Source organism: Streptomyces sp. JK94 (genome assembly GCF_053613315.1).
Window position 1 is genome coordinate 448,358 of the sequence record NZ_JBSICH010000001.1, and the last position, 210,977, is coordinate 659,334.

A 210,977-nucleotide genomic window follows, 5' to 3' on the forward strand; every position below is an offset into this window, starting at 1 on the left:
GAGAACGACGCCAACGCCGCGGCCTGGGGCGAGTACAAGTTCGGTGCGGGCAAGGGCCACCGCAACGTCATCTGCATCACGCTCGGCACCGGCCTCGGCGGCGGCATCATCATCGGCAACAAGCTGCGCCGCGGCCACTTCGGTGTCGCCGCCGAGTTCGGCCACATCCGCATGGTTCCGGACGGCCTGCTGTGCGGCTGCGGCTCGCAGGGCTGCTGGGAGCAGTACGCCTCCGGCCGCGCCCTGGTGCGGTACGCCAAGCAGCGCGCCAACGCCACCCCCGAGCGCGCCGAGGTGCTGCTCGCGCTCGGCGACGGCACCCCCGACGGCATCGAGGGCAAGCACATCTCGGTCGCCGCCCGGCAGGGCTGCCCGGTCGCCGTCGACTCCTACCGGGAGCTGGCCCGCTGGGCGGGCGCCGGCCTCGCCGACCTGGCCTCGCTCTTCGACCCGTCGGCCTTCATCGTCGGCGGCGGCCTCTCCGACGAGGGCGACCTGGTCCTCGACCCGATCCGCAAGTCCTACAAGCGGTGGCTGGTCGGCGGCAACTGGCGCCCCGTCGCCGACGTGATCGCCGCCCAGCTCGGCAACAAGGCCGGCCTCGTGGGCGCGGCCGACCTGGCCAGGGAACCCGGCCCGATCATCTGACCGTACGGGCGCTCCGACAGCCACACGCCCAACGCCCACACGCCCAACGCCCGCGCGGCGGAGCCGGCATCGGCTCCGCCGCGCGGGCGTGTCAGCCGGACCGTCAGCCGGACGCCCGCAGACCCCGCACCCCGCCCCCGCGCCTCGGCGTGCCCCGGCGCCCGGTCCCGTAAATTGGCCGCATGGCAACGTCCCTCCAGCCGCTCCCCAACTCCCGCACCGAGCCCGACGGTTCGGCCGTCGTCCGGATCCTCAGCTACAACATCCGCTCGATGCGCGACGACACCGACGCCCTCGCCCGCGTGATCGCCGGCTGCGCCCCCGACCTCGTCCTCCTCCAGGAAGCCCCCCGCCTCTTCCGCTGGCGCAAGAAGCTCACCCGGCTCGCCGCCGCGTCCGGGCTGGTCCTCCTCACCGGCGGCGCCACCGCGGCCGGTCCCGCGCTGCTGTGCTCGCTGCGCGCCACCGTCGAGCGCACGGAGGACGTACTGCTCCCGCTCACCCCCGGTCAGCACCGCCGCGGCCTCGCCACCGCCGTGGTCCGGATCGGCGCCGCCCGCCTCGGCGTCCTGAGCTGCCACCTGTCGTTGCGGGCGGACGAGCGGTACGAGCAGGCCGGCCTGCTCCTCGACCGGCTGGCCGCGCTGGGCGTGACGCACGCCGTGGCGGGCGGCGACCTCAACGAGCGCCCCGGCGGCCGCACCTTCCGGCGGCTCGGCGACGGGCTGCGGGACTGCTGGACGGCCGAGCCCTGGGGCCGCGAGTACACCTTCCCCGCCACCGGGCCGGACCGGCGCATCGACGCGGTCTTCGTCACGGAGGGCATCGAGGTACTGGGCTGCGGCGTGCCCCTCGGGCTCCCCGGGGTGGCCGAGGACGACCTGAGGGCGGCCACGGACCACCTCCCGGTCCTGACCGGCCTCCGGGTACCCGCGTCCGCGAACTGATCCGGACGACCGGCGCTCCTAGACCACCGCGCCCCGCCCCGGATCGTCGTCGTCCTCGTCGCCCGTCCGCATCCGCAGGACCAGGGTGGCGAAGCCGCCGAGGAAACCGCCGATGCTCAGGGTCGCCAGCCACCACGTCATGTCCCAGCCGAGCACCACCGCCAGCAGAAGCAGCACGGGCCCGCCGAGCACGCCCAGCCAGGCGAACTTCGCGGTGGTGTCGCCCTCCGGCAGCGGTGGCGGCTCGGGCGGCACGAAGTGGCCCTCGTCGTCCTCGCCGAGGTCGTCCTCCGAGGGCTCGGCCAGGCTGTGGTCGCGCGGGCCGACACCGGGCGCGAACGCCACGGAGCCGCCCAGCGGCCGGGCCGAGGCCGGCCGGTCCGCCGTGGGCCGGTCCGTGGCGGGCGCGTCCGGCTCCGGCTTGTCGTCGTTGGTCTCCGGCTCCAGGAGCGCCAGGTCCTCCACCGACTTGAACGGCTTGGCACCCGGCGGGTCCGGCGGCTCGTCCCCGTACCCGGCGACGATCGCGGCCCAGACGGCGTCCTCGTCGAGGGGCACGCCCTGCTCCCCGGGGGCGCGGTCCTGCGCGCGCTCCCGGTTCTCGCGGTGCTCCCGCTCCAGGTCCCGCTCCTCGCGGTCCTCGCGGTCGGAGTCGTGCTCAGCCACCTGCGGCCGTCCCTTCATTGCCGAGACCGGACTCCGGCTCCCCGACGGAACCGGGCGCGAGCCGGCCGATGAACGCAGCGCTCTGCGCGAAGACCCGGTCCGCGTCGTGGTCCAACGTCGCCACGTGGTAGCTCTGTTCCAGCAGGACCTCCGTCACGTCCGTCGACGACACCCGGCCGAGGATGCGGGCCGAGTCGGCCGGCGGCACCACGTGGTCCTGGGGACTGCGCAGCAACAGCAGCGGCTGGGTCACCTGCGGCAGGTCGCCGTCGACGAGACGGAAGAAGGCCCGCAGCGAGTGCGCCGCGTGCAGCGGCACCCGGTCGTACCCGAGTTCCGTGCCGAGCGGCTTGGCGATGTCGCTGGCGATGCCCTTCGTCGCGGGCACCAGGTGGCGCAGGACGGGCAGGGCGTGCTGGGCCACGCCGTGCATCCGGTTCGCCGGGTTGACGACCATGACGCCCGAGACCGCGTCCCCGTGCTTGGCGGCGAGCCGCAGTGCCAGCGCGCCGCCCATGGACAGCCCCGCCACGAAGACGCGCGCACAGCGCTCCCGCAGGGCGCGCAGCTCGCGGTCCACCTCCGCGTACCAGTCCTGCCAGCCCGTGACCTGCATGTCCTCCCAGCGCGTGCCGTGGCCGGGCAGCAGCGGCAGCGCGACGGTCAGACCCCGCGCGGCGAGGTACCGGGCCCAGGGGCGCAGCGACTGCGGGGAGCCGGTGAAGCCGTGGCAGAGGAGGACGCCGACCTCCCCGCCCTCGTGGCGGAACGGCTCGGCTCCGGGCAGGACCGGCACGACTCGGTCTCCTGTCGTCAGGGGGCCGGCACAGCCGGCACGTCGGGTGCGCTCCACGCGGTGCGGTACTTGCGGTGCGGTACTTGCGAGTACTTCACCGTACGCGACCGCACTGACACCGACCAGGGCCGTCGGAGCCATTGACGGTGCACCGGGTTAAGGTCTGACCCACAGACACAGGAGGCACTCGGTTGTTGTACGGCGCGATGAAGGTCACCGTCGGGGGTTCGCTGAAGCTCGCCTTCCGGCCCTGGGTGGAGGGCCTGGAGCACATCCCGGCCGACGGCCCCGCCATTCTGGCGAGCAACCACCTCTCGTTCTCCGACTCGTTCTTCCTGCCGGCCGTCCTCGACCGCAAGGTGACCTTCATCGCCAAGGCCGAGTACTTCAACACGCCCGGCGTCAAGGGCCGCCTGACCGCCGCGTTCTTCAAGGGCGTCGGCCAGCTCCCGGTCGACCGCTCCGGCGCGCGCGGCGCGGGCGAGGCCGCGATCAGGAGCGGCATGGAGGTCCTGGAGCGCGGCGAGCTGTTCGGCATCTACCCCGAGGGCACGCGCTCCCCGGACGGCCGGCTCTACCGCGGCAAGCCGGGCGGTCTCGCGCGCGTGGCACTCGCCACCGGCGCGCCCGTCATCCCGGTCGCCATGATCGACACCGAGAAGATCCAGCCGCCCGGGACGGTGATGCCGAAGCTGATGCGCCCCGGCATCCGTATCGGCGAGCCCCTGGACTTCACCCGCTACCAGGGCATGGAGCACGACCGCTTCGTCCTGCGCGCGGTGACCGACGAGGTCATGTACGAGATCATGAAGCTCTCGGGCCAGGAGTACGTCGACATGTACGCGACCGCCATGAAACGGCAGCTCGCGGACGCGGCCAAGGCCGAGAAGGAGGCGGGCAAGGCGGCGAAGGCCGCGCTCGCCCAGGCGGAGAGGGAACAGACGGCCAAGGAGAAGGCGGCGGCCGAGCAGGACCGGTCCGGCGACCGGTAGCCCGGACGCGGGGACGTACGGGCCGGGAACGGGGGGACATGGCCAGGCGCGAGAGAGTCATGAGGATGTCGGTCGAGCAGCCGCTGTGGCGCGCGCTGGCCGGCTACCGCGTGCTCACCATGCTGTACGCGATCGGCTTCTTCGCCACCGCCTTCTCCGGCTTCCAGCGCCCCTGGCTCGCCGTCGCCTACTACGCCGTCCTCTTCGTCTGGACCCTGGCCACCCTCCCCAAGGTCTCGGGCGCGGCCAGCTGCACCAAGCGGTTCCTCGCCGCCGACCTCACCGTCGCGCTGACCGGCATCCTCCTCACGCCCTTCGCCGACGCGCACGAGCGGGTCATGAACGGCGGCCCGACCCTGCCGTCGATATGGACCGCCGGCTCGGTCCTCGCCTTCGCCATCAAGGGCGGCTGGCGCTGGGCGGCCGTCGCCTCCACCCTCGTCGCCGTCGCCAACCTGGTGGAACGCGGCCACCCCGCCCGCGACACCGTCCACAACGTGATGCTCGTCTGGGTGGCCGCCATCGCCATCGGCTACGTCGTCGAGGTCGCCCGCGCCTCCGAGCGCACCCTCGCCCGCGCCCTGGAGATCGAGGCGGCGACCCGGGAGCGGGAGCGGCTCGCCCGGGACATCCACGACAGCGTGCTCCAGGTGCTCGCGATGGTGCAGCGGCGCGGCGCCGTCATCGGCGGCGAGGCGGCCGAGCTGGGCCGGATGGCCGGTGAGCAGGAGGTGGCGCTGCGCACCCTGGTCTCCGGCGGCCTGCTGCCCGTCTCCCGGGTGTCCGAGGACGCCGCCGAGGGCGCGCTCGTACGGGCGGTGGAGGAACCGGACGGAGGCGCCCCGGACGGCCCCGTCGACCTGCGCGCCCTGCTCGCCCCGTACGCCGGCTCCCTGGTGAACCTCGCCGGACCGGGCGCGCCGGTGCTGCTGGCGCCGGACGCCGCCCGGGAGATCGCGGCGGCCGTGGGGGCCGCCCTGGACAACGTCCGCAAGCACGTCGGCGCGGACGCGCGCGCCTGGATCCTGGTCGAGGACGAACCGGACGAGGTGATCGTCACCGTCCGCGACGAGGGACCCGGCATCCCGGAGGGGCGGCTCGTCGAGGCCGAGGGCGAGGGCAGGCTCGGCGTGGCCCTGTCGATCCGGGGCCGGCTGCGCGACCTCGGCGGCACGGCCGAACTGATCTCGGTGCCCGGGCAGGGCACGGAGGTCGAACTCAAGGCACCCAGGACGCACACGGAAACCCTCACCACGCGGGGGAAGGCGGCAGACCGATGACCGAGCGACAGGAACCCATCAAGGTCATGGTGGTCGACGACCACCCGATGTGGCGCGACGCGGTCGCCCGGGACCTGGCCGAGTCCGGCTTCGACGTGGTCGCCACCGCCGGCGACGGGGACCAGGCGGTGCGCCGGGCCCGGGCCGCCGCCCCCCAGGTCCTCGTCCTCGACCTCAACCTGCCCGGCAAACCCGGCGTCCAGGTCTGCAAGGAGGTCGTCGGCGCCGACCCGTCGCTGCGCGTCCTGGTGCTCTCCGCGAGCGGGGAGCACGCCGACGTGCTGGAGGCGGTGAAGTCCGGCGCGACCGGATACCTGCTGAAGTCGGCCTCCACCGGGGAGCTGCAGGACGCGGTGCGCCGCACGGCCCTCGGCGACCCCGTCTTCACCCCGGGCCTGGCCGGACTGGTCCTCGGCGAGTACCGCCGCCTCGCCTCCGAACCGGCCCCCGCCGCCGCCACCGGCGAACCCGGAGCGCCCCGGCTCACCGACCGCGAGACCGAGGTGCTGCGTCTGGTCGCCAAGGGCCTGAGCTACAAGCAGATCGCCGAACGCCTCGTCATCTCCCACCGCACCGTGCAGAACCACGTGCAGAACACCCTGGGCAAGCTCCAGCTGCACAACCGGGTGGAACTCGTGCGGTACGCGATAGAGCGGGGTCTGGACGACGCGTGACCCCCGCGGGACGGCCCGCGCCGCACGGACGTCGTCCGCGTCCCGGCCGCCGGGGCCACGGCCCGGCCGAGGACCGGGGGCCGGGGACCCGAAGCCGTACCGTACGCGGGGCCGGGGACCCGAAGCCGTACCGTACGCGGGGCCGGGGCTCCCTCAGCGGACCGACGGGACCGGGCGGCGGGCGGCGGGCGCGGACCGTATATTCGGCCGGAGCCCAGCAGAACGGGAGCGGTCATGGCAATCCTGGCCTTCGGTGTCCAGGCGGACGAGAAGCCCCTGATCGAACAGGCCTTCCACGGCCACGACGAGGTCCGCTGCCTCGACGTCTTCCTCAACGGGGACACGGCCCCCATCGCGGCCGGCCACGAGATCATCTCGACGTCCGTCAACGCCGAACTCGGCGCGGACGTCCTCGAGACCCTCGCGGTCGGCGGCACCCGGATGGTGGCCCAGCGCTCCACCGGCTTCAACAACATCGACCTCGTCACGGCGGAGCGGCTCGGCATGACCGTCGCCCGGGTGTCGTACTACTCCCCGTACTCGGTGGCCGAGTTCGCCTGGGCCCTCGCCATGGCCGTCAACCGCCGGATCGTGCGGGCCTCCACCCGCACCCGGGACTTCGACTTCCGTCTGGACGGCCTGATGGGCCGGGACATGCACGGCCGCACCGCCGGTGTCCTCGGCACCGGCAAGATCGGTGAGGCCTTCGCCCGGATCGCCCACGGCTTCGGCATGCGGCTGCTCGGCTGGGACATCGCCGAGAACCCCGCCTGCGCGGACCTCGGCATGCGCTACGTCCCCAAGGACGAGCTGCTCGCCCGGTCCGACCTGATCTCCCTGCACCTCCCGCTGATGCCCGGGACCCAGCACCTGATCGACGCGACCGCCCTGCGGGCGATGCGGGACGACGCGATCCTGGTCAACTCCAGCCGCGGCGGCCTGATCGACACCGCCGCCCTGGTGACGGAGCTGCGCGCGGGCCGCTTCACCGGCGTGGGCCTGGACGTGTACGAGGCGGAGGCGGGCCTGTTCTTCCTCGACAAGTCCCTGGAGGCCATCGCCGACGACACCCTGGCCCGCCTCGTCACCTTCCCGAACGTGCTGGTCACCTCGCACCAGGCGTACTACACCGAGGACGCCGTCGGCCAGATCGTCGACGCCACGGTGCGGAACGTCCTCGACTACCGGGAGGGCCGCCGCTCGGAGAACGTGCTCGTACCGCGCAGCTGACCGGCCAGCTCCCGCACGATCGCCGCGCCGTTCAGCGTCAGCACCGACTCGGGGTGGAACTGGACGCCCGCGAAGCCGGGCCCCCGCAGCGCGTGCACCTCGCCGTTCGGGGCGCGGCTCACCTCCACGCCGCGCGCGGTGAGCTGCCGGAGGGCGTCCTCGTCGCAGCGCGCGGTGAAGCTGTTGTAGAAGCCCACGGTCTCGCGCCGTCCGAACAGGTCGATCTCCGTCTGCGCCCCCTGGTACGGCACCTCCTTGCGGACGACGTCCAGCCCCAGCTCGGCGGCGATCAGCTCGTGCCCGAGGCAGACACCGAGGACGCCGTGCCGGTGCACGGGGGTCCCTCCGACCGCGCGCAGCCGGGTGCGGGGGAGGAGCACCTCGGCGGTCAGGGCGCGCAGGAAGCGCATCTTCGGGTCGGCGGGGTCGGACGGGTCACCGGGACCGGGACCCAGCACCACCGGGCCCTCGTGGCCGAGCACCGCCTCGCGCAGCCCCGGCTCGTCGTAGCGCCGCACGCTCACCGCGAGCCCCGACGAGCGCAGCACGTGCGCCAGCATCGCCGTGAAGGTGTCCTCCCCGTCGACGACCAGGGCGTGGCCCTCCAGTACGTCCGACGGCTCCTGCATCCGCAGCCAGAACGGGGCCAGGGAGGCGCGGCGCCCGTCCAGTGCCGCCCGGACGCGCGGGTCGTCGGCCAGCTTCGGCCGCTCGGCCTCCGCACGCGGCCGGGACGGACGTACGCCCAGCGCGGCCAGCATTCCGGCCGCCTTGGCGTGGGTCTCCGCGACCTCGCCCGCCGGGACCGAGCCCCGCACCAGCGTCGCGCCGACCGGCACCCGCAGCCGCCCGGCGGCGTCGATGTCGGCGGTGCGGATGAGAATGGGGGAGTCGAGGGTCTGGGCGCCGCCGGGATCCCGGCCCAGCAGCGCCAGCGCCCCCGCGTAGTAGCCGCGCCCCCCGGACTCGTGCCGCTCGATGACCCGGCAGGCGTTCTGCACCGGCGAGCCGGTGACCGTCGCCGCGAACATGGTCTCCTTCAGCACCTCCCGCACGTCCAGCGAGGAACGGCCGCGCAGTTCGTACTCGGTGTGCGCCAGGTGTGCCATCTCCTTCAGCCGCGGGCCGACGACCACGCCGCCCATGTCGCCGACGGTGCACATCATCTTGAGCTCCTCGTCGACCACCATCGACAGCTCCTCGATCTCCTTGCCGTCGGCGAGGAAGCGGAGCAGGTGCTCGGGGGTCGGTCCCTCGGCGGGATAGCGGTAGGTCCCGCTGATCGGGTTCATGACGACCGTGCCACCCACCCGTCGCCCACCAGCGCCCTCGGCCGGCGGAGCGTCGCGCTCCCCCCTCCCACCTGCCCGTCGCCCACCAGCGCCTTCGGCCGGACATCCGCCCCGCCCGCCGGACATCCGCACGTGCACCTCGGGGCTGGCCCCGACCAGTGTCCGGTCCCCGGTGTGCACGACGAACGTCCAGTACGCGCCCCGCTCGCCCTCCAGCAGCCGCCGGAACAGCGCCAGCGCGTCCGCCCGCCCGAACCCCGGGACGCGGCCCTCGTACGTCCGGCGGATCACGAAGTTGGCGCCCTCACCGGCCGCGATCTCCTCGTCCAGCACCCGCCCGACGATCCGCGCGTACTCCTCGTCACCGACGTCGAACCCGCCGCCCTCGACGCGGACGTCGTGTGCGGGGAGCCGGTCGAGGGCCTCGGAGAGCGGGATGTCGTACCGCTCCTCGGGGGTCAGCACCAGCAGCGGCGTGCCGTCGTCGCGGACGTCGAAACCGCGCTCGCGGATCTGCCGGAAGGGGACCAGCGCCAGCCCCTCGTCGGGCAGGTCGGCGAGTGTGTCGTGCTCCGCCACCGGGCCGAGCAGCAGCTCCACGGTGTCGTGATCGCGGCCCGGGGTGCGGCGGCGGAGCAGGGCGAACGGGCGGGGGTCGGCCCCGAGGGCGTCGAGCGGTGTCATGGGTCCGTTTCCTTCTCGGTCTGTCGGAGAGAGGAACGGTCCCTGGTCGCGAAAACGCCGAAGGCCGCCCCTCGGGCGGCCTTCGCGACGTCGTGCGTGACGCGCAGTCAGTGGGCCGCCGGATGAGCGGTCCACCACCAGTTCTGGATCGAGTGCGCGAACATGGCGCCGACCCTAACGCATCCGCCCGCGGCACCGCAGCACGTCCCGGGAAGCGGAACGCGGAACGCGTACCACCCGCGGCGCCGCGGGTGGTACGAGGGGCACGGCGGCCCGCCGGGCGGGCGCGCCGGACGACCGCGTCGTCCACGGTGAGGTGCCCACGTCCCGGCGGGCCGCCCGCACAGGGGTGCCGTCTCACCTGTCGAGCCGTGCGAAAACCGCGTGACACGACCCCGTAGGGTTGAGGGGTGACCGTGAACGCTAAGACCAGCCCGAGCGCTGGCAACACCTGGCGAGACCTGCCCGCGGCGCAGCAGCCCGAGTACCCCGACACCGAGGCTCTGCGCGCAGTGATCGCGGACCTCGAGTCGTATCCGCCGCTCGTCTTCGCGGGCGAGTGCGACCAGCTGCGCGCCCGGATGGCGGCCGTCGCCAAGGGAGAGGCGTTCCTCCTCCAGGGCGGCGACTGCGCCGAGGCCTTCGACGCGGTGTCCGCGGACCACATCCGCAACAAGCTGAAGACACTGCTCCAGATGGGCGCCGTGCTCACGTACGCCGCCTCCGTGCCCGTGGTGAAGGTGGGCCGGATCGCCGGCCAGTACTCCAAGCCGCGCTCCAAGCCGACCGAGACCCGCGACGGGGTGACGCTGCCGACCTACCGCGGCGACTCCGTCAACGGCTTCGACTTCACCGAAGCGGCCCGGGTCCCGGACCCCGAGCGGCTCAAGCGCATGTACCACGCGTCGGCCTCCACGCTGAACCTGGTGCGCGCCTTCACCACCGGCGGCTACGCCGACCTGCGCCAGGTGCACGCCTGGAACCAGGACTTCGTGAAGTCCTCGCCCTCCGGCCAGCGCTACGAGCAGCTCGCCCGGGAGATCGACCAGGCGCTGAACTTCATGCACGCCTGCGGCACGGACCCGGAGGAGTTCAAGACCGTCGAGTTCTTCTCCTCGCACGAGGCGCTGCTGCTCGACTACGAGTCGGCGCTCACCCGCGTCGACTCGCGCACCGGGCAGCTGTACGACGTCTCCGCGCACATGGTGTGGATCGGCGAGCGCACCCGGCAGCTGGACCACGCGCACATCGAGTTCGCCTCGCGGATCCGCAACCCGATCGGCATCAAGCTCGGCCCGAGCACCACGGCCGAGGAGGCGCTCCAGTACATCGAGCGCCTGGACCCCGAGCGCGAGCCCGGCCGGCTGACCTTCATCGTCCGGATGGGCGCGGACAAGATCCGCGACAAGCTCCCCGAGCTGGTGGAGAAGGTCACCGCCTCCGGTGCCGCCGTCGCCTGGATCACCGACCCGATGCACGGCAACACCTACGAGGCCGCCTCCGGCCACAAGACGCGCCGCTTCGACGACGTGCTCGACGAGGTCAAGGGCTTCTTCGAGGTCCACAAGGCGCTCGGCACCCACCCGGGCGGCATCCACGTGGAGCTGACCGGTGACGACGTCACCGAGTGCGTGGGCGGCGGCGACGAGATCTTCGTCGACGACCTGCACCAGCGCTACGAGACGGCCTGCGACCCGCGCCTGAACCGCAGCCAGTCGCTCGACCTGGCGTTCCTGGTGGCGGAGATGTACCGGGACCAGTGACGGTCCGCCCGTCACCCGGGCGGCAGGACAGGGAATGGGGCGCGGGTCACATACGATCCGCGCCCCCTCCACTTTTGCCGGCCTGGCGCGATGGGTAAGGTTAGGTTTGCCTCACCGATCAGTCGGGCTCCCCGGTCGTCGGTACGGCACGACCTTGTATCCCGCTCGGGAGGTGAACCGCGTGTTCGTCTGCAGCTGCTTCGGTGTCACCGAGGAACAGGTGAAGGGCCACGCGGAAGCCGGTGCCTGCACGCCCCGGCAGATCGCCTCCGCCTGCAAGGCGGGAACGGACTGCGGCGGCTGCGTACGACGCATCCAGGCCCTCCTCGGCCGCGGCGCGTGCCCGCGCCGGGAACTGGCCGACCAGGGTGAACCGGTCCTCGCGAAGCTGCCGGAAGCGGCCTAGCCGGCCGCAAGCGGCCTGGCTAGATCGAGCCGGGGCCGGAGGAGTCCGGCTGCGACTGCTCGATGACCGTGGACAGGTAGAGGGACTCGCCCAGCTTCTCGATCAGGTCGAGCTGGGTCTCCAGGTAGTCGATGTGGTGCTCCTCGTCGGCGAGGATGGCCTCGAAGAGGTTGGCCGACGTGATGTCGTGCTTGGCCCGCATCACCTCGATGCCCCGGCGCAGCCGGTCGATCGCCTCGACCTCGATCTCCCGGTCCGCCTGGAACATCTCGGTCACGCTCTGGCCGACCCGCACGTGGAAGAGCCGCTGGTAGTTCGGCAGGCCGTCGAGGAGCAGGATGCGGTCGGTGAGCGCCTCGGCGTGGCGCATCTCGTCGAAGGACTCCGCGCGCGTGTACTTCGCGAGCTTCGTCCAGCCCTTGTGGTCCTGCAGCTTCGCGTGCAGGAAGTACTGGTTGATCGCCGTGAGCTCGGCGGTCAGCTGCTCATTGAGGAACTCGATGACCTCGGGGTCGCCCTGCATCGCTTGACGCTCCTTCGAACGGGAACTGGCGTGTTGCGCCGCATGATTGCACCGGTATCGAAGAGCGTCCAGTAAGTCTCTACTTAGTAAGTAAGTACATGCTTAGTCCTTGACGTCCTGGTTTGCCTTGTTCGCCCGAATGTAAGAGGGCGGGTCAGGGGTATCGGTCCGGGTCTGTCAGGATGGAGGCATGGGTCAGCCGGCGGGACACGAAGCGGGAGAAGGCGGGTCGCAGGGAGCGCAGCGGTTCGAGCTTCCGCCGGGACAGCGGCTCCAGCGCGGCTGGCCGGTCACCCACTACGGGCCGGTCCCCAGGTTCCGTCCCGAGCGCTGGGAGTTCCGGGTCTTCGGCGCCACCGCCGACGGTGACAAGCGCGGCTGGACCCACGAGGAGTTCACCGCCCTGCCGTACACCACGGTCGTCGCCGACCTGCACTGCGTCACGAAGTTCAGCATGCTCGGCTCCGAGTGGGGCGGCGTGCCGGCCGCCACGATCCTCGGCCTCGTCCCGCCCGCGCCGGCCGTCACCCATGTGATGGTGTGGGCGGAGTACGGATTCAGCTCGAACCTGCGGCTGTCCGACTTCGCCGCCGAGCACACCCTCTTCGCCACCCACAAGGACGGCGAGCTGCTCACCGCCGAGCACGGCTTCCCGCTGCGACTCGTCGTCCCGCACCTGTACGCCTGGAAGGGCCCGAAGTGGGTGCGCGGCGTCGAGTACATGACCGCCGACCGCCGGGGCTTCTGGGAGGAGCGCGGCTACCACAACGTCGGCGACCCCTGGCGGGAGCAGCGCTACTCCTACCAGGAGGAGCCCGGGGACGGCCCCGGCCTCTGACCCGCCCCGCCTCTTCGGGATCAGCCGTCGCGCAGCTTCTTCAGCCGCTCCACGTCCGCCGCGTGCCCCTCCTTGCCGCCCGGCGTCTCGATGACCAGTGGCACGCCCTCGGTCGCGGGATGGGTCATCAGCGCCCGGAACGGGTCCTCGCCGATGTGACCGGCGCCGATGTTCTCGTGCCGGTCCTTGTGGGCGCCGGCCACGTCCTTGGAGTCGTTGGCGTGGATCAGCTTCAGCCTGCCCTCGCCGACCGTGTCGACCAGCAGGTCCAGCGTCCGGTGCATGCCGGACGGTCCGGTCAGGTCGTGTCCCGCCGCGAAGACGTGGCAGGTGTCCAGGCAGACGCCGAGCTTCGGGTGGGCGTCCAGTGCCGCGAAGTAGGGCCCGAAGTCCCAGGTCCGCGAGCACAGGGAGGCGCCCTGGCCGGCGGTCGACTCCAGCAGCAGGTACGGGTCGTCCTCGTGGGTGAGTTCGTCGAGCAGCGGCAGCAGGTGCTCCCGGACCTGCCTCAGCGCCACCGAACGGTCCCGCCCGCCGGTCGCGCTGCCGGTGTGCACGACCACGCCGAGCGCCCCGATCGCCCGCCCGCGCCGCAGCGAGTGGCGCAGGGACTCCACCGACCGCTCCACCGTGGCCCCGGTGTGCGAGCCGAAGTTGATCAGGTACGGCGCGTGCACGTACGCGGGGACCGCCCCCGCCGCGCAGGCCTCCCGGAACGCCTCGTCCTGCTTCGGGTTGCCGGCCGGAGTGGCCCAGCCGCGCGGATTGGCGACGAAGACCTGCACGGCCTCCGCCTTCAGCTCACGGGCGTAGGACAGGCCCACGGAGTGCAGGCCGCCGGCCACGGGGACGTGACCGCCGACGGGGTTGCGGGGCGGCGCGGGGGAGGGGGCGGACTGTTGACTCTTCACCCGTCCAGGGTGTCATGCCAGGTCGGGCCCCCGGGCCGTGAGAGCCGTCACCTGATGGTGATCTTGATGGTGGAGCCCTTGGGGGCCGTGTCCCCACCGTCGACGGACTGGTCCTTCACGGTGTCGCCGAACAGCCCGAGCAGGCCCCGGTCCTCGTCCACGTCGAAGCCGGCGTCCTTCAGCTTCCGCTTGGCGTCGTCCACGCTGTCGCCGACCACGTCCGGCACCTCGATCATCTCGGGCCCCTTGGACACCGTGAGCGTCACCGTGTCGCCCTCGGCCGCCCGACTGCCCGGGTCCGGCGTCTGCCGGGCGACCCGGCCCTTGTCGTACTCGGAGTTCACCTGCGCGGTGGCGACCTTCACCTTCAGACCGGCTTCCGTCAGCTCGGCCCTCGCGTCGGCCAGGTCGTCACCGGCGACGTCCGGAACGTCGACGGGGCTGCCCTTGCTGACCTCCAGGGCGACCGCCGAACCCGCGCGCACCGTGGTGCCCGTCGCCGGCTTCGTGGAGATCACGAAGCCCTTGGGCACCTCTTCGCTGAAGGCCCGGGTCACCATGCCCGGCTCCAGCCCCTCGTCCTTCAGCAGGGTCCGCGCCCGGTCCAGCTTGTAACCCTGCAGGTCCGGCAGTTTCACGGTGTCGGGACCGTCGGAGACCGTGAACGACACGGAGTCGTTCTTGCGGATGCGGGTGCCCGCGCCGGGGTCGGTGCTGATGACCTTGCCGCGCTCCACGGTGTCGCTGTAGGCGTGCCGGACCGTGCCGACGTCCAGGCCGGAGTCCGCCAGCCGGTCCCGGGCCTGTGCCTCGGTCCTGGACAGCAGCGGCGGCACCTTGGTGAACTGGCCGGAGTTGATGTACCAGAAGCCCGTGCCGCCACCGAGCACCAGCAGGACGGCCACGACGATCGCGAGCGGGCCGCGCCGCAGCTCCGGCCGGCGCCGCCGGGGCGGCACCGGCGGGGGAGCGGCCAGCCGGCTGGTGCGGTGGACTCCGTCCGGGGGGTGCGGGCTGGCCGTGTCTCCGTCCTCGTCGAGGGGCAGCGGCCGGGACGGGTGTCCCTCCGCGCGCGCGAAGCCGGGCGCCGGGGTGGTCAGCGCGCGGGGGATCACGCTCGTGCGGTCCTCGGCGTTGTCGTGCTCCGTGCCGAGCGCCTGCGGCGGCACCGCGTCCAGCTGGTCCGCGCTCAGCGTCCCCCGCGCCCGGCGGGCCAGGGCGAGCAGCGCCACGGCGTCGTGCGGACGGATCCCGGGGTTGCGCGCGGTCGCCGAGGCGACCAGCTCGTCCAGCTCGTACGCCATCTCCGGCACGGCGGCCGACGGCGGCGGCACGTCCTCGTGGAGGTGCTTGTAGAGCACCTGGGCCGGGGAGTCGCCCTCGTGCGGCTTGCCGCCGGTCAGCATCTCGTACAGCACGACACCGCACGCGTACACGTCGACCCGGGGATCGGCCGTGCCGTGCTCGATCTGCTCGGGCGCCAGGTAGGATACGGTTCCGAGGACGGAACCGGTGGTGCTGGTGACGGTGTCCACGGCCCGGACCAGTCCGAAGTCGGCCACCTTGACCCGGCCGTCGTCCCCTATCAGGACGTTCTCCGGCTTCATGTCCCGGTGCACGAACCCGGCCCGGTGCGCGGCGCCGAGCGCGGCCAGCACCGGCTCCAGGATGTCCAGCGCGGCCCGCGGCCGGAGCGCCCCGCGCTCGCGCAGCACGTCGCGCAGGGTGCAGCCGGCGATGTACTCCATCGCCAGGTAGACGTACGCCCCCTCGGCCCCCTGGTCGAAGACCTGCACGACGTTGGGGTGGTCGAGCCGGGCCACCGACTTCGCCTCGCGGATGAACCGCTCCACGAAGGTGGCGTCGGTCGCGAGCGCCGGGTGCATCACCTTCAGCGCGAGCACGCGGTCCAGGCGGGTGTCCACGGCCCGGTAGACCGTGGCCATCCCGCCGACCGCGATCCGCGCCTCGACGCGGTACCGGCCGTCGAGCACCTGCCCGACGAGGGGGTCCTGAAGGGTCGTGTCCACGCAGGTGAGTGTACGAGCCACCACGGACACCCCGCGTCGTCGTCCGCGAACGGGGGCGGTACTGCAGCGCACCTGTGACGCTTCCCACGCGCGGCGGCCGTCCGCCGCGCGACCCCGTGCGCGGAGCAGCGGGACGGCTCGCGGGTCACCGGGGGGTGGGGCGGCGCGGGGTCACCGGGGAGCGGGGCGCGCGCGGGGTCACCGGAAAGCGGGCCGCTCCGGGTCGAGTGCCGCCAGGCCCTCCGCGGGTGAGGACGCCGACGCGAAGTGCCGCCGCGGAATCCGCCCCGCCAGCCGGGCCAGCCGCCCCGCCTCCACCGCGGAGCGCATCGCGGCGGCCATCAGCACCGGCTCCTGCGCCCGCGTCACCGCCGACGCCAGCATCACCCCCGCGCACCCCAGCTCCATCGCCAGCGCCACGTCCGACGCCGTACCGGCCCCCGCGTCCAGGATCACGGGCACGCGCGCGTGCTCCACGATCAGCTCGAAGTTGTGCGGGTTGCGGATGCCGAGCCCGGACCCGATCGGCGAGCCGAGCGGCATGATCGCGGCGCAGCCGACGTCCTCCAGCTTCCGCGCGAGGACCGGGTCGTCGTTGGTGTACGGCAGTACCGTGAACCCGTCGTCGACCAGCGTCTCCGCCGCGTCCAGCAGCTCGATCGGGTCCGGCAGCAGGGTGCGCTCGTCGGCGATGACCTCCAGCTTGACCAGGTCCGTGCCGAGCGCCTCGCGCGCCAGACGGGCGGTGAGGACGGCCTCCCCGGCGGTGAAGCAGCCCGCCGTGTTGGGCAGCACCCGGATGCCGAGCTTCTCCAGCACCGACAGCACGGACCCGTGCACCGAGGCGTTCACCCGCCGCATCGCGACGGTCGTCAGCTCCGTCCCGGAGGCCACGAGCGCGCGCTCCAGCACGTCGAGGCTGGGCGCCCCGCCCGTGCCCATGATCAGGCGGGACGCGTACGACGTTCCGCCGAGGAGGAAGGGGTCGTCGGCCATGGTCAGCCTCCTTGGACAGCGGTGAGGACCTCGACGCGGTCGCCGTCGGCCAGCACGGTGGCGGACCACCGCGCGCGCGGGACGACGGTTTCGTTCAGGGCGGCGGCGACCCCGGACGGCGCCGCGGTGAGCGCGCCCACCAGGGTGTCCAGGGCGGTTCCGGGAGCCACCTCGCGCGGCTCACCGTTGACGCGGACGTTCATGCGGGCTGCTCCGAGTGTGCGGGGGCGGCGCTGAAACGCCGCGGGGTGAAGGGGCGGGCCTCGGCCGGAAGCTCTCCGGTGGTCAGGACGTGCGCCATGGCGTCGCCGGTCACCGGGGTGAGCAGCACGCCGTTGCGGTAGTGCCCGGTGGCCAGCAGCAACCCCTCCAGCTCGGTCGGGCCGAGCAGCGGGGCGTTGTCCGGGGAGCCCGGCCGCAGTCCCGCCCGGGTCTCCGTCAGGGGCAGCTCGGTGATGCCGGGGACCAGCTCGTGGGCGTCGCGCAGCAGCTCGTAGACGCCGCCCGCGGTCACCGTCGTGTCCCAGCCCAGCTCCTCGCTGGTGGCGCCGACGACCAGCTCGCCGCTCTCCCGCGGCACCAGGTAGAGCGGGTTGCCGCGCACCACGGCCCGCACGGTCCGGTTCAGCAGGGGCCCGTGCGCCACCGGCATCGCCAGCCGCAGCACCTGCCCCTTCACGGGCCGCACCGGCGGCAGCACGTCGTCCGGCACTCCCGCGAGCCGTCCACTCAGGCTGCCCCCGGCCAGTACCACCTGCCCGGCCTGCCACGCCGTGCCGTCGGCCGCGACCACCCCCGTGGCCCGCCCACCGCGCCCGACGGTGAGCCGCTCGGCCCACACCCGGTGGAACACCACGCCCGCGCGTGCGCAGGCGGCCACGAGCGCGCCGGCGAGGCGCCGGGGGTCGACCTGATGGTCGCCGTCCACCCGGAGCCCCCCGCGCACGCCCGGCGCGAGCATCGGCTCCAGACGGCGGCACTCGCGCCCCGACAGCCACTCGGACTCCAGCCCCGAGCGCTGCTGGAGCGCGTGCAGGTCCCTGAGGTGGGCGCGGTCGTCGGCGTCCAGTGCCACGGCGAGGGTGCCGCATCGGCGGTAACCGAGGTCGTGGCCCGTGCAGTCGGCCAGCTCGGCCGCGAAATCCGGATAACGGCTCGCCGAGGCGAGGTTCAGGGCGAGCAGCGTCTGCTCCCCGTAGTGCAGCTCCGTGACGGCGGCCAGCATGCCGGCCGCCACCTGGGCGGCCCCACCGCCCGGCTCGGGGTCCACGAGCGCCGTGACGAGCCCGCGCTGCGCGGCCCGCCACGCCGTGACCAGGCCGATGACCCCACCGCCCACGACCAGGACGTCCGGCGTGCGCGACGCCGCCGGCGAGCCGGGTGCGGTGGATGCGGCGGAGGCCGCCGACGTGGTGGGTGCGGCCGATGCGGCAGCGGTGTCAGGAGTCGATGGTGACGACATGGGCGTCCAGCCCCTCCCTTCGCCGGCATGACCCGGATCAGGTTCGTACGGTCGGAGGCCGCCAGCCTCCCTCTCAGCCCGGTGCGTCCGGGCTCCCGCGAGTGCTTTACGTTGGCCACCCTAGCCCGCAGCGCATCGCACTCGTAAGGGAGCCTCCCACCGTGGCGCGTTCACTCGACGGTCTCGTCCTCTCGCCTGTCGCCGACCAGGCGCCCGGCCAGGTGGGTACGCGCACCCGGTTCGCCTACCACGAGCGGGACGGCGCCGTGTGGGCCGAGTACGAGGGCGGTGACGTGGTCCGCGGCCGTCTGGTGGGCACCCGGGAGGGAGACCGGCTCGACTTTCGGTACGTGCAGCTCAAAACGGACGGCAGCACGTCCTCGGGGCACTGCGTGTCGACCGTCGTCGACCTGCCGGACGGGCGGGTGCGCCTGGACGAGACCTGGGAGTGGGAGTCGCAGCGGGGCAGCGGGACGAGCGTTGTGGAGCAGGTCACTGCGCACGGGCACTGACTGACGGGCCGTCAGCTGTCTAAGGTGATCAGGTGAGCGAGCAGACGCAGGAGCAGACCCGGCCACGCGCGGCGGACACGGCGCGCCGCGTGGTCGTCGTGGGCGCGGGCATGGCGGGCGTGCAGACCGCGGTCGCCCTGCGGGAGCAGGGCTTCACCGGCACCGTGACACTGATCGGCGCGGAACCGCACCAGCCGTACGACCGCCCCCCGCTCTCCAAGGCCGTCCTGCTCGGCACCGCCGAGGGCTCCGCCTTCGACGTCGACTTCGAGGCGCTCGGCATCACCCTGCGCCTGGGCTGCGAAGCCCTGGGCGTGCGTCCCGGCGCACACGCCCTCGACACCTCCGCGGGACCCGTGCCGTACGACGCCCTGGTCCTCGCGACCGGCGCCGAGCCGATCCGGCTCCCCGGCACCGAGGGCGTACCGGGCGTGCACCTGCTGCGCACCCTGGACGACGCCAGACGGCTGCGCCCGGTGCTCGCCCGGCAGCACGACATCGTGGTCGTCGGCGCCGGCTGGATCGGCGCGGAGTTCACCACCGCCGCGCTCGAGGCGGGCTGCGCGGTGACCGTCGTGGAGGCCGCCGGCCGGCCCCTCGCCGGCGCGCTGCCCGCCGAGGTGGCCGCGCCGATGAGCGCCTGGTACGCCGACGCGGGCGCGGTACTGCGCACGCACGCACGCGTGGAGCGCGTCGAGCCCGCCGCACCGGGAGGGCCCGGCCACGTGGTCCTCGACGACGGTTCGCGGCTGCCCGCCGGCGCGGTCGTCGTCGGCATCGGGGCCCGGCCGGCCACCGCGTGGCTCGCCGGCTCGGGGATCGACCTCGGCGCGCACGGCGACGTCCTGGCCGACGACCGCCTGCGCACCTCCGTGCCCGGCGTCCACGCGGTCGGCGACTGCGCGTCCTTCCCCTCCGGCCGCTACGGGCAGCGGCTGATGGTGCACCACTGGGACAACGCCCTCCAGGGCCCGCGCACGGTCGCCGCCGACATCGTCGGAGCCCGCGCCGACGAGGCTCCCGGGGCCTACGATCCGGTGCCGTACTTCTGGTCCGAGCAGTTCGGCCGCTTCGTCCAGTACGCCGGTCACCACACGGCCTCCGACACCACCCTGTGGCGCGGTGACCCCTCGGGGCCCGCCTGGACGGTCTGCTGGCTGCGCGAGGACCGTCTGGTCGCCCTGCTGGCGGTGGGCCGCCCCCGGGACCTGGCGCAGGGCAGACGCCTGATCCAGGCGGGCGCCACGATGAACCCGCGGCTGCTCGCGGACCCGGCGAGGCCCCTGAAAGCGGCGACGGCGTAGTCCCTCCGCGTCCTCCCGCCCCGCCGCGGCCCCGTGCCGGACGGGTCCGGCTTCCGACTGTCGGTGCAAGATGGCAGGCTGGAGGCGTGACCGAGATTGACGCAAAGATCGATGCTCTCGTGCCTGCCTGGCTCACCGTCCCCGACATCGCCGAGATGCTCGGCGTCGAGGTGACCCGCGTGCGCCAGCTGATCAAGGAGGGCCAGCTCATCGCCGTACGCCGCGGCGAGAACCGGGCGCTGCACATCCCGGCGGCCTTCATCGACGAGGACAAGGTGGTCAAGGGCCTGTTCGGGACCCTGACGCTGCTGCGGGACGACGGCTTCACGCCCGAGGAGATGCTGGAGTGGCTCTTCACGCCGGACCCGTCGCTGCCCGGCACCCCCGCGCAGGCGCTGAGCGAGAATCGCGGCACGGAGGTGAAGCGCCGCGCCCAGGCGCTCGCCGTCTGACCTGACACCACGCCCGGCGCACGAACCGCGCGCGGTCCCCCGCACAGGGGGACACACGGCCCGTCCGCCCGGACCGCGGCCCCGCCGCCGCACGCCACCCGGGTGCGCCACGGTCCGTTGCCGCCGCCCCTGCACGCGGGCGGCGGTACGAGCCGGCCACTCGCCAGGTCCGCGGTCCGCGGCGCGCACGGTCGCCGGCGCCGACGGCGCGCCGCCCGGCCGCCGGGACCGCCCCCCCGTCCACCACGCCCTGCCGGGTGCGGCGTGCCCGCAGCCCGTACGCCGGGGCCGCGCTCCGCTCGCCGTCCCGCACCCGCGGGCCGTGGAGCGCCACGGTCCGCACTCCGGGGCCGGGCGCCCACCGCGGGCCGCGGTGGCCGTGCGGTCCGCAAGCCGAGGCCGTCTGCTCACCACGGCCCACGCCACCGACCTGAGGGAACCCGCATGCCCGAGACCACCGCCGCCACCGCCCGCACCCGGCTCGCCGACGCGCGGCTCTACCTGTGCACGGACGCCCGCCGCGACCAGGGCGACCTGCCCGAGTTCCTGGACGCGGTGCTGGCCGGCGGCGTCGACATCGTGCAGCTGCGCGACAAGGGCATGGAGGCGGCCGAGGAACTGGAGCACCTCCAGGTCTTCGCCGACGCCTGCGCCCGCCACGGCAAGCTCCTCGCGGTCAACGACCGGGCCGACGTGGCCCACGCCGCCCGCGCCGACGTGCTGCACCTCGGACAGGGCGACCTCCCGGTGCCCGCGGCCCGCGCCATCCTGGGCGACGACGTCCTCGTCGGCCGCTCCACGCACGCCGGGTCCGAGGCCGCTGCCGCCGCCGTCCAGGACGGCGTGGACTACTTCTGCACCGGCCCCTGCTGGCCGACCCCGACCAAGCCCGGTCGCCACGCACCCGGCCTCGGCCTGGTCCGGCACACGGCGTCCCTCGGCACCGAACGCCCCTGGTTCGCCATCGGCGGCATCGATCTCGGCAACCTCGACGAGGTCCTGGAGGCCGGCGCCCGGCGAGTCGTCGTGGTCCGCGCGATCACCGCCGCCGACGACCCGGGCGCGGCGGCGGCCGAGTTCGCCGGGCGCCTGCGGCAGGCGTAGGCCCGCAACGGCCCCGGACCCGGTCCGGGGCCGTTGCGGGGCCGTTGCGGGGAATGCCTCGGGCATGTGTCCAAAGGATGGACAACAACTCGACAAAGCAGACAAATATCCCGCATCCGGTGGGGTGACCGCCGCCCCCTGGCTAACCTGCCCGTATGGCCCTCGGAACCGCATCCACCAGGACGGACCGCGCACGCACCGTGCGCGACATCCTGGCCACCGGCAAGACGACGTACTCGTTCGAGTTCTCGGCGCCGAAAACGCCCAAGGGCGAGAAGAACCTGTGGAGCGCGCTGCGGCGGGTGGAGGCGGTCGCCCCGGACTTCGTCTCCGTGACCTACGGTGCCGGCGGTTCCACGCGGGCCGGCACGGTCAAGGAGACCGAGCAGATCGTCTCCGACACGACGCTGACCCCGGTCGCCCACCTCACCGCGGTCAACCACTCCATCGCCGAGCTGCGCAACATCATCGGCCAGTACGCCGACGCCGGCATCCGCAACATGCTGGCCGTGCGCGGCGACCCGCCCGGCGACCCCATGGGCGACTGGATCCCGCACCCGCAGGGCCTGACCTACGCCGCCGAGCTCGTCCGGCTCATCAAGGAGTCGGGCGACTTCTGCGTCGGCGTCGCGGCCTTCCCGGAGATGCACCCGCGCTCCGCCGACCGGGACACCGACGTGGCGCGCTTCGTCGACAAGTGCCGGGCCGGCGCCGACTACGCGATCACGCAGATGTTCTTCCAGCCCGAGTCCTACCTGCGTCTGCGCGACCGGGTCGCCGCGGCCGGCTGCGAGACCCCGGTCATCCCCGAGATCATGCCGGTGACCAGTGTGAAGATGCTGGAGAGGTTGCCGAAGCTCAGCAACGCCTCGTTCCCGGCCGAGCTGAAAGAGCGGATCCTCACAGCCAAGGACGATCCGGCGGCTGTACGCTCCATCGGTATCGAGTTCGCCACGGAGTTCTGCGCGCGGCTGCTGGCCGAGGGTGTGCCCGGACTGCACTTCATCACGCTGAACAACTCCACGGCGACTCTGGAAATCTACGAGAACCTGGGCCTGCACCACCCACCGCGGGCCTAGACCGGCCGCACATACTTGCGACACACTGCGTAGCGGCCACTGGGAGAGGGGCGTACATGGGCTGGGCGGTCCTCTACATCGCGTTCGGCGTCGTCGCACTGTGGCTGCTCGGTGAGGTGCTGCTGCAGTACAAGGCCCGGCTGCGCTGGCGGCTGCTCGCCTTCAGCGGCTTCCTCGGCGTCGTGGCCGGTGTGCTCATGTCGAACGTGATCGTCATCGGACTCGGTGCGGCCGCCTTCGCGATCGGCCAGACCTACGTCACGCTGTCGTTCCGCCGGGGCTTCGAGGCCGGCTGGGCGGTCAACGCCCCGGCGGGTCTCGCGGCCAGGCGCGGCCGTCTTGAACGGGGCCGCCAGGAGCCGACGCTGGAGGTCTCCGGCCTCGAAGCGGCCGAGGGCGCCCCCGACGAGCGCGACGCCTACGACCACGACGGTCGCACGCAGGCCCACGGACCCGACCGGGACGGCCTCCCGTACGGCCACGACGACTACGACCCCGACGACGTCTTCACCCCGGCCCGCCCCGTCGGCCCCACGGCCGCGGAGACCACCGCCGTCTACGAGCCGCAGCCCATGCCGGACGACACCAACTCGTACGGCGTGTACACCGACACCGGTTACGGCCACGACCAGCAGGCACCGGCCGCGCAGGGCGCCGACCAGTCCTACGGCTACGACTACTCCGGCTACGGCCGGCAGGGGTACGGCTACGACACCGGCGGCCAGCAGTACGCCGCCTACTCCGACCCGTACATCGGCACCCACACCTACGGCGGCGGGTCGTACGACACGGGTGGCTACGACACGCCGGGCGGCCAGCAGTACGGCCAGCAGGGCTACGGGCAGGACCCGTACGCCACCGGCACACCCGGCGGTCACGGCGGCGAGACCCCGGCCGGCGGCGTCTGGGTGCCGCAGCAGCGCAGCTCCGAGGACCCCTACGGCGGCGAACTCCCGCCCGAGCAGACGTATCCGTACCAGGGCGACGGTCAGCCGCACCACCAGGGCTACGACGAGCAGTACCGCTACTGACGGAGCGCGTGCGGTCCGGTGACCGGTCTCCGTCCGCTCACTGGGAGCCCCGGAACGCCGGGCCCTCCACGACGAGTCCGGCGACCAGCGCGCCCGACATGCCCGCGTGCGGGAGGCCCCCGCCGGGGTGCGACCAGCCGCCGACCGTGAACAGTCCCGTCGTACGCGTGCCGTTCGCCGGATGCAGGAGCCGCCCTTCGGCCCCCGCCAGCGCCGGCACCGGAACGGCGCCGTCCGCCACACCGGTGTCCGCCGCGACCTCGGCCGGGGTGCGCACCTCGCGCCACACGAGACGCTCGCGCAGGTCCGGGACCGCACGCTCGGCGACGTCGACCAGGTACTCGGCGTGCAGGTCGGACACCTCCCTCGCCGCCCGGTCCGACTCGCCGCGCAGGGCGGGCACCACCGCCGTCAGCGTGACCGCCTCGTACCCCGGGTCCGGGACCAGGGCCGGGTCGTCGGGCCGGAGCACCGTCACCGTCGGCCCCGCGGCCGGCCCGGGCCCGGCGCCGAACACGCCGTCCAACTCGGCGTCGCGGTCCCGCGCGTGCACCACCGTCCGGTGCGCCGTGCCCTGGGGACGGCCGCCCCGCAGCGCCAGGAACACCGTCAGCCGGCTCGCCGCACCGCGCTGCGGCGCCACCTCGCCGCCGCCCCGCACCGCCGCGCCCCCGCCGAGACGCTCCAGTACCGCCGGCGCCACTCCGGCGATCACGAACTCGGCCTCGTGCACGGCACCGTCGGCCAGCTCGACACCCGCCGCCCGGCCGTCCTTCGCGACGATCCCCGCGACCTCGGCGTCGAAACGGAACTCGACCCGGCGGGCCAGGCACCGCTCGTACACCGCCCGCGCCAGCTCCCGCAGACCGCCGCCGCGCACGTACCACATGCCGAAGGCGTACTCCATGTACGGCAGAACGGCGGCGTTCGCCGGGGCCGTCCGGGGATCCAGGCCGTAGGCGAACGCGTGGCTCTCCAGGAGGGCGGCGAGCCGCGCGTCCCGCAGCTCCCAGGCGCCGACCTCGGCGAGCGTCCCGGCCCGGCGGGTGCGCAGCAGGCGCCTGTGCTCGACCGCGGGATAGGGCTCGCGCTCGGCCAGCACCTTCCAGTTCGGCCACAGGGGCTCCTCCAGGAGGGGGCGCCGGGTGCGGTCCCAGGTCTCCCGGGCCCGCACCAGGAAATCGCCCCAGCGCTGCGCCGCGGCCGAACCGAGCGCCGCCTCCAGGGCGTCGACGACGCCGGCCCGCGACGCGTTCGGCAGCGAGACCTCCGTGCCGTCCGCGAACACGTGCCGTGACGACGGGTCGACCTGGACCAGGTCGACCCGGGACTCCAGCGGCTCCCTGCCGGTCTTGACGAACAGGTCGCGCCAGACCGCCGGCAGCGGCAGCAGACCGGGGCCGGTGTCGAAGCGGAACCCGTCCCGCTCGAAGCGGCGCAGCGCCCCGCCGTACGTCGCCGTCCGCTCGTACACCGTCACCCGGTGGCCCGCGACGGCCAGCCGGGCGGCGGCCGCCATCGCGCCCATCCCGGCGCCGATCACCGCAATCCGTGCCATGCCAGGGACTTTATCCGCCGCCTGCGGCCACCCGGTCCCAGGGGCCGTCGGGCCGCCCACCAGCGGTGACGGCCGGCGACGGACCGGAGCCGAGCACCACGGCGGGCGGACGCGCGACCGGTCGACGGCCCGCCGCGATGAGCCGGGGTACGCACGCCTGAGTATCCGTACCCAGCCCGCCATATGAGTACGGGCGCGGATGGGACCCGGCCCGGGCGGACGGGAGAGTGGAGGCACGGAGAGGGGCACGGCTCCCCACCCGGCGACACGGGGCGCCGGAACGGAGCCGGGCCCGCGATCCGCTCCTTCCGCCGGCCGAGGCCGGTGGAAGCGAGGCACGGGGGAGCCCGGGGGGACGACCTGGAAGGGGTGTTCCACAGGGGGACGTACGGGGGAGAAGGCGCCGGTCCGACGGTGGCCCGCGGGGGATGCGGCCACCACGGACCGGCGTTCTTCGTGTGCGACCGGCGTCCCGGTGCGGCCGCGCCTCAGGGACGGCCGCTCACACGCCCCTGGAGCAGCCGGGACAGGGCCGAATGCACGTCGTCGAGGGAGCGCTCCGGCTGGAACGACTTCCAGTCCAGTGCGGCCACCAGGACCATGCCGACCAGTGCGGCGGCGGTCAGCGGCACGTCGATCTCCTCGCTGAACTCACCGCTGGCCACGCCCTCGCGCAGCACCCCCTCCACCACCGCGACGGCCTCCTGCCGTACCACCAGCAGCGTCGACTGCCAGGCCCGGTTGGTGCGCCACAGCTCGGCCACGTAGAGCTGGGTGAAGGCCGGGTAGCGGTCGATGAAGGCGAGCCCCGCGCGGATCATCGCGTCCAGCGCGTCGACCCGCCCGAGGCCCTCCCGCGCGGCCTGCTCCGCCGCCTGTCGCAGCGACGCGGTGAGGAGCCCGACCCCATGGCGCAGCAGCTCTTCGAAGAGGACGGACTTGCTGGCGAAGTTGTAGTAGACCGTGCCCTTCGCCACCCCGGCGCGTTCGGCGATCTCGTCCACCGTGGTGGCGGAGAAGCCCTGCTCGGCGATGAGGGTCACGGCCGCCTCGTAGAGCTTCTGCCGGGTGGCCTCGCGGCGGCTGCTGCCCCGCGAGGTGGTGCTGCTGCTTTCCATGGTCCCGATTGTCACAGCACCGCCTCCGTAGCCTTCACCGGAGGGTTCACCGGGCCGTCGGCTCCGGGAGGGAGCCGGCCGGGCGTCCACACCGGCCGGCGGCGGGCCGACGGCGCGGTCGGCGCGAGGGCCGTTCGCGGTGAACGCGGCGAGCCCCATGCACGCGCGTGCCCCGCGGGTTCTGGGCCGCCGCCCGTGACGAGCCTCCTGCGGGCCTCGACGACGCGGCTCGGTGCCGTCGACACCGAGCCACCGGGGGCGGCCGATCGGGCGCGGCTGCGCGTCGGCGGGGCGTCGGACGCGGCCCGACTCGGCGCGGAGGTGCTGCCCGAGGACGCCCGGACCGTCGGCCCGAACGCACGAGCGAGGCAAAAGCCCTGGTCAGATCGGATTGTCAGTGGCATACCTCACGATGGGCACATACGGCACCACGTCACCGTGCGTGCCGTCACGGAGACGACAGGAGGATCGTCATGGCCCACTCGTCCGCAGCCGCCGCCCGGCGGCGCCGCGCAGCCGGCCCTGCACCCTCACTCACCGGACCGGCGAGCGACGTACACCCCGTGCTCCGCCGGACGACCGCCCCGCCGGCCGCCCTCGACCTGCTCGCCCAGGCCAGGGCCGGCCTGGAGGAGGCCACCACCCTCGAAACGCCGAACGAGCGTTACGCGACGGCCCATCTCGCCGCACTGCGCACGGCCGCCGCGGTGCTCGCCGCGCGAGGCCGTCCGGAGACCACCCCACGAGCCCGGGCCCGCATCCGCAGCGCCTGGGAGGTGCTCCCCGAGATCGCGCCCGAGCTATCCGACTGGAGTGCGCTGTTCGCTTCGGGCGCCCGGCGCCGGGCGCGGGCCGAGGCGGGCATCCAGGGTGCGGCGGGCAGCCGGGACGCCGACGACCTGATACGCGACGTGGCGATGTTCCTGCGCCTCGTGGAGCGGATGCTGGTCCTCCAGCCGGTTCTTCCCCAGCCCCGCGCCGACGCGGACCACTCCGACGCCGTCCACCCCGGCGTGGTCCCCGCGGACGCGGACCACGACGACCCCGGCCGTGCTGTCCTCCCTGGTCGTCCCGGGAGCGAACGCCGGGGCCCCGGCGTGCCGGGCGCGGACCCGCCGGGGAGCGGCCGGGCGGGCCGGCACCTGCCGGACACGGGGTGAGGGCCCGGGGGAGCGGCGGCACGGGGTGATCGGCCGGCGTACCGGAGGCAATAGGGTGGGAAGCGCCTGAAGCCTGCCCCTTCCCGCACCGGGCCGGGGCGGCAGCCCGTTCGCTCCGCCCGTGCCGAGGCGGTGCCGCGCCGAGGAGTCAACTGCCGTGTCGGACCCGATGCGCCCGCCCGTCTCCCCCCACCGCCCCCACACGGCGTCGCCGCGCTCCGAGCCCTCACGTTCCCGCGCCGCCCTGCGTACCGCCGTGGTGTGGGACGTCCTCCAGGACGCCCTCGACCGCCGGGTCAAGGCCACGGGGCGCCAGGCGCTGGACGTCCTGGACACCGGCGGCGGCAGCGGCAACTTCGCGGTGCCCGTGGCGCGCCTCGGCCACCGCGTCACCGTCGTCGACCCGAGCCCCAACGCCCTGTTCGCCCTGGAGCGCCGCGCCGCCGAGGCCGACGTCGCCGACCGGGTGCGCGGCGTCCAGGGAGACGCCCACGGCCTCTTCGACGTGGTCGAGCGCGGCGGCTACGACGTGGTGCTGTGCCACGGCGTCCTGGAGTACGTGGACGACCCCGTGGAGGGTATCCGCAACGTGGTCGCCGCCCTGCGCGCCGAGGGCGTCCTCAGCCTGCTCGCCGCGGGCCTCGGCGGTGCCGTGCTCGCGCGCGCCCTCGCCGGCCACTTCACGGAGGCCCGGCAGGCCCTCGACGACCCGGACGGCCGCTGGGGCACGGGTGATCCCGTTCCGCGCCGGTTCACCGCCGAACAGCTCACCGGACTGGTCGAGGCCGCGGGGCTTCGCATCGGCGCCGTGCACGGCGTGCGGGTCTTCGCCGACCTCGTGCCCGGGGTGCTGGTGGACACCGAGCCCGGCGCCATGGACGCCCTGCTGAGGCTCGAGGCCGCGGCGGCCGAACTGGCCGCCTTCCACTCCGTGGCCACACAGCTCCATGTGCTCGGTGAGACCCGAGGGACCCAGGAGACCTGAGAGCCAGGCGGGGTACGGCGCTGATCAGGGCCGCGACTGCAGATGGAGTACGCCACAGGCCCCCCGAACGGGAGCCGGTCGCCGTATGATCGAGGGAGACCGTCCGGCATGACGGGTCGGCCGCTGGGGAATGGGAACTTCAGCGAGCCGGCACGGCCATGACGGAGACCGGTTGGCCAATTGGCGTAGAGGGGCGGGTTTCACGGGGGCGATTCCCTGCCTATCCTGAAGGGACCCCCCCCGGGTCGCCCCGGCGACTGCACGATGAGGAGGACTCCGTGCCGCTCTCGGAGCACGAGCAGCGCATGCTCGAGCAGATGGAGCGAGCGCTGTACGCCGAAGATCCCAAGTTCGCGACAGCGCTCGAGGGAAGCGGGCTGCGTACGTACACCCGGCGACGGGTCTACCAGGCGGTCGCGGGCTTCCTCGTAGGTATTGCGCTCCTCATGGCCGGTATGGTCGCCCAGCAGGTCTGGCTCAGTGTGGTGGGCTTCCTCGTCATGCTGGGTTGTGCGGTCCTCGCCGTGACCGGCTGGCGCAAGGCCCCGAAGCCGGGCGAGCAGGCCGCCGCCGGTGCCGGACCACAGGGGCGCCGTCAGGGGCGGCAAAGACGCTCCATGATGGATCGCATCGACGAGCGCTGGCAGCGGCGTCGGGACGAGCAGCAGGGCGGCCAGTAGCTCCCCGGAGGCCGCTCACCAGGATCACTGCGTGAGGGGGTGATCACCGATCGGTGGTCACCCCCTCACGCGTACCCGTGTGTGCCCTGCGAGCCCGCCCGTGGGCGGCGCGCTCTGGGGTCCCGGGCCGTCCAGCGGGCCCCCTCCGGCGAGCCGGTCGGCGGTCGGCCAGATGACCGAAGTCGGCCGGAACCCCCGCTTCCGCGGGCTCCGGCCCCGCCCCGCCCTTCCGCCACGGCGGCGAGCGCCGCCGTTCGCGCGACTCCGCGACCCCGCGACCCCGCGACCCCGCGCCGTGGTGACTCCGCGCTGCCCTGACTCGGCGCCGCTGTGACTCCGTGACTCCGCGCCGCTGTGACTCCGTGTCGCCGTGCCAGGCTCAGCCCTGCTGCCCCGACGCCTTCCGCAGCGTCGGCCGGGCCGCCGCGACCCGCTTTTTCAGGCCAGTCCACCAGTCCGACGCCGCCCAGGCCACCCGTACGGACGAACGCGGGGCACATCGTGCGCGCAGCCGCGTGCCACGGCTGACCCCGGTCCGCAGACCGGCGCTCGCCCGGCGCACGTCCTCCGTGAGACCCGCGGTCGGGCGCGGGCGGGGCGCGTAGAGAGCCTGCTCCACGGCATCCGCCACCCGGTGCACCGACGCCGTGGCCGCCGGATCGAGCCGTCCGAGCCGGACGATGCGGGCCGCCGCCCCGCGCGGGGTCTGCGACTCCTCCGGCGGGATCCCGAGGTCCCACGCCGTGTCGGTCAGCTCCTGCCAGACCGTCAGGGCGTGCGGCCCCGCGTCCGCCTCGGTACGGCCGTGCGCTCCCAGCCGCACCGACCGGACGCGCTGCCGCCACAGCATCGGCGCCAGCGGGACCAGCAGCACCGCGAGCCCACCCAGCGCCCAGGCCAGTACCGCGTACCACTTCGAGCCGTTCCCGCCCGTGACCGGCGCCGCCACCGCGGACTCGCTCGCGCAGGCGTCCAGCTTCTTGTCCTGGGCCGAGCAGGTCTCGCTCGTCGAGGGCGCCGCCGACGGCTCCGTCTCCGCGTTCCGGGACGGCAGGGCGGGGTCCGGCACCGAGCTGTCCGGCGTATCCGCCACGGTGTACGAGGGGGTCGAGCCACGGGTCGGCGTGGGCTCGAAGCGGGTCCAGCCCACGCCCTCGAAGTACACCTCGGGCCAGGCGTGCGCGTCCCGCAGCCCCACCGACACCGAGCCGTCCGCCTGCGGGGAGCCCGGCGCGAAGCCGACCGCGACCCTGGCCGGTATGTCCAGGGAGCGGGCCATGGCGGCCATGGCGAAGGAGAAGTGGACGCAGAAGCCCTGCTTGTCCCGCAGGAAGCGGGCGATCGCCTCCGAACCGCTGCCGACCTTGACCTGGGTGTCGTACTCGAAACCGCCGTTGAGCGCGAAGTACTCCTGGAGCCTGACCGCCTGCTCGTAGGGGTTCGCCGCGCCGGCCGTGACCTCACGGGCCGTCTGGGCGACCACGGCCGGCAAGGAGTCCGGCAGCTCGGTGTACTCCCGCTTCAGCGCCGTCGGCGGCTGCGACGCCGCGGCGAGCTGGTCCGCCGTGGGCTGCACGTTCAGGCTCCGCACCTCGTACGTCAGCCCGCGCGTGTTCTGTCCGTGGTCGCCGACCAGCGTCATGCCGACGGGTTCGTAGCGCCAGTTGCCGGCGACGCGTACGCCGCTCGGCGGGTACGGCATCGGCAGCCAGTCCTGGGCGTACCAGTCCGCGGCCGAGATGGTGGCCCGGCTCTCGACCCGCCTGATCCCGGGGCCGAGACCGACCGGCGTGGGGAACGCGCCGTCCGGCACGGCGGTGATGTGCCGCTTGGACGGCTTCCAGGTGGTGCCGTCGAAGTCGTCCAGCGAGACGATGCGCAGGTACAGGTTCGATATGTCGTTCGAGTCCGTGTCGACGGAGAGGACCTGCCGGTTCTCGTCGACGTTGAGACTGTCGCGGAGGGAGACCAGCGGGTTCACGGCGGAGATCGTGCCCCCGTCCCCGGTGCCGGAGCCGACGCCCGTCCTGGCGCTGTCCAGCAGCCCGCCGTCCATCGCGGGCAGGGCGAGCGGCACCACCAGGGCGACGCCCAGGGCGAAGGCCCCGATGCGCCGCCCCGTGCGGACCGGGGCGACCGCGCCGCCCTGCTCCTGGCCGGGGGTGCGCGGTGCGCCGCCGAAGACCCGGCCCCACTGGGCGAGCCGGTCGCGCCCTTCGGCCAGGAGCAGCATCAGGTAGCCGGCCGCCGCGACCAGGAACCACAGCCAGTCGGCGCCCCCCTCCGACAACCCCGCGGCCACCGAGTAGAGCGCGAGCAGCGGAAGCCCGGCCGGGGCCGCGCTGCGGAAGGTCACCGCGAGCGTGTCGACCAGCAGCCCGATCACCAGGACACCGCCGACCAGCATCAGCCGGATGCCGTCGGACGTCAGCGGCGCCGGGATCGCGTACCGGGCGATGTCGTCCCCGCCCTGCTGCAGCAGGGCGGCGAAGCGCTGGAAGGCCTGTGGGCCGGGGACCAGGCCGGCGAGCGCCTGCTGCCGGGCGAAGACCAGGGTCAGGAGCAGCAGCGCGGCCAGAGCCTGCACGGCGACGGTCAGCGGCCGGGCCAACGGCACCCGGCGCGCCGCCGCGCCCACTGCGGACTGGACCGCCAGGAGGAACGCCGCCTGCAGGATCCAGGTGGCCGGATCGACCAGCGGCAGCATCGCGCACGCCGCCATCAGCGTGGCCGCCCACGCGCACAGGGTCAACCGCGCCCGCCCGCTCATCGCGTCCCCTCCCCGCCGGTGGCCCTGGCCGGGCCGGGGTGCCGGTGGTGTGCCGGTCGCCGGTGCCGACCGGGTGTGTCCGCCCCCGCGCACAGGGTCAACCGCGCCCGCCCGCTCATCGCGTCCCCTCCCCGCCGCTCGCCGTCATGAGCCCGGAGCGTTCGCGGTCCGCCATGCGCCACACTTCCTCCAGTGGGGCGCCCCGCGGGACGCCCACCGCGGTCCAGCCCGCCTCGCGCAGCATGCGCACCCGTTCCTCCCGCCCGCCCGAGGCGTCGGTGTCGCCGGCCGCCTCCCGCGTCCAGGTCCCGCTGTCCAGGACGAAGGCGACGGCGCCACCGCTGCGCTGCCGCATCCGGGCGGCCACCGTGGCCTGCTCCTCGTCCAGATCGCCGAAGAACGCCACCAGCAGCCCCTCGCTCCCGCCGCGCAGCACGTCGTACGCCCGCGACAGGCCCGTACCGTCGGAGTGGTCGATCACGGCCAGGGTGTCCATCATCAGCCCGGCCGTGTCGGCCGTGCCCTGGCTCGCGCCCGCGAAGCCGTCGGCGCCCTCGCCGGGCACCGAGTCGCCGGTGTCGGTGAGCAGCCGGACGGAGAACTGCCGCTCCAGCATGTGCACCAGCACGGACGCCGCGCCCGACACCGCCCACTCGAAGGCGGAGTCGGGTCCCGCGCCCTCGAAGGCGAGGCCCCGCGTGTCCAGGAGCACCGTGCAGCGGGCCCGCTGCGGCTGCTCCTCGCGGCGCACCATCAGCTCGCCGTAGCGCGCGGTGGAGCGCCAGTGCACGCGGCGCAGGTCGTCGCCGTAGCGGTACCCGCGGGGGATCACGTCGTCGTCGCCGGCCAGCGCGAGCGAGCGCTGCCGCCCCTCGCCGTACCCCCTCGCCTCGCCGCTCAGCCGCACCGGCGGCAGCGCCTCCACGCGCGGGACGACGGTCAGGGTGTCGTACGCGGAGAAGGAGCGGGTCAGCTCGCACAGCCCGAACGGATCGGTCAGCCGCAGTTGCAGCGGCCCCAGCGGGTAGCGGCCGCGCAGGTCCGAGCGGACCCGGTAGGACACTTCGCGGCGCCCGCCCGGCTCCACCCGGTCGAGGACGAAGCGGGGGCGCGGTCCGAGCACGTAGGGAACGCTGTCCTGGAGCATCAGCAGACCGGTGGGCAGCCGCGAGACGTTGTCGACGCGCAGGTGGACCCGGGCCTCGCTGCCCGCGGGCACCCGCTCGGGGGAGAGCCGGCGGCTGCCCGCCACCCGGTGGCGGGTGCGGTAGAGCACGGTCGCGCAGACCAGGGGCAGCACGCTCAGCAGCAGTCCGACGCGCAGCAGGTCGCTCTGTCCGAGGACGTAGGCGCAGACCGCGGCGGCGACGCCGGCGGCGAGGAAGGAGCGTCCGCGGGTGGTCAGACCGGCCAGGGCGGTGCGGATGCCGCCGCGCTCGCCCGGGTCGTCCTCCGCCCCGCCCGCCCCCCCGGTGTCCATCACAGCCTCCGTGGCGGCTGCTGGCCGTACGCCGGTGCGCCGCGGCCCATGCCGAAGCCCGTCTGCTGCTGGGGCGTCGCGGGCACCGGGGTGCGCCGCAGGATCTCGTGGACGACCTGCTCGGCGTTGCGGCGGTTGAGCTGCGCCTGGGCGGTGGGCAGCAGGCGGTGGGCCAGGACGGCGACCGCGAGGGACTGCACGTCGTCCGGCAGCACGTACTCCCGGCCGCTCAGGGCGGCGGACGCCTTCGCCGCGCGCAGCAGATGCAGCGTGGCGCGCGGCGAGGCGCCGAGTCTGAGGTCCGGGTGGACCCGTGTGGCGGCGACCAGGTCCACGGCGTACCGCCGGACCGGCTCCGCGACGTGGACGCCCCTGACCGCCTCGATCAGCTTGAGGATCTCGTGCGCGTGCGCCACCGGCTGCAGGTCGTCCAACGGGTTCACCCCGCCGTGCACGTCGAGCATCTGCAGTTCGGCGTCCGGGCTGGGGTAGCCGATGGAGACCCGCGCCATGAAGCGGTCGCGCTGGGCCTCCGGCAGCGGGTAGGTGCCCTCCATCTCGACCGGGTTCTGCGTCGCCACCACCATGAAGGGGCTGGGCAGCTCGTAGGTCTGCCCGTCGATGGTGACCTGGCGCTCCTCCATGGACTCCAGCAGCGCGGACTGGGTCTTGGGCGAAGCGCGGTTGATCTCGTCGCCGATCACCACCTGCGCGAAGATCGCGCCCGGCTTGAACTCGAAGTCCCGGCGCTGCTGGTCCCAGATGGACACCCCGGTGATGTCCGACGGCAGCAGGTCCGGCGTGAACTGGATCCGGCGCACGGAGCAGTCGATCGACCGCGCCAGCGCCTTGGCCAGCATGGTCTTGCCCACCCCCGGGACGTCCTCGATCAGCAGGTGTCCCTCGGCCAGCAGCACGGTCAGGGAGAGCCGTACGACCTCGGGCTTGCCCTCGATCACGTCCTCCACCGAAGCGCGCACGCGCTCGACGACGGCGGTCAGTTCGTCCCCCACCGTCGCATACGCTCGGTCGGGGGCGCCCCCATGGCTCGCCTGGTCCTCATAGGTCGTCACCCGGCCCTCCTCGGCCTTGCCCGCGCTCCCTGGGAAGCGGGGGTACCCCAACTTGCCGACCGGCCCCTTGCACCGCGGACCGGCCCACCCCGAATCACGGACGCCGCGCCGAAAAAGTTCCGCACGACACCACTTTCCGCATTGTCGCTGCCGTTACCGATTCGTGTCACTCGCCTGTGGACAACTGCCCGCGACATGTCCGGCCTTGCGGCCTTTGTCGCACTTGTGCGGCGGGAGTCGTCGGGCGGTCGACCGGATCAGGCGGGGGTGACCTCGTGGAGCCGTCCCGTCTTCACGTCGAAGACGAAGCCGCGGACGTCCTCGCTGTGCAGCAGGAAGGGCGAGGTGCGCACCCGCTCGATCGACTGCCGCACGTCCTGCTCGACGTCCCGGAAGGACTCGACCGCCCACGCGGGACGCTGGCCGACCTCCAGCTCCAGCTCGTGCCGGAACTCCTCGGTGAGGGACTCCATCCCGCAGTTGGTGTGGTGGATGAGGACGACGCTGCGCGTCCCGAGCGCCCGCTGGCTGATGGTGAGGGAGCGGATCACGTCGTCGGTCACGACGCCGCCCGCGTTGCGGATGGTGTGGCAGTCGCCCAGATTCAGTCCGAGCGCGGCGTGCAGGTCGAGACGGGCGTCCATGCAGGCCACGATGGCGACGCGCTGGACCGGCCGGGCGTCCATCCCGGGATCGGCGAACTCGGTGGCGTAGCGACCGTTCGCCTCGACGAGCCGGTCGGTGACGGAGCCGCCGACGGGGGACTCGGAGCCTGCGGGAACTGATGCAGAAGTCGTCATAACCATGACGTTACTGTTCACCGGCGCCCCGGACCCCTCGGGAAGACGGACAAAGAACGTCATCACGGTGTGGTGTGAGCCACTCCACACACCCCGCACGGCTGCCTCCGTACGAGTGAAGTACCGCACCGCGGCGATTCGTCCCCGACCGTCCGCGACGCGCAGGCCCGTTGATTGACCGGGCGACAGGGTGGACTAAAGTGACGCGAAGCGGGAGGCGAGGCTCTCCCTGCTGGACTGAAACCCCGGAGACCTGGACGACGTCCCGCCAGATCTCCCCACGTGCGCGGCGCGTACGTACGGCTCGGCCTCCTCCCGCTCCCGGCCGGCCGACGCTTCCGGCGCCGGCAGGCCTCCCCCTCACGAGCGAACGGGAGGGGACCCGGCGGTGCGTGACGCCCTGCCGACCCGAGAGGCCGCCCCACTTGAGCCAGAGTCGACACGTCCCGGTGATGCTCCAGCGGTGCCTGGACCTGCTGGCGCCCGCCCTGACGGAGCCGGGCGCCGTGGTCGTCGACTGCACGCTGGGGCTCGGCGGGCACAGCGAGGCCCTCCTCCGGCGCTTCCCCGAGGCCCGGCTCGTCGCCCTCGACCGGGACAAGGAGGCCCTGCGCCTGTCCGGTGAGCGGCTCGCCCCGTACGGCGAGCGCGCCACCCTCGTGCACGCCGTCTACGACGAGCTGCCCGACGTGCTCGACCGGCTCGGCCTCCCGCGCGTCCAGGGCGTGCTGTTCGACCTCGGCGTCTCCTCCATGCAGCTCGACGAGGCGGACCGCGGTTTCGCCTACGCCCAGGACGCCCCGCTCGACATGCGGATGGACCAGACGACCGGCCTGAGCGCCGCCGAGGTCCTCAACACCTACCCGCCGGGCGAACTCGTCCGCATCCTGCGGGCCTACGGCGAGGAGAAGCAGGCCAAGCGGATCGTGTCCGCGATCGCGCGGGAGCGCGAGAAGGAGCCGTTCAGCAACAGCGCCCGCCTCGTGGAGCTGATCCGCGCCGCCCTCCCGCAGGCCGCCAAGCGCACCGGCGGCAACCCGGCCAAGCGCACCTTCCAGGCCCTGCGCATCGAGGTCAACGGCGAGCTGTCCGTGCTGGAGCGGGCGATCCCGGCCGCCGTCGAGGCCCTCGACGTGGGCGGCCGGATCGCCGTCCTGTCGTACCACTCCCTGGAGGACCGGCTGGTCAAGCAGGTGCTCGCGGCCGGTGCGGCCAACACCGCGCCTCCCGGACTGCCGGTCGTGCCCGAACGTTACGCGCCCCGGCTCAAGCTGCTCACGCGCGGTGCCGAACTTCCCACCGAGGAAGAGATCGCCGAGAACCGGCGGGCGGCACCGGCCAGACTGCGCGGAGCCCAGCGCATCAGGGAGTCCGTCGGGTGAAGCGAGTGAGGCAGGCCAGGCACGGGCGCGGACGGCCCGCCCGGAGCGAGGGGAGGGCGCGTGGGTAGGAAACCCGAACTGAAGGGGAGGGCGGCCCGGCTGGCTCAGCTCTTCCCGTCCGGCGGCGCGCGCGGCCAGGCGGCCCGCGCGCCCTTCGTCCTCCTCGTGGTCGTCCTCCTCGGCGGCGGCCTCATCGGGCTCCTGCTGCTGAACTCGGCCCTGAGCGAGGGGTCCTTCCAGCTGGACGACCTGAAGCAGGAGACGAAGGAACTCACCGACGAGGAGCAGGCGCTCCAGCGGGACATCGACGCCTACTCCGCCCCCCGCGCCCTGCAGCGCCGCGCCCGCGAGCTGGGCATGGTACCCGGCGGCGACCCCGCCTTCCTCGCCCCCGACGGCACCGTCAAGGGCTCGCCGAGCCCCGCGCCCTCCGCGGCCACCCCGCTGGTCGTCGCCCCCGAGGCACTGACCGCACCGCCCGGCTCCGGTACGTCCGCGACGGACACGTCCTCCACCGGCGCGTTGCCCGCCGCCGCGCCCCCGACCACCGGGCCGTCCGGCCCGGTCCCCGGTGCGGCGACCGACCCGACCCCGACTCCCGGCAGGTGACGGAAGTGTCCGACAGGGAACCGCCGCGCCGCCGCGTGCCCGGACCCGCGAGGCCCGTCCGCCCCGGCGGACGGCGGCAGCCCGGCCCCGGCGCCCGCCCGGCCCGCCGGCCGGGGCCGCCCCGGCCGGCCGCGTCCCGCGCCATCCGGCTGGGCAGCCCCCGGCCCCGGCTGCGCCTGATCGGCCTCGCGCTGACGCTGGTGCTCTGCGCGTTCGTCGTACGGCTGCTCCAGGTGCAGGCCGTCGACGCCGGCACCTACACCGCCAAGGCCGAGCAGAACCACTACGTCGTCCACAAACTGCCCTCCGAGCGCGGCGGGATCACCGACCGCAACGGCGTCGCCCTCGCGTCCACCGTGGACGCCTACGACATCACCGCCGACCCCACCCTGTTCACCCGTGAGCAGCTGAAGGTCGACGACGGTCCCGAGCAGGCGGCGGCACTCCTCGCGCCGATCCTCGGCGTGAACCAGGAGGACCTGGTCGACCTGCTCCGCCCCGAGAACGAGAAGCTGCGCTACGTGGTCCTCGCCCGTCGGCAGACACCGCAGGTCTGGAACCAGATCAAGGACCTGAAGACCGCGCTCGCCAAGAAGACGGAGACGGACAAGTCGGCGGTCAACGTCCTCGCGGGCGTCCTCGCCGACCCCAGCAGCAAGCGTGTGTACCCCGGGGGCGACCTCGCCGCCGGCATCCTGGGCTGGGTCAACGCCGACGGCGAGGGCGGCGGCGGCCTCGAACGGAAACTGGACAAGACGCTGGCCGGCAAGGACGGCGAGATCCGGTACGTGCAGTCCGGCGGCCGTCAGGTGCCCACCGCCGGCTCCACCGAGACGCCCGCCGTGCCCGGAAGCGACGTCGAACTCACCATCGACCGAGACATCCAGTGGGCCGCGCAGGAGGCGATCAGCGAGCAGGTGGAGAAGTCCCAGGCGGACGGGGGCTACGTCATCGTCCAGGACACGGCCACCGGCGAGATCCTGGCCATGGCCAACTCACCCGGCTTCGACCCGGCCGACCTCGCCCACGCCGACCCGGACGCGCTCGGCAACGCAGCCCTCCAGGACGCCTTCGAGCCCGGCTCCACCGCCAAGGTGATGTCGATGGCGGCCGTACTGGAGGAGAACGCCGCCACGCCGACGACCCACCTCACCGTCCCCAACCGGCTCAAGCGCGGCGACCGGCTCTTCAAGGACGACGTCGACCACCCCACCTGGTACCTCACGCTCAACGGCGTACTCGCCAAGTCCAGCAACATCGGCACCATCATGGCCACCGGCGAGCTGGGCAAGACGCAGGCCGAGGCCAACAAGGTGCTCTACGACTACCTGCGCAGGTTCGGCCTCGGCGGTTACAGCGGGCTCGGCTTCCCCGGCGAGACCAAGGGCATCCTCGCACCGCCCGACCAGTGGTCGACCTCGCAGCAGTACACGATCCCTTTCGGCCAGGGCGTCTCCGTGAACGCGCTGCAGGCGGCCTCCGTCTACTCGACCATCGCCAACGGCGGCGTCCGCGTCGAGCCCACGCTCGTGCGCGGCACGAAGGAGGGCGACGACCGCTTCACTCCGGCTCCCGAGCCCAAGAAGACCCGAGTGATCAGCGAGAAGACCGCCAAGACCCTCGCGCAGATGCTCGAGTCCGTCGTCGACGACGAGGAGGGCACCGGCACCAAGGCCCGCATCCCCGGCTACCGGGTCGCGGGCAAGACGGGGACGGCCAACCGGGTGGATCCGGCCACCGGCCAGTACAAGGGATACACCTCGTCGTTCGCCGGGTTCGCCCCCGCCGACAAGCCCCGCGTCACCGTCTACTGCGCCATCCAGAACGCCACCGTGGGCAGTTACTTCGGCGGCCAGATCTGCGGCCCCATCTACAAGCAGGTCATGGCGTTCGCCCTGAAGACCCTTCAGGTCCCGCCGACCGGAGCCGCCCCCGCGAGGCTCCCGGTCACCTTCCGACCCTGACCGGACCGAGCCAGTACCGAGCCAGCGCCGTTTCAGTACCGAGCCACCAGGAACCACCCGTGACAACGATCACCCCCGAGCCCGGGAACCAGAGCAGCCCCCGCCCCTCACTTCGCCCGGAAGCGGGTACGCCCGGTACGCTCACCGCCGTGCCACACGCTGATCAGTCCCAAACCACCCAGAAGGGCCACCCCGTGACCTACCCGGGACCGCCCCGGCCGGCGCAGAACCCCGCCACACCCCTCGTGGAACTCGCCGGCCAACTGGGTCTCACCGCGCCGGACAGCACCGCCACCGTCACGGGCATCACCCATGACTCGCGCGCCGTACGCCCCGGCGACCTGTACGCCGCCCTGCCCGGCGCCCGTCTCCACGGCGCCGACTTCGCCACCCAGGCCGCCGGCCTCGGTGCCGCCGCCGTGCTGACCGACCCGGCCGGCGCGGAGCGCGTCGCCGCCGCCGGTCTGCCGGCGCTCGTCGTCGACGACCCGCGCGCGCGGATGGGCGAGCTGGCGGCCACGATCTACGGCCACCCCGGCCGCGACCTCCTCCAGATCGGCATCACCGGCACCTCCGGCAAGACCACCACCGCCTACCTCGTCGAGGGCGGCCTGCGCACGTCGAAGTCGACCGGCCTGATCGGCACGGTCGAGATGCGCATCGGCGACGAGCGCATCAAGTCCGAGCGCACCACGCCCGAGGCCACCGACCTCCAGGCCCTGTTCGCGGTGATGCGCGAGCGCGGCACCGAGGCGGTCGCCATGGAGGTCTCCAGCCACGCCCTGGTGCTCGGCCGGGTCGACGCCTGCGTCTTCGACGTCGCGGTCTTCACCAACCTCAGCCCGGAGCACATGGAGTTCCACTCCGGCATGGAGGACTACTTCCAGGCGAAGGCGCAGCTCTTCACGCCGGAACGCAGCAGGCTCGGCGTGGTCAACGTCGACGACGAGTACGGGCGCCGCCTCGCGAAGGAGGCCACCGTCCCGGTCGTCACCTACTCCGCCGAAGGGCACCCCGACGCCGACTGGCGCGCCGACGAGGTCGTGGTCGGCCCGCTGGACTCGACGTTCACCGTGTTCGGCCCCCGGGGTGAGCGCATCGCCGCCAGGTCGCCGCTGGCCGGCCCGTTCAACGTGGCGAACACCCTCGCCGCGATCGTCGCCCTCGCCGCCGCCGGCCTCGACCCGCAGACCGCGGCCGACGGCATCGGCGCGGTGCCGGGCGTGCCCGGCCGCCTGGAACGCGTGGACGAGGGCCAGCCGTACCTCGCGGTGGTCGACTACGCCCACAAGACCGACGCCGTCGAGTCCGTCCTGCGCGCCCTGCGCAAGGTCACCGAGGGCAAGCTGCACGCCGTGCTCGGCTGCGGCGGCGACCGGGACACCACCAAGCGGGAGCCGATGGGCGCCGCCGTGGCCCGGTTCGCCGACACCGCCGTACTGACCTCCGACAACCCCCGTTCCGAGGACCCCCTCGCGATCCTCGCCACCATGCTCCAGGGCGCGGCCTGTGTGCCCGCGCACGAGCGCGGCGAGGTCCAGGTCTTCGAGGACCGGGCCGCCGCGATCGCCGCCGCCGTCGCCCGGGCCGAGCCCGGCGACACCGTGGTGGTGGCGGGCAAGGGCCACGAGCAGGGCCAGGACATCGCCGGGGTGGTCCGTCCCTTCGACGACCGCCAGGTGCTCCGCGAAGCCATCCAGAAGACCCAGGGATGAAATCCCGAATGATCCAGATGATCCAGGGGATGAACTTGTGATCGCCCTCTCTCTCGCCGAGATCGCAGAAGTCGTCGGCGGGCGGATGCATGACATACCGGACGCGTCCGCGCAGGTCACCGGGCCGGTCGTCCGGGACTCCCGGGAAGCGGGGCCCGGCAGCCTCTTCGTCGCCTTCGTCGGCGAGCGGGTGGACGGCCACGACTTCGCCTCGGCGGTCGTCGGGGCGGGCGCGGTGGCCGTCCTCGGCTCCCGCCCCGTCGGCGTGCCCGCGATCGTCGTGGACGACGTCCAGGCCGCCCTCGGTGCCCTCGCCCGGCACGTCGTACGGCGCCTCGGCACCACACTCGTGGCGCTCACCGGGTCCGCGGGCAAGACCAGCACCAAGGACCTCATCGCCCAGGTGCTCCAGCGCCGGGCGCCCACGGTGTTCACGCCCGGCTCCCTCAACAACGAGATCGGGCTGCCGCTCACCGCGCTCACCGCCACCGAGGAGACGAGGTTCCTCGTCCTGGAGATGGGCGCCCGCGGCATCGGCCACATCCGGTACCTGACCGAACTGACCCCGCCGAAGGTCGGCCTCGTCCTCAACGTCGGCTCCGCGCACATCGGCGAGTTCGGCGGCCGGGAGCAGATCGCCCAGGCCAAGGGCGAGCTGGTGGAGTCCCTTCCGCCGGCCGACGAGGGGGGCGCCGCGATCCTCAACGCGGACGACCCGTACGTCCGGGCCATGGCCTCCCGAACGAAGGCGAAGGTGGTCCTTTTCGGAGAGTCCGACGAAGCGGACGTTCGCGGTGAGAACGTGCGACTCACGGACAGCGGACAGCCTTCGTTCAGGCTTCACACACCCTCCGGTGCAAGCGATGTGACCATGCGCCTGTACGGTGAGCACCACGTGTCGAACGCGCTCGCCGCGGCCGCCGTCGCCCACGAGTTGGGCATGTCCGCAGACGAGATCGCCACCGCGCTCTCCGAGGCGGGCTCCCTCTCCCGCTGGCGGATGGAGGTCACCGAGCGCCCGGACGGCGTGACGGTCGTCAACGACGCCTACAACGCGAACCCCGAGTCCATGAAGGCCGCGCTGCGTGCGCTGGCCGCCATCGGCAAGGGGCGTCGTACGTGGGCGGTGCTCGGCAAGATGGCCGAGCTCGGGGACGAGGCGCTCGCCGAGCACGACGCGGTCGGGCGGCTCGCCGTCCGGCTCAACGTCAGCAAGCTCGTCGCGGTCGGGGGCAGGGAAGCCCGCTGGCTGCAACTGGGCGCATATAACGAGGGTTCGTGGGGTGAGGAGTCGGTGCACGTGTCCGACGCACAGGCGGCGGTCGACCTGTTGCGCAGCGAGTTGCGCCCGGGGGACGTCGTACTCGTGAAGGCGTCCCGTTCGGTGGGGCTGGAGAGCGTCGCCGCGGCGCTGCTCGAGACCGGCGCCGAGGGTGAGGTTGCCGCCCGATGATGAAGCAGATCCTGTTCGCGGGAGTCATTGGCCTCTTCCTGACGCTGGTCGGCACCCCGCTGCTGATCAAGCTGCTGGCCCGCAAGGGCTACGGCCAGTACATCCGCGACGACGGCCCGCGCGAGCACGCCAGCAAGCGCGGTACGCCGACCATGGGCGGTATCGCCTTCATCTTCGCCACGGTCGCCGCCTACTTCCTCGCCAAGGTGATCACCAGCTACCTGGACCCCGAGGCGGACGCGGCGCCGACCTTCTCGGGCCTGCTGGTGCTCGGCCTGATGGTGGGCATGGGCCTGGTCGGCTTCCTCGACGACTACATCAAGATCGTCAAGAGGCGTTCGCTGGGTCTGCGGGCCAAGGCGAAGATGGCCGGCCAGCTGATCGTCGGCATCGGATTCGCGGTGCTCTCGCTGCAGTTCGCGGACAACCGGGGCAACACCCCGGCGTCCACGAAGCTGTCGTTCATCACGGACTTCGGCTGGTCGATCGGCCCGGTGCTGTTCGTCGTCTGGGCCCTGTTCATGATCCTCGCCATGTCGAACGGCGTGAACCTGACCGACGGCCTGGACGGTCTCGCCACCGGCGCCTCCGTCCTGGTCTTCGGCGCCTACACCTTCATCGGCGTCTGGCAGTTCCAGGAGTCCTGCGCCAACGCGCTGACCCTGACCAACCCGGGCGCCTGCTACGAGGTGAGGGACCCCCTCGACCTCGCGGTGGTCTCCTCCGCCCTGATGGGTGCCTGCCTCGGCTTCCTGTGGTGGAACACCTCGCCGGCCAAGATCTTCATGGGTGACACCGGTTCGCTCGCGCTCGGCGGTGTGCTCGCGGGCCTGGCGATCTGCTCGCGCACCGAACTGCTGATCGCCATCCTCGGCGGTCTGTTCGTCCTGATCACCATGTCGGTGGTCATCCAGGTCGGCTCCTTCCGCCTCACCGGCAAACGCGTCTTCCGGATGGCGCCACTCCAGCACCACTTCGAACTCAAGGGCTGGTCCGAGGTCCTCGTCGTGGTCCGCTTCTGGATCATCCAGGGCATCTGCGTGATCGTCGGACTGGGCCTCTTCTACGCGGGATGGGCAGCGGACAAGTGACCACCTCCTCGGAGCCTTTCGACTTCCAGGGCAAGCACGTCACCGTCGCCGGACTCGGCGTCTCCGGCGTCCCGGCGGCCAAGGTCCTGCGGGGCCTCGGGGCCCGCGTCACGGTCGTCAACGACGGCGGCGACGAGCGCGCCCGGGCGCAGGCGGCCGAGCTGGAGGCGCTCGGCGTCACCGTGCGCCTCGGTGACGGGGCGACCCTGCCCGAGGACACCGAGCTGATCGTCACCGCGCCCGGCTGGAAACCGGACAAGCCGCTGTTCCTCGCGGCGGCCGAGGCCGGCGTCCCCGTCTGGGGCGACGTCGAACTGGCCTGGCGCCTGCGCGGCCGGGGCGGCAGAGAAGCAGCGCCCTGGCTCGCGGTCACGGGCACCAACGGCAAGACCACCACCGTCCGGATGCTGGCGTCGATCCTGAAGGCGGCCGGCCTGCGCACCGCGGCCGTCGGCAACATCGGCGTCTCCCTGCTGGACGCGGTCACCGGCGGCACGGAGTACGACGTCCTCGCGGTCGAGCTGTCCAGCTACCAGCTCCACTGGGCGCCCTCCCTGCGCGCCCACTCGGCCGCCGTGCTCAACCTCGCCCCGGACCACCTCGACTGGCACGGCTCCATGGAGGCCTACGCCGCCGACAAGGGCCGCGTCTACGAGGGAAATCAGGTCGCCTGCGTCTACAACGTCGCCGACAAGGCCACCGAGGACCTGGTCCGCGAGGCCGACGTCGAGGAGGGCTGCCGGGCCGTCGGCTTCACCCTCGGGGCCCCGGCCCCCGGCCAACTCGGTGTCGTGGAGGGCATCCTGGTCGACCGCGCCTTCGTCGAGGACCGGCAGAAGAACGCCCAGGAGATCGCCGAGGTCTCCGACGTCGACCCGCCGGCCCCGCACAACATCGCCAACGCCCTGGCCGCCGCGGGCCTCGCCCGTGCCTTCGGCGTCCCCGCCGCCGCCGTGCGCGACGGGCTGCGGGCCTTCACCCCGGACGCCCACCGGATCGCTCACGTCGCCGACGTCGGCGGGGTCGCCTACGTGAACGACTCCAAGGCGACCAACACCCACGCCACCGAGGCCTCCTTGGCGGCGTACGAGTCGATCGTCTGGATCGCCGGCGGGCTGGCCAAGGGGGCCACCTTCGACGAACTGGTCGCGGGAGCGGCGAAGCGCCTGCGCGGCGCGGTCCTCATCGGCGCCGACCGCGCCCTGATCCGCGAAGCCCTGGCGCGACACGCCCCCGAGGTACCCGTGGTCGACCTCGACCGGACCGACACTGGGGCGATGCTCCAGGCCGTCCAGGAGGCCCGGCGGCTCGCCCGGCCCGGCGACACGGTGCTGCTGGCCCCGGCCTGTGCCTCCATGGACATGTTCACCAACTACAACAAGCGTGGTGACGCGTTCGCGGAGGCCGTTCGCGAACTCGGCGCCTGACCCGGTTGCCTCCTGCGCCGGGCGACCTCGGGAGGGACGCGTGGGACGGTCCATGCCGACGTACAGCGGAGGCCGCGATGCCCGGTAGTCCCCAGAGCCGTACCGGACGTCCGCCCGTACAGCGGGCAGTCAAGCGGCCGGCGGCACCGGGGCCGGAGCACGAGAACCCCGTGCTCCGCCTCCACCACCGGCTGCGCCGCGCCTGGGACCGGCCGCTGACCGCGTACTACCTGATCTCCGGCGGCAGCGCGCTGATCACCGTGCTCGGCCTGGTGATGGTCTACTCGGCCTCCCAGATCACCGCGCTCCAGCTGTCGCTGCCAGGGTCGTACTTCTTCCGCAAGCAGTTCCTGGCGGCCCTGATCGGCGCAGCGCTGCTGTTGGCCGCCATGCGCATGCCGGTGAAGCTGCACCGCGCGCTGGCCTACCCGATCCTCGCCGGCGCCGTCTTCCTGATGATCCTGGTGCAGGTTCCGGGGATAGGGGTCGCGGTCAACGGCAACCAGAACTGGATCGCGCTGGGCGGCTCCTTCCAGATCCAGCCCAGCGAGTTCGGGAAGCTGGCCCTGGTGCTGTGGGGCGCGGACCTGCTGGCCCGCAAGCAGGACAAGAGGCTGCTGACGCAGTGGAAGCACATGCTGGTGCCGCTGGTGCCGGCCGCCTTCATGCTGCTCGGGCTGATCATGCTCGGCGGCGACATGGGTACGGCGATCATCCTGACGGCGATCCTGTTCGGCCTGCTGTGGCTGGCGGGCGCGCCCACCCGGCTGTTCGCCGGAGTACTGTCGATCGCCGCGCTGCTCGGCTTCATCCTCATCAAGACCAGCCCCAACCGGATGGCCCGGCTGAACTGCATCGGCGCCACCGACCCCGGGCCGGGCGACTCCTGCTGGCAGGCGGTGCACGGCATCTACGCTCTCGCCTCGGGCGGACTGTTCGGTTCCGGGCTCGGCGCCAGTGTGGAGAAATGGGGCCAACTCCCGGAAGCGCACACGGACTTCATCTTCGCCGTCACCGGTGAGGAACTGGGCCTGGCGGGGACGCTGTCGGTGCTCGCCCTCTTCGCGGCTCTAGGCTATGCGGGTATCCGCGTGGCCGGACGAACGGAGGACCCCTTCGTGAGGTATGCCGCGGGAGGCGTGACCACCTGGATCACGGCCCAGGCCGTGATCAACATCGGTGCGGTCCTCGGGCTGCTGCCGATCGCAGGCGTCCCGCTCCCGCTGTTCTCCTACGGGGGTTCCGCCCTGTTGCCGACCATGTTCGCCGTCGGTCTGCTGATCGCCTTCGCGCGTGACGAACCCGGTGCGCGGGCGGCGCTTGCGCTGCGGCAACCTCGCTTTGGTAGAAAGCGGGGGACCGGGGGCACCGGGTCCAAGCGGAGCCCACGGAGTTGGAACACGATGCGACGGCGCGCCTCGGCGGCGCGCTCGTCCGGAGAGCGGTGAATTTCGGTGCATGTCGTACTCGCCGGCGGAGGAACCGCGGGCCACATCGAGCCCGCGCTCGCCCTCGCGGACGCCCTGCGCAGGCAGGATCCGACCGTGGGGATCACGGCCCTGGGCACGGAACGCGGCCTCGAGACCCGCCTCGTACCCGAGCGCGGGTACGAACTGGCGCTGATCCCGGCCGTACCGCTGCCGCGCAAGCCCACCCCCGAGCTGATCACCGTCCCGGGCCGGCTGCGCGGCACCATCAAGGCGACCGAGCAGATCCTGGAGCGCACCAAGGCGGACGCCGTGGTCGGCTTCGGCGGCTACGTCGCCCTGCCCGGCTACCTCGCGGCCAAGCGGCTCGGCGTGCCGATCGTGGTCCACGAGGCCAACGCCCGCCCGGGCCTGGCCAACAAGATCGGGTCGCGGTACGCCGCGCAGGTCGCCGTCTCCACCCCGGACAGCAAGCTGCGCGACGCCCGCTACATCGGCATCCCGCTGCGCCGCTCCATCGCCACGCTGGACCGGGCGGCCGCCCGGCCCGAGGCCCGGGCGATGTTCGGGCTCGACCCCAACCTGCCCACGCTGCTGGTCACGGGCGGCTCGCAGGGCGCCCGCCGTCTCAACGAGGTGGTCCAGCAGGTCGCGCCCTGGCTCCAGCAGGCGGGCATCCAGATCCTGCACGCGGTCGGCCCCAAGAACGAACTGCCGCAGGTCCACCAGATGCCGGGGATGCCCCCGTACATCCCGGTAAGTTACCTGGACCGGATGGACCTCGCGTACGCCGCGGCCGACATGATGCTCTGCCGCGCGGGTGCGATGACCGTCGCCGAGCTCTCCGCCGTCGGACTTCCGGCCGCCTACGTCCCGCTGCCCATCGGCAACGGCGAACAGCGGCTGAACGCCCAGCCGGTGGTCAAGGCCGGCGGCGGACTGCTGGTCGACGACGCGGAACTGACGCCCGAGTGGCTGCAGCACAACGTCCTGCCGGTGCTCGCCGACCCGCACCGGCTGTACGAGATGTCCCGTGCCGCCGCCGAGTTCGGCCGCAGGGACGCCGACGACCTCCTCGTCGGCATGGTGTACGAGGCGATCGCCGCCCGAGCGCACCGCTAGACACGTTCGACGGAAGGCAGGGAGCGTGGCCGGACCGACCACCGCCGAGCGCGGTGAACGCCAGCAGGAGTCGTCCGGCCCGCCCCGTGCGCGGCGGTTCAGCCCGCCCCGACTTCGTACGATCATCATCCTGGCCGTCGCGCTCGTGTGCGCCGCGGGCGGGACCGTCTGGCTGCTCTACGGCTCGAACTGGACGCGTGTGGAGCGCGTGTCGGTCTCCGGCACCCGTGTGCTGACGCCCGCGCAGGTCCGCGAGGCCGCCGACGTACCCGTCGGGGACCCGCTGGCCTCCGTCGACACCGCGGTGATCGAGGCGCGGCTGCGCCGGGAACTGCCCCGCATCGACGAGATCGGCGTGGAGCGTTCCTGGCCGCGCGGAATCGAGCTGAAAGTGAAGGAGCGCACTCCGGTTCTGATCGTCCAAAAGGGCCGAAAGTTCGTGGAAGTGGACGACGAAGGTGTCCGATTCGCCACGGTGACCCGGGCCCCGAAAGGCGTGCCGGAACTGGAATTGAAGCCCGTCCGGTCCGGCTCCGCCGCGGCGAGCCTGCGCCGCTTCGACGAGGACCGTCTGGTCGTGGAGGCGGTGCGGGTGGCCGGGCGGCTCCCGGACGCGGTCGCCCGGGACGCACGGGTCGTCAAGGTGCGCTCCTACGACGACATCTCGGTCGAGTTGAGCCGCGACCGGACCGTGGCCTGGGGGAGTGGGGAGCAGGGGGCGCGGAAGGCCACCGCGCTCACCGCCCTGATGAAAGCGGCGTCCGGGGCGCGGCACTTCGACGTGAGTGTTCCCACCGCCCCCGCGTCATCGGGAAGTTGACGGGTATACGCGCAGGCCAGCACCCTGGTTGGGCAGCGCTATGGCTGATCACATAGGGTGAAAAGAAAAACGGGAGGTTCGGCGTGTTCGTTGAACGTGCGCCACTTGTCGACTTAGTGTCCTGTTCAGAAGACTTCAAGGAACAGACACACTGGTAACCCTAAACTTCAGCGTTAGGGTTCGGGTCGGCGCTACGGACCGTCCCCATCGGCATCAGTCGTCGGTCGCCGGGCAGCAGTGCCTCGCTGATCCGACGACACGTAACTCGAGGCGAGAGGCCTTCGACGTGGCAGCACCGCAGAACTACCTCGCAGTCATCAAAGTCATCGGTGTCGGCGGCGGTGGTGTCAATGCCATCAACCGGATGATCGAGGTCGGTCTCAAGGGCGTCGAGTTCATCGCCATCAACACCGACGCGCAAGCTCTGTTGATGAGCGACGCCGACGTCAAGCTCGACGTCGGCCGCGAACTCACCCGCGGACTCGGCGCCGGAGCCAACCCGGCCGTCGGCCGCAAGGCCGCCGAGGACCACCGCGAGGAGATCGAGGAGGTCCTCAAGGGGGCCGACATGGTCTTCGTGACGGCCGGCGAAGGCGGCGGCACCGGCACCGGCGGCGCGCCCGTCGTGGCCAACATCGCCCGCTCGCTGGGAGCCCTCACCATCGGCGTGGTCACCCGCCCGTTCACCTTCGAGGGACGGCGCCGGGCCAACCAGGCCGAGGACGGCATCGCCGAGCTGCGCGAAGAGGTCGACACCCTCATCGTGATCCCCAACGACCGGCTGCTGTCCATCTCGGACCGCCAGGTCAGCGTGCTCGACGCGTTCAAGTCCGCGGACCAGGTGCTGCTGTCCGGTGTACAGGGCATCACTGACCTCATCACCACCCCGGGCCTGATCAACCTGGACTTCGCCGACGTGAAGTCGGTCATGTCCGAGGCCGGTTCCGCCCTCATGGGCATCGGCTCGGCGCGCGGCGACGACCGCGCGGTGGCCGCGGCCGAGATGGCGATCTCCTCGCCGCTGCTGGAGGCGTCCATCGACGGCGCCCGGGGCGTGCTGCTCTCCATCTCCGGCGGCTCCGACCTCGGCCTCTTCGAGATCAACGAGGCCGCCCAGCTGGTCAGCGAGGCCGCCCACCCCGAGGCCAACATCATCTTCGGCGCGGTCATCGACGACGCCCTGGGCGACGAGGTCCGGGTCACCGTGATCGCGGCCGGCTTCGACGGGGGCCAGCCGCCGTCCAAGCAGCGGGACACCGTCCTCGGTTCCACCTCCTCGGCCAAGCGCGAGGAGCCCGTCCCGGCGCGGCAGACCGAGAGCCGCCCGTCCTTCGGCTCGCTCGGCAGCGTCAAGCCGAAGGAGGAGCCGGAGCCGGCCCCCGCGCCGGAGCCGGTGAGCGACCTGCCGCCGGTCGCCCCGCCGCCGGTCCCGCCGTCGAGGACCTACTCGGACAGCGCGGCCGAGGAACTGGACGTGCCGGACTTCCTGAAGTGATAGGACAGCGCGACACCGTGAACGGCGCGCACTTCGGCTTCACCGACCGGTGGGGCGGAGTGAGCGCCGTTCCGTACGAGGAGCTCAACCTCGGCGGCGCGGTCGGCGACGACCCCGGCGCCGTGACGGCCAACCGGGAGCTGGCTGCCACGTCGCTGGGCGCCGACCCGGCCCGGGTGGTCTGGATGAACCAGGTGCACGGAGCCGACGTCGCCGTGGTCGACGGGCCCTGGGGCGACCGCCCGGTTCCGCGGACCGACGCGATCGTCACCGCCGAACGCGGCCTCGCCCTCGCCGTCCTCACCGCCGACTGCGTGCCCGTCCTGCTCGCCGACCCCGTCGCCGGCGTCGCCGCCGCGGCCCACGCCGGCCGGCCCGGCCTGGTCGCCGGGATCGTCCCCGCCGCCGTACGTGCCATGACGGAACGCGGCGCCGACCCGGCCCGGATCGTCGCCCGCACCGGACCCGCCGTGTGCGGCCGGTGCTACGAGGTGCCCGAGGACATGCGCGCCGAGGTGGCCGCCGTCGAACCGGCGGCGCACGCCGAAACGAGCTGGGGCACACCGGCGCTCGACGTGGGCGCCGGCGTGCACGCGCAGCTCGAACGCCTCGGGGTGCGCGACCGGGCGCAGTCGCCGGTGTGCACCCGGGAGTCGAAGGACCACTTCTCGTACCGACGCGACCGCACCACCGGGCGGCTCGCGGGCTATGTCTGGCTGGACTGATGGGGCATGACGGACCGTAAGAGGGAACTCGCCGGAAACCTGGCGACAGTGGAGGAGCGGATCGCCGCCGCCTGCGACGCCGCGGGCCGCCGCCGCGAGGAGGTGACCCTGATCGTGGTCACCAAGACCTACCCGGCGGACGATGTGCGTCTTCTCTCCGGCCTCGGCGTGCGCCATGTCGCCGAGAACCGCGACCAGGACGCGGCCCCCAAGGCCTCGGCATGCTCGGACCTGCCGCTTTCGTGGCATTTCGTCGGTCAACTGCAGACCAACAAGGTGCGCTCCGTGGTCGGTTACGCGGACGTCGTGCAGTCCGTGGACCGTCCCAAGCTCGTCACGGCCCTGTCGAGGGAAGCCGTGCGGGCCGGACGCGAGGTGGGCTGTCTCCTCCAGGTCGCGCTCGACGCGGGGGAGAACGGCCGAGGCGAACGGGGTGGCGTCGCTCCCGCGGGAGTCGAGGAGTTGGCCGACCTGGTCGCGGAGGCGGAAGGGCTGCGGCTCGACGGACTGATGACCGTCGCCCCGCTGACCGGCGAGTACGCGGGACGGCAACGGGCGGCGTTCGAACGCCTCATGGATGTGTCGACCTGCGTGCGCCGGACCCATCCGGCTGCCAACATGGTCTCCGCAGGAATGAGTGCGGACCTCGAACAGGCCGTGGCCGCCGGAGCGACACATGTACGCGTCGGCACCGCGGTACTCGGAGTCCGCCCCGGGCTCGGGTAACGTCGCCAAGAAGTCGGACCACAGCAGAAAATATGGTCATTGCCGCCGAAAGGCGGACGCAACGACCTCGTGGATCGCGGGCACTTGGCAGGCGTCAGCCGATCCACCACAGAGCGGAGGACTCAGAGCATGGCCGGCGCGATGCGCAAGATGGCGGTCTACCTCGGCCTCGTGGAGGACGATGGGTACGACGGCCGGGGGTTCGACCCCGACGACGACTTCGAACCCGAACTGGACCCGGAGCCCGAGCGGGACCACCGGCGGCACGAGCCGGTGCACCAGCCTCACGGTTCACATCAGGCACAAAGGGACGAAGAGGTACGAGTCGTACAGCCGCCTCCGCAGCGCGAGCCGGTGCCCCGCTCCACTTCGCTCGCGGCGGAATCGAGCCGCCCGGCGCGGATCGCGCCCGTGGCATCCATCACACAAGAACGCGCAAGCCTGGAAAAGAGCGCACCGGTCATCATGCCCAAGGTCGTGTCCGAACGAGAGCCCTACCGGATCACCACACTTCACCCCCGGACCTACAACGAGGCCCGTACCATCGGGGAACACTTCCGTGAGGGCACTCCGGTGATCATGAATCTTACTGAGATGGATGACACAGATGCGAAGCGACTTGTCGACTTTGCTGCCGGTTTGGTGTTTGGTCTTCACGGCAGTATCGAGCGGGTGACGCAGAAGGTGTTCCTGCTGTCTCCTGCTAACGTCGATGTCACGGCGGAGGACAAGGCCCGCATCGCAGAGGGCGGGTTCTTCAACCAGAGCTGAGACGCACCACCGGTACAGAGCAAGAACACGGACCCGAGAACCGGGTCCGAGAGATGGTTCAGGGGAGAGGGAAGCGCAGGTCATGAGCGTGGTTCTGGATGTCGTCTACATCGCGCTGATGTGCTTCCTCATCGTGCTCATCTTCCGGTTGGTCATGGACTACGTCTTCCAGTTCGCCCGCTCGTGGCAACCCGGCAAGGCGATGGTGGTCGTTCTGGAGGCCACCTACACTGTCACCGATCCACCGTTGAAGCTTCTGCGGCGGTTCATCCCGCCGCTGCGTCTCGGGGGCGTGGCGCTCGACCTGTCCTTCTTCGTACTGATGATCATCGTCTACATCCTGATCTCGATCGTGAGCCGGCTGTGATCGATGAGAGAGATACGGGCTTGCCGAATGCCGACGACAACGTTGAGGTGAAGAGATGCCGTTGACCCCCGAGGACGTGCGGAACAAGCAGTTCACGACCGTCCGCCTCCGAGAAGGCTATGACGAGGACGAGGTCGATGCCTTCCTCGACGAGGTCGAAGCCGAGCTGACCCGACTGCTCCGCGAGAACGAGGACCTGCGCGCCAAGCTGGCCGCGGCGACGCGCGCGGCTGCGCAGAATCAGCAGAACATGCGCAAGCCCCCGGAACCGCCACAGGACCAGCAGCAACAGCAACAGCATCAGCAGCAACAGCAGCAGCACCCGCAGCACCCGCAACAGCAGCAGGGGATGCCGCAGCAGGGCATGCGAGGTCCCGGCGCTCCGGTGCCCGCCGGCATATCGGGCCCGCCGCAGCAGCAGATGGGTGGCCCCATGGGTGGCCCGCCCCAGCTGCCGAGCGGTGCCCCGCAGCTGCCCGCCGGCCCCGGCGGTCAGGGTGGTCCGCAGGGACCCGGCCCGATGGGCCAGGGCCCGGGACCGATGGGCCAGGGCGGCCACGGTCCGATGCAGGGCCAGATGGGCCCCGGCCCGATGGGCGGCCCCATGGGCGGCCCGCAGGGTCCCGGGATGCCCGGTCAGGGCGGTCCCGGTGGCGACAGTGCCGCCCGTGTCCTCTCGCTGGCCCAGCAGACCGCCGACCAGGCGATCGCCGAGGCCCGTTCCGAGGCCAACAAGATCGTCGGCGAGGCGCGTTCGCGTGCCGAGGGTCTGGAGCGGGACGCGCGGGCCAAGGCCGACGCCCTGGAGCGGGACGCGCAGGAGAAGCACCGCGTCGCGATGGGCTCCCTGGAGTCCGCCCGCGCCACGCTGGAGCGCAAGGTCGAGGACCTGCGCGGCTTCGAGCGCGAGTACCGGACGCGGCTGAAGTCGTACCTGGAGTCGCAGCTGCGTCAGCTGGAGACCCAGGCGGACGACTCGCTCGCCCCGCCGCGTACGCCCGCGACGGCCTCCCTGCCGCCGTCCCCGGCGCCCTCGATGGCTCCGGCCGGCGCGAGTGCCCCGTCGTCCTACGGTGGCAACCAGTCGATGGGCAGCGGTCCGGGCCAGTCCGGTCCGTCCTACGGCGGCCAGCAGCAGATGTCGCCGGCGATGACCCAGCCGATGGCGCCGGTGCGCCCGCAGGGGCCGTCGCCGATGGGGCAGGCGCCCTCGCCGATGCGCGGGTTCCTGATCGACGAGGACGACAACTGACGCGCTGACGAACGGTAGTACGGCGGCACGGCCGGCAACGTTCAGGGCGGGCCCCGGGTTTCTGACCCGGGGCCCGCCCTTGTGCCGTACGTGCGCTGTCGCGGGCGATCGTGCTCTCGCCGCCCCCGGCGCCGGTACGGGCGGAAACGACCCGGCACCGGTACGGGCGGAAAGCGATGGGCCCGGCCTCCCCTGAACCCAAGGGGGAGGCCGGGCCCAGTGCCGTCCGGTTACTGCTTGCGCAGGCGGAACGTGAGGGAGAGGCCCTCGTCCGTGAACGGCTCCCCGTACGCGTCGTCCGCCTCGCCCTGTGCGAAGTCCGTCGCCAGGACCTCGTCGGCGATCAGGCCCGCGTGGTCGGTCAGGGCGGCGGTCGTCGCCGGGTCCCCGGCCGTCCAGCGCAGGGCGATGCGGTCGGCGACGTCGAGGCCGCTGTTCTTGCGGGCCTCCTGGATCAGCCGGATCGCGTCCCGGGCGAGACCCGCGCGGCGCAGCTCCTCCGTGATCTCCAGGTCCAGCGCCACCGTCGCGCCGGAGTCCGAGGCGACCGACCAGCCCTCGCGCGGAGTCTCCGTGATGATCACCTCGTCGGGAGCGAGGGTGATCGTCTCGCCGTCGACCTCCACCGACGCCGTGCCCTCGCGCAGGGCCAGGGAGAGCGCCGCGGCGTCCGCGCCGGCGACGGCCTTCGCCACGTCCTGGACGCGCTTGCCGAACCGCTTGCCGAGGGCGCGGAAGTTGGCCTTCGCGGTCGTGTCGACCAGCGAGCCGCCGACCTCGCTCAGCGACGCCAGGGACTCGACGTTCAGCTCCTCCGTGATCTGCGCGTGCAGCTCGGGGGTGAGCGCGTCGAAGCCCGCCACCGCGATCAGCGCGCGGCTGAGCGGCTGACGGGTCTTGACGCCGGACTCCGCCCGCGTGGCACGGCCCAGCTCCACCAGGCGGCGGACCAGGACCATCTGCCGCGACAGCTCGGGGTCGATCGCCGACAGGTCGGCCTCCGGCCAGGAGGACAGGTGGACCGACTCCGGGGCGTCCGGGGTGACCGGCACGACCAGGTCCTGCCAGACCCGCTCGGTGATGAACGGGGTCAGCGGGGCCATGAGCTTGGTGACCGTCCCGACGACCTCGTGCAGCGTGCGCAGCGCCGCCTTGTCGCCCTGCCAGAAGCGGCGGCGGGAGCGGCGGACGTACCAGTTGGACAGGTCGTCGACGAAGGCGGACAGCAGCTTGCCGGCGCGCTGGGTGTCGTACGCGTCCAGTGCCTGGGTGACCTGGTCGGTGAGCGCGTGCAGCTCGGAGAGCAGCCAGCGGTCCAGGACGGGGCGGTCGGCCGGGGCCGGGTCGGCCCCGCTCGGTGCCCAGCCCGCGGTGCGGGCGTACAGGGCCTGGAAGGCGACCGTGTTCCAGTAGGTGAGGAGCGTCTTGCGGACGACCTCCTGGATGGTGCCGTGACCGACCCGGCGGGCCGCCCACGGGGAGCCGCCGGCCGCCATGAACCAGCGGACCGCGTCGGCACCGTGCCGGTCCATCAGCGGGATGGGGTCCAGGGTGTTGCCGAGGTGCTTGGACATCTTGCGGCCGTCCTCGGCGAGGATGTGGCCGAGGCACACGACGTTCTCGTACGAGGACTTGTCGAAGACCAGGGTGCCGACCGCCATCAGCGTGTAGAACCAGCCGCGGGTCTGGTCGATGGCCTCGCTGATGAACTGCGCCGGGTACCGGCTCTCGAACAGCTCCTTGTTCTTGTGCGGGTAGCCCCACTGCGCGAACGGCATCGAACCCGAGTCGTACCAGGCGTCGATGACCTCCGGCACGCGCGTGGCCGTCCTGCCGCAGCCGTCCTGCGGGCAGGCGAAGGTGACCTCGTCGATGTACGGGCGGTGCGGGTCCAGGGCGGACTGGTCGGTACCGGTCAGCTCGGTGAGTTCGGCGCGGGAGCCCGCCACCGTGAGGTGGTCGTCCTCGCAGCGCCAGACGGGCAGCGGGGTGCCCCAGTAGCGGTTGCGGGAGAGCGCCCAGTCGATGTTGTTGGTCAGCCAGTCGCCGTACCGGCCGTGTTTGACCGAGTCCGGGAACCAGTTGGTCCCCTCGTTCTCCTGGAGGAGGCGGTCCTTGATCGCCGTGGTGCGGATGTACCAGGAGGGCTGCGCGTAGTACAGCAGCGCGGTGTGGCAGCGCCAGCAGTGCGGGTAGCTGTGCTCGTAGGGGACGTGCCGGAAGAGCAGGCCCCGGGTGTCCAGGTCCTCGGTCAGCTTCTCGTCGGCCTTCTTGAAGAAGACGCCGCCGACCAGCGGCAGGTCCTCCTCGAAGGTGCCGTCGGGGCGGACCGGGTTGACCACGGGCAGGCCGTAGGAGCGGCAGACCTTGAGGTCGTCCTCACCGAAGGCGGGGGACTGGTGGACCAGGCCCGTGCCGTCCTCGGTGGTGACGTAGTCGGCGTTGACGACGTAGTGGGCCGGCTCGGGGAACTCCACCAGCTCGAACGGGCGCTGGTACGTCCAGCGCTCCATGTCCGCACCCGTGAAGGACTCGCCGGTGGTCTCCCAGCCCTCGCCCAGGGCCTTGGCGGCCAGCGGCTCGGCGACGACCAGCTTCTCCTCGCCGTTCGTCGCGACGACGTAGGTCACCTCGGGGTGCGCGGCGACCGCCGTGTTCGAGACCAGCGTCCAGGGCGTGGTCGTCCAGATCAGCAGCGCGGCCCGGCCGGCCAGCGGGCCGGAGGTCAGCGGGAGGCGGACGTAGACCGACGGGTCGACGACCGACTCGTAGCCCTGCGCCAGCTCGTGGTCGGACAGGCCGGTGCCGCAGCGGGGGCACCAGGGGGCGACGCGGTGGTCCTGGACCAGCAGGCCCTTGCCGAAGATCTCCTTCAGGGACCACCAGACGGACTCGATGTACTCGGGGTCCATCGTGCGGTACGGGTCCTGGAGGTCGGCCCAGTAGCCCATGCGCGTGGTGAGCGCTTCGAAGGCGTCGGTGTGGCGGGTCACCGACTCGCGGCACTTGGCGTTGAACTCGGCGATGCCGTACGCCTCGATGTCCTGCTTGCCGGAGAAGCCGAGCTCCTTCTCCACCGCCAGCTCCACGGGCAGGCCGTGGCAGTCCCAGCCGGCCTTGCGGCCCACGTGGTAGCCGCGCATGGTGCGGAAGCGGGGGAAGACGTCCTTGAAGACGCGCGCCTCGATGTGGTGGGCGCCGGGCATGCCGTTGGCGGTGGGCGGGCCCTCGTAGAACACCCACTCGGGGCGGCCCTCGGACTGCTCGAGGCTCTTGGCGAAGATCTTCTGCTCGCGCCAGAAGTCGAGCACCGCGTGTTCGAGCGCGGGCAGGTCGACCTGGGCGGGCACCTGGCGGTACTGCGGCTGCGTATTCAACGAGCTTCCTCCGGCGGACGTGCTGCCTTCCGTCGGAGGGACGAGAGCTGCGCTCCCGCGGTACCACCCTCCTTGGCTCCCGGTGCTCCTGTGCGCCGGTGAGCCCCCTCGTTGGGGCGCGAGGCCGGGTCTACTCGTCCAGACGGTGCTGCTGGGCTTTCTTCCGGCGGCTCCGGGGTGATCTTCACGTCGCGCTCGCCCCCGGGCTCCCACCGTCCCCGGGTCGCTCTGGGCTGCGTACGCCGCTACTCGTCCCCATCCACGCTTCTCGCTCCGCCCAGTGTACGGCGCCGCGCGGACGGCGGCCGACCGGTTTTCGCGCCGGGCGGGACGGGCCGTGTGCGGGCTCCGTGCGGTCCGCGGTGACCCGAATGCCGCCACCGGGCGTCCGGCTCCCGAACGCCCCGGCCGGGCCCCGGGTCCGGCGGATTACCGGGCGGGGAGCTGGGCACAACGCATGCATGCCCGGTGCGCGACGCGCGCGGCGCGGGCGCATCGGGCGGCGTGCCCCGTTGCCGCGGGAGGCGAGTCGATTTATCGTCCCAGCACGATGCGCGAGCAAGATCACAATATGTGAAGGGGCCGCGGCCATGGTGGCGAAGAAGACCGCCGTACAGCAGTCCGAGGCGGCTGCGGAGAAGACCGCCGCCAAGAGGCCGACGGCCGGGAAGGCGGCCGCCGGCGGGACGACGGCCGCCGCGGAGAGCACAGCGGGGACGGGCGCGGCGGAGGAGGACGGCGCGGCGGAGGACTCGGTGAAGGACCCGGCGCGGGAGGGCGTCGAGGCGCCGGGCCCGGCGGACGGGAGCGGCGCGGAGCGGAGCCCGGCCAGGAAGACCGGGGGGAAGCGGGCTCCGGCGAAGAAGAGCACGGCGAAGAAGAGCACGGCCAAGAAGAGCACGGCCAAGAAGGCGGGCGCGGCGCGGGCCGCGGAGCAGACGGGAGCCACGACGGTGGTTGCGAAGAAGACCCCTGGCACGGCCACGGCGGCCAAGACCGCCGTTCCCAAGGCACGCGGCGCCGCTGCGGACCCCGGCGACCTCGCGGTACGTCCCGGCGAGGAGCCCTGGACCCCGGAGGAGGCCGAGGAGGCGCGCGGGGAGCTGCAGTCCGAGGCCGACCGGCTGCGCACCGAGATCGACTCCTCCGAACGGTCCCTGCAGGGCATGATGCGGGACTCCGGGGACGGCGCGGGCGACGACGAGGCGGACACCGGCAGCAAGAACATCACGCGCGAGCACGAGCTGGCGCTGGCCGCCAACGCGCGCGAGATGCTCACCCAGACCGAGCGCGCCCTGGAACGTCTGGAGGCGGGCACCTACGGCCTGTGCGAGAACTGCGGCAACCCCATCGGCAAGGCGCGCATGCAGGCCTTCCCGAGGGCCACCCTGTGCGTCGAGTGCAAGCAGAAGCAGGAGCGCCGCTACTGATCCGCCGCCGCTTCGTCCCCGTACGCGTCCTGAGCACGTGCGAGGCCGAAAGCGTGCCGTACTCTCGTCCTCAGTCAGGTACCTAGGCTGAGGGACTCACGTGGCAGAGGCGGAGCGCATCATCGGTACGCCGGACACCCCGGACGCGGCGGGGGACGGGCCGGAGCGGCCCGATGCCGAGCGGGAGCAGCCCCCGGAGCGTCCCCGGGGCAAGCGGCGGATCGCCGTGCTGTTCGCGGTCGCCGCGTTCGCGTACGCGCTCGACCTGGCCAGCAAGATGATCGTGGTCGCCAGGCTGGAGCACCAGGAGCCCATCGAGATCGTCGGGGACTGGCTGCGGTTCGTGGCGATCCGCAACGCGGGCGCGGCCTTCGGCTTCGGCGAGGCCTTCACCGTGATCTTCACGGTGATCGCGGCGGCCGTGATCGTCGTGATCGCCCGCCTGGCGCGCAAGCTCCACAGCCTGCCGTGGGCGATCGCGCTCGGCATGCTGCTCGGCGGCGCCCTCGGCAACCTCACCGACCGGATCTTCCGCTCGCCGGGCGTCTTCGAGGGCGCGGTCGTGGACTTCATCGCGCCCAAGCACTTCGCCGTCTTCAACCTCGCCGATTCGGCGATCGTCTGCGGTGGCATCCTGATCGTGATCCTCTCCTTCCGGGGCCTGGATCCGGACGGGACCGTCCACAAGGACTGAGCGCGCGTTCGGGACCGCCGGCCCCGTCCGGCATACTCGACGGGTGAGCACGCTTCCCGAGATCCGCACCCTGCCCGTGCCCGACGGCCTGGAGGGCGAGCGCGTCGACGCCGCCATCTCCCGCATGTTCGGCTTCTCCCGTACCAAGGCCGCGGAGCTCGCCGCGGCGGGCAAGGTGCAGGTCGACGGATCGGTGGTCGGCAAGTCCGAGCGCGTCCACGGCGGCGCCTGGCTCGAGGTGGAGATGCCGCAGGCGCCCGCGCCGGTGCAGGTGGTCGCCGAACCCGTCGAGGGCATGGAGATCGTGCACGACGACGAGGACGTCGTCGTGGTCGTCAAACCGGTCGGCGTCGCCGCACACCCCTCGCCCGGCTGGAACGGGCCGACGGTCATCGGCGGACTGGCCGCCGCCGGGTACCGCGTCTCCACGTCCGGTGCCGCCGAGCGGCAGGGGATCGTGCACCGCCTCGACGTGGGCACGTCCGGCCTGATGGTGGTGGCCAAGTCCGAGCGCGCGTACACCTCGCTCAAGCGCCAGTTCAAGGAGCGCACGGTCGACAAGCGCTACCACACGCTCGTGCAGGGCCACCCCGACCCGACCAGCGGCACCATCGACGCCCCCGTCGGCCGCCACCCCCAGCACGACTACAAGTGGGCCGTGACCGCCGAGGGCAAGCCCTCCGTCACGCACTACGACCTCATCGAGGCCTTCCGCGCCGCGTCCCTGCTCGACGTGAAGCTGGAGACCGGCCGCACCCACCAGATCCGCGTCCACATGGCCGCCCACCGGCACCCCTGCGTCGGCGACCTGACCTACGGCGCCGACCCGACGCTCGCCAAGCGGCTGCGCCTGACCCGGCAGTGGCTGCACGCCGTGCGCCTCGGCTTCGAGCACCCCGGCGACGGACAGTGGGCCGAGTTCGCCAGCGACTACCCCGAGGACCTCCAGCAGGCCCTGGACCTGGTCCGCGAGGAGACCTACGGATGAGCGCCCCGGCCGCGGCACCGTCGTACGAGGTGCGGGTCGCCGAGGACCCCGGGGACCGGGAGGCGTGCTTCGCGGTGCGCAAGGACGTCTTCGTCGGCGAGCAGGAGGTCCCCGAGGACATCGAGTACGACGCCTACGACGCCGACGCCGTGCACGTCCTGGCGGTCCGGGTGGACGGCGTGCCGCTGGGCACCGGCCGGCTGCTGCACGGAGAGGCCGCCGCGGCGAAGAACGGCGACGGCGACCCGGCCGTCGGTTCGCTCGGGCGGCTCGCCGTGACCCGGGACGCCCGCGGACTGGGCGTCGGGGCCGCGCTGGTGCGGGCCGTCGAGGAGGCGGCCCGCGCGCGTGGACTCGACGCGGTCGACCTGCACGCGCAGACCCATGCCCTGGGTTTCTACGAGCGGCTGGGGTACGAGGCGTACGGACCGGAGTTCCCCGACGCCGGGATCCCCCACCGCGCGATGCGGCGCACCCTGTAGGCGGAGGCGCCGAACGGGCCGGTGGGGCCCGTGTCGTGACAGGCTCGGGTCCGCCGTGTGACGCCGAGACCCCACCGGAGCGCTGAGCGTGGATCAGTTGGCCCTGTTGTTCGTGCTGCTGCTCGGGGCCCTGGTGAGCGTCCCGCTCGGGGACCGGCTGCGGCTGCCCGCGCCGGTGCTGATGACCGTCCTCGGGATCGTTCTGGCCCTGGTCGACTTCGTGCCCGACGTCGACATCCCGCCCGAACTCATCCTGCCCGCGCTGCTGCCGCCGCTGCTCTACGCGGCGGTACGGCGCACGTCCTGGCGGCAGTTCGCGGCCAACAAGCGCCCCATCTTCCTGCTGGCGGTCGCGCTGGTCTTCGTCACCACGGCCTGTGTGGCCACGGTGGCCCACGCGATCGTGCCCGGGCTGCCGGTCGCCGCCGCCTTCGCGCTCGGCGCGCTGGTGGCGCCGCCCGATCCGGTCGCGGCCACCGCGGTCGCCGGGCAGCTGGGGCTGCCGCGCCGTCTGGTGTCCATCCTGGAGGGCGAAGGGCTGTTCAACGACGTCACGGCCATCGTGCTGTACCACGTGGCCGTCGCCGCCGCGGTCAGCGGCACCTTCTCGCCCTGGGAGGCGGGGCTCGACCTGGTGCTCTCCGCCGTCGTCGCGGTGGCCGTCGGGCTCGCGCTGGGCTGGGGCTCCAACAAGCTCCTGACGGTCCTCGGCGATCCCACGCTGCAGATCGGGCTGACCCTGCTGGTGCCGTTCGTGAGCTACGTCCTGGCCGACGAACTGCACGGCTCCGGGGTGCTCGCGGTGCTCACCACCGCGCTGTTCCTCGCCGAGTACGCCTCCGACGCCGACGACGTGATGAGCCGGCTCGCCGGACACACCGTCTGGAACGTCGTCGACACGCTCGTCACCGGGGTCGCCTTCGGGCTCATCGGCCTGGAGCTGCGCAACGCGGTCCGTACGGCCTCCGGCCGGTGGACGGAACTGCTCGGCTGGGCGGCGGCGATCAGCGCCGTGGTCATCCTGGTCCGGCTGCTGTGGCTGCTGCCGGCCACCTGGCTGACCCGGCGGCTGCACGCCGGACGCGGCCACGACGAGGAGATCCCGACGAGCCGGCGGGAGACCGTCGTCATGTGGTGGGCGGGGATGCGGGGCGTCGCCTCCGTCGCGCTGGCGCTGGCGATCCCGCTGACCACGGACGACGGGGCGGCCTTCCCCGAACGGGACGAGATCGTCTTCGTCGCCTTCGGGGTGATCATGGTCACGTTGCTGCTCCAGGGCCTGACGCTGCCCTGGCTGGTGGGCCGGCTCGGTGTACGGGCGGACACCGAACGGGAGAAGGCCTACGAGAAGGAGCTGGCCGTGCGCGCGGCCGGGGCCGCGAAGCGGCGGCTGAAGGAGATCGAGTCGGTCGAGGAGCTGCCGGACGAGCTGTCCGAGCGGATGCTGCGGCGCGCCTACGACATCGGCATGCGCATCAGCCCGGACCTCGGCGACGAGAAGCGCCGGGAGGCGCAGGAGCAGCGGGCCCGGCGGGTCGAGCGCGTCCGGCGCATCCAGGGCGAGATGCTGAGCGCCGCCCGCCACGAGGTGCTGGCGGCGCGCAGTGAAGCCGGCGCGGACCCGGAGATCGTCGACCGGGTCCTGCGCCACCTGGACGTGCGCAGCCTGCGCTGACCCCGGCCGCGTCCCGCGCCCCCGGCGGTCACAGGGTCTTCGCCGGCTGTTCCGGGAAGCGCCGCGGGCCGCCGTCGGGGGAGCGCCGGGGGCGGTGGACGCCGTCGCGGGACGGGCGCAGGGACGCGTCCGCGGTGTTGACCCGGGGCAGCGCGTACGGGTGCTCGTCGGCGAGCCAGCGGATCATCCCCTCGCGGACCGTGACCCGTACCGTCCAGATGTCGTCCGCGTCCTTCGCCGTCACCAGGGCCCGCACCTGCATGGTGTTCGCGGTGGTGTCCGTGACGGTCAGGTTGTAGTCGCGGCCGTCCCAGGCCGGGCACTCGCGCAGGACGTCGCGCAGCCGCTCGCGCATCAGGTCCAGCGGCGCCGTGTGGTCGAGGTACCAGAAGACGGTGCCGGTCATCTGCGGGGTGCCGCGCGACCAGTTCTCGAACGGCTTGGACGTGAAGTACGACACCGGCATGGTGATCCGGCGCTCGTCCCAGGTGCGTACGGTCAGGAACGTGAGCGTGATCTCCTCGACGGTCCCCCACTCCCCGTCCACCACGACCGTGTCGCCCATGCGCACCATGTCGCCGAAGGCGATCTGGAACCCGGCGAACATGTTGCTGAGCGTGGACTGCGCGGCGATGCCGGCCACGATGCCGAGGAGACCGGCGGAGGCCAGCAGCGAAGCTCCCGCCGCCCGCATCGCCGGGAAGGTCAGCAGCATCGACGACACGGCGACCACGCCGACGACCGCCGAGACCACCCGCATGATCAGCGACACCTGGGTGCGCACCCGTCGCACCCTCGCGGGGTTCTGCTGGGCGTGGGCGTGTGCGTAGCGCGAGTACGACGTCTCGACGACCGCCGCGGCGATCCGGACCACCATCCAGGCCGCCGAGCCGATCAGCACCAGCGTCAGCGTCCGGCCGACCCCCTCGCGGTGGTCGGGGAAGACGCGGGCCTCGATGTACGACCCTCTCAGCAGCGCCGCGCACAGCAGGAACTGGTAAGGGATGCGGGCGCGGCGCAGCAGCTCCCACAGGGGTGTCTCGGGGTGCCGTCCGTCGGCCTTGCGCAGCAGCAGGTCGGTGGCCCATCCGATGACGAGGGTCAGCAGGACGGAACCGCCGACCACGATCAGTGGGCGGAGTATGGTCTCCATCCCTCGAACGTAACCGGACGCGGTGCGCCGTGAACCTGTGACTTTCGTCCCGGTCCGGGGATCGCCGTGCTCCGCGCTGTCACACCCGGCTGGCACCATGGCCTCATGAACATCGTGCTCTTTCACTCGACCCTCGGCCCGCGGCCGGCGGTGCGCCAGGCCGCCGGCCGGCTGCGCGACGCCGGGCACCAGGTGTGGACCCCGGACCTCTTCGAGGGCCGGACCTTCGACACGGTCGAGGAGGGCATGGCCCACCAGGACGGCATCGGCAGGGAGGAGCTGCTGAAGCGGGCGGTGCTGGCCGCCGCGCCCTACTCCGAGCGGGGGCTGGTGTACGCGGGCTTCTCGCTGGGCGCCTCCATCGCCCAGACCCTCGCTCTCGGTGACCACCGGGCGCGCGGACTGCTCCTCCTGCACGGGACGTCCGACATCGCGCCCAACGCCTCGGTCGACGACCTGCCGGTCCAGCTGCACGTCGCCGAGCCGGACGCCTTCGAGACGGACGACTGGCTCAGCGCCTGGTATCTCCGGATGGGCCGGATCGGCGCCGACGTCGAGGTGCACCGGTACGCCGGGGCCGGTCACCTCTACACCGACCCGGAGCTGCCGGACTACGACGAGGAGGCGGCCGAGGCCACCTGGCGGGTGGCGCTCGGCTTCCTCGGCTCGCTCCAGGAGGCGGACGCCCCTCAGACGGGCGCGTAGACCCGCTCGACCCGCTGCGTGCCGCTGCGTGTGCGGTACGAGCGCGCCCACGCCGACGTGGCGTCCGGGTCGGTGCGGTCGGAGACGACGTAGTAGTCCATCTGCGCCCGGTCCGCGGTGACGTCCAGCACGCCGTAGCCGTGCCGGTCGGTGTCGACCCAGTGGACGTGCCGGTTCGCGGCCCGGATGACCGGTGCCGCGATCGCCGAGACCGTGCCCTCGGGGACCTTCACGATGTCGTCCAGGTTGTCGGAGGTCACCGACGTGACGACGAACTCCGTGGCGGCCGAGGCGGACAGGGGATAGGTGGCCGCGTTGTACGGCACGTCGTTGGCCCACGCCATGTGGATGTCGCCGGTCAGGAACACCGTGTTGCGGACGGCGTTCGCGCGCAGGTGCCCCAGCAGTTCGCGGCGGTCGTCGGTGTACCCGTCCCACTGGTCGGTGTTGAGGGCGAGCCCCTCCTTGGGCAGGCCGAGCAGCTCGGCGAGCGGCTTCAGCAGCTCGGCGGGGATCGAGCCGACGGCGAACGGCGAGATCATCACCGGGTTGCCGACCAGCCGCCACGCGGTGTCGGAGGAGGCGAGCCCGGCCTTGAGCCAGTCCAGCTGGGCGCGGCCGGTGAGGGTGCGGTCCGGGTCGTCGACCTCGCCGCTGCCGACCGCCACCTGCTGCGAGCGGAAGGAGCGCAGGTCCAGCAGCGACAGGTCGGCCAGCTTGCCGAAGCGCAGCCTGCGGTAGGTGGTGCCGGCGATCGCGGGGCGGACCGGCATCCACTCGAAGTAGGCCCGCTTGGCGGCGGCCTGACGCGCCGCCCAGCTGCCCTCGGCGCCCTCGGTGTGGTTCTCGGCTCCGCCCGCCCAGGTGTCGTTGGCGATCTCGTGGTCGTCCCAGATGGCCACGACCGGCGCGGCGGCGTGCAGCGCCTGGAGGTCGGGATCGGTCTTGTAGCGGCCGTGCCGGACGCGGTAGTCGGCGAGTGTGAGGATCTCGTGGGCGGGAGCGTGCGGCCGTACGACGGTGTCGCGGGTGCCGTACTCGCCGGTGCCGTACTCGTAGAGGTAGTCGCCCAGGTGCAGCCAGGCGTCGAGGTCGCCGCGGGCCGCGAGATGCCGGTACGACGAGAAGTGGCCCGCCTCCCAGTTGGCGCAGGACACCACGCCGAAGCGCAGGCCCGTCACGGCGGCGTCGGCCGCGGGGGCGGTGCGCGTGCGGGCGGCGGGGGAGTCGGTGGGGCCGGCGGAGAAGCGGAACCAGTAGTCAGTGGCGGGGGCGAGGCCCCGGACATCGGCCTTGACGGTGTGGTCGGAGGCCGCCGTGGCGGTGACGGACCCCTTGGCGACGATGTTCGTGAACGCCTTGTCCAGGGCGACGGCCCAGGCCACCTCGGTGTCCGGGCCGGTGCCCGAGCCCGGTATGGACTCGGGCGTGGGGGTCACCCGGGTCCACAGCAGGACACCGTCGGGCAGGGGATCGCCGGAGGCGACGCCGTGCAGGAAGGCGGGGGCGGCACCGGCGGCTCCGGCGGGCAGCGCGGCGGCGAGCGGGGCGGCCAGGACGGCGCCGGCCGCCGCGGCCTTCACGACCGTACGGCGGCTCGGCGTGCGGGGGGCCGTGCGCCGCGCGGGCGACGGGACGGTGCTCTCGGATGATCTGTGTCGACTGGTCACGGGCGATCAGATTACTGATCGGTAAGCGCGCGAGCGGGCGAACTCACCAAAGTTCGCCCGCTCGTTCGCCGTTCGTCGCTACTTGGTGACGCCCGCGTCCTCGAGTGCCTTCTGCCACTCCTCGTCGGTGCTCGGGGTCTCGATCACCTTGTCGTTGATCTTGACGGTCGGGGTCGACTGGACGTCCTCGGCCTTCTGGAAGGAGTCGCTCATCTTCATCGCCCAGGCGTCGTAGGTGCCCTTCTCTACGGCGTCCTGGAACTTCTGGTTGTCCTTCAGGGCGTCGACCGTGTTCGCCACCTTGATCAGGTAGTCGTCCTTGGCGAACTCGTCGGTCGACTCCGAGGGGTGGTACTCGGAGGAGTACAGCGCGGTCTTGTAGTCGATGAACGCCTCGGGACCGACGTTCAGCGCGGCGCCGAGCGCGCTGAGGGCGTTCTTGGAGCCCTCGCCGCCGAGGTTCCCGTCGAGGAAGGTGCCGAGCGTGAAGGAGAGCTTGTAGGTGCCGTCCTCCATGCCCTTGTTGACGGTCTCGCCGATGGACTGCTCGAAGGAGGCGCACCCCGGGCAGCGCGGGTCCTCGTAGAGGTGGACGACGTCGTCGCCCTCGGCGTCGCCGAGGATGACCGTGGTGCCGTTCTCGCCGGAGGTGTTGGCCGGGGCCACCACCTCGGCCTCGGCGGCCTTGTCCCAGCCCGTGGGCTTGTTGTTCTGGACGACGGCGTAGCCGATGCCGCCGGCTATCGCCAGCACGCCGACGATGGAGCAGGCCACGATGGCCTGCCGCTTGACCTTGTCGCGCTTGGCCTGACGCTCGCGCTCCAGGCGCAGCCGCTCTCGGGCCGCCGTCTTCGCCGCCTGACTGTTCCGCTTGCTCATGGTGGTGATCTCTCCGGGGACGCGCACACGGTGTGTGCGGAAGGCTGATGGGGACTGCTGGTGCTCGGTGACGCGTCACGGGCTCGGGGGCGCGTCACGCGCTCGGGCCGTGCCCACGTGTCGGGCCCCGTGCCCACGTGCCGGGCCGCACCCGGGCCGTGCGTCACGCGCGGGCCGTGCTCCGGCGCGGGCCGTGTCCCGGCCGTGCGCGGGCCGTGTCACACGAGGGCGGCCGGGCGAGGCGGTCCGCGCCGTCCCAGGGAGTGGGTGAGGATCCGCTCGCGGGCGCCGGCGGTGCGGCGGGCCGGAGGGGTCGGGCGGCGCACCGCGGGGGCCCGGCGTACGTTCACGGCCGCCACGGCGAGCAGCAGCGGCCGGAAGGTGGTCGCCGCCACCGCGCTCAGCAGCTGGGCCAGCGCCCGCTCGCCGCGCCGCAGCCAGGCCGCCGCCAGCAGACCGACGCCGACGTGCGCGCCGAGCAGCAGCCAGGCGCTCGCGGGGTCGGCGTCGGCGAGCACGGCCGCCAGCCGGTCGGTCTCGGCGCCGGTGACCCGGCTCAGCGGGGCGGTCACGCCCGCGTGGACGCCGGTCCCGTCGCCGCACAGCACGTCGAAGCCGACGGAGCGCAGCGGGCCCGCGACCGGGCCGCCCGCCCGGCCGTAGCAGACGTGCTGGCCGGTGGTGAAGACCGTGTCGGCGGCCAGCTCCAGCGGGATCAGCAGGGCGGCGATCCGCCCGAAGCCGCGCTCGCGCCGCCCGGCCAGGGCGTACGCGATCAGGAACACGGCGGCGGCGACCGCCGCGACCGTGGGCAGCGGCAGCGGAACCCCGGACAGCAGGACGTGCGACGCGGTGCTGAGCGTCACGACGAGTGCCGTGAACAGCGCCGCGCGCACGGCTCTGAGCGGGGTTCCGGATATGTCCATAGCGAAAGAAGAGTGTGTCACGGAGCCCGGTAAGGGACCCCTAAAGGGTTCCTGTGCGAGAGACGACGGTTACAGACCCGGAATCCGGCCGTTGCGGAAGAGGTCGACGAAGGTCTGGTGATCGGCACGCGCGCGGGCGCCGTACCGGTGGGCGAAGTCGACCAGCAAGGGGGCGAAGCCCTCCTCGTCGGCCGCGATCGCCGCGTCGATGGCCCGCTCGGTGGAGAAGGGCACCAGGGACTCCCCGGACTGGTCGTCCGCCGCCGCGTGCATGGCGGCCGTGGCCCGGCCCAGGTCGGCGACGACCTCGCCGATCTCCTCCGGGTCGTCGATGTCGCCCCAGTCCAGGTCGACGGCGTACGGCGAGACCTCGGCGACCAGCTGGCCCGCGCCGTCCAGCTCGGTCCAGCCCAGCCACGGGTCGGCGTGCGCCTGGAGGGCGCGCTGGGAGATCACCGTGCGGTGGCCCTCGTGCTGGAAGTAGTCCCGGACCGCCCGGTCGGCGATGTGCCGGGAGACCGCCGGGGTCTGGGCCTGCTTGATGTAGATCACGACGTCGTTCTCCAGGGCGTCGCTGTTGCCCTCCAGGAGGATGTTGTACGAGGGCAGGCCGGCCGACCCGATGCCGATGCCCCGGCGGCCCACGACGTCCTTCACGCGGTAGGAGTCGGGCCGGGTCAGGGACGACTCCGGGAGCGTCTCCAGGTAGCCGTCGAAGGCCGCGAGCACCTTGTACCGCGTGGCCGCGTCCAGCTCGACGGAGCCGCCCCCCGGAGCGAAGCGGCGCTCGAAGTCACGGATCTCGGTCATCGACTCCAGCAGCCCGAACCGGGTCAGGGAGCGCGCGACGCGCAGCGCGCCCAGGAGCGGCCCGTCGGCGGTGTCCAGCGTGAACGGGGGCACCTCGTCGCGCTTGGCGCCGGTGGCCAGGGCGCGGATGCGCTCGCGGTACGCGCCCGCGTACACCCCCACCAGTTCGGTGATCTGCCCGTCGCTGAGCGCCTTCGCATACCCGATCAGTGCCACGGAGGCGGCGAAACGCTTGAGATCCCAGGTGAACGGGCCGACGTAGGCCTCGTCGAAGTCGTTGACGTTGAAGATGAGCCGGCCGGTGGAGTCCATGTACGTGCCGAAGTTCTCCGCGTGCAGATCGCCGTGGATCCACACCCGGGAGGTCCGCTCGTCCAGGTACGGGCCGCCGCTCGCCGGCCCGAACTCCTGGTCCACGGTCAAATCGTGGTAAAAGAGACTCGCGGTGCCGCGGTAGAACGCGAAGGCCGAGGCCGCCATCTTCCGGAACTTCACGCGGAACGCCGCGGGGTCTGCGGCCAGCAGTTGACCGAAGGCGGTGTCGAAGACGGCGAGGATCTCCTCGCCTCGCTCCTCGTTGAGCTGCGGAACCGACATGCCTGGTGCCTCCTGGTGCGGATGGTGCGCGGCGGGTGGAGCGGATCCTCCACGCGGACCAACGTGCGAAGGGGTGCGGAAGTGCCCGCGCCCCCAGGAGCCGCCCCGGCGCGCGGGCCCGCACACGAAGGTACGCGGGGAAGCCCTCGGAGTGTCGGCGGCGAGGCATAGACTTCGACGCCGACCCCCGGACTGTCCGCAGCTCGCCGCAGCCCGTCGCCACCGCTCCCCCAGGAGGCCGAACGTGTCCAAGCCGCCGTTCACGCACCTGCACGTCCACACCCAGTACTCGCTGCTGGACGGTGCCGCGCGGCTGAAGGACATGTTCGACGCCTGCAACGAGATGGGCATGACGCACATCGCCATGTCCGACCACGGCAACCTGCACGGGGCGTACGACTTCTTCCACTCCGCGAAGAAGGCCGGAGTGACCCCGATCATCGGCATCGAGGCGTACGTCGCCCCCGAGTCGCGCCGCAACAAGCGCAAGATCCAGTGGGGCCAGCCGCACCAGAAGCGGGACGACGTCTCCGGCTCGGGCGGTTACACCCACAAGACGATGTGGGCGACCGACAGGACGGGCCTGCACAACCTCTTCCGGCTCTCCTCCGACGCGTACGCCGAGGGCTGGCTGCAGAAGTGGCCCCGGATGGACAAGGAGACCATCTCGCAGTGGTCCCAGGGGATCGTCGCCTCCACCGGCTGCCCCTCCGGCGAGGTGCAGACCCGCCTGCGGCTCGGCCACTTCGACGAGGCCCTCAAGGCGGCCGCCGACTACCAGGACATCTTCGGCCGGGACCGCTACTTCCTGGAGCTGATGGACCACGGCATCGAGATCGAGCACCGGGTCCGTGACGGCCTGCTGGAGATCGGGAGGAAGCTCGGCATCCCGCCGCTGGTGACGAACGACTCGCACTACACCTACGCGCACGAGGCGACCGCCCACGACGCCCTGCTGTGCATCCAGACCGGCAAGAACCTCTCCGACCCGGACCGCTTCCGGTTCGACGGCACCGGCTACTACCTGAAGTCGACGGACGAGATGTACGCCATCGACTCCTCCGACGCCTGGCAGGAGGGCTGCGCCAACACGCGTCTGATCGCCGAGATGATCGACACCACCGGCATGTTCGAGAAGCGCGACCTCATGCCGAAGTTCGACATCCCCGACGGCTTCACCGAGGTCACCTGGTTCCAGGAGGAGGTGCGCCGGGGCATGGCGCGCCGCTTCCCCGGGGGCGTCCCCGAGGACCGCCAGAAGCAGGCCGAGTACGAGATGGACGTCATCATCCAGATGGGGTTCCCGGGCTACTTCCTCGTGGTCGCCGACTTCATCATGTGGGCCAAGAACCAGGGCATCGCGGTCGGCCCCGGCCGAGGCTCCGCGGCCGGTTCGATCGTGGCGTACGCCATGGGCATCACCGACCTCGACCCGATCCCGCACGGCCTGATCTTCGAGCGGTTCCTCAACCCCGAGCGCGTCTCCATGCCCGACGTCGACATCGACTTCGACGAGCGCAGGCGCGTCGAGGTGATCAGGTACGTGACGGAGAAGTACGGCGCCGACAAGGTCGCCATGATCGGCACGTACGGCAAGATCAAGGCGAAGAACGCCATCAAGGACTCCGCGCGCGTGCTGGGCTACCCGTACGCGATGGGCGACCGCCTCACCAAGGCGATGCCCGCCGACGTCCTCGGCAAGGGCATCGACCTCAACGGCATCACCGACCCGGCGCACCCCCGCTACAGCGAGGCCGGCGAGATCCGCGCGATGTACGAGAACGAGCCGGACGTGAAGAAGGTCATCGACACCGCCAAGGGCGTCGAGGGCCTGGTGAGGCAGATGGGCGTGCACGCGGCCGGCGTGATCATGTCCAGCGAACCCATCGTCGACCACGCCCCGATCTGGGTGCGGCACACGGACGGCGTCACGATCACGCAGTGGGACTACCCCCAGTGCGAGTCGCTCGGCCTGCTGAAGATGGACTTCCTGGGTCTGCGCAACCTCACGATCATGGACGACGCCGTCAAGATGGTGAAGTCCAACAAGGGCATCGACCTCGACCTGCTGTCGCTGCCGCTGGACGACCCCACGACCTTCGACCTGCTCCAGCGCGGCGACACGCTCGGCGTCTTCCAGTTCGACGGCGGACCGATGCGCTCGCTGCTGCGGCTGATGAAGCCCGACAACTTCGAGGACATCTCCGCCGTCTCCGCGCTCTACCGCCCCGGCCCCATGGGCATGGACTCGCACACCAACTACGCGCTGCGCAAGAACGGCCTCCAGGAGATCACGCCGATCCACAAGGAGCTGGAGGAGCCCCTCCAGGAGGTCCTGGCGGTCACCCACGGCCTGATCGTCTACCAGGAGCAGGTGCAGAAGGCCGCCCAGATCATCGCGGGCTACTCGCTCGGCGAGGCCGACATCCTGCGCCGGGTGATGGGCAAGAAGAAGCCCGACGAACTGGCCAAGAACTTCGTCCTCTTCCAGGAGGGCGCCCGCAAGAAGGGCTACAGCGACGAGGCCATCCAGGCCCTGTGGGACGTGCTGGTCCCCTTCGCCGGCTACGCCTTCAACAAGGCGCACTCGGCCGCGTACGGACTGGTCTCGTACTGGACGGCCTACCTCAAGGCGAACCACCCCGCCGAGTACATGGCCGCCCTGCTCACCTCGGTCAAGGACGACAAGGACAAGTCGGCCGTCTACCTGAACGAGTGCCGGCGCATGGGCATCAAGGTGCTGCCGCCCAACGTCAACGAGTCCATGGCGAACTTCGCCGCGCAGGGCGACGACGTGATCCTCTTCGGCCTCTCCGCCGTCCGCAACGTCGGCACCAACGTCGTCGAGTCGATCATCAGGTGCCGCAAGGCCAAGGGGAAGTACCTGTCCTTCCCCGACTACCTGGACAAGGTGGAGGCGGTCGTCTGCAACAAGCGGACGACCGAGTCGCTGATCAAGGCCGGCGCCTTCGACGAGATGGGGCACACCCGCAAGGGCCTCACCGCGCAGTACGAGCCGATGATCGACAACGTGGTCGCGGTCAAGCGCAAGGAGGCCGAGGGCCAGTTCGACCTCTTCGGCGGCATGGGCGAGGAGCAGAGCGACGAGCCCGGCTTCGGACTCGACGTCGTCTTCGGCGAGGACGAGTGGGACAAGACCTATCTGCTCGCCCAGGAGCGGGAGATGCTCGGTCTCTACGTCTCCGACCACCCGCTCTTCGGCCTGGAGCACGTGCTGTCCGACAAGGCCGACGCGGGCATCTCCCAGCTCACCGGCGGCGACTTCGGTGACGGCGCCGTCGTCACCATCGGCGGCATCATCTCGGGCCTCCAGCGCAAGATGACCAAGCAGGGCAACGCCTGGGCCATCGCCACCGTGGAGGACCTGGCGGGCTCCATCGAGTGCATGTTCTTCCCGGCGACGTACCAGCTGGTGTCCACCCAACTCGTCGAGGACGCCGTGGTGTTCGTCAAGGGGCGCCTGGACAAGCGGGAGGACGTGCCGCGGCTGGTCGCGATGGAGCTGATGGTCCCCGACCTGTCCAACGCGGGCGCCAACGCGCCCGTGGTCCTCACCATCCCGGCGACCAGGGTCACTCCGCCGATGGTCAGCCGCCTCGGCGAGATCCTCACGCACCACCGGGGCGACAGCGAGGTCCGGATCAAGCTCCAGGGGCCGACGAAGACGACGGTGCTGCGCCTGGACCGGCACCGGGTGAAGCCCGACCCGGCCCTGTTCGGCGACCTGAAGGTGCTGCTCGGCCCGTCCTGCCTGGCGGGCTGAGCCGCCGCGCGGGGGCCGCAACGGCCCGTCGTGCGATGTCAGTTGTGGCCGAAGCGCTTGTGCCGCTTGCGGGAGGCCGCGTCGCCGGGCGTCGTCAGCTGCGGGGGGTGCTGCTCCTCGCGGTCCAGCACGGCCGCCTCGGCGCCCTGCGGGGCACGCTCGGTCCGGGGCTGCTTACGATCACGGTTGTTCTTGTTCTTGGCCATGTGATCTACCTCCTGAGGGGGATCTGGGGGCCAGGGCCGTCTCCAGATTCACATAGGCCAACAAAGAACGCACATCGGGCAATTACCGTGCGTGACCCGGTTTGTCGGGGCGCGAGGCGCCGAAACGCCACGCCGAAGATCGAGTTCGGGCCGTTAACCTCCGCGTGGTCGGGCAGACTCGAAGGAAGCCCGAAGCAAACCTCCCGGAAAGAGGGTGGATCGCGTGGACCGCTGCATCGTCCTGGTGGATGCCGGGTATCTGCTGGGGGCCGCCGCGAGTCTCCTCGCGGGGGAGCCCTCACGCTCGCGCATCACCGTCGACCACGCCGCCCTCGTCCAGGGGCTGCGCGACCGAGCCGAGGCGGACACGCAGCAGCCCCTGCTGCGCATCTACTGGTTCGACGGCGCCCCCGACCGCGTCCCGCAGCCCGAGCACCGGCGGCTGCGCGTCATGCCCAGGGTCACCGTCCGGCTGGGCGCCCTCACGCGCAGTGACGGCCGCTGGGCGCAGAAGGGCGTCGACGCCGCGATGCACGCCGAGCTGACCGAGCTGGCCCGCAACCGCGCCTGTTCCGACGTCGTCCTGGTGACCGGCGACGGCGACCTGCTGCCGGGCATGATGGCCGCCAAGGAGCACGGTGTCGCCGTGCACCTGTGGGCCGTGCAGGCCGCCGACGGCGACTACAACCAGTCCGAGGACCTGGTCGCCGAGGCCGACGAGCGGCGCGTCCTGGACCGCGTGTGGATCACCAGGGCGGTGCGCGCCAAGGAACTCGGCGGGATCTGCGCGCCGCCGCCCGTGCCCCGCCCGGAGATCGCCGCGATCCTCTCCGCGCCGCTGCCCGAGTCCGCGCTCTCCGCGGCCGCCGAACGGCCCGCCGAGGAGCCGGAGCACCCCACGACGACCCGCGCTCCCCGCAACGGCGGCGAGGAGCGCGTACCGCCCGCCAAAGGCGTCCCCACCCCCAAGGACCTCGCCGCCCTGCGCGCCCCCGGCGCCCATCCCGCCCCGCATCCCCCGACCGCCACCCTGCGCTGGTCCTCCGACAAGGGCTGGGTCGACCGCCCGCCCGCCGCCGAGCCCGCCGAGGCCGCCTCGATGCCGACGCTGGCCCAGCTGACCACGGCCGAGCAGCGCTGGGCCGACCGCGAGGAGGACATCACCACGGTCGGCGGCGATCCGTACGAGGTCGGGCAGGTCTTCGCCCGGCGCTGGCTGGAACGCCTCGGCGCCCACGGCCACCTGGAGAAACTCTCCGGGATGTACCCCCGCATCCCGCACCGCGTCGACGGGGAGCTGCTGCGCTACGCGGCCCGCTTCGGGCTGCTGGCCCACAAGGACGACCAGATCGACGAGCACGACCGGTACGCGATCCGGGCCGGCTTCTGGCGGGAGATCGACGTCCGCACGGCGACCGAGCGGGCCCCCGCGGCGGAGTGAGGCCCCCGCCTCCTCCCCGGCTGAATCGACACTTACGGGCGGACCCCGGGGCGGGGCGGAGGGACGGACCCCGTAGTCTCGTCCCTTGTGAGTACGCGCGCGGCACAGGCACTTCGACCCGGTGGCGATGCCGTGTGCGCGGTGCGCGCACTGACCAAGACCTACCCGGCGGTACGCGGCAGGCGCGGCGTTCCCGCCACCCCCGAGGTGCGGGCCACCGACGACGTGACCCTGCGGATCCGCCGCGGTGAGATCTTCGGACTGCTGGGCCCGAACGGTGCCGGCAAGTCCACGCTGGTGCGCCAGCTCACCGGCCTGATGCGGCCCGACCGCGGCAGCGTGGAGATCCTCGGACACGACATCGTGCGCCACCCGGAGCGGGCCGCGCGCATCCTCGCCTACCTGGGGCAGGAGTCCAGCGCCCTGGACGACCTGACCGTGTCGCTCGCCGCCGAGACCACCGGACGGTTGCGCGGCCTAGAGGCGCGACGGGCGCGCGCCGAGCGGGACGCCGTCCTCGACGAACTGGGTCTGACCCCGCTCGCCGCCCGCCCGATCAGGAAGCTCTCCGGCGGACAGCGCCGCCTGGCCTGCTTCGCCGCCGCGCTGGTGGGGGAGCGCCCGCTGCTCGTCCTGGACGAGCCCACCACCGGTATGGACCCGGTGGCCCGCCGCGCGGTGTGGGCGGCCGTCGACCGACGGCGCGCCGAGCACGGCACGACCGTGCTGCTGGTCACCCACAACGTGATCGAGGCCGAGACCGTGATGGACCGCGTCGCGGTCCTCGACCGGGGACGCGTGATCGCCTGCGACACGCCTTCCGGGCTCAAGGAGAAGGTGGCCGGCGAGGTCCGGGTCGACCTGGTGTGGCGTGAGACGGCCCCGTTGAACGTGCCCGAGGTCGCCGCCCTGCGCGACCGCGCCACCGAGGCGGGACGCCGCTGGACGCTGCGGCTCGCCCCCGAGGAGGCCCGCGCGGTCGTCGCCACCGTCACCGGGGGCGCCGCCTTCGCCGCCCTGGACGACTTCACCCTCGCCACGCCCAGCCTGGAGGACGTCTACCTGGCACTGGGCGGAGCGGCGCGCCAGGGGCTGGTGAGGGCTTGAGCACGCGAACGGTGAGCACACCGGCCGCCGTGTCCGTACCCGACAGGGCGACGGCTGGGAACGACCGCCGGCGAAGCTTCGAAGGACCCGACGAAGGGGAGCAGCTCGACGTGACTGTCGTACCCGCCGATGTCCTGCCGGGCGGTGCCCTGGCCGTCGAGGACGAGGAGCAGGGCGCCGAAGGCGCCGAGCTCGGTCCCAGGGCGCGGCTGTGGCCGTCCCTGGTGGCCGTGTACCGGGCGCAGCTGTCCCGGGCGCGGGTCGCGCGCATCCCGCTGCTGTTCGTGGCCACCTTCCAGTCGGTCGGCATCATGATCCTCATGCGCGGGGTCGTGGACGGCGGCGGCGAGGCACAGGCCGTGGTCGCCGGGTCCGCGGTGCTCGTCGTGGCTTTCGTCGCGCTGAACCTGCTCGCCCAGTACTTCGGCCAGCTCCGCGCCAGCGGCGGCCTCGACCACTACGCGACGCTGCCGGTGCCGCCGGCCGCCGTGGTGCTGGGCGCGGCGGGCGCGTACGCGTCCTTCACCGTGCCGGGGACCGTCGTGACGGCGGTGTTCGGGTGCGTGCTGTTCGGGCTGCCGATGACCCACCTGTGGGTGCTGGCGGCCGTGATCCCGCTGGCGGGCGCCGCGCTCGCCGGGCTGGGTGCGGCGCTGGGCCTGCTCGCGCCCCGGCCCGAGTTCGCCACCCTGCTCGGCCAGCTGGGCATGTCGGCGGCGCTGCTGCTGGGCGTGCTGCCCGCCGAGCGGATGCCCGAGGCGGTCCGCCTGGTCCGGGACCTGCTGCCCTCGACGTACGGCGTGGAGGCCTTCGCGCGTACGTTCGGGGAACGGCCCGACTGGGCCTTCGTCCTCGGCGACCTCGCCGTGTGCGCCGTGGTCGGCGTGGTCTCGCTGGCCGTCGCCACCTGGGCGTACCGCCGGGCCGCCGTCCGGTGACGCGCCGCACAGGCGGGTTTGGCACGATGGCACGGTGACCGCGCCTCTGACTCCGCCACCGCCACCGAACGATCGCTCGTCGTACCAGGGCGGGCCGGTGCCGCCGCCCGTCGGAGCGCACGCGGTGGGCACCGCGTCCGGCGCCGCGTACGACCCGCACGGTGAACAGGACGGCCCCGGCACGCCGGCCGAAGTGCGGCAGGCCGTCGTGACCGCGGTGGTGATCGCGCTCTTCGGTGCGCTGCTGGGCGTGCTGTGGTGGAAGCTGGCGCCGACCGTGCCGCTGGTCGGTGACGTGACCGGCGACACCTGGGTCGTCTACCTCAAGGAGTCCGAGGGCGAGCAGGCGGCCGGGGTCGACGGCGCCTTCACCCTGCTCGCGCTGGCGTTCGGCGCGCTCAGCGCGGTGGTCGTCTTCCTGCTGCGCCGGCGCGGGGGCGTGCCCCTGGTGGTGGCGCTGGGCGTCGGCGGGCTGCTCGGTTCGCTCCTGGCGTGGCGGGTCGGGGTGTGGCTCGGGCCCGCGCAGGACGTGATCGCCCACGCCAAGGACGTCGGCAAGGGGGTGACGTTCTCCGCGCCGCTGAAGCTGGGGGCGAAGGGGGCGCTGCTGGCGTGGTCGGTGTCGGCGCTGGTGGTCCACCTGGGGCTGACGGGACTGTTCGGACCCCGTGATCCGGAGCCCGACCCGTGGCCGGCACCCGGGCAGCACCCGTCGGGGCCGTACGGGGAGAAGTCCGCGTAGGGCCGCGGCGCCCCGCCGGGCGGTACGAACGCCCGTGGCCGGCCGGTCGCGGGGGCGCGCGCCCGCGGTGCGCCCTGCCCTCCTCGGCGGGCACCCGCGAGCACGGGGTTCCCGACGAGGTCCGTCCGGCCGTTCGCTCGCCTGTCTGCCTGTCTGCCTGCTCGTCCGGTCCTTCGCTCGTCCGGTCGTCCGTACGTTCGCCCGCTCGGCTGTCCGCTCGGCCGTCCGGCCGGAGGCGACGCGTCCGTCAGGGGGTCACGCGCGGCCGACGGGGGCGAGGACCGCGTGCGTCAGCTTGGCCAGGTCGTCGGGGGAGAGCTCGACCTCCAGTCCGCGGCGGCCCGCCGACACGCAGATCGTGGCGTGCCCCGCGGCCGACGCGTCCAGCACCGTCGTGAGCCTCTTGCGCTGCCCCAGCGGGGAGATGCCGCCCCGCACGTAGCCCGTGGTGCGTTCGGCCAGGGCCGGGTCGGCCATCGCCGCGCGCTTGCCGCCCACCGCGGCCGCCAGCGCCTTCAGGTCGAGCTGGCCCGCGACCGGCACCACGGCGACCGTCAGCGCGCCGTCGACGTCCGCCACCAGCGTCTTGAAGACCCGCTCCGGTGAGACGCCCATCGCCTCGGCCGCCTCCTCGCCGTAGGACGGGTGGGCGGGGTCGTGCTCGTAGGCGTGGACCGTGTACGGCACTCCTGCCGCGGTGAGCGCCACCGTCGCGGGCGTGCCGCCGCCGGAGTGCTGCTGCTTCTTCGGCTTCTTCGCCATCCGGGCGGTTCCTCAGTTGAGACTCGTCGGGCCGCGCGTCAGGTCCGACGCCGGCAAGGACGGCAGCGTACGGATGATGGCCGTCTCGGCGCGAAGGAGTTTCAGCTCGTCCCGCAGGCGGGAGGCGGTGTCCGGGGCCTGGAGCAGCCGCTGCTTCGTCGGGGTGTCGTGCATCAACGCGGCGGCGACCAGGTAGGAGACCACGCCCGGCTCGTCCGGCAGGTCGGCGCCGGTCGCCAACGACCGCTCGCGGGCCCCCGCCAGCCGCTTCTGGTACTGCCGGAAGGATCGCAGCACCCCCTTGGCCAGCGCCCCCGCCTCGTCGCCGGGATCCTCGGACAGCGGCTCCAGCTCGGCCGTCAGGAAGGGACCCGAGGCCTCCACCGAGATCAACCGCACCCGGGTGGTGCCGGTGGCCAGCACCTCGAAGGTGCCGTCGGCGTGTTCGCGGACCGTCGCCGCGTCCGCGACGCAGCCGACCTTGTGGAACGCCTTGAGCGGGTCGGGCCCGAAGCCCGCCGACGGCCCCTGCTCGAGCGGAGTCGTCGGATCGGGCAGGCCGGGGGCGCTCCGGGCCACCTCGTAGCCGTCGCGGATCGCGACGACGGCGAAACGGCGCGGTTCGTCCTCGGGGGTCTTCAGCAGCTCGCGCATCATGGCGCGATAGCGCTCCTCGAAGACGGTGAGCGGAAGCACCAGCCCCGGGAACAGGACCGAGTTCAGGGGGAAGAGCGGGAGCCGGACGGTGGTCACGACGCAGAAGCCTAATGGTCGCCGGGGCGGACGTGAGCGCCGTGCCCACTTCGTGGATGACCTGAACCCGCCGTACCGGGCGCGGAGGCCAGGTGCGCGCGGACGTCCGCGCGCACCTGGAGGAAGCGGCCGAGCGGGTCGTCCGTGTCCCGGTCCCAGGGGAAGGACGTGACGTACGGGCCGGTCAGACGCAGTTGTTCCGCCGCGTCCTGTCGACGGTCCAGACGCACCAGGACGTACGCCAGGAGGTTCCGCAGCTCCGCCGGCCACGGGTCGGCCGCCGGGTGGGCGGCCGAGAGGAGGATCGCGCGGTCGGCCGCCGCGTCCAGGCGGGCCCGGTGCACGCCGGCCGTGTCGCCGTCGCCGCGCGCCGTCAGACAGGCGAAGGCCGCCCGCAGCGGCAGTGCCCGTACGAGCGCGTCCTCGGGTGCCTCCCGCGCCGCCGTCTCGGCGAAGTCCAGGCACTCGCGGTGCGCGCCGGGTGAGACGGCGGCGAGGTACTCCAGGGCGGCCACGTGGCATCCGTAGTGGTGCGGGGAACGACGCACGGCCTGCGCCCACAGCCGTTCGAACTCGGTGTGACCGGCCTGCGCGCCGCGGGCCGTGTCGAGCGCGGTCCGCCACGGCACCGGGTCGGCCCCGGCGGCCTCGGCGGCGGCCGTGACCGCGGGGGCCACCTGGCGCAGCAGTTCGGTGCGGGCGGGCGAGTCCCAGTGGCGGTCCACCGTCAGCCGGGCGCCGACCAGCAGGGCGTCGGGGTCGTCCGGGGCGGCGGCGCGCCAGTCCTCGAGCCACTCGGCGCGTGCGCGGGCGAAGGCGGCGAGCCGGGTCGCCCAGCGGTCGCGGTGCTCCCACTCGGCGTGTGCGCGGGTGCCGGCGAGGAGGGCGGCCGCGGGGGCGGGCTCGCCGCGGGCCGCCGCGACCAGGGCCGGGGCGAGGCGGTCGTCGGGGGCGTCGAGGAACACGTCGTCGTCCGGGACGGGACGTGGTGGCCGGGAGCGGGCCCGCCGGGCCGCCGTCCGGAGGAACGCGCGCAGCATGGCCAGTACGACGGCCGACGGTACGTGATGGTTGTGCGACGGCCCGGCCCCTCCCGGTCCCTCCCGGGGCCCCTGGTCCCTCCCGGACCCCTGGCCCCTCCCGGACCCCCGGCCCCTCCCCGGCCTGCCCGCCCCCGGTGCGACGCCGTGCCGTCCTGGTCCGGGCGGGTCTGCCGCCCCCGGTGGGGGACCGGGTCGTCCTCGTCCGAGCGGTGCTTGCCGCTCCGGCGGGGGCGTGCCGTTCCGGCCAGGGCCGGCCTTGCCGCCTTCGGTGGGGCCGTGCCGCCCTCGTCCGGTGAGGCCGTGCCGCCCCGTCCGGGCGGGTCCGCCGCCCCTGGAGGGGAGGCCGTGCCGTCCCTCCTCCCCGGACCGGCCCCGCTGCCCCGGAGGGAGGCCGTACCGCCCGGGGCGGCCCGGCGGCCCGCGGTCAGTTCCGCCGCAGGAGCCGTGTCGCGCCCGCCGCCACCGTCGTCGCCAGGACCCAGCCCAGCAGGATCAGGGCCGTCGCCAGCCACTGCCAGCCGTCACGGAGCTGCCAGGAGGCGGCCTGGCCGAGGTCGATGACCGGCAGCAGCAGGTCGAGGGCGAAGAGGGCCGGGTTCCAGTCCGGATGCTCGTCGCTCTTCACCGGTGGCGGGGCGGCGCGCGCGAAGGCCAGCGAACCCGCCGCCCACAGCACCGCCATCCACACCGCGGCCCGGCCCGGCCGGTAGCCGTAGGCGACCGTCCAGTCCTGGGCGTAGCCCACGAGCTTCGCGGCGACGGGCAGGCCCTCGCGGCGTCTGCGGTGCTTGGCGAGCAGCACCTCGCGGGCGTCCTCGTCCTCGCCGCCCGCCCGCAGGACCGCGGCGAGCCGCTCGTACGGCTCCGGGTTGTACTCGGCGGTCGCCGCGCCCACCCACCGCAGCCGCTTCTCCAGCGGGAACGGCCCCCGGGGCACCAGGTTCTCGTAGGCGAAGCCGCCCATGTGCAGCCGGCCCGGGCCCGGCCAGCTGGCCGCGCGGTCCATCAGGTTGACGACCCGGGCGCCCGACAGCACCACCCGGCCGCGCGCCGGCCGCTCACCGAGGAACCGCAGCTCGGGCGTCTGCACCCGGCGCAGCGACAGCTCCTGGTCGTCGGTGAAGGTGAACCGGGCGTGCTCCAGGTCGACGGCGTCGCCGAACCGTCCGTCGTCCAGCCGCACCCCGCCCTCGCACTCGAACCGCTGGATGCGCGTCCCCTGCGCCGGGGTCGTGCCCCTCAGCAGCGGGCTGCCCAGGCCCGCCGGGGTCATGTACAGCGTGCGTTCCACCGTCAGCTGCGGGGCGTTCAGCGCGTGCCGGGTGTACGGGTTGAGGAGCCGGGCCCCGCGCAGGCTCAGCGAGACGCCGACCTGGGCGCTGCGCAGACTCACCTCGCCGTACGACTCCAGCATCTCGGCCTGGAGGTCCTGCCCGACGGTCAGGCCGTCCGCGGCGATGGAGCGCCCGCTGCGGTCCCGGTGCACGATCGCCTGGTTGAGCAGCAGGTCGGTGCCTATCTGCGCGTCCGTGAGGCGGATTCCGCCCGGGAAGCGGGAACGCGGCAGATGCAGGTCGCCCTCGGTCTGCAGCCGGGCCGCCTCCAGCCGGGGCACGTAGCAGTCCACCAGCCGGACGGTCGTGAAACGGGTCTCCGGCAGCAGCACCTCCCGCTCGAAGCGGCAGCCCCGCAGCTCGACGTACGGCACCACCGTGCCGCCCGCGAGATCCATCGTGTCGCTGATCCGCACGCCCACGAGCTGCAGCGAGGACACCCGGCCCGCCAGCGCCGGCGGACCGTCGAGAAGCAGCCAGCACACGATGCGCGCCCGCACGGTCCGCTCGGGCCCCCACGGATGCCCGCCGTGCGGGTCGTCGAGGAGCGCGTCGCCACTGCGCAGGTCGTACACACTGCCGTTGCGGAAGGCCTGCCACATGCCGGCCTCGGCGGCGGTCAGGTCGTCCGGCAGCTCTCCGTCACGGTGGCCCGCCCCTTCGGTCACGGTGCTTCACTCCCTCCCCGGCTACTCGTCGGTCGCTCACCCTTCGTACAACCGTTCATGCCCACTGCGTGATGCTCCGAACACTCAAAGTGAGGACGGGATGCCGGAGTTCCGCCGCCGCCCGCCAAGGACGCGGCGTTCTGTATCAGCCATTGATACGCGCGAACGACTCCCGACGCGGGTCTGAGAGAATTGGTTCCGTGATCTCCCGAATCGATCTGCGCGGCGACGCCCTCCCCGAGGGCCCCGCCCTGCGTGACCTGCTGCCCCGAGCCGACTTCGACGTCTCGGCCGCCCTGGAGAAGGTGCGTCCGATCTGCGAGGCCGTGCATCATCGTGGCGACGCGGCGCTGATCGACTTCGCCGAGCAGTTCGACGGCGTCCGGCTCGACCGGGTGCGGGTCCCGGCCGCCGCGCTCACGCGCGCGCTGGAGGAGCTCGACCCGGCCGTGCGCGCGGCCCTGGAGGAGTCCATCCGCCGCGCCCGGCTCGTCCACCGGGAGCAGCGCCGCACCACCCGTACCACGCAGGTCGTCCCCGGCGGCTCGGTCACCGAGAAGTGGGTGCCGGTCGAGCGGGTCGGTCTGTACGCGCCCGGCGGACGGTCGGTGTACCCGTCGTCGGTGATCATGAACGTCGTGCCCGCGCAGGAGGCCGGTGTCGCGTCGGTCGCCCTCGCCTCCCCGGCGCAGGCGGAGTTCGACGGCCTGCCGCACCCGACGATCCTCGCCGCGTGCGCCCTGCTCGGCGTCGACGAGGTGTACGCGGCCGGCGGCGCCACCGCCGTCGCGATGTTCGCGTACGGCACCGAGTCCTGCCCGCCCGCCAACATGGTCACCGGCCCCGGCAACATCTGGGTCGCCGCCGCCAAGCGCTATTTCACCGGCCGGATCGGCATCGACGCCGAGGCCGGACCGACCGAGATCGCCGTCCTCGCCGATGCCACGGCCGACCCGGCCCACGTGGCCGCCGACCTGATCAGCCAGGCCGAGCACGACCCGCTGGCGGCGGCCGTCCTGGTCACCGACTCCGAGGAACTCGCGGACGCGGTCGAGAAGGAGCTCCAGCCCCAGGTCGAGGCCACCAAGCACATCGAGGACCGCATCCGCCCGGCCCTCGCGGGCCGCCAGTCCGCGATCGTCCTGGTCGACGGTCTGGACGAGGGCCTGCGCGTGGTCGACGCCTACGGCGCCGAGCACCTGGAGATCCAGACGGCCGACGCGGCGGCGGTCGCCGACCGCGTGAAGAACGCCGGCGCGGTCTTCGTCGGCCCCTGGGCGCCCGTCTCGCTCGGCGACTACGCGGCGGGGTCCAACCACGTCCTGCCCACCGGCGGCTGCGCCTGCCACTCCTCGGGACTGTCCGTGCAGTCCTTCCTGCGCGGCATCCACATCGTCGACTACACGCGCGACGCGCTGGCCGAGGTCGCGCACCACGTGGTGACGCTGGCGGAGGCGGAGGACCTGCCCGCGCACGGTGCGGCGATCAAGGCGAGGTTCGAGTGGAAGGTCCCCGAGGGCACGTGAGCGACATCCGCATCGACGATCTCCCCGTACGGGACGAGCTGCGCGGCAAGACCCCCTACGGCGCCCCCCAGCTCGACGTACCGGTACGGCTGAACACCAACGAGAACCCCTACCCGCTGCCCGAAGCGCTGGTCGAGCGGATCGCGGAGCGGGTGCGCGAGGCGGCCCGGCACCTCAACCGCTACCCGGACCGGGACGCCGTCGAGCTGCGCACCCGGCTCGCCGAGTACCTGACCACGACCGGCGGCCACCCCGTCGGCGTCGGCCAGGTGTGGGCCGCCAACGGCTCCAACGAGGTCATCCAGCAGCTGCTGCAGACCTTCGGCGGACCCGGCCGCACCGCCATGGGCTTCGAGCCCTCGTACTCGATGCACGGCCTCATCGCCCGCGGCACCGGCACCGGCTGGATCTCCGGCCCGCGCAACGAGGACTTCACCATCGACCTCGCGGCGGCCGAGCGGGCCGTCGCCGAGCACCGGCCCGACGTCGTCTTCATCACCACCCCCAACAACCCCACCGGTACCGCGGTCCCGCCCGCCACCGTCCGCGCGCTGTACGACGCCGCGCAGGCGGCCAAGCCGTCGATGGTCGTCGTGGACGAGGCGTACGTCGAGTTCAGCCACGGCGACTCGCTGCTGCCGCTGCTGGCGGGCCGCCCGCACCTGGTGGTCTCCCGCACCATGTCCAAGGCGTTCGGCGCCGCCGGGCTGCGCCTCGGCTACCTCGCCGCCGACCCGGCGGTGGTCGACGCCGTCCAGCTGGTCCGGCTGCCGTACCACCTCTCCGCCGTCACCCAGGCCACCGCGCTGGCCGCCCTGGAGCACACCGGCACGCTGCTGGGCTACGTCGAGCAGCTCAAGACCGAACGGGACCGGCTCGTCGTCGAACTGCGCGCCGCGGGTTACGAGGTGACGGAGTCCGACGCCAACTTCGTCCAGTTCGGCCGGTTCGAGGACGCCCACGCCGTCTGGCGGCGGATCCTCGACCGGGGCGTGCTGGTCCGCGACAACGGCGTACCGGGGTGGCTGCGGGTGACCGCCGGAACCCCGGCCGAGAACGACGCGTTCCTCGACGCGGTCCGTCAGCTGAAGAAGGAGCAGGATTCATGAGCCGCGTAGGGCGCGTGGAGCGCACCACCAAAGAGACCTCGGTCCTCGTCGAGATCGACCTCGACGGCACCGGCAGGACCGACATCAGGACCGGCGTCGGCTTCTACGACCACATGCTCGACCAGCTCGGCCGGCACGGTCTGTTCGATCTCACCGTGAAGACCGAGGGCGACCTGCACATCGACTCCCACCACACCATCGAGGACACCGCCCTCGCGCTGGGCGCCGCCTTCAAGCAGGCCCTCGGCGACAAGGTGGGCATCTACCGATTCGGCAACTGCACGGTCCCGCTGGACGAGTCCCTCGCCCAGGTCACCGTCGACCTGTCCGGCCGCCCCTACCTCGTGCACACCGAGCCCGAGAAGATGGCGCCCATGATCGGTGAGTACGACACCACGATGACCCGGCACATCCTGGAGTCCTTCGTCGCCCAGGCGCAGATCGCGCTGCACGTGCACGTGCCGTACGGACGCAACGCCCACCACATCGTGGAGTGCCAGTTCAAGGCGCTGGCCCGCGCCCTGCGCTACGCGTCCGAGCGCGACCCGCGCGCGGCCGGCATCCTGCCCTCCACGAAGGGCGCGCTGTAACCCCATGAACGGTACGTCCACCGCACTGATCGTCGTCGGCCTCTTCCTCGTCGGCGGCATCATCTCCTTCGCCAAGCAGCAGATGCCCAAGAGCCTGATCGTGCTGCTGTCCATCGGCGCCGCGATGTGCCTGATCGCCGGCGTCCTGAGGCTGGAGGTCTGGAATTGACCGCCAAGCGGGTCGTCGTCTTCGACTACGGCTTCGGCAACGTCCGCTCCGCCGAGCGCGCCCTCGCGCGCGCGGGAGCCGACGTCGAGATCACCGGTGACTACGACCGGGCCATGAACGCCGACGGACTGCTGGTCCCGGGCGTCGGCGCCTTCGCCGCCTGCATGGACGGCCTGAAGGCCGCCCGAGGCGACTGGGTCGTCGAACGCCGGCTGTCGGGCGGGCGCCCGGTGATGGGCATCTGCGTCGGCATGCAGATCCTGTTCGCACGCGGCATCGAGCACGGCGTGGAGGCGGAGGGCCTGGACGAATGGCCCGGCACCGTCGGACCGCTCCAGGCCGACATCGTGCCGCACATGGGCTGGAACACGGTCGAGGCCCCGGCCGGCTCCCGGCTCTTCGCCGGCCTGGACGCGGACGCCCGCTTCTACTTCGTGCACTCCTACGCCGTCCACGACTGGTCGCTGGAGTCGCACAACCCGCTGATCGCCGCCCCCCGGGTCACCTGGTCCACGCACGGCAAGCCCTTCGTGGCGGCCGTGGAGAACGGCGCCCTGTGGGCCACGCAGTTCCACCCCGAGAAGTCCGGCGACGCCGGAGCCCAGCTCCTCACCAACTGGATCGAGACCCTGTAGAGATGAGCAAGCTCGAACTCCTCCCCGCCGTCGACGTCCGCGACGGCCAGGCCGTCCGCCTCGTGCACGGCGAGTCCGGCACCGAGACCTCCTACGGCTCCCCGCTGGAGGCCGCCCTCGCCTGGCAGCGCTCCGGAGCCGAGTGGCTGCACCTGGTCGACCTGGACGCCGCCTTCGGCACCGGGGACAACCGCGAGCTGATCGCCGAGGTCGCCAGGGCCATGGACATCAAGGTGGAGCTGTCCGGAGGCATCCGCGACGACGACACCCTCGCCGCCGCGCTCGCCACCGGCTGCACCCGGGTGAACCTCGGCACGGCCGCCCTGGAGACCCCCCAGTGGGTCGCCGAGGTCATCGCCGAGCACGGCGACAAGATCGCGGTCGGCCTGGACGTCCGGGGCACCACGCTCCGGGGCCGCGGCTGGACCCGGGACGGCGGCGACCTCTACGAGACGCTGGACCGTCTCGACAAGGAGGGCTGCGCCCGGTACGTCGTCACCGACATCGCCAAGGACGGCACCCTCCAGGGCCCGAACCTGGAGCTCCTGAAGAACGTGTGCGCCGCCACCGACCGCCCGGTCGTGGCGTCCGGCGGCGTGTCGTCCCTCGACGACCTGCGCGCGATCGCCGGTCTCGTCCCGGCCGGTGTCGAGGGGGCCATCGTCGGGAAGGCCCTGTACGCGAAGGCGTTCACCCTGGAAGAAGCCCTGGAGGCCACGTCGTGAACTCGGACACAGCGTCATGACAGCCGAAGCCGTACGGCGCGTGCAGAGCGGCAGTCCCTGGGAGGAGTCCTTCGGTTTCGCACGGGCCGTGGCGGCGGGCGACCACGTGCTCGTGGCGGGCACGACCGCCTTCAACGGCGACGTGCTGTACGGCGACGGCGACCCGTACGAGCAGACCAAGGTGGCCTTCACCACCGCGGTCGAGGCGATCGGCGCCTTCGGTCTGGGCATCGAGTCCGTCATCCGGACCCGCGTGCACCTGGCACACTCCCGTGACGTCGACGAGGTGGGCCGCGCGCACAAGGAGCTGTTCGACTCCGTACGCCCGGTCACGACCCTGCTCGTCGTGCAGGGCTTCATGGACTCGCGCGTCCTGGTGTCGGTGGAGCTCGAAGCATTCAGAGGACAGTGAGAAGCATCAGAGGAGCCGTGGATTCATGACCCTGGCGGTCCGAGTCATCCCCTGCCTGGACGTGGACGACGGCCGGGTCGTCAAGGGCGTCAACTTCCAGAACCTGCGCGACGCGGGCGACCCCGTCGAGATGGCCAAGGTGTACGACACCGAGGGCGCCGACGAGCTGACGTTCCTGGACATCACCGCCTCGTCGGGCAACCGGGAGACGACGTACGACGTGGTGCGCCGCACCGCCGAGCAGGTGTTCATCCCGCTGACCGTCGGCGGCGGCGTGCGCACCGCCGACGACGTCGACAAGCTGCTGCGGGCCGGCGCGGACAAGGTGGGCGTGAACACGGCCGCCATCGCCCGCCCCGACCTGATCCGCGAGATCGCCGAGCGCTTCGGCCGCCAGGTCCTGGTCCTGTCGGTCGACGCGCGCCGCGGCGAGGGCGGCTCCTTCGAGGTGACGACGCACGGCGGCCGGCGCGGCACCGGCATCGACGCGGTGGAGTGGGCGCACCGCGCGGCCGAGCTGGGCGCGGGGGAGATCCTGCTGAACTCCATGGACGCGGACGGCACGAAGGACGGCTACGACCTGGAGATGATCGCGGCGGTCCGCAAGCACGTGACCGTCCCGGTCATCGCCTCCGGCGGCGCGGGCCGCCTCACCGACTTCCCGCCGGCCGTCACGGCGGGCGCGGACGCGGTGCTGGCGGCGTCCGTCTTCCACTTCGGGGACCTGCGGATCGGCCAGGTGAAGGAGACACTGCGGGGGGCGGGGCACCCCGTGCGCTAGCCGTACCCACCGCGGGGCGCGGCGGCGGCGCGCTCCGATCCGGGGCGCGCCGCCGCGCCCCGCGGTGGGTCCGCCGGACGCGTCGCGGACACCGCGCCGGGCCCTGCCTCGTGGTGGGGCCGCCGGACGCGTGGCGCCCGGACTCCGGCGCGCGCCGGGAGCCCGGGGTGCCGCTCCGCCGTCCGGCCCGCGGCGGCCCCGGGGCGCCCGGTGTCAGAGCCCGAGCTGCTTGGTCTCGTGCAACTTCGCGATCGCGTCCGGCTCGCCCTCCAGCTCCACCTTCGCGGCGCTCTGCCGCCCGTACGCGAGCAGCAGCAGCTCAGACGGCTCGCCGGTCGCCGTCACCACGGGCGTGCCGCGGTGGGCGACCGTCGTCTGGCCGTTCGGACGGCGCAGCACCAGGCCCGTCGGGATGCCCCGGCCCACCAGGCGCGCGGTGCGCTCCAGGCGGGACCACAGGGCGTCCTGGAAGACCGGGTCCAGCTCGCGCGGCGACCAGTCGGGCTGGGCACGGCGGACGTCCTCGGAGTGGATGTAGAACTCCACCGTGTTCGCGGCCTCGTCGACCTGCTTGAGCTGGAACGGCGAGAACCGGGGAGGGCCGGTGCGGATCAGCTGGAGCAGTTCCTCGTAGGGTTTGGCGCCGTACTCCTCCATCACGCGGTCCAGCCGGGACGCCAGCTGTTTGATCAGGGAGCCCCCGGCAGCGTCCGGCCGTCGCTCGCGCACCACCACGTGCGCGGCGAGGTCGCGGGTCCGCCAGCCCTCGCACAGGGTCGGGGCCTCGGGCCCCGCCGTCTCCAACAGGTCGGCGAGCAGAAGTCGTTCACGCTTGGCGAAAGTCGACATGCAGTCAGCCTACGGCCGTCGGCCGGGTCCGCCCAATGGACAGCGCCGGGGCGTGTCCGTCCCACGCGGCACAATGGGCGCATGACCAGCAGCTCCCCCAGCCCGCTCGCCCCGGCGATCACGGCGCGCCTCAAGCGCAGCGCCGACGGCCTCCTGCCCGCCATCGCCCAGCAGTACGACACCGGGGAGGTGCTGATGCTCGGCTGGATGGACGACGAGGCGCTGCACCGCACGCTGACGACGGGACGCTGCACCTACTGGTCCCGCAGCCGCCGGGAGTACTGGGTCAAGGGAGACACCTCCGGGCACTTCCAGTGGGTGAAGTCCGTCGCCCTGGACTGCGACGCCGACACCGTCCTGGTCAAGGTCGACCAGGTCGGCGCCGCCTGCCACACCGGCGCCCGGACCTGCTTCGACGCCGACGTGCTCCTCGCGGACGGCACACGTGCCGCCGCGCCCGGCGCGGATCAGTAGGGTCTGCCGCCATGGACGACATGGACCTCGAGACCTTCCGCAAGCTGGCCGCCGACCGCCGGGTGATCCCCGTCGGCCGCAAGCTCCTCGCCGACGGCGACACCCCGGTCGCGCTGTACCGCAAGCTCGCCGCCGAGCGCCCCGGCACGTTCCTGCTGGAGTCCGCGGAGAACGGGCGGTCCTGGTCCCGGTACTCCTTCGTCGGGGTCCGCAGCGCCGCCACCCTCACCGAGCGGGACGGCGAGGCCCACTGGCAGGGCACCCCGCCCGTCGGCGTCCCCACCGGCGGCGACCCGCTCGCCGCCCTGCGCGCCACCGTCGAAGCCCTGCACACCCCGCGCGACCTCGCCCAGGGCCTGGGCCTGCCGCCCTTCACCGGCGGCATGGTCGGCTACCTCGGCTACGACATCGTGCGCCGCCTGGAGAAGGTCGGCCCGGGGGAGCGCGACGACCTGAAGCTCCCCGAGCTGACCATGCTGCTCACCAGCGACCTCGCCGTCATGGACCACTGGGAGGGCTCGGTCCTGTTGATCGCCAACGCGATCAACCACAACGACCTGGAGACGGGCGTCGACGAGGCCTACGCCGACGCGATCGCCCGCCTGGACGCCATGGAGGCCGACCTCACCCGCGCGGTCGCCCAGCCCCCGGCCGCGCTGCCGCCGTCCGAGCTGCCCGAGTACACCGCGCTGTGGGGCGGCCCCGACTACCGGGAGGCCGTCGAGGACATCAAGGAGCGCATCCGCGCGGGCGAGGCCTTCCAGGTCGTCCCCTCGCAGCGCTTCGAGACGCCGTGCACGGCGAGCGCCCTGGACGTGTACCGGGTGCTGCGGGCCACCAACCCGTCGCCGTACATGTACCTGCTCCGCCTCGACGGCTTCGACGTCGTCGGTTCCTCCCCGGAGGCCCTGGTGAAGGTCGAGGACGGGCGGGCCATGGTCCACCCCATCGCCGGCACCCGGCCCCGCGGCGCCACCCCGCAGGAGGACCAGGCCCTCGCCGACGAGCTGCTCGCCGATCCCAAGGAGCGCGCCGAGCACCTCATGCTCGTCGACCTCGGCCGCAACGACCTCGGGCGCGTCTGCGAACCCGGCTCGGTCGAGGTGGTCGACTTCATGTCCGTCGAGCGCTACTCGCACGTCATGCACATCGTCTCGACGGTCACCGGCCGGGTCGCCCCGGACCGCACCGCCTTCGACGTCCTCACCGCCTGCTTCCCGGCCGGCACCCTCTCCGGGGCGCCCAAGCCACGGGCCCTGCAGATCATCGACGAACTCGAACCGTCCCGGCGCGGCCTGTACGGCGGCTGTGTCGGCTACCTCGACTTCGCGGGCGACTCCGACACCGCCATCGCCATCCGCACGGCACTGCTGCGCGACGGCACGGCCTACGTGCAGGCGGGCGCCGGCGTCGTCGCCGACTCCGACCCGGTCGCCGAGGACACCGAGTGCCGCAACAAGGCGGCGGCGGTGCTCCGGGCGGTGCACACGGCCAACCGGCTGGGGCGGTAGGGCGATTCTCACGTCCGCCAATCCGAGCCCCGGGTGACGGTTCGCCCGGGGTTCGGGTGATAGTGGAGTACGTGACAGCCGTTCCTCACCCCCGTACCCCAGCCGCAGGCCCCTCCCGGGCCGGCCGCCGGAGCCTCGCGACCGCCCTCCTGTGCGGCGCGCTCGGCGCGGCCGTCGCCCTGCTCGCCACCCGGCAGGAGTGGGCGGAGGGCACCGCGACGGTGGCCGGCGGCGCGTTCCCCCTGACCGCCAAGGGCAGCGACGTCACGGGCGTACCCGCGGCGCTCGCCATAGTGGGCCTCGCCGCGCTCGTCGCCGTCTTCGCCGTACGCCGCGCGGGCCGGTTCGCCGTCGCCGCCCTGCTCGCGCTGAGCGGCGCGGGCACCGCGGCCGCGGCCCTGGCCGGCGCCTCCGACAGCTCCGCCCTGGACGACCAGGCCGCGCAGGCCGCCGGGGACACCTCGGCCACCGTGGACGCCCTCTCCCACACCGCCTGGCCGTACGCCGCGGCCGTGGGCGGCGCCCTGCTGCTGCTGGCCGGCCTGCTCGCCCTGCGCTACGGCCGGCTCTGGCCCGCGATGTCCGGCCGCTACGAGCGGGACGGCACGCCGCGGCCACGCCGCACCCCGCAGACCGTCGATCCGGACCGGCCCGAGGACCTGTGGAAGGCCCTCGACCGCGGCGAGGACCCCACCGGCTCCTGACCCGCGCGCCCGTGGACACCGCGCCCCGCGCCGCGGCCGACCGGTGTCCGCCACGCGCGCGTGACGTGAGGAGCGCCCGGTGCGTCTCCCCGTGCCACTCGTCGGCACGTCGCCCGCCACGCGCGTGTGAGGAGCACCCCCGCTGACGGCGCGCCCGCCCGTGCGGGACAATGGGCGCGAGCGTCCTGCTCAGACTTGGCACACAGCAACGAGGAGCAAGCAATGTCGGGCAGCAGCCACGGTCACACCCCGGCCGCCTGGACGGGTGTCATCATCGCCTTCATCGGTTTCTGCATCGCGGGCGTGTTCATGGTGGCGGCCCAGCCGGTGGGCTTCTGGGCCGGCATGGTGGTCGTGCTCCTCGGCGGTGCCGTGGGCGGCATCATGCGCATGATGGGCCTCGGCCAGCCGAAGCAGAACCACCCCGTGCACCAGGTCACCGGCGAGCGCGCGCCGGCCGACGCCAAGGGCTGACCGGCACGGCGAGGGCGGTACTCCCGAGGGGCGGACCGGCACGAGGGTGCCGGGGCCGTCCCTCGCGTGCGGGTACGGCACGCCCGGTGCAGAATGCGGAGCGTGGACGCCGAGACCGGGAAGCCGACGCAGAGCACGACCGTGCCACGGGACGCCCCCGTGCCGGCCCGGGGGGCCGCGCCCCCGTCGGCCGTGACCGCGCGCCGCTCCGTGGCGGCGCGCCTGGCCGTCCCGGCCGGGGTGCTCGCCGCCGTCACCGGGGCCTTCGCCTACGTGGGGAGCGTGGACCCCAACGAGGCCGGCCACTACCCCGTCTGCCCCCTGCTGCGTTTCACGGGCGTCCACTGCCCCGGCTGCGGCGGCCTGCGCAGCGCCCACGCGTTCGTCCACGGCGACGTGCTGACCGCGCTCCAGGCCAACGCGCCGGCCGTCCTCGGCTACCTGGGGTTCGCCGTGCTGTGGACCGCCTGGGTGATCCGCGTGGTGCGCGGCCGCCCGGTGCGGCTCGACCTCGGTCCGGCGCACCTGTGGACGCTGGGGTCGTTGCTGCTGGCCTTCACGGTCGTCCGGAACCTGCCGTTCGGCGGCTGGCTCATCCCTTGATCATCCGGCGAACGTCCAGGTGATGGGACCGGCATCCACCGGATGCGGGCCAGGTGCCCCGCTCCGGATACCATCACAGTGACCACAGGTTTCGCCGTCTGAAAGGGGGCCGCTCGCGTGAGTGTGCTCGACGAGATCATCGACGGAGTCCGTGCCGACCTCGCGGAGCGGCAGGCGCGCGTCAGCCTCGACGAGCTCAAGGAGCGCGCGGCCAAGGCCCGCCCCGCCAAGGACGGCGTGTCCGCCCTGCGCGGCAACGGCGTCAAGGTCATCTGCGAGGTCAAGCGCTCCAGCCCGTCCAAGGGCGCGCTGGCCGCCATCGCCGACCCGGCCGGACTCGCCGCGGACTACGAGGCGGGCGGCGCCGCCGTCATCTCCGTCCTCACCGAGCAGCGCCGCTTCGGCGGTTCGCTCGCCGACCTGGACTCGGTACGCGCGCGCGTGGACATCCCCGTGCTGCGCAAGGACTTCATCGTCACCTCGTACCAGCTGTGGGAGGCCCGTGCGCACGGCGCCGACCTCGTGCTGCTGATCGTCGCGGCCCTCGACCAGCCGGCGCTGGAGTCGCTGATCGAGCGCGCCGGGTCCATCGGCCTCACCCCGCTCGTCGAGGTGCACGACGAGGACGAGGTCGAGCGCGCGGTGGACGCCGGCGCCGGGATCATCGGCGTCAACGCGCGCAACCTGAAGACGCTGGAGGTCGACCGCGGCACCTTCGAGCGGGTCGCCCCGGAGATCCCGGCGCACATCGTCAAGGTCGCCGAGTCCGGCGTCCGCGGACCGCACGACCTCATCGCCTACGCCAACGAGGGCGCCGACGCCGTCCTGGTCGGCGAGTCCCTCGTCACCGGCCGCGACCCGAAGACGGCCGTCTCCGACCTGGTGGCCGCCGGCGAGCACCCGGCGCTGCGGCACGGCCGGGGCTGACATCCCGGTAGGCTGACCCCGATGACGCTTCCCCTCACCCTGGCGGCCCGGGACCCGTACGCCCGCCTCGCGCGCGGCTGCCGGCCCCGGGGGTGCCGCGCGCCCGCCCGCCGGGTGCACGGCCGCCGGGTGCGGTACGTCATCGGTGACGAACCGGGACAGGTGAACGGCCGTCGATGGCAGCGCGCCCTCTAGGGGCGCGGGGTACTGCGCGACACGCCATGGACGGCCCGCAGCCGTCGGAGACCCCGCCCCCGCGGCGACCCGTGTCCGTTCACCCACTCACCGTGAGGCCCACGCATGCCCAGCAACTTCTTCGTCCCCGATCCGGAGGGCCGGATCCCCAGCGCCGAGGGCTACTTCGGCGCGTTCGGCGGCAAGTTCATCCCGGAGGCCCTCGTCGCCGCCGTGGACGAGGTCGCCGTCGAGTACGACAAGGCCAAGACCGACCCCGAGTTCGCCCGTGAACTCGACGACCTGCTGGTCCACTACACGGGCCGCCCGTCGTCCCTCACCGAGGTCCCCCGTTTCGCCGAGCACGCCGGCGGCGCCCGCGTCTTCCTCAAGCGCGAGGACCTGAACCACACCGGCTCGCACAAGATCAACAACGTGCTCGGCCAGGCCCTGCTCACCAAGCGCATGGGCAAGACCCGCGTGATCGCGGAGACCGGCGCCGGCCAGCACGGCGTGGCGACGGCGACGGCCTGCGCGCTCTTCGGCCTCGACTGCACGATCTACATGGGCGAGATCGACACGCAGCGCCAGGCCCTCAACGTGGCCCGCATGCGCATGCTCGGCGCCCAGGTCATCGCCGTCAAGTCCGGCAGCCGCACGCTCAAGGACGCCATCAACGAGGCCTTCCGCGACTGGGTCGCCAACGTCGACCGCACCCACTACCTCTTCGGCACCGTCGCCGGCCCGCACCCCTTCCCGGCGATGGTGCGCGACTTCCACCGCGTCATCGGCGTCGAGGCCCGCCGCCAGCTCCTGGAGCAGGCCGGACGCCTGCCCGACGCCGCGATCGCCTGCGTCGGCGGCGGCTCCAACGCCATCGGCCTCTTCCACGCCTTCATCCCCGACCCGGACGTCCGCCTCATCGGCTGCGAGCCCGCCGGACACGGCGTCGAGACCGGCGAGCACGCGGCCACCCTGACCGCGGGCGAGCCCGGCATCCTGCACGGCTCCCGCTCCTACGTCCTCCAGGACGACGAGGGCCAGATCACCGAGCCGTACTCCATCTCGGCCGGTCTGGACTACCCGGGCATCGGCCCCGAGCACTCCTACCTCAAGGACTCCGGCCGCGGCGAGTACCGCGCGGTCACCGACGACGCCGCCATGCGGGCCCTGCGCCTGCTGTCGCGCACCGAGGGCATCATCCCGGCCATCGAGAGCGCCCACGCGCTGGCCGGCGCCCTGGAGGTCGGCCGGGAACTGGGCGGGGACGGGCTGATCGTCGTCAACCTGTCCGGCCGCGGCGACAAGGACATGGACACCGCCGCCCGCTACTTCGGGCTGTACGACACCGACGCCGAGGTCGCCGCCGACGAGGCCGGCACCACCGCCGAGATCGAGGGGGACGCCAAGTGAGCGGGAACGTACGACTGCTGGACGACACCCTCGCCGCGGCCAGGGCCGAGGGCCGCGCCGCCCTCATCGCCTACCTCCCGGCCGGGTTCCCGACCGTGGACGGCGGCATCGAGGCGGTCAAGGCCGCGCTCGACGGCGGCGCCGACGTCGTCGAGGTCGGTCTGCCGCACAGCGACCCGGTCCTCGACGGCCCGGTCATCCAGACCGCCGACGACATCGCCCTGCGCGGAGGCGTCCGCATCGCCGACGTGATGCGCACGGTCCGGGAGGCGCACGCGGCCACCGGCAAGCCGATCCTCGTCATGACGTACTGGAACCCCATCGACCGCTACGGCGTCGAGCGCTTCACCGCCGAACTGGCCGAGGCGGGCGGCGCCGGCTGCATCCTGCCCGACCTGCCGGTCCAGGAATCGGCACTGTGGCGGGAGCACGCGGACAAGCACGGGCTCGCCACCGTCTTCGTGGTCGCGCCCAGCAGCAGGGACGAGCGGCTCGCCGAGATCACCGCGGCCGGCAGCGGCTTCGTCTACGCCGCCTCCCTCATGGGCGTCACCGGCACCCGCGAGTCGGTCGGCGGGCAGGCCGAGGACCTGGTGCGGCGCACCCGCGCCACCACCGGCACCCCGGTCTGCGTCGGACTCGGCGTCTCCAACGCCGCGCAGGCGGCCGAGGTCGCCGGTTTCGCCGACGGGGTGATCGTCGGCTCGGCGTTCGTCAAGCGGATGCTGGACGCCCCCGACGACGCGGCCGGACTGGAGGGCGTCCGCGCGCTCGCCGCCGACCTGGCCGAGGGCGTGCGCGGACGGGCGTGACGACGCGTGCGTGGCGGGTCCCTCGTACGGGTGGACCTGGGAACGGGGAGGCGCGCTGCGCCTCCCCGGTTCGTTCTGCGGGTGTGAGCGAGAAGAACCGAGAGGGAAAGCGCACCGCCCGTCAGAAGCTGGCGGTGGAGCGCGAGAAGCAGAAGTCCAAGGACAAGCGCCGGCGCGCGCTGATCGTCGGCGCGAGCGTGGTCTGCGTCCTGGGTCTCGCGGCGGTGATCGGCGTGCTCGCCGCCAACGCGGGAAAGGACGACGGCAGTGAGGCGGCGGGCCCGATCGTGGCGCCCTCGGGCGCGCAGGGCAAGGACGGCCTCGCGATCCCCGTCGGCGAGGAGAGCGCCAAGTCGACCCTGGTCATCTGGGAGGACTTCCGCTGCCCGGCCTGCAAGGCGTTCGAGCTGGCGTACCGCGACACCGTCCACGAGCTCGTCGACGCCGGGCAGCTCAAGGTCGAGTACCACCTGGCGACCATCATCGACGGCAACATGGGCGGCACCGGCTCCCGCACGGCGGCCAACGCCGCGGCCTGCGCCCAGGACGCCGGGAAGTTCACGCCGTACCACGACGTGCTGTTCACCAACCAGCCCCCGGAGACCGACGACGCCTTCGCCGACGAGAGCAAGCTGATCGAGCTGGCGGGCAAGGTCGACGGCCTCGACGGCACCCCGTTCCAGGAGTGCGTCGAGGGCGGCAAGCACAACAGCTGGGTGGAGAAGTCCAACGAGGCCTTCCGCACCGGAGGCTTCAGCGGCACGCCGACCGTCCTGCTGGACGGCAAGAACATCTACCATGACCGCACCATGACGCCGGCGAAACTGAAGCAACTGGTGCGGGAGGCCAACGCGTAGCGGCGGTGTTACGGACCCGTAGCCGGGCCGCCCGACGCGGGCGCCGTCCGACACGGTAGCGTCGACCCTGCCATGGAACTTGCCTTCATTCCCAGCCCGTCGCGCGGGGTGCTGCACCTCGGTCCCATCCCGCTGCGCGGCTACGCGTTCTGCATCATCATCGGCGTGTTCGTTGCCGTCTGGCTCGGCAACAAGCGCTGGATCGCCCGGGGCGGGCGGCCCGGGACGGTGGCCGACATCGCGGTCTGGGCCGTTCCGTTCGGCCTGATCGGCGGCCGCCTCTACCACGTGATCACGGACTACCAGCTGTACTTCAGCGAGGGCCGTGACTGGGTCGACGCCTTCAAGATCTGGGAGGGCGGCCTCGGCATCTGGGGCGCGATCGCGTTCGGCGCGCTGGGCGCCTGGATCGGCGCCCGGCGCCGGGGCATCCCGATGCCCGCGTACGCCGACGCCGTCGCCCCCGGCATCGCCCTCGCGCAGGCCATCGGCCGCTGGGGCAACTGGTTCAACCAGGAGCTGTACGGCAAGGCCACCGACCTGCCGTGGGCGGTGGAGATCACCTCGTCGGCCGACGGCCGGATGCCGGGCACCTACCACCCGACGTTCCTGTACGAGTCGCTGTGGTGCGTCGGCGTGGCCCTGCTCGTGATCTGGGCCGACCGCCGCTTCACGCTCGGCCACGGGCGGGCGTTCGCGCTCTACGTCGCCGCGTACTGCGCGGGCCGGTTCTGGATCGAGTACATGCGCGTCGACGACGCCCACCACATCCTGGGCCTCCGGCTGAACAACTGGACCGCGCTCTTTGTCTTCGTGCTCGCCGTGGTGTACATCGTCCTGTCGGCGCGGATGCGGCCGGGCCGGGAGGACGTCGTCGAGCCGGACGCGGAAGCCGACGGCGGCGGGGCCGCGGAAACGCCCGAGGAGGCCGCCGGCTCCGAGGACGCCGGCGCCGGCTCCGGGAGCAGCACCGGGGACGGCACCGAGAAGGACGAGCAGCACCTGAAGGACGAGCAGGACGTGAAGGACGAGCAGGACGTGAAGATCGCGAAGGACGTGAAGGTCGCGAAGGGCGGGGCCGACTCGGCCGAGAAGGGCTGACGGCCCGCCGCCGTACGTCGCCGAGGGCGCCCGGAGTCACTCCGGGCGCCCTCGGCGTGTGTCAGGGCAGGGCAGGACCAGGCGCCGGCGTCGCCCGGTCCTGCCTCCTTGCGGCCAAGATCACGGAGGAGCAGGAAAGGGTAAAGCCGCAGGTAAGCCCAGGCTTTCCTTGCTGGCGGAGCGGAAATGACCGGCGTAGATTGGTTGTTGTCGAAAAGTAGAACTGATCCAGACTAGCTGTCCGGGGGGCCCGTATGGCCATCATCGAAACCGAGGCGCCGCTGCACGAGGCGCACCGCGACAACCACACGCACCGCGACGTGAACGGCGGCTGGCTGCGCCCCGCCGTCTTCGGCGCGATGGACGGCCTGGTCTCCAACCTCGCCCTGATGACCGGTGTCGCGGGCGGTGCGGCGGGCCAGCAGACCGTCGTGCTGAGCGGCCTGGCCGGCCTGGCCGCCGGCGCCTTCTCCATGGCCGCCGGCGAGTACACCTCCGTCGCCTCGCAGCGTGAGCTGGTCGAGGCCGAGCTGGACGTGGAGCGCGGGGAGCTGAGGAAGCACCCGGCGGACGAGGAGGCCGAGCTGGCCGCACTGTACGAGGCGCGCGGTGTCGAGTCGCGGCTCGCCCGCGAGGTGGCCCGGCAGTTGTCCCGCGACCCCGAGCAGGCCCTGGAGATACACGCCCGCGAGGAACTGGGCATCGACCCCGGCGACCTGCCCTCGCCGCTGGTCGCGGCCGTGTCGTCGTTCGGGTCGTTCGCACTGGGCGCCCTGCTCCCCGTGCTGCCCTTCCTGCTCGGGGCGAGTGCGCTGTGGCCCGCGGTGCTGCTCGCGCTGGCCGGGCTGTTCCTGTGCGGCGCGGTGGTCGCCAAGGTGACGGCGCGCAGCTGGTGGTACAGCGGGCTGCGCCAGCTCGTCCTCGGTGGCGCGGCGGCCGGTGTGACGTACGTCCTGGGCAGTCTGTTCGGAACGGCCCTAGGATAGTCCGGCTCGTACTTATGCAGGGGACCGCATAAATAGCCGTTACTCGCTGGTTTCGAGTGCGTGATCCCCGGGCATGAGCCGTAAGCGCTGTGGGCAATGAGGCCTGCGGCGCACCCCGGAGGGGGCGACGAGGCTTCCTCCGCCCCTTCGGGCCGACGGGCGGCGACCCGTCCCCTCGGTCCCCGTGGCTTCCGCCGCCGGGCGCGGCACCCACGCCGCCACCCTCGGCGTCCGCATGCTGGAACGGATTATCCCGGTTCCCGAGAACCGCTCCATCATGTAACCTGCACGAAATTTTGCACTCACGCAGAGGGCCAACGTCGTCCCTCGGCACATGTACATGCCAGATGACGACGACGGGAGAGCCGATGCGTACGCCGCGCCAGCCGTCCCAGCATTCCGCGAATGGCCAGAACTGGTCCTTCATGGATGCTCGCCCTGCTGCGCAGGGTATGTACGACCCCCGCAACGAGCACGACGCCTGCGGCGTCGGTTTCGTCGCCACTCTCACCGGCGAGGCGTCGCACAACCTGGTCGACCAGGCGCTCACCGTGCTGCGCAACCTGGAGCACCGCGGTGCCACCGGCTCCGAGCCCGACTCGGGCGACGGGGCGGGCATCCTCTCCCAGGTGCCCGACACCTTCTTCCGCGAGGTGGCCGAATTCGAGCTGCCCGAGGCCGGGGCGTACGCCGTCGGCATCGCCTTCCTGCCGGTGGACGGCACCGAGGACGCCGTCTCGCGGATCGAGGCGATCGCGGCCGAGGAGGGCCTGACCGTCCTCGGCTGGCGCGAGGTTCCGGTCGCCCCGCAGATGCTGGGCGCCACCGCGCGTTCGACCATGCCGGTCTTCCGCCAGGTCTTCGTGGCCGACGGCGTCTCGCAGGGCATCGCCCTCGACCGCCGCGCCTTCGCGCTGCGCAAGCGCGCCGAGCGCGAGGTCGGCGTCTACTTCCCGTCGTTGTCCGCGCGGACCATCGTCTACAAGGGCATGCTGACCACCGGCCAGCTCGAGCCGTTCTTCCCGGACCTGTCCGACCGGCGCTTCGCCTCCGCGATCGCCCTCGTGCACTCCCGGTTCTCCACGAACACCTTCCCGAGCTGGCCGCTGGCCCACCCGTACCGCTTCGTCGCGCACAACGGCGAGATCAACACGGTCAAGGGCAACCGCAACTGGATGCGCGCCCGCGAGTCCCAGCTCGCCTCGGACCTGTTCGGCTCGTCCTCGGACCTGGAGCGGATCTTCCCGGTCTGCACGCCGGACGCCTCGGACTCCGCCTCCTTCGACGAGGTGCTGGAGCTGCTGCACCTCGGCGGGCGTTCGCTGCCGCACTCGGTGCTGATGATGATCCCCGAGGCGTGGGAGAACCACGACTCCATGGACCCGGCCCGGCGCGCCTTCTACCAGTTCCACTCCACGATGATGGAGCCCTGGGACGGCCCCGCCTGCGTCACCTTCACCGACGGCACCCAGGTCGGCGCCGTGCTCGACCGCAACGGTCTGCGCCCCGGCCGCTACTGGGTCACCGACGACGGCCTCGTCGTCCTCGGCTCCGAGGTCGGCGTGCTCGACATCGACCCGGCCAGGGTCGTCCGCAAGGGCCGCCTCCAGCCCGGCCGGATGTTCCTCGTGGACACCGCCGAGCACCGCATCATCGAGGACGACGAGATCAAGGCCCGGCTCGCGGCGGAGAAGCCGTACGCCGAGTGGATCGAGGCCGGCGAGATCGAGCTGTCCGACCTGCCCGAGCGCGAGCACATCGTGCACACCCACGCCTCGGTCACCCGCCGCCAGCAGACCTTCGGGTACACCGAGGAGGAGCTGCGCGTCATCCTCGCGCCGATGGCCAAGGCCGGCGCCGAGCCGATCGGCTCCATGGGCACGGACTCGCCGATCGCGGCGCTCTCCGACCGCCCGCGGCTGCTCTTCGACTACTTCACCCAGCTCTTCGCCCAGGTCACCAATCCGCCGCTGGACGCGATCCGCGAGGAACTGGTCACCTCCCTGCGCTCGTCGCTCGGCCCGCAGGGCAACCTGCTGGAGCCGTCGGCCGCCTCCTGCCGCAGCGTCCTGCTGCCCTTCCCGGTCATCGACAACGACGAGCTGGCCAAGCTCATCCACATCAACGCCGACGGCGACATGCCCGGCTTCAAGGCCGCGACCCTCTCCGGCCTCTACCGGGTGCACGGCGGCGGTGACGCCCTCGCCGCGCGCATAGAGGAGATCTGTGCCGAGACCGACGCCGCCATCGAGAACGGCGCCCGGCTGATCGTCCTCTCCGACCGCCACTCGGACGCCGAGCACGCCCCGATCCCGTCGCTGCTGCTCACCTCGGCCGTCCACCACCACCTCATCCGCACCAAGCAGCGCACCGAGGTGGGCCTGCTGATCGAGGCCGGCGACGTCCGCGAGGTCCACCACGTCGCCCTGCTCATCGGCTACGGCGCCGCGGCCGTCAACCCGTACCTCGCCATGGAGTCCGTCGAGGACCTGGTCCGCGCGGGCACCTTCCTGCAGGCGGTCGACGGCGAGCCCGAGCAGGCCATCCGCAACCTGATCTACGCCCTCGGCAAGGGCGTCCTCAAGGTGATGTCCAAGATGGGCATCTCCACCGTCGCCTCCTACCGCGGCGCCCAGGTCTTCGAGGCCGTCGGCCTCGACCAGGAGTTCGTCGCGACGTACTTCAACGGCACGGCCACCAAGATCGGCGGCGTCGGCATCGACGTGATCGCCAAGGAGGTCGCCGCCCGGCACGCCAAGGCCTACCCGGCCAGCGGCATCGCGCCGGCGCACCGTGCCCTGGACATCGGCGGCGAGTACCAGTGGCGCCGCGAGGGCGAGCCCCACCTGTTCGACCCGGAGACGGTCTTCCGCCTCCAGCACTCCACGCGCTCCGGCACGTACGACATCTTCAAGAAGTACACCGAGCGCGTGAACGAGCAGTCCGAGCGCCTGATGACGCTGCGCGGCCTGTTCGGCTTCCGGAGCGACCGGCAGCCGATCCCCGTCGACGAGGTCGAGCCCGTCTCCGAGATCGTCAAGCGCTTCTCCACCGGCGCCATGTCGTACGGCTCCATCTCCCAGGAGGCGCACGAGACCCTCGCCATCGCCATGAACCAGCTGGGCGGCAAGTCCAACACCGGCGAGGGCGGCGAGGACCCGGAGCGCCTGTACGACCCGGCGCGCCGCTCCTCGATCAAGCAGGTCGCCTCCGGCCGCTTCGGCGTCACCAGCGAGTACCTGGTCAACGCGGACGACATCCAGATCAAGATGGCGCAGGGCGCCAAGCCCGGCGAGGGCGGCCAGCTGCCCGGCCACAAGGTGTACCCCTGGGTCGCCAGGACCCGGCACAGCACTCCGGGCGTCGGCCTGATCTCGCCGCCGCCGCACCACGACATCTACTCCATCGAGGACCTGGCCCAGCTGATCCACGACCTGAAGAACGCGAACCCGCAGGCGCGGATTCACGTCAAGCTGGTCTCCGAGGTCGGCGTCGGCACGGTCGCGGCGGGTGTGTCCAAGGCGCACGCGGACGTCGTCCTCATCTCCGGCCACGACGGCGGCACGGGCGCCTCCCCGCTCACGTCGCTCAAGCACGCCGGCGGGCCCTGGGAACTCGGCCTCGCCGAGACCCAGCAGACCCTGCTGCTCAACGGCCTGCGCGACCGGATCGTCGTCCAGACCGACGGCCAGCTCAAGACCGGCCGGGACGTCGTCATCGCCGCGCTGCTCGGCGCCGAGGAGTTCGGTTTCGCGACCGCGCCGCTCGTCGTCTCCGGCTGCGTCATGATGCGCGTCTGCCACCTGGACACCTGCCCGGTCGGCATCGCCACCCAGAACCCGGTGCTGCGCGACCGGTTCTCCGGCAAGGCCGAGTACATCGTCAACTTCTTCACGTTCATCGCCGAAGAGGTCCGCGAGATCCTCGCCGAGCTGGGCTTCCGCTCCATCGAGGAGGCCGTCGGCCACGCCGAGACCCTCGACGTCACCCGCGCGGTCGACCACTGGAAGGCACAGGGCCTGGACCTGGAGCCGCTGTTCCACGTGCCCGCGCTGGCCGAGGGCGCGGTGCGCCACCGGACCGTCGCCCAGGACCACGGTCTGGAGAAGGCGCTCGACAACCAGCTGATCAAGCTCGCGTCGGACGCACTGGCCGCCCCCAGCGCCACCGACGCCGCGCCGGTGCGCGCCCAGGTCGCGATCCGCAACATCAACCGCACGGTCGGCACCATGCTCGGCCACGAGGTGACGAAGAAGTTCGGCGGCGCCGGCCTGCCCGAGGACACCGTCGACATCACCTTCACCGGCTCCGCCGGCCAGTCCTTCGGCGCCTTCGTCCCGCGCGGCGTCACGCTGCGCCTGGAGGGCGACGCCAACGACTACGTCGGCAAGGGCCTGTCCGGCGGCCGCATCGTCGTCCGCCCCGACCGGGGTGCCGACCACCTCGCCGAGTACTCCACCATCGCCGGCAACACCATCGGCTACGGCGCCACCGGCGGCGAGATGTTCCTGCGCGGCAAGGTCGGCGAGCGCTTCTGCGTCCGCAACTCCGGCGCGCTGGTCGTCTCCGAGGGCGTCGGCGACCACGGCTGCGAGTACATGACCGGCGGCCACGCGGTCGTCCTCGGCGAGACCGGGCGCAACTTCGCGGCCGGGATGTCCGGTGGCGTCGCGTACGTCATCGACCTCGACCGCGACAACGTCAACGCCGGCAACGCCGGCGCCATCGAGGCGCTCGACGACGCCGACAAGCAGTGGCTGCACGACGTGGTGCGCCGCCACCGGGAGGAGACGGGCTCCACGGTCGCCGAGAAGCTGCTCGCCGACTGGCCCACCGCCGTGGAGCGCTTCGGCAAGATCATCCCCAGCACGTACAAGGCAGTGCTCGCCGCCAAGGACGCCGCCGAGCGAGCCGGTCTCTCCGAGACCGAGATCACCGAGAAGATGATGGAGGCGGCGACCAATGGCTGATCCCAAGGGCTTCCTGAACCACGGCCGCGAGGTCGCCAAGACCCGCCCCGTCGAGGAGCGCGTCAAGGACTGGAACGAGGTCTACGTCCCCGGCTCCCTGCTGCCGATCATCAGCAAGCAGGCCAGCCGCTGCATGGACTGCGGCATCCCGTTCTGCCACAACGGCTGCCCGCTCGGGAACCTGATCCCCGAGTGGAACGACTACGCCTACCGCGAGGACTGGTCGGCCGCGCAGGAGCGCCTGCACGCCACCAACAACTTCCCGGAGTTCACCGGCCGCCTGTGCCCGGCCCCGTGCGAGTCGGCGTGTGTCCTCGGCATCAACCAGCCGGCGGTCACCATCAAGAACGTCGAGGTCTCGATCATCGACAAGGCGTGGGAGACCGGGGACGTCGCCCCGCAGATCCCGGAGCGCCTGTCCGGCAAGACCGTCGCGGTCATCGGCTCGGGCCCGGCGGGCCTGGCCGCCGCCCAGCAGCTCACCCGGGCCGGCCACACCGTCGCCGTCTACGAGCGCGCGGACCGCATCGGGGGCCTGCTGCGCTACGGCATCCCCGAGTTCAAGATGGAGAAGCGGCACATCAACCGCCGCATCGAGCAGATGCGCGCGGAGGGCACCCGCTTCCGCACCGGCGTCGAGATCGGCCGCGACCTGAAGGCCACCGACCTCAAGAAGCGCTACGACGCCGTCGTCATCGCCGCCGGTGCCACCACCGCCCGCGACCTGCCGGTCCCCGGCCGCGAGCTCAAGGGCATCCACCAGGCGATGGAGTACCTGCCCCTGGCCAACAAGGTCCAGGAGGGCGACTACGTCACCGCCCCCCTCTCCGCCGAGGGCAAGCACGTCGTCGTCATCGGCGGCGGCGACACCGGCGCCGACTGCGTGGGCACCGCCCACCGCCAGGGCGCGGCCTCCGTCACCCAGCTGGAGATCATGCCCCGGCCGGGCGAGGAGCGGGACGCGGTGCGCCAGCCGTGGCCGACGTTCCCGATGCTCTACAAGGTCACGAGCGCCCACGAGGAGGGCGGCGAGCGCGTCTACGCCGTCTCCACCACCCACTTCGAGGGCGACGAGGACGGCAACGTCCAGTGGCTGCACATGAGCGAGGTCGAGTTCATCGACGGCCGGCTCACCCCGAAGCCGGGCACCGAGCGCAAGATCCCGGCCCAGCTGGTCACCCTCGCGATGGGCTTCACCGGCACCGACCGGGAGAACGGACTGGTCGACCAGTTCGGCCTGGAGCTGGACGAACGCGGTAACATCGCCCGGGACGCCGACTTCCAGACCAACGTGCCGGGTGTGTTCGTCGCCGGTGACGCCGGCCGCGGCCAGTCGCTCATCGTCTGGGCGATCGCGGAGGGCCGCTCGGCCGCCCGCGGCGCCGACCGCTTCCTGACCGGAGCCAGCGAACTGCCGGCCCCGATCCGCCCGACGGACCGCGCCCTCGCGGTCTGAGGGTCGGAACAACCGAAAAGCGTCCCGCACAAAGGCGTGCGGAACACTGATGGCGCCTGCCCCGTCCCCGACCGGACGAAGGGGCAGGCGCCGTCGCATGCTCAGGGCAGCTTGTAGGTGGCCCCGTACACCTCCCACACCAGCGGCGTGTCCAGCTCCATGTTCCCGGCCTCCAGGAACCGGCGCTGCGCCGTGTCGACGCGGGAGGTGTCGGTGCCCGGACGCTTCGCCCGCATGGCGGCGCGGCGGACGTCCAGGAATGCGTTCAGGTAGGTCTTCTCGTCGCCGCCCTGCCCCGGCGTCTTCGCCTTGCGCATGGTCCGCTCGCGCAACCCGTAGAAGCCCTCGGCGTCCGTGTCCGGCCCGTGGAAGACCATCGCGTCGAAGTAGACGAACTGCCCCAGCGTGCCGAGGCCGTCCAGCTTCGCGAGGCGCACCGCCGGTTCGAAGTAGACCCGGTCGCGCTCCGTCTCCTGGGCCTCGCGGAACGCCGGCAGCTCCGCCTCCGCCCGCCAGGCGGCCGTGAAACCGGGGTCCAGCCCCTCGTGCGAGTCGGTGCCGTCCACCTCGCGCAGGGCGGGCAGATAGGCCGCGAGACCGTTGCCCGGGTGGGCCTCGGTGTAGCGCTCGACCAGCGCCAGCAGGTCGTGCGTGCCGGTACAGAAGCCGATGATGCCCGCCGTGTAGCCGCACCCGTCGCCGACGTCGTCGATGGTGCCGTACGAGGTGCGCCACTGCGTGGTCGAGGCCTCGGCGCTGGACACCAGCTGCTGGGCCAGCTCCTTCTTCGCGGGAGCGGCGAGCCCCGGCGGCCGGCCGGCGACGATCGCGTCGTCCGCCGCCCGCTCCTGCTCCGCCCGGTTCTTGGCGTCCTCGCGGGACGACGGGGCGCCGGCCACGGGCGGCGTCGCCGGGGCGTCCGCCGAGTCCGCCGGCATGACGAAGTACACCCCCGTGGCGATCACTGGAACGGCCGCGAGGAGCAGCACACCGGCACGTTTCATAGGGGAATACCTCCGCCTGTCAGGACCGACACCTTGATCGCCGCCGCCGTCACCGCTGGCGGCACCGCCAACCCCGCGCACGCACCGGTCCGCACCGCCGACCGCCGGCCGTCCCGGGGCGCGTGCGCGGTCGCCAGGGCCGGCGCTCCGCCCGCCGGCGGAGCGCCGAGGCGGCCCTGCCAGGAGGCGGGCTCCGCGGACACCGCCGGCCACCGCGGCAGGAAGGCCGCGTAACGGTGGGCCGAGGCCTGGCGGGTGGTGACGGTGGAGTCGGAATCCACGGCCGGCTCCTCGGGACGGGACGGACGGTGCGCCGGTGGGGACGACGGCGAACAAAATAGCGAATGCCTGTGGACGAGCTGAGAGGCGGGGTGGGCCGTGCCGTAACCTCGGCAGTCACGTGCCGTACGTCCGGGGCAGGGGGAGTCCGCATGGCCGCGATCAGTCTCACGAAGGTGCGGGAGACGGCGCCCGCGCTGGTCGGTCCGTACGAGAGCGCCGGGGTGTCGCTGCGGAAGCACGGCCTGGCGGGGACCAGGGCCGCGGTCTACCTCGTCGTCGACTACTCCGGTTCCATGAGGCCGTACTACGCGGACGGCAGCGTGCAGGGACTCGCCGAGCGGGTGCTGGGGCTGTCCGCCCACCTCGACGACGACGGCACCGTGCCGGTGGTGTTCTTCTCCACGGACGTCGACGCCGTCACCGAGATCGCGCTCGCCGACCACCGGGGACGGATCGAGCGGATCGTGGCCGGCCTCGGGCACATGGGCAGGACCAGCTACCACCTGGCCATGGACGCCGTCATCGACCACTACCTCGACAGCGGCACCCGCCACCCCGCCCTGGTCGTCTTCCAGACCGACGGCGGACCCGTCAACAAGCTCGCCGCGCAGCGCTACCTGTGCAAGGCGGCCCCGCTGCCCCTGTTCTGGCAGTTCGTCGGATTCGGCGACCCCGGCAGCCGCCAGTTCGACTACCTGCGCGCACTCGACGAACTGCCGGTGCCGGAGAAGCGGGTCGTCGACAACGCCGGGTTCTTCCACGCGGGCCGCGACCCGCGGAAGGTGACCGACGACGAGCTGTACGACCGCCTGGTGGGGGAGTTCCCCCAGTGGCTGGCGGCCGCTCGCGCGCAGGGCATCGTACGACCGGCCTGAGATGGTCCGAGGCGGTCCGAGACGGTCCGAGGATGCTCCGAGGACGGCTCGAATCGGCCCGAGGACGGTCCGAGGCGACCCCGAGGACCCGAGGCGGCCCGGGACACGGCCCGAGGCGGCCCGGGACGGTCTCAGTGGGCCAGGGAGAACCCCAGCACCACACCCGCCGACACCTCCACCATCCCCGGCGCCAGGTCACCGGCCGAACCGCCGTCCCCGCCGCCGTGGCCCCGGTACTGGTGGAACGACTCGGCGTCCACGTCCTGGATGTGCACCACCGGGCCCAGCCGCACGCCCGCCGCCTCCGTGTACACCTCGGCCTTGCGACGGGCGGCGGCCACGGCCCTGCGGCGGGCCTCGTCGCGCATCGCCGGCTTGTCGTGCACGTCGAACACGACGTCGTCGATCCGGTGCGCGCCCGCGTCCACCGCGTCCACGATCAACTGCTGCAGACCGTCCAGCGCCGCCGTCTCCACGGTGTACGAGGCCTGGCAGCGGTAACCGAGGAACGTCCGCTCACCGCCGTAGCCGTACTCCGAGCTGAGCCGGAGCCGGGAGCCCGAGACCGAGGCGTCCGGCAGGCCGTGCCGGCGCAGCACCTCGCGCAGCCCGGCCACGGCTCTGCCGGCCACCTCGAAGGCCCGGTCGGGCGCGGGCTCCAGCACGTCCACCGCCAGACTCACCCGCGCCAGCTGCGGCTCGACCCGCACACTGCCCGCGCCGGACACACTGAGCCCCCAGGGCTCGCCGATCGTCTCCGTCATGCGGGCATTGAAGCATCGTCCACCCGTTCTAGGTGTCGCATTCCAGGACCGTCCGGCACAGCCCGCACCGCGCCCGCACCCGCCCCCGCACCGGCACCCTGATCCGCTGGTGACAGGTCGGGCAGGGGAACGACACCCGCAGCGGATCGCGCCCGTCCGCCGTGAAGGAGTACGGCCCCTCCGCCGGAAGGGCGGCGGCGCGCGGGTCCTGGGCGTGGCGGCGGTCCCGGGCGTAGCGGCGGCGGCCCGCCCAGCCGGCCGCCGCCAGCGGCGGCTGCCGCCCGTCCCGGCGGGCCCGGGCCAGGCCCCGCACATACGCCGTGTGGGCCTGCGGACTGGTGAACCACACCGAGGGGTCCTCACCGAAGACCAGCGCCCGCTTGGCCACCACGTAGCCGAACTCCTCCGGCGTCAGATACCCCAGCTTCTGCGACGACACCGGGTCCTCCCGGTAGGCGTCCAGCAGCAGCCAGCCGGCGCCCAGGTAGGCCGCCGCCGTGTCGGTGAGGATCTCGTTGTCCCGGGTGCCGGGGAAGGACAGGCCCAGGCGGTGCAGGTACACGTGCATCACCTCGTGCGCCAGCGCCGCCCCGATGTCCCGGCGATGCGTGCGGAACCGGTCGTTCAGCTCGATGAAGTACTCGGGCCCCGCCGCCAGCTCGACACTCGCCGCGTGCGTCATCTCCCGGAAGGAGACGATCATCCGGGCATCGGGCAGCCGGTAGTGACGCACCAGTTCGTGGGCCACCCGCTGCGCGCCCGGATACAGGTCGTCGGTGTCGCGGAACGCCACGTCGGCCGGGGCCACACTGGCCGAGAACATCCGCACGGTGTCGTACGACAACCGCCGGTACAGCGCCGTGACGGCGGCCCGCACCGTCTCCAGGTGCGGGTAACCGTGCTCGACCGGTCCGCCGTTCGCCACGCCTGAACCCCCGGGACGCCTGAAGCCTCCTCCCACTGTACGAGGAGCGCTCCACCGGTCGTACGGGAAGCGCCGCGCCACCGGCCGTACGGGAGGCGCCGCGCCGTCCGGCGCGCACCGTTCGCCAAGCCCGGCCCGGCCCGGCCGCCGGAAACGGAGCCGTACCCGGAGGCCACGAGGACGGGTACGTCCACAAGGGCGTCGGCACGGGACCGGACGCCGCCGGACGGGTTCTCGGGGCCTGAGACGGACTGCGACCGCCCGGCGTCCGCCCGTAGGGTGGGCGCCCATGACCACCAGCAACACCGGTACCGCTGCCGCCGACCCCGCCGTCCGCGAGGAACTGGCCCGACTGCGGGACAGCATCGACAACATCGACGCGGCCGTCGTCCACATGCTCGCCGAGCGCTTCAAGTGCACCCAGCAGGTCGGCCACCTCAAGGCCCGGCACCAGCTCCCGCCCGCCGACCCGGCCCGCGAGGCGAAGCAGATCGCCCGGCTGCGCGCGCTCGCCGAAAGCGCCAAACTGGACCCGGCGTTCGCCGAGAAGTTCCTGAACTTCATCATCGCCGAGGTGATCCACCACCACGAGCGCATCGCGGAGAGCAACGGCGACGACGGCACACCCCCCGCCTCCCGCTGACCCCTCCGCTCCCACCAGGGGGGGGGCGCACGCCGGGGAGCGCGCCGGGCCCCCGACGGACCGGACATACCCCGCGTACGGAACCGCCTCTGTGCCCTGCCGACCCCATCAGGCAGCATGGCGTCCATGTCCGTACTGACGCGCGACGAAGCGCAGACCCGTGCCCGGCTCCTCGACGTCCACCACTACGCGATCGACCTCGACCTGACGCGGGGCGAGGACACCTTCGACTCCCGCACCGTCGTCCGGTTCACCGTCCGCGGCGGGACGGGCACCACGGAGACCTTCGTCGAGGTCAAGCCCGCCGAGCTGCGCACCGCCACCCTGGACGGACACCCCCTCGACCCGGCCGCCCTGGCCGGCGACCGGCTCACGCTGAAGAACCTCACCCCCGGCGAGCACGAACTGCGCGTCGAGGCGGCCATGCACTACTCCCGCACCGGCGAGGGCATGCACCGCTTCACCGACCCCAGCGACGGCGAGACATACGTCTACACGCAACTGTTCCTGGACGACGTCCAGCGCGTCTTCGCCGCCTTCGACCAGCCCGACCTGAAAGCCGTCTTCGACCTGACCGTCACGGCACCCCGGGGCTGGACCGTCCTCGCCAACGGCACCACCGAACACACCGGCGACGGCCACTGGAAGGCCGCCACGACCCCACCGATCTCCACCTACCTGGTCGCCGTCGCCGCCGGACCCTGGCACTCCGTGCGCACCGAGCACCGCGGCCTGCCCTTCGGCATCCACTGCCGCCGCTCCCTCGCCCCCCACCTGGACGCCGACGCCGAGGAACTGCTCGAGGTCACCCGCGCCTGCTTCGACCGCTACCACGAGAAGTTCACCGAGCCCTACCCCTTCGACTCCTACGACCAGGCCTTCGTCCCCGAGTTCAACGCCGGGGCCATGGAGAACCCCGGGCTGGTCACCTTCCGCGAGGAGTACGTCCACCGCTCCGCCGTCACCGACGCCGAGCGGCAGCTCCGCGCCGTCGTCATCGCGCACGAGATGGCCCACATGTGGTTCGGCGACCTCGTCACCCTCAAGTGGTGGGACGACATCTGGCTCAACGAGTCCTTCGCCGAGTACATGGGCTACCAGGTCGTCGCCGAGGCCACCCGCTTCACCGGCACCTGGACCGACTTCGGCGTCGCCCGCAAGCCCTGGGGCTACGACGCCGACCAGCGCCCCTCCACCCACCCCGTCGCCCCCGAGAACGTCGGCGACACCGCCTCCGCCCTCCTCAACTTCGACGGCATCTCCTACGCCAAGGGCGCCTCCGCCCTGCGGCAACTCGTCACCTGGCTCGGCGAGAAGGACTTCCTGGCCGGCATCAACATCCACTTCGACCGGCACAAGTTCGCCAACTCCACCCTCGCCGACTTCATCGACTCCCTCGCCGCCGCCACCGACCGGGACGTCCACGCCTGGGCCGACGCCTGGCTGCGCACCACCGGCGTCGACACCCTCACCCCGCACGTCACCGGCGAGAACGGCAGCCGCGTCCTCACGGTCGACCGCACCGGCACCCGGCCCCACCGCATCGCCGTCGGCCTCTACGACCAGGACCTCACCGACGAGGGCCGGCTCACCCTGCGCGAACGCCTCCACCTCGACGTCCCCCAGGGTGAACCCCGGCCCATCGGCAAGCTCCCCGCGCTGATCGTCCTCAACGACGGCGACCTGAGCTACGCCAAGATCCGCTTCGACCCCCACTCCTTCCACGGCCTGCGCACCGACCTCTTCGGCATCCCCGGCCCGCTCACCCGCGCCGTGGTCTGGAACGCCCTCCGGGACGCCGTCCGCGACGGCGAACTCCCCGCCGGCGCCTACCTGGACATCGCCCGCGCCCACCTCCCGCGCGAAACCGACCTCGCCCTCGTCGACGGCGTCCTCACCTTCGCCACCGCCCAGGTCGCCGACCGCTACCTCACTCCCGAGCAGCGGCCCGCCGCCCTGACGACCCTCACCGAGCTGTGCCGCGACCTCATCCGCCGCACCGAGGACGGCGACCACCCCGGGCTGCGCCTCATCGCCGTACGCCACCGCATCGCCACCGCCGCCCACCCCGACACCATCGCCGCCTGGCTCGCCGACGGTACCGTCCCCGGCGGTCCCGAACTCGACCCCGAGCTGCGCTGGCGCATCCTCACCCGTCTCGCCGTCCTCGGCGCCACCGACGAGACCGCCATCGCCGCCGAACTCGAACGCGACCCGAGCGCCACCGGCCGGGAAGGCGCCGCCCGCTGCCGCGCCGCCCTCCCCGATCCCGGGGCCAAGAACCGGGCCTGGGAGGCCATGTTCGCCTCCGACGACCTCTCCAACTACCTGTTCACCGCCACCGCCCAGGGCTTCTGGCAGCCCGAGCAGGCCGATCTGGTACAGGATTTCGTACCGCGCTACTACCCCGAGGCGGTCGCCGTCGCCGCCCGCCGCGGCCCCGCCATCGCCGATGCCGCCGGCCGCTGGGCCTTCCCCGCCCACGCCGTGGACGCCGGCAACCTGCGCCTCGGCCAGGCGTGCCTGCGCGACGCCGAGCCCCTCCCCGCCCTGCGCCGCAAGCTCACCGACCAGCTCGACGACCTGGCCCGCGCCCTGCGCGTACGGGAGCCGGACACCCGCTGAGCCCGCACGCGGCCGGTCCCCTCCCGCCGGGGCGGCCGGCCGCGGGCATCCCCCTTTCGGGTTGACATCGTTGGGCTGTCCGGGCGTACCCGCGCCACCCCGTGCAGGCTGGAACCCCCTCACGCCCGGAGGACAGCCCATGGGCCTGCCGCCCCTCGCCTCGGGCCCGCACGGCCCCGACGCCCTGCGGCCCCTCCTCGACACCGTGCTGGAGGCCCTGCGCACCGGCACGGCCGCACGCGGCGGCCCCCTGCCGGCCGGCGGCCCCGACGCCGTCGCCGCCCGCGTGGCGGACGCGGCCGGCGAGATCCTGCCCGACCGGGGCGACCCCGACGCACTGCGTGCCCTGGTCACCGCACTCGCCGAAGGCGCGGCCGACCCCGCGCACCCCCTGTGCGCCGCCCACCTGCACGGCGCCCCCCTCGCCGTCGCCACCGCCGCCGACCTCGCCGCGAGCGCCCTCAACCCGTCCCTCGACTCCTGGGACCAGGCGCCGGCCGCCTCCGCGCTGGAAGCCCTCGTCACCCGCGCCCTCGCCCGGGAAACCGGCGCCGCCGACGCGCTCGTCACCACCGGCGGCACCGAGTCCAACCAACTCGCCGTCCTGCTCGCCCGCGAAGCACACGGCGCGAACCTGCGGCTGGTCCACGCGGCGGGCGCCCACCACTCGGTGCCCCGCGCCGCCTGGCTCCTCGGACTGCCCGAGCCCGTCTCCGTCCCCGCCCCGGCCGGCACCCTCGACCCCGCCGCCCTCGACACGGCACTCACCCAGGTCCCCGGCCCCCACCTCGTCGTCGCCACCGCCGGCACCACCGACGCCGGCCTCGTCGACCCGCTGCCCGAGATCGCCGACCGCTGCGCCGCCCACGGCGCCCGCCTCCACGTCGACGCGGCCTACGGCGCCGGACTCCTCTTCAGCGACCGGCACCGCCCCCAACTCGCCGGACTGGAGGCCGCCCACACCGTCACCCTCGACCTGCACAAACTCGGCTGGCAGCCGATCGCCGCCGGCCTCCTCACCGTCAAGGACCCCGACGACCTCGCCGCACTCCACCACCACGCCGACTACCTCAACGCCGGCGACGACACGGACGCGGGCCTCCCCGACCTCCTCGGCCGCTCCCCGCGCACCAGCCGCCGCCCCGACATCCTCAAGATCGCCGTCACCCTCAAGACCCTCGGCCGCACCGGACTCGGCGCCCTCGTCGACGACGTCTGCGCACTCGCCGCACACTTCGCCGCCCTCGTCCACGACCACCCCGGCTTCGAACTGCACGCCCCGCCCACCATCAGCACCGTCCTGTTCCGGCCCGCCCACGCCACCGACGAAGCCGTCGCCGCCGCCCGTCGCACCCTCCTGACCACCGGCGGCGCCGTCCTCGGCCGCGCCCGCGCCGACGGCCGGCTCTGGCTCAAGGCGACCCTCCTCAACCCCCACACCCGGCCCGACGACCTGGCCGCCCTCCTGGCCCTCGTGCACACCACCCTGGAAGGACACACCGCCCGGTGAACCCCGCCCCCTGCCCCCCGCCGGACACCCCCCGCGACCTCGTCGGCATCGGCATCGGCCCCTTCAACCTCTCCCTCGCCGCACTGGCCGACCCGCTCACCGGCCTCCACACCGTCTTCTACGAGCAGCGCCCCGCCTTCCACTGGCACCCCGGCCTGCTCCTCGACGGCGCGCGCGTTCAGGTGCCCTTCCTCGCCGACCTCGTCACCCTCGCCGATCCCACCAGCGACTGGAGCTTCCTCAACCACCTCAGAGCCCGCGAACGCCTCTTCCCCTTCTACTTCGCCGAACGCCTCCACACCCGGCGCGCCGAGTACGACGCCTACTGCCGCTGGGTCGCCGAGGGCCTCCCCACCCTCCGCTTCCACCACCAGGTCGACGCCGTCCGCTGGAACCCCGAACGCGACCTCTTCGAGGTCGACTACACCCAGCTCGGCGCCGACGGGGAAGCCGAAGCCCTCGGTCGCACCCACACCCGCAACGTCGTCCTCGGCGTCGGCACCGAACCGTACGTCCCCGACCCGCTCAAACCCCTCGTCGGCGCCCCCGGCGCCCCCGTCCTCCACGCCGCCGACTACCTCGACCACCGCGAGGCGCTCCTCGCCGCCGGACACGTCACCGTCATCGGCACCGGCCAGTCCGGCGCCGAGATCTTCCTCGACCTCCTGCGCCACCGGCCCGCCGGCCGCGAGAAGCTGCACTGGCTCGGCCGCACCGAGGCCTTCGCGCCCATGGAGTACTCCAAGCTCGGCCTGGAACACTTCACCCCCGACTACACCCGTTACTTCCACGCCCTCGCCGAACCGGTCCGCGACCGCCTCGTCGCCGGACAGTGGCAGCTGCACAAGGGCATCGACGCCGACACCACCGCCGCGATCCACGACGAGCTCTACCGCCGCACCCTCGACGGCGGCTGGCCCGACACCGTCCTCACCCCCGGCGTCCACGTCCGCACCGCCGGCCGCCTCGCCACCACCCAGCTCGAACTGCACCTGGAACACACCCAGCAGAGGACCCGCTCCCGCCTCACCACCGACGCCGTCGTCCTCGCCACCGGCTACCGCGAACGCCCCCTCGGCCGCGTCCTCGCCGGCCTCGACCCCTACATGCGCCGCGACAGCCGCGAACGCCCCCGCGTCGACGACCGCTTCCGCCTCGTCCTCGACCCCTGCGTCACGGGCCGCGTCTACGTCCAGAACGCCGAGACCCACACCCACGGCGTCGGCGCCCCCGACCTCGGCCTCGCCGCCTGGCGCAGCGCCACCATCCTCAACGACCTCACCGGGCAGGAGCCGTACCCGCTGCCGGCCCGCACCGCCTTCACCGCCTTCGGCCTGGAACGGGGGCGGCCCCAGATCCCCTCCGCACGCGACCACCGGACACTGACCCCGCTGGTCGAGGGAGCCTGAGGCCGCCCCGGACGCTCCGGCTCAGAACACCGGCACACCGTCCCGCGTCAACGACCAGTCCACCGACGCGAAGTCCGCCGGGTCCAGCACACCCCTCGCCGTCACCCACTCGGCGATCCGCGTCCGGATCTCCGTCGACTCCGACCACAGCTCCTTGGCCGCCGCCACGTGCGGGAAGGCGCCCCCGCCATTGGCCCGGTAGTTGTTCACCGCCAGCACGAACTGCCGGGCGTCGTCCAGCGGAGCACCGTCGTACGCGAGGTCGCGCACCCGCGAACCGGGCGCCTGCGCGATGTCGATCTCGTACGTCAGCCCCGACACGTAGTCGTAGTTGTAGTCCGGACGGCCGTTCGCGTTGGTCAGCTTGTCGACGTCCACCGGCGCACCGGCCGCCGTCTGCACGTAGTACTCCGCCGAGTACTCCAGGTACGCCCGCAGCTGCGCACCCGTCATCAACTTCGCCACCAGGGTGTTGTCGTACACGTACAGGCCCGACAGATCCCGGATCGTCACCTCGCCCGCCGGGATCTGCGAGGTCCGCGAGAAGGGCGACGCCTGCGCGAGAACGGGCAGCGAGGCGTACTCCGTACCGGCCAGCGCCTCCCTGACCACGTCCTCCTGCACCTTCGTGATCAGATCGATGACCGGGGCGTCCGTGTACCGCGCCTCGACCGTCGTCAGCGTCTCGGTCGCGGTGCCGACGACCTGGTTGACGTACGCCACCACCTTCGCGTGCTCGTCCGACAGCAGCCGGGTGATCCGCGGGTCGTCGGCGACCGTGTTGGTGTTGCGCAGCGACGCCTTGACCGACTCGACCCGCCAGCGCCCCCGCTCGAAGACCAGCTCGAAGTCGAACAGCGTGAGCCGCTCGGCGTAGCACAGCGGCTCCGACAGCACGACCGTCCTGCCGGTCTCCTCGTTGACGACCTTCAGCTCCGGGATCTCCACGTGCGCGTGCCCGACCAGGATGGCGTCGATGCCCGGGACCAGCCTCGCCACATTGGCCGCCGCGTTCTCCACGTACGGGATCTGGTCACCGTAGGACGACGTGCCCGACGACCCGGAGTGCGCCGACACGACCACGACGTCCGCACCCATCGAGCGCAGCTTCGGCACCCACTTGGCCGCCTGCTCCTCCAGACCGGGGAAGGCCAGCTTCCCCTGCACGTACGCCTTGTCCCAGATCGCGATGCCCGGATTGGTCAGCCCCAGCACCGCCACCTTCACCGGCGGTGCGCCCTTCACCCGGAACGTCTTCATGAAGTACGGCGGGAAGGCCGGCTTCAGCGTCTTCGCGTCGACCGCGTTGGCGCCGAGCAGCGGGAAGTCGCACTGCTCCTCGAACCTGCGCAGCGTCTCGATGCCGTAGTTGAACTCGTGGTTGCCGAGCGCCACCGCGTCGTACCCGATCGCGTTCATCGCCTGCGCCATCGGGTGCACCGGGCCGCCCTTCGCGGTGATCGGCTCCACCTTCGCGAAGTAGTAGGCCAGCGGGGTGCCCTGGATGGTGTCGCCCGCGTCCAGCAGGAGCGTGTGGTGGCGGCCCTTCTCCTCGCGCACCTGATCCACCAGCGTGGAGACCCGGGCCAGGCCCTGGGCGTTGCCCGCCGAGTCCGCGTACGCGGCGTCCTTGAAGTAGTCCCAGTTGAAGACGTGCCCGTGCAGGTCGGTCGTGCCCAGCACGGTCAGCGCGTACCGCTTGGGCTTCCTGCGGGTGCGGTGCGCGGGGGCCGCCTGTGCCGCCGGAGCCGCCGCCGCACCGGTCAGCGATACCCCCGCCCCCGTCACGGCGGACCTGCTCAGGAACTTCCGGCGGTTCAACGGCATGGGTGGCTCTCCTCGGGCGGCGACGTGTCATCGACAACGCGCGTAGATTCCCTGACGCGCGTAGATTCCTTCCTGATCACGCCGCGTGTCAACAGGCGTCCGCCCACTCGCCCGAAAAGGCGATATGAGCGCCGGGAATGCTCGTCGGAGCACCCCGGCGCACCATGCAACACTTGTCAACAACCCTTCACCCGGCCGTGGCTGGGTGGTCACGTACGACCCATTCGCTACTGGTCGGTACGTCATAGGCTCGGCTCATGCGCCGAGCGAAAATCGTCTGCACTCTTGGGCCCGCCACCGACTCGTACGACCGGATCAAAGACCTGGTCGAGGCCGGAATGGACATCGCCCGCTTCAATTTCAGCCACGGCACCCACGCCGAACACGAAGAGCGCTATCACCGTGTCCGGAAGGCGTCCGACGAAACCGGCCGCAGCGTCGGCGCCCTCGCCGACCTTCAAGGCCCGAAGATCCGCCTCGGCCGCTTCACCGAAGGACCCGTACTCCTCGAACGCGGCGACACCTTCACCATCACCGTGGAGGAGGGCGTCGAAGGCGACCGCCACACCTGCGGCACCACCTACGCCGGCCTCGCCGCCGACGTCACCCCCGGCGAACGCGTCCTCGTCGACGACGGCAAGGTCTGCCTGGAGGTCACCGGCGTCGACGGCCCCCGGATCCGCACCGAGGTCGTCGAGGGCGGCATGGTCTCCGACCACAAGGGCCTCAACCTCCCCGGCGTCGCCGTCTCCGTTCCCGCCCTGTCCAAGAAGGACGAGGACGACCTGCGCTGGGCCCTGCACGCCGGGTTCGACGTGATCGCCCTCTCCTTCGTCCGCAGCGGCCGGGACGTGCTGGACGTCCACCGCGTCATGGACGAGGAGGGCCGCCGCCTCCCCGTCATCGCCAAGGTCGAGAAACCGCAGGCCGTCGAGAACATCGAGGACATCGTCGCGGCCTTCGACGGCATCATGGTCGCCCGCGGCGACCTCGGCGTCGAAATGCCCCTCGAACAGGTGCCGATCGTCCAGAAGCGTGCCATCAAGCTCGCCAAGCGCAACGCCAAACCGGTCATCGTCGCCACCCAGATGCTCGACTCCATGATCGACAACGCCCGCCCGACCCGCGCCGAGGCCTCCGACGTCGCCAACGCCGTGATCGACGGCACCGACGCCGTGATGCTCTCCGGCGAGACCAGCGTCGGCAAACACCCGATCGACACGGTGCGCACGATGGCCCGGATCGTCGCGGCGGCGGAGGAGGACGTCCTGGCCAAGGGGCTGCCCCCGCTGACCGAACGCAACAAGCCCCGCACCCAGGGCGGCGCGGTCGCCCGCGCGGCGGCGGAGATCGGCGACTTCCTGGGCGCCAGGTTTCTCGTCGCCTTCACCCAGTCCGGCGACACCGTCCGCCGCCTGTCCCGCTACCGCTCGCCCATTCCGCTGCTCGCCTTCACCCCCGAGCCGGCGACGCGTTCCCAGCTGAGCCTCACCTGGGGGGTGGAGACCTTCCTCGGCCCGCACGTGGACTCCACCGACGCGATGGTCGACCAGGTGGACGAACTGCTCACCCGGTACGGGCGCTGCGAGAAGGGCGACGTCGTGGTCATCACGGCGGGCTCCCCGCCCGGGGTGTCGGGCACGACCAACCTGGTGCGGGTGCACCACATCGGGGAGGACGACAGTCCCGAGTGAGCCCGTACCCGGGGCCGGCGCGGAGGCCGTCCCCGAGGGGTGCGGAGGCTTCGCGGGCTACGGAGACGAGGAATGTGACGAATACGAGGAATGTGAGGAATACGGGGAAGGGGCCGCGGTGGTCGCGGGGGGCACACGGCAAAGAGTGGATGTGCACGGGAACGTGGACATCCACTCGCTGACGGCAACCTTGGGAAACAAGGAAAAGTGCCCCGGGTCGGACTCGAACCGACACTGTATGGGTTTTGAATCCATTGCCTGCTGCCAATTGGGCTACCGGGGCCCGCGGAATCGAAGGTTTCCCCCGACCCTCCGCGCGTCCACCTTACCGCAGCTAGGTAGGCTCTTGTCAGCAGTACCCCTGCCCCGAACGAGGAGCCCCACGTGACCGCCCCCGAGTCGCCCCAGCCCGCCGACGCGAACGACGACGACCAGTCGCACGTGCCCCCGCTGACGACCCGTGTCGTCATCGCCGAGGACGAGGCGCTCATCCGGCTGGACCTCAAAGAGATGCTGGAGGAGGAGGGGTACTCCGTCGTCGGCGAGGCCGGGGACGGGGAGCAGGCCGTGGAGCTGGCCCGCGAGCACAGGCCGGACCTCGTCATTCTCGACGTGAAGATGCCCAAGCTGGACGGCATCTCCGCGGCCGAGCGGATCGCCGGGGAGAGCATCGCGCCGGTGCTGATGCTGACCGCCTTCTCGCAGCGCGACCTCGTGGAGCGGGCCCGGGACGCCGGAGCCATGGCATACCTGGTGAAGCCGTTCAGCAAGAGCGACGTCGTCCCGGCGATCGAGATGGCCGTCTCGCGCTTCACGGAGCTGAAGACGCTGGAGAAGGAGGTCGCGGACCTCAGCCAGCGGCTGGAGACCCGCAAGCTGGTGGACCGGGCCAAGTCGGTGCTCCAGACGGAGTACGGCCTGACCGAGCCGGCCGCGTTCCGGTGGATCCAGAAGACGTCGATGGACCGGCGGATGTCGATGCAGCAGGTCGCCGAGGCGGTCATCCAGGACGCCGAGGAGAAGAAGGCGTCCAAGGGCTGACGTCCGGTGCTCCGCGAGGCCCGTGTCCCCCGTGTGGCGGGGGGCGCGGGCCTCGTCGTGTCCTCCTCACCCTCCCCGCACGAAACCGTGTCCCACGAAACCGTGACCCTCAGAGGCCGCGTCCTGTTCTAGGGTGCCGCCAAGCACCGGAACGGGGGAGGAGCTGTGGAGCAGGCGGAGACGGCGCTCGCCGAGCGGATCGCCGAGCGGCGGGCAGGGCTGGGGGACCCGCGGGCGCTGGTGGGCGAGATGCGCAGATCGACGCTGCTGGTTCCGCTGGCCGACGGCGGTCTGTGGAGTGCGCGGTCGGGCGGGGTGCGGTGGGTCTGCGGCTTCACCGACGAGGCGGCACTGGCCCGGTTCGCCCTGCACCACGCGCCCGGTGGGCGGTCGCTGGAGTACGCCGAGCTGCTCGGCGCCCGGATCGTCGACGAGATCGTGCCGTCGTTGGGTGAGCCGGCGGGACTCGCGGTGGACATCGCGACGCAGGACGGGTCGATGTTCTTTCCGCCGGTGGCCGGGATCGTGCCGGACGGGGCTGCCGTGGACACGGGCGAGGAGGGCCGGGCATGAGCGGGGACGGGCCGGACGTGCAGTTCGGCAAGGCGGCGGTCGCGAAGTTCACCAAGGGACTCGGCGACACCATCGACCAGCTCGGCGAGGTCGGCGACGCCACGGGCTCGGTGATGGGCAAGGGCTTCTCCGGGCTGGCGATGACCGGCATGGAGGCCGGACACCACGGGCTGTCGACCGACTTCGAGGACTTCTGCGAGCGCTGGGAGTGGGGCGTGCGCGCCCTGGTCCACGACGCGAGCGCGATCGCCGGCCGGCTGGGGCTCGCGGCGGGCACGCAGTGGGAGCACGACCAGTACGTCGAGGGAACGCTGAAGGTCGGGGTGAACTCGGTGATGGGCGGTAGTCCGCACGCCTCGGAGGAGGAGATCATCCGGCAGGGCTGGGGCGACGTGTTCACGCCGGACCATCTCAACCCGGACTGGAGCGCGCAGTCGTTCGAGCAGGCGGGGCAGGACATCTCGCAGACCTGGAAGGACACCGGCCGCACCGTCCTGACCGAGGGTGAGGGCGGGCGCCGGGCGCAGCTGCTCAACGAGGTGCTCGGGGTCTCCGACGACCGGTTCGACCAGGCGCTGGACGACACGTTCGGCCCGTCGCCGCAGGAACGGGCGCAGCAACAGGGTGAGTCCGGGGGGAACTGAGCGTGGGTATCGGCGGTTTCATCAGCGACATCACACCGGACTCGGTGGAGAACGCGGTCGAGGACGGTGTCGAGTGGGTCGGCAACCGGGTCGAGGACGCCGGCGACTGGACGGCGGACCGGCTGGACGACGTGGGCTGGCAGTCCGGTGCGGACTGGGTACGGGAGCAGTCCCGTTCGGTGGCGAACCGGATGGGCGCCGAGGTCGACGAGATGGATCTCGGGCAGACCGAGGACAAGACGAAGCTGGTGTACGGCAGCGCGTCGAAGATCCGGTCGACCGCCGAGCGGCTGCGGGGTTTCCAGTCGTCGTTCGACGGTGTCGGAGAGGGCCTCAAGGGCCTGGACTCCTCCGAGCTGAAGGGGGAGGCCGCCGAGGCCCTGCGCAGGGCGGTGCGGACCCAGCCGCCGAAGTGGTTCGGGGGTGCGGACGCCTGTGAGGCGGCGGCGGCCGCGCTGGAGGCGTTCGCGGGGACCGTGACATGGGCACAGGGCCAGGCGCAGACGGCGATCGACAAGTGGAAGGAGGGCGTCAAGGCGTCGGAGGCGGCGGCGGACGCCCACCGCAAGAAGGTCGACGACTACAACAAGGCCGTCGACCGCTACAACGCGCAGGCCCCGGACAAGCGGGACCCGTCGATGCTGCCGCCGTGTCCGGCGCCGACCTTCGACGATCCGGGCAAGAAGCTGATGCAGGAGGCGCAGGACCTGCTGGCCGAGGCGCGCAAACAGCGCAACACCGCCGCGGAGACCGCGCGCGGCGCGGTGCGTGCGGCGCGTGACAAGGCGCCGCAGAAGCCGTCGTACGCCGATCAGGCCGGTGGCGGTCTCCAGGAGCTGCAGATCATCGGCGACCATGTCGGCGGTGGCGTCATCAAGGGCACCGCGGGGCTGCTGAACTTCGTCCGCAGTGTCAACCCGATGGATCCGTACAACATCACGCACCCCGCGGAGTACGCGACGTCGCTCAACAGCCTGGCGGCGGGGCTGGTGGTGGCGGCCAACGACCCGGTCGGCACGGGCAGGCAGATGGTCGGCGACTTCATGAAGGACCCGGCCGAGGGGTTCGGCCGGCTGATCCCGGACCTCGCGCTGACCGCGGCGACCGGGGGCGGCGGCGCGGCGGTCAAGGGTGTGCGGATCGCCGCCGACGCCGCCGACGCGGCGCGGGTGCGCAGACTGGTGGACGACGCCCCGCAGGGCACGCACGACCGTCCCGACGCGGAGCGCACCACGGACGGCACGGATCCGGTGGACCTGGCGTCGGGGCGGATGTTCCTGCCCCAGACCGACGTGCGCATTCCGGGCGTCCTGCCGCTGGAGTTCACCCGCCGCACCGAGTCGGGCTGCACGACCGGCCGCTTCCTCGGCGTGTCCTGGACGTCCACGGTCGACGAGCGCCTGCACGTCGACCCGGTGGGCGTCGTCCACGTCACCGCCGACGGCCTGCTGATCACGTACCCGCACCCGCTGCCCGGCACCCCGGCACGCCCCGAGTCGGGCACGGGACGGACCCGGCTCGCGCGGGATGCCGGCGGCGACTACACGGTCACCGACACCGACACCGGCCTGGTCCGCCGCTTCACCGCCCCGGTGGGCAGCGAACCCGGTGGTGACGGAACCGCCTGGCTGACCTCCGTCACCGAACGCAACGGTCACACGCTCACCGTCGACCGCACCGACGACGGCCTGCCCCTGGCCCTCGTCCACTCGGCGGGCCGCGCGGTGAAGCTGGCCACCACCGACGGCCGGGTGACCGCGCTGTCGCTGGCGGGCGCGGGTGAGGACGGCGCCGACCTGCCCCTGATGGCCTACGGCTACCAGGACGGCAACCTCACCGCCGTCACCAGACCGTCCGGCGCCACCACGACGTTCGTCTACGACGACCGCCGCCGCGTCACCGCCTGGATCGACTCCAACGGGAGCCGGTACGCGTACGTGTACGACGACCGCGACCGTGTCGTCGCCGAGGGGGGCGAGGACGGACACGTCCAGATCACCCTCGCGTACACCGAGCCGGACCCCGGGACCGGCCGCCGTACGACGACGCTCACCACGGCCGACGGTGCCGTCACCCGCCATCTGCTCGGTCGCGGCTGCCGTGTCCTGGCCACCACCGATCCGCTCGGGAACACCACGCGGTTCACCCATGACGCGCGGGGCCGTCTGCTCAGCCGCACGGACGCGTTGGGACGTACCACCGCGTACGGACACGACGAGGACGGCCGGCTCGTCACCGTCACGCACGCCGACGGCAGCGAGCTGCGGGCCGAGCGTGGTCCGCTCGGCCTGCCGACCTCGCTGCGGGGCCCGGACGGGGCGCGCTGGCTGCAGGAGTTCGACGAGCGGGGCAACCGCACCGCGATCACCGACCCGGCGGGGCACACCACGCGGTGGTCCTTCGACGGTGCCGGCCGCCCGACGTCCGTCACCGACGCGCTCGGTGCCCTCACCACGGTGCGGTGCGACGCCGCCGGGCTGCCGGTCGAGGTCACGGACCCGGCCGGCGGGATCACCCGGCTGGAACGCGACGCGCTGGGCCGTCTGGTGCGGATCACCGATCCGGTGGGCGGGGTGACCCGGCTCGCGTGGACCGTGGACGGCCGGCTCGGGCGGCGGGTCGGCCCGGACGGTGCCGTGGAGTCGTGGACGTACGACGGGGAGGGCAACTGCCTGACCCACACCGACGCGGCCGGCGGGGTGTCGCGTTACACGTACACGCACTTCGACCTGGTCACCTCCCGTACGCGTCCGGACGGTTCGCGTCTCGACTTCGCGTACGACGCGGGCCTGCGGCTGACCCGGGTCGTCGACCCGCAGGGTCTGACCTGGAGCTACGCGTACGACAGGGCGGGCCGGCCGGTCGCCGAGACGGACTTCGACGGGCGGACCGTCACCTACCGCCTCGACGCGGCCGGGCAGCTCACGGCGCGTGTGGACCACGGCGGCGGCACCGTCTCGTACGCACACGACGAACGCGGCCGGGTCGTCCGCAAGGAGGCCGCCGGCCGGGTCACCGCGTACGCGTACGACCGCGCCGGGCGTCTCGTCCACGCCCACGGCCCCGACGGTGAGCTGATGCGCCGCTACGACCGGGCGGGCCGGCTGAAGACCGAGCTGGTCGACGGCCGTGCCGTCGACTACGGCTACGACGCCGCGGGCCGCCGGAACCGCCGGGTCACGCCGACCGGTCACGTGACCACCTTCGCGTACGACGCCGCGGGCCGTCCCACCCGGGTGGTCGCCGGGGGCCGCACGGTCTCGTTCACCCACGACGCGGCGGGCCGGGAGCTGGCGCGCGTGTTCGGTGACTCCCTCGTCCTCACCTCCGCCTGGGACGAGGCCGGCCGGCTGTCCGAGCAGCGTCTGGCGACCGGGTCCCGCACGCTGAACTCCCGTTCGTACGGTTACCGTGCCGATGGTCACCTCAGCGAGGTGTCCGACGGGCTGTCGGGCGTCCGTACCCTCGACCTCGACCCGGTGGGGCGGGTCACGGCCGTTCACGCGGGCGGATGGACCGAGCGGTACGCGTACGACGCCTCCGGGAACCAGACCGAGGCAGCCTGGCCCGCGTCGCACCCCGGCCACGAGGCCACCGGCCCCCGGGCCTACACCGGTACCACCGTCACGCGGGCGGGCGGTGTGCGCTTCGAGTACGACGCCCTCGGCCGCGTGGTCGTGCGGCAGAAGACCCGGCTCTCCCGCAAACCCGACACGTGGCGCTACGTGTGGGACGCCGAGGACCGCCTCGTCGGCGTGACCACTCCGGACGGCACCCGCTGGCGGTACCGCTACGACCCGCTGGGCCGGCGCACCGCGAAGGAGCGTCTCGCCGGTGACGGCGGGACGGTCGTCGAGGAGGTCCGGTTCACCTGGGACGGCACCACGCTGTGCGAGCAGGTCTCGGTCGGTGCCGAAACGCCGAACCCGGTGGTGCTGACCTGGGACCACCGCGGTCTCGTGCCGCTCGCCCAGACGGAGCGCATCCTGACCGCGGACGCCCGTCAGGAGGAGGTCGACCGGCGCTTCTTCGCCATGGCGACGGACCTGATCGGCGCGCCCACCGAGCTGGTCGACGCATCGGGTGACGTCGCCTGGCGCACCCGCGCCACCCTGTGGGGAACGACCGCCTGGAACCGTTCGAGCACCGCGTACACGCCGCTTCGTTTCCCGGGGCAGTACTACGACGCGGAGACCGGTCTCCACTACAACCTGTTCCGTCACTACGACCCGGAGACCGGCCGGTACACCTCTCCCGACCCGCTGGGTCTGGCACCGGCCCCGAACCCGGTCGCCTACGTGCACAATCCCAGCACGGTCTGCGACCCGCTCGGTCTGTCGCCGTACAAGGACGGCGAGGGGCCGGCGATCGGCGAGTACACCTCCAAGGGCGAGGGCCAGGACCTCAAGCGGTCGGCCAGGGTCGGTGACGACGAGTGGCACTTCAACACCGGTCACGGCTACGACCGCGCCCACACCGGTCCGGGCGGCGACCGGAACGACCTGCGGACCACCGGCCTGGACCCCGACCGGATCGAGCAGGCGATCGTCTCCGACGTGTACCGGCACATGGACGGCGGCGGCACGGTGCCCAAGCCGGGGCCGGGGTTCACCGGGCCGTTGGAGCGGACGGTGCAGATCGACGGGCACGATGTCGGGTACCGCGTCATCCAGCGGCCGGACGGCGCCTACCAGCTGTCCACGTACTGGCTGAACTGACCGTCCTCCGGCCGGTGCTAGGGTCGGTCCACCCTGTGGAGAGCGCTGTCGTGAGAAGGAAGAGATGTCCGAGCTGACGTCGGTGGCCAGGAGCCTCGGCCGTTCCCTGGACGAGGCCGGTGCCGAGAGCCGGGAGGTCCGGGACGCCGTCCGGGAGTTCGTCGAGAAGGTCACTTTCGCGAGTGCGGACGAGATCCGGGGGATGCTGCGCGAGGTCCTCGCCGAGGACTGGATGGCGCTTCCGCCGTGGGCCCGCAACCTCGCCTACCGGCTGGCCTGCCTCCAGAGCCCGGACGATCCGGAGCTGCTGCGCGAGGCCGCCGCCGACCTGCTGTGCTTCGGTCCCGACTGGGACGCGGAGGCGGAGGACCTCAAGCGGCGCGCGGCGGAGCTGGAGTAGCCCCCGGCCGCGCTGCGGAGCCGAGGACCACGTGGACCGGCGGGGAACGAGCGGACCGCCGCCTCATGAGGGGGCGGTCCGCTCGCGCGGTGTGCTCCCGGCTCAGTCCTCGCCGAGATAGGCCTTGCGGACCGACTCGTCGTGGAGGAGGTCCTGTCCGCTGCCGGACAGGACGATGTTGCCGACCTCCATGACGTGGCCGTGGTCGGCCAGGGACAGGGCGGCCTGGGCGTTCTGCTCGACGAGCAGGATGGTGGTGCCCTGGGACTTCAGCTCGGCGATGGTCGCCATGATCTTCTGCATCATGATCGGCGAGAGGCCCATGGAGGGCTCGTCCAGCATGAGCAGCTTGGGCTGGGACATCAGGGCCCGGCCCATGGCGAGCATCTGCTGCTCACCGCCGGAGAGGGTGCCCGCGGCCTGCTTCCGGCGTTCGCCGAGGATCGGGAAGAGGTCGTAGGCGCGCTGGATGTCCTTCTCGATGCCCGGCTTGTCGCTCCGCAGGAAGGCGCCGAGGCGGAGGTTGTCCTCGATCGTCATGCGCGGGAAGATGTGCCGGCCCTCGGGGGAGTGGGCGAGTCCGAGGGAGACGACCTGGTGGGCGGGGACCTTCTTGAGGGACTTGCCGCCGAACCTGATCTGGCCGCCGACCGGCTTGAGGAGCCCGGACAGGGTGCGCAGGGTGGTGGTCTTGCCGGCGCCGTTGGTGCCGATCAGGGTGACCACCTCTCCGGCGTCCACCGTGAACGAGATGCCCTTGACGGCCTCGATCTTGCCGTAGGCGACGCGGAGGTCCTCGACCTCGAGCAGTGCGGTCATCGGTCGTTCTCCTTGCCGGCCGCGGTGTCCTTGGTGGTGTCGGCCTGGGCGGCCCCCGTGGCCTCGACCTCGGCGGCCTCGACCTCGGCGGCCTCCGCCGCGCCGGGGGCGTTCTCGAAGGGCTCGCCGAGGTAGGCGGCGACCACGCGCTCGTCACCCTGCACGGTGGCGCTGTCGCCCTCGACGAGCTTCTCGCCCTGGACGAGGACGGCGACGCGGTCGCAGAGGTTGAAGATGAAGCGCATGTCGTGCTCGATGACGAGGACGGCGATGCCCTGGTCGCGGATGGCGAAGACGAGTTCCTCGGTGGCGCGTGTCTCCTGGGGGTTCATGCCGGCCGTCGGCTCGTCCAGGAGGAGCAGGCCCGGTTCGCTGGCGAGGGCGCGGGCGATCTCCAGCTTGCGCTGTTCGCCGTAGGGCAGGTTCCGGGCGAGGTGGCCGGCTTTGGGGGCGAGGCCGACGAAGTCCAGCAGTTCCATGGCACGTCGGCGGGAGGAGGCCTCGGCCTTGTGGAAGCCGGGGCCGCGCAGGACGGCTGACCAGAAGCCCTCCTTGGTGCGGGTGTGGCGGCCGACGAGGACGTTCTCCAGGACGGTCATGTTGGCGAACAGGCGGATGTTCTGGAAAGTCCGGGCGATGCCGGCGGCCGTCACCTTGAAGGACTTGGCCGGCAGCACCTGGTCCTTGTAGCGGACTTCGCCCTCGGTGGGCGTGTAGAGGCCTGTCAGGCAGTTGAAGAAGGTGGTTTTGCCGGCGCCGTTGGGGCCGATGAGGCCGACGATCTCGCCGCTGTTGACGGTGAGGTCCACGCCGTTGACGGCCGTGAGTCCGCCGAAGCGCATCGTGACGCCGCGTGCGTCGAGGACCGTGGTGCCGGGGGCAGGGGCGCCCGGGGTGGTGCCCTTGGTGGTGGTGTCCGTGGTCATGGTGGTCAGGCCCCTGTCTTGCCGAGGACTGCGGGCGCTTCGGCCTTGTCGTGGAATTCCAGCTGGCGGCGCCGGTTGGGGATGAGGCCTTCGGGGCGGAACCGCATCAGCAGGACGAGCGCGAGTCCGAAGGCGAGGAGCTGGTAGTCGCCGAGGAACTGGAGCTTGTTGGGGATGAGGAAGAGGAGTGCCGCGCCGAGGAGCGGCCCGCCGATGGTGCCCATGCCGCCGAGGACGACCGCGGCGAGCAGGAACGCGGAGTTGGGCGGTGTCGTACCGGCGAAGAGGTACTGCTCGGGGGTCACGGTGTAGGTGACGTGTGCCTGGACGGTGCCGGCGAGGCCGGCGAGGGCGGCGCCCACGGCGAACGCGATCAGTTTGACGCGGAAGCCGTTGATGCCCATGGCGAGGGCGGCGGTCTCGTCCTCGCGGATGGCGACCCAGGCCCGGCCAATGCGGGAGTCGCTGCTGCGCCGGAAGACGAGGACGACGACGGCGGTGATGATCAGCATCAGGAAGAAGTAGTTGGCGAACCGGCCGATGGTGACGCCGAGGATGTCGTGCCGGGCGCCGAGGTCGAATCCGAGGATCTTCAGGTCCGGCACGGCCGAGATGCCGTTGGAGCCGTTGGTGATGTCGGGTCCGGAGGTGCCGTCCATGTTGAGGACGGCGATGCGGAAGATCTCACCGAAGCCGAGGGTCACGATGGCGAGGTAGTCGCCGCGCAGCCGCAGGGTGGGGGCGCCGATCAGGACGCCGAAGACCAGTGAGGCGGCGGCTCCGACCAGGACGGCGGCCCAGAAGGGGAAGTGGACGCCGAACGGTGAACTGGGCGAGCCGGAGACCAGGGCCGCGGCGTAGGCGCCGACGCCGAGGAAGGCGACGTAGCCGAGGTCGAGGAGGCCGGCGAGGCCGACGACGATGTTGAGGCCCAGGGCGACGGTGGCGAAGATCAGGATGTAGACGCCGATGGTGGCGTACCGGTCGTCGGTCTGGGTGAAGGGGAAGAGCGCCGCGGCGACGAAGGCGCCCCAGATGGTGACGGTCTGGTGCCGTGCGGTGATCTGGGTGGCCTGGCGGATGAGCCCGGCCTTGTGGGCGGCCGCGAAGCCGAACCCGGCCGTGATCAGGAAGCCGACGAAGAGTTCGTCGTACTCGGTGCCGATGCCGTAGGTGAAGACGGTGAGGCAGACGGCGAGGACCGCGACGATGATGAGGATCTCGGCGTAGGAGGGCAGGGCGGGCACGGGGCGGGGCTCGCCGGAGGCGAAGGCGGCCTTGACGGTCTGCCAGCCGTGACCCGCGCGGTGCCTGGCGAGGTCCCAGCCGCTCTCGTCGGGGTCGACGGGGTCGGGCGCGGGGCGCTCGAAGGGGAGGGCGAGGGCGCCGAGGAGGGCGGCGAGGGTGACGATCGCCGCGGTGTAGGCGCCGGGTTCGAGGTTGACCAGGCCGCCCAGCTGGAGGGTGATGGCGAGGACGGTGTACCAGGTGGTCGCGAAGGTGGCGAGCGCGGCGAATCTCAGCGCCGCGTCGGCGCCGGCGGGGGTGAGCCAGCGCAGGCCTTTGAGGCCGTAGGAGGAGAGGCCGAAGAGGGTGGTCAGGGCGCCGCCGATGAGGACGAGGACCTGCAGGCCGCCCGGGTAGCCGTAGACGGTGAGGTCGCCGGGGAACGCGGCGGTCCAGGTCCAGGCGAGGAAGGTGGAGACGACGGTGAGGAGGCCGCCGCCGGTGGCGAGGGCGCGTCCGAGGTGCGGGGGGATGCCGATGAGGCCGGTTGCCGCGCCGGTGGCGGGGGCGTTCGGGGTCTTTTCGGTGGTCTGTGTGGTCATCGGTGTCACGCCCTGTCCGCGACGCGCTCGCCGAGCAGGCCCTGTGGCCTGAACAACAGCACAAGGATGAGGAGGATGAAGGCCCAGACGTCCGCCCAGGACTGGCTGCCGAACTGCCCCAGGCCGGGGATGTCGCCGATGTAGGCGGTGGCGAGGGTTTCGGCGACGCCGAGGACGACTCCGCCGATCATGGCGCCGTAGATGTTGCCGATGCCGCCGAGGACGGCCGCCGTGAAGGCCTTCAGCCCGAGGATGAAGCCCATCTTGAAGTCGACGTGGCCGTACTCCAGGCCGTATGCGACTCCGCCGATGGCGGCGAACACGGCGCCGAGGGCGAACGCGATCACGATGATGCGGTCGGTGTTGACGCCCATCAGCTTGGCGGTGTCGGAGTCCTGGGCGGTGGCCTGCATGCCGCGTCCGGTGCGGGTCTTCATGACGAAGTAGCCGAGGAAGGCCATGCTGACGGGGGCGGCGACGAGGAGGAAGATGCTGCCGGTCTGGAGGGTGATGCTGCCGATGTGGAAGGGGCCGCCCTCGATCTGCGGGAAGGTGCGGGCGGACTTCGCGTCGGGGTACCAGGCCCAGACCGCCTGCTGGAGGGCGAGCGAGAGGCCGATGGCGGTGATGAGCGGGGCGAGGCGGGGGCCACCGCGCAGGGGGCGGTAGGCGAAACGTTCGGCCCCGATGGCGACGGTCACCGAGACGATCACGGCGCCGAGGATCATCAGGGGCAGGGCGATCAGCATGGAGGTGCCGTCGGGCAGGACGTACATGTAGACCGTGAGCGCGCCGAAGGCGCCGGTCATGAAGATCTCGCCGTGGGCGAAGTTGATGAGCTGGACGATGCCGTAGACCATCGTGTAGCCAATGGCGATCAGCCCGTACATGGATCCCAGTAGCAGGCCGTTGACCAGCTGCTGCGGCAGTTCGTTCACCGCATGTCCTCCGAGAGGTTCGGATGTTCGACGGATGTGGCCGGGTGTGAGTCCGCGCGGGGCGCCTGTGCAACAGCGCCCCGCGCGGCTCTCGGGTGGTGCGGGTGTCTCGTCGGACGACTCAGCCGGTGTAGGTGCCGGACTTCACGGCCTTCCAGTCGCCGTTCTCGACGGCGTACACGGTCAGCTGCTTGTTGGTGGCGTCACCGAACTCGTCGAAGGAGACCTTGCCGGTCACTCCGTCGAAGGAGACGTTCTGCATGGCCTCGACGACCTGGGCGCGGGCGTCGTCGGGGAGCTTGCCGTCGTTCTTCTCGACGACGGTCTTGACGGCCTCGATGATGGCCCAGGCGGAGTCGTAGGAGTAGCCGCCGTAGGCCTCGAAGGGTTCCTTGTAGCCGCCGGCCTTGTAGTTGGCGACGAACTCCTTGGCCGAGGGCAGTTCCTCCACGGGGGCGCCCACGGAGGTGGCCAGGTCGCCGGTGCCGCTGGCGCCGGCGAGCTTGATGAAGTCGGCGCTGTAGATGCCGTCACCGCCGACCAGCGGAATCTTGGCGCCGGTGCCCTTGATCTGCTTGCTGAGCGGGCCGGCCTGCGGGTATTCGCCGCCGTAGTAGACGACGTCGGCGCCCGAGTTCTTGACCTTGGTGGCGACCGCGGAGAAGTCCTTGGTGTCCGGGTTGATGTGCTCGGTACCGACGACCTGGCCGCCGAGCTTCTTGAACTCGTCGGTGAAGGTGCCGGCGAGACCGGCGCCGTAGGTCTTCTTGTCGTCGATGACGAAGGCCTTCGTCTTCTTGAAGTCGTTGAAGACGTACTGCGCGGCGAACGGACCCTGGATGGCGTCGGTGGTCGCGGTGCGGAAGTAGGTCTTGAACGGGCGCTTCTTCTCCGTGCGCCAGTCCGGGCCCTGGGTCAGCGAGGGGCCGGTGTTGGCCGGGGAGACCAGGGCCATGGTGCCGGACTCGAAGACCTGCTGCATGGACTCGCCGACCGAGGAGTTGAGCGGGCCGACCACGCCGAGGACCTCGTCGTCGGCGACGAACTGGCTGGCGTTCTGCTGGCCCACGGAGGGCTGGCCCTGGTCGTCGAGGGCCTCGACCTTGAAGGTGATGCCCTCGACGTGCTTGTCCTTGTTGGCGGTCTTGGCCGCGAGGTCCGCCGAGTTCTTGATGCCGAGGCCCAGCGCGGACAGGTCGCCGGTCAGCGGGGCGTCGACGCCGATGACGACGGTGGTGCCGCCGCCGTCGTTGCCGGAGTCCGAGCCGCCGTCGTCGTCGCGCGAGCCGCAGGCGGTGAGGGTGAGTGCTCCCGCCGCCAGAGCGGCGGTGATGGCGATGAGCGAACGTTGACGCACGATCAGTCCTTTCCCTGGCACGGCCGCTTCCCCGTGGAAGCGGCCGAGTCGAGCGCTGGGCCGAAGTGACAATCGGACGGCGCGGTGACTGGCCGTGACTCTAAGCGTGTGTGGGGAACGTGGAGGAGAGTCTGACTCAGGCTGTGACGCTCTTGTTATGACACGGGGTAATGCAGAGCGGTACTGGCGGGGAAGAAGGGCGGAATTCCGGCCGATTCGCCCTGTCCGCATGCTGAGAACCCGCAGGAACGGCCGCCTGAGTTCAGGCGTCTGGGGCGTTTTGGTGATGACCGGGATTTGTTGCTGCAGGCGACCCCGGGGGCGTGGGACGGGTGTCGCACATAGTGCGTTCCCGGGATGAAACCGCGGGCGTGTATTGCGCGCGCATTACGCAGCGTTACGCGCAGAAAAAGGAATGCGAGGTTCCGGGGTGTTTTCGCGTATTCCGTCGCTCGTGGAGTGGCGATGATCTTACGGGTGGAATGCGCCTTTGTCTGAAATGGCGTGGTGGTGGGGGGAGAGCAACGGGATGCCGTCGCAGGGGCCGGCCGAGCCGGGGCCCGGTGGCGGGCGGGGAGCCGGGGCGCGTCATGGGCGCGCCGGTCGCGGGAGTCCTCGCCCGGCTCGGCGGGGTTGGTGCCGCTCACTGCCACGGGCCGTCGCTCGGGTCGCCGTCGCGGTGGTGGACGGCGCAGGAGTCGGATACCTGGCGGTCGATCAGCTCTTCGGCCGCTCCGAGCCCCTTATCGCGCCTGGTGACCTGCGCGGCCTCCACGGCCTCCCACAGGATGGCGTACTGCCGGTTGGGCAGGCCCATCGACTGGTGGTCGCCGTAGGGGTGCCTCCGGCCAGCATCTCGTGCGTCCAGTAACCGACGGCGGTCGTGCACAACTCCTCGGCGGACGGGGTGGGTTGCGCCGGTGCCGTGGCGGATGTGGCGGATGTGGCGGCCGTGGTGGTGCCGGGGCCGCGGCCTTCGGTGCCGGGACTGCCGCAGCCGGCCGTCGGAGCGGCGGCCGTCAGTGTCAGCGCGAGGCCGGGCAGCCCCGGTGCGCGCCGGGACCGTCGAGCCGCCGCCCCCGGCCGGGGGGCCTCTCCCCGTTCCACGTACCGAAGTTGGGGCGCCGGGTGGCCGGGGACAATGCCGTGACCGGCGGAGACGTTGCGGTCGGGCCCGCCGTCCCGCGGGCGGGGCGGCGCCGTGTGCGGAGCCGCCCTGCGGGCGCGGGCAGCCCCCGTGGCGGACGCCGGCCCCGCGCCCGGCGGCGGCGCGTGGACGGGAGCGGTGCGCGCTCGGGAGTGGTGCGCGCCTTGGTCCCGGAGTTCCGGAGTCCCGGAGTCCTGAGGTCCCGGAGTCCCGGGCCCGCAGCCCGCGTGCCGCTCAGCCCGTCGCGCCGGCCCGCTCGGCGTCGCCCGGGTTCACGTCCCGCAGCAGGCAGGTCAGCCGGGCGGTGCACACGCGGCGGTCCTGCTCGTCGCTGATCACTATCTCGTACGTCGCCGTCGACCGGCCCCGGTGCACCGGCGTGGCCACTCCGGTGACCAGGCCGGAGCGGACTCCGCGGTGGTGGGTGCAGTTCAGGTCGACGCCGACGGCGATCTTGGAACTGCCGCCGTGCAGCATCGAGCCGACCGACCCGAGCGTCTCGGCCAGCACCGCCGAGGCGCCGCCGTGCAGCAGCCCGTACGGCTGGGTGTTGCCCTCCACCGGCATGGTGCCGACGACGCGGTCGGCCGACGCCTCGAGGATCTGGACGCCCATGCGGGTCCCGAGGTGCCCCGCGGAGAACAGCGCGGGCAGGTCGACGCCGAGCGCGGCGTACTCGTCGACGACTTCCTGCGGGAACTGCACCTGCTGCTGCTCGCCCATGGACCGGCTCCGTTTCGTTGCTCCGTCTGTCTGGTCCGCCGGCCGGCCGGTGGGGCCGTCGGCTCGACTGAGCAAACGCTCAGTCGGTCGCCGATTGTTCCAGACGGACGACGACGGACTTGCTGGCCGGGGTGTTGCTGGTGTCCGCGGTGGCGTCCAGCGGCACCAGGACGTTGGTCTCCGGGTAGTACGCCGCCGCGCAGCCCCGGGCCGTCGGGTAGTGCACGACACGGAAGCCGGGAGCCCGCCGCTCCACCCCGTCCTTCCACTCGCCGACCAGGTCGACGTACGCACCGTCCGGGATGTTCAGCCTGCCGGCGTCCTCCGGGTTGACCAGGACGACCCGGCGGCCGTTCCTGATGCCCCGGTAGCGGTCGTCCAGGCCGTAGATCGTGGTGTTGTACTGGTCGTGCGAGCGCAGCGTCTGGAGCAGCAGCCGTCCCTCGGGCAGTTCGGGGTACTCGACCGGTGCGGCGGTGAAGTTGGCCTTGCCGGTGGCCGTCGGGAAGCGGCGCTCGTCCCGCGGGGCGTGCGGGAGGGCGAAGCCTCCGGGACGGGCCACGCGCGCGTTGAAGTCCTCGAAGCCGGGGATCACGCGCCCGATACGGTCGCGGATCGCCGCGTAGTCCTGCTCGAACTCCTCCCAGGGCGTGACGCTGCCCTCGCCCAGCACGCGGCGTGCCAGCCGGCACACGATCGCCGGCTCGGACAGCAGTTGTGCGCTCGCGGGGTCCAGCCGGCCGCGGGAGGCGTGCACCATACCCATGGAGTCCTCGACGGTGACGAACTGCTCGCCGCCGCCCTGGAGGTCGCGTTCGGTGCGGCCGAGGGTCGGCAGGACGAGTGCGCGCGCGCCCGTGACGACGTGTGAGCGGTTCAGCTTGGTCGAGACGTGCACGGTGAGGCGGGCGCGCCGCATGGCCGCCTCGGTGACCTCCGTGTCGGGGGAGGCGGAGACGAAGTTGCCGCCCATGGCGAAGAAGACCTTCGCCTCCCCGTCGCGCAACGCGCGGATGGCCCGTACGACGTCGTAGCCGTGTTCGCGGGGCGGGGCGAAGCCGAACTCCTTCTCCAGGGCGTCCAGGAACGCGGGCGCGGGGCGCTCGAAGATGCCCATCGTGCGGTCGCCCTGCACGTTGGAGTGGCCGCGCACCGGGCACACGCCCGCGCCCGGGCGGCCGATGTTGCCGCGCAGCAGGAGGAAGTTCACGACCTCGCGGATGGTGGGCACGGAGTGTTTGTGCTGGGTGAGTCCCATCGCCCAGCAGACGATGGTGCGCTTCGACGCGAGCACCATGCGCAGCGCTTCCCCGATCTCCGCGCGGGTGAGGCCGGTCGCCGCGAGTGTCCCGTCCCAGTCGGCGGCGCGGGCGGCCTCGGCGAACTCCTCGAAGCCGTGCGTGTGCTCCCCGACGAACTCCTCGTCGACCGCGCCCTCGGTCTCCAGGATCAGCTTGTTGAGGAGGCGGAACAGGGCCTGGTCGCCGCCGATCCGGATCTGCAGGAACAGGTCCGTGAGCGCGGCGCCCGCGGTGAGCCCCTTGGGGGTCTGCGGGTTCTTGAAGCGCTCCAGGCCGGCCTCGGGCAGCGGGTTGACGCTGATGATCTTCGCGCCGTTCGCCTTGGCCCGCTCCAGGGCGGAGAGCATGCGGGGGTGGTTGGTGCCCGGGTTCTGGCCGGCCACGATGATGAGGTCGGACTTGTGGAGGTCCTCCAGCAGGACGCTGCCCTTGCCGATGCCGATGGTCTCGGACAGGGCCGAGCCGGACGACTCGTGGCACATGTTGGAGCAGTCGGGCAGGTTGTTGGTGCCCAGCTCGCGGGCGAAGAGCTGGTAGAGGAACGCCGCCTCGTTGCTGGTGCGGCCAGAGGTGTAGAAGACCGCCTCGTCGGGCGAGTCCAGCGCGGTGATCTCCTCCGCGACGATGTCGAAGGCGCGCTCCCAGGTGACCGGCTCGTAGTGCTCGCCGCCCTCCGGGAGGTACACCGGGTGCGTGAGCCGTCCCTGCTGGCCCAGCCAGTAGCCGCTGCGGGTGGCGAGGCCGGCGACGGAGTGCGCGGCGAAGAACTCCGGAGTGACCCGGCGCAGGGTGGCCTCCTCGGCCACGGCCTTCGCGCCGTTCTCGCAGAACTCCGCCTTGTGCCGGTGGTCCGGCTCCGGCCAGGCGCAGCCCGGGCAGTCGAAGCCGTCCTTCTGGTTGACGCTCAGCAGCGTCAGCGCCGTCCGCCTCACACCCATCTGCCGCTGGGCGATGCGCAGGGTGTGGCCGATGGCCGGGATGCCCGCCGCCGCGTGCTGCGGCTCCTTGACCTGCGGCGCGTCCTGAACCGGATCACCCTTGGGAGGCTTGGTGGCCATCGCGCGCTCCTTCGCGTACACGTGTGAGGTACGTCTCCGATCCTCGCACGCTCCGGTGACAGGGACGGGGTCCGGGCGGACCGGGGTCTGCAAGCAGTGACTGCGGCGGCCGACGGAGACGGTTCCTGCGCCGCCGGGCTGGAGCTGCCCCCGAGGGGCACGGGGCAGCGCCCTGCCGGGAGCCCGGGGCGCTGCTCTGCCGGGGCCCCGGGGCGGTGTCTGAGGAACGCGGGGCGGTGTCTGAGGAACGCGGGGCGGCGGGCCTCGGAGGGGTGCGGGGCGGTGGCCGACATGCGGCTGTGCCGCGTGGTTGCGACCGGCCGTGCCGCTCGCGGCGCAGGACGGTCGTGTCCGCGCCCGGCGAGCGGGGGACCGAGTGTCAGTGGTCCGTGGCAGGATCGGGGACGTGGCAGAGACAGCAGCGAAGAAGACCGACAGCACCTCCGGCGGCCGTCCGCGCCTGATGCTCATGGACGGGCACTCATTGGCGTACCGCGCGTTCTTCGCGCTGCCCGCGGAGAACTTCACGACCGCGACGGGCCAGCCGACCAACGCGATCTACGGCTTCGCGTCGATGCTGGCCAACACGCTGCGTGACGAGACGCCGACGCACTTCGCGGTGGCGTTCGACGTCTCCCGCAAGACCTGGCGGTCCGAGGAGTTCACCGAGTACAAGGCGAACCGCTCCAAGACCCCGGACGAGTTCAAGGGGCAGGTCGAGCTGATCGGCGAGCTGCTCGACGCCATGCACGTGCAGCGGTTCGCCGTCGAGGGGTTCGAGGCCGACGACGTCATCGCCACCCTCGCCACGCAGGCCGAGGCCGAGGGCTTCGACGTGCTGATCGTCACCGGCGACCGGGACTCCTTCCAGCTGGTCAGCGAGCACACCACGGTCCTGTACCCGACCAAGGGCGTCTCCGAGCTGACCCGCTTCACGCCGGAGAAGGTCTTCGAGAAGTACGGGCTGACTCCCGCCCAGTACCCCGACTTCGCGGCGCTGCGCGGCGACCCGTCCGACAACCTGCCGGGCATCCCGGGCGTCGGTGAGAAGACGGCCGCGAAGTGGATCAACCAGTTCGGGTCCTTCGCGGAGCTGGTCGAGCGCGTGGACGAGGTCAAGGGCAAGGCCGGGCAGAACCTGCGCGACCACCTGGAGTCCGTCAAGCTCAACCGCCGTCTCACCGAGCTGGAGCGGCGGGTCGAGCTGCCGAGGACGGTCACCGACCTGGAGCGGACGGCGTACGACCGCAAGGGCGTCGCGATGATCCTGGACACCCTGGAGATCCGCAACCCGTCCCTGCGGGAGCGGCTCGCCGCCGTCGACCCGGGCGCCGAGGAGGCCGAGGCCGCCCCGGTCGTGGCGGACGGTGTGGAGCTGGACGGCACGGTGCTGGGCACGGGCGAGATCGCCGGCTGGCTCGCCGAGCACGGCACGGGGACCCTCGGCGTCGCCACGGTCGACACCTGGGCGCTGGGCACCGGCTCGGTCGCCGAGGTCGCACTCGCCGCGTCCGGCGGGCCCGCCGCCTGGTTCGACCCGACCGAACTGGACGAGGCCGACGAGACGGCGTTCACGGCTTGGCTGTCCGACGCCGGCCGGCCGAAGGTCTTCCACAACGCCAAGAGCGCCATGCGCGTCTTCGCCGAGCACGGCTGGAGCGTCGCCGGCGTCGGCATGGACACCGCGCTCGCCGCCTACCTGGTCAAGCCGGGCCGGCGCTCCTTCGACCTGGACGCGCTGTCCCTGGAGTACCTGCACCGCGAGCTGGCACCGGCCGCCGCGGCCGACGGCCAGCTGGCCTTCGGCGCGGACGACGGCGCCGAGGCCGAGGCGCTGATGGTGCAGGCCCGCGCGATCCTCGACCTGGGCGAGGCCTTCGAGGGGCGCCTGGCGGACGTCGGCGCCGCGGACCTGCTGCGCGACGTGGAGCTGCCCACCTCCGTGCTGCTGGCCCGCATGGAGCGGCACGGCATCGCGGCCGACCGGGAGCACCTGCAGGCGATGGAGCAGACGTTCGCGGGCGCCGTGCAGCAGGCGGTGAAGGAGGCGCACGCGGCGGCCGGCCGCGAGTTCAACCTGGGATCGCCCAAGCAGCTCCAGGAAGTCCTCTTCGGCGAGCTGAACCTGCCGAAGACCAAGAAGACCAAGACCGGCTTCACCACGGACGCCGACGCCCTGGCCTGGCTGGCGGCCCAGACCGACAACGAACTGCCGGTGATCATGCTGCGTCACCGCGAGCAGGCCAAGCTGCGCGTCACGGTCGAGGGCCTGATCAAGACGATCGCCGCCGACGGCCGCATCCACACCACGTTCAACCAGACGGTTGCCGCGACCGGCCGCCTCTCGTCCACGGACCCGAACCTGCAGAACATCCCGGTCCGCACCGACGAGGGCCGCGCGATCCGGCGCGGGTTCGTCGTCGGCGAGGGCTTCGAGTCCCTGATGACGGCCGACTACAGCCAGATCGAGCTGCGTGTGATGGCCCACCTCTCCGAGGACGCGGGCCTGATCGAGGCGTTCACGTCCGGCGAGGACCTGCACACCACCGCCGCCGCACAGGTCTTCTCCGTCGAGCAGGCCGCGGTCGACGCGGAGATGCGCCGCAAGATCAAGGCCATGTCCTACGGCCTGGCGTACGGCCTGTCGGCCTTCGGCCTCTCCCAGCAGCTGAACATCGAGGCGGCCGAGGCCCGCGGCCTGATGGACGCCTACTTCGAGCGGTTCGGCGGCGTGCGGGACTACCTGCGCCAGGCCGTCGACGAGGCACGGGCGACGGGCTACACGGCGACCCTCTTCGGCCGCCGCCGCTACCTGCCCGACCTCAACAGCGACAACCGCCAGCGCCGCGAGGCGGCCGAGCGCATGGCGCTGAACGCCCCGATCCAGGGCACGGCGGCCGACATCGTCAAGATCGCCATGCTCAACGTCGACAAGGCGCTGCGCGAGGCCGGCCTCAGGTCCCGCATGCTGCTCCAGGTCCACGACGAAATCGTCCTGGAGATCGCCCCCGGCGAACGCGCGACGGCGGAGGAACTCGTCCGCCGCGAAATGGCGGACGCGGTGCGGCTCAGGGTCCCCCTGGGCGTCTCGGTGGGCGTGGGCCCGGACTGGGAGTCGGCCGCGCACTAGCCTCCGGCGGTCGGCGGTCGGCGGTCGGCGGTCGGCGGTCGGCGGTCGGCGGTCGGCGGGCGTGGTCCGGTCTGCCGTGACAGCCGACGCCGCGTAGGGGCCGGGCTTCGTCCCTCTCGGACGATCCCGGTCCCGCCCGGGACCGGGATCGTCCGGCTGAGGCCGGTCCTGCTCTGTCCGGATCGGCTCTTCTCGGTCCGGACCAGCCCTGGCCGCCCCGCCAGCCTGCGAACGCTCGCCGTACCGGGGGCGTCGTCGGCGTCGTCGCCCGTCGTCGATCTCCGGAGTGCGGGAGGCCAGGACGCCGCGTGCCGGGTCCACCCCATGTCCCCGCGGGCGGGGCTGCTCGCCGGAGCACCGTGCCGGGGCGCCCTCGTCCTCCCGCCCGATCGGCGCCTGCACACCCGGCCCGCCCCGCGGGGCCGTCACTCAGGTGGCCCCCGCGAAAGCGCCCCCCGCCCCCGTCTCCCCTGAGGATGCGGGCATGGGTATACGCATGCTCCACCACCGGACGACACCGGCACGGGCAAGCACAGACCGACCCGCCCGCGTGCCACTCCTGCCGGTCCCGGTCACCGCGCCGGGCGCGAGTACCGGCCGCACCCCCACCACCTTCGCGACGACGCTGCGACGCGCCGCGACGCACCTCCGCCGCAGACGCGCCCGGCGAGGCGTCCGGAACGACCGGGACGCGGCCACCGCGACCCCGCGCGCCACCCCCGCGTGGCGGCTGTGGGCCGACCTGGCACGCGGCTACCTGGCGCTCGCCCTCACGCTGCTGCCCCGGACCCGTCCCGCCCGCACCGTCACCGTGTTCGTCGCGAGTGCCGACCCCCTCAGCGCGCGACCCGGCGGTCCGGCTCCGTACCGACCCCTCCCGGGTTTCCGCGAGCCGGGACCGGACGCCACACCCTGACCCCCACGGCGTACAGCAACAGCCCGGGAACGAGCCCCGCACCGGCCCCGAAGCACACGGTCGGGACCAGCTCCCAGGGCTTCGCGACGTCTCCCCAGTAGGCCCACCACCGGGCCGCCCGCTGCGCCGCGCCGGCCGCCGCGCAGCCGCCGAGTACCGCCCCGGCCCACCAGCGGTCCCGTACCGAGAGGACCGGAACTCCCACCGGTGCGGTCCGGGGCGCCCGGCGCAACGCGCGCGTCAGGAACACCGCGATCACGATCGCGGCCACCGCGGAACCGCCGTACTGGAGGTACCAGTACAGCGGCGAGCCCGCGATCTCCCGGCCCAGGACCGGGAACACCCGCATCCCCCAGCGGTCGAGGTGCGTGAACGCGTCCCACACGACGTGCGTCAACGCCCCCAGCACGGCCGACACGTACCACCGCACCACGAGAGACGTCCGCACGCGCGCGCGTGGCGCCCCGCAGCGCAGCAGGGTGGCGGCGCGGCCCTGCCGGGCCCGAGGCAGCAGAGCCACCAGCGGTTCGCGGAGCAGCAGCCACAGCCCCACCAGCGCCCAGGCGATGATCACGTCGACGGTGAAGACGCCCGGGAAGGAGTGCGTGACGTCTCCGAACTCCATCGCCCCGGACAGGAAACTCGCCGCGTAATAGGTGATGTCCGGTGCAAACGATCCCGTCACCAACGCGGCCGGCACCAGGCGCCCCCGGCCGGTCCCGTCGCCGCGCACCGCGGGCAGCACGGCGGCCGCATGACTGAGGGTGAACGGCAACAGAACTCCTCATGTGGCCAACCGGTGAATATCGGGCGCGAACGGGTGCCCGTGCAAAGCAAGGTGTCGTAGGGTCGCCTGCGGCACCGTACTGGTCGAACAGACGAGCACCGCGCGGGGAAGGTTGCGGTGCAGCCTTCGACCCGTACCGATCGTCACAGCAGGGCGGGTACAACGGACTGGCGCATCGGTCGAGGACCGGCGGAGAGGGACGCACGAGCGTCCACGGGGAGGGGTTCACTTCATGGTGGCGCATTTCGACAGGAGGCTCCGCAAGGCGGCGGTCACCACCACCGTGGCGGCGGTCGTGGTCGCGGCCCTGTCCGCGTCCCAGGCCCCCGACGTGACGGCCGACGCCCACGGCAGACAGACCACGGCCGACAACGTCCCCACGTCCGGCACGCCCTCCGGGGAGAGCGCCACCGGTGACTCGCCGTACTACACGGACCTGCCGCCGCTCAACAGCCCCAGCCCCGCACCGACCATCGGCACCCCCGTCTCCCAGGGGCCGGCCGAGGCGGGCATCCCCGCCACCGTCCTCGACGCGTACAAGAGGGCCGAGTCGGAGCTGCGCCAGACCAAGCCGGGCTGCAACCTGCCGTGGCAACTCCTCGCCGCCATCGGCAAGGTGGAGTCGGGGCAGGCGCAGGGCGGCAAGGTCGACGCCCAGGGCAACACCCTCGGCAGGATCATCGGCCCGCAGCTCGACGGCAACGGCTTCGCGCTCATCAAGGACACCGACAACGGCGTCTACGACGGCAACAGCGAGTACGACAATGCCGTCGGCCCCATGCAGTTCATCCCCTCCACGTGGGCGTGGGCGGGCCGCGACGGCAACGCCGACGGCAAGGAAGACCCCAACAACATCTACGACGCCGCGCTCTCCGCCGGCCACTACCTGTGCCGCAACGGCTGGGACCTGTCCGTCCAGGCCGACCTCGACCGCGCGATCCTCAGCTACAACAACTCGCAGGACTACCTGCACACGGTCCTGTCCTGGCTGGAGCACTACCGCAAGGGCACCCACGAGATCCCGGACGGCACCGGCACCCTGCCCGTGGGACGCAGCGACGACGACACCGGCCGGAACGGGAGCAGTCCGTCCCCCGCCGGTACGGGGGCGACCACCGCGCCCACGGCCCCCGGCACGCAGACGCCCGGCTCCGGGGAACCGAAGCCGGACACGCCCGCCGAGCCCTCGGCCCCCGGCTCCCCGGCCACCAAGCCCCCGGCCACCAAGCCCCCGGCCACCAAGCCCCCGGCCACCAAGCCCCCGGCCACCAAGCCCCCGGCCACCCAACCCCCGGCCACCCAACCCCCGGCCGACCCGGAGCCGCCGACCACGACGCCCACCCCGACGGACACGGTGCACCACCTGGAGAACGCCGGCACCACGGGGCTCACCGCGACCGCGGGCGACACCTTCGCCAAGAGGATCAGCACCCGTGCCGAGACCAAGGCCGGCCAGGCCGTCGGCAAGGTGCGTATCCGCTTCACCGTCCTGGGCGACACGGACGCCACCTTCACCGGCGGTGACAAGGTCGCCGCGGTCAGCACCGACGCCTCCGGCGTGGCCGTCGCGCCCGCGCTGGTGGCGGGGGAGAAGACCGGGGAGTTCACCGTCCGCGCCACCGTCGTCGGCCGCGCCGTCGCCGGCCTCGACTACAAGGCCACCGTGACCGAGCCCGTCGCCGACGCCCTCGCCCGCACCGGCGGCACCGTTCCGACGTGCACGCCGGGCGGCGAGTTCGCGGACCGGGTCGAGGTGAAGGCCACGTACGAGGGCGCCGCCGCGGACGGGGTCGCCGTCACCGCCACCCTCGTCAAGTCGGCGCTCGACCCGGCCGAGAACGACGAGGGCCCCTACTTCATGGGCACCGACGGAACGGCCGTCCGCACCCTGACCGGTCTGAAGACGGACGCCCAGGGCCTGCTGACGCTGCCGAAGCTGTACGCGGACGACACCGCCGGCACGTTCACGCTCCGCCTCACCACCGCGGGCGGCGCCGTGCTCGACGTCCGGCTGGAGGTGGCCGCGGCCGACCCGGAGCCGTCACCGGGCCCGTCCACCGCCTCGCCCGACGCCTCGCCCGACGCCTCGCCCAGCCCCTCCACCGAGCCGTCGACCGAGCCGGACGCGTAGGCGCGGCCTCTGCCCGAACGCCCGAGGGGCGCCCCACCGCGGAGGTGGGGCGCCCCTCGGGCGTTCCCCCGCCCCGCCTGCCCCTCGGACGTCACCGGTCCGCGTCGACCGGCGACGGCCCCCCGCCCCGTCCCCCGCCCTCACTTCGCGAGCCGGGCCTTCGTGTACCGCGTCGGCTCGGCCGTGGCCGGGTCCTCGGGCCACGGATGCTTCGGATACCGGCCGCGCAGTTCGGCCCGTACGCCCTGGTAGCCGTCCTTCCAGAAGGAAGCCAGGTCCGCGGTGACCGCGGCCGGGCGGCCGGCGGGGGAGAGGAGATGCACGAGGAGCGGCACCCCGGCGACCTCGGGCGAGCGCTGGAGCCCGAACATCTCCTGCAACTTCACCGCGAGGACCGGCTGCCCGGGGTCCGTGTAGTCGATCCGGATCCTGGACCCACTGGGGACGGCGATCCGTTCCGGGGCCAGCTCGTCCAGCCGTGCCGCCTCCCCGGAGGCCCAGGGCAGCAGGCGTGCCAAGGCCTGACCGGCGTCGACGCGGGCCAGGTCGGCCCGCCGCCGGGCCCGGCTCAGCTCGGGCTCCAGCCACTCGTCCACGCGGGCGTGCAGCGCCTCGTCGGAGACGTCCGGCCAGGGCTCGCCGAGCCGCCGCCGCAGGAAGGCGAGCCGCTTGCGCAGCACGTCCGCGTCGGGCGACCGGCGCAGCAGCCCGAGCCCTTCCCGCCGCAGGCCCTCCAGCAGGGCGTCCCGTACGAGGCCGGGGTCGGCGTCGGCGAGCGGCCGCACCGCGAGTTCCACGGCTCCGAGCCGCTCGACACGCCGGGCCACGACGTCACCGTCCTCCCAGCGCACCTCGTCCCGTTCCTCCAGCAGCGCCCTCGCGGCGTGCCGGGCCGTCGCCTCGTCGACGGCCGCCCCGAGCTGCACGCGTGCGTGCCCCTTCCCCACGGGCCGGTCCGCGACGGCGATGGCGATCCACGGCGCCCCGCGCAGCGCCGACGTCTCCGGCAGTTCGGCCCGGGTCCCGGAGACCATCAGGTACGAGGAGCCGTTCTTCCTGGCCACCCGCTCGGGAAAGGCCAGCGCGGCCACCAGCCCGGCGAGCGAGTCGTCGGTGGCGTCCCCCGCCCGTGCGCCGGTCCGTTCCACGGCGGCCCGCAGCCGCCGCACCTCGGCCCGCCACCGCGCCCCGTAGCCGTCGCCCCCGCGCCGGGCGGCCCGCAGCGCGGCCACGAGGTCCGTCCCGTACTCCCGTGGCGGCTCCTCACTCAGCAGGGCGACCACCTCCGCCGCGGCCCCGGAACTCCCGGAACCGACCGCTCCGGAGCCCCCCGCGTCGAGCAGCGCACGCCCCAGCCGCGGATGCAGTCCCAGCCGGGCCAGTCGCACACCGCGATCGGTCGCCCGCCCCGCGGAGTCCACCGCGCCGACGGCCGCGAGCACCTCCCGCGCCGCCGCCATCGCCCCGCCCGGCGGCGGATCGAGCAGCGCCAGCCCGGCGGCGTCCGGGTCGCCCCAGCAGGCCGCCTGCAGCGCGAACGCCGTCAGGTCGGCCACCTTGATCTCCGGCGCCGGGAACCGCGGCAGACGGGCGTCCTCCGCCTCCGCCCAGCAGCGGTACACCGCCCCCGGTGCCTCACGCCCGGCCCGGCCGGCCCGCTGCCGCGCCGCCGCGCGGGAGGCGCGCACGGTCGTCAGGGCGCTCAGTCCGCGCGCGTGGTCCACCCGCGGCTCCCGCGCCAGCCCCGCGTCCACGACCACCCGCACGCCCGGAACCGTCAGCGACGACTCGGCCACCGAGGTCGCCAGCACCAGCCGGCGCCGTGTCCCGGGCGCCAGCACCGCGTCCTGCACCGCCGCGGGCGCACGCCCGTGCACCTGGAGCACGTCGACGCCCCCGAGATCCCCCAGCTGCCCCGCGACGCGGGATATCTCCCCCACGCCCGGGAGAAAGCACAGCACGTCCCCGTCCCGCTCGGCCAGCGCCCGCCGCGTCACCGACGCCACGTGGGTGAGCAGCGCCGGGTCCACCCGCATCCCGTGCGGCGGCAGTACCGGACGTGCCGGAGGCACCCACACCACCTCCACGGGGTGGGACACGCCCGCCGCCTCGACGACCGGCGCCCCGCCCAGCAACCGGGCCCAGCCCTCCGCGTCGGTCGTCGCCGACGCGGCCACCAGGCGCAGCTCCGGGCGCAGCGTCTGCCGCACGTCCCACAGGAACGCCGCCGTCGTGTCCGCGTCCAGGTGCCGCTCGTGGCACTCGTCGAGCACCACCACGTCGACGCCCGTCAGCTCCTGGTCGCGCTGCAGCCGCTGCAGCAGCACACCGGTCGTGACGACCTCCACGCGCGTGTGCCGCCCGACGAGACGCTCACCGCGCACGCTGAACCCGACGCGCGCGCCGGGCTTCTCGCCCAGCAGCCACGCCATCCGCCGGGCCGCCGCCCGCGCCGCGATCCGCCGCGGCTCGGCCACCACCACGCGCCGCGCGGGACCCTCGCCCAGCAGCCCGGCCAGCGCGAGCGGCACCAGCGTCGTCTTGCCGGTGCCGGGCGGCGCGACCAGCACCGCGGTGCCGTGCCCCGCCAGGGCGTCGTGCAGCGCGGGCAGGGCACCGCGTACGGGAAGGGCGTCCAGGGCGTCGTAACGGATCACGCCCCCAGTGTCGTACGGCTGCGGAGCCGGCCTCCACGCACGCGTGAAGGCCGGGCGCGCACGCGGCCGCCGAGTGGGGGCGGACTCAGTCGCGCTCGCACACGAAGATCGCCGTCCCGGGGATCAGACGCCCGCGCAGCGGCGACCAGCCGCCCCACTCGGAGGTGTTCCACTCCGGCCACTCCGGCTCCACCAGGTCCACCAGCCGCAGCCCCGACGTCACCACGTCCCGGACCCGGTCACCGAGCGTCCTGTGGTGCTCGACGTACACCGCGCGGCCCTCGTCGTCCTGCTCGACGTACGGCGTGCGGTCGAAGTAGGAGCCGGACACCGACAGTCCCTCGGGGCCGGGCTCGTCCGGGAACGCCCAGCGCAGCGGGTGCGTGACGGAGAAGACGAAGCGGCCCCCCGGCCGCAGCACCCGCCGCACCTCCCGCAGCACCAGCCGCGGATCGGCGACGAAGGGGAGCGCCCCGTACGCCGAGCACGCGAGGTCGAAGGAACCGTCCGCGAAGGGCAGCACGGACGCGTCGGCGCAGACCAGGGGGAAGGCGGAGCCGATGCGCAGCGCGTGCTGGAGCTGGCGGTGGGAGAGGTCCAGGGCCACCGGACGGGCGCCCTGGGCGGCCAGCCAGCGCGAGCACTGGGCGGCGCCGGCGCCGATCTCCAGGACGTCCTTGCCCTTCAGGTCCTCCGGCGGGCCGAGCAGCTCGGCCTCCACCTCGTCCAGACCCTCGGGGCACCACACGAAGCGGTCGTCGCCGAGGAAGGTTCCGTGATCGATCTGATACTCGTCCGCGTTGCGGTCCCACCAGCCGCGGTTGGCGCGGGCGCTCTCCGTGACACCGGCGGCACGCCGGGTGGCCTCGGGCTCCGCCGCTTCGGCCTCGGACGCTACGGGCTCTTGGATGACCGTCTCCCTCGTACTAGTCTGCGGGCTCTTCCGTGCCGCTCCTGCCGCCTGTTCCACGTGTCACGCGGAGGACGCGCAGGGGGACGCGTGGCCCCGGGAGCAGCATTTCTGCCGGGCGTGCGGTGATTTGTCCCGGGTGTGCGGCTTCGCGCATTGACCCTGCCCGGCCGCCCCCGTATGCTACAAGTTGCGCTGCGGGCCTGCGCACCTCAGACGTAGCAGGTCGCGCTCGCATCTGTTGTATGTCCCCTCGGTTCTCGAGGCGTCATCGGTGTTTTTTGGTGGCGCTTCCTTGGCTGTCCGGCTTCTGCAGAGCGAAACGGGCTCCCGGCGTAAGCAGTACCTACGACTTCAATGTCCGTACCGGAGCCCTTTCCCACATGACGAGCAGCACCGAGACCACCGCCACCACCCCGCAGGTAGCGGTCAACGACATCGGTAACGAGGAAGCTTTCCTCGCCGCGATCGACGAGACGATCAAGTACTTCAACGACGGCGACATCGTCGACGGCGTCATCGTGAAGGTCGACCGGGACGAGGTCCTGCTCGACATCGGTTACAAGACCGAAGGTGTGATCCCGAGCCGCGAGCTCTCGATCAAGCACGACGTCGACCCGAACGAGGTCGTCGCCGTCGGTGACGAGATCGAGGCCCTTGTTCTCCAGAAGGAGGACAAGGAAGGCCGCCTGATCCTCTCGAAGAAGCGCGCCCAGTACGAGCGTGCCTGGGGCACCATCGAGAAGATCAAGGAAGAGGACGGGATCGTCACCGGTACCGTCATCGAGGTCGTCAAGGGTGGTCTCATCCTCGACATCGGCCTCCGTGGCTTCCTCCCGGCCTCCCTGGTCGAGATGCGCCGCGTCCGCGACCTCCAGCCCTACGTGGGCAAGGAGCTCGAGGCCAAGATCATCGAGCTGGACAAGAACCGCAACAACGTGGTCCTGTCCCGCCGTGCCTGGCTGGAGCAGACCCAGTCCGAGGTCCGCCAGACGTTCCTCACCACCCTCCAGAAGGGCCAGGTCCGTTCCGGCGTCGTCTCCTCGATCGTCAACTTCGGTGCCTTCGTGGACCTGGGTGGCGTCGACGGTCTGGTCCACGTCTCCGAGCTGTCCTGGAAGCACATCGATCACCCCTCCGAGGTGGTCGAGGTCGGCCAGGAGGTCACCGTCGAGGTCCTCGACGTGGACATGGACCGCGAGCGCGTCTCCCTGTCGCTGAAGGCGACCCAGGAAGACCCGTGGCAGCAGTTCGCCCGCACCCACCAGATCGGCCAGGTCGTGCCCGGCAAGGTCACGAAGCTGGTGCCGTTCGGTGCGTTCGTCCGCGTGGACGAGGGCATCGAGGGTCTGGTCCACATCTCCGAGCTGGCCGAGCGCCACGTGGAGATCCCGGAGCAGGTCGTCCAGGTCAACGACGAGATCTTCGTCAAGGTCATCGACATCGACCTCGAGCGCCGTCGCATCAGCCTCTCGCTGAAGCAGGCCAACGAGTCGTTCGGTTCCGACCCGTCGGCGGTCGAGTTCGACCCGACCCTGTACGGCATGGCCGCGTCCTACGACGACCAGGGCAACTACATCTACCCCGAGGGCTTCGACCCCGAGACCAACGACTGGCTCGAGGGCTACGAGACCCAGCGCGAGGCGTGGGAGACCCAGTACGCCGAGGCGCAGCAGCGCTTCGAGCAGCACCAGGCGCAGGTCATCAAGTCCCGCGAGGCGGACGAGAAGGCCGCTGCCGAGGGTGTCGACACCGCGAGTGCGGCTCCGGCCGCCTCCAGCGGTGGCGGTGGCTCGTACTCCTCCGAGGGCGGCGACAACTCCGGCGCCCTGGCGTCGGACGAGGCGCTGGCCGCGCTGCGCGAGAAGCTGGCCGGCGGCCAGAGCTGAGCGCACGCTGAGCACCGGCTCCTGATCGGGCGTCACAGCTCGTGAACCGAGGGCCCGCACCCTACCCGGGGTGCGGGCCCTCGGCGTGTTCGCCGGGCCCCCGCCGCCGTGATCGCCGGGCTGCGCCGCCGGGTCCGCCCTCCGCCCGTCGCCGGCCGGACACGCGGATGCCGGTGTGCGGACGGGAATGTCCGCGCCGGGGCCCGCGTTGTCCAGTACGAACACGAGGAGGGGAGCGGACACTGTGCTTGATCCGCAGGGTTTGTACGCATGGGAGCCGAAGGGCTTGGCCGTCGTCGACATGGCACTCGCCCAGGAGTCGGCCGGACTGGTCATGCTCTACCACTTCGACGGATACATCGACGCGGGCGAGGCCGGGGACCAGATCGTCGACCAGGTGCTCGACTCGCTGCCCCACCAGGTCGTCGCCCGCTTCGACCACGACCGGCTCGTGGACTACCGGGCGCGCCGCCCGCTGCTGACCTTCAAGCGGGACACCTGGACGGACTACGAGGAACCCACCATCGAGGTGCGGATCGTCCAGGACGCGACCGGAGCCCCCTTCCTGCTGCTGTCGGGTCCCGAGCCGGACGTCGAGTGGGAGCGCTTCGCCGCGGCCGTGGGGCAGATCGTCGAGCGCCTCGGCGTGCGCCTCTCCGTCAACTTCCACGGCATCCCCATGGGCGTGCCGCACACCCGCCCCGTCGGCATCACCCCGCACGGCACCCGCACCGACCTCGTACCCGGCCACCGCAGCCCCTTCGAGGAGGCGCAGGTCCCCGGCAGCGCCGAGGCGCTCGTCGAGTACCGGCTCATGCAGGCCGGCCACGAGGTGCTGGGGGTCGCCGCGCACGTCCCGCACTACATCGCCCGCTCCCCGTACCCGGACGCCGCCCTGACCGTCCTGGAGACCATCACGGCGGCGACCGGGCTGGTCCTGCCGGGCATCGCGCACTCCCTGCGCACGGAGGCGCACCGCACGCAGACGGAGATCGACCGGCAGGTCCAGGAGGGCGACGAGGAACTCACCGCCCTCGTCCAGGGCCTGGAGCACCAGTACGACGCCGTCGCGGGTGCCGAGACCCGCGGCAACATGCTCGCCGAGGCCGCCGACATCCCGTCGGCGGACGAGATCGGCCGCGAGTTCGAACGCTTCCTGGCGGAGCGGGAGGGCGACGGCTGACACCCGCCGGGCGCCGTCCCGGCCGCCCCGTCGGACCGGCGCCCACCGGCAGGCCCTAGGCTTCCGCTCATGCTGAAGGTGGGCCTGACCGGCGGGATCGGCGCCGGCAAGAGCGAGGTGTCGCGGCTGCTCGTCGAGCACGGCGCCGTACTGATCGACGCGGACCGGATCGCGCGCGAGGTCGTGGCGCCGGGAACCCCGGGGCTGGCCGCGGTCGTGCAGGAGTTCGGCGAGGACGTGCTCACCGGGGACGGCAGCCTGGACCGGCCGAAACTCGGCTCGATCGTGTTCGCCGACCCGCAGCGGCTGGCCGCGCTGAACTCGATCGTGCACCCCCTGGTCGGCGAACGCTCACGCGCCCTCGAAGAGGCCGCTGCCGAGGACGCCGTCGTCGTCCACGACGTCCCCCTGCTCACGGAGAACGGCCTGGCGCCGCTCTACGACGTCGTGGTCGTCGTCGACGCCGCCCCGGCCACCCAGCTGGACCGGCTGGTACGGCTGCGCGGGATGACCGAGCAGGACGCACGCGCGCGTATGGCCGCCCAGGCGGCGCGCGAGGAGCGCCGGCAGATCGCGGACGTGGTCGTCGACAACGACGTGCCGCTGGACGAACTGCGAGCCCGCGTGCAGGAGGTGTGGGCCGAGCTGACCCGTAGAGCGCACGTCTCGCGCTGAGCGTCCGCGCGCGCACGGAGCAGGCCCCGGCCGCCGCACCGGACCCGCCCCCGTCACTGGAGGAATAGCGTCCCCCGCACGGGCGTTGACGCCCCTGAGAGAGGGAAGGACTGTGCCGTGCCCGAGACCAGCGGTTCGACCGGACGTACTCCGGAGACGGATGTCATCGACTTCCGTGCCGCCGAGCAGTTGCTCGCGGCGCGGGACCCGCAGGGTGCGGTCAAACTGCTCGACGGGGTCATCGGCGCGCACCCCGAGAACACGGCCGCGCGGCTGTTGCGCGCGCGTGCCTTCTTCGCGGCGGCGCAGCTGAGGCCGGCCGAGCTGGAGTTCACCATCGTCCTGGAGCGCGAGCCGGACAACGCGTTCGCGCACTTCGCACTCGCCCGCACCTACGAGCGCCGGGGGTGCCCCGACCAGGCCCGGCGCCACTTCCGGCTGGCGGCAGCCCTGGATCCGAACCCGGAGTACCTGCAGCAGGCGCGGTTCGACCCGTGACGGCCTCCGACTCCGGCGTCCGGGTCCGCGCCTCCGGCGTCCTCCCGGCCCGTTCCTGAGCTTCGCGGCGCGCCCGACGGGAGACCCGCGCCCTGAGCGCTTCTGCACGGGGCCGGAGTGCGTTCACTCGGTCGGGTGAACCGACACGCGACGGGAACGATTGTGCGGGAACGGCCCGTTGGACGGGCATGGAGCTGAACATGCGAGAGGGCCACCAGGGGACGGGGCCCGGAGCCATCGCCCCGGACGGCTGCGCGGTCGAACTCTACGCGCGGCTGCCCGCAGGAGCGGAGCCCGGCGTCATCGCCGCCGCGGTGCCCGGCGGTGCGCGCATCCTGGAGCTGGGCAGCGGCGTGGGACGCATGACGCACCCGCTGCTGGAGCGGGGGTTCGACGTGACCGCGGTGGACGAGTCCGCCGACATGCTGGCGCACGTGCGCGGGACCCGCGCGATATGCAGCCCGATCGAGGACCTCGGCCTGGGCGAGCGCTTCGACGCGGTGCTGCTGGCATCGTTCCTCGTGCACGCCGGGGACGTCGAGGTGAGACGGGGGCTGCTGCGCACCTGTGTCCGGCACGTGGCGGAGGGCGGCTGCGTACTCATCCAACGGGAGGGGGCGGACTATCACACGGATCTGCCGCGCGAGCGGGTGGACCCCAGCGGCTTCACCGTGCGGATCGTGTCCTCGGAGCCGGTCGGGGACGGAGTCCACTCGGTGCGCGCGGAATACGCATTCCCCGACGCGGTCTGGACGCAGACCTTCCGGGCCCGGCCGATGACCGAGGAGCAGTTCGAGCAGGCACTGGGGGAGGTGGGACTCGAGGTGGACCGGTGTCTGACCGACGACGGGACATGGGTGAGGGCGCTTCCCCTGTCCTGAGGAGAAGGCCGACGACTTCCGGGCCGACGGGCAGTCCACCTCCCGACAGCACACGGACCGCTCACCCCAGGAGACTCCCCATGTCTCAGCCCGTTGCCTCCTCCGGCCCCGTCACCCTCACCGCCTCGGACGCCTCCACCGCTTCCACGTCACCGGCGGCCTCCGTCGCACCGGCTCGCGGGCGGGGCGCACGGTCCGCCCTGCGTACGGTGCAGGTGCTCCTCGCGGTGTTCTTCGCCGTGGCGAGCGCCCTGCCCAAGCTGATCGCGCACCCCTCGGCGACCGACACCTTCGCTGACATGGGCTGGGGCGACGCGGGCATGTACGCCATCGGCGTGCTCGAACTGGCCGGTGCGACAGCCCTGTTGATCCCGCTGCTGCAGTCGGTGGCGGCGACGGCCCTCAGTGCGCTGATGGTCGGCGCGTTCGTCGTCCAACTCACCTCCTTCGACGGAGACAACGCCGCGACGCCGGTCATCCTCCTGGTGCCGCTCCTGCTCATCGCCTGGGCCCGTCGTGGGCACCATGCGGAACTCCGCCGACTGGTACGGTCCCGGCGCGCCTGACCGGCCGCGGGCCCTGCCGCCGGCGTCGCTGTGGACGCCGGCGGCAGGGCCTGCGAGCGGCGGTACGTCTCAGGGCCGACTCTCGGCGTCCCTCCGGGCACGGCTCAGGCTCTCCAGCCCCCGCAGCCGCTCCAGCTCGCGGCGGTCGCGCTTGGTCGGGCGGCCGGCGCCCCGGTCGCGGATGCCGGCGGGGGCGACGGCCTCGCGGGGCGGGGGCGGCGGGGAGTTGTCGACGTAACACTGGGCGGCGACCGGGGCACCGACGCGCTTGCGGATCAGCCGCTTCACGACGACGACGCGTTCCCGGCCCTCGTGCCGCAGGCGTACCTCGTCGCCGACGCGCAGTGCGTACGCGGGTTTCACGCGCTCGCCGTTCACCCGGACATGGCCGCCCCGGCAGGCGGTCGCGCCGAGGGAGCGGGTCTTGATGAGGCGGACGGCCCAGATCCAGCTGTCCACGCGGACGCTCCCACCGCTCTGCGGCCCGGCCGCCTCGGCGGCGGCGATCGCGGCGGCGGTCTTCGGGTCCGGGGGCTGGGACACGTCAGCGGCTCCGCCGCCCGCACCCGGCTGCTGCCCGGTCGCTTGCCTGCCGGCCGTACCCTCGGCCTTCTCCTCGGTCCTGTCGTCGGCCTGCGCCCCGGTCCTCGCTCCGGCCTTCGCCGCGGCGGTGTCCCGTGGTCCGGCCGGCCCGCCGTTCCTGCCCTCGTCATGCTCGGAAGCCATGGTTCGACCCTAACCGCCCGGCCGGACGCGAGGGCCCCTGTGCCGGCGGGGCCGGCGCCACCGGGGAGCCTGGGCCCACCGAGGGCCCGCAGGCCTCGAGTCCCCTCGGGTTCCGGCCGTGATCCCGCCGGGTCTTACGGTGGAGGCATGAACACCAGTGGCCTCTCCGTACTCGACCGGCGGATCGAGGGCTGCCGGGCCTGCCCGCGACTGGTCGACTGGCGGGAGGAGGTGGCCCGCACCAAGCGGGCGGCCTTCGCCGACTGGTCCTACTGGGGCCGGCCGGTGCCGGGTTTCGGTCCGCCGGACGCACGTCTGCTGATCGTCGGGCTCGCCCCCGCGGCCCACGGAGGCAACCGCACCGGCCGGATGTTCACCGGCGACCGCTCCGGAGACGTGCTGTACCGGGCGATGTACGACGTGGGCCTCGCCTCGCAGCCCACCGCGGTCACCGCCGACGACGGTCTGGAACTGCTCGGCGTGCGCGTCACCTCGCCGGTGCACTGCGCCCCGCCCGCCAACAAGCCCACCCCCGCCGAACGGGACACCTGCCGTCCCTGGCTGGTCCAGGAACTGGAGCTGCTCAGGACGACGCTGCGGGCGGTGGTCGTGCTCGGCGCCTTCGGCTGGCAGGCCGCACTCCCCGCGTTCGCCGAGGCGGGCTGGGCCGTGCCGCGCCCCCGCCCCGCCTTCGCGCACGGCGGCCACGTCACGCTGGACGCCTCCGACGGCCCGGGCCTGGACGTCTTCGGCTGCTTCCACGTCAGCCAGCGGAACACGTTCACCGGCCGCCTCACCCCCGAGATGCTCCGGGACGTCCTGCGTACGGCGGCCGATACGGCGGGACTGCCCACGGAGTGAGGCACCCGAGGCAGACCCGGCAGGCCCCGGGAAGACCCGGCAGGCCCCCGAAAGGACCTGGCGGACAGCCGGGAGGCACCGGCAGACCCTCAGGAGGTTCCGGGAGCCCCGGGAACCCCGGGAACCCCGGGAGCCCCGGGAACCCCGGGAGCCCCGGGAACCCCGGGAGCCCCGGGAGCCCCGGGGAAAAGGCGTGAGCGGTTCCGGCGCCGCGGCATTAGGGTGCCCCGATGGGCCTGTATCCGGAGATCGAACCGTACGACCAGGGCATGCTCGACGTCGGCGACGGCAACCGCGTCCACTGGGAGACCTGCGGGAACCCGCGGGGCAAGCCCGCGCTGGTGCTGCACGGTGGGCCGGGCTCCGGCACCAGTCCCAACCTCAGGCGGTACTTCGATCCGGCCGCGTACCGGATCGTGCTGCTCGACCAGCGCGGCGCCGGACGCTCGCTGCCCCGGGCGAGCGAGCACGGCACCGACATGAGCGTCAACACGACCGCCCACGTCATGGCGGACCTGGAACGGCTGCGCACCCACCTCGGGATCGAGCGGTGGCTGGTGTGGGGGGTCTCGTGGGGATCGGTCCTGGGGCTGCGGTACGCGCAGACGCACCCGGGCGTCGTGACCGAGCTGGTGCTGACCGGAGTCGCGACCGGTTCCAACGCCGAAGCGGCCCTGCTGACCCGCGGGCTGGGAAAGATCTTCCCCGAAGCCCACGAGCGGTTCCTCGCCGAGCTGCCCGCGGGCGAACGCGACGGCAATCCGGCCGCGGCGTACAACCGGCTGCTGGAGTCGCCCGACGCCGCGGTCCGGGAACGGGCCGCACGCGCCTGGACGGACTGGGAGACGGCGACGATCCCCGCGCCGCCGGGCTCGGTCGCCCGGTTCGCGGATCCCGAGTTCCGTCTGGGCTTCGCGCGTACCGTCACCCACTACTGGGGCAACGACCACTTCCTCGGCGACGGCAACGACGAGGGCGTGGTCCTCAGGGACGCGCACCTGCTCAAGGGCATCCCCGGCACCCTGGTGCAGGGCAGCCTCGACTTCGGCAACCTCCTCGGGATCGTCTGGCGGCTCCACCACGCCTGGCCGGACAGCGAACTGGTGGTCGTGGACGAGGCCGGACACGACGCGGGAGCGGACGGTGACCGGGCTCTGGTGGCGGCGACGGACAGGTACGCACGCGCCGGTGCCTGACGGGCCGCGGCCGGCCCCTGGTCCACCCGGTGGCCGCGCCCGCGCCCTACGGCCGTCACACGTACCGCATGTCCGGCGTCCGCTCCTCGTTGCCGGCGCCGTCCGTCCACTGCACGGCGGTGAAACCGTGCCGCTCGTAGAAGCGGTGCGCGGGTGTGTTGACCTGGAAGGTCCACAGCGAAAGTCCTTGCGGCCCGCGTTCCTTGGCCAGGGCGACGAACCGGTCTCCGATGCCCTGCCCCCACCGGCCCGGGGCGAGGTACAGCTGCGACAGCTCTTCCTCCTCCAGCACCATCACGCCGACGATCGCACCGCCCGGCGCCTCGGCCACCCAGGCTTCGTGCCGGGGCACCAGCACGTGGCGGACGTAGTCCCTACCTCCTCGTCGGTGCGGGGCCGGACCACGGTCGGCAGCGCGGCCGCGAAGGAACGCAGCCAGACGTCGGCCGCGGCACGGGCGTCGGTGGCCTCCGCCCGCCGCAGGACGACCGCCCCGGTTTCCCGTCGACTCACGGGCGCGCCTCCTCCGGGACGACCGCCGTCGCCGTGATCTCCACCAACTGGCCCGGGTAGCCCAAACAGTTCACTCCCAGCAGCGTCGAGGAGTGCGGGCCGGTACTGAGCCCCGACGCCTCGACGACGTCCCAGACGGCCGACAGCACGGCGGCCTCACCGCTGACCACGTACACATCGGTCGACACGACGTGCTGCAACTCGCTCCCGACGGCGTGCACCTGCTCGGTGAGGTTGGCGATCACCTGCTCGGCCTGCCGGACCGGATCGCCCCCGCCGACCAGCTTCCCCTGCGCGTCGAGCGGGACGGACCCGGCCAGGAAGGCGAGCTTCGTGCCGGCCTCGACGACGGAGGCGTGAGCGTAGGAGGGGGGCGGGAACAGGCCGGGCACGGTGACGCGCTGGATCACAGGGGCTCCTGGGGCGGCGAACGGTCGACCTCCCGATCCTCCGCTCCCAGGACCGCCCCTGCACCCGAATTTCCCGGAGCCCGGGCCAGTGGTCCTGCGGCCTGCACCGTGCGGCCCGCCGCCCGTCCCTCGGTGGTCAGCGCCCGCCCCTCCCGCCTCCGCAGCCACAGCCCGGAGCCCCTCCGCCCCCGCCCCACGACGCCATCACGACCTCCCCCGCCGCTACGCTCAGTCACGACTCCATTGACAACGCGCGCCACTGACAATCTGAAGTTCCGCCATTCTCGTGATCGGCTACTGGGTTGCGGGTGGCGGTGTGTGAGGTTGGCTGGTCGGCAGAGGTTGGCGGGTGGGCCGACCCAGAAGCCAGGCTCTGAACGCATGTGCGCGTGTCCCGGCCTACGGCACCCCATTGCGGACCGCGAAGAGGCATCGGTCCGGGGCAGATCCTGATGGTGCGCCGAGGCTGACCATGCCTGGCTGTTGCCGTTTCGACCCGGTTGCGAAAACGCGTCAGCCTGTGGGCGCGCCGATCCGGTCGCGCTCCAGGACGGAACGCAGCTCCGAGAGAGCCTGCGCGGCGGCCGTCATGGGGGACGCCTTGAGCGCATCTGCGGTCAGCTCGGCCAACCGCTCGGTGAAGGTCCCTTCTGCCGCGTCGACCAGCTGCAGGCCGTCGTCGGTGAGGGCCAGCAGTGAGGACCGGCGATCGGATGGATTCGGCTGCCGGACGGCCCATCCCTGCTTTTCCAGGCGGTCGATGGTCTTGCTGGTCGCCCCGATGCCGATGGCGAACTCGGCGGCAAGGTCCGCCACGCGGGACTCGGGGTGGTCGCGCAGGTGGCGCAGGGCCTCGAAGTGCGAGGTGACGATCCCGTGCCGCTCACGGAGACGGTCGTTGAGGGCGTTGTACAGACGCGTCTCGCATCGGACCAGGTCAGCGAAGAAGCCCGGAAGGTCGACCGTGTCACTGCTTGTTTTGGATGCCACGGCATACAGTTTACGATACATGCCACGGCATATAGTGCCGTGGAAGTCGCTCACGGCAGGGGGAGAACGATGAGCGAGGAACAGCGGGCGCAGATTGACGCGATGCTGCGGCAGCCGCGGCCCGAAGGCCCCAGGTCTGTCGAGGCGGCCCGAGCCGGATTCGAGGCGCTGATGGCTGAGATGATCGTGCCCGGCAACATCCGCACCACGCGGACCACGCTCGGCGACCGACCCGATGCCCATCCAGGTGGGCATCAACGAGATCCTGCTGGACGACTCCACGCGCCTGGCCGCCCGCGCCCGCGCAGCCGGAGTGGACGTCATCCTCGACATCACCGCCGACGTACCCCATGTGTTCCGGTCTTTCGCCGGCGTTCTCGACGAGGCCGACCAGGCACTGGACCGCGCAGCCCTGTTCCTCACGCAGCACGTCCACATCCCCGGCACAGCAGCCGCGTCAGCCGGGTAGATCTCGGAGCCCTCTGGCGATACAGCAGGCTGAGCGGCTTTGAGCTTCGCAGGGAATGGACGGCACCACGAGTCGACCGTCCGCAGAGGCGGAACGGTCCGGGGTGGCAGAAGAAGACCTCCGTGTCAGGCCGGAGTCCTGCGGGCGCAGGAAAGGGTGCGCGGTGCAGGAGCCCCGGGTGGGCTGGTCCGGACGCGGTGCGGCGGATCGGGTCCTACGCAGTGTCCGCCCTTGCCGGAGGTGGCGGATGGGCCGCGCGTCGTGCGTGGCTGTACCGGGGAGGTCCAGGTGCCGGTGACCGTACCGTCACCCTTGTTGATCGTGCTGGAAGTCCTGCGGCCGTGCTTCACCGCCCCCGCTCACGACGATGGCGGTGCTGGTCACCGGGGTGCTGTCGGGGAACAGTCCGCGCACCGTCACCGGGATGTGGCAGGCCGCCGGACTGGCCGGGAAGGCGCACTGGTCGCGAGCGCACCGGTTCTTCGCGCGGGCGGTTTGGGACCTGGACCAGGTCGGACTCGCCCTGACCCGTGCGGTCGTGGCTCGCTTCGTGCCCCGGGGAGCGGTGGTGACCCTCGCGGTGGACGACACCCTGTTCCACCGCTATGGAAAGAAGGTCCACGGCGCGACCCCTCCCCTCCCGATACCCTCCCATCCGTCAGGAGACAGGAGTCCTCAGCAGTGCCCTCGCTCACGGAGCAGGAATTCCTCGACACCACCGCCGACCGGCTCGCCGCCCTGCCCGCCGTCCGTGCGGTCACCCTCGGCGGCTCACGGGCCCAGGGCACGCACGGTCCCGACAGCGACTGGGACCTGGCGGTCTACTACCGCGGCGCCTTCGACCCCGACGACGTCCGAGCCCTCGGCTGGGCCGGGGAGGTCTCCGGGATCGGGGCCTGGGGCGGCGGTGTCTTCAACGGGGGAGCGTGGCTGACCGTCGACGGGCGCCGGGTGGACCTGCACTACCGGGACCTCGACGTGGTCGAGCACGAGAGGGCGGAGGCGGAGGCGGGACGGTTCGGCGTCGAACCGCTGATGTTCCACCTCGCCGGCATCCCGACGTACCTCGTGGTCGCGGAGCTGGCGATCAACCGGGTGCTGCGCGGCGAACTGCCCAGCCCCGGCTACCCCGAGGCCCTCCGCACCACCGCTCCCGAACGCTGGTACGGCTTGGCCTCCGCCACCCTCGCCTACGCCAAGGCGGGCCACGCCCCCAAGGGGGCCCTCACCCAGGTCGCCGGCGCGCTCGCCCTCGCCACGACGCAGACCGCGCACGCCGTACTGGCGGCACGGGGGGAGTGGGTCACCAACGAGAAGGGGCTCGTCCAACGGGCCGGGCTCGGGGGGGACCGACGGGATCGACGGGCTGCTGGCGGAGTTGACCCCCCGGCCGGACGCCCTGGCGCGGTCGGTGACGCGTGCCGAGACGCTCCTGCGCGAGGCCGTGGGGCTGGGCTGACGCCGCTGGGCGAACGGGTCCGCCTCGACCGGCGTCGACGGCACACGTACTCCGTCGCTCCGCCGACCGTGACCTCCTCCGGCCGCACCGGCAAGAACCGCGTACACGAGGGTTCCCGCCCGTGCCGCGGGGGCGATGACCGGCGCGGACGGTGCCGGCTGCCCTGCGCGCAGCCGGCCACGGTCAGGTCTGCCGCGGTTCGGGCTCCTCCTCCGCCGGGAGCGGGACCGGGGGAGCGGTGGGCGGCGCCACGAGGAAGGCGGTCGTGGGGTCGACGTCCTCGGCGTGGAACAGGGTGGGCAGGTCGTGGTCGAGGAGCCCTGCCATCTCGACCGCGACTCGCCCCTGGGCGTGCGCCGACCGGATCGACTGGCCGTCCGCCACGGCGGCGTAGAAACGGGCCGCGTAGGCGATCGCGTCGATGTCCGCGATGGAGGCCGACATGCCGATCGCCAGCGGGACGGTGTCCACCAGGCGGGCCGCCTGGGGCGCGGAGTCGCAGGAGTTCGCGGATCACCGACTTCGAGACCGGGCACGCCTCGGGCTTCTCCTGCCACGCCAAGGACCGGATCGAGGACGGGGCGCACGCGGCCCTCTACGGCTCCGGCGCCGGGCGGATGGCCTGGCGAGGCTACTCGGACGGGTCGGCGGCCCTGCGCAGTCTGACCGAAGGGGCACAGGGGTGCGACCGCGAGAAGGGGTACTACGTCGTTCAGGACGATCGGCTCACGGAGGAAGTCGTGATCAGGCGACCCAATCACTTCAACGACCTGCAGTCATTCGGCGGCCACACCACCTGACGGTCCGCCGGAATCAGCGCCCGGGCGGGTGGTGCGCGAGGGGGCGTCCGCGGCTGGACGGCGAGGTCGTCGAAGGGCGTGTGGCCGCGCGACAGGCACGGCAGAGCATCCTCGTCCGGTGTCCGGTGTCCGGTGTCCGGCGTCAGGCGCCTGCCCCAGCTGCGGTCGTGGCCGTCACTCTCCTCGTCCGAGACCGGGAGTGACGAGCGGCGAAGAAGGGACGCGCGATGCCGGTCCTGCCTGATCGGGGGACGTTCCTGCCGCGTGCCGACCGCGCGGAGCCGCCGTGCCGGCCCCTCGCGTCCAGGCCCACCGTCACACCGCCGAAACCCGCCCGTTTCCGGTCCCGCGGAAACCGGCCGTAGGCTGGATGGCACACCCGGCAGCCCGGTCACCGTCGCCCGAAGGCTCGTCCCCGCCCTCGACCGGACGACAGGAGTCGCGTGCCTCGTGTCCGCACCGCCCGCCTCGCCGCTTCCTCCCTCCCGCCGTGGCTCGCCCACGCACTGAGCACCCAGCGCGGTCCCGTGCCCTGGAGCGCGGTGACCCGGGGCGCGCTGGCCGGTGGGCCGCTGCTGCTCGCCGCGGTGCTCGTCGACCGGGCCTCGCTGGGGGTGGCCGCCGCCCTCGCCGCCATGCTGGCCGGCATCAACGACCGGCCGGGCAGCCGGCGTACCTCGGTGCGACGGATCGGTGTCCCCGCGCTCGCGGGAGCCGCCGGGCTGCTCGTCGGAACGTACTCCGGTGAACACCTCGGCGCCGTTTCGCTGACGCTGGTGCTGACCGGGCTGGGACTGGTCGCGGGAGGCTTCAGCGCCGTGGGGGCCGTGGCCTCCGGCGCGGGGACGCAGCTGCTGGTCACCGGCGCCGTGGGGGCCGGGATGCCGCTGCCCGGCCCCGGGTGGCAGAGTGCGTCCGCCTTCCTCGCCGGTGCCGGATGGCTGCTCGCGCTGCGGCTCCTCCTGCCCACGCCCGGATCCCGCGCCGGCGACTCCCGCCCTGAACGCCTGGAGTCCCGCTGCGGCTCCCCCGGCGGTTCTCGCCCCGGGTCCCGTTTCGACTTCCGCTTCGACGGGGAGCGGGCCGCCGTGGCCGCCGTCTACGACGCCGTCGCCGCGCTCCTGGACGCCACGGGCACCGGGCACGCCGTCGCCCGCCGGGCCGCGCTCACCGCCGCCCTCGACCACGCGCAGGACGCGCTCGCCGGGCCCCGGCTGCGACGCCGTGCCTCGTCCGCGGCCGAACGGCGGCTGCACGCCCAGTACGCCGCCGCACTGCCCCTCGGCGAGGCCGCGACCGCGCTCGCCTGGGCGGAGCGGCCCCTCCCGGCGCGGGCGGGGGAGGGGCCGCGGCGTCTGGCCGCCGCCGTCCGCGGCAACACCCCGGCCGGCCCGCTGCCCGCGCCCAGCCGCACCGAACCCGCTCTGCGCGCCCTGGACGACGCCCTCCTGCACGCCGCCGAGGCCTTCGACCGGGGCGGGAGCCGTGACCTGCACACCCGCAAGCGGTCCGTCGCCTCCCTGGCCCGCACGGTCCTCGGCGCCGGCGGGCGGGAGTACGGGCTGCGCGTCGGCCTGTGCTTCGGGGCCAGTGCCGCCGTCGCCCAGGTGCTGCACCACAGTCACTGGTACGGGACCCACCAGCACTGGTACTGGCTCCCTGCCACCGCCGTCTTCCTCGTCAAACCCGACCTCGGTCCGCTGGTGTCCCGGGTGGTGTGCCGGGCGGCCGGAACCGTCCTCGGGGCGCTCCTGTTCGCCGGAGCCGCCGCCGTGGTGCCCCGGCCGGAGGGACTCGTGGCCCTCGTCGCGGTCTGCGGCGCGCTGGTGCCGGTCGCCGCACGGCACTTCGCCGCCCAGACCGCCGTCGTCACCGTCCTCGTGCTCGCCCTGGTCATGGTGGGCGGCGAACCCCAGGCCTCCGTCAGCCGCATCGGCGAGACACTGCTGGCCTGTGCGATCGTGCTGGTCGTCGGGCATCTGCCGATGCCGGGGCAGCGGGGCGGCAGGGTCCGCACCCGCATCGAGGCCGCCGACGCGGCCGCGCACGCCTATCTCGCCCACGTGCTGCGCGAGTCCGACGACCGTGCCACCCGGTGGACACTGCGCCGCGACGCCTACCGGAGACTCGCCGAAGCCCGCGCCGCGATCGGGCTGGCCGCCGCCGAACTGCCCGCCCTGGCGCGGCACTCCGCGGGCGCGGACGAGGTCGCCGCGCTCCTCGAACGCCTCGTCGACACCACCACGGCGTGCGCCGTGCACCTCGACGACACCGGTCGGCTCACGCCCCGCCACACCGAACGGCTCGCCGGGCTGCGGGACGAACTCGCCGCGCGGCGCGGGCACGTGGCGCTGCGCGAACCCGCGCCGCCCCTCGCCGGGTGAGTGTCCCGCGCCGCCCCTCGGGTGAGCGTCCCGCCGGACAGCGGCCACCCCACCGCCCACGCCGTACCTTGGCGTGATGACCCCACCTCCCGGTGAGAAGCCCGCCGGCCCCCGTGAGACGCCCACCGAACGCCCCGAGCCCGCCGACCTGGTCATCACCGGCTGCACCGTCCTCGTGCACGACGACCGGGAACGGATCGGCTTCGAGGAGGACGCGGCCGTCGTCGTACGGGACGGCCGCGTCGACTCGGTGACCACGGCCGCGGCCGTGGCGGGCCTCCCCGCCGCCGAACACCTCGACGCGCGCGGTCAGGTCGCCCTCCCCGGGCTGATCAACTGCCACACCCACGCGCCGATGGTCGCCCTGCGCGGGCTGGCGGAGGACCTGCCCACGCGGGAGTGGTTCAACGACGTCGTCTGGCCCGTCGAGTCCAACCTCACCGCACGCGACGTGGAGCTGGGTGCCCGGCTCGCCTGTGCCGAGATGATCCGCGCGGGCGTGACCTGTTTCGCGGACCACTACTTCGCCATGGACACCGTCGCCGCCGTGGTCGCCGAGTGCGGCCTGCGGGCTCTGCTGGGCCAGGCGTACTTCTCCTCGCAGGGTCCCGGAGGACGGGAGCGGTCGCTGGAGTTCGCGCTGCGGCACCGGGACACGGCCGCCGGCCGCATCACCACCGCCCTCGCACCGCACGCCCCCTACACCGTGACCGACGCCGATCTCGCCGCCACCGCCGGGCACGCCCGCGACCACGGCCTGCCCGTGCACCTGCACGCCGCCGAGAACCGCGACCAGACCGACACCAGCCTCGCCCGGCACGGGGCCACCCCGATCGAGGTTCTGGAGCGCACCGGCATCCTCGACACCGACGTGCTCATCGCACACGGCACCGGCATCACCGAGCGCGATCTGCCGCTTCTCGCGCGCGCGGGCGGCCGTACGGCCGTGGCGACCGCGCCCCGCGGCTACCTCAAGTTCGCCTGGCCCGACACCACGCCCGTACGCGCCCTGCGGGACATCGGCGTCCCCGTCGGGCTCGCCACCGACGGCGCGGCCTCCAACAACTCCCTCGACGTGTGGGAGTCGATGGCGCTCACGTCCCTGATCCAGAAGTCCGCCGAGGGCGACCCCCGCTGGCTCTCCTCCCGCCAGGCCCTGCACCACGCCACGCTGCAGAGCGCCCGCGCGGTCGGGCTGGGCGACACGGTCGGGCGGATCGCACCGGGGCACCGGGCCGACCTCGTCCTCGTCGACCTCACCGGCCCGCACACCCAGCCCGTGCACGATCTCGCCGCCACCCTGGTGCACAGCGCGCGCTCCGCCGACGTGCGCACGACGATCGTCGACGGGCGGGTCCTCATGCGGGACCGCGAACTGCTCACCCTGGACGTGGCGGCGGTGGCGCGGGAACTGGGGGAGCGGCTGCCCGCCCTGACCGACCGCGGCCACGGCCGGCGGATCCAGGAGTACGGCACCTGATCCGCAGCCGCGGGGCGGCCCGGAGGAGAAATCCTGCCGAGCCGCGACGAGTTCGCCTCCTCACGGCAGTCACCACCCTTCGACGGACCGTCGCGATGGAGGAGCCGGAGCCATGTCGCTGCCCGAAATCGTCACCCGCGCGGACTGGCGCGTGGCGCGCGAGGTCCTGCCGGCCAAGGAAGGCCGTCACGCGCGCGCGTGACGCGCTCAACGCCGAGCGGCGCGGGCTGCCGATGGTGGAGGTGGTCAAGGAGTACGTGTTCGAGGGCGGCGACGGCAAGGCCACGCTGCTCGACCTCTTCGGGGAACGCGGCCAGCTCGTCGTCCACCACTTCATGTTCGCCCCGAGTGGGACGCCGGCTGCCGCGGCTGCTCGGCGTTCCTGGACCAATTCGGGCACCTCGCGCACCTGAGGGCGCGCGGTACGTCGTTCGCGGCCGTCTCCCGGGCGCCGTACCCGAAGATCCTCCCCTGCAAGGCGCGGATGGGCTGGAGGGTGCCCTGGTACTCGTCGTACGCCGGCGACTTCAACGCCGACTTCGAGGTGACCCTCGAGCAGGAGGGCGCACTCGTGGAACGGCCGGGGCTCAGCTGCTTCCTGCGGGACCGCGACCGGGCCTTCCACACCTACTCGACGTACGAGCGCGGCCTCGACGGGCTCGGCTCGACCACCAGCCTGCTCGGCCTGACCGCACTCGGCCGGGGGAACGGTGGAGAAACCCGAGGGACGTGCGCCGGCTCTCGGTGCCCCTGCGGACAGCGGGGCGGTCCGGTACCACGAGGAGTACGAGGACTGACACGCACGGTGTCGAAAACGGCCGAACGGCTGAGACGACGCTCACACCATGCGGTGAACGAGTGTCAACTATGTCTCAGTACCATCACTGCACGAGGTGTTCCCTCCATGGTTGGCGTTTAACTCTACGAGTACAGCGCTACATGGAGGTGCAGGGTGAACGGGCGAACGGTGCTCGAGCGCTTTCCCGCAGGCGGGCCGCGCGGATCCTGGCCGGCCGAGGAGTTCGCGAACGCGCGGCGACTGGAGGGACTGGCCGCCGAAGTCGTCATGGACCTCGCCTCGGACATGTTCCTGGTCATCGTCCGCGGCGGCGACGCCGCCGGTGCGCGGCCGCCTGACGCGCCGGTGCGAAACGGCCCGGACCGCCGCGCCGGCCCCGCCCGTCAGCCCGCCTCCGGGGCGTGCACCGGCGCCTTGGCGAACTGCTCGGCCTGCAGCGAGTACAGCTCCGCGTAGACGCCGCCGGCGGCCAGCAGCTCGTCCGGCGTCCCGGACTCCACCAGCCGGCCCTGGTCGAGGACGTGCACCAGGTCCGCGTGGCGCACGGACGCCAGCCGGTGGGTGATCAGTACGACCGTCTGCCCACGGCCGGCCAGGGCCCGGATCTTCTCGAACACCTCCAGCTCGGCCCGGGCGTCCAGGGCCGCCGTCGGCTCGTCCACGATGAGGATGCGGCCCCGCCGGTACGCCGCCCGGGCGATCCCGACCCGCTGCCACTGGCCCCCGGACAGCTCGTGCCCGCCGCTGAAGTCCCGGGCCAGCAGGGTGTCCAGGCCGCGCGGCAGATCCGCGATCACCCCCTCGGCCCCCGCCTCGGCGATGGCGTCGGCCACGCGGTCGTCGCCGAGAGGTTCCGAGGAGCGGCCCACCGCGACGTTCACCCGCGCGGTGAACGGCCACCGCTTGAAGTCCTGCGCCACCATGGCGACGCGTTCGGCGAGCGCATGCCGGTCGGCCGTCGCCGCGTCGACACCGTCCCAGGTGATCCGGCCCCGGTCCGGCGTGTAGAGCCCGGCGAGCAGTTTGACCAGCGTCGTCTTGCCCGAGCCGTTCTCGCCGACGAGGGCCACGATCCGGCCCAGCGGAAGCGCCAGCGTCACGTCGTCGAGCGCGGAGCGGGTCGCGTCGCCCGGGTAGCGGAACGTGACGTTCTCGAAGCGGATCTCCTTGGGGTCCTCGGGCAGCGCGGCGCCGCCCACCGGGATGGCCCGGTGGGCGGCCTCCCGGTGCAGCCGTTCCAGATCGCCCACGAACAGGGCCTCCTCGTGGAGCGCGTTCACCTCCACGACCAGGGTGCCGAGGCTCTGCGAACCGGTGCGGACCGCGATCACGGCCGTACCCGCCACCGACAGGGCCATCGCGCCTCCCAGCAGCAGCCCGCCGAGCGTCGCGTAGGTCGCGGCCGTCGCCAGCCCCGTCCACGTCGCCGCGAACAGCCCCGTACGGGCCGCCAGCCGGGCCAGCCGGGTCTGCTCCGCCTCGGCGGTCTCCGACATCGAACGGAAGTGCCGCAGCAGGAAGGGCCCCACCCCGTGCACCCTGATCTCGGGAGCCGCGGCCGGTTCGATGAGCAGTCTGGCCAGGAGTCGTCCCGCCCGCTCGTGCTGCACCCAGGCGTGGAAGGACTCGTACCGGCGGCGGGCGAGGGTCAGCGCGCTCCAGGCGCTCGGCAGGGTCATCGTCACCAGCAGCGGCAGCAGCGCCGGATGCAGCACGGTCAGGACACCGGCCGCCGCGATGAGCGAGATCATCGCGTTCACCACACGCGTGCCGAACGAGATCATGCGCCGCGCGGAGGCGGCGCCGTACTGGGCGGTGTCCAGGAGCTTGTGGAAGGCGTGGTCCTCGATGGCGGACAGCTCCACGGCCGCCGCCCGTTCCAGGTACCGCTCGGTGGCCACCCGTTCCACCTTGGGCTCCAGCCGCCCCGTCGCATACGTCGAGGCGGCCCGCAGCAGCGCCGCGACCGCCATCGCCGCGGCCACGGTGACCAGCGCCGGGACGGTGCCGCGCAGCCGTTCCGCGACCGGCCCGGAGGACATCAGCCCGGCCAGCACACTGTTGACGGCGAGCAGGCTGACCGCCTGCGCCGCCCCCCGGCCCACCTCGGCCGCCAGTACCGTCCGGGCGGCCTGCGGGTCGGCCTGGCGGGCGAGCCTGAGGCTGGAGGCCAGCAGGGACGGCAGCCGGGTCAGCATCGCCCGGAAGCCCAGCTCCAGGAACGCGTCGGCGTGCTGGCTCCAGCCCATGTCGTAGCGCAGTGGACCACCGAAGAGCAACCGCTCCGAATCCGACACCCCGGCTGATTCCGTGCCGCCCTTCCTGCGCACCGTCGGCCTCCCCCGTTTGTGGACGAACGGCCACTATCGCGGGGCGGGGTGCGTACGGGCAGGGCGCGAGCAGGGCAGGGCGGGGCGCGCGGGCGCGCACCCGGCCGCAGGAGACCGGAAAAGGGCGTGCGGGGTGGCGCCCGGAGGCACGGTGGCGCGGGCAAGGCGCAGTGGTGCGGGAAGGCGCGGTGGGTGCGTCAGGGTACGGCGGCGCGTCAGGGTACGGCGGTGTTCTACGCGCTCACCGGCCGCGACCACGTCGGCGTCGTGTTCGTCAGCCGGCACAGCGCGAGGTAGAGCGGGATGGGCGGGGTGTAGGGGACCGTGCCGTCCGGGCGGTGGATGAGGCCGGGGACGTCCGGGACGTCGGGGACGACCGCTCCGGTGGCGTACCGCGCGGGCGCGGGCCACTCCAGGGCGTAGTCGGAGTCGGAGGGGACGATCCACCACCAGTGCGCCTCGTCGGCGTACACGCATCCCACGCGTGGCAGCCGGGGCAGCACCAGGGGACCGAGCCGGGCGGGCGCCGCCACCGCGTCGCAGCCCAGCGGGGCCGTCATGCCGTCCGGTACGGGCAGCCGCCGGGGCGTACCGGGGGCGCGCAGTCCGCGTTGGAGGCGGACCAGGGTGTCCAGGCCGATGGGTCGGATGCCGGACGCAGTCCTCATAGCCATTCGGTCCCCGTTCCGCGGCGCGCCTCCCGGTGGCGTCCCTCCGCCTCGCCGTCGTCGCCCGTGCCGTCGGCGGGGCCGGGCTTCGGCCGGGCGCCCCAGCCCAGGTCGTTGCAGGGCCCCGACGGGTCGCGCGGCCCGTCGGCCTTCCGCGGCAGCTCGGCCCAGACCAGTAGTCCGGGGCCGTGCTCGTGGGCACCCCAGGCGTCGCACAGGGCGTCGACGAGGAGCAGTCCCCTGCCGTGCTCGTCCTCCGGCTGCTGATCGGCCGACGGGAGGGGCCGGCCCGGGGCGCAGCCCTCGTCCCGTACGGCTATGCGGACCAGGTCGGCGCCGTCGTGCAGCTCGCAGACTATGTGTCTGCTCGCGGTGTGCACGATCGCGTTGGTCACCAGCTCGGAGACCACCAGGGCCGCGGTGTCACAGGTGTCCTCGCACACCGACCAGCCGTTCAGCCGAGCACGCGTCAGGCGTCTGGCCTGCGCGGGAGAACCCGGATGGGCGGCCAGCTCGAAACGGAACCGACGCTGGGCGGCGGCCCTCGAGGAGCCGGCTCCCATGGCGGCACCGAGGCCCGGGGAGCCCGCGGCGGCGTCTGTTCCTAAAGGCGCGGACGGAATCACGCTTGCCACTATCGCCCCGCCGTGGACACTTGGCAAGTGTCACTCTGAAAAATGCAGAGTGCTGTGTGACGGTCTGGACGGCCGTGGCACACTGCTCGCAACAGCACGTCGCGCGGCGCCACTTCAGATCGCCGAAGGTCTGCACAGGCTTTCGAATAGATCTTCGAATGGCGCCGCCGGGCTGTCCGCACAAGGACTCTTCGGGACTCTTCAGGAGGTGGGCGGTGAGCGAGCCGCGGTCAGCGCCGACGGTCGGCCAGGTCGTTCTCGGCCGACGCCTGCTCGACCTGCGGGAACGTGCCGGTCTCAAGCGTGAGGAAGCCGCCCGCATCCTGCGGGTCGCCCCGGCCACGGTCCGCCGGATGGAGATGGCCGAGGTCGCCCTCAAGATCCCGTACCTGCAGCTGCTGCTGAAGGCCTACGGCATCGGCGACGAGGAGGCCGACGCCTTCGTCCGGCTGGCCGAGGACGCCAACAAGCCCGGGTGGTGGCAGCGCTTCCACGACATCCTGCCGGGCTGGTTCTCCATGTACGTCAGCCTGGAGGGCGCGGCCGTCCTGATCCGCTCCTACGAGCCCCACTTCGTCCCCGGACTGCTGCAGACCGAGGACTACGCACGCGGAGTGCTCCGCTCGGGAGCCATCGGGCAGACCCGGCCCGACGACATCGAGCGCCACGTCGACCTGCGCATGCAGCGCCAGGAGCTGCTCACCCGCGACGACGCGCCCAGGCTGTGGGTCGTGATGGACGAGACCGCGCTGCGCCGCCCCGTCGGGAGCCCGGAGGTGATGCGTGCCCAGATCGACAGGCTGCTCGACGCCACGGGGCTCCCCAACGTGACCCTGCAGATCGCGCCTTTCTCCAGCGGGCCGCACCCCGGCACGTACGGGCCCTTCGTGCTGTTCCGATTCGCCATGCCGGAGCTGCCGGACATGGTCTACAGCGAGTACCTGACCGGCGCCGTCTACCTGGACGCGCGCGCGGAGGTGGCGACCCACCTCGAGGTCATGGACCGCATGGCGGCGCAGGCCGCCACGGCACATCGCACGAAGGAGATCCTCCGGGATCTCCGCAAGGAGTTGTGAATGAATCGCATCGAGCCCCAGCGCCTGCCACGGACCCGCGGTCAGCGGATCTACAACGGCATGCCCGCCCGTGAACTGGGCAGCGAGGGCTGGCACAAACCGTGGAGCGGTGGCAACGGCGGCAACTGCCTGGAGGCGATGAAGCTCGCCGACGGCCGGATCGCGGTCCGTCAGTCCACCGACCCCGACGGTCCCGCGCTGATCTACACGTCCGCCGAGATGACGGCCTTCATCGAGGGAGCGAAGGCGGGAGAGGCGGACTTCCTGCTGACCTGAGACCTGCACTTCCGTTGACGCTGTCTTTTTAAGCTGTGTGGCACTGAGCCGATCCCCCGACCCCCAGGAGAGCACGAGGGAGAACGCAAGGCACGGAGCGTCGGCCGCCGCCCTTGCGGGACACGGGGCGGCGGCCGGCGGGCCGTGAACCGCTGATCGGTCCGGAGGGCGGGCGGACGGTGACGGGTGGACGGGCTCGGGTCGTCATCGATCGGTCGTACGGACCGACCGGCGTCGGCAGCCGTGTACGGCCGCCCGGCAGATGGCGGCCGACGACCGCCGCGTCCGCCCCCTCCGCGCCTACCCCCTTCCGAGTCCGCCTGCCCCTCAGAGCGCGCCCCTCCGGGCGCAGGCCGCCGTCATGGCCGCCCCTGCCCGCGGCGTTCGCAGGCCCGGCGGAGCCCGCCCCACTCCGCCCCGATACTCCGCTCGGCGGACCCTGACCCTCGCCCGGGGTTTCCGGCGGGGCACAGTCCTCTCAGGCGAGCGCCAGCACGTACGCGACCGCCGCCGCTGCCGAGGCGCCCGTACGGACGTGGTTCCAGGCCGTCCACGCGCGCACGTAGCCGGGCCACCGGCCGGCCGCCTCCGCGGAGCCCGGCTCCGACCGGAGCAGCGCGGTGTTGCGCGGCACGTGGACGGCCGCCGTCACCCCGAACGACCCGACCACGTACAGCGCGCTGCCCAGCAGCAGCTCCACCGCGGCCCCGCCGGGCCACAGCACCAACGTCACCACGGCGATCGCCGCGGCCAGCACCGCCGTCCCGAGGAACAGGGACATGAAGGCCGGGCGCACCGCCGCCGTGTTGATCGCGTTCATCGCGGCGACTCCCTGCGCGGACGGCAGCGCGGCGAGCCCCCGCATCACGAAGGCCGAGAACGCGCAGAAGGCGCCGGCCGTCATACCGGTCCCGAGCACGCCCAGCACCGTCAGCACGAAATACGGTCCGTCGATCATGTCGTGTCAGCTCCCATCCCCCGCGTCCAGGCCCGTCCGGCACCGCCGGCCGTCGACCACCCCCAGCCAACCTCCGCACAAACGTGTTGACCATGGCCGAGCGGCGCGAGCGCATGCGCGAGCGTCCAGGCGGGCGGGTCGGCGGCTGACGCATCATGGGCGGGTGCGACTGGAAGCGATCACTTGGGACAGGCTCGGCGACCTGCTCGCCGAGCGCGTGCTCGACCTCGCGCCCGCCGACGGCGGCGCCTGGCCGCGCATCGCCTTCGACGGCGCCCCGGCCGCCCGCCCCGGCGACCTCGCCGAAAGGGTCTGCGAGGCGCTGCGCATCCGCGGCCGACCCTCCCTCGTCGTCGGGACGGAGGGCTTCCTGCGCCCCGCCTCGCTCCGTCTGGAGTACGGGCGCCAGGACGTCGAGTCCTACTACAACGGCTGGTACGACACCGGCGCCCTCTGGCGCGAGGTCTTCGACCCGCTCGGGCCCGGCGGCGACGGGCGCGCCCTGCCCGACCTGTGGGATCCCGACACCGACCGCGCCACCCGCAGCCCCTACGTCGACCTCCCGCCCGGTGGCGTGCTGCTGCTGCACGGGCCCTTCCTGCTGCGTCACTGGTTCCCCCTCGATCTGAGCGTCCACCTCGTCCTGAGCCCCGGCGCCCTGCGCCGCCGCACCCCCGGAACCGAGCACTGGACCCTGCCCGCCTTCGAGCGCTACGACGAGGAGGCCGATCCCTCCGGCACCGCCGACGTCCTGGTGCGCGCCGACGATCCACGGCACCCCGCATGGAACGGCTGAGGCCCCGGTGAAGAGCCGCTCTGCTCCCCTTCAGCCCCTTCGGCACGCGCACACGTCACTGCCCTGAGCGACCCGGACCGCCCTCAGAGCCAGCCGTTGCGCCTGAAGCCCCGGTGCAGCGCCAGGCAGGCGACGGCTATCACGCCGATGACCAGGCCGTAGCCGTACTGCCAGCGCAGTTCCGGCATGTGGTCGAAGTTCATGCCGTACATCCCGCAGACCATCGTGGGCACGGCGACGATCGCGGCCCAGGCGGTGATCTTCCGCATGTCCTCGTTCTGCGCGACCGTCACGCGGGCGAGGTGCGCCTGGAGGATGGAGTTGAGCAGTTCGTCGAAGGCCGCGATCTGCTCCGTGGCTCGCAGCAGATGGTCGGCGACGTCTCGGAAGTAGGCCCGTATCTCCGGCTCGACCACTCGCGCCGGTCGGGTGGCCAGCTCCTCCAGCGGCCGGCCGAGCGGTACCACGGCCCGCCTCAGTTCGAGGAGTTCACGCTTGAGCTGGTAGACCCGGCCCGGATCGACCCGCGCCCCGTGCTCCCCGAACACCTCCGTCTCGACGTGGTCGATGACCGTTTGAACCGCCTCGATGACGCTCAGGAAGTCGTCCACCACGTGGTCCGCGATCGCGTGCAGCACCGCGGACGGCCCCCTGGCGAGCTGCGCGGGGTCGGACTCCAGCCCTTCGCGCAGGGGTCCCAGTGAGCCGTGCATCCCGTGCCGCACCGTGATCACGAAGTCCTGGCCGACGAACACCATGATCTCCCCGGTGCTCACCACCTCGCTCGTGGCCGTGAACTCCTCGTACTCCACGGAACAGACCGTCTTGAACACGGCGAACAGCGTCTCCCCGTACCGCTCGACCTTGGGACGCTGGTGGGCCTCGATCGCATCCTCGACCGCCAGCGGATGCAGCTCGAAGAGGTCCGCGACACCCGCGAACTCCTGGTCCGTCGGCTCGTGCAGACCGAGCCAGACGAAACCGGCGCCGTGCCCGCGCATGCGCGTCACGGCCTGCACCGGATCGCCGCCCTCGGGAGTGCGGACACCGTCCCGATAGGTCACGCAGTTCACCACCGAGGAACCCAGCGGGGAGCGGGCGGGATGGCTCAGGTCCACACGGGGGCGGCGCCGGGCCAGCCGCGCCACCTTGCGGAGACCGCCGCCCCTTCCCAGGCCCGTGACCTTGCGCAGATTCCCTGCCATTACCATCCGTGTCTCCTCGCGTGGGTCCCCTCGCGCCATGCTTCCCGCGCCTTGGCCAGCCAGTCTGCCAGGCCGGCGCGAGCGGTGGACGAGCCTGTGGAAAGGGGACGTTCCGCTTGGTTCCCGGCTGTGGACGGGCCCCTTCGGGCCCGGACCCCGCCTCCCCCGAGCCCGGCCCCGCCCGCCGTCCGGCCCGGGCGCCGGCCCGCTCGCAGGGCCGTCACGCCGGAGCGTCGACCGCTTCGGGCAAGCCGGACAACTGGGATGATCGGTCCATGACGCGAACCGACGGATACCTTCTCGACAACCGGCAGGCCGAGGCCGCGGAGCGCTTCGACGCCTTCGCCACCCTCTTCGACCCGACGACGTTCCGGCATCTGCAGGCCCTCGGCGTCGGACCCGGCTGGCGCTGCTGGGAAGCCGGTGCCGGAGGCACGTCGGTGGTGGCCTGGCTGGCCAAGAAGGTGGGACCGACCGGCAGGGTCCTCGCGACCGACATCGACACCTCACGGGTCGCCCCGGCCGGTCGTCCTCCGGTCGAGGTGCGCGTGCACGACGTGGGCGCGGAGGAACCGCCGGGGGAGGGTTTCGACCTGGTGCACGCCCGGCTCGTCCTCGTGCACGTCCCGGACCGGGAGAGGGCGTTGCGGTCCATGGTCAAGGCCCTGCGTCCCGGCGGCCGCCTCCTGATCGAGGACGCCGATCCCGCGCTGCAACCCCTGATCTGCCCCGACGAGCACGGCCCCGAGCAGCAGCTGGCGAACCGGCTGCGGCAGGGCTTCCGCCAGTTGCTGTCCCGCCGCGGCGCCGACCTCTCCTACGGCCGCCGGCTCCCGCGCCTGCTCCGGAAGGCCGGGCTGTGCCGTGTGGAGGCCGATGCCTACTTCCCGGTCACCTCGCCCGCGTGCGCGGTGCTGGAGGCGGCGACGGTCCGTCAGGTCCGTGACCAACTGGTCGGTGCCGGGGTGGCCACCCACGAGGACATCGACCGTCACCTCGCGAACGTCGCGTCCGGCGACATGGACCTGGCGACGGCTCCGATGATCTCGGCGTGGGGACGCAAGGTGTAAGAGCCCCGTATCCCGGCCGCCCCGGGCGAGTCCGCCCTCGGCCGAACGAAGGGCAGCGGAACGCCACGAGCCGTCCAGGCGCGGACGGGCCGCCACCCGGCCGGCCGTCCGGACTTCGGAGCGAGGGCGTGCCGACACCGCGGACGGCGGTCGCCCGCGCCCCGCGTTCCGGGCGGCGGTCGGCGCCTCCTCCATCGGCCGCGCGTACCCTCCCCCGCGCGTCCGCAGCGGTCCTCCCCCGCGCGTCCGCAGCGGTCGTCACCCGGCCGCGCGCGGTGGTCTGCCGCCCACCCGTTCGACCGCCTCCGCTCCCGCCCGGCACCCCGTGGCCGCCGCCTGCTCGGGTACCGCGCCCCCGAGCAGGGCCGCGAGAAACGCTCCGGTGAACGCGTCCCCGGCGCCGGTACTGTCCCGAGGCGAGGCCGGAACGGCGGGGACACGCGCGCGCACCGTGCCGGACCGGGCCACCAAGGCCCCCTCCGCGCCCTGCTTGACGACCACCCAGGGCACGTGCCGGCTCAGCTTCGCCGCCGCGTCCGCCGCGTCGGGCAGCCCGGTGAGCAGACACGCCTCGGCACGGCTGGGCAGCAGGACGTCCACGCCCTCGACCAGCTCCCAGAACCGGTCGACGCCCAGCTCGGGGAGGAACCCCGTCGACGCGGGGTCCAGACTGACCGGCACCGCGCGCGCGTGCGCCGCGGTCAGGGCGACCGACACCAGAGCGCGGCTCGGCTCCGAGAACAGGAGGTAGCCCGACAGGTGCAGCCGGGCGACACCGTCGAGGAGTGTGTCCGACCAGTCGCCGGGTCCGATCCGCAGTGACGCCCCGCTGTCCGTCAGGAAGGTCCGCTCGGCCGCGGCGCCCGTGTCGACCAGGCAGATCACCGTACCCGTAGGGGCCGACGCGTCGACGACGAGGAGGGGGCGCACACCACGGGAGACCAGTTCCCGCTCGTGCCAGGCCGCCGCGTCCGTGCCGACCCGCCCCAGCAGCCGTACGTCCCCGCACCCGCCGTACGCGGCCCAGCACGCCACATTGGCGCCCGCGCCACCGGGCAGTCGGTGGATCGAGGCGGCGGTGTCCGTGCCGGCGGCCAGCGGCCCCCGGTGCCGGGCGACGACGTCCGTGACGACGTCCCCGACGACCAGCAGCGCGCCGCCGTGCTCCGCAGTCACGCTCCTGCCCAGGCCGCCGCGATGCGCGCCGCCAGCCGTACGTTCCCGCGTACCGCCGCCAGGTTGGCGTTCAGGGAGGCGCCGTCCGTGTGCCGCACCAGGTGATCGAGCAGGAAGGGGGTCACCGCCTGGCCCGTGATCCCCTCCCGCTCGCACGCGTGCAGCGCGTCGGCCAGCACCCGCGCGTGCAGCGCGGGATCGAGCTGTTCCTCCTCGGGGACGGGGTTGGCGACCACGAGCGCGGACCGCGGCCCTCCCAGCGCGTCCTGTGCCCGCATGACCGCCGCCACCTGCTCCGGACCGTCCAGCGTCCAGTCCACCGGATGCCCCGAGTCGGACAGGTAGAAGCCGGGGAAGCGGTCCGTGCCGTAACCGGCCACACCGACTCCCAGGGTCTCCAGCCGTTGGAGGGTCGCCGGCACGTCCAGGACGGACTTCACACCCGCGCAGACCACCGTGATCCGGGTGCGGGCCAGCAGACCCAGATCGGCCGACTCGTCCTGCGTCACCGTCCACTCCCGGTGCACGCCGCCGAGCCCACCGGTCGCGAACACCCGTACCCCCGCGAGGGCCGCCAGCAGGGCGGTCGCCGAGACGGTGGTCGCCCCGCTCGCGCCCGCCGCCACCGCGAGCGGCAGGTCACGGTGGCCCAGCTTCCGGATGCCGTCCTCGTTCGCGACCCGCTCCAGCCGCTCTTCGTCGAGGCCGACATGAGGACGTCCGTCCAGCACGGCGATCGTCGCCGGTACGGCGCCCTCCTTCCGTACCAACTCCTCCAACTCCCGCGCCACGAGCAGATTGCGGGGGCGTGGCAGCCCGTGCGCGATGATCGTGGACTCCAGGGCCACCACCGGATGGCGCGCCTCGATCGCCGCCCGCACCTCTTCCGACACCACCAGCATCACGCGCCTGCCTCCTGTCCGTCGGTTCTCCCTCATCTCTGGCGGGCCGGGGAGCGGACCAAACCCGTCGTGGGCCCCGGCCGGACCCTTGCGGCCCGCACGCGGGAGCACCAGCCTGGGAACCATGAAGGACAACACGACACGCCTCGACCATGTCGTCCTCTGGGTGCGCGATCCGGTCGCCGCGGCCGGCTTCTACGAGAGGACCCTCGGCACGGAACCGCTGCGGGTCGCCGAGTACGCGGCGGGGACCGTGAGCTTCCCCTCGGTGCGCCTCAACGAAGAGACCATCCTCGACCTCGCGCCGCACTCCCTCGCGGAACGCATGAGGATGGTCCCGGGCGCCGACGGCAGCGCGGGCCATCCCGTCAACCACGTCTGCCTGGCCCTGTCCCCGGACGGCTTCGAGGCACTGCGCGCCCGCCTCGAGGAACAGGCGGTTCCGGTCTCGGAACTCTCGTACGACTCCTACGGCGCGCGCGGCCCGGCCCGGCGGAGCTTCTACTTCGGCGACCCGGACGGCAACATCATCGAGGCACGCCACTACGAATGACCCGCCCGGCACCCGCGGCGGGCCGGCCCCTCAGAACAGCGGCTCGGGCAGCACGCCCTCCAGCGCGAGGAGCTGTCGCTTGGTGCCCACACCGCCCCCGAACCCGCCGATGCCGCCGCCGCTCTCCACCACCCGGTGGCACGGCACCACGACCGGCAGGGGATTGGCGCCCATGGCCATGCCCACCGCCTGTGCGGCGCCCGGCTGTCCCACCCGGCCGGCCAGATCGCCGTAGCCGAGGACCGAGCCGTACGGGACACCCGAGGCCAGCTCGCGCAGCACCGCCCGGTTGAACCCGGAGATCAGCGACCAGTCCAGCGGCAGGTCGAAGGCACGCCGCGTGCCCGCGAAGTACTCCTCCACCTGGCGTATCGCCTCGGCCAGCAGCGGGGAGCCGGGCGCCTCGACGGGCTCCGTGCCCAGCCGGGCCGCGAGCCCTTCGAGTGCCCGGTCACGGGCGGCTCCGCGGGCGTGGAACACGACGTTGACCAGGCCGTCGCGGGTGGCGGCCAGCAGCAGCGGACCGATGCCGGTGTCGACGACGGTCCACACGACCTGCTGCTCGTACTGCCCAGGGCTGTCCATGCGCCCACGGTACGGCCGACCACTGACATCGCCCGGGGCCGCGGGGCCGCCGCCGCTGCCCCGGGCCCGGCGGGCTCACCGGACGGTGGTGTCCTCCGCCTGGCCCACGGCGCTCCGCACCACGTCGGGCTTGTTCGTGATGATGCCGTCGACGCCGTACCCCGCGACCAGCCGGGCGGTGTCCGCGCTGTCGACCGTCCAGGTCAGGACCTCCATCGGCCTGCCGTGCGGCCCCGTGAACGCGTGGACGGAGGAGACGTAGCTCATGGACAGCGAGCCGTGGGAGGGGTTGATCTGGTCGGTGAACTCCGCGTACTCCGGCAGGTCCGACACGGACGGTGTGCCGAGGAACCCGGTCTTGACGGCCGGCTCGAGGTCGTGGACGGCCCGGATGCTGTCGGCGTCGAAGCTCTGGACGACCAGGCGTCCGGCCACGTGGTGCCGGTCGAGCCAGCCCTCGTTGGCGAGGACCTTGAGGGTCTGCTGCTCGATGCCCGGGTACAGTTCCGGGCTCTTGAGCTCCAGCAGCAGCTTCTGGTGGTGGTGCTCCAGGCGGTCCACGAACTGCTCCAGCGTCGGCACGCGCGCACCCGCGTACTCGGAGCCGAACCAGCTCCCCGCGTCCAGCCGCGCGATCTCGGCCGCGGTGAAGTCCTTCACGTTCCAGGGCGCCCGGTCGGGGAAGACCTCCTCCACGTCGGTCGTACGCCGCAGGCTGTTGTCGTGGAGGACGACGAGCCGCCCGTCCTTGGTGCGCTGGACGTCGTTCTCCACCCAGCGGATGCCCAGCTCGGCCGCCTTGTCGACGGCGGCCAGGGTGTTCTCCGGCGCGTACCCGGAAGCGCCCCTGTGGGCGATGACCGAGGGCCCGTCGGCTTCCTCGCTGTGGGTGGCCCGGGCGTGGGAGAGGGGGGCGAGCAGGGCGACCCCCAGGAGCGCGGTGGTCGTGACGGCAACTGCGCGCGCGTGCATGCGTACTCCTCGCGTCGAGCGATCACGGACAGCATCACTGTGACACCGGAGCGTCAACGGAAGAGGGGTGCAGAATGGCCACGGGCTTAATGGAGTCGCTCAACTCCGCTCACCGGGACCGCACAAGTGGAGCAGGCCCGTGATTCTTTGCCGGAGAATCGTTCGACCATTCCGGTGGGAGTCATACTCTCTGCACTCGACCCTGATCGTTCGCGCGGTCCCGGGAGGGGCGCACATCAGGACGTTCCGGGACGCGACCCGGGCGTAGGAACGCGGAAGGGCAGCCGCACATGCAAGGCACGATCGACGGCTTCAACTACGGACTCGTCACACCGCTGGTGGCCTACCTCATGGCCTGCCTCGGCGGTGCCCTCGGGCTGCGCTGCACCACCAGATCCCTGCTGGTCACCCGCTCGTGGCGTCCCGGATGGCTCGCCCTCGGTTCGGCGGCGATCGGCTCCGGCATCTGGACGATGCACTTCATCGCCATGATGGGGTTCACGATCGAACACACGCCGATCCGCTACGACTGGCTGATGACCTTCGCCAGCCTCGCCGTCGCCATCGTCATGGTGGGCGTCGGGATCTTCATCGTCGGGTACCGGGGCGCGCGCGGAACGGCCCTGTTCACCGGCGGCACCGTCACCGGCCTGGGCATCGCCTCGATGCACTACCTGGGAATGGCCGGCATGCGCCTGGACGGGCAGCTGACGTACAACACCCTCACCGTGGCCGTGTCCGTCGTCATCGCCATGGCCGCCGCCACGGCCGCCCTGTGGGCGGCCGGACAGATCCGGGGGTTCCTGTGGAGCGTCGGTGCCAGCCTGGTCATGGGGCTGGCCGTCAGCGGTATGCACTACACGGGCATGGCCGCCCTCGAGGTCCATGTCCACGGCACGGCCGACCCGACCTCCGGCGGATCGCCCGCCGAACTGCTGGCCCCCATGCTGATCGGTCCCCTCGCCTTCCTCCTCCTCGCCGGCGTCGTGGTGATGTTCGACCCGCTGATGGTCGCGGGGCAGCCCGCCGGGGTCCCCATGGAACGGAAGCCGGGCGTCCCCGCCCGCCCGGAGCCGCCCCGCAGGGCCCACCACCCGGCACACCACGCCCCGCACCGCACCCGCCGCCCCCTCGTCCACCGGCGCCCCCGCACCCCGCAGAACCGCTGATCGGGCCTCGTTGTCAGTGCGGGGTCGTACGGTGGAACCCATGCGGCCCGTTTCCCACATCGAACGCACGGTGGCGCCCTTCGAGGTCGTCAGCCCCTACCAGCCGAACGGCGACCAGCCGGCGGCCATCGCCGAGCTGGCCCGGCGTGTCGAAGCAGGCGAGGAGGACGTCGTCCTGCTCGGCGCGACCGGCACCGGCAAGTCCGCCACCACCGCGTGGATGATCGAGAAGCTCCAGCGCCCCACCCTCGTGATGGCGCCGAACAAAACCTTGGCCGCCCAGCTGGCGAACGAGTTCCGCGAGCTCCTGCCGAACAACGCCGTCGAGTACTTCGTCTCGTACTACGACTACTACCAGCCCGAGGCCTACGTCCCGCAGTCGGACACCTACATCGAGAAGGACTCCTCGATCAACGAGGAGGTGGAGCGACTGCGCCACTCCGCGACCAACTCACTGCTCACCCGTCGCGACGTCGTCGTGGTCGCCTCGGTGTCCTGCATCTACGGCCTGGGCACCCCGCAGGAGTACGTGGACCGCATGGTTCCGCTCCGGGTCGGCGAGGAGCACGACCGGGACGAGCTGCTGCGCCGCTTCGTGGACATCCAGTACACGCGCAACGACATGGCCTTCACCCGCGGCACCTTCCGGGTGCGCGGCGACACCATCGAGATCTTCCCGGTCTACGAGGAGCTCGCCGTCCGCATCGAGATGTTCGGCGACGAGATCGAGGCGCTGTCCACGCTCCACCCGGTCACCGGCGAGATCATCAGCGACGACCAGCAGCTGTACGTCTTCCCGGCCTCCCACTACGTGGCGGGCCCGGAGCGACTGGAGCGGGCCGTCAACGACATCGAGAAGGAGCTGGCGGAGCGCCTGACCGAGATGGAGAAGCAGGGCAAGCTCCTGGAGGCCCAGCGACTGCGGATGCGCACGACGTACGACCTGGAGATGCTCCGCCAGATCGGCTCCTGCTCCGGAGTGGAGAACTACTCCATGCACTTCGACGGCCGCCTGCCCGGCTCCCCGCCGAACACGCTGCTGGACTACTTCCCGGACGACTTCCTGCTCGTCATCGACGAGTCGCACGTCACCGTGCCGCAGATCGGCGCCATGTACGAGGGCGACGCCTCCCGCAAGCGCACCCTGGTCGACCACGGCTTCCGGCTGCCCTCCGCCCTCGACAACCGCCCGCTGAAGTGGGAGGAGTTCCGGGAGCGCATCGGGCAGACCGTGTACCTGTCGGCGACCCCGGGCACCTACGAGCTCTCCCGTTCGGACGGCGCCGTCGAGCAGATCATCCGGCCCACCGGCCTCGTCGACCCGCAGGTCGTCGTCAAGTCCACCGAGGGGCAGATCGACGACCTCGTGCACGAGATCCGCCGGCGGACCGAGAAGGACGAGCGCGTCCTGGTCACCACGCTCACCAAGAAGATGGCCGAGGACCTCACCGACTACTTCCTGGAGCTCGGCATCCAGGTCCGCTATCTGCACAGCGACGTCGACACGCTGCGCCGCGTGGAGCTGCTGCGCGAGCTGCGCGCCGGGGAGTACGACGTCCTGGTCGGCATCAACCTGCTGCGGGAGGGCCTCGACCTGCCCGAGGTCTCCCTCGTGGCGATCCTCGACGCCGACAAGGAGGGCTTCCTGCGCTCCGGAACCTCCCTGATCCAGACCATCGGCCGCGCGGCGCGCAACGTCTCCGGCGAGGTCCACATGTACGCCGACAAGATCACGCCGGCGATGGAGAAGGCCATCGACGAGACCAACCGCCGTCGCGAGAAGCAGATCGCGTACAACAAGGCGAACGGCGTCGACCCGCAGCCGCTCCGCAAGAAGATCAACGACATCGTCGCGCAGATCGCCCGCGAGGACATCGATACCGAGCAGCTGCTCGGCTCGGGCTACCGGCAGACGAAGGACGGCAAGGCCGCCAAGGCTCCCGTGCCCGCCCTCCGCGGTCAGACGCCGGCCGGCAGCAGGGCGGCCAAGGGCAAGGGCGCGGAGACGGCGGTGACCGACCGCCCCGCGGCGGACCTCGCCGCACAGATCGAGGACCTCACCACCCGGATGCGGGCGGCCGCCGCGGACCTCCAGTTCGAAATCGCGGCCCGGCTGCGCGACGAGGTCTCCGAGATGAAGAAGGAACTGCGCCAGATGAAGGAGGCCGGTCTGGCCTGACCGCCCGGGCACGCACTGTGTTGCAAGACCGACACGAAGTGCGCTCCTGGGTGGGGCGCCGTCAGTGCCCCTGCGTAGGGTTCTGGTCAACCGCGGGCGCCGCGGCAACAGGGGACAGCTCGAGAGGGGATCAGCGCGTGACCGTCAACATGACCAAGGGTCAGGCCATCAGTCTGCAGAAGGGCGACGGCGGCAGCCTGACGTCGGTGCGCATGGGTCTCGGGTGGCAGGCGGCCCCGCGGCGCGGCCTGTTCGGCTCGCGCACCCGGGAGATCGACCTGGACGCCTCCGCCGTCCTGTTCGCCGACCAGCAGCCGGTCGACGTCGTCTTCTTCCGCCACCTGGTGAGCGACGACGGCTCGGTGCGTCACACCGGGGACAACCTCGTCGGCGGCGTCGGCCAGGGCGGCGACGACGAGGCGATCCTCGTCGATCTGCAGCGTGTTCCGGTCCACATCGACCAGATCGTCTTCACCGTGAACTCCTTCACGGGCCAGACGTTCCAGGAAGTGCAGAACGCCTTCTGCCGCCTGGTCGACGAGACCAACGGCCAGGAGCTCGCCCGCTACACCCTGGCCGGCGGCGGTGCCTACACGGCCCAGATCATGGCGAAGGTGCACCGCGCGGGCCAGGGCTGGTCGATGACCGCCATCGGTTCTCCGGCCAACGGCCGCACCTTCCAGGACCTGATGCCGACGATCCTGCCGGTCCTGTAGCAGACCGGCACGGACCGGCCGCCCCGGCAGGCAGGACGTGCTGGGGCGGCACACCATCACGAGAGTGACGCACGAGTGACACAGGGGGACGGGCGATGACGGCCGAGCTGACGCGAGGACAGAACCACCCGCTTCCCCGGGCCCGCCTGGAGATCCGGGTCTCGGCCGGCACGCCGGTCGTGGCCGGGGCCACCCTCGGCGACGAGAACGGCAGGGTTTACGGCGTCGAGTGGGTGGCCCACCCGGGCACTCCCGTCCTGCCCGGTCTGGAGGTCTCCCGGCAGGCCGCCGCCGACCACCGTCTCGCGGTGGACCTGGACGCCGTGCCGGATGCCGTGCACCGCGTCAGTGTGCTGCTGGCCCTGCCCGTCGGCGGGCCCGGCCCGGCCCGCTTCGGCGCCGTCGCCGCCCCCTTCGTAGCCGTCACGGGCCTCGACGGCAGTGAGGTCGCCAGTTACACCATCACCGGCCTGGAGGTGGAGTCCGCCGTCGTCGCGGTGGAGCTCTACCGACGGCAGGGCGCCTGGAAGGTGCGCGCGGTGGGCCAGGGATACGCCGGGGGACTCGCCGAACTCCTCGCCGATCACCATGTGCCCCAGGCCCACCAGCTCGCCGGAAGGATCCAGGAAGCGGTGGCGAGCGGCGTGGCCCGCTCGGTGCCGGCACCTCCGGCCCGTGCGGCCGACGGCGACCGTTCCCGGCAGACCGCCGCACCGGCACACGGCGCGGCGGATCACGCAGCCGCCGCGCCCCAGGGCACCACCGGCCCCGTACCACCGGCGCCCCCGTACGACCCCCAGGGCGCCTCCGGCCCCCGGACCTCCGAATCCCCGGGGCAGGACGGGACGCGGCAGCCGTATCCCGGGGAGCCGGGGGACTCCTCGTCCCTCGCCGGCCGGCCGTCCGCGCCCACCGCCGGGGGTTCCATCGACTACAGCCACCCGCGCCGGCGGAACGCCGCTCCGCCTCCGCCCCCGCCGGCCGCACCACCGGCCGCCCCCGGGCAGCCCGCGCCGCCCGTCGCGGGCGACGCCACCGGCTGGTCCATGGAGGAGCGGCTGTACAACCAGGTGTGGGGCATGTTCGAGGACCTGGCCCGGTCCGTGGCCGCGTACCGCAGTGCCGTGGACTTCGCCGACTCCCGGAGGGAGAAGGAACTCGACCAGGTCCTCTCCGATCCGCGCAGCCGCATCGGCGGTCAGGGCGACGCCGCCCGGGAGGCGGCGCGCGAGCGGTACGGCCGGCTCGTGACCCAGGCCAAGGAGGCACTCGACCGTGACGTCGCTCAGCTCACCGCCGAGGCGGCGGTCGTCGAGCCCGCCCTGCCGACGGCCTACGCGAGCTGGGACAACCCGGTCTGGCACGCCTACCGCGTCCCCATGGAGATCCCCATGGCCCTGAGGCTGGGCGACGTCCACCTGCCCGAGGCCGAGCGCATACGCATACCCCTGCTGGTCCGGCTGCCGCTGGAGCGCGGCCTGTGGATCGACAGCGGGCGTTCCGCCTCGCTCGACGGTTCGCCCGCGGACACCCACGAGATACGGCGCCTCGGTCTGGAGACGGCGGTCTCCCACGCGGCCCGGCTCCTCGCCGTCTACCCGGCGGGCGAGTTCACCGTGCACGTCATCGATCCGGCCGGCTCGGGGGCGCGGGCACTGGCACCCCTGGTGCAGGCTGGGGTCCTCGCCGCCCCGCCGGCCCTGGGGGCCGCCGGCACGGCGGACGTGCTCGCCCGCCTCACCCAGCGCGTCGACCTGGTGCAGATGGCGTTGCGCGCAGGTGCCCCCGACGCACTTCCGCCCGGTCTCGACACCTCCCAGCAGCTCCTGGTCGTCAACGACTTCCCGCACGGCTTCGACGACCGGGCGGTGAACCAGCTGCGCTACCTCGCCGACGAGGGGCCCGCCGTCGGTGTCCACCTGATGATGGTCGCCGACCGTGAGGACTCCGCCGGCTACGGGCCGCTGCTCGACCCGCTGTGGCGCTCGCTGCTGCGGCTGACGCCGGTGGCCGAGGACCACCTCGCCGACCCCTGGGTCGGCCACGCCTGGACGTACGAGCCCTCACTCGTGCCGCCCGGCAGCCACGTGCTTCGGCAGGTGCTCGACAAGGTCGCCGCGGCCCGCCGTTCGTGGAATCGGTAACCGCGCCCGACCTGGTCTTTTGAGCTTTATTTGCGAATCTCTTTACCTTCCCTTTGGGAATCCGGTACTGTCTTCCGTACGGAGGGGAGTACTCCCTGTCTGTGCGACGTACCCGTCAATACGGACCAGGCCAGGTCCCGGGGCGTCGGCCCGTGGGCTCCGAACGCGGCACGCGTCCCGGACCCGGGTGGAAGAGACCTCCGGCAGCGAAACGCTGACATCTGCCGTGTGACGTACTGCCGGAGGCGTAGTAGTGGAAGTTTCCGTGACCCTGTGGGTCCTGACCGTCGTGGGCCTCGCCGCCCTGATCGGGGCCGACTTCTTCATCGGCCGCAAGCCGCACGACGTATCGATCAAGGAAGCCGGCATCTGGACGGCCGTCTGGATCGCCCTGGCGGGCCTCTTCGGAGTCGGCCTGCTCATCTTCGGCGGCGGCCAGCCCGCCGGCGAGTTCTTCGCGGGTTTCATCACCGAGAAGTCCCTGAGCGTGGACAACCTCTTCGTCTTCATCCTGATCATGGCGAAGTTCGCGGTGCCCTCGCAGTACCAGCAGCGAGTGCTCCTCATCGGTGTCCTCATAGCCCTGCTCCTCAGGACCGTCTTCATCGCGGCGGGCGCCGCGATCATCGCCAACTTCTCCTGGGTCTTCTACATCTTCGGCGCCTTCCTCATCTACACGGCCTGGAAGCTGATCCAGGAGGCGCGTGCCGGCGAGGACGACGAGGAGTGGGACGAGAACAAGCTGCTCAAGGCGGCCGAGCGCCGCTTCGGCGTCGCCGACCGCTACCACGGCACCAAGCTGTGGATCGAGGAGAACGGCAAGCGCGTCATGACCCCGATGCTGGTCGTGATGCTCGCGATCGGCACCACCGACGTGCTCTTCGCACTCGACTCCATACCGGCGATCTTCGGCCTGACCCAGGACCCGTACATCGTGTTCACGGCCAACGCGTTCGCCCTGATGGGACTGCGGCAGCTGTACTTCCTCCTCGGCGGTCTGCTGAGGAAGCTGGTGCACCTCTCCTACGGCCTGTCGGTCATCCTGGGCTTCATCGGCGTCAAGCTGGTGCTGCACGCCCTGCACGAGTCCGGGGTCCACGTCCCCGAAATCAGCATTCCGGTCTCGCTCGGCGTGATCTGCTCCGTTCTGGTCGTCACCACGATCACCAGTCTCCGGGCCGCCAGGAAGCAGACCGAGGCCGAAGCGTCGGCCGGTGGGAGCGACAAGGTCTCGAAGGACAGCATCGAGACCTGACCACGTACGACGCCGACGTGCCGCTCGCCCTGACCGCCGGGGCGGCCTCGCTGACCGTCGTGCCGGGCCGGGCGTCCCCTCGGCAGGGAGGCGTCCACCTGGTGCCGCTCGCGGCGTATCCGCAGCTCGCAGTCCACCCGTAGGAGAGGCCGGGCGTCAGTACGTGACGGTGATGCGCCGGGCGGGGCCGTCGACCCGTACGGTCCCGCCGTACGGGATGACGAGCTGCGGATCGGTGTGGCCGAAATCCACGTCGAAGACGATCGTGGCGCCGGGAGCGTAGGCCCGCATCGCCCGCAGTACCGCGTCACGCTGCTCCGCCGCGTACCGGGCACCCTCCTCGGGGCTGTTGGGACGTTCGAAGGACCACGTTTTGGGGCGGGCCATCAACAGCGCGGAGAAGCGCCGGAGCAGCCCGCGCTCACCCATGCTGCGCAGGGTGCGGAAGACCTCGGTGGCGCTCGGCATGTCCTCGGAGGTCTCCAGGAGCAGCACGCCGCCCTCGTACTCCGCCGGGTCGCGCGCGATCTCACGGTCGGCCATCAGCAGCCGGCCGAGGATCTCCAGACAGCCGCCCCAGCTGCGCCCCTCGACCACCCGCTCGGCGTTCACCCAGGACCAGCCCGCCCCGGGCCGGGACCCCGGCTCCTCGTCGAAGGTGGCCGGGTCGGCCCAGTCACGGTTGATGTCGTTCCAGCGCTCGGCGGGCCGCAGCTCGTACGGGCCCGAGGTGAACAGTGCCGCGCGCAGGGAGTCGGCGGTCCGCGGGTGCAGGGCGCCGGGCCGGCCCAGCTCGACCATGACGCTCGCGCCGTGATAGCCGACGATGCCCGTGTTGCGCAGGTAGGCGAGCAGGTTCGTGTTGTCGCTGGTGCCGAAGAACGGCTTCGGGCTGGCCCGGATCAGTTCCCGGTCCAGGTGCGGCAGTACGGTGATCTGGTCGTCGCCGCCGATCGACGCGATCACCGCCCCGATGCCGGGATCGGCGAAGGCGGCGTGGAAGTCGGCGGCCCGTTCCCCGGGCGTCGAGCCCGGCTTCCGGGTGGCCGGGTACTCGACCGGCGTCAGCCCGTACTCCTCGCGCAGCCGCTCCAGCCCCAACTCGTAGGGGCGCGGAAAGAGTCCCGGCAGGCCGGAGGAGGGGGATATCACCGCGACGCGGTCACCGGGCGAGGGCTTGGGAGGGTACGTGATCGACGTCATGGGCGGAGGGTACGGCCGCCCTGGCCACAGGCGCACCGTGATAAACCGGGGACCGGGCAGCGGTCGCGCAAGGGCTGCCGCGCCCGAACGGACCGGAGGAACCGTGCCCCGCACCTTGGCCAACGCCCCGATCATGATCCTCAACGGCCCCAACCTGAACCTGTTGGGCCAGCGCCAGCCGGAGATCTACGGCTCCGACACCCTCGCCGACGTCGAGGCCCTGTGCGTGAAGGCGGCGGCGGCGCACGGCGGCACGGTGGACGTCCGGCAGTCCAACCACGAGGGCGAACTGGTCGACTGGATCCACGAGGCCCGGCTGCACCACTGCGGGATCGTGATCAACCCCGCCGCCTACTCGCACACGTCCGTCGCAATCCTGGACGCGCTCAACACCTGTGACGGCCTGCCGGTGGTGGAGGTCCACATCTCCAACATCCACCAGCGCGAGTCGTTCCGGCACCACTCCTACGTCTCGCAGCGCGCCGACGGAGTCATCGCCGGGTGCGGTGTGCAGGGGTACGTGTTCGGCGTGGAGCGCATCGCGGCGCTGGCCGGGGCGGGGCGGGCCCGGGCCTGAGCCGCCGGGTGCCGGAGGCCCGGGGCGCGAAGCGGCGAGCCGCCGAGGAGCCGGCGTCCTCCTGCGCGGGACCATCTCGGGCCGACCGCGCGCCGGCCCGGCGGGCGGCAGGACGCACCGCCCGCCGGCACGGGCCACGCGTCACGGAGGGCGCACGGCGTTCACCAGCCGCGTGCGCGCCACTCCGCGAGGTGGGGGCGTTCCGCGCCGAGCGTGGTGTCCTTGCCGTGCCCGGGGTAGACCCATGTCTCGTCCGGGAGCACGTCGAAGACCTTGGTCTCGACGTCGTGGATCAGACTGGCGAACGCCTTCGCGTCCCCCCGGGTGTTGCCCACACCGCCCGGGAAGAGGCAGTCCCCGGTGAACACGTGGGGGTGCCCGTGCGGGTCGTCGTAGACCAGGACGATGGAGCCCGGCGTGTGCCCGGCCAGATGGCGCGCGGTGAGCTGCACCCGCCCCACCCGGATCGTGTCGCCGTCGTCGACCAGGACGTCGGTCGGGACGGGGATGCCCTCGGCGTCGTGCCGGCCGGCGTGGGTGCGGGCGCCGGTGGCCTCGACGACCTCGGCCAGCGCCTGCCAGTGGTCGCCGTGCCGGTGCGTGGTGACGACGGACGCGATGCCGTCGTCACCGATCGTCCCCAGCAGCGTGTGCGCGTCGCCGGCCGCGTCGATCAGCAACTGCTCGTCGGTGGCCCGGCAGCGCAGCAGGTAGGCGTTGTTGTCCATCGGGCCGACCGCGACCTTGGTGACCATCAGGTCCTTGAGCTCGTGCACGTCGGCGGGTCCGCCGACCCTCACCTCTCCGCTGTACGTCATGACGGCCAGCCTAGGCCCTGCCGTCACCCTTCTGCCCGCCCGGCGACCGCCGTGCGCACCGAGGACCCGGCCGCCTCGAGGCGGCCCGCAGAACGCTTCGAGGCGGCCTACAGCGGCGGCAGTGCCGGCAGCGGGCCTCCCTCCACGGTCAGGGCGGTCCCCTCGCGCCGTCCGGCGAGCCAGCCGAGCAAGTCGGCCGTGGAACCGGTGACGGTCACCTCGGGAGCCTCCGCCTCCCGGCCCGTGCGCCACGCGCGCGTACCGTCCGTGAGGCGGGTGGGGGGCACGTCCGGGTGCCCGGCGAACCGGGCGGCGAGGAAGTCGGTCTCCCGCTCGGTGAACTCGGCCGGAAGATCCTCCAGCTCGTACCCGATGCCCAGGTCCACGTGGTGCAGTTCCACCTCGGCCCACCGCCGGAACGGGACCCGGGAGGCCGAGTCGGTGACCCCGTTGCGCAGCAGCACGGTGCGCGACCAGTCGGCGGGCGCGGCCCCCACCGACTGGAGCCGGGCCCCGCTGTCGCGCACGTCGGCGAGCTGCACGTCGAGGGGGCGTGCCGCGTCGCGCTCGATGTCGGCGTCCCGGGCCTCGGCGGAGGCGTACATGGGGCGTCCTTCGAGGACGTTCACAATGGCGTCCGCGTTCCGGGCGAGGTGGGCGAGGACGTGGCCGCGCGTCCAGCCCGGCAGCCGTGACGACTCCGTCACGGACGCGTGGTCCAGTTTCCCGACCGCGGTGAGCAGCCGCTCGGTAGCGTCACGTACAGACGCCAGGTCATGCGCGTGATCAATCATGCTGCTGACCTTAGACCGCGCCACACCTTCGGGTGAAGGTGGCGGACGACGCCCGTAAATCGAATGCACGTGCTATATGGTCGGACGTGGCGTCGGGCATGCTGGACAGTCGGGGTTTGTTGACGACTGGTGAACCGACCGGCGTTGTCAGTGGCTCCCCCTAGTCTGAGAAGGACGGGGGCCCCGCCCCTGTCACTTCCCTCAAGAAAGGTGCGGACCGGCGTGGCCGACCGTCTCATCGTCCGTGGCGCGCGCGAGCACAACCTGAAGAACGTCTCGCTCGACCTGCCTCGCGACTCGCTCATCGTCTTCACGGGCCTGTCCGGGTCGGGCAAGTCCTCCCTGGCCTTCGACACCATCTTCGCCGAGGGCCAGCGGCGCTACGTGGAGTCCCTCTCCTCCTACGCCCGGCAGTTCCTCGGCCAGATGGACAAGCCGGACGTCGACTTCATCGAGGGCCTCTCCCCGGCGGTCTCCATCGACCAGAAGTCGACCTCGCGCAACCCGCGCTCCACGGTCGGCACCATCACCGAGGTCTACGACTACCTGCGCCTGCTCTTCGCCCGCATCGGCAAGCCGCACTGCCCGCAGTGCAGCCGGCCGATCTCGCGCCAGTCGCCGCAGGCCATCGTCGACAGGGTCCTGGAGCTGCCGGAGGGCAGCCGCTTCCAGGTGCTGTCGCCGCTGGTGCGTGAGCGCAAGGGCGAGTTCGTCGACCTCTTCGCCGATCTCCAGACCAAGGGCTACTCCCGCGCGCGGGTGGACGGCGAGACCGTCCAGCTCTCCAACCCGCCCACGCTGAAGAAGCAGGAGAAGCACACCATCGAGGTGGTCGTCGACCGCCTCACGGTGAAGGACTCCGCCAAGCGCCGGCTCACCGACTCCGTGGAGACCGCCCTCGGCCTGTCCGGCGGCATGGTCGTGCTCGACTTCGTCGACCTCCCCGAGGACGACCCCGAGCGCGAGCGCATGTACTCCGAGCACCTGTACTGCCCGTACGACGACCTGTCCTTCGAGGAGCTGGAGCCCCGCTCCTTCTCCTTCAACTCGCCCTTCGGTGCCTGTCCCGACTGCTCCGGCATCGGTACGCGCATGGAGGTCGACCCCGAGCTGATCGTCCCGGACGAGGACAAGTCCCTCGACGAGGGCGCCATCCACCCCTGGTCGCACGGGCACACCAAGGACTACTTCGGCCGCCTCATCGGCGCCCTCGCGGACGCGCTCGGCTTCCGGACGGACATCCCCTTCGCGGGCCTGCCGCTGCGCGCCCGCAAGGCCCTGCTGAACGGCCACAAGACCCAGGTCGAGGTCCGCTACCGCAACCGGTACGGGCGCGAGCGCCGGTACACCACGGCCTTCGAGGGCGCGATCCCCTTCGTCAAGCGCCGGCACAGCGAGGCCGAGAGCGACTCCAGCCGCGAGCGCTTCGAGGGCTACATGCGCGAGGTGCCCTGCCCCACCTGTGAGGGCACGCGCCTGAAGCCGCTCGTCCTCGCGGTCACCGTCATGGGCAAGTCGATCGCCGAGGTCTCGGCGATGTCCATCAGCGACTGCGCGGACTTCCTGGGCGAACTGAAGCTCAGCGCCCGCGACAAGAAGATCGCCGAGCGCGTGCTGAAGGAGGTCAACGAACGGCTGCGGTTCCTGGTCGACGTCGGCCTCGACTACCTCTCGCTGAACCGCGCGGCCGGCACCCTCTCCGGCGGCGAGGCCCAGCGCATCCGCCTGGCCACGCAGATCGGCTCGGGACTCGTCGGCGTGCTGTACGTCCTCGACGAGCCGTCCATCGGCCTGCACCAGCGCGACAACCACCGGCTGATCGAGACCCTCGTCCGGCTGCGGGACATGGGCAACACGCTCATCGTCGTCGAGCACGACGAGGACACCATCAAGGTCGCCGACTGGATCGTCGACATCGGCCCCGGCGCCGGCGAGCACGGCGGCAACGTGGTGCACAGCGGCTCGGTGAAGGAGCTGCTCGACAACGCCGAGTCGCAGACCGGCCTGTACCTGTCCGGCAGGAAGGCCATCCCGCTGCCCGACGTCCGGCGCCCGCTCGACCCGGCCCGCCGGCTCACCGTGCACGGCGCCCGCGAGAACAACCTCCAGGACATCGACGTGTCCTTCCCGCTGGGCGTGTTCACGGCGGTCACCGGTGTCTCCGGCTCCGGCAAGTCCACCCTGGTCAACGACATCCTGTACACGCACCTGGCCCGCGAGCTGAACGGCGCCCGCAACGTGCCCGGCCGGCACACGCGCGTGGACGGCGACGATCTCGTCGACAAGGTCGTCCACGTCGACCAGTCGCCCATCGGCCGCACCCCGCGCTCCAACCCGGCGACGTACACCGGCGTCTTCGACCACATCCGCAAGCTGTTCGCCGAGACCACCGAGGCGAAGGTCCGCGGCTACCTGCCGGGCCGGTTCTCCTTCAACGTCAAGGGCGGCCGCTGCGAGAACTGCGCGGGTGACGGCACGATCAAGATCGAGATGAACTTCCTCCCGGACGTCTACGTCCCGTGCGAGGTCTGCCACGGCGCCCGGTACAACCGGGAGACCCTGGAGGTCCACTACAAGGGCAAGTCCATCGCCGACGTCCTGAACATGCCGATCGAGGAGGCGACCGACTTCTTCGAGGCGGTCCCCGCGATCTCCCGGCACATGAAGACGCTCAAGGACGTCGGCCTCGGCTACGTCCGGCTCGGCCAGTCCGCGACCACCCTGTCCGGCGGTGAGGCCCAGCGCGTCAAGCTCGCCAGCGAGCTGCAGCGCCGCTCCACCGGACGCACGGTCTACGTCCTGGACGAACCGACCACCGGTCTGCACTTCGAGGACATCAGCAAGCTGCTGACGGTCCTGTCCGGCCTGGTCGACAAGGGCAACACGGTCATCGTCATCGAGCACAACCTCGACGTGATCAAGACGGCGGACTGGGTCGTCGACATGGGCCCCGAGGGCGGCGCGGGCGGTGGTCTGGTGGTCGCCGAGGGCACGCCCGAGCAGGTCGCCGGCGTTCCCGCCAGCCACACCGGCAAGTTCCTGCGGGACATCCTCGGCGCCGACCGGATCAGCGACGCGGCTCCGGTGACGGCCCCGCGCAAGGCGGTGGCGAAAACGGCGGCGGCCAAGGCCTCCGCCAAGAGGATCACCGCCCGGGCAAGCACCGGCACGGCCGCGAAGAAGACCGTCACCAAGACGGCCAAGACGGCCAAGACGGCCAAGACGGCCAAGACCGAGGCCGCCCAGCCCGCCGCGAAGAAGTCGACGCGGACGAGCAAGGCCTGAGCCCGCGCCGCACCGGGTGGGTGGAGCGCACCCGGTGCGGCGCGCCCGCCGCTACACCGACGCGCCGGGCGCCACGGAAATCGACCGTGGCGCCCGGCGCGTCGGTCGCGCGGCCCACCTGCTCAGGTCATCTGCGGTTGCCGCACGAGACGCTGACGCTTCCCGAGGAGGGCCAACGGATCGTCGTGCACCTGCCCGCGGACGAAGCCACGGCCGCCGCCCCGGACCGCCTCAACGGCCGCTGCCCGGGCGGCCTGCGGGCGGTACGGCCGACGGGCCGACCCGGAGGCGGGCCGTGCAGGTGTCAGGGGCCGACCCGCACGGGTGTCGGCCCGAGCCGGGCGGACCCGCACCAGACGCGGGGCCGCGCCGGCTCCGGACCGACCTGGACACGCGCCGCCCCCGGCACCCGGCCGCACCGGTCGCGCGCACCACCCCGGGCGCGGTACCGACCTGCGACATGCCCCGACGACGCGGAGCCGCTCCGTCCACGCGGGGCCGCCCCGTCCACGCGGAGCCGCTCCGGACACGGTCCCGCCGTCAGAGGGTCACCTCGTGGGCGTACGGCGGCTCGGCACCCGCCCGTGAACAGGTCACCGCCGCCGCACGGGCGGCGAAACCCAGCAGCTCGGCCCAGCCGTCCGCCCCCAGGGCGGCCACGGCGTCGTGGTCGAGGGCGTCCCGTGCCGCGAGGCCGTGCAGCAGTGCCGCGTTCACCGTGTCGCCCGCGCCGATCGTGTCCACCACCTCGACCCGTTCACCCGGCACCGCGTAGGCGCCCCCGTCGCGGGTGAACGCCGTCAGCCCCGCGCCACCCCGGGTGACCACGACCGCGGCCGGGCCCGCGGCCAGCCACTCCCGGGGGGTGCCACCGAGCCACTCGGCGTCCTCGGCGGACAGCTTCAGCAGCGACACCGACGGCAGCCAGCTCTCGAACCGGGCCCGGTAGGCGTCCGGGTCGGGAATCAGACCGGGCCGGATGTTCGGGTCCAGTGCGGTGAACACGCCTCGCCCGGCCGTCTCGCGCAGCATCTCCTCGTACGCGCTCGCCCCCGGCTCCAGTACCAGCGAACAGGTGCCGAACGACACCGCCCGGGTGCCGTCGGGCAGCGCGCCGGGCACCGAGAACAGCCGGTCCGCCGTCCCGTCCACGTAGAAGGAGTAGGCGGCCGAGCCGTCCTCGCCCACCGTGGCCACGGCGAGTGTCGTCGGCTCTGTACCGCGCTGCACCGGTGAGACGTCCACGCCGGTCTCGCGCAGCCGGTCCAGCAGCGCCTCGCCGAAGGCGTCGTGCGACACCCGGGAGCAGAAGGCGGTGGGGGAGCCGAGGCGGCCGAGCGCGACGGCCGTGTTGTACGGTCCGCCGCCGAGCGCCGGGCGCAGCGCGGCGAGGGCACCCGTGCCCTGCGGTACCAGGTCGATCAGTGCCTCACCGGCGACGACGATCACGGCAGGTTCCTTTCGTGGACCTTGGCGGGGGACTGCTCGGTCCGTACGGACCGTTCGGGGCAGCCGCACGAGGTGCGGTGGACGAGGGCGCAGGGCAGCCGGACGGTCCGCGCGGGCCGGTCCGGCGCGGCGAGGCGTTCCAGCAGCAGCCGGACGGCCCGGGCGCCGAGTTCCCTGCTGGGCTGGGCGACGGCGGTGAGCCGCGGGGAGAAGAGGTCCGCCCAGGCGAAGTCGTCGAAACAGCACAGCGCGAGGTCACCGGGGACGGACAGACCGCGCTCCCGCAGGGCGCGCAGCGCGCCGATGGTCATCGCGTTGTTGGCGGTGACCAGGGCGGTGGGCGGCACGGCCAGGGACAGCAGGGCCGCCGCGGCCCGTTCGCCGCTGGCCGCCTCGGAGTCGCCGTGGACCATGAGCCGTTCGTCGTAGGGCAGGCCGGCCGCGGCGAGGCCGTGCCGGTACCCGGTGATCCGCTCGCGCGTCGTGCTGAGCCCGGGCCGGCCCGCGACCAGGCCGATCCGACGGTGGCCGAGCCCGGCGAGATGGGTGACCAGCCGGGTCGTGGGCTCGGCACCCTCCGCGCAGACCTGGTCGAAGGGCGTGGTGCCGCCGTCCTCGGGAGCATCGACGATCCGGTCGAGGAACACGCAGGGCACGCGGTGGCGGCCCAGGTAGGCGACGAGGCCATGCGGCTCGGCGGAGGGCGCGACGATCATGCCGTCCACGCGCCGTTCGTGCAGCAGCCGGACGACCTCGCGTTCGTGCACCGGATCGTCGTGGGGGTCGGCGATGAGGAGGCTGTAGCCGTGTTCCAGCGCCGCGGCCTCGACGCCCTGGAGGATCTCCGTGAAGTACGGGTTGCTGATGGCCGACACCGCGAGTCCGATGGACCGGGTGCGGGAGGTCACCAGGGACCGGGCGAGGGTGTTCGGGGTGTAGCCGAGTTCCTCGACGGCGTCCAGCACCGCCCGGCGTGTGTGCGGCGACACGGGACGGGTGTCGTTGAGCACGTGCGAGACGGTCGCCACGGAGACCCCGGCGCTCCGCGCGACGTCGGCCATGGTGGCCATGGACGGGTTTCCTTTCCGGTGTGCTCCCGGCGCGTCCGTGCGCCCGGCGCGCTGGTGGGGACCGTATCCCATCGAGGAGCGGACGTAAACGCTTGCGCAAGCGCTTACGCGGCGTGCTCGGTCCTCCCGTGTCCCCGTGCCCCACCCCGCCGGCCGGGGGCAGGCGCCGGATATCGTCGGCCTGCACATCCCCCCGACCAGTGGAGATCCCCATGCCCGGCCGTCCCGTCCCGAGCCGCCGTGCCGTCCTGCGCTCGGCGGCTCTCACGCCCGTCGCCGGGCTCGGTCTCGCCGCCTGCTCGCCGGGCGACGACGGTGCGGCGCCCGCCAGGCCGACCGCACCCGTCGATCTCGGCGCGGACGGAGCGCTCGCCCAGGGGGAGACCAGCCTCCACCGGGATCAGAACGTGGTCGTCAGCCGGGACGCGGACGGCGTCCTGAAGGCGTTCAGCACGGTCTGCACGCACGCGGGGTGCCCCATCGGGGAGCTGGAGGGGACGAGGCTCGTCTGCCCCTGCCACGGGAGCGAGTTCGACGCCCGGACCGGTGAGGTGCTGCGCGCCCCGGCGACGGCTCCGCTCATCGGACTTCCGGTCGAGGTGAAGCAGGGCCGCATCATCGCCGGCCCCGGCTCCGGCGTCTGACCGGCCCGGCCCGCCGGGAGCCCGGCCGACCGCGCCGGAGCCGTCCGGTCAGTCCCCTGCGATCGGCTCAGCCCACTCCCACCGGTTCAGCCCCGTTCTCACCGGCTCGGCTTCGTTCCTACCGGCCGACCCCACTCCCGCCCGCTCAGGCCCACTCCCACCCGATCCCCAGCATCCCCGACCGCACCCGCGGCTCCACGAGGTGCACCGAGCGGTGCTGCATGCTGAGGAGCAGTTCCTGCCGCTCGCCGCGCGGTGCCGCCGGTGAGTGCTGCGTGAACCGGTGGCAGCGCACCGGCAGGGCCTCGGCGTCGAACCGTACCTGGAGCGCGTACTGCCCGCCGGCCGCCCCGAACCCTCGGACGTACTCGCGCGACACCCCCGCCGTGCCGTCCTCGACGCCGTAGCGGAAGAGATAGGTGTCCCCGGCCCGCAGACGCGTGTCGAACAGCAGTTCGGTCACGAGGACACCGGTGTCGTGGTGGGTGCGGACACGTCCCGCACGGCAGTTCTCCAGCGCGTGGACGGTCATCCGCGCGGGAGCGCATCCCGGGTCGCCGTGGTGGACGGCGACGAACCGGTCGACGCCGTCCCGGTGGGCGCGGACGATGTGGTGCGACTCGCGGCCGGCCAGCTCACGGCGTGGTCCCACCCGGATGTGCTCATGGTGCCCCAGGGTGTGGACCCCGCCGTCCGACCGCCGCTGGTCCAGCTCGGCCAGCAGCCGGTCCAGGACGCCGGACGCCTCCAGGTGGGCGCGGTAGGAGCGGGAGGCGGGCCGCCGGGCCGCGATGTCCTCGTCCGCCTCGGCGAGCAGGCGTATCAGCGACTCCTCGGGCAGCTGGAGTATCTCCTCCAGGGCCCGCACCGCCCGCAGCGACTCCGGGCGCTGCGGGCGCCGGGCGCCCTGCTGCCAGTAGCTCAGGCTCGTGACGCCCACCTTCACCCCGCGACGCGACAGGTGGTGCTGCACGCGCTGCAGGGGCAGTCCGCGAGCGGCGATCGCGGCGCGCAGGGCCACGTGGAAGGGCCCACCGCGCAGTGCCGCGTCGAGTTCCGCGGGGACGACGTCCAGGGGCTGGGTGGCGTGCGGCATGCAGGGCCCTTCTGTGAAGTTCACGACGGCCGGTCGGACCGTCCGAGGCGGACCAGCCGGAGCCGCCCCCGGCCGCGGCGCGGAGGTCCACACATCCGTACGCCGCGCTTCAGGGCTCCGAGTCCCCCGCATTGACTTCGAGGCCCCGAGTCCCCCCGCATTGAAGCGTGTTGGCCAAGCCCCGACAACACTGGGCGCCCGGCCTCGCCGTGCTCCTGGCCGATAACGCACCGCCCCTCGCTTCCCGTCGGCACACAGGGTGACCTACCGGCCCCGCACCGTCTCCGGCCGACCCTCCGGCCGGTCGTCCACAGGGCCCTGCGCCGTCGTCCACAGGCCGGTCGAGGTGTCGGTGCTCGCCAGTAGGGTGTGAGTCATGGCCGACCCCTCCAGCTACCGCCCCAGGCCGGGAGAGATCCCGGACTGCCCGGGGGTGTACAGGTTCCGTGACGAGCACCGCCGGGTGATCTACGTCGGAAAGGCGAAGAGCCTGCGCCAGCGCCTGGCGAACTACTTCCAGGACCTGGCGAACCTCCACCCCCGCACCCGCACGATGGTCACCACCGCCGCGTCCGTGGAGTGGACGGTGGTGTCCACGGAGGTCGAGGCGCTGCAGCTGGAGTACTCCTGGATCAAGGAGTACGACCCCCGGTTCAACGTGAAGTACCGGGACGACAAGAGCTACCCGTACCTCGCGGTGACGATGAACGAGGAGTTCCCGCGCGTGCAGGTGATGCGCGGCCACAAGAAGAAGGGCGTGCGCTACTTCGGGCCGTACGGGCACGCCTGGGCGATCCGCGACACCGTCGACCTCCTGCTGCGCGTCTTCCCGGTGCGCACCTGTTCCGCCGGCGTCTTCAAGAACGCCGCCCGCACCGGCCGGCCCTGCCTGCTCGGCTACATCGGCAAGTGCTCGGCACCCTGCGTCGACCGGATCTCCGCCGACGACCACTGGGACCTGGCCGACGAGTTCTGCGACTTCATGGCCGGCCGCACCGGCACCTACCTGCGCCGCCTGGAGCGGCGGATGGCGGAGGCCGCCGAGGAGATGGAGTACGAGCGCGCGGCGCGCCTGCGTGACGACATAGGGGCCCTGAAGAAGGCCATGGAGAAGAGCGCGGTCGTGCTCGCCGACGCGACCGACGCCGACCTGATCGCGGTCGCCGAGGACGAGCTGGAGGCCGCCGTCCAGATCTTCCACGTGCGCGGCGGACGCGTGCGCGGCCAGCGCGGCTGGGTCACGGACAAGGTCGAGGAGATCACCACCGGCGCCCTCGTCGAACACGCTCTCCAGCAGCTGTACGGCGAGGAGACCGGGGACGCCGTCCCCAAGGAGGTCCTGGTCCCCGCCCTGCCCGACCCGGTGGAGCCGGTCCAGCAGTGGCTGACCGAGCGCCGCGGGTCGGGTGTGTCGCTGCGCATCCCGCAGCGCGGGGACAAGAAGGCGCTGATGGAGACCGTGCAGCGCAACGCCCAGCAGTCACTCGTCCTGCACAAGACCAAGCGCGCCTCCGACCTGACGACGCGCTCGCGGGCCCTGGAGGAGATCGCCGACGCCCTCGGCCTGGACAGCGCCCCGCTCAGGATCGAGTGCTACGACATCTCGCACCTGCAGGGCGACGACGTCGTCGCCTCCATGGTCGTCTTCGAGGACGGACTGGCCCGCAAGAGCGAGTACCGCCGGTTCCAGATCAAGGGCTTCAGCGGTCAGGACGACGTCCGGTCGATGCACGAGGTCATCACCCGGCGCTTCCGCCGCTACCTCGCCGAGAAGGAGAAGACCGGTGAGTGGGCGGACGGGGAGGAAGGCGTCGACGGCGAGCCGCCCACGAATCCCCGGGCCGTGGCGGCCGGACACTCCGCGGCGGACGGCCGACCCGCCGCGACCGGGCAGCCGGCCGCGGACGGCCGATCCGACGCGGACGGCCCTGCCGTCTCGGTGAGTCCTGACGCCTCGGACGGTGAGGTTCTCATGGACGGCCCGGCCCTGAAGGACGACGACGGCCGCCCCAGGCGCTTCGCCTACCCGCCCCAGCTCGTCGTCGTCGACGGCGGCCGACCGCAGGTCGCGGCGGCCCAGCGGGCCCTGGACGAGCTGGGCATCGACGACATCGCCGTCTGCGGCCTCGCCAAGCGCCTGGAGGAGGTGTGGCTGCCCCGCGAGGACGACCCGGTCGTCCTGCCCCGCACCAGCGAGGGCCTGTACCTCCTGCAGCGCGTCCGCGACGAGGCCCACCGCTTCGCGATCACCTACCAGCGCGCCAAGCGCGCAAAGCGCTTCCGCTCCGGCCCGCTGGACGACGTGCCCGGCCTGGGGGAGACCCGCAAGCAGGCGCTGATCAAACACTTCGGTTCGGTGCGGAAGCTACGGTCCGCGACGATCGACCAGATCTGCGAGGTGCCCGGCATAGGCCGCAAGACGGCCGAGACCGTCGCCGTGGCCCTCTCCCGGGCCGTCCCGGCCGCGCCCGCCGTGAACACGGCGACCGGAGAGATCATTGATGACGAGGACGGGGCTCCCGAGTCGACGGCGGGCGCCCCTGGGGAGCCCGTGACCGCGGGCACCCCGGACGAACGACGGGGGCAGGAGAGATGACCGAACACGAGGCGCAGCCCGCAGCAGGGCGAGAACAGGCCCACCGCACGACCGGCGAGGACGCGGATCCGCGCACAGCCGGTGCCGAACAGCGCCAGGACGACGGAGCACACGTGAGTACGGGCAAGGACACAGCAGGAGCGCACGAGGCGGCCATCCCCGAGCTGGTGATCATCTCCGGCATGTCCGGGGCCGGCCGCTCGACGGCCGCCAAGTGTCTGGAGGACCTCGGCTGGTTCGTCGTCGACAACCTGCCGCCCGCGCTGATCCCCACCATGGTGGAACTCGGCGCCCGCTCGCAGGGCAACGTGGCACGGATCGCGGTCGTCGTCGACGTCCGCGGCCGGCGCTTCTTCGACAACCTGCGCGAATCCCTGGCGGACCTGGACTCCCGCGGCGTGACCCGCAGGATCGTCTTCCTGGAGTCCTCCGACGAGGCTCTGGTGCGCCGGTTCGAGTCGGTGCGCCGCCCGCACCCCCTCCAGGGCGACGGCCGCATCGTCGACGGCATCGCCGCCGAGCGGGAACTGCTGCGCGAGCTGCGTGGTGACGCCGACCTGGTGATCGACACCTCCAGCCTCAACGTGCACGAGCTGCGCGCCAAGATGGACGCGCAGTTCGCCGGCGACGAGGAGCCCGAGCTGCGGGCCACCGTCATGTCCTTCGGCTTCAAGTACGGCCTGCCGGTCGACGCCGACCTGGTCGTGGACATGCGCTTCCTGCCCAACCCGCACTGGGTCCCCGAGCTGCGCCCGTTCACCGGCCTGAACGAGGAGGTCTCCTCGTACGTCCTGAACCAGCCCGGGGCCAAGGAGTTCCTCGACCGCTACACCGAGCTGCTCCAGATGATCGCCGCGGGTTACCGTCGGGAGGGCAAGCGCTATGTGACCGTCGCTGTCGGCTGCACCGGCGGCAAGCACCGGTCCGTGGCCATGTCGGAGAAGCTCGCCGCCCGGCTCGCCGCCGAGGGCGTGGAGACGGTGGTCGTCCACCGGGACATGGGACGGGAATGACAGGACGTACTCCGCGGCTGAGCAGGCTGCGCCGGGTGGTGCCCGAGGGACGCGGCGGCCGGCCCGCCGAGGCCCGTGCCGCCCGGCCCGAACAGGCGCGCGGCGGCAAGCCGCGCCGCCGGGGCGCCCAGCCCAAGGTCGTCGCCCTCGGCGGCGGCATGGGCCTGTCGGCCTCGCTCGCCGCGCTGCGCCGGATCACCGGCGCCCTCACCGCCGTCGTCACCGTGGCCGACGACGGCGGCTCCAGCGGGCGATTGCGCGACGAGCTGGGCGTTCTGCCGCCCGGTGACCTGCGCAAGGCGCTGGCCGCGCTGTGCGGCGACGACGACTGGGGCCAGACCTGGGCCCGCGTCATCCAGCACCGCTTCCAGTCCCAGGGCGACCTGCACGAACACGCGGTCGGCAATCTGCTGATCGTCGCCCTGTGGGAGCAGCTCGGCGACCACGTCCAGGCACTGGACCTGGTAGGCAAGCTGCTCGGCGCGCAGGGGCGCGTGCTGCCCATGTCGGCCGTGCCGCTGGAGCTCCAGGCACTGGTCCGGGGCCACGACCCGGAGCGGCCCGACGAGGTGGACACCGTACGCGGACAGGCGACCGTGGCGCTCACGCCCGGCGAGGTGCAGTCCGTCCACCTGGTCCCGAACGACCCGCCCGCGGTCCCCGAGGCGGTCGACGCCGTCCTGGACGCCGACTGGGTGGTGCTCGGCCCGGGCTCCTGGTTCTCCTCGGTCATCCCGCACCTGCTCGTGCCGGATCTGCTGGACGCGCTCGTCGAGACGAAGGCGCGCCGGGTGCTCTCCTTGAACCTCGCTCCGCAGCCCGGAGAAACCGAGGGCTTCTCCCCGCAGCGTCATTTGGAGGTTTTGGGACGACACGCCCCTAAACTCGCCCTGGACGTGGTGCTGGCCGACGAGGCCGCCGTGCCCGACCGTGACTCGCTCACCGACGCCGCGAAACGGTTCGGCGCCGCGGTCGAACTGGCTCCGGTTGCCCGGACCGACGGGACCCCGAGGCACGACCCGGAGCTGCTGGCCGCCGCGTACGACCGTATTTTTCGGATGCATGGAAGGATCGGCCCATGGCGATGACGGCAGCGGTGAAGGACGAGATCTCCCGGCTTCCCGTCACCCGGACCTGCTGCAGAAAGGCGGAGGTCTCCGCCGTTCTGCGGTTCGCCGGCGGCCTTCACTTGGTGAGCGGCCGCATCGTGATCGAGGCCGAACTGGACACCGCGAGAGCGGCCCGGCGACTCAAGCAGGACATTCTGGAGATCTTCGGGCACAGCTCGGAGCTGATCGTGATGGCGCCGGGCGGGCTGCGCCGCGGCTCGCGTTACGTCGTTCGGGTGGTTGCGGGCGGTGACCAGCTGGCCCGCCAGACCGGACTGGTGGACGGCCGGGGCCGGCCGATCCGGGGTCTGCCGCCGCAGGTGGTCTCGGGGGCCACCTGCGACGCCGAGGCCGCCTGGCGCGGCGCCTTCCTGGCGCACGGCTCGCTCACCGAGCCCGGCCGCTCCTCCTCCCTGGAGGTGACCTGCCCGGGTCCCGAGGCGGCGCTCGCCCTGGTCGGCGCCGCCCGTCGGCTGTCGATCCCCGCCAAGGCCCGCGAGGTGCGCGGTGTGGACCGGGTCGTCGTCCGCGACGGCGACGCGATCGGCGCCCTGCTCACCCGGCTCGGTGCCCACGACTCGGTGCTGGCCTGGGAGGAGCGGCGGCTGCGGCGCGAGGTCCGTGCCACCGCCAACCGCCTCGCCAACTTCGACGACGCCAACCTGCGCCGCTCGGCGCGCGCCGCCGTCGCCGCCGGTGCCCGCGTGCAGCGCGCCCTGGAGATCCTCGCCGACGACGTGCCCGAGCACCTCGCCGCCGCGGGCCGGCTCCGCATGGAGCACAAGCAGGCGTCCCTGGAGGAGCTGGGCGCGCTCGCCGACCCGCCGCTGACCAAGGACGCCGTGGCCGGCCGCATCCGCCGGCTGCTGGCGATGGCCGACAAGCGGGCCTCGGACCTCGGCATCCCCGGCACGGACGCCAACCTCGGCGAGGAGCTGGCCGACAACCTCGTCGGCTGACCCGCCCCGGGCAGTCCCACCCCGGCCACGAGCCCCCGCTCGCGAGCCCCCGCCGCTTGCGAGCCCCCGCTCACGAGCCCCGCACGCGCCGACGGCCCGTGCACACGGCCCGTCAACGAGCCGGTGCCGCCGCCCACTTGGGTGACCGGCACCGGCTCCGGCGTGTCCTTCCCGCGCTCTTGACTGGATCATGTTGTGTCATGAGCCTGGCATCTGTTCGCTGCCGTGGCGGACTCAAGCCTGTCGGACAGGCTTCAGCTAGGGGGGTTCATGAGACGAAGAGCGAGATCGATCCTCGCCGTCGGCGCGCTCCTGATCGGCGGAGCGGGCTTCGCACCCATCGCCCAGGCACAGCCCGCGGACCCGGTGACCCCGGACGCGGACGAAGTGAAGGTCTTCCGCGCCGACGTCACCCGCGAGCAGGTACCCCTGCTGCTGGCCGCCGGCCAGGACGGCCACGAGCTCGGCGAGCAGGTCCCCGACAGGGGGACGGCCACCGTCGAGGTCTTCCTCACCGACCGGGAGGCCGAGAAGCTGGAGGAACAGGGCGTCGACCTCGACGAGCACACCCTCTCCACCCGGGCCGAGAAGCGCGTCGAGGGAGCCGCCGAGGGCGTCTTCCGCCCGTACAGCGGCAGTGGCGGCCTCCAGGAGGAGATCCTGCGGACCGCGCGGGAGAATCCCGGCCTCACCAAGGTCGTCTCCATCGGCAAGACGGTGAACGGCCAGGACATCCTGGCGCTCAAGCTCACCGGGAACGCGAAGAAGTCCAAGGACGGCTCCAAGCCTTCCGTCCTGTACATGTCCAACCAGCACGCACGCGAGTGGATCACCCCGGAGATGACCCGCCGGCTGATGCACCACTACCTGGACAAGTACGACGAGGACCGGCGGATCAAGAAGCTCGTCGACTCCACCGAACTGTGGTTCCTCCTGTCGGCCAACCCCGACGGCTACGACTACACGTTCGAGAGCGGCGACAACCGCCTGTGGCGCAAGAACCTGCGCGACAACAACGGCGACGGCACCATCGGCACCGGCGACGGCGTCGACCTCAACCGCAACTTCGCCTACAAGTGGGGCTACGACGACGAGGGCTCGTCCCCCAACCCCACCAGCCAGACCTACCGCGGCACCGGGCCCAACTCCGAGCCCGAGACCAAGGCCCTGGACGCCTTCCAGAAGCGGATCGGCTTCACCTACGGCATCAACTACCACTCCGCCGCCGAACTCCTCCTGTACGGGGTCGGCTGGCAGGTGGCCACGGACACTCCGGACGACGTCCTCTACGAGGCGCTCGCCGGCACACCGGACAACCCCGCGATCCCCGGCTACCACCCGCAGGTCTCCTCGGAGCTGTACACCACCAACGGCGAGGCGGACGGCCACGCGGCCAACGTCAACGGCATGGCGATGTTCACCCCGGAGATGTCGACCTGCCAGACCATCTCCGAGCAGGACCCCGACGACGAGTGGAACGCGGGCGACTGCCAGTCGGGCTTCAACTTCCCCGACGACGAGGAACTGATCCAGCAGGAGTTCGCGAAGAACATCCCCTTCGCGCTCTCCCTCGCCGAGAGCGCCGCGCACCCCGACCGGCCGTCCTCCGCGGTGGGCCTGGAGGCCGCCGACTTCACCCCGGCCGAGTTCACCACCAGCTACTCGCGCGGCGCCGACCAGGAGGTCTCCGTCGTCGTACGCAAGTCGGTGCGCGACAAGGAGCTGAAGTACCGCGTCAACGGCGGACGCGTCCACGACATGGCACTGAAGCCCTGGCGGGGCGGCGAGCGCTACGGAGGTGAGGACAACCTGTACTTCGACGAGTACCGCGCCAAGGTCAAGGACGGCGACCGCGGCGACGAGGTCGAGGTCTGGTTCACCGGCGAGACGAAGGGCGGGAAGCGGACCGAGAGCGAGCACTTCACGTACACGATCGCCGAGCGGCCCCGCGCGGACGTCCTCGTCGTCTCCGAGGAGGGCGCGCAGGCCACGCAGGCCCGGACGTACGTGGACGCGCTGAAGGCGAACGGCCGGCGGGCGGCCGTGTGGGACGTCGCCACGCAGGGCGCGCCCGACGCGCTCGGCGTCCTCGGCCACTTCGACACCGTCGTCCACCACACCGGCGCCGCGGCGCCCGGCAACGCCACCCAGCTCCAGCTGCGGGCCTTCCTCAACGAGGGCGGCCGGCTGATCGAGGCGGGCGAGCGGGCCGGCGGCAGCGTCGACCTCGGCGGCGGCACCCTGTCCGACGACTTCAGCCAGTACTACCTGGGCGCCTACACCCGCACCTCGACCCCCGGAGCCACCGGATTCACCGGCTCCGGCAAGCTCGACGGGACCGCCGGCGCGCTCGGCGGCGCCCCCGGCAACCCGCTCGACGCGGCCGGAACCTACAGCGTGACCTCGGACCGGCTGCCCGCCGACGACTACCCGCAGTTCGCCGGCGAGGGTGCCGGGAGCTTCGCCGGGACGGTCAACCCGTACGGGCCGCACACGGGCGACTGGATGGCCGCCGCCGTCCACACCGACGACGCCTACAAGCGCCTCACCCGCACCGTCGACCTCACCGGTGTCATCGCCTCGGACCGGCCCACGCTCCGCACCCAGCTCCTGTGGGACACCGAGCGGGGCTACGACCACGCGCTGGTCGAGGCACACACCACCGGCGCCGACGACTGGACCACGCTCCCCGAGGCGGACGGTGCCACCGGCACGGCCGTGCCCGCGGAGTGCGCGGCCGGGTTCTACGTGGGCGGGCACCCCTGGCTGAAGCGCTACCTGACCCTGTCCGACGACGGCTGCACCGCGATCGGCACGACCGGGCGGTGGAACAGCCTCACCGGCTCCTCCGGGGGCTGGCGGCAGGTCGCGTTCGACCTGAGCGCCTACGCCGGGAAGACCGTCGAGGTCTCGATCGCCTACGTCACGGACCCGGGCAGCGGCGGACGCGGTGTCCTCGCCGACGAGACCTCGCTCGTCGTCGGCGGCGCGGCGACCGCGACCGAGGGTTTCGAGACCTCGCTCGGCGCCTGGCGGGTCTCCGGGCCGCCCGCGGGCAGTCCCGCCGTACTGAAGGACTGGACCCGCACCGGGGCCCTCTTCCGGACGTACGGCGCGGTCACCACGGACGACACCGTACTGCTGGGCTTCGGCCTGGAGCACCTCACCGAACCGGCCGCCCGGGCCACCCTGGTCCGGCAGGCGCTGCGTGCCCTGGACGAGTGAAATCCGGGACACGGGGGACTGGGACGGGGTAGCCACATCGGGTGACCGGTCCCCGCGCCCCAGGGCGGTCCGTACCCCTACCGGCGGGTACGGACCGCCCTGCCGGGTATGGGGCGTCTCGATGTCACCCCCGAGGCCCCGGAGAGGTAGGGTCGGAGGTGGTCGGGGACATCCCAAATACAGCTCGCCGGCACATCGGGCCGGCGTACCAACGAGGAGATCGGTTCGTGACGATCCGCGTAGGCATCAACGGCTTTGGCCGCATCGGTCGTAACTACTTCCGCGCGCTGCTGGAGCAGGGTGCAGACATCGAGATCGTGGCTGTCAACGACCTGGGTGACACCGCGACCACCGCCCACCTGCTGAAGTACGACACCATCCTCGGGCGCCTCCCGTACGAGGTCTCGCACACCGAGGACACCATCACCGTCGGCGACAAGACCGTCAAGGTCCTCGCCGAGCGCAACCCCGCCGACATCCCGTGGGGCGACCTGGGCGTCGACATCGTCATCGAGTCGACCGGCATCTTCACGAAGAAGGCCGACGCCGAGAAGCACATCGCGGGCGGCGCGAAGAAGGTCCTCATCTCGGCCCCGGCCAAGGATGAGGACGTCACCATCGTGATGGGCGTCAACCAGGACAAGTACGACGCGGCGAACCACCACGTCATCTCCAACGCCTCCTGCACCACCAACTGCGTGGCGCCGATGGCCAAGGTCCTCGACGAGAACTTCGGCATCGTCAAGGGCCTGATGACGACGGTGCACGCGTACACGAACGACCAGCGCATCCTGGACTTCCCGCACAAGGACCTGCGCCGCGCCCGTGCCGCCGCGGAGAACATCATCCCGACCACCACGGGCGCCGCCAAGGCCACCGCGCTGGTCCTCCCGCAGCTCAAGGGCAAGCTGGACGGCATCGCGATGCGCGTCCCGGTCCCGACCGGCTCGGTCACGGACCTCGTCCTGGAGCTCGGCCGCGAGGTCACCAAGGACGAGGTCAACGCCGCCTTCCAGAAGGCCGCCGAGGGCGAGCTGAAGGGCATCCTGGAGTACACCGAGGACCCGATCGTCTCCTCGGACATCGTCAACGCCCCGGCGTCCTGCACCTTCGACTCGTCCCTGACCATGGTCCAGGACGGCAAGAACGTGAAGGTCATCGGCTGGTACGACAACGAGTGGGGCTACTCCAACCGCCTCGTCGACCTCACGGTCTTCGTCGGCAACCAGCTCTGATCGCACCGGACTCAGCAGGCACCTCGCATGTGACGGCAGGGCTCGGGCAGCGCAAGGCCGCGCTGCCCGGGCCCTGCGTCGCGTCCGCAGCGACCAGCCCTCGTAGGATCACGAGCGATCCGAGAACCCAGGAGCCCTCTTGAAGACGATCGACGAACTGCTCTCCGAAGGCGTCGCGGGCAAGCGCGTCTTCGTCCGCGCAGACCTCAACGTGCCGCTGGACGGCACCACCATCACCGACGACGGCCGCATCCGCGCCGTGGTGCCCACCGTCAAGGCCCTGGCCGACGCCGGCGCGCGCGTGATCGTCGCCTCGCACCTGGGCCGCCCCAAGGGCGCCCCGGACCCGGTCTTCTCCCTCGCCCCGGCCGCCGCCCGCCTCGGTGAGCTGCTCGGCGCCGACGTCGCCTTCGCCGAGGACACGGTCGGCACCTCCGCCGAGTCGACGGTGTCCGGTCTCGGCGACGGCCAGGTGGCCGTCATCGAGAACCTGCGCTTCAACGCCGGCGAGACCAGCAAGGACGACGACGAGCGCGCCGCCTTCGCCGACAAACTGGCCGGCCTCGCGGACGTCTACGTCGGCGACGGCTTCGGCGCGGTGCACCGCAGGCACGCCTCGGTCTTCGACCTCCCCAAGCGGCTGCCGCACTACGCCGGCCACCTCATCGCCACCGAGGTCGGCGTCCTGAGGAAGCTCACCGACGACGTCCGGCGCCCCTACGTCGTCGCCCTCGGCGGCGCCAAGGTCTCCGACAAGCTCGCCGTCATCGACCAGCTGCTCGGCAAGGCGGACCGGCTCCTGATCGGCGGCGGCATGGCGTACACCTTCCTCAAGGCCCAGGGCCACGAGGTCGGCATCTCCCTCCTCCAGGAGGACCAGGTCCCGGCCGTCAAGGAGTACATCGAGCGCGCGGAGAAGAACGGCGTCGAGCTGGTCCTCCCCGTCGACGTCCTGGTCTCGACCGAGTTCCCGGACCTGAAGACCAAGGCCCCGGCCCACCCCTCCACCGTCGCCGCGGACGCCATCCCGGCCGACCAGGAGGGCCTGGACATCGGTCCCGAGACCCGCAAGCTGTACGCCTCGAAGCTCGCCGACGCCGCCACCGTCTTCTGGAACGGCCCCATGGGCGTCTTCGAGCACCCCGACTACGCCGAGGGCACCAAAGCGGTCGCCCAGGCACTCCTCGACGCCCCGGGCTTCACCGTGGTCGGCGGCGGCGACTCCGCCGCGGCCGTCCGTACGCTCGGCTTCGACGAGAACGCATTCGGCCACATCTCGACCGGCGGCGGCGCCTCCCTCGAATACCTCGAGGGCAAGACGCTCCCCGGCCTCGCCGCACTGGAGGACTGACCCCGATGAGCACCCGCACGCCGCTGATGGCGGGCAACTGGAAGATGAACCTCAACCACCTGGAGGCCATCGCCCACGTCCAGAAGCTCGCCTTCGCCCTCGCGGACAAGGACTACGACGCCGTCGAGGTCGCCGTCCTCGTCCCCTTCACCGACCTGCGCTCGGTGCAGACCCTGGTCGAGCACGACAAGCTGAAGGTCAAGTACGGTGCCCAGGACGTCTCCGCCCACGAGGGCGGCGCCTACACCGGCGAGATCTCCGGCTCGATGCTGGCCAAGCTCCGCTGCACCTACGTCGCGATCGGCCACTCCGAGCGCCGGCAGTACCACGCCGAGACGGACGAGCTGGTCAACGCCAAGGTGAAGGCCGCCTACAAGCACGGCCTGACCCCGATCCTGTGCGTCGGCGAGGAGCTGGACGTCCGCGAGGCGGGCAACCACGTCGCCCACACCCTCGCCCAGGTCGAGGGCGGCCTGAAGGACCTCACCGCCGAGCAGGCCGAGACGATCGTGATCGCCTACGAGCCGGTGTGGGCCATCGGCACCGGCAAGGTCTGCGGCGCCGAGGACGCCCAGGAGGTCTGCGCGGCGATCCGCGGCAAGGTCGCCGAACTCTACTCGCAGGAGCTGGCCGACAAGGTCCGCATCCAGTACGGCGGCTCGGTCAAGTCCGGCAACGTCGCCGAGATCATGGCGCAGGCCGACATCGACGGCGCCCTGGTCGGCGGCGCCTCGCTGGACTCGGACGAGTTCGTCGGGATCGTCCGCTTCCGCGACCAGTAGGACGGACGCCCGGTCGCCCGGCGGTTCGACCGGTGAGTATGCCGTAGCGACGATACGTCGTACCCTTGCGGGGGCATGGTGGCCTGCTGTCACCGTGCCCCCGTCGTTCATCCGAATCCGAGGAAGTTGGTCCAGCCGTGGTTTTGGGGTTCTCGATCACCCTGATCGTCTTCAGCCTGCTGCTGATGCTGCTGGTGCTGATGCACAAGGGGAAGGGCGGCGGCCTCTCCGACATGTTCGGCGGCGGCATGCAGTCGTCCGTCGGCGGCTCCTCGGTCGCCGAGCGCAACCTCGACCGGATCACCGTGGTGGTCGGTCTGCTGTGGTTCGCGTGCATCATGGTGCTCGGCCTGCTGATGAAGGCCAACAACTGACCCGTCACGCACTTCCGCACGTAAAGCCCCATGTTCGGTACGCGCCGCACGGCGCCGCCTATCATGGGGCTTGCGTCTGGGCGCTTGGGCTTGTAACTCCAACCACTGGACGCGCGTTGGGCCTTACGTAGACTGAGGCGCTCGCAGCGAAGCGAAACGCCGACTCGCTTCGCGGCACCATCACGCAGGGAGTTACGACCGTGGCAAGTGGCAACGCGATCCGGGGAAGCCGGGTCGGGGCGGGGCCGATGGGCGAGGCCGAGCGTGGCGAGTCCGCGCCGCGTCTGCGCATCTCCTTCTGGTGCTCCAACGGACACGAGACACAGCCGAGCTTCGCGAGCGACGCACAGGTCCCCGAGACCTGGGACTGCCCGCGCTGCGGCTTCCCCGCCGGACAGGACCGGGACAATCCCCCGGCTCCGCCGCGCACCGAGCCCTACAAGACCCATCTGGCCTATGTGCGGGAGCGCCGCAGCGACGCGGACGGCGAGGCGATCCTCGCCGAGGCACTCGCCAAACTGCGCGGCGAGATCTAGCCCGGATTCTCCGCGACTTTCCATCGCGGTCATCTTCGGTCTGATTCAGTCTTCTTCACCGTTGATCAATTAGGTTGGAACAGCCGGGACAGCTGGGACACCTGAGGAAGAAGGCTGAAGTCCGACATGAACGCAGACGGCCGTACCAGGCTCCACCGGACGCCCGAGTGGAACGCGCTGGCCAAGCACCGCGAAGAGCTCGGCGAGGTCCGGCTGCGCGAGCTGTTCGCCGCCGACCCCGGGCGCGGCACCGGCTGCACGCTCCGGGTGGGAGACCTGTACGTCGACTACTCCAAGCACCTCGTCACCGACGAGACCCTGCGGCTGCTGCGGGAGCTGGCCGCCGCCACCGACGTCTTCGGCCTGCGTGACGCCATGTTCCGGGGCGAGCGGATCAACATCACCGAGGACCGGGCGGTGCTGCACACCGCGCTGCGCGCGCCGCGGGACGCGGTGATCGAGGTCGACGGCGAGAACGTCGTACCCGAGGTGCACGCCGTGCTCGACAGGATGGCGGACTTCGCCGGCCGGGTCCGCTCCGGGGAGTGGAAGGGCCACACCGGCCGGCGCATCAGGAACGTCGTCAACATCGGCATCGGCGGCTCCGACCTGGGCCCCGCCATGGCCTACGAGGTGCTGCGGGCCTTCACCGACCGCTCGCTGACCTTCCGTTTCGTGTCGAACGTGGACGGCGCCGACCTCCACGAGGCCACCCGGGACCTGGATGCGGCCGAGACGCTCTTCGTCATCGCCTCCAAGACCTTCACCACCATCGAGACGATCACGAACGCGACCTCGGCCCGCTCCTGGCTGCTGGAGGCGCTCGGTGACGAGAAGGCGGTCGCCCGGCACTTCGTCGCGCTGTCGACGAACGCCGAGAAGGTCGCCGAGTTCGGCATCGACACGGCCAACATGTTCGAGTTCTGGGACTGGGTCGGCGGCCGGTACTCCTACGACTCCGCGATCGGGCTCTCCCTGATGATCGCCATCGGCCCGGACCGCTTCCGGGAGATGCTCGACGGCTTCCGTATCGTCGACGAGCACTTCCGCACCGCCCCGGCCGAGTCCAACGTGCCGTTGCTGATGGGCCTGCTGGGCGTCTGGTACGGCAACTTCCTGGGCGCCCAGTCGCACGCGGTCCTGCCGTACAGCCACTACCTGTCGAAGTTCACCGCGTACCTCCAGCAGCTCGACATGGAGTCCAACGGCAAGTCCGTCGACCGCGAGGGGCGGCCGGTCGAGTGGCAGACCGGTCCGGTCGTGTGGGGCACGCCGGGCACCAACGGGCAGCACGCCTACTACCAGTTGATCCACCAGGGCACGAAGCTGATCCCGGCGGACTTCATCGGCTTCGCCGAGCCGGCGGCCGAGCTGAGCGACGGACTGAAGGCCCAGCACGACCTGCTGATGGCCAACTTCTTCGCGCAGACCCAGGCGCTCGCCTTCGGCAGGACGCCGGACGAGGTACGGGCCGAGGGCGTGCCGGAGGAACTGGTCCCGCACAAGACGTTCCGGGGCGGCCACCCGACGACCACCGTCCTCGCCCGCGAGCTGACCCCTTCGGTGCTCGGTCAGCTCGTCGCCCTCTACGAGCACAAGGTGTTCGTGCAGGGCGCGGTGTGGAAGATCGACTCCTTCGACCAGTGGGGCGTCGAACTGGGCAAGGTGCTCGCCAAGCGCGTCGAGCCCGCCCTCACCGAGGGCGCCGAGGTCCCCGGGCTGGACACCTCCACCAAGGCACTGGTCACCGCCTACCGGGAGCTGCGCGGCCGGCGGTGAACGAAGTGGGGTGGGGGAAGAGGGAAACAGAAAAAAAAACCCACCCCCCCCCGCCTTTGAAAG

General features: G+C 72.4%; 178 protein-coding genes, 1 tRNA gene, 5 pseudogenes and 1 riboswitch (1 of these 185 cut by a window edge). Of the genes and pseudogenes, 119 read left to right on the forward strand and 65 right to left on the reverse strand.

From position 1 onward, the window contains the following. Together ACVV2G_RS02120 and ACVV2G_RS02125 are read left to right on the forward strand one after the other, a co-directional pair. Nucleotides 1–648, forward strand: partial view of an ROK family glucokinase gene (locus ACVV2G_RS02120; RefSeq protein WP_453840801.1) — the 3' portion only. 306 nt of this gene lie to the left of the window's left edge; the window shows 648 of its 954 coding nt (coding positions 307–954); its start codon lies beyond the left edge, outside the window; its stop codon occupies nt 646–648. Nucleotides 649–830: 182 nt separating this feature from the next. Beyond that, nucleotides 831–1,595 (forward strand): endonuclease/exonuclease/phosphatase family protein, encoded by a 765-nt coding sequence (locus tag ACVV2G_RS02125; protein WP_453840802.1) that lies wholly within the window; start codon nt 831–833, stop codon nt 1,593–1,595. Between the two features lie 18 nt (nt 1,596–1,613). Here the strand turns inward: ACVV2G_RS02125 and ACVV2G_RS02130 are convergent, their stop codons facing one another. Both ACVV2G_RS02130 and ACVV2G_RS02135 read right to left on the reverse strand, forming a co-directional pair. Further along, the gene (locus ACVV2G_RS02130; RefSeq protein ID WP_453840803.1) at nt 1,614–2,261 is read right to left on the reverse strand and encodes a hypothetical protein; all 648 of its coding nucleotides are present in this window, start codon (nt 2,259–2,261) and stop codon (nt 1,614–1,616) included. After that, on the reverse strand, nt 2,254–3,057 hold the full coding sequence (locus tag ACVV2G_RS02135) for an alpha/beta hydrolase (RefSeq protein ID WP_453840804.1): 804 nt from the start codon (nt 3,055–3,057) through the stop codon (nt 2,254–2,256). The genes ACVV2G_RS02130 and ACVV2G_RS02135 overlap by 8 nt, the downstream gene beginning before the upstream one ends. Nucleotides 3,058–3,263: 206 nt before the next feature. Here ACVV2G_RS02135 and ACVV2G_RS02140 point away from each other — a divergent pair, with 206 nt between their 5' ends. The 4 genes from ACVV2G_RS02140 (at nt 3,264) to ACVV2G_RS02155 (ending at nt 7,233) form a co-directional block, all read left to right on the forward strand. Further along, entirely contained in the window at nt 3,264–4,049 is a 786-nt protein-coding gene (locus ACVV2G_RS02140; protein ID WP_453840984.1) for a lysophospholipid acyltransferase family protein, read from the forward strand. A gap of 38 nt (nt 4,050–4,087) precedes the next feature. Further along, nucleotides 4,088–5,329, forward strand: coding sequence for a MacS family sensor histidine kinase (gene macS / locus ACVV2G_RS02145; RefSeq protein WP_453840805.1), 1,242 nt, complete (start codon nt 4,088–4,090; stop codon nt 5,327–5,329). Then, the gene (locus tag ACVV2G_RS02150; RefSeq protein ID WP_453840806.1) at nt 5,326–6,003 is read left to right on the forward strand and encodes a response regulator; all 678 of its coding nucleotides are present in this window, start codon (nt 5,326–5,328) and stop codon (nt 6,001–6,003) included. Before macS ends, ACVV2G_RS02150 begins: the two co-directional genes overlap by 4 nt. Before the next feature lie 234 nt (nt 6,004–6,237). Further along, the gene (locus ACVV2G_RS02155; RefSeq protein WP_453840807.1) at nt 6,238–7,233 is read left to right on the forward strand and encodes a 2-hydroxyacid dehydrogenase; all 996 of its coding nucleotides are present in this window, start codon (nt 6,238–6,240) and stop codon (nt 7,231–7,233) included. Here ACVV2G_RS02155 and ACVV2G_RS02160 read toward each other — a convergent pair. Together ACVV2G_RS02160 and ACVV2G_RS02165 are read right to left on the reverse strand one after the other, a co-directional pair. Continuing rightward, nucleotides 7,185–9,209: an anthranilate synthase family protein gene (locus ACVV2G_RS02160; RefSeq protein ID WP_453840808.1), complete on the reverse strand. Its 2,025-nt coding sequence runs from the start codon at nt 9,207–9,209 to the stop codon at nt 7,185–7,187. The two genes, ACVV2G_RS02155 and ACVV2G_RS02160, sit on opposite strands and share 49 nt — an antisense overlap. A 107-nt stretch (nt 9,210–9,316) precedes the next feature. After that, nucleotides 9,317–9,373 carry a trp operon leader peptide gene (locus ACVV2G_RS02165; protein WP_076973970.1) on the reverse strand — a complete coding sequence of 19 codons (57 nt, stop codon included), beginning with the start codon at nt 9,371–9,373 and terminating at the stop codon, nt 9,317–9,319. Between the two features lie 246 nt (nt 9,374–9,619). Here ACVV2G_RS02165 and ACVV2G_RS02170 point away from each other — a divergent pair, with 246 nt between their 5' ends. Then, nucleotides 9,620–10,972 carry a class II 3-deoxy-7-phosphoheptulonate synthase gene (locus tag ACVV2G_RS02170; protein WP_453840809.1) on the forward strand — a complete coding sequence of 451 codons (1,353 nt, stop codon included), beginning with the start codon at nt 9,620–9,622 and terminating at the stop codon, nt 10,970–10,972. A 172-nt stretch (nt 10,973–11,144) separates the two neighbouring features. Beyond that, entirely contained in the window at nt 11,145–11,378 is a 234-nt protein-coding gene (locus ACVV2G_RS02175) for a (2Fe-2S)-binding protein (RefSeq protein ID WP_453840810.1), read from the forward strand. A gap of 19 nt (nt 11,379–11,397) precedes the next feature. On the opposite strand, the gene bfr is transcribed toward ACVV2G_RS02175, so the two are convergent. Further along, entirely contained in the window at nt 11,398–11,901 is a 504-nt protein-coding gene (gene bfr, locus ACVV2G_RS02180; protein WP_453840811.1) for a bacterioferritin, read from the reverse strand. A 190-nt stretch (nt 11,902–12,091) separates the two neighbouring features. Between bfr and ACVV2G_RS02185 the strand changes: the two genes are divergently transcribed. Beyond that, nucleotides 12,092–12,739: a sulfite oxidase-like oxidoreductase gene (locus ACVV2G_RS02185; RefSeq protein ID WP_453840812.1), complete on the forward strand. Its 648-nt coding sequence runs from the start codon at nt 12,092–12,094 to the stop codon at nt 12,737–12,739. Nucleotides 12,740–12,759: 20 nt separating this feature from the next. Here the strand turns inward: ACVV2G_RS02185 and ACVV2G_RS02190 are convergent, their stop codons facing one another. The 5 genes from ACVV2G_RS02190 to thiO all read right to left on the reverse strand — a co-directional run bounded on the left by ACVV2G_RS02190 (nt 12,760) and on the right by thiO (nt 18,138). Further along, nucleotides 12,760–13,650 (reverse strand): deoxyribonuclease IV, encoded by an 891-nt coding sequence (locus ACVV2G_RS02190; RefSeq protein ID WP_453840813.1) that lies wholly within the window; start codon nt 13,648–13,650, stop codon nt 12,760–12,762. A 47-nt stretch (nt 13,651–13,697) separates the two neighbouring features. After that, nucleotides 13,698–15,680 carry a Stk1 family PASTA domain-containing Ser/Thr kinase gene (gene pknB, locus ACVV2G_RS02195; protein WP_453840814.1) on the reverse strand — a complete coding sequence of 661 codons (1,983 nt, stop codon included), beginning with the start codon at nt 15,678–15,680 and terminating at the stop codon, nt 13,698–13,700. 198 nt (nt 15,681–15,878) lie between these two features. Continuing rightward, nucleotides 15,879–16,676, reverse strand: a complete 798-nt coding sequence (locus tag ACVV2G_RS02200; RefSeq protein WP_453840815.1) for a thiazole synthase — start codon at nt 16,674–16,676, stop codon at nt 15,879–15,881. Nucleotides 16,677–16,678: 2 nt separating this feature from the next. After that, complete coding sequence (gene thiS, locus ACVV2G_RS02205; protein ID WP_453840816.1) at nt 16,679–16,879, reverse strand: sulfur carrier protein ThiS; 201 nt, start codon at nt 16,877–16,879, stop codon at nt 16,679–16,681. Then, a complete protein-coding gene (thiO, locus tag ACVV2G_RS02210) occupies nt 16,876–18,138 on the reverse strand; it encodes a glycine oxidase ThiO (protein WP_453840817.1) in 1,263 nt (420 codons plus the stop codon). The genes thiS and thiO overlap by 4 nt, the downstream gene beginning before the upstream one ends. Then, a riboswitch (TPP riboswitch) is annotated at nt 18,136–18,247 on the reverse strand. Its footprint overlaps the gene before it by 3 nt. A gap of 52 nt (nt 18,248–18,299) precedes the next feature. Between thiO and ACVV2G_RS02215 the strand changes: the two genes are divergently transcribed. From ACVV2G_RS02215 to ACVV2G_RS02240, 6 genes are all read left to right on the forward strand, one after another. Further along, complete coding sequence (locus ACVV2G_RS02215; protein WP_453840818.1) at nt 18,300–18,650, forward strand: avidin-fold protein; 351 nt, start codon at nt 18,300–18,302, stop codon at nt 18,648–18,650. Between the two features lie 89 nt (nt 18,651–18,739). Then, on the forward strand, nt 18,740–19,954 hold the full coding sequence (locus tag ACVV2G_RS02220) for an NAD(P)/FAD-dependent oxidoreductase (protein WP_453840985.1): 1,215 nt from the start codon (nt 18,740–18,742) through the stop codon (nt 19,952–19,954). A gap of 86 nt (nt 19,955–20,040) precedes the next feature. Beyond that, nucleotides 20,041–20,406, forward strand: a complete 366-nt coding sequence (locus tag ACVV2G_RS02225) for an Rv2175c family DNA-binding protein (protein WP_453840819.1) — start codon at nt 20,041–20,043, stop codon at nt 20,404–20,406. Nucleotides 20,407–20,850: 444 nt separating this feature from the next. Continuing rightward, nucleotides 20,851–21,510, forward strand: a complete 660-nt coding sequence (gene thiE / locus ACVV2G_RS02230) for a thiamine phosphate synthase (RefSeq protein WP_453840820.1) — start codon at nt 20,851–20,853, stop codon at nt 21,508–21,510. A gap of 155 nt (nt 21,511–21,665) precedes the next feature. Beyond that, entirely contained in the window at nt 21,666–22,589 is a 924-nt protein-coding gene (gene metF / locus ACVV2G_RS02235) for a methylenetetrahydrofolate reductase [NAD(P)H] (RefSeq protein ID WP_453840821.1), read from the forward strand. Nucleotides 22,590–22,645: 56 nt separating this feature from the next. Further along, on the forward strand, nt 22,646–23,620 hold the full coding sequence (locus tag ACVV2G_RS02240) for an SCO2102 family sporulation regulator (RefSeq protein WP_453840822.1): 975 nt from the start codon (nt 22,646–22,648) through the stop codon (nt 23,618–23,620). Between the two features lie 37 nt (nt 23,621–23,657). Here ACVV2G_RS02240 and ACVV2G_RS02245 read toward each other — a convergent pair whose 3' ends face one another. Both ACVV2G_RS02245 and ACVV2G_RS02250 read right to left on the reverse strand, forming a co-directional pair. After that, nucleotides 23,658–25,178 carry a phytoene desaturase family protein gene (locus tag ACVV2G_RS02245; RefSeq protein WP_453840823.1) on the reverse strand — a complete coding sequence of 507 codons (1,521 nt, stop codon included), beginning with the start codon at nt 25,176–25,178 and terminating at the stop codon, nt 23,658–23,660. A gap of 488 nt (nt 25,179–25,666) precedes the next feature. Then, nucleotides 25,667–26,296, reverse strand: a complete 630-nt coding sequence (locus tag ACVV2G_RS02250) for a TetR/AcrR family transcriptional regulator (RefSeq protein ID WP_453840824.1) — start codon at nt 26,294–26,296, stop codon at nt 25,667–25,669. A gap of 473 nt (nt 26,297–26,769) precedes the next feature. On the opposite strand from ACVV2G_RS02250, the gene ACVV2G_RS02255 reads away from it, so the two are divergent. The 3 genes from ACVV2G_RS02255 (at nt 26,770) to ACVV2G_RS02265 (ending at nt 29,121) form a co-directional block, all read left to right on the forward strand. Continuing rightward, nucleotides 26,770–27,456, forward strand: a complete 687-nt coding sequence (locus tag ACVV2G_RS02255; RefSeq protein ID WP_453840825.1) for an SAV_6107 family HEPN domain-containing protein — start codon at nt 26,770–26,772, stop codon at nt 27,454–27,456. 157 nt (nt 27,457–27,613) lie between these two features. Continuing rightward, the gene (locus ACVV2G_RS02260) at nt 27,614–28,441 is read left to right on the forward strand and encodes a methyltransferase (protein WP_453840826.1); all 828 of its coding nucleotides are present in this window, start codon (nt 27,614–27,616) and stop codon (nt 28,439–28,441) included. Between the two features lie 278 nt (nt 28,442–28,719). Continuing rightward, entirely contained in the window at nt 28,720–29,121 is a 402-nt protein-coding gene (locus ACVV2G_RS02265) for a spore wall synthesis complex protein (protein WP_453840827.1), read from the forward strand. A 379-nt stretch (nt 29,122–29,500) separates the two neighbouring features. Here the strand turns inward: ACVV2G_RS02265 and ACVV2G_RS02270 are convergent, their stop codons facing one another. From ACVV2G_RS02270 to ACVV2G_RS02285, 4 genes are all read right to left on the reverse strand, one after another. Beyond that, nucleotides 29,501–31,891, reverse strand: a complete 2,391-nt coding sequence (locus ACVV2G_RS02270; protein ID WP_453840828.1) for a transglutaminase TgpA family protein — start codon at nt 31,889–31,891, stop codon at nt 29,501–29,503. 115 nt (nt 31,892–32,006) lie between these two features. Then, nucleotides 32,007–33,371, reverse strand: coding sequence for a DUF58 domain-containing protein (locus tag ACVV2G_RS02275; RefSeq protein ID WP_453840829.1), 1,365 nt, complete (start codon nt 33,369–33,371; stop codon nt 32,007–32,009). After that, the gene (locus ACVV2G_RS02280; protein ID WP_453840830.1) at nt 33,371–34,444 is read right to left on the reverse strand and encodes an AAA family ATPase; all 1,074 of its coding nucleotides are present in this window, start codon (nt 34,442–34,444) and stop codon (nt 33,371–33,373) included. Before ACVV2G_RS02280 ends, ACVV2G_RS02275 begins: the two co-directional genes overlap by 1 nt. 257 nt (nt 34,445–34,701) lie before the next feature. Then, on the reverse strand, nt 34,702–35,250 hold the full coding sequence (locus tag ACVV2G_RS02285) for a beta-class carbonic anhydrase (RefSeq protein WP_453840831.1): 549 nt from the start codon (nt 35,248–35,250) through the stop codon (nt 34,702–34,704). 419 nt (nt 35,251–35,669) lie between these two features. Between ACVV2G_RS02285 and rsmH the strand changes: the two genes are divergently transcribed. From rsmH to divIVA, 16 genes are all read left to right on the forward strand, one after another. Then, a complete protein-coding gene (gene rsmH, locus ACVV2G_RS02290; protein ID WP_453840832.1) occupies nt 35,670–36,626 on the forward strand; it encodes a 16S rRNA (cytosine(1402)-N(4))-methyltransferase RsmH in 957 nt (318 codons plus the stop codon). Nucleotides 36,627–36,686: 60 nt separating this feature from the next. Further along, nucleotides 36,687–37,235 (forward strand): cell division protein FtsL, encoded by a 549-nt coding sequence (ftsL, locus tag ACVV2G_RS02295; RefSeq protein WP_453840833.1) that lies wholly within the window; start codon nt 36,687–36,689, stop codon nt 37,233–37,235. Next, on the forward strand, nt 37,232–39,199 hold the full coding sequence (locus ACVV2G_RS02300; RefSeq protein ID WP_453840834.1) for a peptidoglycan D,D-transpeptidase FtsI family protein: 1,968 nt from the start codon (nt 37,232–37,234) through the stop codon (nt 39,197–39,199). Before ftsL ends, ACVV2G_RS02300 begins: the two co-directional genes overlap by 4 nt. A 194-nt stretch (nt 39,200–39,393) precedes the next feature. Then, nucleotides 39,394–40,914 (forward strand): UDP-N-acetylmuramoyl-L-alanyl-D-glutamate--2,6-diaminopimelate ligase, encoded by a 1,521-nt coding sequence (locus tag ACVV2G_RS02305; RefSeq protein ID WP_453840986.1) that lies wholly within the window; start codon nt 39,394–39,396, stop codon nt 40,912–40,914. A 37-nt stretch (nt 40,915–40,951) separates the two neighbouring features. After that, nucleotides 40,952–42,367, forward strand: a complete 1,416-nt coding sequence (locus ACVV2G_RS02310) for a UDP-N-acetylmuramoyl-tripeptide--D-alanyl-D-alanine ligase (RefSeq protein ID WP_453840835.1) — start codon at nt 40,952–40,954, stop codon at nt 42,365–42,367. Continuing rightward, entirely contained in the window at nt 42,367–43,458 is a 1,092-nt protein-coding gene (gene mraY, locus ACVV2G_RS02315) for a phospho-N-acetylmuramoyl-pentapeptide-transferase (protein WP_453840987.1), read from the forward strand. Before ACVV2G_RS02310 ends, mraY begins: the two co-directional genes overlap by 1 nt. Further along, complete coding sequence (murD, locus tag ACVV2G_RS02320; protein WP_453840836.1) at nt 43,440–44,885, forward strand: UDP-N-acetylmuramoyl-L-alanine--D-glutamate ligase; 1,446 nt, start codon at nt 43,440–43,442, stop codon at nt 44,883–44,885. Before mraY ends, murD begins: the two co-directional genes overlap by 19 nt. 77 nt (nt 44,886–44,962) lie before the next feature. After that, the gene (gene ftsW / locus ACVV2G_RS02325; protein ID WP_453840837.1) at nt 44,963–46,333 is read left to right on the forward strand and encodes a putative lipid II flippase FtsW; all 1,371 of its coding nucleotides are present in this window, start codon (nt 44,963–44,965) and stop codon (nt 46,331–46,333) included. 6 nt (nt 46,334–46,339) lie between these two features. Continuing rightward, nucleotides 46,340–47,434, forward strand: a complete 1,095-nt coding sequence (gene murG, locus ACVV2G_RS02330; protein ID WP_453840838.1) for an undecaprenyldiphospho-muramoylpentapeptide beta-N-acetylglucosaminyltransferase — start codon at nt 46,340–46,342, stop codon at nt 47,432–47,434. A 25-nt stretch (nt 47,435–47,459) separates the two neighbouring features. After that, complete coding sequence (ftsQ, locus tag ACVV2G_RS02335) at nt 47,460–48,254, forward strand: cell division protein FtsQ (RefSeq protein ID WP_453840839.1); 795 nt, start codon at nt 47,460–47,462, stop codon at nt 48,252–48,254. Nucleotides 48,255–48,540: 286 nt separating this feature from the next. Beyond that, nucleotides 48,541–49,749 (forward strand): cell division protein FtsZ, encoded by a 1,209-nt coding sequence (ftsZ, locus tag ACVV2G_RS02340; RefSeq protein WP_453840840.1) that lies wholly within the window; start codon nt 48,541–48,543, stop codon nt 49,747–49,749. Then, the gene (gene pgeF, locus ACVV2G_RS02345; protein WP_453840841.1) at nt 49,746–50,474 is read left to right on the forward strand and encodes a peptidoglycan editing factor PgeF; all 729 of its coding nucleotides are present in this window, start codon (nt 49,746–49,748) and stop codon (nt 50,472–50,474) included. The genes ftsZ and pgeF overlap by 4 nt, the downstream gene beginning before the upstream one ends. Before the next feature lie 6 nt (nt 50,475–50,480). Then, nucleotides 50,481–51,200 (forward strand): YggS family pyridoxal phosphate-dependent enzyme, encoded by a 720-nt coding sequence (locus tag ACVV2G_RS02350; RefSeq protein ID WP_453840842.1) that lies wholly within the window; start codon nt 50,481–50,483, stop codon nt 51,198–51,200. 129 nt (nt 51,201–51,329) lie between these two features. After that, on the forward strand, nt 51,330–51,971 hold the full coding sequence (locus ACVV2G_RS02355; RefSeq protein ID WP_453840843.1) for a cell division protein SepF: 642 nt from the start codon (nt 51,330–51,332) through the stop codon (nt 51,969–51,971). A gap of 82 nt (nt 51,972–52,053) precedes the next feature. Then, on the forward strand, nt 52,054–52,338 hold the full coding sequence (locus tag ACVV2G_RS02360) for a YggT family protein (protein WP_007448661.1): 285 nt from the start codon (nt 52,054–52,056) through the stop codon (nt 52,336–52,338). A 55-nt stretch (nt 52,339–52,393) separates the two neighbouring features. Further along, the gene (divIVA, locus tag ACVV2G_RS02365) at nt 52,394–53,590 is read left to right on the forward strand and encodes an apical growth/hyphal branching protein DivIVA (RefSeq protein WP_453840844.1); all 1,197 of its coding nucleotides are present in this window, start codon (nt 52,394–52,396) and stop codon (nt 53,588–53,590) included. A 230-nt stretch (nt 53,591–53,820) separates the two neighbouring features. On the opposite strand, the gene ileS is transcribed toward divIVA, so the two are convergent. Continuing rightward, on the reverse strand, nt 53,821–56,967 hold the full coding sequence (gene ileS / locus ACVV2G_RS02370; protein WP_453840845.1) for an isoleucine--tRNA ligase: 3,147 nt from the start codon (nt 56,965–56,967) through the stop codon (nt 53,821–53,823). A 590-nt stretch (nt 56,968–57,557) separates the two neighbouring features. On the opposite strand from ileS, the gene ACVV2G_RS02375 reads away from it, so the two are divergent. The 5 genes from ACVV2G_RS02375 to ACVV2G_RS02395 all read left to right on the forward strand — a co-directional run bounded on the left by ACVV2G_RS02375 (nt 57,558) and on the right by ACVV2G_RS02395 (nt 62,236). Beyond that, nucleotides 57,558–58,397 carry a TraR/DksA family transcriptional regulator gene (locus ACVV2G_RS02375; protein WP_453840846.1) on the forward strand — a complete coding sequence of 280 codons (840 nt, stop codon included), beginning with the start codon at nt 57,558–57,560 and terminating at the stop codon, nt 58,395–58,397. Nucleotides 58,398–58,497: 100 nt separating this feature from the next. Then, nucleotides 58,498–59,091, forward strand: coding sequence for a signal peptidase II (gene lspA, locus ACVV2G_RS02380; protein ID WP_453840847.1), 594 nt, complete (start codon nt 58,498–58,500; stop codon nt 59,089–59,091). Between the two features lie 43 nt (nt 59,092–59,134). Further along, nucleotides 59,135–60,079, forward strand: coding sequence for an RluA family pseudouridine synthase (locus tag ACVV2G_RS02385; protein ID WP_453840848.1), 945 nt, complete (start codon nt 59,135–59,137; stop codon nt 60,077–60,079). Beyond that, nucleotides 60,076–60,561 (forward strand): GNAT family N-acetyltransferase, encoded by a 486-nt coding sequence (locus ACVV2G_RS02390; RefSeq protein WP_453840849.1) that lies wholly within the window; start codon nt 60,076–60,078, stop codon nt 60,559–60,561. Before ACVV2G_RS02385 ends, ACVV2G_RS02390 begins: the two co-directional genes overlap by 4 nt. A gap of 88 nt (nt 60,562–60,649) precedes the next feature. Next, nucleotides 60,650–62,236, forward strand: a complete 1,587-nt coding sequence (locus tag ACVV2G_RS02395; protein ID WP_453840850.1) for a Na+/H+ antiporter — start codon at nt 60,650–60,652, stop codon at nt 62,234–62,236. A 28-nt stretch (nt 62,237–62,264) separates the two neighbouring features. Here ACVV2G_RS02395 and ACVV2G_RS02400 read toward each other — a convergent pair whose 3' ends face one another. Further along, nucleotides 62,265–63,389: a mechanosensitive ion channel family protein gene (locus ACVV2G_RS02400; RefSeq protein ID WP_453840851.1), complete on the reverse strand. Its 1,125-nt coding sequence runs from the start codon at nt 63,387–63,389 to the stop codon at nt 62,265–62,267. Between the two features lie 66 nt (nt 63,390–63,455). Here ACVV2G_RS02400 and ACVV2G_RS02405 point away from each other — a divergent pair, with 66 nt between their 5' ends. Beyond that, complete coding sequence (locus ACVV2G_RS02405; RefSeq protein ID WP_453840852.1) at nt 63,456–64,094, forward strand: dienelactone hydrolase family protein; 639 nt, start codon at nt 63,456–63,458, stop codon at nt 64,092–64,094. Here the strand turns inward: ACVV2G_RS02405 and ACVV2G_RS02410 are convergent. From ACVV2G_RS02410 to ACVV2G_RS02425, 4 genes are all read right to left on the reverse strand, one after another. Further along, complete coding sequence (locus ACVV2G_RS02410; protein ID WP_453840853.1) at nt 64,079–65,764, reverse strand: alkaline phosphatase D family protein; 1,686 nt, start codon at nt 65,762–65,764, stop codon at nt 64,079–64,081. The genes ACVV2G_RS02405 and ACVV2G_RS02410 overlap by 16 nt on opposite strands. A gap of 78 nt (nt 65,765–65,842) precedes the next feature. Then, nucleotides 65,843–66,643 carry a DsbA family protein gene (locus tag ACVV2G_RS02415; protein WP_453840854.1) on the reverse strand — a complete coding sequence of 267 codons (801 nt, stop codon included), beginning with the start codon at nt 66,641–66,643 and terminating at the stop codon, nt 65,843–65,845. Between the two features lie 218 nt (nt 66,644–66,861). Further along, nucleotides 66,862–67,569 carry a hypothetical protein gene (locus ACVV2G_RS02420; protein ID WP_453840855.1) on the reverse strand — a complete coding sequence of 236 codons (708 nt, stop codon included), beginning with the start codon at nt 67,567–67,569 and terminating at the stop codon, nt 66,862–66,864. 69 nt (nt 67,570–67,638) lie between these two features. Continuing rightward, nucleotides 67,639–68,976: a DUF2252 domain-containing protein gene (locus tag ACVV2G_RS02425; RefSeq protein ID WP_453840856.1), complete on the reverse strand. Its 1,338-nt coding sequence runs from the start codon at nt 68,974–68,976 to the stop codon at nt 67,639–67,641. Between the two features lie 244 nt (nt 68,977–69,220). Here ACVV2G_RS02425 and dnaE point away from each other — a divergent pair, with 244 nt between their 5' ends. Then, nucleotides 69,221–72,760: a DNA polymerase III subunit alpha gene (gene dnaE, locus ACVV2G_RS02430; protein ID WP_453840857.1), complete on the forward strand. Its 3,540-nt coding sequence runs from the start codon at nt 69,221–69,223 to the stop codon at nt 72,758–72,760. 38 nt (nt 72,761–72,798) lie between these two features. On the opposite strand, the gene ACVV2G_RS02435 is transcribed toward dnaE, so the two are convergent. Further along, nucleotides 72,799–72,966: a hypothetical protein gene (locus tag ACVV2G_RS02435; protein ID WP_453840858.1), complete on the reverse strand. Its 168-nt coding sequence runs from the start codon at nt 72,964–72,966 to the stop codon at nt 72,799–72,801. A 223-nt stretch (nt 72,967–73,189) separates the two neighbouring features. Here ACVV2G_RS02435 and ACVV2G_RS02440 point away from each other — a divergent pair, with 223 nt between their 5' ends. From ACVV2G_RS02440 to ACVV2G_RS02455, 4 genes are all read left to right on the forward strand, one after another. Continuing rightward, nucleotides 73,190–74,407, forward strand: a complete 1,218-nt coding sequence (locus ACVV2G_RS02440) for an NYN domain-containing protein (RefSeq protein ID WP_453840859.1) — start codon at nt 73,190–73,192, stop codon at nt 74,405–74,407. A 132-nt stretch (nt 74,408–74,539) separates the two neighbouring features. Further along, a complete protein-coding gene (locus tag ACVV2G_RS02445; protein ID WP_453840988.1) occupies nt 74,540–75,514 on the forward strand; it encodes an ABC transporter ATP-binding protein in 975 nt (324 codons plus the stop codon). 110 nt (nt 75,515–75,624) lie between these two features. Beyond that, nucleotides 75,625–76,452, forward strand: coding sequence for an ABC transporter permease (locus tag ACVV2G_RS02450; protein WP_453840860.1), 828 nt, complete (start codon nt 75,625–75,627; stop codon nt 76,450–76,452). A gap of 34 nt (nt 76,453–76,486) precedes the next feature. Beyond that, a complete protein-coding gene (locus ACVV2G_RS02455; RefSeq protein ID WP_453840861.1) occupies nt 76,487–77,194 on the forward strand; it encodes an AAA family ATPase in 708 nt (235 codons plus the stop codon). A 255-nt stretch (nt 77,195–77,449) separates the two neighbouring features. On the opposite strand, the gene ybaK is transcribed toward ACVV2G_RS02455, so the two are convergent. The 4 genes from ybaK to ACVV2G_RS02475 form a co-directional block, all read right to left on the reverse strand. Beyond that, a complete protein-coding gene (ybaK, locus tag ACVV2G_RS02460; RefSeq protein WP_453840862.1) occupies nt 77,450–77,956 on the reverse strand; it encodes a Cys-tRNA(Pro) deacylase in 507 nt (168 codons plus the stop codon). A gap of 12 nt (nt 77,957–77,968) precedes the next feature. Further along, nucleotides 77,969–78,709, reverse strand: a complete 741-nt coding sequence (locus ACVV2G_RS02465) for an LON peptidase substrate-binding domain-containing protein (RefSeq protein ID WP_453840863.1) — start codon at nt 78,707–78,709, stop codon at nt 77,969–77,971. A gap of 11 nt (nt 78,710–78,720) precedes the next feature. Beyond that, nucleotides 78,721–79,749: a hypothetical protein gene (locus tag ACVV2G_RS02470; protein WP_453840864.1), complete on the reverse strand. Its 1,029-nt coding sequence runs from the start codon at nt 79,747–79,749 to the stop codon at nt 78,721–78,723. Between the two features lie 427 nt (nt 79,750–80,176). Continuing rightward, nucleotides 80,177–81,754 (reverse strand): oxidoreductase, encoded by a 1,578-nt coding sequence (locus ACVV2G_RS02475; protein WP_453840865.1) that lies wholly within the window; start codon nt 81,752–81,754, stop codon nt 80,177–80,179. Between the two features lie 200 nt (nt 81,755–81,954). Here ACVV2G_RS02475 and hisD point away from each other — a divergent pair, with 200 nt between their 5' ends. The 8 genes from hisD to hisF are packed head-to-tail and all read left to right on the forward strand — an operon-like array spanning nt 81,955 to nt 87,701. After that, nucleotides 81,955–83,280 carry a histidinol dehydrogenase gene (gene hisD / locus ACVV2G_RS02480; protein WP_453840866.1) on the forward strand — a complete coding sequence of 442 codons (1,326 nt, stop codon included), beginning with the start codon at nt 81,955–81,957 and terminating at the stop codon, nt 83,278–83,280. Further along, on the forward strand, nt 83,277–84,389 hold the full coding sequence (locus ACVV2G_RS02485; RefSeq protein WP_453840867.1) for a histidinol-phosphate transaminase: 1,113 nt from the start codon (nt 83,277–83,279) through the stop codon (nt 84,387–84,389). Before hisD ends, ACVV2G_RS02485 begins: the two co-directional genes overlap by 4 nt. Then, entirely contained in the window at nt 84,386–84,979 is a 594-nt protein-coding gene (hisB, locus tag ACVV2G_RS02490) for an imidazoleglycerol-phosphate dehydratase HisB (protein ID WP_453840868.1), read from the forward strand. Before ACVV2G_RS02485 ends, hisB begins: the two co-directional genes overlap by 4 nt. Before the next feature lie 4 nt (nt 84,980–84,983). After that, complete coding sequence (locus ACVV2G_RS02495) at nt 84,984–85,148, forward strand: hypothetical protein (RefSeq protein WP_453840869.1); 165 nt, start codon at nt 84,984–84,986, stop codon at nt 85,146–85,148. Then, nucleotides 85,145–85,783, forward strand: a complete 639-nt coding sequence (gene hisH, locus ACVV2G_RS02500) for an imidazole glycerol phosphate synthase subunit HisH (RefSeq protein WP_453840870.1) — start codon at nt 85,145–85,147, stop codon at nt 85,781–85,783. The genes ACVV2G_RS02495 and hisH overlap by 4 nt, the downstream gene beginning before the upstream one ends. A gap of 2 nt (nt 85,784–85,785) precedes the next feature. After that, nucleotides 85,786–86,508 carry a bifunctional 1-(5-phosphoribosyl)-5-((5-phosphoribosylamino)methylideneamino)imidazole-4-carboxamide isomerase/phosphoribosylanthranilate isomerase PriA gene (gene priA / locus ACVV2G_RS02505; protein ID WP_453840871.1) on the forward strand — a complete coding sequence of 241 codons (723 nt, stop codon included), beginning with the start codon at nt 85,786–85,788 and terminating at the stop codon, nt 86,506–86,508. Between the two features lie 16 nt (nt 86,509–86,524). Next, a complete protein-coding gene (locus ACVV2G_RS02510; RefSeq protein WP_453840872.1) occupies nt 86,525–86,920 on the forward strand; it encodes a RidA family protein in 396 nt (131 codons plus the stop codon). A gap of 25 nt (nt 86,921–86,945) precedes the next feature. Continuing rightward, a complete protein-coding gene (gene hisF, locus ACVV2G_RS02515) occupies nt 86,946–87,701 on the forward strand; it encodes an imidazole glycerol phosphate synthase subunit HisF (protein ID WP_453840873.1) in 756 nt (251 codons plus the stop codon). Between the two features lie 213 nt (nt 87,702–87,914). Here hisF and ACVV2G_RS02520 read toward each other — a convergent pair whose 3' ends face one another. After that, a complete protein-coding gene (locus tag ACVV2G_RS02520) occupies nt 87,915–88,550 on the reverse strand; it encodes a TIGR03085 family metal-binding protein (RefSeq protein WP_453840874.1) in 636 nt (211 codons plus the stop codon). A gap of 81 nt (nt 88,551–88,631) precedes the next feature. On the opposite strand from ACVV2G_RS02520, the gene hisI reads away from it, so the two are divergent. From hisI to ACVV2G_RS02590, 14 genes are all read left to right on the forward strand, one after another. After that, entirely contained in the window at nt 88,632–89,024 is a 393-nt protein-coding gene (hisI, locus tag ACVV2G_RS02525; protein ID WP_453840875.1) for a phosphoribosyl-AMP cyclohydrolase, read from the forward strand. 20 nt (nt 89,025–89,044) lie between these two features. Further along, nucleotides 89,045–90,535, forward strand: coding sequence for an anthranilate synthase component I (locus ACVV2G_RS02530; protein WP_453840989.1), 1,491 nt, complete (start codon nt 89,045–89,047; stop codon nt 90,533–90,535). Nucleotides 90,536–90,597: 62 nt separating this feature from the next. Continuing rightward, complete coding sequence (locus tag ACVV2G_RS02535) at nt 90,598–91,239, forward strand: TIGR02234 family membrane protein (RefSeq protein ID WP_453840876.1); 642 nt, start codon at nt 90,598–90,600, stop codon at nt 91,237–91,239. A gap of 222 nt (nt 91,240–91,461) precedes the next feature. Then, nucleotides 91,462–91,713, forward strand: coding sequence for an HGxxPAAW family protein (locus ACVV2G_RS02540; protein ID WP_453840877.1), 252 nt, complete (start codon nt 91,462–91,464; stop codon nt 91,711–91,713). A gap of 93 nt (nt 91,714–91,806) precedes the next feature. Beyond that, the gene (locus ACVV2G_RS02545; protein WP_453840878.1) at nt 91,807–92,316 is read left to right on the forward strand and encodes a DUF2752 domain-containing protein; all 510 of its coding nucleotides are present in this window, start codon (nt 91,807–91,809) and stop codon (nt 92,314–92,316) included. 117 nt (nt 92,317–92,433) lie between these two features. Then, nucleotides 92,434–93,243, forward strand: a complete 810-nt coding sequence (gene trpC / locus ACVV2G_RS02550) for an indole-3-glycerol phosphate synthase TrpC (protein WP_453840879.1) — start codon at nt 92,434–92,436, stop codon at nt 93,241–93,243. Between the two features lie 21 nt (nt 93,244–93,264). Continuing rightward, nucleotides 93,265–93,438: a tryptophan biosynthesis modulator TrpM gene (trpM, locus tag ACVV2G_RS02555; RefSeq protein ID WP_453840880.1), complete on the forward strand. Its 174-nt coding sequence runs from the start codon at nt 93,265–93,267 to the stop codon at nt 93,436–93,438. A 105-nt stretch (nt 93,439–93,543) separates the two neighbouring features. Further along, a complete protein-coding gene (trpB, locus tag ACVV2G_RS02560) occupies nt 93,544–94,830 on the forward strand; it encodes a tryptophan synthase subunit beta (protein ID WP_453840881.1) in 1,287 nt (428 codons plus the stop codon). Then, nucleotides 94,827–95,642, forward strand: coding sequence for a tryptophan synthase subunit alpha (gene trpA / locus ACVV2G_RS02565; protein WP_453840882.1), 816 nt, complete (start codon nt 94,827–94,829; stop codon nt 95,640–95,642). The genes trpB and trpA overlap by 4 nt, the downstream gene beginning before the upstream one ends. Nucleotides 95,643–95,725: 83 nt before the next feature. Beyond that, nucleotides 95,726–96,499 carry a DsbA family protein gene (locus tag ACVV2G_RS02570; protein ID WP_453840883.1) on the forward strand — a complete coding sequence of 258 codons (774 nt, stop codon included), beginning with the start codon at nt 95,726–95,728 and terminating at the stop codon, nt 96,497–96,499. 72 nt (nt 96,500–96,571) lie between these two features. Then, complete coding sequence (gene lgt, locus ACVV2G_RS02575) at nt 96,572–97,600, forward strand: prolipoprotein diacylglyceryl transferase (RefSeq protein ID WP_453840884.1); 1,029 nt, start codon at nt 96,572–96,574, stop codon at nt 97,598–97,600. 254 nt (nt 97,601–97,854) lie between these two features. Continuing rightward, complete coding sequence (locus ACVV2G_RS02580) at nt 97,855–98,586, forward strand: VIT1/CCC1 transporter family protein (protein ID WP_453840885.1); 732 nt, start codon at nt 97,855–97,857, stop codon at nt 98,584–98,586. Between the two features lie 425 nt (nt 98,587–99,011). Next, nucleotides 99,012–103,556 carry a glutamate synthase large subunit gene (gene gltB / locus ACVV2G_RS02585; RefSeq protein ID WP_453840886.1) on the forward strand — a complete coding sequence of 1,515 codons (4,545 nt, stop codon included), beginning with the start codon at nt 99,012–99,014 and terminating at the stop codon, nt 103,554–103,556. Beyond that, nucleotides 103,549–105,012, forward strand: a complete 1,464-nt coding sequence (locus tag ACVV2G_RS02590) for a glutamate synthase subunit beta (RefSeq protein WP_453840887.1) — start codon at nt 103,549–103,551, stop codon at nt 105,010–105,012. Before gltB ends, ACVV2G_RS02590 begins: the two co-directional genes overlap by 8 nt. Nucleotides 105,013–105,113: 101 nt before the next feature. Here ACVV2G_RS02590 and ACVV2G_RS02595 read toward each other — a convergent pair whose 3' ends face one another. Beyond that, nucleotides 105,114–106,016, reverse strand: coding sequence for a chitosanase (locus tag ACVV2G_RS02595; protein ID WP_453840888.1), 903 nt, complete (start codon nt 106,014–106,016; stop codon nt 105,114–105,116). Next, nucleotides 106,013–106,297, reverse strand: coding sequence for a hypothetical protein (locus ACVV2G_RS02600; protein WP_453840889.1), 285 nt, complete (start codon nt 106,295–106,297; stop codon nt 106,013–106,015). The genes ACVV2G_RS02595 and ACVV2G_RS02600 overlap by 4 nt, the downstream gene beginning before the upstream one ends. A 150-nt stretch (nt 106,298–106,447) precedes the next feature. Here ACVV2G_RS02600 and ACVV2G_RS02605 point away from each other — a divergent pair, with 150 nt between their 5' ends. Beyond that, the gene (locus tag ACVV2G_RS02605) at nt 106,448–107,173 is read left to right on the forward strand and encodes a vWA domain-containing protein (RefSeq protein ID WP_453840890.1); all 726 of its coding nucleotides are present in this window, start codon (nt 106,448–106,450) and stop codon (nt 107,171–107,173) included. A gap of 131 nt (nt 107,174–107,304) precedes the next feature. On the opposite strand, the gene ACVV2G_RS02610 is transcribed toward ACVV2G_RS02605, so the two are convergent. Together ACVV2G_RS02610 and ACVV2G_RS02615 are read right to left on the reverse strand one after the other, a co-directional pair. Further along, on the reverse strand, nt 107,305–107,937 hold the full coding sequence (locus tag ACVV2G_RS02610; RefSeq protein WP_453840891.1) for an SIMPL domain-containing protein: 633 nt from the start codon (nt 107,935–107,937) through the stop codon (nt 107,305–107,307). Nucleotides 107,938–107,965: 28 nt separating this feature from the next. Then, nucleotides 107,966–108,862 carry a hypothetical protein gene (locus ACVV2G_RS02615; RefSeq protein WP_453840892.1) on the reverse strand — a complete coding sequence of 299 codons (897 nt, stop codon included), beginning with the start codon at nt 108,860–108,862 and terminating at the stop codon, nt 107,966–107,968. A 289-nt stretch (nt 108,863–109,151) separates the two neighbouring features. Between ACVV2G_RS02615 and ACVV2G_RS02620 the strand changes: the two genes are divergently transcribed. The 4 genes from ACVV2G_RS02620 (at nt 109,152) to ACVV2G_RS02635 (ending at nt 115,049) form a co-directional block, all read left to right on the forward strand. Next, nucleotides 109,152–109,505 carry a chorismate mutase gene (locus ACVV2G_RS02620; RefSeq protein ID WP_453840893.1) on the forward strand — a complete coding sequence of 118 codons (354 nt, stop codon included), beginning with the start codon at nt 109,152–109,154 and terminating at the stop codon, nt 109,503–109,505. Nucleotides 109,506–109,631: 126 nt separating this feature from the next. Next, complete coding sequence (gene pepN, locus ACVV2G_RS02625) at nt 109,632–112,130, forward strand: aminopeptidase N (RefSeq protein WP_453840894.1); 2,499 nt, start codon at nt 109,632–109,634, stop codon at nt 112,128–112,130. Between the two features lie 139 nt (nt 112,131–112,269). Beyond that, nucleotides 112,270–113,640 (forward strand): pyridoxal phosphate-dependent decarboxylase family protein, encoded by a 1,371-nt coding sequence (locus ACVV2G_RS02630; RefSeq protein WP_453840895.1) that lies wholly within the window; start codon nt 112,270–112,272, stop codon nt 113,638–113,640. After that, on the forward strand, nt 113,637–115,049 hold the full coding sequence (locus tag ACVV2G_RS02635) for a lysine N(6)-hydroxylase/L-ornithine N(5)-oxygenase family protein (RefSeq protein WP_453840896.1): 1,413 nt from the start codon (nt 113,637–113,639) through the stop codon (nt 115,047–115,049). The genes ACVV2G_RS02630 and ACVV2G_RS02635 overlap by 4 nt, the downstream gene beginning before the upstream one ends. Nucleotides 115,050–115,070: 21 nt before the next feature. Here ACVV2G_RS02635 and ACVV2G_RS02640 read toward each other — a convergent pair whose 3' ends face one another. Next, a complete protein-coding gene (locus tag ACVV2G_RS02640; RefSeq protein WP_453840897.1) occupies nt 115,071–116,876 on the reverse strand; it encodes a bifunctional metallophosphatase/5'-nucleotidase in 1,806 nt (601 codons plus the stop codon). 257 nt (nt 116,877–117,133) lie between these two features. Between ACVV2G_RS02640 and pyk the strand changes: the two genes are divergently transcribed. Further along, nucleotides 117,134–118,570: a pyruvate kinase gene (gene pyk / locus ACVV2G_RS02645; protein WP_453840898.1), complete on the forward strand. Its 1,437-nt coding sequence runs from the start codon at nt 117,134–117,136 to the stop codon at nt 118,568–118,570. A gap of 208 nt (nt 118,571–118,778) precedes the next feature. Here pyk and ACVV2G_RS02650 read toward each other — a convergent pair. Then, nucleotides 118,779–118,853, reverse strand: a tRNA-Leu gene (locus ACVV2G_RS02650). Nucleotides 118,854–118,954: 101 nt separating this feature from the next. On the opposite strand from ACVV2G_RS02650, the gene ACVV2G_RS02655 reads away from it, so the two are divergent. From ACVV2G_RS02655 to ACVV2G_RS02675, 5 genes are all read left to right on the forward strand, one after another. Next, entirely contained in the window at nt 118,955–119,611 is a 657-nt protein-coding gene (locus ACVV2G_RS02655) for an ANTAR domain-containing response regulator (RefSeq protein ID WP_453840899.1), read from the forward strand. 165 nt (nt 119,612–119,776) lie between these two features. Then, on the forward strand, nt 119,777–120,184 hold the full coding sequence (locus ACVV2G_RS02660; protein WP_453840900.1) for a hypothetical protein: 408 nt from the start codon (nt 119,777–119,779) through the stop codon (nt 120,182–120,184). Then, nucleotides 120,181–120,828, forward strand: a complete 648-nt coding sequence (locus ACVV2G_RS02665) for a hypothetical protein (protein ID WP_453840901.1) — start codon at nt 120,181–120,183, stop codon at nt 120,826–120,828. The genes ACVV2G_RS02660 and ACVV2G_RS02665 overlap by 4 nt, the downstream gene beginning before the upstream one ends. A 2-nt stretch (nt 120,829–120,830) precedes the next feature. Further along, on the forward strand, nt 120,831–125,546 hold the full coding sequence (locus tag ACVV2G_RS02670; protein ID WP_453840902.1) for a putative T7SS-secreted protein: 4,716 nt from the start codon (nt 120,831–120,833) through the stop codon (nt 125,544–125,546). A 64-nt stretch (nt 125,547–125,610) separates the two neighbouring features. Beyond that, nucleotides 125,611–125,946 carry a hypothetical protein gene (locus ACVV2G_RS02675; RefSeq protein WP_453840903.1) on the forward strand — a complete coding sequence of 112 codons (336 nt, stop codon included), beginning with the start codon at nt 125,611–125,613 and terminating at the stop codon, nt 125,944–125,946. A 102-nt stretch (nt 125,947–126,048) separates the two neighbouring features. On the opposite strand, the gene ACVV2G_RS02680 is transcribed toward ACVV2G_RS02675, so the two are convergent. The 8 genes from ACVV2G_RS02680 to ACVV2G_RS02715 all read right to left on the reverse strand — a co-directional run bounded on the left by ACVV2G_RS02680 (nt 126,049) and on the right by ACVV2G_RS02715 (nt 136,044). Continuing rightward, nucleotides 126,049–126,765: an ABC transporter ATP-binding protein gene (locus ACVV2G_RS02680; RefSeq protein ID WP_453840904.1), complete on the reverse strand. Its 717-nt coding sequence runs from the start codon at nt 126,763–126,765 to the stop codon at nt 126,049–126,051. After that, nucleotides 126,762–127,691 carry an ABC transporter ATP-binding protein gene (locus ACVV2G_RS02685; protein ID WP_453840905.1) on the reverse strand — a complete coding sequence of 310 codons (930 nt, stop codon included), beginning with the start codon at nt 127,689–127,691 and terminating at the stop codon, nt 126,762–126,764. Before ACVV2G_RS02685 ends, ACVV2G_RS02680 begins: the two co-directional genes overlap by 4 nt. A 5-nt stretch (nt 127,692–127,696) precedes the next feature. Beyond that, a complete protein-coding gene (locus ACVV2G_RS02690) occupies nt 127,697–129,520 on the reverse strand; it encodes a branched-chain amino acid ABC transporter permease (RefSeq protein WP_453840906.1) in 1,824 nt (607 codons plus the stop codon). A gap of 5 nt (nt 129,521–129,525) precedes the next feature. After that, nucleotides 129,526–130,458 carry a branched-chain amino acid ABC transporter permease gene (locus ACVV2G_RS02695; RefSeq protein WP_453840907.1) on the reverse strand — a complete coding sequence of 311 codons (933 nt, stop codon included), beginning with the start codon at nt 130,456–130,458 and terminating at the stop codon, nt 129,526–129,528. Nucleotides 130,459–130,579: 121 nt separating this feature from the next. After that, nucleotides 130,580–131,815 (reverse strand): branched-chain amino acid ABC transporter substrate-binding protein, encoded by a 1,236-nt coding sequence (locus ACVV2G_RS02700; protein WP_453840908.1) that lies wholly within the window; start codon nt 131,813–131,815, stop codon nt 130,580–130,582. A 643-nt stretch (nt 131,816–132,458) separates the two neighbouring features. Further along, nucleotides 132,459–132,632: a hypothetical protein gene (locus ACVV2G_RS02705; protein ID WP_453840909.1), complete on the reverse strand. Its 174-nt coding sequence runs from the start codon at nt 132,630–132,632 to the stop codon at nt 132,459–132,461. 564 nt (nt 132,633–133,196) lie between these two features. After that, complete coding sequence (locus ACVV2G_RS02710; RefSeq protein ID WP_453840910.1) at nt 133,197–133,685, reverse strand: hotdog fold thioesterase; 489 nt, start codon at nt 133,683–133,685, stop codon at nt 133,197–133,199. Nucleotides 133,686–133,764: 79 nt separating this feature from the next. Next, a complete protein-coding gene (locus tag ACVV2G_RS02715; protein WP_453840911.1) occupies nt 133,765–136,044 on the reverse strand; it encodes an FdhF/YdeP family oxidoreductase in 2,280 nt (759 codons plus the stop codon). A gap of 406 nt (nt 136,045–136,450) precedes the next feature. Here ACVV2G_RS02715 and polA point away from each other — a divergent pair, with 406 nt between their 5' ends. Further along, nucleotides 136,451–139,174: a DNA polymerase I gene (gene polA, locus ACVV2G_RS02720; RefSeq protein WP_453840912.1), complete on the forward strand. Its 2,724-nt coding sequence runs from the start codon at nt 136,451–136,453 to the stop codon at nt 139,172–139,174. Nucleotides 139,175–140,010: 836 nt separating this feature from the next. Here the strand turns inward: polA and ACVV2G_RS02725 are convergent. Further along, a complete protein-coding gene (locus ACVV2G_RS02725) occupies nt 140,011–140,865 on the reverse strand; it encodes a DUF4184 family protein (protein ID WP_453840913.1) in 855 nt (284 codons plus the stop codon). A 244-nt stretch (nt 140,866–141,109) separates the two neighbouring features. Between ACVV2G_RS02725 and ACVV2G_RS02730 the strand changes: the two genes are divergently transcribed. Beyond that, the gene (locus ACVV2G_RS02730; protein WP_453840914.1) at nt 141,110–143,008 is read left to right on the forward strand and encodes a lytic murein transglycosylase; all 1,899 of its coding nucleotides are present in this window, start codon (nt 141,110–141,112) and stop codon (nt 143,006–143,008) included. Between the two features lie 140 nt (nt 143,009–143,148). On the opposite strand, the gene hrpB is transcribed toward ACVV2G_RS02730, so the two are convergent. Continuing rightward, entirely contained in the window at nt 143,149–145,665 is a 2,517-nt protein-coding gene (gene hrpB / locus ACVV2G_RS02735) for an ATP-dependent helicase HrpB (protein ID WP_453840915.1), read from the reverse strand. A gap of 85 nt (nt 145,666–145,750) precedes the next feature. Beyond that, on the reverse strand, nt 145,751–146,635 hold the full coding sequence (locus ACVV2G_RS02740) for a class I SAM-dependent methyltransferase (RefSeq protein ID WP_453840916.1): 885 nt from the start codon (nt 146,633–146,635) through the stop codon (nt 145,751–145,753). 323 nt (nt 146,636–146,958) lie between these two features. Here ACVV2G_RS02740 and rpsA point away from each other — a divergent pair, with 323 nt between their 5' ends. The 6 genes from rpsA to ACVV2G_RS02770 all read left to right on the forward strand — a co-directional run bounded on the left by rpsA (nt 146,959) and on the right by ACVV2G_RS02770 (nt 152,267). After that, nucleotides 146,959–148,464 carry a 30S ribosomal protein S1 gene (gene rpsA, locus ACVV2G_RS02745; protein ID WP_453840917.1) on the forward strand — a complete coding sequence of 502 codons (1,506 nt, stop codon included), beginning with the start codon at nt 146,959–146,961 and terminating at the stop codon, nt 148,462–148,464. Nucleotides 148,465–148,708: 244 nt separating this feature from the next. Next, nucleotides 148,709–149,647, forward strand: coding sequence for a PAC2 family protein (locus ACVV2G_RS02750; RefSeq protein ID WP_453840918.1), 939 nt, complete (start codon nt 148,709–148,711; stop codon nt 149,645–149,647). A 69-nt stretch (nt 149,648–149,716) separates the two neighbouring features. Continuing rightward, nucleotides 149,717–150,322, forward strand: a complete 606-nt coding sequence (gene coaE, locus ACVV2G_RS02755; RefSeq protein WP_453840919.1) for a dephospho-CoA kinase — start codon at nt 149,717–149,719, stop codon at nt 150,320–150,322. A 117-nt stretch (nt 150,323–150,439) separates the two neighbouring features. After that, nucleotides 150,440–150,820, forward strand: coding sequence for a tetratricopeptide repeat protein (locus ACVV2G_RS02760; protein ID WP_453840920.1), 381 nt, complete (start codon nt 150,440–150,442; stop codon nt 150,818–150,820). Between the two features lie 200 nt (nt 150,821–151,020). Then, nucleotides 151,021–151,701, forward strand: coding sequence for a class I SAM-dependent methyltransferase (locus ACVV2G_RS02765; protein ID WP_453840921.1), 681 nt, complete (start codon nt 151,021–151,023; stop codon nt 151,699–151,701). 80 nt (nt 151,702–151,781) lie between these two features. Further along, the gene (locus ACVV2G_RS02770; protein ID WP_453840922.1) at nt 151,782–152,267 is read left to right on the forward strand and encodes a DoxX family protein; all 486 of its coding nucleotides are present in this window, start codon (nt 151,782–151,784) and stop codon (nt 152,265–152,267) included. Between the two features lie 69 nt (nt 152,268–152,336). Here the strand turns inward: ACVV2G_RS02770 and ACVV2G_RS02775 are convergent, their stop codons facing one another. Beyond that, nucleotides 152,337–152,993, reverse strand: coding sequence for an RNA-binding S4 domain-containing protein (locus ACVV2G_RS02775; RefSeq protein ID WP_453840923.1), 657 nt, complete (start codon nt 152,991–152,993; stop codon nt 152,337–152,339). A 147-nt stretch (nt 152,994–153,140) separates the two neighbouring features. On the opposite strand from ACVV2G_RS02775, the gene ACVV2G_RS02780 reads away from it, so the two are divergent. After that, complete coding sequence (locus ACVV2G_RS02780; protein ID WP_453840924.1) at nt 153,141–153,854, forward strand: uracil-DNA glycosylase; 714 nt, start codon at nt 153,141–153,143, stop codon at nt 153,852–153,854. Between the two features lie 230 nt (nt 153,855–154,084). Beyond that, the gene (gene pip, locus ACVV2G_RS02785) at nt 154,085–155,050 is read left to right on the forward strand and encodes a prolyl aminopeptidase (protein WP_453840925.1); all 966 of its coding nucleotides are present in this window, start codon (nt 154,085–154,087) and stop codon (nt 155,048–155,050) included. A 55-nt stretch (nt 155,051–155,105) separates the two neighbouring features. Here the strand turns inward: pip and ACVV2G_RS02790 are convergent. The 3 genes and pseudogenes from ACVV2G_RS02790 to ACVV2G_RS02800 form a co-directional block, all read right to left on the reverse strand. Further along, nucleotides 155,106–155,563: pseudogene (locus ACVV2G_RS02790) on the reverse strand (GNAT family N-acetyltransferase). Then, nucleotides 155,560–155,973, reverse strand: a complete 414-nt coding sequence (locus tag ACVV2G_RS02795) for a RidA family protein (protein WP_453840926.1) — start codon at nt 155,971–155,973, stop codon at nt 155,560–155,562. The pseudogene ACVV2G_RS02790 and the gene ACVV2G_RS02795 overlap by 4 nt, the downstream one beginning before the upstream one ends. Nucleotides 155,974–156,486: 513 nt before the next feature. Further along, nucleotides 156,487–157,218: a MarR family winged helix-turn-helix transcriptional regulator gene (locus tag ACVV2G_RS02800; RefSeq protein WP_453840927.1), complete on the reverse strand. Its 732-nt coding sequence runs from the start codon at nt 157,216–157,218 to the stop codon at nt 156,487–156,489. Between ACVV2G_RS02800 and ACVV2G_RS02805 the strand changes: the two genes are divergently transcribed. The 3 genes and pseudogenes from ACVV2G_RS02805 to ACVV2G_RS02815 all read left to right on the forward strand — a co-directional run bounded on the left by ACVV2G_RS02805 (nt 157,199) and on the right by ACVV2G_RS02815 (nt 158,891). Then, nucleotides 157,199–157,432 (forward strand): alpha/beta hydrolase family protein, encoded by a 234-nt coding sequence (locus ACVV2G_RS02805; RefSeq protein ID WP_453840928.1) that lies wholly within the window; start codon nt 157,199–157,201, stop codon nt 157,430–157,432. The genes ACVV2G_RS02800 and ACVV2G_RS02805 overlap by 20 nt on opposite strands. A gap of 367 nt (nt 157,433–157,799) precedes the next feature. After that, a pseudogene (locus tag ACVV2G_RS02810) lies at nt 157,800–158,051 on the forward strand (transposase); the annotation flags it as partial. A 62-nt stretch (nt 158,052–158,113) separates the two neighbouring features. Next, nucleotides 158,114–158,891: pseudogene (locus tag ACVV2G_RS02815) on the forward strand (nucleotidyltransferase domain-containing protein). A 183-nt stretch (nt 158,892–159,074) separates the two neighbouring features. Here the strand turns inward: ACVV2G_RS02815 and ACVV2G_RS02820 are convergent. Then, complete coding sequence (locus ACVV2G_RS02820; protein WP_453840929.1) at nt 159,075–159,362, reverse strand: hypothetical protein; 288 nt, start codon at nt 159,360–159,362, stop codon at nt 159,075–159,077. A gap of 772 nt (nt 159,363–160,134) precedes the next feature. Between ACVV2G_RS02820 and ACVV2G_RS02825 the strand changes: the two genes are divergently transcribed. The 3 genes and pseudogenes from ACVV2G_RS02825 to ACVV2G_RS02835 all read left to right on the forward strand — a co-directional run bounded on the left by ACVV2G_RS02825 (nt 160,135) and on the right by ACVV2G_RS02835 (nt 164,352). After that, a complete protein-coding gene (locus ACVV2G_RS02825) occupies nt 160,135–162,075 on the forward strand; it encodes an FUSC family protein (protein WP_453840930.1) in 1,941 nt (646 codons plus the stop codon). A gap of 76 nt (nt 162,076–162,151) precedes the next feature. Further along, entirely contained in the window at nt 162,152–163,555 is a 1,404-nt protein-coding gene (locus tag ACVV2G_RS02830; protein ID WP_453840931.1) for an amidohydrolase, read from the forward strand. 112 nt (nt 163,556–163,667) lie between these two features. Further along, nucleotides 163,668–164,352 (forward strand): annotated as a pseudogene (locus ACVV2G_RS02835) (DUF899 domain-containing protein). A gap of 385 nt (nt 164,353–164,737) precedes the next feature. Here the strand turns inward: ACVV2G_RS02835 and ACVV2G_RS02840 are convergent. The 3 genes from ACVV2G_RS02840 to ACVV2G_RS02850 form a co-directional block, all read right to left on the reverse strand. Then, nucleotides 164,738–166,603: an ABC transporter ATP-binding protein gene (locus ACVV2G_RS02840; RefSeq protein ID WP_453840990.1), complete on the reverse strand. Its 1,866-nt coding sequence runs from the start codon at nt 166,601–166,603 to the stop codon at nt 164,738–164,740. 314 nt (nt 166,604–166,917) lie between these two features. Next, nucleotides 166,918–167,358, reverse strand: coding sequence for a hypothetical protein (locus ACVV2G_RS02845; protein WP_453840932.1), 441 nt, complete (start codon nt 167,356–167,358; stop codon nt 166,918–166,920). Further along, nucleotides 167,349–167,987 carry an ATP-binding protein gene (locus tag ACVV2G_RS02850; RefSeq protein WP_453840933.1) on the reverse strand — a complete coding sequence of 213 codons (639 nt, stop codon included), beginning with the start codon at nt 167,985–167,987 and terminating at the stop codon, nt 167,349–167,351. The genes ACVV2G_RS02845 and ACVV2G_RS02850 overlap by 10 nt, the downstream gene beginning before the upstream one ends. A 215-nt stretch (nt 167,988–168,202) precedes the next feature. On the opposite strand from ACVV2G_RS02850, the gene ACVV2G_RS02855 reads away from it, so the two are divergent. Beyond that, nucleotides 168,203–169,063 carry a helix-turn-helix domain-containing protein gene (locus tag ACVV2G_RS02855; protein WP_453840934.1) on the forward strand — a complete coding sequence of 287 codons (861 nt, stop codon included), beginning with the start codon at nt 168,203–168,205 and terminating at the stop codon, nt 169,061–169,063. After that, entirely contained in the window at nt 169,064–169,339 is a 276-nt protein-coding gene (locus ACVV2G_RS02860) for a DUF397 domain-containing protein (RefSeq protein ID WP_453840935.1), read from the forward strand. It abuts the gene before it with no gap. A gap of 478 nt (nt 169,340–169,817) precedes the next feature. Here ACVV2G_RS02860 and ACVV2G_RS02865 read toward each other — a convergent pair whose 3' ends face one another. After that, a complete protein-coding gene (locus ACVV2G_RS02865; protein ID WP_453840936.1) occupies nt 169,818–170,297 on the reverse strand; it encodes an anthrone oxygenase family protein in 480 nt (159 codons plus the stop codon). Between the two features lie 163 nt (nt 170,298–170,460). Between ACVV2G_RS02865 and ACVV2G_RS02870 the strand changes: the two genes are divergently transcribed. Continuing rightward, nucleotides 170,461–171,093, forward strand: coding sequence for a nucleoside/nucleotide kinase family protein (locus ACVV2G_RS02870; RefSeq protein WP_453840937.1), 633 nt, complete (start codon nt 170,461–170,463; stop codon nt 171,091–171,093). An 83-nt stretch (nt 171,094–171,176) separates the two neighbouring features. Here ACVV2G_RS02870 and ACVV2G_RS02875 read toward each other — a convergent pair whose 3' ends face one another. Next, nucleotides 171,177–172,304, reverse strand: a complete 1,128-nt coding sequence (locus ACVV2G_RS02875; protein ID WP_453840938.1) for a magnesium and cobalt transport protein CorA — start codon at nt 172,302–172,304, stop codon at nt 171,177–171,179. Nucleotides 172,305–172,573: 269 nt separating this feature from the next. On the opposite strand from ACVV2G_RS02875, the gene ACVV2G_RS02880 reads away from it, so the two are divergent. Next, entirely contained in the window at nt 172,574–173,368 is a 795-nt protein-coding gene (locus ACVV2G_RS02880; protein WP_453840939.1) for a methyltransferase domain-containing protein, read from the forward strand. 258 nt (nt 173,369–173,626) lie between these two features. On the opposite strand, the gene ACVV2G_RS02885 is transcribed toward ACVV2G_RS02880, so the two are convergent. Together ACVV2G_RS02885 and ACVV2G_RS02890 are read right to left on the reverse strand one after the other, a co-directional pair. After that, entirely contained in the window at nt 173,627–174,544 is a 918-nt protein-coding gene (locus tag ACVV2G_RS02885) for a carbohydrate kinase family protein (protein WP_453840940.1), read from the reverse strand. Further along, entirely contained in the window at nt 174,541–175,449 is a 909-nt protein-coding gene (locus tag ACVV2G_RS02890) for a pseudouridine-5'-phosphate glycosidase (protein ID WP_453840941.1), read from the reverse strand. Before ACVV2G_RS02890 ends, ACVV2G_RS02885 begins: the two co-directional genes overlap by 4 nt. A gap of 121 nt (nt 175,450–175,570) precedes the next feature. Here ACVV2G_RS02890 and ACVV2G_RS02895 point away from each other — a divergent pair, with 121 nt between their 5' ends. Beyond that, nucleotides 175,571–175,999 carry a VOC family protein gene (locus ACVV2G_RS02895; RefSeq protein WP_453840942.1) on the forward strand — a complete coding sequence of 143 codons (429 nt, stop codon included), beginning with the start codon at nt 175,571–175,573 and terminating at the stop codon, nt 175,997–175,999. 30 nt (nt 176,000–176,029) lie between these two features. Here ACVV2G_RS02895 and ACVV2G_RS02900 read toward each other — a convergent pair whose 3' ends face one another. Both ACVV2G_RS02900 and ACVV2G_RS02905 read right to left on the reverse strand, forming a co-directional pair. Next, entirely contained in the window at nt 176,030–176,584 is a 555-nt protein-coding gene (locus ACVV2G_RS02900) for a methylated-DNA--[protein]-cysteine S-methyltransferase (RefSeq protein ID WP_453840943.1), read from the reverse strand. A 75-nt stretch (nt 176,585–176,659) separates the two neighbouring features. Then, nucleotides 176,660–177,556: a glycerophosphodiester phosphodiesterase gene (locus ACVV2G_RS02905; RefSeq protein WP_453840944.1), complete on the reverse strand. Its 897-nt coding sequence runs from the start codon at nt 177,554–177,556 to the stop codon at nt 176,660–176,662. A 290-nt stretch (nt 177,557–177,846) separates the two neighbouring features. On the opposite strand from ACVV2G_RS02905, the gene ACVV2G_RS02910 reads away from it, so the two are divergent. From ACVV2G_RS02910 to ACVV2G_RS02935, 6 genes and pseudogenes are all read left to right on the forward strand, one after another. Then, complete coding sequence (locus tag ACVV2G_RS02910) at nt 177,847–178,725, forward strand: MHYT domain-containing protein (protein WP_453840945.1); 879 nt, start codon at nt 177,847–177,849, stop codon at nt 178,723–178,725. A 40-nt stretch (nt 178,726–178,765) separates the two neighbouring features. Further along, complete coding sequence (gene uvrB / locus ACVV2G_RS02915; protein WP_453840946.1) at nt 178,766–180,904, forward strand: excinuclease ABC subunit UvrB; 2,139 nt, start codon at nt 178,766–178,768, stop codon at nt 180,902–180,904. A gap of 137 nt (nt 180,905–181,041) precedes the next feature. Then, nucleotides 181,042–181,620 (forward strand): TerD family protein, encoded by a 579-nt coding sequence (locus ACVV2G_RS02920; RefSeq protein WP_453840947.1) that lies wholly within the window; start codon nt 181,042–181,044, stop codon nt 181,618–181,620. A gap of 95 nt (nt 181,621–181,715) precedes the next feature. Next, on the forward strand, nt 181,716–183,764 hold the full coding sequence (locus ACVV2G_RS02925) for a TerD family protein (RefSeq protein WP_453840948.1): 2,049 nt from the start codon (nt 181,716–181,718) through the stop codon (nt 183,762–183,764). 253 nt (nt 183,765–184,017) lie between these two features. Then, nucleotides 184,018–185,019 carry a TerC family protein gene (locus ACVV2G_RS02930; RefSeq protein ID WP_453840949.1) on the forward strand — a complete coding sequence of 334 codons (1,002 nt, stop codon included), beginning with the start codon at nt 184,018–184,020 and terminating at the stop codon, nt 185,017–185,019. Nucleotides 185,020–185,036: 17 nt separating this feature from the next. After that, nucleotides 185,037–185,162: pseudogene (locus tag ACVV2G_RS02935) on the forward strand (ionic transporter y4hA); the annotation flags it as partial. A 13-nt stretch (nt 185,163–185,175) separates the two neighbouring features. Here ACVV2G_RS02935 and ACVV2G_RS02940 read toward each other — a convergent pair. Then, nucleotides 185,176–186,222, reverse strand: coding sequence for a S66 family peptidase (locus ACVV2G_RS02940; RefSeq protein ID WP_453840950.1), 1,047 nt, complete (start codon nt 186,220–186,222; stop codon nt 185,176–185,178). Nucleotides 186,223–186,325: 103 nt separating this feature from the next. Here ACVV2G_RS02940 and aroQ point away from each other — a divergent pair, with 103 nt between their 5' ends. Beyond that, nucleotides 186,326–186,799, forward strand: coding sequence for a type II 3-dehydroquinate dehydratase (aroQ, locus tag ACVV2G_RS02945; protein WP_453840951.1), 474 nt, complete (start codon nt 186,326–186,328; stop codon nt 186,797–186,799). Between the two features lie 161 nt (nt 186,800–186,960). Here the strand turns inward: aroQ and ACVV2G_RS02950 are convergent, their stop codons facing one another. Both ACVV2G_RS02950 and ACVV2G_RS02955 read right to left on the reverse strand, forming a co-directional pair. Then, complete coding sequence (locus ACVV2G_RS02950; protein ID WP_453840952.1) at nt 186,961–187,617, reverse strand: MBL fold metallo-hydrolase; 657 nt, start codon at nt 187,615–187,617, stop codon at nt 186,961–186,963. A 107-nt stretch (nt 187,618–187,724) separates the two neighbouring features. Then, nucleotides 187,725–188,411, reverse strand: a complete 687-nt coding sequence (locus ACVV2G_RS02955; protein WP_453840953.1) for a maleylpyruvate isomerase family mycothiol-dependent enzyme — start codon at nt 188,409–188,411, stop codon at nt 187,725–187,727. Nucleotides 188,412–188,633: 222 nt separating this feature from the next. On the opposite strand from ACVV2G_RS02955, the gene uvrA reads away from it, so the two are divergent. Beyond that, nucleotides 188,634–191,696, forward strand: coding sequence for an excinuclease ABC subunit UvrA (uvrA, locus tag ACVV2G_RS02960; protein WP_453840954.1), 3,063 nt, complete (start codon nt 188,634–188,636; stop codon nt 191,694–191,696). Nucleotides 191,697–192,236: 540 nt separating this feature from the next. On the opposite strand, the gene ACVV2G_RS02965 is transcribed toward uvrA, so the two are convergent. Together ACVV2G_RS02965 and ACVV2G_RS02970 are read right to left on the reverse strand one after the other, a co-directional pair. Then, entirely contained in the window at nt 192,237–193,145 is a 909-nt protein-coding gene (locus ACVV2G_RS02965; protein WP_453840955.1) for a carbohydrate kinase family protein, read from the reverse strand. Then, a complete protein-coding gene (locus tag ACVV2G_RS02970) occupies nt 193,142–194,215 on the reverse strand; it encodes a LacI family DNA-binding transcriptional regulator (RefSeq protein ID WP_453840956.1) in 1,074 nt (357 codons plus the stop codon). Before ACVV2G_RS02970 ends, ACVV2G_RS02965 begins: the two co-directional genes overlap by 4 nt. A gap of 212 nt (nt 194,216–194,427) precedes the next feature. Here ACVV2G_RS02970 and ACVV2G_RS02975 point away from each other — a divergent pair, with 212 nt between their 5' ends. After that, the gene (locus tag ACVV2G_RS02975; protein WP_453840957.1) at nt 194,428–194,859 is read left to right on the forward strand and encodes a Rieske (2Fe-2S) protein; all 432 of its coding nucleotides are present in this window, start codon (nt 194,428–194,430) and stop codon (nt 194,857–194,859) included. 145 nt (nt 194,860–195,004) lie between these two features. Here ACVV2G_RS02975 and ACVV2G_RS02980 read toward each other — a convergent pair whose 3' ends face one another. Continuing rightward, nucleotides 195,005–195,955 carry a hypothetical protein gene (locus ACVV2G_RS02980; RefSeq protein WP_453840958.1) on the reverse strand — a complete coding sequence of 317 codons (951 nt, stop codon included), beginning with the start codon at nt 195,953–195,955 and terminating at the stop codon, nt 195,005–195,007. A 376-nt stretch (nt 195,956–196,331) separates the two neighbouring features. Here ACVV2G_RS02980 and uvrC point away from each other — a divergent pair, with 376 nt between their 5' ends. The 11 genes from uvrC to pgi all read left to right on the forward strand — a co-directional run bounded on the left by uvrC (nt 196,332) and on the right by pgi (nt 210,914). Next, complete coding sequence (uvrC, locus tag ACVV2G_RS02985) at nt 196,332–198,551, forward strand: excinuclease ABC subunit UvrC (protein ID WP_453840959.1); 2,220 nt, start codon at nt 196,332–196,334, stop codon at nt 198,549–198,551. Then, nucleotides 198,548–199,564: an RNase adapter RapZ gene (rapZ, locus tag ACVV2G_RS02990; protein ID WP_453840960.1), complete on the forward strand. Its 1,017-nt coding sequence runs from the start codon at nt 198,548–198,550 to the stop codon at nt 199,562–199,564. The genes uvrC and rapZ overlap by 4 nt, the downstream gene beginning before the upstream one ends. After that, nucleotides 199,561–200,652 (forward strand): gluconeogenesis factor YvcK family protein, encoded by a 1,092-nt coding sequence (locus ACVV2G_RS02995; RefSeq protein ID WP_453840961.1) that lies wholly within the window; start codon nt 199,561–199,563, stop codon nt 200,650–200,652. Before rapZ ends, ACVV2G_RS02995 begins: the two co-directional genes overlap by 4 nt. After that, the gene (gene whiA, locus ACVV2G_RS03000; protein WP_453840962.1) at nt 200,643–201,632 is read left to right on the forward strand and encodes a DNA-binding protein WhiA; all 990 of its coding nucleotides are present in this window, start codon (nt 200,643–200,645) and stop codon (nt 201,630–201,632) included. Before ACVV2G_RS02995 ends, whiA begins: the two co-directional genes overlap by 10 nt. A gap of 270 nt (nt 201,633–201,902) precedes the next feature. Beyond that, the gene (locus ACVV2G_RS03005; RefSeq protein ID WP_453840963.1) at nt 201,903–204,857 is read left to right on the forward strand and encodes a M14 family metallopeptidase; all 2,955 of its coding nucleotides are present in this window, start codon (nt 201,903–201,905) and stop codon (nt 204,855–204,857) included. A gap of 227 nt (nt 204,858–205,084) precedes the next feature. Then, entirely contained in the window at nt 205,085–206,092 is a 1,008-nt protein-coding gene (gene gap, locus ACVV2G_RS03010) for a type I glyceraldehyde-3-phosphate dehydrogenase (protein WP_453840964.1), read from the forward strand. A 139-nt stretch (nt 206,093–206,231) separates the two neighbouring features. Further along, entirely contained in the window at nt 206,232–207,443 is a 1,212-nt protein-coding gene (locus ACVV2G_RS03015; RefSeq protein WP_453840965.1) for a phosphoglycerate kinase, read from the forward strand. Nucleotides 207,444–207,448: 5 nt separating this feature from the next. Next, entirely contained in the window at nt 207,449–208,225 is a 777-nt protein-coding gene (gene tpiA / locus ACVV2G_RS03020; protein ID WP_453840966.1) for a triose-phosphate isomerase, read from the forward strand. Between the two features lie 137 nt (nt 208,226–208,362). Then, the gene (gene secG, locus ACVV2G_RS03025; RefSeq protein WP_386282427.1) at nt 208,363–208,599 is read left to right on the forward strand and encodes a preprotein translocase subunit SecG; all 237 of its coding nucleotides are present in this window, start codon (nt 208,363–208,365) and stop codon (nt 208,597–208,599) included. A 200-nt stretch (nt 208,600–208,799) separates the two neighbouring features. Next, nucleotides 208,800–209,135, forward strand: a complete 336-nt coding sequence (locus ACVV2G_RS03030) for an RNA polymerase-binding protein RbpA (RefSeq protein ID WP_078637775.1) — start codon at nt 208,800–208,802, stop codon at nt 209,133–209,135. A gap of 126 nt (nt 209,136–209,261) precedes the next feature. After that, entirely contained in the window at nt 209,262–210,914 is a 1,653-nt protein-coding gene (gene pgi, locus ACVV2G_RS03035; protein WP_453840967.1) for a glucose-6-phosphate isomerase, read from the forward strand. Nucleotides 210,915–210,977: the final 63 nt, after the last annotated feature.

Bases quoted from the DNA above. Each gene is read 5' to 3' on its own strand.
- ACVV2G_RS02875 (WP_453840938.1), bottom strand. From the start codon at position 172,304: ATGGTAATGGCAGGGAATCTGCGCAAGGTCACGGGCCTGGGAAGGGGC.
- ACVV2G_RS02860 (WP_453840935.1), top strand. From the start codon at position 169,064: ATGAATCGCATCGAGCCCCAGCGCCTGCCACGGACCCGCGGTCAGCGG.
- hisB (WP_453840868.1), top strand. From the start codon at position 84,386: ATGAGCCGCGTAGGGCGCGTGGAGCGCACCACCAAAGAGACCTCGGTC.
- thiS (WP_453840816.1), bottom strand. From the start codon at position 16,879: ATGAACGTCCGCGTCAACGGTGAGCCGCGCGAGGTGGCTCCCGGAACC.
- ACVV2G_RS02255 (WP_453840825.1), top strand. From the start codon at position 26,770: ATGGCCCACTCGTCCGCAGCCGCCGCCCGGCGGCGCCGCGCAGCCGGC.
- ACVV2G_RS02355 (WP_453840843.1), top strand. From the start codon at position 51,330: ATGGCCGGCGCGATGCGCAAGATGGCGGTCTACCTCGGCCTCGTGGAG.
- pepN (WP_453840894.1), top strand. From the start codon at position 109,632: ATGTCCGTACTGACGCGCGACGAAGCGCAGACCCGTGCCCGGCTCCTC.
- ACVV2G_RS02845 (WP_453840932.1), bottom strand. From the start codon at position 167,358: ATGGCTATGAGGACTGCGTCCGGCATCCGACCCATCGGCCTGGACACC.
- bfr (WP_453840811.1), bottom strand. From the start codon at position 11,901: ATGCAGGGCGACCCCGAGGTCATCGAGTTCCTCAATGAGCAGCTGACC.
- trpB (WP_453840881.1), top strand. From the start codon at position 93,544: ATGCCCAGCAACTTCTTCGTCCCCGATCCGGAGGGCCGGATCCCCAGC.
- ACVV2G_RS02830 (WP_453840931.1), top strand. From the start codon at position 162,152: ATGACCCCACCTCCCGGTGAGAAGCCCGCCGGCCCCCGTGAGACGCCC.
- ACVV2G_RS02970 (WP_453840956.1), bottom strand. From the start codon at position 194,215: ATGGCCACCATGGCCGACGTCGCGCGGAGCGCCGGGGTCTCCGTGGCG.
- ACVV2G_RS02250 (WP_453840824.1), bottom strand. From the start codon at position 26,296: ATGGAAAGCAGCAGCACCACCTCGCGGGGCAGCAGCCGCCGCGAGGCC.
- ACVV2G_RS02595 (WP_453840888.1), bottom strand. From the start codon at position 106,016: ATGAAACGTGCCGGTGTGCTGCTCCTCGCGGCCGTTCCAGTGATCGCC.
- ACVV2G_RS02925 (WP_453840948.1), top strand. From the start codon at position 181,716: ATGACGGCCGAGCTGACGCGAGGACAGAACCACCCGCTTCCCCGGGCC.
- ACVV2G_RS02125 (WP_453840802.1), top strand. From the start codon at position 831: ATGGCAACGTCCCTCCAGCCGCTCCCCAACTCCCGCACCGAGCCCGAC.
- ACVV2G_RS02975 (WP_453840957.1), top strand. From the start codon at position 194,428: ATGCCCGGCCGTCCCGTCCCGAGCCGCCGTGCCGTCCTGCGCTCGGCG.
- ACVV2G_RS02285 (WP_453840831.1), bottom strand. From the start codon at position 35,250: ATGGTTATGACGACTTCTGCATCAGTTCCCGCAGGCTCCGAGTCCCCC.
- ACVV2G_RS02770 (WP_453840922.1), top strand. From the start codon at position 151,782: ATGTCTCAGCCCGTTGCCTCCTCCGGCCCCGTCACCCTCACCGCCTCG.
- ACVV2G_RS02150 (WP_453840806.1), top strand. From the start codon at position 5,326: ATGACCGAGCGACAGGAACCCATCAAGGTCATGGTGGTCGACGACCAC.
- ybaK (WP_453840862.1), bottom strand. From the start codon at position 77,956: ATGGCGAAGAAGCCGAAGAAGCAGCAGCACTCCGGCGGCGGCACGCCC.
- ACVV2G_RS03005 (WP_453840963.1), top strand. From the start codon at position 201,903: ATGAGACGAAGAGCGAGATCGATCCTCGCCGTCGGCGCGCTCCTGATC.
- whiA (WP_453840962.1), top strand. From the start codon at position 200,643: ATGGCGATGACGGCAGCGGTGAAGGACGAGATCTCCCGGCTTCCCGTC.
- ACVV2G_RS02360 (WP_007448661.1), top strand. From the start codon at position 52,054: ATGAGCGTGGTTCTGGATGTCGTCTACATCGCGCTGATGTGCTTCCTC.
- thiE (WP_453840820.1), top strand. From the start codon at position 20,851: ATGCCCGAGACCACCGCCGCCACCGCCCGCACCCGGCTCGCCGACGCG.
- ACVV2G_RS02995 (WP_453840961.1), top strand. From the start codon at position 199,561: ATGACAGGACGTACTCCGCGGCTGAGCAGGCTGCGCCGGGTGGTGCCC.
- ACVV2G_RS02510 (WP_453840872.1), top strand. From the start codon at position 86,525: ATGACAGCCGAAGCCGTACGGCGCGTGCAGAGCGGCAGTCCCTGGGAG.
- ACVV2G_RS02185 (WP_453840812.1), top strand. From the start codon at position 12,092: ATGGGTCAGCCGGCGGGACACGAAGCGGGAGAAGGCGGGTCGCAGGGA.
- ACVV2G_RS02610 (WP_453840891.1), bottom strand. From the start codon at position 107,937: ATGACGGAGACGATCGGCGAGCCCTGGGGGCTCAGTGTGTCCGGCGCG.
- ACVV2G_RS02275 (WP_453840829.1), bottom strand. From the start codon at position 33,371: ATGGACACCGGGGGGGCGGGCGGGGCGGAGGACGACCCGGGCGAGCGC.
- ACVV2G_RS02630 (WP_453840895.1), top strand. From the start codon at position 112,270: ATGGGCCTGCCGCCCCTCGCCTCGGGCCCGCACGGCCCCGACGCCCTG.
- thiO (WP_453840817.1), bottom strand. From the start codon at position 18,138: ATGTCGTCACCATCGACTCCTGACACCGCTGCCGCATCGGCCGCACCC.
- ACVV2G_RS02605 (WP_453840890.1), top strand. From the start codon at position 106,448: ATGGCCGCGATCAGTCTCACGAAGGTGCGGGAGACGGCGCCCGCGCTG.
- ACVV2G_RS02590 (WP_453840887.1), top strand. From the start codon at position 103,549: ATGGCTGATCCCAAGGGCTTCCTGAACCACGGCCGCGAGGTCGCCAAG.
- ACVV2G_RS02530 (WP_453840989.1), top strand. From the start codon at position 89,045: ATGGACCTCGAGACCTTCCGCAAGCTGGCCGCCGACCGCCGGGTGATC.
- rapZ (WP_453840960.1), top strand. From the start codon at position 198,548: ATGACCGAACACGAGGCGCAGCCCGCAGCAGGGCGAGAACAGGCCCAC.
- ACVV2G_RS02780 (WP_453840924.1), top strand. From the start codon at position 153,141: ATGAACACCAGTGGCCTCTCCGTACTCGACCGGCGGATCGAGGGCTGC.
- ACVV2G_RS02900 (WP_453840943.1), bottom strand. From the start codon at position 176,584: ATGGACAGCCCTGGGCAGTACGAGCAGCAGGTCGTGTGGACCGTCGTC.
- ACVV2G_RS02425 (WP_453840856.1), bottom strand. From the start codon at position 68,976: ATGTCGGTTCCGCAGCTCAACGAGGAGCGAGGCGAGGAGATCCTCGCC.
- ACVV2G_RS02675 (WP_453840903.1), top strand. From the start codon at position 125,611: ATGTCCGAGCTGACGTCGGTGGCCAGGAGCCTCGGCCGTTCCCTGGAC.
- ACVV2G_RS02200 (WP_453840815.1), bottom strand. From the start codon at position 16,676: ATGGCCGACGACCCCTTCCTCCTCGGCGGAACGTCGTACGCGTCCCGC.
- uvrC (WP_453840959.1), top strand. From the start codon at position 196,332: ATGGCCGACCCCTCCAGCTACCGCCCCAGGCCGGGAGAGATCCCGGAC.
- ACVV2G_RS02775 (WP_453840923.1), bottom strand. From the start codon at position 152,993: ATGGCTTCCGAGCATGACGAGGGCAGGAACGGCGGGCCGGCCGGACCA.
- murD (WP_453840836.1), top strand. From the start codon at position 43,440: ATGGGCAGCGGACAAGTGACCACCTCCTCGGAGCCTTTCGACTTCCAG.
- ACVV2G_RS02155 (WP_453840807.1), top strand. From the start codon at position 6,238: ATGGCAATCCTGGCCTTCGGTGTCCAGGCGGACGAGAAGCCCCTGATC.
- ACVV2G_RS02800 (WP_453840927.1), bottom strand. From the start codon at position 157,218: ATGCCCACCTGGATGGGCATCGGGTCGGTCGCCGAGCGTGGTCCGCGT.
- ACVV2G_RS02840 (WP_453840990.1), bottom strand. From the start codon at position 166,603: ATGGGCTGGAGCCAGCACGCCGACGCGTTCCTGGAGCTGGGCTTCCGG.
- divIVA (WP_453840844.1), top strand. From the start codon at position 52,394: ATGCCGTTGACCCCCGAGGACGTGCGGAACAAGCAGTTCACGACCGTC.
- ACVV2G_RS02540 (WP_453840877.1), top strand. From the start codon at position 91,462: ATGTCGGGCAGCAGCCACGGTCACACCCCGGCCGCCTGGACGGGTGTC.
- ACVV2G_RS02680 (WP_453840904.1), bottom strand. From the start codon at position 126,765: ATGACCGCACTGCTCGAGGTCGAGGACCTCCGCGTCGCCTACGGCAAG.
- ACVV2G_RS02905 (WP_453840944.1), bottom strand. From the start codon at position 177,556: ATGCACGCGCGCGCAGTTGCCGTCACGACCACCGCGCTCCTGGGGGTC.
- macS (WP_453840805.1), top strand. From the start codon at position 4,088: ATGGCCAGGCGCGAGAGAGTCATGAGGATGTCGGTCGAGCAGCCGCTG.
- hisI (WP_453840875.1), top strand. From the start codon at position 88,632: ATGACCAGCAGCTCCCCCAGCCCGCTCGCCCCGGCGATCACGGCGCGC.
- ACVV2G_RS02375 (WP_453840846.1), top strand. From the start codon at position 57,558: ATGGTGGCGAAGAAGACCGCCGTACAGCAGTCCGAGGCGGCTGCGGAG.
- ACVV2G_RS02140 (WP_453840984.1), top strand. From the start codon at position 3,264: ATGAAGGTCACCGTCGGGGGTTCGCTGAAGCTCGCCTTCCGGCCCTGG.
- ACVV2G_RS02160 (WP_453840808.1), bottom strand. From the start codon at position 9,209: ATGACACCGCTCGACGCCCTCGGGGCCGACCCCCGCCCGTTCGCCCTG.
- ACVV2G_RS02640 (WP_453840897.1), bottom strand. From the start codon at position 116,876: ATGCCGTTGAACCGCCGGAAGTTCCTGAGCAGGTCCGCCGTGACGGGG.
- ACVV2G_RS02420 (WP_453840855.1), bottom strand. From the start codon at position 67,569: ATGGACATATCCGGAACCCCGCTCAGAGCCGTGCGCGCGGCGCTGTTC.
- ACVV2G_RS02400 (WP_453840851.1), bottom strand. From the start codon at position 63,389: ATGGAGACCATACTCCGCCCACTGATCGTGGTCGGCGGTTCCGTCCTG.
- ACVV2G_RS02910 (WP_453840945.1), top strand. From the start codon at position 177,847: ATGCAAGGCACGATCGACGGCTTCAACTACGGACTCGTCACACCGCTG.
- ACVV2G_RS02715 (WP_453840911.1), bottom strand. From the start codon at position 136,044: ATGGCCACCAAGCCTCCCAAGGGTGATCCGGTTCAGGACGCGCCGCAG.
- trpM (WP_453840880.1), top strand. From the start codon at position 93,265: ATGACGCTTCCCCTCACCCTGGCGGCCCGGGACCCGTACGCCCGCCTC.
- pip (WP_453840925.1), top strand. From the start codon at position 154,085: ATGGGCCTGTATCCGGAGATCGAACCGTACGACCAGGGCATGCTCGAC.
- ACVV2G_RS02765 (WP_453840921.1), top strand. From the start codon at position 151,021: ATGCGAGAGGGCCACCAGGGGACGGGGCCCGGAGCCATCGCCCCGGAC.
- ACVV2G_RS02520 (WP_453840874.1), bottom strand. From the start codon at position 88,550: ATGTCGACTTTCGCCAAGCGTGAACGACTTCTGCTCGCCGACCTGTTG.
- ACVV2G_RS02435 (WP_453840858.1), bottom strand. From the start codon at position 72,966: ATGGCCAAGAACAAGAACAACCGTGATCGTAAGCAGCCCCGGACCGAG.
- ACVV2G_RS02470 (WP_453840864.1), bottom strand. From the start codon at position 79,749: ATGCTGCGCGCGTTCCTCCGGACGGCGGCCCGGCGGGCCCGCTCCCGG.
- ACVV2G_RS02415 (WP_453840854.1), bottom strand. From the start codon at position 66,643: ATGAGCAAGCGGAACAGTCAGGCGGCGAAGACGGCGGCCCGAGAGCGG.
- ACVV2G_RS02955 (WP_453840953.1), bottom strand. From the start codon at position 188,411: ATGATTGATCACGCGCATGACCTGGCGTCTGTACGTGACGCTACCGAG.
- metF (WP_453840821.1), top strand. From the start codon at position 21,666: ATGGCCCTCGGAACCGCATCCACCAGGACGGACCGCGCACGCACCGTG.
- ftsW (WP_453840837.1), top strand. From the start codon at position 44,963: ATGCCCGGTAGTCCCCAGAGCCGTACCGGACGTCCGCCCGTACAGCGG.
- rpsA (WP_453840917.1), top strand. From the start codon at position 146,959: ATGACGAGCAGCACCGAGACCACCGCCACCACCCCGCAGGTAGCGGTC.
- ACVV2G_RS02545 (WP_453840878.1), top strand. From the start codon at position 91,807: ATGCGGAGCGTGGACGCCGAGACCGGGAAGCCGACGCAGAGCACGACC.
- ACVV2G_RS02940 (WP_453840950.1), bottom strand. From the start codon at position 186,222: ATGACGTCGATCACGTACCCTCCCAAGCCCTCGCCCGGTGACCGCGTC.
- pyk (WP_453840898.1), top strand. From the start codon at position 117,134: ATGCGCCGAGCGAAAATCGTCTGCACTCTTGGGCCCGCCACCGACTCG.
- hisF (WP_453840873.1), top strand. From the start codon at position 86,946: ATGACCCTGGCGGTCCGAGTCATCCCCTGCCTGGACGTGGACGACGGC.
- priA (WP_453840871.1), top strand. From the start codon at position 85,786: ATGAGCAAGCTCGAACTCCTCCCCGCCGTCGACGTCCGCGACGGCCAG.
- ACVV2G_RS02730 (WP_453840914.1), top strand. From the start codon at position 141,110: ATGGTGGCGCATTTCGACAGGAGGCTCCGCAAGGCGGCGGTCACCACC.
- ACVV2G_RS02390 (WP_453840849.1), top strand. From the start codon at position 60,076: ATGAGCGCCCCGGCCGCGGCACCGTCGTACGAGGTGCGGGTCGCCGAG.
- mraY (WP_453840987.1), top strand. From the start codon at position 42,367: ATGAAGCAGATCCTGTTCGCGGGAGTCATTGGCCTCTTCCTGACGCTG.
- ACVV2G_RS02580 (WP_453840885.1), top strand. From the start codon at position 97,855: ATGGCCATCATCGAAACCGAGGCGCCGCTGCACGAGGCGCACCGCGAC.
- ACVV2G_RS02240 (WP_453840822.1), top strand. From the start codon at position 22,646: ATGGGCTGGGCGGTCCTCTACATCGCGTTCGGCGTCGTCGCACTGTGG.
- ACVV2G_RS02950 (WP_453840952.1), bottom strand. From the start codon at position 187,617: ATGACGTACAGCGGAGAGGTGAGGGTCGGCGGACCCGCCGACGTGCAC.
- ACVV2G_RS02495 (WP_453840869.1), top strand. From the start codon at position 84,984: ATGAACGGTACGTCCACCGCACTGATCGTCGTCGGCCTCTTCCTCGTC.
- ACVV2G_RS02620 (WP_453840893.1), top strand. From the start codon at position 109,152: ATGACCACCAGCAACACCGGTACCGCTGCCGCCGACCCCGCCGTCCGC.
- ACVV2G_RS02350 (WP_453840842.1), top strand. From the start codon at position 50,481: ATGACGGACCGTAAGAGGGAACTCGCCGGAAACCTGGCGACAGTGGAG.
- ACVV2G_RS02895 (WP_453840942.1), top strand. From the start codon at position 175,571: ATGAAGGACAACACGACACGCCTCGACCATGTCGTCCTCTGGGTGCGC.
- ACVV2G_RS02980 (WP_453840958.1), bottom strand. From the start codon at position 195,955: ATGCCGCACGCCACCCAGCCCCTGGACGTCGTCCCCGCGGAACTCGAC.
- tpiA (WP_453840966.1), top strand. From the start codon at position 207,449: ATGAGCACCCGCACGCCGCTGATGGCGGGCAACTGGAAGATGAACCTC.
- ACVV2G_RS02690 (WP_453840906.1), bottom strand. From the start codon at position 129,520: ATGACCACACAGACCACCGAAAAGACCCCGAACGCCCCCGCCACCGGC.
- gltB (WP_453840886.1), top strand. From the start codon at position 99,012: ATGGATGCTCGCCCTGCTGCGCAGGGTATGTACGACCCCCGCAACGAG.
- coaE (WP_453840919.1), top strand. From the start codon at position 149,717: ATGCTGAAGGTGGGCCTGACCGGCGGGATCGGCGCCGGCAAGAGCGAG.
- ACVV2G_RS02805 (WP_453840928.1), top strand. From the start codon at position 157,199: ATGCCCATCCAGGTGGGCATCAACGAGATCCTGCTGGACGACTCCACG.
- ACVV2G_RS02270 (WP_453840828.1), bottom strand. From the start codon at position 31,891: ATGAGCGGGCGGGCGCGGTTGACCCTGTGCGCGTGGGCGGCCACGCTG.
- ACVV2G_RS02865 (WP_453840936.1), bottom strand. From the start codon at position 170,297: ATGATCGACGGACCGTATTTCGTGCTGACGGTGCTGGGCGTGCTCGGG.
- pgi (WP_453840967.1), top strand. From the start codon at position 209,262: ATGAACGCAGACGGCCGTACCAGGCTCCACCGGACGCCCGAGTGGAAC.
- lgt (WP_453840884.1), top strand. From the start codon at position 96,572: ATGGAACTTGCCTTCATTCCCAGCCCGTCGCGCGGGGTGCTGCACCTC.
- ACVV2G_RS02665 (WP_453840901.1), top strand. From the start codon at position 120,181: ATGAGCGGGGACGGGCCGGACGTGCAGTTCGGCAAGGCGGCGGTCGCG.
- ACVV2G_RS02245 (WP_453840823.1), bottom strand. From the start codon at position 25,178: ATGGCACGGATTGCGGTGATCGGCGCCGGGATGGGCGCGATGGCGGCC.
- ACVV2G_RS02705 (WP_453840909.1), bottom strand. From the start codon at position 132,632: ATGGGCCTGCCCAACCGGCAGTACGCCATCCTGTGGGAGGCCGTGGAG.
- ACVV2G_RS02880 (WP_453840939.1), top strand. From the start codon at position 172,574: ATGACGCGAACCGACGGATACCTTCTCGACAACCGGCAGGCCGAGGCC.
- ACVV2G_RS02710 (WP_453840910.1), bottom strand. From the start codon at position 133,685: ATGGGCGAGCAGCAGCAGGTGCAGTTCCCGCAGGAAGTCGTCGACGAG.
- ACVV2G_RS02685 (WP_453840905.1), bottom strand. From the start codon at position 127,691: ATGACCACGGACACCACCACCAAGGGCACCACCCCGGGCGCCCCTGCC.
- uvrB (WP_453840946.1), top strand. From the start codon at position 178,766: ATGCGGCCCGTTTCCCACATCGAACGCACGGTGGCGCCCTTCGAGGTC.